The organism is Agromyces sp. CF514 (genome assembly GCF_900113185.1).
Taxonomy (GTDB): Bacteria; Actinomycetota; Actinomycetes; order Actinomycetales; family Microbacteriaceae; genus Agromyces.
The window spans coordinates 1,487,465-1,715,429 of record NZ_FOZD01000001.1 but is presented as its reverse complement, the minus strand read 5'-3'; the positions used below and the strand labels follow the sequence as shown (position 1 = coordinate 1,715,429).

The window sequence follows — 227,965 nt, the reverse complement described above, 5'->3', positions numbered from 1 at the left end:
CATCTGGGTCGTCGGGCCGGTCATCACGACGCTCGTGGCGACGCAGATCGGCACGATCTGGGCGATCCTGCTCGCGGCCGTGCTCATGGTCGGCGGCGGCGCGTGGTTCATCAGCTCGCCCGAGCTCGGACGCGTGCGCATCCCGCGGTCGAAGCGCGCGTTCGGCAAGGTACTGCTACGCCCGCCGGTCATGCTCGCGACGATCGTCGGGTTCCTCCTCATCGGCGCGTGCGCCGCGGTCGAGGCGGGCGTCGTCGCGGTCTTCGGCCACGGCGGCCCAGAGGCCGGCATCGTGCTCGCGATCTTCTCGGTCGGCTCGCTCGCGGGCGGCCTGCTCTTCGGCCACATCCCGATCGGCCCGTGGGCGACCGCCCGGCGCATGTTCATCGTGTTCGCGGGCATGGCGCTCGCCGCGTTCGTCATGGACTTCTGGTGGCTCTCGGCGACGCTCTTCATCGCGGGCATCGGCATCGCGCCGGCCCTCGCCGTGCTGTTCTCGATCGTGTCGTCGAGCGTCAAGTTCTCGGACACGGCCGAGGCCTACGGCTGGGTCGGAACCGGCCAGCTCATCGGCGCGGCGCTCGGCTCGGCGCTCGCGGGCTTCTTCATCGACGGCTACGGCGCGCAGGGCGCGTTCTGGATCGCCGCGGCGTTCGCCTTCGTCGGCGTGCTCGTGCCGACGTTCGGCCGTCGCTGGCACCCCGACCTGCGCGGCCGCGACGCGAGCCCCATACCCGACACCGAACCCGTGCCGCTGCAACCGAGCTGATCGGAGCCCCCGAATGACCGACGCACCGCTTCCCGTCGCCCCGCGCCTCGACCTCGCCGACGGCGCGCGCATCCCGCAGCTCGGCTTCGGACTCTACAAGGTGCCGGCAGCGGATGCCACGGGGCTGGCGCTCGCGGCCGTCGACGCCGGCTACCGGCACCTCGACACCGCCGCGTTCTACGCGAACGAGGCGGAGGTCGGCCGCGCGGTGCGCGAGACCGACGTCGCGCGCGAAGACCTCTTCATCACGAGCAAGGTCTGGAAGGACGACAACGGGTTCGACGCGACGCTGCGCGCGTTCGACGCGTCGATGGCGAGGTTCGGCCTCGACGCGATCGACCTGTACCTCATCCACTGGCCGGTGCCGTCGACGGATCTCTACGTCGACACCTGGCGCGCGCTCGTGCGGCTCCAGGCCGAGGGCCGGGTGCACTCGATCGGCGTCTCGAACTTCCACGTGCACCACGTCGATCGCATCGTCGCCGAGACGGGCGTCGCGCCGGCGGTCAACCAGGTCGAGCTGCATCCGTGGCTGCCGCAGCGCGAGCTCCGCGCCGATCACGCGGCACGCGGCGTCCTCGTCGAGGCGTGGTCGCCGCTCGCGCGCGGGCGCGTGCTCGACGACCCGACGCTCGCGCTCATCGCCGCCCGGCACGACCGATCGCCCGCGCAGGTCGTGCTGCGCTGGCACATGCAGCAGGGCGTCATCGCGATCCCGAAGGCGTCGTCGCCCGCACGCCTGCGCGAGAACCTCGACGTGTTCGACTTCGAGCTCGACGAGGTCGACCTGGCGGCGATCGCGGCCCTCGAGTCGGGCGAGCGCACCGGCCGCGACCCCGATCTCGACTGAGCGGAACGAACGGGCCGCGCTGTTCGTTGGGGTCGTCCGACGACTCACAGCGAAGCGCAATGCGATCGTGATCGCACTCCCAGTCGGCGCCCAGACAGCGGCATCGCGCCCGCCGCTACGGTGTGCGCATGAGAGCCTCGCAGCGCAGCAACCGCCCCGGAGTCGAGCGTCATGAGCAGCCCGAGACGGGCGTCGGCGAGCGCCGGCATCCGCTCGGAAGGCGACGATCGCGCGGCACCGTCGCGATGGTCGCTGGAGCGGGCGCGGCCCTGATCATCGCGGCGCTGGCCGGCTGCTCGGCGAGCAACGGCTCGATGTCCGCCGATCGGGCGCCGATGGACGCGCCGGCCGGCGCCGAGTCGCTCGACGGCGCGGTGACGCTCGAGGCCGAGGGGGCCGCCGACGCCGCAACGGGCACGATCGACGTCGACCGCGCCGTGGTCACCACGGGCGACGTGCGCATCACGGTCGACGACCCCGTCGAGGCCGCGGCCGAGGCGGTGCGCCTCACGCAGCAGGCCGGGGGCCGTGTCGACCAGCGCACCGAGAACCCCGGGCCGGCCGGCGACCCCGAGTCGGCCTCCGCGTCGCTCGCCCTGCGCATCCCGGCCGACGCCCTCGACGCCGTGCTCGACGACCTGCGCGAGCTCGGCGACGTGACCTCGGTGACGATGGACGCGACGGACGTCTCGCAGCAGCACGACGACCTCGACGCCCGCATCAGCGCCCTCGAGACCTCGATCGGGCGCATGACCGCCCTGCTCGCCGAGGCGGAGGACATCGGCGACCTCATGGCGATCGAGTCCGAGCTCACGACGCGTCAGGCCGACCTCGACGCGCTCGTGCAGCAACGCGACGGACTCGACGACCGCATCGCCTACTCGACCCTCACGGTCGGGCTCACGACCGTCGCCGTCGTCGTCGCGCCCGAGCCCGCCCCCGAGGGCTTCTGGGGCGGACTCGTCGCCGGCTGGAACGCCCTGCTGTTCTTCCTCGGCTGGGTGGGCGTGGTCCTCGGGGTGCTGCTCCCGTGGCTGCTCGCCGCGCTCGTCGTCGCGATGGTCGTCGTCGCGATCGTCCGGGTCGTGCGCGGCGGTCGCGCTCGAGGGGCGGATGCCGCGGCGGAGGCGGCCGACGGCGACGCGCGGGTGTCCGGCGATCCCGGCGATGAGGCGCGCGACGGCGGCCCGTCGGGCGCCGAGGCATCCGACCACGGCCTCGTCCCCCGGGCGTAGTCTGGCGACGTGACCGCGACGACGCCAGACGCCCCCGAGACCCTGCTCGACGACGACCTGCTCGAACGCTTCCGTGAACGCGCGGCACGCTACGACCGCGACAACGTGTTCTTCGACGACGACCTCGCCGAGCTCCAGCAGGTCGGCTACCTGCGCGCACTCGTGCCGACCGCGCACGGCGGCCTCGGATGGGGGCTCGACGACGCGGTCCGCGGCCAGATGCGGCTCGCGGGCGCGGCACCGGCGACGGCGCTGGCCGTGAACATGCACCTCGTCTGGACCGCGGTCGCGAAGATCCTCGCCGACCGGGGCGACGACACGCTGGCGTTCGTGCAGCGCGAGGCCGGCGCGGGCGAGGTGTTCGGCTTCGGCATCAGCGAGGCCGGCAACGACCTCATGCTGTTCGGCTCGCGCACCGAGGCCGACCCGCAGCCCGACGGCGGCTACCGGTACACGGGTCGCAAGATCTTCACGTCGCTCTCGCCCGCGTGGACCAGGCTCGGCACCATGGGCCTCGACACGGCGTCGGCCGATTCCCCGAAGCTCGTCTACGGCTTCATCGACCGCGAGGACCCCGACGTGAAGGTCCTCGACGACTGGAACACGCTCGGCATGCGCGCGAGCCAGAGCCGCACGACCGTGCTCGACGGCGCGTACGCCGCGCCGGATCGCATCGTGCGCCGCCTCGACCCCGGCCCCAACGCCGACCCGCTCGTCTTCGGCATCTTCGCGAGCTTCGAGCTGCTGCTCGCGTCGGTCTACGCGGGCATCGGCGCGCGGGCGCTCGACCTCGCGGTCGCGGCCGCCCACCGCCGCACCTCGATGAAGCGCGACGGCGCGCCGTACGCGCACGACCCCGACATCCGCTGGCGCATCGCCGACGCCGCGCTCGCCCAGGACGCCCTCGAACCGCAGCTGCTGGCCGTGGCCCGCGACCTCGACGGACTCGTCGACCACGGCTCCAAGTGGTTCGCGAAGCTCGTCGGCGTCAAGATCCGCTCGACCGAGACCGCCAAGCAGGTCGTCGACCAGGCCGTGCGCGTCACGGGCGGCTCCAGCTACTTCGCGGGCTCCGAGGTCGGGCGGCTCTACCGCGACGTGCTGGCCGGCATCTTCCACCCGTCCGACGACGAGTCGGCGCACTCGACCGTCGCGAACGCCTGGCTCGGGCCGGTTCCCGAGTGAGGGGTGGGCGGCCCGCGGCATCCGCTCGATAGACTGCACTCGTGCGGCGCAGCGCCGTGCACTCGTCGAGGAGGTCGTCCGTGAGCGCCGTTCTGTTCATCATCGCCATGGGCGTGTTCGTGTTCGGCATGTGGCTCATGGGCAACGCGACGCACATCGTCGGATTCGAGGCGATCGTGTTCTTCGCCGGCATCGTGTGCATCTCGATCTCGATGGCCATCCCGATGAGCTTCCTCGGCCGCAGCGACAAGGCCTGAGCGCCGCCCGATGACCCTCCCCTCGCAGGACACCCGCGTCTCCTACCCGTCCGGCGAACTCGTGCAGCGCGCGACCGTGCTGCACGTCGAGCCCGTGGCCGGCGGCCGGCTCGCCGTGATCGCCGATGCGACGGGCTTCCACCCCGTCGACGCGGCCTGGCCCGATCAGCCCGCCGACACCGGCACCCTGTCGGCGAACGGGGCCGAGCTCGAGATCCTCGACGCGGTCGTCGCCGCGACCGACGGCGACGCGCTCTTCATCGGTGCCGACATCCCGGCGCGCAAGGGCACCGAGGGGTGGGCGTTCCTCGTCGCGCACTTCGTCGACGCCGCGCAGCCCGGCGCCAAGGCCATCGCGGCGGGCGACGAGGTCGTCATCACTGCGGATGCCTCGGCGCGGCGCGCCCTCTCGCTCGGGCACACGGCCTGCCACGCGGCATCCCTCGCCCTGAATGCGGCGCTCGAGTCGCGCTGGTCGAAGCCCGCGCGCACCGATGCGCTCGGCCGCCCCGACTTCGACGGCATCGCGATCGCCTCGAGCCGCATCGAGCCGAACGGGTCGGTCGACCGCTACCGGCTGAACAAGTCGCTGCGGCGCGCCGGATTCGACGTCGCGAGCCTGCTCGACGAGGCGGGCGACGACGGCGACGGCCTCGACTCGCTCGCGCAGACCGTCACGGCGACGGTCGTGTGGTGGGTCGCCGAGGGCTCCCCCGTGCGCATCGACCGTGACGGCGAAGGCCTCACCGACCGCCGTTCATGGGTCGCCGAGCTCCCCGACGGCACGGCGCGCATCCCCTGCGGCGGCACGCACGCCGGCTCGCTCGCCGAACTCGGCGAGGCCCGCGTGTCGTTCGTGCTCCTCGACGACGCGGGCACGCCCGTGCTCGAGATGCGCACGGTCGTCACGGGCTGACATCCCAGCGCGGGTCGCGAACGGCGAGCCGCGCGCAACCGGACGGACGCCCCCTCAGCGGGGTTACGATATCCGCTGTGGGCATCCGAATCGAGAAGGTCGACCTGCCGGGCATCGGCTTCCGTCACGACCTCGTGACCGAGAGCGGGCGGCGCATCAGCGTCGTCTCGCACCGCGACGGCGAGCGAGACCTCGGCGTCTTCGACCGCGACGACCCCGACGAGTGTCGCGACTCGATCCAGCTGAGCGACGACGAGGCCGCGGCCCTCGCCGACGTGCTCGGCGCCTCGGTCATGCTGAGCCGCCTGACGAGCCTCAGCGACGAGACCGCCGGGTTGTACACCGAGCAGATCCTGCTGCCGACCGACTCGCCCTACCTGAACCGCACGCTCGGCGACACCAAGGCACGCACGCGCACGCACGCGTCGATCGTGGCGATCGTGCGCGACGGATCGATCATCCCCTCCCCGACGCCGACCGACCACCTTCGTGCCGGAGACGTCATCGTCGCCGTCGGAACACGAGAAGGACTCGACGGAGTAGCCAAGCTGCTCGCCAACGGCCCCGACTGATCGCCGGGCGCCGCCGATGCACGACACCACGCTGCTGCTGATCGAAGTCGGCGCGCTCCTGCTCGTCATGAGCCTCGCGGGGCGACTCGCGCTGCGCATCGGCATGTCGCCGATCCCGTTCTACCTGGTCATCGGGCTCGCCTTCGGCGAGGGCGGGCTCATCCCGCTCGACGCGAGCGCGGAGTTCCTCGAGGCCGGGTCCGAGATCGGCATCATCCTGCTGCTCGCGCTGCTCGGACTCGAGTACACCGCGACCGAGCTGTTCGAGAGCCTGAAGTCCGCGCGGGCGGCGGGCATCGTCGACGGGCTCATGAACGCGATTCCGGGCGCGCTCGTCGCGCTCATGATGGGCTGGGGCCCGCTCGCGGCCGTCGCGCTGGCCGGCGTGACGTGGGTCTCGTCGTCGGGAGTGGTCGCGACGATCCTGCGCGACCTCGGCCGCCTGTCGAACCGCGAGACGCCGGCGGTCCTCGGCGTGCTCGTCATCGAGGACCTGGCGATGGCGTTCTACCTGCCGATCCTCTCGGCGCTCGCCGTAGGCGCGAGCATCCTGCAGGGCGCGATCGGCGTCGCCATCGCGGTCGGCGTCGTGAGCGTGATCCTGTTCGTCGCACTCCGCCACGGGCACCTCGTGTCGCGCCTGTTCCCGGCCGACGAGTACGAGCCGCTGCTGCTCGGCGTCCTCGGCCTGACGATGCTCGTCGCGGGCCTCGCCGCACAGGTGAGCGTCTCGTCGGCGGTCGGCGCGTTCCTCGTCGGCATCGCGCTCTCCGGGCGCGTGGCCGCGAACGCGAGTCGGGTGCTGACCCCGCTCCGCGACCTGTTCGCGGCCACGTTCTTCGTGTTCTTCGGCATCACGTCCGATTCCTCGGCGCTCTGGTCGATGCTGCTCCCGGCGTTCGTGCTCGCGGTCGTGACGATCGCCACGAAGGTCGTGACGGGGGCCTACGCCGCCCGCCGTGCGGGCGTCGGCGCGCTCGGCCAGTGGCGAGCGGGCTTCGCGCTCGCGCCGCGCGGCGAGTTCTCGATCGTCATCGCCGGCATCGCCGTCGCCTCGGGCGCGGCGCCCGAGCTCGCCCCGCTCGCGACCGCGTACGTGCTCATCACGATCATCTCCGGCACGTTCCTCGCGCGGGTTCCGGATGCCGCGTGGTTCCGTGCGTTCGTGCGCCGCCGCGCCGCGCGGGCGGCCGCCGCCCCGACCGGCGGGTAGGCCCGTCGGGGTCGGCTACTCCCCCGACGATCCGCGCTCGGCCGCGGCATCCGCTCGGTCCCGTGCCGCGAGGTCGCGCGCGGCGGCGAGGTCCGCATCGACGTCGACATCGGCGGCGAGCAGCTCGCGCACGCGTGGCACGACCCGGGTCGCGTAGCGCTCGATGCTGCCCATGATCGCCTCGTGCGAGAGGCCGCCGTTCGAGACCTTCATGTCGAAGCGCGTGGCGCCCGTGACGCGCAGGGCGTCGGCGATGCGGTGCGCGACCGCCTCGGGCTCGCCGGCGTAGAGGGCTCCGTGCACGGCTTCGCTCTCGAAGTGCCCGCGCGTGGTCGGACCCCAGCCGCGTTCGGCGCCGATCTTGTTCATCATGGCCTCGTAGTGCGGCCAGAGCGTGTCGAGTGCCTCGGCGCGGGAGTCGGCGATGAACCCGGGCGAGTGGATCGCGACGGGCTTCGGATCGTGGCCGAACTGCTCGAGCGCACGACGGTAGAGGTCGGCGAGGGGTGCGAAGCGCGCGGCGCTGCCGCCGATGATGGCGAGCACGAGGGGCAGCCCGTAGTGGGCGGCGCGCACGACCGACTCGGGGCTGCCGCCCACGCCGATCCACGTCTTCAGCGAGCCGTGCTCGACGGGCGGGTACACGAGCTGATCGGTGAGCGCGGGGCGCAACGTGCCGCTCCAGGTGACGGGTTCCTGCGGCAGGAGCGCGGCGAAGAGCTCGAGCTTCTCGTCGAAGAGCTCCTGGTACTGCGCGAGGTCGTAGCCGAACAAGGGGAAGGACTCGATGAACGATCCACGCCCGAGGATCACCTCGGCGCGACCGTTCGAGATGCCGTCGAGGGTCGCGAAGCGCTGGAACACGCGCACGGGGTCGTCGCTGCTCAGCACCGTGACGGCCGAACCCAGGTGGATGCGCTCGGTGCGGGCGGCGATCGCCGCGAGCACGACCTCGGGCGACGAGACGGCGAACTCATGACGGTGGTGCTCTCCGACGCCGAAGAAGTCGAGGCCGAGCCGGTCGGCCAGCACGCCCTCCTCGACGACGTTGCGCAGCACCTGCGCGTGCGGGAGGCGTGCTCCGTCGGCGTCGAGGGCCACGTCGCCGAAGGTGTCGACGCCGAATTCGTACTGGGTCATGCTGATGCGCTCCGTTCGTATGCGTTCGCATGGATCAAACCGGGCCTCCCCCGATGGTATTCCCGGGAATGCGGCATCCGCTCTCCCGGTTGCATCTCATGCGCACGCATGGAACATCACCGTTCCGAACGCAGTGCGCGGGAGAATGGAGACATGCACGTGGCAGACCGGCCGTCGATCGGCATCTTCGGAGCGGGCAAGGTGGGCACCGCCCTCGCCCGACTGCTCGTCGCATCCGGATACGAGGTCGTCATGGCGGGCTCGCCGCGCCAGACGGCGCTCGACCTGCTCGTGTCCGTGGTCGCCCCCGGAGCCCGCGTCGCGACGCCGGCCGAACTCGTGGCCGGTGCCGACGTGGTCATCGTGGCCGTGCCGTTCGGCAAGGCCGGCAGCGTGCCGTGGAGCGACTTCGGCGACCGCATCGTCGTCGACGCGATGAACTACTGGCCGCCGGTCGACGGGCACATCGCCGAGATCGACGCCGACGAGCGGTCCACGAGCGAGATCAACGCCGCCCGCAACCCCGGTGCACGCGTCGTCAAGTCGTTGAACCACCTCGGCTACCACGAGATGGAGGACGACAGCATGGACGCCGGGTCGCCGCTGCGCCGCGCCCTCGCGGTCGTGGGTGACGACGCCCAGGCGCGCCAGGTGCTCGCGGGCATCATCGACGACCTCGGCTTCGACGCCGTCGACGGCGGCCCGCTCGCGAACGGGCGAGCACTGGAGCCCGGGCATCCGGCGTTCGGCCGCGAACTCAGCGCCGCCGAGCTCGAGGCGCTCCTGGCGCCGGCCGCGCACCTCGCGGCCTGATCCGGCTTTCGGCCGTCGTACGCTGGGTCGCATGCCCGACTCCGCCCACACCCCCGTGGTCGCCCCCACCGCGCCCACCGTCCGCCTCGGCGCCCCCGAACGCCTCTCCCGCATGATCGCCCTGCCGACCGTGTCGGCCGAGCTGGAGCAGCGCGGCATGGGCGACTTCGACGCGTTCCGCGACCTGCTGGCCGAGCTGTACCCGCTCGTGCACGAGCACCTCGCGCTCGAGCAGCCGCATGAGCTCGGCCTGCTCTTCCACTGGCGAGGTGCGAGCGACGCCGACCCGCTCGTGCTCATGGCCCACTACGACGTGGTGCCCGCAGTCGAGGCCGACGGCTGGACCTTCCCGCCGTTCGAGGGCCGCATCCACGACGGCTCGGTGTGGGGCCGGGGCGCGCTCGACGACAAGGGCCCGATGCTCGTGCTGCTCGAGGCGGTCGAGAACCTGCTCGCCGACGGCTTCGTTCCCGCCCGCGACGTGTACCTCTCGTTCGGCGGCAACGAGGAGGACCACGGCAGCGCCGGCCGCGCGATCGCCGATCTCTTCCACGAGCGCGGCATCACGCCGTGGCTCGTGCTCGACGAGGGCGGCGCGATCGTCGACGCGCCGCTGCCGTTCGTCAAGGTGCCCGCGGCCATGGTCGGCGTCGGCGAGAAGGGCATCGTGTCGCTGCGCCTCGAGGCCGAGAGCAAGGGCGGGCATGCGTCGGCGCCGCCGACGAACACCCCGACCGACCGCATCGCACGCGCGGTGCACCGACTGCACCCGAACCCGTTCCCGAAGCGCGTGCCGGTCTCGGCGCGCGCGATGCTGCGCAGCTTCACGCCGCACACGAAGGGCGCCCCCAGGGTGCTGCTGCAGGCGTTGACCGCGATGCCCTGGGTCACGGCCCGGGTGTTCGCGAGGCTCGGCGGCGAACCGGCGGCCATCGTGCACACGACCGTCGCGGCGACGATGCTCGAGGGCGGCACCGCGCACAACGTGCTCCCGTCGCAGGCGGCCGCCGTGCTGAACCTGCGCATCGCGCCGGGCGAGACCGTCGAGGGCACCGCCGCGCGGGTGCGACGCGTCATCCGCGACCGGCACGTGAGCGTGACCGTGCTCGACGGCAACGACCCCTCCCCCGAGTCCGCGACCGACAGCCCCGCATTCCACGCGATCGAGGCGGCCGTCGCCGCGTCGTATCCCGAGGCGATCACCGCGCCGTACCTCGTGATGGCGGCGACCGACTCGCGCTGGTTCCACCGGTTCTCGCCCGCCGTGTTCCGCTTCGCACCGCTCGCCATGACGGCCGCGCAGCGTGCGGCGATCCACGGCGTCGACGAGTCCGTCACGTTCGACAGCCTCGAGCGCGGCGAGCGGTTCCACCGGGCGCTCATCGAGTCGCTCGAGGCCTGACCTCAGCGCTCGAACCGGCACGCCTGACGCGTGGGTTCCGGATGCCGCGGCGGCCCGTCGCGGCATCCGACCAGGTGTGATCGAAGCGTGACCATCACGCCGTCCGCTCGGCGTTGGAGCGCTCCCACGAGGGCTTAGGGTGTATCCACCCCCAACCCGAAGGAGCCCCCGATGCCGCGTGCCGTCAGCCTCGGACCCCTGGCCGCGATCGTCGGATTCCTCGCGTTCGTGGAGTTCACGAGCGGCATCCTGCAGGGCTTCTACACGCCCATGCTCACCGACATCGCGCGGCACCTCGGCATCCACGACGCCGACGTGAACTGGCTCGAGGGCACGCAGCTCATGCTGTCGGCGCTCGTGGTGCCCGCCTTCGCGAAGCTCGGCGACATGGTGGGCCACAAGCGCATGCTCGTGTGGTCGACGGCCATCACGGCGGCCGCGTCGTTCGTGCTGCCGTTCACCGACTCGTTCGCCGTGTTCCTCGCGGCGTGGGCGCTGCAGGGCTTCTACGTCGTCTGGCTGCCGCTCGAGATCGCGCTCATCTGGTCGCGCTCGCGCCGGGCCGGGCACCCGGCGTCGCTCACGATGAAGTCGGCCGGCGTGCTCGTCGCAGCGCTCGAGATCGGCGCGATCACCGGTGCGCTCGCCGGCGGCGCGCTCATCGACGCACTGCCGCTCACGGTCGTGCTGCTGATCCCGGCGATCGCGGTCACGGCCTGCTTCTTCGTCATCGTCTTCGGCGTGAAGGAGTCGCCCGAGCTCACCGGCGGCCGTCTCGACTCCGTGGGCCTCGTCCTCATCTCGCTCGCGCTGCTCGCCGTCACGGGCGGCCTCAGCTTCCTGCGACTGAACGGCGTCGGCGATCCGCTCTCGTGGGGACTCATCGTGCTCGGCGTCGCGCTCGGCGCGGTCTTCGCCCGGTTCGAGCTGCGCCACGACGACCCGCTCATCGACGTGCGCATGTTCGCCTCGCCGTCGCTGCGTCCGGTGTTCATCACCGCCGGCCTGTTCGGCGTCAGCGTGCTCGGCGCGCAGGCCCCGCTCTCGACGTTCGCGCGCACCGACCCCGAGGTCTACGGATACGGACTCGGAACACAGGGCTTCCAGACGTCGCTGCTCATCGGCGTCTACCTCATCGCGATGATCGCCGGCGCGCTGTCGTACTCGTCGGTCGCACGCCGGCTCACGCCCCGCATCACGCTCATGCTCGCGTCCTCGCTCGTCGCGATCGGCTACCTGCTCTTCGTGCCCCTGCACGACACCTACGCGCAGGCGCTCACGAACATGGTCATCGCGGGCATCGGCTCGGGTGCGCTCGTCGCAGCCCTCCCGGCGGCCGCGGCGGCTGCCGCCCCGCCGACGCAGACGGGGGTCGCGACGGGGCTCACGAACTCGGTCAAGACGGTCGGTGGCGCGATCGCGTCGTGCGTGTTCGGCATCGCGCTCGCGAGCCACGTCATTGGAGGCGGCGCCGCAGACGGCGCCGAGGGCACGGCGGGTTCGCTCTCGGGTTACCTCACCGTCTGGATCGTGTGCGGCCTCACCGCGGCCGTGTCGGTCGTGCTGCTGGCGTTCGTGCCGAAGCTCGCGTTCTCCGACGCTCCCGAGGTGCGAGAGGCCGCTGCCGTAAGCTGACGCCGTGCGCGGGAGGGGGCGCGAGATGACGGATGCCGCGGGGCCGACCCATTCGGAGGCTCAGGTCGATGCCACCGCGCTGATCGCGCGGCTCGAGGCGCTCGCCAGCGCCGAGGAGCGGCAGAAGTACACGCGGTACTTCCCGCCCGACGAGTCGGCGCCCTTCATCGGCGTGCGCATGGGCCAGGTGTTCGACCTCGCCAAGACCGCCCTCGACCTGCCGGCCGCCGACCTCGAGGCACTGCTCGAGGTGCCCACCCATGAGGTCCGTGCGCTCGCGTGCAGCATCATGGGCAAGTCGGCGGCGCATCGCCGCACGTCCGAGACCCGCCGGCACGAGCTCTACGAGCTCTACCTGCGCCGCCACGACCGCATCGACCAGTGGGATCTCGTCGACCTCGCGGCGCGAGACGTCGTCGGCGGCTGGCTGCTCGAACGCGACCGTGCTCCGCTGCGCGCACTCGCGGCATCCGATGCGTGGCCGGAGCGCCGCACCGCGCTCGTGGCGACCTTCGCGTTCCTCAAGCGGGGCGAGCTCGACGACGCCTACGCGATCGCCGACGTGGTCGCCGCCGACTCCGAACCCTACGTCGCGAAGGCGCTCGGGTGGGTGCTGCGGACCGCCGGCGACGTGGATCGCGACCGGCTCACGACGTTCCTCGAACCACGGACCGCCGCGATGCCGCGCATCGCCCTGCGCGCCGCGCTCGAGCACTACGACAAGCCCGAACGCACGCGGATCCTCGCGATCGCCTGAGCCACGGGCGCCGCCGAGGCGTCCGGACCGGCGGTCGGTGACGAAGCTACCCGACCGCTGCCGCGTCGTCGCCCTGCGACCGCTGCCGACGCCGAGAACCGAGGTCGGCCACGCCGATGCCGAACGCGATCGCGATGAGCACGGCCACCGCGAGCATGCCGTAGCCGTACGCGTGGTGGTACACCTCGAGATCGGGCCGGCCCTCGGACTCCCGGTAGATCGTCGAGTAGAACAGCGACAGCGTGACCGCCGTGCCGATCGCGGTGCCGATGCGCTGACCGAGCTGCCCGACCGAGCCGGCGAGGCCGCCCTGCTTCACGGGGATCTCCATGAGCGTGAGCGTCTGGTTCGGCGAGACCACGAGCCCGCCGCCCGCGCCCGCGATGGCCATCGCCCCGGCCATGGCCCACGGCGTGATCTCGGCCGGCGTCGTGATCGCGACGAGCACGAGCAGGCCGATGCCGACGAGCAGCAGCACGAGGCCGACGACGACGAGCGGCCGCCCGAACCGGTTCACGAGGTTGCCGCCGACCCATGAGGCGATCGCGCTCACGAGGGCGAAGCCGATGCTGACCATGCCCGCGAACACGGCTTCGAGCCCCAGTCCGTCCTGCAGGTAGAGCGTCGTGAGCAGGAACATCGACGGGATCGCCGCGAAGTAGACGCTCGCGAGCGAGATGCCGTTGCGGAAGGACGCGACCCCGAACAGGGCGAGCGGCACGAGCGGCTGCCTACCGGATGCCGCGTAGCGCCGTTCCCACGAGAGGAACCCGATGAGCCCGAGCACGAACACCACCAGCACCCACCACCGGGCGGGATTGTCGCTCGGCGAACCCGTGGTGAACAGGAACGGCCACATGAGCGCCAGCACGGTCACCGCGAAGAGCGTCAGCCCGACCGGATCGAGCGAGAGCGGGTCGGTCGACGGGCGGCGGGTCACGGGCAGGAACCAGATCGCGAGCACGAGCGCGACGACCACGAGCGGCACGTTGATGAGGAAGATGCCGCGCCACCCGTCGGTCGGGCCGCCGATCGCGATCATGAGTCCGCCGAGCGTCGGGCCGAAGGCCGTCGCGAGGCCGATCACGGCCCCGAAGAGCCCGAAGGCGCGGCCGCGCTCCTTGCCGCGGAAGAGCTCCTGGATGATGCCGAGCACCTGCGGCATCTGGATGCCGGCCGCGACGCCCTGCGCGAGCCGTGCCACCAGCAGCACGGTGATGTTCGGGGCGAGGGCGGCGATGAGGCTCGTGACGAGGAAGAGGCTGAGGCCCGTGACGAACAGCGTCTTGCGCGAGCGCTGGTCGCCGATGCGCCCGGCCGGCACGAGGGTGAGGCCGAACGTGAGCACGTAGCCGGCGACGATGAGCTGCAACTGCGTCGCCGAGGCGTCGAACGCGGACTCGATCGACGGCAGCCCCACGTTGACCTTCGACAGGTCGAGGATCGTGAGCGCCGCGACCCCGACGCAGATCCAGTACGCGCGCCACCGATGCTGCTCGGAGACGGGGATCGACCTGGTGAGCGGTGGCTGCGACATCCGTGCCAGCCTACGCCGCATGATTCCGAGACCGGAGGAGCCACGGCTGTGGAGGACGGATGCCACGGGCCGCCGGCCGTGGTCAGGACCTACCGCATCGGCGGGGCGACGTTCACGAAGCGGGGCTCGCAGTCGTACGAGCTGGTCGACCGCTGTTCCTGACCCGCATCGGGCCTCGAAGGATCCGGAGCATCGCGACGAAGGCGAAACCCGGCGAAACAGGAATCGCCCCGGATTTCTCCGGGGCGATTCTGGTGCTGGTGGACCCAGGGGGATTCGAACCCCCGACCTTCTCATTGCGAACGAGACGCGCTACCAACTGCGCCATGGGCCCGAGCGAGTACGAGCCTATCACCCTGCGAAGGGTGGTTCTGACCACACCTCGCGCCGGCTCGTCGACCGTTCAGCCGACCTTGCGCCGGCGCTGCAGCACGGCGTCGAGGTCGCCGAAGCGGCGCTGCGGCTCGCCGACCACGCCCATGCCCGCGTAGGGGCTCACGGGCTCTGGAGCCGCCTCGACGGCGTCGGCCTCGGCCCGCGCGGCCGGCGCCGGTGCGGCGGGCACGATCGTGCGCACGGGCGTCGCGAGCTCGTCGATGCGCTTCGCCCGCTCCGCCTCGGCAGCGATGCGCTGGAGCTCGGCAGCAGCCTCGATCGAGGCCATCGCCGTCGCCGCGATCGTGCCGCGCGAGAGCGTGAGCGGCTTCGGCAACGGGCGCGGGGTCCAGCCCTCGTCGTGCCGCACCTCGTCGGCCAGCTCGACCGGCTCGAACGGCTCGGCGATCCGGCGCTCCACTGGCACTGCGACGGGCGCAGACGGCCGCACGCGGGCGAGCGCGACGAGCCCGCCGAAGGCGAGCACGGCCGCCACCGCGCCGCCGAGGGCGATGAACGGCGAAGCTCCGAGGGCGAGCGCGACGAGGCCGCCGGTCGCCGTCAGCAGGCCGAGCAGCAGCGTCAGCGAGCACAGCGCGCGACGACGACGCAACGTGCGGCGCGAAGCCCGGTTCGCCGGCGCGGCGTCCTTGCTCGACGCGACGGTCGGCGCAGCATCCGGCACTACGGTCTCGATCGGCTCGGTACGCGCATGCGCGAGCTCTCGAGCCTGTGCGACGACCTCCGCGGCGGCTTCGACCGCGGCACCCGCCGCGATCTCGGCGGCCTTGCGCTCGGCGATCGCGAGTCGCTCAGAGGTCTGCGCCTCGAGACGCGCCGTGCGCTCGTGCTCGCGCAGCACCTTCTGCTGCAGCGCGACCTGCCGGGCGTTGGCCTCGATGAGCACGGGCTCGGGCGTCTCGGAGGTCTCGGCGAGGATGCGCAGCGTCTGCTGCAGCCGAACCGCGTTGCGCTCGGTCGCCAGGTACTGCCGCCGTCGCAGCCAGATGGGCATGAGGTACGCGATCCACAATGCCGCGGCCACTGCCACGAGCAGACCCCCGCCGATCACACCCATGTGAAGAGGCTATGGGACACGGCCGACGGATGTCGCGCGCAGGCTCGGGCGTGTCAGCGATCGGAGACGCGAAGCGGGTGCGCTGCCGCCGTGCGGTCCTCGGCAGGGATGCGCGCGGCATCGATCGGCACCCGGCCGTCGCGCCACCGCTTCAGGACGCCGCCCGGCACCTCTTCGGCGACGAGCGCGAACGAGAAGTGGTCGCGCCATGCGCCGTCGATGTGGATGAAGCGTCGGCGGAGCCCCTCGTAGCGGAACCCGAGCTTCTCGACGACCCTCAGCGACGGTCCGTTCTCGGGACGGATGCAGATCTCGATGCGATGCAGGCGCAGCACCTGGAAGCAGTAGTCGGTGGCGAGCGCGACGGCCGTCGGCGTGATGCCGTGGCCCGCGGCGCTCTGCGCGACCCAGTAGCCGATGGATGCCGACGACAGCGACCCGTAGGCGATCGACGAGACGTTCAGCTGCCCGACGATCTCGCCGTCGACCTCGAGCAGGAACGGCAGGGCGTGGCCGGCGCGCGAGTGCGCGAGCAGGTTGCGGATGCTCGCACGCGTGTCGATGATCGTGCCGCCGCCGGGATACGTCGCCTCCCATTGACGCAGCCAGGCGCGGTTGTCGAGCAGTACGCGTTCGAGTTGCTTGGCATCGCGGGCCCGGATGGGGCGCACGACGAGCTCGCCGTCGCGGAGCGTCGGGATCGCGGCGGCCGCCATCGTCAGGCGCGCCCGAGCCCGGCGACGTACTCGGCCAGCCAGGGCTTGAGCTCGGGGCCGAGGTCGTCGCGGTCGGCAGCGAGCTGCACGACCGCCTTGATGTAGTCGAGCTTGTCGCCCGTGTCGTAGCGGCGACCGCGGAACACGACGCCGTAGACGCCGCCGGTGGCCTCGACGTCGCCGGCCATCTCCATGAGCGCGTCGGTCAGCTGGATCTCGCCGCCCTTGCCCGGTTCGGTGCGCTCGAGCACCTCGAACACCTCGGGCTTCAGCACGTAGCGGCCGATCACGGCGTAGTTGGAGGGAGCGACCTCCTTCGCCGGCTTCTCGACGAGCCCGGTGATGCGCACGACGTCGCCCTCGTCGGTCGCCTCGACGGCAGCGGCGCCGTAGAGGTGGATGCTGTCGGGGTCGACTTCGAGCAGGGCGACGACGGTGGCGTCGCGTTCGGCGTGCACCTCGAGCATGCGGGTCAGCAGCGGATCGCGCGCGTCGATGAGGTCGTCGCCGAGCAGCACGGCGAAGGACTCGTTGCCGACGTGCTTGCGGGCGCGGAGCACCGCGTGCCCGAGCCCCTTCGGGTCGCCCTGGCGCACGAAGTGCACGTCGGCGAGGTCGCTGGACTCCTTGACCTTCGAGAGCTTCGAGTCGTCGCCCTTCGTCTCGAGGGTGTGCTCGAGTTCGGTCACGCGGTCGAAGTGGTTGGCCAGGGCGTTCTTGTTGCGCCCGATGATCATGAGCACGTCGTCGAGACCGGCCGCGACCGCCTCCTCGACGACGTACTGGATCGCGGGCTTGTCGACGACCGGGAGCATCTCCTTCGGCATCGCCTTGGTCGCGGGGAGGAATCGAGTGCCGAGGCCGGCTGCCGGGATCACTGCCTTGGTGATGCGTTCAGTCATGCGATTCAGCGTATCCGGAAGCCTGTTTCCGCGCGGTCACGAAATCCGAACATCGTCTTAGGATGAGTGCCATGCCCGACGATCCGTCCGTTCAGAAGCGCATTCTGCGCGCCGAACTCCGTGAACGCCGCCAGAACATGTCATCGCACGAGCGCCGCCTCGCGACCGAGGGCTTCACCGCGCGGCTCGAGGAGCTCGTCGGATCGACCGATGCCGCGTCCGTCTCGTGCTACCTCTCGATGCCGTCCGAGCCCGACACGCGCCCGTTCGTCGAGTGGGCCGAGGCCCACGGCATCCGGGTGCTGTTCCCGGTGACCCGCGAAGACGGCCTGCTCGACTGGACCGTGGGCGAGTCCGACGACGAGCGGCTCGGGCTGCACGGCACCCCCGAGGCCGTCGGCGAACTGCTCGGTCCGATGGCGATCAACGACGTCGATCTCATCATCGTCCCCGCCGCCGCGATCGACGGCACGGGCATGCGATTGGGCTGGGGTCGGGGCTATTTCGACAAAACCCTCGGTTCGATGGGAAAATGTCCTCCGGTGTACGCCGTGGTCTTCGACAGCGAGTTCGTCGAAGAGGTTCCGCGCGAGGTGCACGACCAACCGGTGAACGGCGTCGTGACGCCCACGCGCATCCACGCGTTCTGACCGGCGTCGCACCCCCTCGAGCCGAAAGATCCTCATGCCCACCTATTCGTACCGCTGCACCTCGTGCGGCAACGCCTTCGACATCCAGCAGTCCTTCGCCGACGACAGCCTCACGGTCTGCGAGGCATGCGGCGGTCCGCTCCGCAAGCTGTTCAGCGCGGTCGGCGTCACCTTCAACGGGTCGGGCTTCTACCGCACCGACTCGCGTTCGGGGAGCTCTGCGGTGCCCGCGTCGAAGAGCTCGTCGGGCGATTCGTCGAAGGGTTCGTCCTCCGGCGGGTCGTCGTCGGGCTCGACGGGGGGCTCGTCGTCGGGTTCGTCTTCGGGCGGTTCGACCGCTAGCGTGGCCTAGACCTATCGACGAGACAGCAGGGGGCAACGTGCTGAAGGGCTTCAAGGAATTCATCCTCCGGGGCAACGTGATCGAGCTGGCCGTCGCGGTCGTCATCGGCACGGCGTTCACGGCCGTGGTGACCTCGATCGTGAACAACCTGATCAACCCGCTGATCAGCGCGGTCTTCCGCGCCGACAGCCTCGACACGGCGTTGGTCGTCTCCATTCCGACGCTCGACGGCGGCACCTCCGACGTGAAGTTCGGCGCCGTGATCGGCGCGATCATCACGTTCCTCATCGTCGCGGCGGTCGTCTACTTCGTGTTCGTCCTCCCGATGAACACGCTCAAGGAGCGCACCGAGGCCAAGCGCAAGGCCGGGGCGCCCGACCCCGACGAGCCCGAGACGGAGCTCACGCTGCTCTCCGAGATCCGCGACCTGCTCGCCGAGCGTCCGGCCGACGGGCCGCACCAGCCGCGTCACTGACGCCGGCACAGTACTGACGCCGTCGCCGCACTGACGCCGACGCGCCGATGGCGACCGCGAGCCGTCGCACCGGGAACGACCCTGTGGTCACCCCCAGTGCGGCGGCTTCTCGCGTCTCAGTCGCTCGTCTTCGGGGCGAACGGATGCCGCGCGCCCGGCGTCCTCGTCGTCGGCCCCGACGTCACGGCCGGGCACCGGGGCCTCGGGCGTCGGGTCCGTGCCGGGAGCCGGCGTCAGCCGCGCCCGCCGGGCGCGACCCTTCGCCCGCTCGACGCGCTGTCGTTCGTCGCTCATGCGGATGCGGCATCCGCCGGCAGCACCGGCGGCTTGCCGAGGAGCGTGGCGACCCGGTCGGCGACGGCCTCGGGGTTGCCGAACAGCTCGAAGCTGTGCACGCGGAGGTAGTGCCAGCCGAGCCGGCGCAGCACGTCGGGGCGCAGGCGCAGCGACTCGCGCAGGCTGTAGCCCGTGAGCACCTCGTCGGTCTCGACGACGACGGCCTTGCCCGCGTTCGCCGCCGCGAGCGCCAGGCGCCCGCGGTGCCCCGAGCTGACTCGGATGCCACGGCGCTCGAGCCGCGCGGCGAGGTCGTCGAGCATCGAGGCGCCCGTCGTGCCGCTTCCGTCGTCTGCGGCGCGCTCCTCGGTCTGGCTGAGGATGCTCGCGAGGGCGAGCACGCCGTGCGACTGCCGCTCCTCGTCGATGTCGTCAGGTCGGAACGCCGAGACGATGTCCATCGAGCGGCGGGCGCGCGTCATGCCGACCGCGAGCAGGCGGTCGCCGCCGGGTTCTCCGAGCGAGCCGAAGTTCGAGAGCAGGCGGCCGTGCGGGGTGCGCCCGTAGCCGACCGAGAAGATGACCCGGTCACGGCTCTGCGCCACGGACTGCTCGAGCGTGAGCACGGTGAAGGGCTCCGCACGGTCCTTCAGGATGAAGTCCGACAGGTCGGTGCGCTTGGCGAACGCCGCGAGCACGGCCTGATGCACGCGCGCGGCGTGCCGCGTGCTGGCAGTGACCACCATGAGCGACTCGCGCGGGCGCTTGACGGCGTGCTCCATGACGAGCTCGACGACCTTGGCGACCTCCGAGTCGATGCTCTCGACCGTGCCCGTCACCTGGTCGGGCAGGCCATTGCCGCGCACGTAGTGCAGCCCGAGGCTGCCGTGCCCGAGGAAGCTGCCCGCCCACGGCAGCGACTCGATGCGGCCGCCGTAGAAGCGCCGGTTCACGAGCTCGGCGAGGTCCTCTCCCCCGGCCCGATAGCTGCGCGTCAGCGTCATCGTGGGCAGCAGCTCGCCCAGGCGCGCGAGCGCGGAATCGGCGTGGAGCGCGTCGACGCCGTCGGATTCGCGCTCGACGGCCGCCGCGGCATCCGTCGTCGCATCGGGGTCGTCGAGGCCGGTCTCGAAGATCGTCGGCGTCTGGGTCACGGGGTCGCCGAATGCGACGACCTGCTTGGCCCGGCGGATCGCGCCGAGGTTCTCGGCCATGGTCGTCGAGCCCGCGTCGACGAGGATCACGGTGTCGAACCCGACCGAGGGGTCGATCGCGGCGACGTCGTAAGGCGAGGCGAGCCAGATCGGGGCGAGCGCACGGAACAGGTGCGGCGTGTCGTGCTGGAGCCTCGCCGCGTCGACGCGATCGCCGCGAAGCATGCGCTTGAGGTGCCCGGCCTCTTCGGGGTGGTCGACGAGCGCGACCTTCCAGTTCTCACCGAGATGCCACGCCAGCTGCGGGCCCGCGGAGGACGCGTGCGCCTCGTCGACGAGCCGGAAGTCGCCCTCGAGCCGATCGAGGAGCGCGGTGTCGGCGCCGAGCAGCGCCGTGTCGGTCGCCAGCATCTGCTCGAGCACGGACTGCCACCACGCGAGTTCGAGTTCGGCCGCGACGACCTGCTCCGGCACGTGACGCCTCGCGAGGTCGACGAGCAGCGGGTCGAGCCCGAGGTCGCGCAGCGTGCCGAGCAGCGCCGTGCGCTCCTGCAGGTTCGCGAGCACCTCGGACTCGGCGGCGAGGCCGGAGAGCATCGTGGTGAGGTCGCGTACGGGGCGCGCGGCGAGCCGCCGCGGCGTTCCGGTGAGGCCGAGCGGGCTGTCGAGCACGCCGAGGTCGTGCTCGACCGACCGGTGGGCGACGTGCACGTCGTCGAGTCCGACCGGCACGCCAGGGATCGATCCGGCCTCGGAGTAGCGCTGCCAGAGCGTGCGCTGCTGCTGGATGCCGCGCAGTGCCGCGTTGAGGTCGGTGACGTGCACGCCGGGTCGCACGTACTCGAGCGCGTGACGGCGAAGCCGGCGACGGTTCGCGCCCGACATTCCGGGTGATTCGCGGCGCGGCGAGGTCGCGGCGATGAGTTCGCCGAGCGGTCGGTCGAACACCGACGGCCGGAACCGGTCGAGCGTCTCGCGGACGTCGAGGAGGAGCCGCAGGAACACGCCGAGCTCGGCGACCGACTCGAACATCCGCAGGCGCGTCTGTCCGATGAGCGTGCGGCCGCGGTCGAGCAGGCGCGGCACGTCGACGTCGCTCAGTCGCTTGGCGAGCTGATGCGCCTCGGTCGCCTCGCTCGATGACGCGAACGAGGCGCCGTACCAGGGCGAGTCGCCCGGTCCGTACTTGAACTCGCCCAGCGCGGCGGCGCGCACGAGGTCGCGGGAGACGCGGTCCCGCCCTTCGGCGAGCGCGACGAGCGACGCGTGCGAGAGCCGCGCCGTGGTCGAAGGCGGTGCCGGAAGGAGTGCGAGCCTGGCGAGCTCGCCGAGCGCATCGAGCACCGAGACCTTGAGCTCGGGCTCGGGGCGGGTGAGTGCGGAGCGATAGTCGACGAGCGCCTTGCGGAGCCGCACGAGCGCGTCGTCGACATCGGCGACCCTGGGGCGCTCGACCTTCTCGTTGCGGGAGATCGACGTGATGAGGTCGCGTCGGAGGCTCGCGGTCGTGACCGCGGCACCGGCGAGGCCGACCTGGGTGAGGCGGTGGACGATGCCGTCGAGGCTCGCCCTGCGGGCGCCCACCACGAGCACGCGGCGGTCCTTCGCGACGAGTGCGCCGACGGCGTTCACGATGGTCTGCGTGCCGCCGGTGCCCGGCAGCGTCTTCACGACGAGCGACGTGCCGGCCTCGATCTCGGCGACGACGCGCTCCTGCTCGGGATCCGCGTCGAGCAGGAGGGTGTCGGTCGACGGCGGCCGCTCGTCCTGCGGCACCGGGCGCACACGCTCGCCGAAGCCGACGAAGGCCGCGCGAGCGGTCGGGTTGCCCGCGATCGCGTCGACGAGGGGATGGTCGGGCTCTGCGGCATCCGCTGCCATGGCCGGACCGACCTCGGCGAACGAGGAGACCACGAGGCGCGGGGCGACCTGGAACCAGGGCAGGTGGCTCGTCAGCCCGCGGAGCCGGTCGATGACGGGCTGCGGCTTGAACACGCCGTTCGTGATCGCGAGCGCGACGAATGCGTCGGCGTCGAGCGTGATCTGGAACTGCTCGCGGAGTTCGCGCGCGAGCGCGGGGTTCAGGAACGGCTGGCCCTTGAGCTTGAGCTCGAAGTCGCGGCCGTATCGGCGGATCGCGAGCGGACGCAGCAGCACGGGCGCGAGGAACTCCTCGCCGCCGTTGCGCCACGACGCGAGGCCGATCGCGAGGTGCACGGACTCGACGCCTCGCACGGAACGCAGCTCGACGCCCTTCTGCGTGATCTCGGCGGCGGCGAGGCGGGCGTTGCGCAGCGCGAGCTCGTCGCGGATCAGGCTCGAGAGCAGCGTCGAGCGCCCGGTGATGAATTGCGGCAGGCCGCCGGGGTGCGTCGTCGAGAGCTCGATGCGCGTGCGCGGCGTGTCGACGAAGCGCACGAGCGGCGAACGGCCGCCGACGGTCTCGAGCTCGCGCTGCCAGCGGCTCCATGCGGGTTCGGCGACGTTGCCCGCGACGAGGTCGGGGTCGCCGAGACTGACGCTGTGAGGGCTCGTGAGGTTCTGGGTCATCGCTTCCGGGGTCGATTCGACGGCAGCGGCAGCCGCGTTCTCGCCGAGGGTCAGGTCCTCGTCATCGTTCCGTTCGAGCCGCCGCACACGGACACGATAAGGCCATGACGCCCGATTCGTGGGATGCATCGCCGTTCCGGGCAGCTTCGGATACCCCACGGGTATCGTGGTAGCCTCGACCGCCCGTCCGTGCCGCTCCGAGCGCACGGCCCGACCCGGAGGAACCGCCCGATGCACGAGATCACCGCCACCGAAGTGCACGCCCTCGACGGCGCCGTCATCCTCGACGTGCGCGAACCGCACGAGCTCGAGCGGGCGCGCATCGAAGGCGCACTGCACATCCCGCTCGGCGAGCTCGTCGCACGCGTCGACGAGGTCCCCCGCGACACGACCGTGTACACACTGTGCCACGTCGGCGGGCGCAGCGCGCAGGCCGCCGTCTACCTCGAGAGCCTCGGCGTCGACACGGTGAACATCGAGGGCGGCATCGTCGAGTGGCACCGCCTGGGGCTTCCGCTCACACTCGGAACCGACCGGTGACGACGACGGATGCCGCGGTGGACTCGCCCGCGCCGACGGACGACGCCCAGCGCCGCATCCTGAACCGCCTGAAGCGTGCCCGCGGCCAGTTGAACGCCGTGATCGACGCCGTCGAGACCGGATCCGACTGCCGCACGGTCGTGACGCGGCTCTCCGCGGTCTCGAGCGCGCTCGACAAGGCGGGGTTCGCGATCGTCGCCACGGCGATGCGCGAGTGCGTCGACGACGATCGCCCGGGCGCGGAATCCGCGGCACCGGGCGATCGGCTCACGATCGACGAGCTCGAGAAGCTGTTCCTGACGCTCTCCTGAGCCCGTCGACCGCTTGCAGGGTCACGGGGCGGTCTGCAGCTCCAGCCCGTGGGCGAGTGCGACGCCCTCGTTCGTGAGGCGACCGGCCGTGGCGTTCAGCCCCTTGGCGAGCGCGGGGTCCGCGGCGAGCGCGGCCTGCCAGCCGAGGTCGGCGATGCGCACCGCATACGGGAGCGTCGCGTTCGTGAGCGCGGGGGTAGAGGTCGCCGGAACCGCGCCGGGCATGTTCGCCACGCAGTAGTAGATGGCGTCGTGCACGCGGAAGGTCGGCTCGGCGTGCGTCGTCGGGCGCGAGCCCTCGAAGCATCCGCCCTGGTCGATGGCGATGTCCACGAGCACGGCGCCCGGCTTCATGCGCGAGACCATCTCGTCGGTGACGACCTTGGGCGCCGCGGCACCGGGCACGAGCACGGCGCCGACGACGAGGTCGGCGTCGGCGACCTGACGGGCGATCTCGTAGGGCGACGAGGCGAGCGTCTTGATGCGGTGGTCGTAGCGCGCGTCGAGCTCGCGGAGCTTCGGCAGCGAGATGTCGAAGACGGTCACGTCGGCGCCGAGACCGAGCGCGGTCGCGGCGGCCTGCTCGCCGGCGACGCCGCCGCCGATGACGACGACCTTCGCGGGCGAGGTTCCGGGAACGCCCGCCAGCAGCACGCCGCGGCCGCCCTTCGAGGCGAGCAGTTCGGCCGCACCGACTTGGGGAGCCAGGCGCCCGGCGACCTCGCTCATGGGCGTGAGCAGCGGCAGCGAGCGGTCGGCGAGCTGCACGGTCTCGTAGGCGATGGCCGTGACGCCCGAGTCGAGGATGGCGCGCGTGAGCGGCAGATCGGCGGCGAGGTGCAGGTAGGTGAAGAGCGTGAGGTCTTCACGGAGGAACCCGTACTCGGCCTCGATCGGCTCCTTCACCTTGAGCACGAGCTCGGCGGACCACGCGTCGGCTGCGGTCGCGGCGATCTCGGCGCCCGCGGTGACGTACTCGTCGTCGGTGAAGCCGGCGCCGAGGCCGGCACCCGACTGGATGGCGACGCGGTGGCCGCGCTGCACGAGCGTGTGCACGCCCGCGGGGGTCATCGCCACGCGGAATTCGTTGTTCTTGATCTCAGCAGGCACGCCGATGTACATGGGGGCTCCGAACGATATGGGACTGTGCGAACCATTTTCGCCGCTTGTTCGACGCACCGAAAGGTCGACCGAACAGAATTCGGTAGACTCGCAACATCCGATTCATATGTTCGAAAGGATGCCGCGCCGTGACCGACTCGCCGCAGATCAGCACAGCCCCGGTCGGGCCCGATTCCGCCGCCGGCCGGGTCGCCGGTCCGGCCGACCTCGACGAGGTCGACCGCGCGATCATCGCCAGGCTGCACGAGAACGCACGGATCCCGAACGTCGACCTCGCCAGGGCCGTCGGCATCTCACCCTCGACCTGCCTCGCACGCGTGCGATCGCTCCGCGAACGAGGCGTGATCGTTCGCTACACCGCCGAGATCAACCCCGTCGCGCTCGGATTCACGCTGCAGGCCCTCGTGAGCGTGCGCATCCGACCGGGTGCGAGGCATCTCATGGAGCAGATCTCCGACGAGCTGCGACGGGAGCCCGAGGTCGCGCAGCTCTTCTTCCTCGGCGGTACCGAGGACTTCCTCATCCACGTCCGCGTGCGCGACAGCGAGCACGTGCGGCAGTTCGTGCTGAAGAACCTCTCGGCCAACCCGGCGGTCGCCCTCACCGAGACCAACCTCGTGTTCGAGCACCACACGGCCCTCTCGGCGGGACTCCGCGCCGTGATCTGAGTACCGCGAACCTCCGGGGGTCAGCGCACGGGCGTCAGCGCACGGGCGTCAGCGCACGGGCAGGATCTGCGACAGGTCGAGCCCGTCGGGCGACTCGAGCTGCTCGTACGTGCACGACGCCGCTTCCCGATCGGGCCGCCAACGCTTGAACTGAGCCGTGTGGCGGATGCGGTCCCCCTCCATCTGGCTGTACCCGACCTCGACCACGAGCTCGGGGCGCAGGGGCACGAACGACAGGTTCTTGCCGGCCGACCAGCGACTGACGGCTCCGGGCATGCGCGAGCCCTGCCTGTCCTGCGCGGCCCACTCGCCCCACGGATGCCGCGACAGGTCGGATTCGACGTAGGGCTCGAGCTCCTCGACGAGCTCTGCGCGCCGCGCCATCGAGAACGACGCGGCCACGCCGACATGGTGGAGGCGGCCGTCGCCGTCGTACAGGCCGAGGAGGAGCGAGCCGACGACATCCCCGGTCTTGTGCCAGCGGAAGCCGGCGACCACGCAGTCAGCCGTGCGCTCGTGCTTGACCTTGAACATCGTGCGCTTGTCCGGCAGGTACGCGCCGTCGAGCGGCTTGGCGACCACTCCGTCGAGGCCGGCGCCCTCGTACCGGGTGAACCACTCGCGCGCCTCGGCGAGGTCGGAGGTCGCCGGGGTCACGAATACGGGGTCGGATGCCGCGGCGAGCGCCCCGACGAGCAGGGCACGCCGTTCGGCGAACGGCCGCTCGGTCAGGTCGTCGTCCCCGAGCGCCAGCAGGTCGAACGCGACGAACGACACCGGCGTCTGCTCGGCGAGGAGCTTCACGCGTGACGCCGCCGGGTGGATCCGCTGTTGCAGCGCGTCGAAGTCGAGCCGCCCGTCGCGCACCAGGATGATCTCGCCGTCGACCACGCAACGCTCCGGCAGGTTCGCGCGCAGCGCCTCGACGAGCTCGGGGAAGTACCTCGTCATGGGCTTCTCGTTGCGGCTGCCGAGTTCGAGCTCGTCGCCGTCGCGGAACACGATCGTGCGGAAGCCGTCCCACTTCGGCTCGACGTGCCCGACGTCCGGGATCTCCTTGACGGCCTTCGAGAGCATGGGTGCGACTGGAGGCATCACGGGCAGGTCCATCGCTCCATCATGCTCCGCGAGCGACGGTTCGCACAGCCCTCGACGCCCCCGTTCAGACTTCCCGGTCTCCCTCTGTGCACGGTCGGCATCGTGGCGTAGAGTCATTCGCGGTCGACCCCGACGATGTGGCCGGCCAGAACGAGGAAACACACATGCACCACCGCACGACGGCCGCTTCGCCGGCTCTGACCACTCGCCCCTCGACGGGCCGCCTGCCCGCCGGAACCACGCCCATCGGGCTTCCGCCCACCGGGCTTCCGCCCATCGGATCGTGGTGGACCCTGCTCGACCGAGGTCTGCAGCGCGAGATCCTGGCGAACCCGACCGCTCCCCTGCGCCCGTTCGCCGTGCGCCGCATCTTCGAGCTCTGCGGGCTCAACGCCGACACCGCGCCCGCCCAGCCGGTGCGGCTCGGCGCGAACGAGCGCGCGTACATCGCCGGATGGGCTCACGCGGTCGACTGGGCGTGAGCCGCGGCATCCGATCAGGTCACTCGAGCGATGCAGCCGCCGCACTGGGGCCGGCCGCCGTCAGGATGAAGCCTCCAGTCGCTTTGCGAGCGCAGTGAGATTCGGCCAGACCTCCTTGCCGGCTTCCACCCGCCTGTGGTCGATGAACGGGGTGCCGGTGTCGACTGCGGCGGCGATCGCCCGGCCCCAGAGTTCGGCGATCGGCTCGTAGTCCAGATGTCCTTTCGCGACGAGGAATCCCAGGAGGTCCAGCTCGGCCAGCCCGCCGTTGATCAGATCGTACGTAGCGGGCTCGCGTCGGCGAAGCCGTTCGAAGTCCAAGCCCGGCTTCACCCTGTTGTGGATCGTGCGACGGCGCTGCTGCGACTCCGGAGCGCTGAGGCGTCCGCTCAGCTCGACGAACAGGCGGCGTTTGTCCGCTCTCGATTGCAGGAAGAGAGTGAGCACCGACACGAACAGGGCCACTGCAGCGATGCCGATCGCCCAGATCTCGATATTCATGTCGCGAGCATAGGTGCAGCCGGCGTCTCGGCGAGGGGCAGTTCCCAGCCCTGAGCGCCGGGGCACTTCGACGGGCCGTCAGTTCGAGCGGAACCGAAGGTGCCCCTGGAGGGACTCGAACCCCCAACCCTTTCCTTAGGACGGAACTGCTCTTCCATTGAGCTACAGAGGCTGACCGCAGAATCCTACCCGAGTCGGTCAGCCTTCCGGTTCCGAGGTGTCGGCGTGCACGCACCCCGGAGGCTCCGAGTTGCCGCTCAACGTGAAGTCCTCGCACGTGAGGAAGCCCGACTGGTTCAGCCCGAGCACGAAGCTGATGACCGCGATGGCCGCGATGGCACCGACGCCCAACGCCACCGTTCGTCTCGAGAGGCCCCGCCTGATGCCGGGCCAGAAGATCCCGGCGAGCACCCAGAGCGTGAACGGGATGCCTGCGATGGCGACGACGAGCGCGAGCAGGTCGATGAACGCGATCACGAGGTCGTCGCCCGTGTCGGGCAGGAACGAGAGCACCAGCCACAGGGTCGGAACCATCAGGGCGATGAGGCGCCTGGTGCGGTGCGGGAACGGGCGAGGCTGGAAGGCGACCACGACGAACGCGGCCGTCGAGGCGACCCAGACCATCAGCGTCTGGTCGAAGAACAGCTCGCCCCAGGCTCCGAGGGTGAAGGCCGGCCACCAGACCGACAGGCTCGCCGCAACGACCACGATGCCGTGCATCGGGCGGCGCGCGAGCGCCTTCGCCTCGCGCCGCCCGTCCGCATCGCCCGGGCGTGCGCCCGTGTCCGCCCCCATGAACGCCATTGTGCCGATCATGCGGCGGCGTCCCCCGGCGACGCGCTGGGCCGGCTGACCGCGATACCCTTTCCGACGGCGTTGCACGCGGTACCGGCGACCTGCCCCGGCGCGCGCACCCAGAAGGGCGGAGAACGATGAACGGCGACGGCACGAGGTTCTGGGTGGGCGCGTCGACGGTCGGTGCGCTCGGATCGCCGGCCAGCGGCATCCGCCCGCTCGACGTCGCGAGCGACGGAACGGCGACGCTCGGCGATCCGGTCGAGGTCGGCGAGAACCCGATGTTCCTCGCGGTCTCCCCCGCCGGCGTGCTCGCCGTCGTCCACGAGCTCACCGACGGTCGTCTCTCGACGTGGGCCATCGACGGCGACACGTTGCACGCGTTCGGCGCCGAGGGAACCACCGACGCCGCCGACCCGTGCCACGTCGCGTTCGACGCGAGCGGCGACCGGGCGTTCGCGGCGAACTACTCCGGCGGTCGCGTGACCGCGCATCGCATCGCTCCGGATGTCCCGGCCGACGCCGTGCAGTCCATCGCGTTCAGCGGCACCGGGCCCGACACCGCTCGGCAGGAGTCCTCGCATCCGCACCAGGTCGTGCTCGACGCCGCGCGCGGACGCCTGCTCGTGCCAGACCTCGGATCAGACCGCATCCGCGTGATCGGGCTCGATGCCCAGCCAGGCACCCTCTCGCGGCGCGAGGCCGACGACATCGTGGTGCACGCCGGCGCCGGCCCCCGTCACCTCGTCGTGATCGGCGACCTCGCGATCGTCGCGAACGAGCTGGACCGCACGGCGAGCGTCATCGACCTGGTCGAGGGGCGCGAAGTCTCTTCTGCGCCCGTCGACGATCGCGTGCCAGGGCGCGGCCTCGGCCTCTCGGCCATCCGCGCGACGCGCGCGGGCACCGTGCTCATCGGCGACCGCGACGCCGACGCGCTGGTCGCGCTGCGGTTCGACGCCGACGAGCGCACGCTGGAGCGGGTCGCTTCGGTCTCGACCGGTGGGCGGCACCCGCGCGACCTGCACATCACGCACGACGAACGATTCGCGCTCGTCGCCGATCAGGGATCGGATTCGATCACCGTCGTCGCACTCGAAGCCGGTGCGCCGGTCGAGGTCGTCTCGACGCTCTCGACTCCTGCGCCGGGGTGCCTCGCGCGCCTGCCCTGAGGACGGGACGAGCTCAGTTGTAGCCGAGCACGACGATCGCAGAGGTCGTCGGTGAGAGCTCGTCGACGAATGCGCTCTCTTCGAGTCGCCATTCATCCGAAGGTTGCGTCATCGCGTTCACCTGTCTCTGCGTGGGAAGTGTCACCACGCTACGGGAGCGCTCGCGGGACTTCATTGTCCATGACGTCCAACTTTGCGAACGGCATTCGCCGGAATGTCACAGTCCCGCGCATTCGGCGCCGAGGTACCAGACCTCGAGCCGGTCAGGTGGGCGGGTACAGGTAGAGCGCGTCGGCCTTGGCGATCGTGCGCCGGTGGTACGAGTGGTCGGAGTTCTGGTTGTACTCCTCGATGTTCACCGTGCCGTCGTCGTTGATGGACTGCACATAGGCGACGTGGTTGTACGGGAACCATGCGACGGCGCCGACGACGGGCTCGCTGCTCGTGGGCCAGCCCTTCGAGACCCACTCGTCGGCCCAGACGTAGGCGCTGCCCGACGCGAGGTTCGACCAGTCCCACTTCCAGGGGGCGCTCGTGACACCGGCGTCGCGGTTGAGGCGCCACGCGACGAAGTCGACGCATTCGCGGTAGTAGTAGCGAAGCGGCGAGAGACCTCCGCCGTAGTCGTCGGGGATCTGGTCCCACCAGGGGTAGTCGTCGCCTTCGGCCTTGACCGTGTAGATCGCGTAGCTGCCGGATCCGCGCGAGGCGAGCTCGGCCGCCCACGCGGCCTGCGCCGCCTCTTCGGCGTCGAGCGCCGCCTCGTCGATCTCGGCCTTCGTCGTCACGGCGTAGGCGTCTGAGGAGAGGGGCGCACGGCTCGCCTCGGCCGAGACGTCGAGGTCCTGCGCCTCGGCGACGGCGAAGCTGAACGCGCCGCCGGGCTGGAATGCGTCGCCGCCCGGCATGAACGCGTATGCGGGCACGGCGACCGTGCCGAAGATGGCCGGCACCACGAGCAGGGTCGCGAACACCCGCACCGGCCCGGTGCGACGCACCTGCGCGGGCTTGCGCATCGCGCTCGTGGCCGCGGGCGTGCCGTTCGGGTTCATCGGCAGGGGGGCGGATGTCTCGGCGCCGCGCCGATCTGCACGGCCGGCGCCGCCCGTGCGGCGAGGCCCTGCGGCCGCGGACCGACGGCTCTCCGCGGCCTCCGCGGCGCGCCGCTGCGAGCGAGACGGCTGCTCGGCGTGGTCACCTTCGTGCAAAGTCGATCCTCCGGACACCGCCCGGCCGCGAGGCGGCTCGGTTCGGGTTGACGTGCTGTCGCTGCGGTCGGGTGCTCCGGCGACTCGTTCCACCTTAGGGGAAAGGGCCGCCGGAAGTCACCTCGCGCTCACGCAGCCACCGAGAGGTACTCGTCCCATTGCGGGAGCGTGCGCTCGAATCCACGCACGACCCAGCTTCGCCCGTGCGGCATGCGCGGGGTGAAGCGGAGTTCCCACCCCATCTCTGCCGGGGTGTGGTCGCTCTTGAGGTTGTTGCATCGCAGGCAGCACGCGACGAGGTTCTCCCAGGTGTCCCGGCCGCCGCGCGAGCGCGGGAGCACGTGGTCGATGGTCGCGGCCGATCGAGCGCAATAGGCGCACCGGTGCTCGTCCCTGCGCAGGACCCCTCGGCGGCTCACGGGCACCGAGTGCACGCGTGGCGTGCGCACGTACCTGGTGAGCACGATCACGCTCGGTCTCTGCCAGGAGCCGCTCGCGGCGCAGACGGGATTGCCCTCGTCGGCCTGGATCACGGTCGCCTTCTGGTTCATGACCAGCAGCAGCGCCCGCTTGAACGAGATCACGGCGAGCGGCTCATAGCCGGCGTTGAGCACGAGTGTGCGCATGGAGTGCCTTTCGATCGGGGCTGGATGGCTTCCAGCCGCGTGAACGGGTCGACGCTCCGGCGGCGCTGCGGCCGCTCGATGGCACGGACGTGACGGATGCCGTTCGCCGCCGACATCCGCCCCGAAAACGCAGAACGGGCACCGTCATGAAGACAGTGCCCGTCGAAACGTCGGCTCGTGCGGTACTCGGCTGACTCCCGCGCCGTTGGTCGAATTGCGCGCGCGCATCCGCGGAATGGATGCTGCACGTGCGGACCATCGGCGTTCCCCTCGCCCGGATCTCGGATCGTCAGGGCTTCAGGTTACGGCATGAACGGCGCGAAGGGGGCATCCCTCCGCGCCGTTCGAGCGCCGTGTCACGCGATGTTCACCGATCAGATGCCGATGCGCACGATCGTGTAGTCGCTCGTCCAGATCGGCTGCACGCGAACCGAGGCACCCTCGTACGGCGCGTGCAGGATCATGCCGTTGCCGGCGTAGAAGCCGTCGTGGCCGTCCATGATCACGAGGTCGCCGGGCTGCGCGTCGGCCTCGGAGATGACGGTGCCCATCGCGCCCTGCCCAGCGGAGGAGTGGGGCATGGCGACGCCGAACTGGGCGTAGACGTACATGACGAAGCCCGAGCAGTCGAAGCCGGCGGGCGTTGCGCCGCCGTAGACGTACGGCGTGCCGATGTACTGCGTCGCGACGCCGTACACGCTCGCGAGGTCGAAGCTCGGGTACGGCGGGTTCGCGAGGAAGTCGCCGACCGACGGACCCGCGTACGATGCGGCGTACGAGGTCATCGCGGTCTCGGCGGCGACCCGTGCCGCCTCGGCGGCGGCCGCGGCCTCCTCGGCCTGACGCTTCGCCTCGGCGGCCGCGTCGATCTCCGCCTTGGTGACGGCGGCGAAGCCGTCCTTCGTGACGGGAGCCGCGATGACGTCTTCGGCGACCTCGACGGACTGCGCCTGCGCCTTCGTCATGCGGGTCGCGTCGGTCGTGGCGAACTGCGGGTCGTTGCTGCCCGGCGCGAACGCGTAGGCGGGGATCGCGAGCGTGCCGACGATGCCCGCGGCGATCGTCATGACGGCCACGTTCGCGACGCCGCCGCGACGGAGCCGACGGGTCGATGCGAGCGGGCGCTGCACGACGGCGGCGGGCTGGGGTTCTGGGGTGACGCGCGGGGCCACGGCCTTCGAGGCGCTGCCCCGCTTCGGTGACGTGAAACGGCGGCGTGGGGTGAATCGAGCCAAATCGGGTTCCTCCACCGCCCCACGGAGTCGGACTCCGTCTCACCTGGTGCGCTCGAGGCGCGTCTTCGTCCTGAATCGGGCGGTGGGTGCCGAGGGGCGATCCCGATCCTGGTCCGACGACCGGCTTCGTGCCGTCGGACTCGACCGAGGATACGCGAGGCTCGCGTGAATGTCACATTCCGATCACGGTTTTTCGCGATCCCTTGCGAACGCTCAGGTTCGAGCGGGTCTATTCCGCGACGAAGATGTGACCGGCGACCTCGTTCGGCAGTTCGAGCGCGCCGTCGATGCCGTCGACCTCGACGGCGACGTATCCGCCGCTGCGGGTGAACGTCGCAGACGCACCGGGCATGATGCCGGCCTGCTTGAGCTGGAGCAGCAGTTCGGGGTCGAACTGCACCGGCTCGCCGAGGCGTCGGACCACGCCGCGAACCGCGGCATCACGCTCGGCGATGGCGTCGGTGACCCGCACGACGCCCGACATGAACGGGTCGGCGGGCGCGAGTCCGAGCTCTTCGAGACCGGGGATCGGGTTGCCGTAGGGCGACTCCTTCGGCTCGCCGAGGATCTCGATGAGTCGACGCTCGACCTGTTCGCTCATGACATGCTCCCAGCGGCATGCCTCGTCGTGCACGTACTCCCACTCGAGGCCGATGACGTCGGAGAGCAGGCGCTCGGCGAGGCGGTGCTTGCGCATGACGTGCACGGCCTTGCTGCGACCGTCGGCGGTCAGCTCGAGGTGACGGTCGTCGGAGACGACCACGAGCCCGTCGCGCTCCATGCGCGCCACGGTCTGCGAGACCGTCGGGCCGGAATGGCCGAGGCGCTCCGAGATGCGGGCGCGCAGGGGGACGATGTTCTCCTCTTCGAGGTCGAGGATGGTGCGGAGGTACATCTCCGTCGTGTCGATGAGATCGGTCACCAGCAAGCCCTCCTGTCGCAGCCCGTCATCAAGCCTAGCCGGATGCGGAGGCTCGATAGACTTCCGTGCATGCCGAGCATCGTGATCCCCAGCGACCTCCTGCCCGCAGACGGACGATTCGGCTGCGGCCCCTCCAAGGTGCGCCCCGAGCAGCTCGCCCACCTCGCCGAGGTCGGCCCCGCGCTGCTCGGCACCTCGCACCGCCAAGCGCCCGTCAAGAACCTCGTCGGACGCGTGCGTTCCGGCCTCTCCGACCTCTTCGCGCTGCCCGACGGCTACGAGGTCGTGCTGGGCAACGGCGGCTCGACGGCGTTCTGGGATGCCGCGGCATCCGGACTCATCGAACGTCGCGCCCAGCTCTGCTCGTTCGGCGAGTTCGGGCAGAAGTTCGCGGGCGCGGCCGGCGCACCGTGGCTCGAGGCTCCCGACGTGCGCAAGGCCGACGCCGGCACGAGGTCGAACCCCGAGGCCGTCGAAGGCGTCGACGTCTACGCGTGGCCGCACAACGAGACCTCGACGGGTGTCATGGCGCCCGTGCAGCGGGTGTCGGGCGACGACGGCGCGCTGACCGTCATCGACGCGACGAGCGCCGCGGGCGGCGTCGCCGTCGACCCGACGCAGTTCGACGTCTACTACTTCGCACCCCAGAAGAACTTCGCCTCCGACGGCGGCATCTGGTTCGCCCTCTTCTCGCCGGCCGCGATCGAGCGCGTCGAGCGCATCGCGGCAGGCGACCGCTACATCCCCGAGTTCCTCTCGCTGAAGAACGCGGTCGACAACTCGCGCCTGAACCAGACCCTCAACACGCCCGCGCTCAGCACCCTTCTGCTGCTCGAGAACCAGCTCGAGTGGATGAACGCCTCGGGCGGTCTCGCCTGGGCCGACGCCCGCACGCGCGAATCGTCATCGGTGCTCTACGACTGGGCCGCACGCACGTCCGTCGCGACCCCGTTCGTCGCCGACCCGGCCGACCGCTCGCAGGTCGTCGTCACGATCGACTTCGACGAGACGACGGATGCCGCGCGCATCGCGTCGATCCTCCGCGAGAACGGCGTCGTCGACACCGAGCCGTACCGCAAGCTCGGACGCAACCAGCTGCGCGTCGCGACGTTCACCGCGATCGAGCCCGACGACGTGCGCGCGCTCACCGCATCGATCGACTACGTGCTCGAGCAGATCGGCTGAGTCCCGTGCGCCTCTGGCTCCCCGAGTCGGAGCGTCGGCCCGATCCGGCGCCCGCGAGGGCCGACGCGCGCAAGGCGGTGCTGGCCGGCACCGCGCTCTGGCTGGTCGGGCTCGTCGCGTGCCTCATCGTGCGCGACGTGCTCGCATCGGCCGGGCTCGCATGGCTCGTCTGGGCATGCGCGACCGGAGTGCTGCTCGGCCTGGCCGCGCTCGTCTTCGTGCAGGCGACCAGGCGGCGGCGCGCACGTCAGGGCGCGGGCGTCTCGTCCTGACCGTCGGCGCCTTCGAGCGCGCGCTCGTCGGCGTCGGCCTCGTGTCCGGCGTCGGCCTCGTGTCCGGCGTCGTCGTCGTGTCCGGCGTCGTCGTCGGCGTCGTGCTCGTCGTCGAACTCATGGTCGTCGTGCTCGTCGTCGAGGTCGTGCTCGTCGTCGAAGTCGTCGTCGCCGACCTCGAGTTCCTCGGATCCGTCGTCGGGCACGAACTCGAGGTCGTCGCCCTCGGGCTCCTCGCCGGCGGCTCGCGCAGCGGCGGCCGCTGCGGCCTGCGCGGCCCGGTAGTCGGCGAGCCGCTCGGACCACGGCACCCACGCCGGCGCGAGCAGAGCTCGCTCGCCCGGCAGCAGTTGGGTCTCGATGATCGTCGGCCGGTCGTCCTCGACGCGCGCGATCGTCACGCTCCAGTGCCACCCGGGGTAGCCCGAGAGGTCGGAGGCGAAGTGCAGCGTGAGCACGTGCTCGTCTTCGGCGATGTGGCCCACGACGGACCCCACGGTCTCGGGCGCGGTCGTCTCGAGCAGCGCGCTGCGGGCGAGGTCGACGGCAGCCAGGAGCACGGGATCGGGTTCGAAGACGACGGGCTCGGGCTCGGCATCGACCGGCTCGGCCTCTGCCTCGGCATCGACCGGCTCGGACTCCGCGGGTTCGACCGGCTCCGGCTCCGGCGTCGCATCCGCGGCATCCGCCTCGGACGGGACGGACGCGGAGTCGACCGGCTCGACGACCTCGGTCGCCTCGTCAGTCGCGTCGACCTCGGATGCAGATGCCGCGGCATCCGTCTCGGGCTCGGTGAACTCAGGCATCCAGATCGTCTGCCACCTTGCGCAGCACGGTGGCGACCGTGCGTGCCTTGGACTTCTCGGGGTAGCGACCGCGGCGCAGGTCGGCGCCGATCGAGTCGAGCACCTTGACGACGTCTTCGACGATGATCGCCATGTCGTCGGCGGGCTTGCGGTTGATCTTCGCGAGGCTCACGGGCGCGTCGAGCACGCGCACCGACAGCGCCTGGGCGCCGCGCTTGCCCTCGGCCACGCCGAACTCGAGTCGGCTGCCCGCGCGCACGGTCGCACCGGCGGGAAGAGCGGATGCGTGGAGGAAGACCTCCTGGCCGTCATCGGAGCTGATGAAGCCGAATCCCTTCTCCTCGTCGTAGAACTTGACCTTGCCGGTGGGCATGTGGAACCTCGCTCATGTCGGGGATGGCACGCGGGAACGCGCGCGCCGTGCACGCACCAGTCTAGAGTCCCGCCCCATGCGGGCGGCGCGCTGCCCTATCCTTGCAGGGTGAGCGAAACCCAGCAGTCCGGCAGTCAGCGCGTCGAACGCGTCCTCGCGTTCATGTTCGCCGGGTTGGTGCTCCTCTCGATCGCGGCGTTCATCACCGTGATCTTCGCGACCGTCGCCGGCGTGGCCGAGAACGACGGCTTCAGCCAGGGTGTCTGGCCGGTCGTCATCATGCTGCCGTGGTTCGGCCTGCCGATCGCGTTCCTGCTCCTCATCGCCCTGTTCATCGTGCACGCCGTGAACCGCTCGCGCACCACGCGCGCCCAGACGAACTGATCGGAGACGATGCTCGAACTCGCCGCGCGACTCCGCTCGCTGCCCCGCGACGACCTCGGGGCGGCGCTGGCCACACGCGAGTTCGAGGGCTCCGGCGTCCGCGATCTCTTCGACCTCGCCGAGGTCCTGCTGGCACCCGACTCGCTCGACCACGTGCTCTCGCGTCTCGACCGACCGCGCCTCGCGGTCCTCGCGGCGACGGCCTCGCTGACGGCCGACCACACCGACACCACGGTCGAGGCGATCACCGCGGAACTCGCACGGCTCGGCGCATCGCCAGAGCTCACGGCCGCCGTGCCGGCCCTGATCGCGCGCCTCTCGGACTCGCTGCTGGTCGTCGCCCACGACGACGACCGCGTGCACCTTCCCGCCGCGGTCGGCGCCCGCCTCGCGGTACGCACCGAACGGGACATCCCCGACGCTGCCGAGCTCGCCGCTCCCGCTCCGCCCGTGCTCGTCGGCATCGACGACGTCGACCGCACGCTGCTCGAGCGTCGGGCGGCCGAAGCGGCCTACGCGACCGTCGCCGCCACCGCCGAGCTGCTCGCCGCCGTCGGCGCCCAGCCCGCGCGCGAGCTCGCGAAGGGCGGACTGACGCTGCCCGACTCCAAGCGCCTCTCCGAGGCGTGCGGCGTCGACCTCGACGCCCTGCCGCGACTGTTCCACCGGGCCGACGAGGCCGGGCTGGTGCTCCGCGACGGCGCGTACTGGCTCGAGTCCGACATCGGCGCCGAGTGGGCGCAGCTCGGGTCCGCCGCTCGCTGGCAACGGCTCGCCGAGCAGTGGCTCGCGCGCATCCCTCCGTCGCTCCGCGACCTCGTCGCGCGACGCAGCGAGTCGATCTCGGCGACCGACCTCCGTGACGACGTGCGGTGGCTCTACCCGGCGGGCGGAAAGTGGCTCGACGACGGACTCGACCGGCTGGTCGACGACGCCGAGGCGCTCGGCCTCGCGGTCGCCGGCGAACCCGTGGCGTCGGGCCGCCTCGTGCTCACGGGAGAGGTCGCCGCCGCGGCCGCCGAGCTCGCGGTGCACTTCCCGGCCCAGGTGTCGAAGGTCTACGTGCAGCACGACCTCACCATCGTCTCGCCCGGTCCGCTCGAGCCCGTGCTCGACGCGCGCCTGCGCGGCATCGCCGACGTCGAAGGGCGCGATCTCGCCTCGACGTATCGTGTGAGCGCCGCATCCGTGAACCGCGGGCTCGCGGCCGGCGAGACCGCCGAGACGATCCTCGAGTTCCTCGGCGAGATCTCGCTCACGGGCATTCCGCAACCGGTCGCCTACCTCGTGGGCGAGGCCTCCCGACGATTCGGCAGCGTGCGCGTCGCCGCCGCCGACCAGGCCGACCTGCCGGCTCGCACGATGGTGCGTTCCGACGACGAGCAGCTCATCGGCACGCTCGCGGTCGACCAGACGCTGAACGCCGTCGGCCTCAGGCTGGCCGGACCCCACCGCCTGCTCTCGCGCTTCGCCCCCGACGTCGTGTTCTGGGCGCTGGCCGACGCGAAGTACCCGGTCGCCGCCGAAGACCACGACGGCACGATCGTGCGCCTGCACCGCCACCACCTCGCGCAGTCGCCGACGCCGCAGCCCGCATCCGACCAGGTCGCGGCGCTGCTCGACCGACTCCTCGCCAAGCACGACGACGACGCCACCGACGAGGTCGCGTGGCTGGCCAGGCAGCTCGAGGCCGCCGCACGCTCGAAGGAGACGCTCACGGTCACCGTGCGCATGCCGGGCGGCACGACCGCCGACTACCTCCTCGCCCCGGCGAGCGTCGCGAACGGACGCCTGCGCGCGCGCGACCGCAAGGCCGACATCGAACGCACGCTGCCGCTCTCGGCGATCGCGGCAGTTTCGCCCGCCCCGTCGAACGTGTGACGCCGGCCCGCCGCTCGGGCGCGCCTCGAACGGCGCCGTGCCGCGGCATCCGCTCGCTCGAGCGCCCTCATGAGCGCTGCGCCGGCGGCCGCGAATCGCCGACGATCGGCGATGGGCACATGAACCGGGCGTAGACTCGACCGTTATGTCAGACGGCCCCCTCATCGTGCAGAGCGACCGCACCGTGCTGCTGGAGGTCGCGCATCCCCTCGCTGAAGATGCGCGCCACGACCTCGCGGTCTTCGCCGAACTCGAACGCGCACCCGAGCACGTGCACACGTACCGCATCACCCGACTCGGTCTCTGGAACGCTCGCGCGGCCGGGCACACGTCCGACGACATGCTCGGCACGCTCGAGAAGTACGCGAAGTTCCCGGTGCCGCAGACGGTCTCGGTCGACATGCGCGAGACCGTGTCGCGATACGGCCGGCTCGTCGTCGACCGCACCGACGACGGCGCACTGCGCCTGCGCTCCGACGACCTCGCGGTGCTCACCGAGGTCGCGAACGCGAAGCGCATCGCGCCGCTGCTGACCGAGCGCATCGACGACACCGGGTTCCTCGTCGAGGCCTGGGCGAGGGGCGCGCTCAAGCAGGAGCTCGTGAAGCTTGGCTGGCCCGCCGAGGATCTCGCCGGCTACACGCCCGGCACCCCGCACCCCATCGACCTCGAAGAGTCGAACTGGCACCTGCGCGACTACCAGCAGAAGGCCGTCGACAACTTCTTCGACGGCGGCTCGGGCGTCGTCGTGCTGCCATGCGGCGCCGGCAAGACGCTCGTCGGCGCGGGTGCGATGGCGACCGCGAAGACCACGACGCTCATCCTCGTGACGAACACGGTCTCCGCCCGTCAATGGCGCGACGAACTGCTGCGACGCACGACCCTCACGGCCGACGAGATCGGCGAGTACTCGGGGCAGACGAAGGAGATCCGGCCCGTCACGATCGCGACGTACCAGATCCTGACCGCCAAGCGGAAGGGCGAGTACGCCCACCTCGCGCTCCTCGACGCCCTCGACTGGGGCCTCGTGGTCTACGACGAGGTGCACCTGCTGCCCGCGCCCGTGTTCAAGCTCACCGCCGAGCTGCAGGCCCGCCGCCGCCTCGGCCTCACCGCGACGCTCGTGCGCGAAGACGGCCGGGAAGGCGACGTTTTCAGCCTCATCGGCCCCAAGCGGTTCGACGCCCCCTGGAAGGAGATCGAGGCCCAGGGCTTCATCTCCCCCGCCGCCTGCTACGAGGTGCGCATCGACCTGCCGCAGTCCGAGCGGCTCGCCTACGCGGCATCAGCCGACGACGAACGCTACCGCCTCGCCGCGACCGCGCCGGCGAAGCTCGACGTCGTGAAGGAACTCGTCGCCAAGCACCGCGGCGAGCGCATCCTCGTGATCGGCCAGTACCTCGACCAGATCGACGAGCTCGCCGAGACGCTCGGCGCCCCCCAGCTCACGGGCGCCACGCCGGTCGACGAGCGCGAACGCCTCTTCCAGGAGTTCCGCGACGGCCGCACGCCCGTGCTCGTCGTGTCGAAGGTCGCGAACTTCTCGGTCGACCTGCCCGAGGCGACCGTGGCGATCCAGGTCTCCGGCTCGTACGGCTCGCGTCAGGAGGAGGCGCAGCGCCTCGGCCGCCTCCTGCGCCCGAAGGAGTCCGGCCTCACCGCCAACTTCTACACGCTCGTCGCGCGCGACACCGTCGACCAGGACTTCGCGCAGAACCGTCAGCGGTTCCTCGCCGAGCAGGGGTACAGCTACACCATCCTCGACGCCCACGCGCTCGAAGCGGCCTGACCCGGCGCAACCCCGCCCGGGGCTCCGCCTCAGTCGCGCGAGTAGCGCAGCAGCAGCAGGTCGCCCGCCGGCAGGGCGTGCGCGAGCCGCATCGGTCGCGCCCGCTCGCCGGCGCCCTGTGCGATCCGCCCGGCCGCGCCGCCGACCAGGGTCGGGCTGAGCGAGAGGCACACCTCGTCGACGAGTTCCGCGTCGAGCAGTGCGCCGAACAGGTGGGGACCGCCCTCGCAGAGCACCTGCGTCAGGCCCGCCGCGGCGAGCGAGGCCTGCGCCAGCGCGAGGTCGACCTCGTCTTCACCGCACACGAGCACGTCGGCTATCTCGGCGAGCGCCGAACGCCGATGCTCGGGCGACGTCGCGGTCGTCACCACGATCGGTCGTCGCACCGCCTTCGAGAAGAACGGATGCCGCGGGTCGAGGTCGAGCCGCGACGAGACCACGGCGATGCGGGGCTGGCCGTCGAGGCCCCGCGCACGCCGCCACGCGGCATCCGCCTCGTCGACCGCGAGTCCGCCGTACCCCTCGGCGCGCACCGTGCCGGCCCCCACCAGTACGAGGTCGGCGACCGTGCGCATGGCCTGCATGGCGAGTCGGTCGCTCGCGTCGCCGAGGCCGCCGCTGCGACCGTCGAGCGTGACGGCGCCGTCGATGCTCGCGACGAAGTTCATGCGGATGCGCGGCACCCCGCGATCGCGCAGCCCGTATGCGGTGAGCAGCGTCTCACGATCGATCGCCGGGCCGCCGTTCACTGGTTGTGCTCCAGGAACACGGGTTCGCGCCATCCCTCGATGGCTTCGATCATGCGCATCGCATCGACGGTCTCTCGCACGTTGTGCACACGCACGATCCGAGCGCCGCGCATCACGCTGTAGACGGCGGCCGCGATCGACCCCTCGACGCGTTCGGAGCGCGGACGGCCGAGGCTCTCGCCGACGAAGTCCTTGTTCGAGAGCGCGACGAGCGTCGGGTATCCGAGCGCGACGACCTCGTCGAGCCTGCGCGTGAGCTCGAGCGAGTCGAGCGTGTGCTTGTTCAGGTCGTGACCGGGGTCGACGATGATGCGATCGGATGCCACGCCGCCCGCCTCGGCTCGGGCGACCCGCGACCTGAGGAAGTCGACCACGTCGGCGACCACGTCGGCGTACCGCGGCGACGGAAGCGGCGTGCGCGGCGCCGCCAGGCTGTGCGTGATGACGATCGACGCGCCCGTGTCGACGAGCACCGAGGCCATGCTCGGATCGCTGAGCCCCGTGGTGTCGTTGATCACGTGCGCGCCGGCCGCGATCGCCTCGCGGGCGACCTCTGCGTGGAACGTGTCGACCGAGATCACTGCGCCCGCATCGGCGAGCGCGGCGACGACGGGCACCACGCGGTCGACCTCCTCGGCCACGGGCACCGCCGGTCCCGGCGCGAACTTCGCCCCTCCGATGTCGATCCAGTCGGCGCCCTCGTCGATCGCCCGGAGCCCGGCCTCGACGGCCGCGTCGAGCGCATCGGTCCGGCCCCGGTCGTAGAACGAGTCGGGCGTGCGGTTCACGATCGCCATGACCGCGACCTGGCGCGCGAAGTCGAAGGTGCGCGGGCCGATCGTGCGCACCGTGCCGCCGACGGCCGGCGTCGCCGCGCTCATGCCGTGTCTCCGGCGAGCGCATCGAGCGGCACCGCGGGATCGGCGAGCTCCTCGCGGGAGACGACCCGGCCCGAGCGGATGAGGCGTTGGATCACCGGGTTCACGTCCCACACGTTCACGTTCATGCCGGCGACTACCCGCCCGTCGGCGGCGAGCCAGAAGACGATGCCCTCGCGCTTCGCGTCCGGCGCCGATTCGGCGGTGAGCGGAACGTCGCCGCGAACGACGAGCTCGGCGTCGGCCGCCGGCCCGCCATAGCCCGAGTACTCCATGCCGAGGTCGTACTGGTCGGTGAAGAAGTAGGGCACCTCGTCGAAGGCGGCCGGGGCGCCGGCCAGCGCCCGCCCGGCGGCGGCTCCGCTCGCACCGGCGTTCGCCCAGTGCTCGACCCGCAGGTGCCGCTCGAGCCGCGGGTTCCACACCGATGCGACGTCGCCCGCGGCGAACACGTCTTCGGCACTGGTGCGAAGCGATGCATCCGTCGTGATGCCGTCGTCGACCCGGAGTCCGGCGGATGTCGCAAGCTCGACGTTCGGCACGGCGCCGATGCCGAACAGCACGACGTCGGCAGGCACCTCCTCGCCCGTGCCGAGCACGGCCGCCGCGACGCGGCCGCGGTGGCCCCGCAGCGCCGTGACGGACACGCCTCGCCGCACCTCGACCCCGTGCTGCTCGTGCAACCCGCGGAACATGGCGCCCAGACCGATGCCGATCGCCGCCTCGAGGGGCTCGCCGCCGCGGACCAGCACCGTGACGTCGTTGCCGTAGCCTCGCGCCGCCGCGGCGGCCTCGAGCCCGATCCAGCCGCCGCCGACCACCACGACCCGCCGACCGCCGACGCGCAGCGCGGTGCGCAGTCGAGTGGAGTCGGCAAGCGTGCGCAGGGCGTGCACGCCGCGCAGGCCGGCGCCCGGGCCGGAGAACCGTCGGGCACGCGCACCGGTCGCGAGCAGCAGCCGGTCGAATTCGAGCGTGGCACGGCCCGCTTCGGGCGACTCGACTTCGAGCGTGTGCCCCGCAGGGTCGAGGGCGACCGTGCGGCTGCCCCGCCGAACGTCGACGTCGTGCCGCCGGTACCAGCGGAGGTCGTGCGGAGAGAGGCTGCTCGCGGCATCCGTGCCGATCAGATAGCCCTTCGAGAGCGGCGGGCGCTCGTAGGGGACGCGGGGCTCCTCAGCGATCACGACGACCTCGCCCTCGAACCCGCTCTCGCGCGCCGATTGCACGGCGCTCGCCGCGGCCAGGCCGCCTCCGACCACGACCACCCGCTCATGTGACGCCATAGGCCAAGTGTTCCATCCGTCGAACCGATTTCACGACCCTCGAAGAATGTTCAGGAAAGTTCCAGCCCATGCGCAGATGATGGTCAACATGAGCGATGGACCACGCATTCTCATCGTCGATGACGAGCCCAACATCCGCGACCTGCTCACCACGAGCCTGCGCTTCGCCGGATTCGCCGTTCGCGCCGTCGGCAACGGCGCCCAGACCATCTCGGCGGTTCTCGAAGAGGAACCCGACCTGATCATCCTCGACGTCATGCTGCCCGACATGAACGGCTTCGGCGTCACCAAGCGCCTCCGTTCGGCCGGGTACACGGCGCCGATCCTGTTCCTCACGGCCAAGGACGACACCGAAGACAAGATCACCGGCCTCACGGTCGGCGGCGACGACTACGTCACGAAGCCCTTCAGCCTCGACGAGATCGTCGCGCGCATCAAGGCGATCCTGCGCCGGACCATGCACGCCGAGGAAGACGCCGTGATCCGCACGGGCGAACTCGTGATGGACCAGGACACCCACGAGGTGCTCGTCGGCGACGTTCCGGTCGAGCTCTCCCCCACCGAGTTCAAGCTGTTGCGCTACCTCATGCTGAACCCCAACCGGGTGCTCTCGAAGGCGCAGATCCTCGACCACGTGTGGGAGTACGACTTCAACGGCGACGCCGGCATCGTCGAGAGCTACATCTCCTACCTGCGCAGGAAGCTCGACCAGCACTCCACGGAGCCGCTGATCCAGACGAAGCGCGGGTTCGGGTACATGCTGAAGTCCTCCGTCTCCAAGCCCTGACTCAGGGTCGGCCGCCTAGACTCGCCCCGCTATGCATCAGACGATCTCCGAGCGGTGGAACCGCATCTCGCTGCGCACCAAGATCACCGGTGTGACGGTGCTGATGCTGACCCTCGGCCTCCTCGTCTCCGGCATCGGCACTGCGGCCATGCTGCGCTCGTACGTCGAAGACCAGATGTCGGCCAAGCTCGGCGGCATCGCGGGCGGCAGCCTCGACAAGTACTTCCTCGACGACACCGACTCGAGCGGTTCCGACGACAAGCAATCGCGGTTCTCCGAGAACGACCAGGTCTTCGTCGCCGTCTACGACGCGACGACGGGAACGCTCGACGGCACCAACTGGGACGACCGGCCGATCGAGGACCTTCCGCGCATCCCCGAGAAGCTCACCCAGGCCGAGGTGAGCGCGATGAACGCCCAGGGCTCCGGCAGCTACACGGTGGTCCAGCTGAAGGACGCCGACGGGAACAAGACCTTCCGGGCCGTCACGGCGCTGATGGTCGCCGATCAGCACGGCGTCTACGCGCCGATCATCATCGCGATCTCGTCGAAGGACACGGAATCGCTCATCGCGGTGTACCTCACGATCTTCCTCGGCTTCGGCATCGGCGTGGTGCTCGTCGGCGCCCTGCTCACGCGCATGCTGGTGACGACCACGTTCACGCCGCTCCGCGAGGTCGAGGCCACGGCCGCCGCGATCGCCGACGGCGACTTCAGCCAGCGGCTCGGCGGCGCGACCCCGAACACCGAGGTCGGTCGCCTGAACCGCTCGCTGAACACCATGCTCAACCGCATCGATCGCGCGTTCCGCGACCGCGCGCGCACGATCGACCAGATGCGTCGCTTCGTGGGCGACGCCTCGCACGAGCTGCGCACCCCGCTCGTGTCGGTGCGCGGATACGCCGAGCTGTACCGCATGGGCGCGCTGCAGACCTCCGATGACGTCGCACAGGCCATGGAGCGCATCGAGAAGGAGGCCATCCGCATGGGCGGCCTCGTCGAGGACCTCCTCGCGCTCGCCCGGCTCGACGAGGCGAAGCCGCTCGAGCTGGCCGAGGTCGATCTCGTGCCCCTCGCCCGCGATGCGGCGCTCGACGCCATGGCCGCGCACCCGAACCGCACCATCACCGTCACGACGCCCGACGACCTCACCGCATCGGATGCCGCGCCCGCACCGGTCGACGGCGATTCGACGCTGGCCGACGCAACGCCCGGCGGCCGCCCCTCGACCGGGGCCATCTCGTTCGCAGGCGCGACGCTCGCGCGACTGCGCAACCGGCGGCCGCGCACGACCGACACTCCGGCCTCGAATCGTCGTGCGAACTCCGCGCAGGTCGACCCGACGAAGTCGACCGAACGCCCTGCGACCGCGACCCGAGGAGCGACGCGCCCCACGGCGACGAAGACGGCGAGCGGCGCACCGCAGGCCGTCGTGCTCGCCGAGGAGAACAAGATCAGGCAGGTCATCACGAACCTCATGGGCAACGCGATGCGGTTCACCGCAGAGGAGAGCCCCATCGACATCCGGATCAGCGCGGATCCCGCGACCGAGCGGGCGATGATCGAGATCATCGATCACGGCGAGGGCATCCCTCCCCAGATCCGCGAGAAGATCTTCCAGCGCTTCTGGCGCGCCGACACGTCGCGCACGCGCGAGACCGGCGGCTCCGGCCTCGGCCTCGCGATCGTGTCGTCGATCGTGGCAGCCCACAACGGTGCGGTCGACGTGGTCGAGACGCCCGGCGGCGGTGCGACCTTCCGGGTGCTCCTGCCGCTCGCCGGCAGCGCTGCCGCGCCTCAGCCGGTGTCCTCCGACTGATCCCTTCGCGTCGTGACGATCAGTCCGCCGCCGGGGATCGCCTCGAGCACCCGTCCTCCCCCACCGGGTCTGCCCTGGGCACTGCAGCGAACCGCTCTCGATCCGGTCCGCTTCGACCGGCGGCGCCGTACCTTGGCGGCATCAACTGAACGAAGGGACCCCAATGTCGAGCTACCACGTCGACGCCGCCCAAGTGTCCGCAGCGACCCAGACCGTGCAGGGCACCATCGGCCGAATCCAGTCCGAGGTCGCGTCGTTGCTCGGCCAGCTCACGGGCCTGCAGTCCTCGTGGTCGGGTCAGGCCGCCACGGCGTTCCAGGGTGCCGTGTCCGACTGGCGGGCCACGCAGCTGCAGGTCGAGCAGAGCCTCGACGGCCTCAATCAGGCGCTCGGCATCGCCGCGACACAGTACGCCGAGGCCGAGCAGGCCAACGCGCGCCTGTTCCTGCGCTGAGCACCCGACCGGTGGTCGGACCGACCCGACCACCGGCCCGCGAGCTCGCGGTTCAGCCGAGTGCGGTGACGATCGCCGCGGCGACGCCAGAGGCTTCTGCCCGGATGGGCTCCGCGGCCGTGCCCGTCGCCGACGAGAGCACGGTCACCCAGGCGCCGCGGATCGGCACGTGGACCGTGCACAGGCCGGTACCGGCCTCGAACGGTTCGCCGTTGCTCCAGCAGCTCACGAGTCCGGCGCCATCGGCACCCGACACGTCGATCGTCGTCAGCTCTGCGCTCGAGGGGATCGTGGCGAGCGCAGCCGCGGTGTCCGGGAGCACGGTGATGCGACCGCCGAACCCGCCTTCGCCGCGATACCGACAGCTGAAGCCACCGGCCGTCAGCAGCGCGACATCCCACCCGTTCGAGTCCTCGAAGGCGTACCCGACGTCGTACGCGGCAGCGTCGCCGGAGAGCGCCGCAGCGAGCGCTTCAGGCGCGAGCATCTCGTCGCAGCTTGTGGGCCCGTTCCCCCATTCCGCCGAAAGCGGGGGCAGCGGTTCCAGCGGCGGAACGGCGCCGAGGTGGTCCGAGATCTCGTCGCGAAGCGCGACCAACTGCGGCTGCGCGACGCTTCCGGAGTCGGCCCACGGCATGTCGGAGATGTAGAGGTTCACGGCGGTCGTACCGATGAACCCCTCGACCTCGCAGTGGTCGGAGATGCACCCGGTGTGCAGGGTTCGCTCGTACGGCACCGGAGTCGTCCCCTCCCGCGCGGCGAACTCCGCGATGATGCGCTCGTCGGCGTCGACCGCATCGGGAACGACCGTGAGCGAGACGCGCACGGCCCCCGTCGCCGCGTCGGACCACGAGCACGAGAATCCGCCGGCGGACCCCACCGCGGCGGGCATCTGCACCGTTGCGATCGGGTCGGCCTGCGCATACGCACCTGAGACGAGTCCGGAGCCCACCACGGCCTCGAGGGACTCGATGGCCACGATCCGATCGCACGACGAATCGATGATCTGGAGAGGTCGTGCAGGAGCGGGCGTCTCCGGAACGGGAGCGGGCGCCGCACCCCCTGATGCCGTCGCGCATCCGGCCAGCAGCGCGATCACGCAGGCCGCAGTCACGGCTGTGGTCGCGACCGGCCGGATCTTCGTCGAGCGACCTGCGAGACCAGTTCCACGACTCATTCGGCGTCATCCATGGTCCGAGCGTATCCGCACCGTTAGGGGCTGTCGGCCCGGTCGGATATCCATCAGATAACGGCTTCCGAAGAGCGCCATGGATGCCGTAGGCGGCGGGGTGAGTCCCGCTCCGGAACCCGCGTGAGCGACGACGAACGAGCGAGACCCGGCACGAACGACGAAGGGCGCCTCCGGATCGGAGGCGCCCTTCGCGCTGATCAGGCTGTGACGGCCGTGGATCGGTTCGGACTAGAAGTCCATGCCGCCCGTGGGGTCGCCGGCCGGGACCGGGTTCTTCTCGGGCTTGTCGGCGACGACGGCCTCGGTGGTGAGGAACAGGCCGGCGATCGACGCTGCGTTGAGCAGGGCCGAGCGGGTGACCTTCACCGGGTCGTTGATGCCGGCGGCCAGCATGTCGACGTACTCGCCGGTCGCGGCGTTGAGGCCCTGGCCGACGGGGAGGTTGCGCACGCGGTCGACCACTACGCCGGGCTCGAGGCCGGCGTTGAGGGCGATCTGCTTGAGCGGAGCGTCGATCGCGACGCGCACGATGTTCGCGCCGGTCGCCTCGTCGCCCGAGAGCTCGAGCTTCTCGAAGGCGGTCTTGCCCGCCTGGATGAGAGCCACGCCACCACCGGCGACGATGCCCTCTTCGACGGCGGCCTTCGCGTTGCGGACGGCGTCTTCGATGCGGTGCTTGCGCTCCTTGAGCTCGACCTCAGTGGCCGCGCCCGCCTTGATGACGGCGACGCCGCCGGCCAGCTTCGCGAGGCGCTCCTGGAGCTTCTCGCGGTCGTAGTCGGAGTCGGTGTTCTCGATCTCGGCGCGGATCTGCGCGACGCGACCGGCGATGCCCTCTTCGTCACCGGCACCCTCGACGATGGTCGTCTCGTCCTTGGTGATGATGACCTTGCGTGCCTGGCCGAGCAGGTCGAGGGTGACGTTCTCGAGCTTGAGGCCGACTTCCTCGGAGATGACCTGGCCGCCGGTGAGGATCGCGATGTCCTGCAGCTGAGCCTTGCGACGGTCGCCGAAGCCGGGGGCCTTGACGGCGACCGACTTGAAGATGCCGCGGATCTTGTTCACGATCAGGGTCGCGAGCGCTTCGCCGTCGACGTCCTCGGCGATGATGAGGAGCTGCTTGCCCGTCTGGATCACCTTGTCGACGATGGGCAGCAGGTCCTTGATGTTCGAGACCTTGCCGTTGACGATCAGGATGTACGGGTCTTCGAAGACCGCTTCCTGGCGCTCGGGGTCGGTGACGAAGTACGCCGACAGGTAGCCCTTGTCGAAGCGCATGCCCTCGGTGAGCTCGAGCTCGGTGCCGAAGGTGTTCGACTCCTCGACGGTGACGACGCCCTCCTTGCCGACCTTGTCGATGGCCTCGGCGATCAGCGCGCCGATGGTCTCGTCAGCGGCGGAGATGGAAGCGGTCGCAGCGATCTCCTCCTTGGTCTCCACCTCCTTGGCGTTGGCGATGAGCTCGGCCTCGACGGCCGCGACGGCCTTCTCGATGCCGCGCTTCAGCGAGATGGGGTCGGCGCCTGCGGCGACGTTGCGGAGGCCCTCGCGCACGAGTGCCTGGGCGAGCACGACCGAGGTCGTGGTGCCGTCACCGGCGACGTCGTCGGTCTTCTTGGCGACCTCCTTGACGAGCTCGGCGCCGATCTTCTCGTACGGGTCGTCGAGCTCGATCTCCTTGGCGATCGACACGCCGTCGTTCGTGATGGTGGGTGCGCCCCACTTCTTCTCGAGCACGACGTTGCGACCGCGCGGGCCGAGGGTCACCTTGACCGCGTCGGCGAGCGTGTTGAGGCCACGCTCGAGACCGCGGCGGGCCTCCTCGTTGAAAGCAATGATCTTTGCCATGTGTGTTTCTCGTCCCTTCTCGGACGTCTCAAAGATTCTTGTTAGCACTCGATTCGAATGAGTGCTAAAGCAATTCTGGCACTCGACCGACATGAGTGCAAGCGAGCGCCCGGCGCCTCGCACGAGGTTCGCTCAGGGCGCGAACGACACCGATCCCTCGTTCGGCACGAGTTCGATCCAGGTGTTGCCCGGAGCGAGCGGCAACGGCCGTCCGTCGTCCGCCGTCAGCACGATGGGCGTCCCCGCAGCATCCTTCGACCAGGTGCCATGGGCGGTCCGGCCGGCGGTCGACACCCAGGCCTCGCCCGTGCCGACCATCACCGTGCGAGGGACCTCGCCGTAGCTCCAGTCGATGCCGACGCGCATGGTCACCACGTTGACCGCGTGCACCTGAACGCCCGCGTCGTCGAGGTCGGGCGAGCCCTCCTGCGACCTCAGCCAGACGGATGCCGCCGCATCCCAGGTCCACGACGGGAACCGCTCCTCGGAGAAGACGTGCGCGATGCCCGTGGTCGAGGACGCCCCGAGGGCGGGGTCGGCCAGCGGATCGGCGCTGCCGTACACGAACTGCACCGCGGGCGGAGCGAGGGCGGCGTTGCGCCGGAGCGCCTCGGCCGCGTCGAGGATCACGTCGTGGGGGCCCGGCCGTTCATCGGCGCGAGCGAAGAGCCCGGTGTCGTCGAAGTCGAAGACCAGGTTCACCAGCGGCGTCGCCTGCATCATCTCGACGAACTGCTCCTGGCCGCCCGAGTACGCGATGATGCCGCCGAAGGGCGTCGCGATATCGGGGTCCATGGGTCGGATGGAGCGCACGGGCCCGAGTTCGTCCGGGATGTCGGAGTGCCATACCGCGAGGTATCGCGTGAGGCCGCCCTCGACCAGTTCCTCGAAGACGAGGTCGGTGCGATTCAGCGCGAGCTGCGGTCGCGCCTCCTCGTGGTTGTCGATCTTCGCCGCGATCGACGGATGCTGCATGGCCGCCCACTCGGCACGGGTGCCGCGCAGCGGGGCGAACGCGACCGCGACCGGGGCTGCGGAAGCACCGACGGGTCGCGCGTCGGGGGTCGGCGTCGGCGTGGCGACGACTCGTTCGGTCTCGGGAGCGCTGCACGCCGCGAGCAGCACCGCGGCGACGGCGAGCAGCACGGCAGAAGACCGCCACCTGATGGCAGATGCGTTCCGCCGCGCCATGCGCACAGCCAACCACCGCGACCCGCACGAACGCGGGCGACGCGCCGGACCGGCGCCCCGGTCGCCCGGTGCCCGCCGGCCCGGAGACGACGATGCGCCGCCGGCACGAGGCTTCTGGCGGCGCATCGTTCACGCTTCGATCAGGCGGGGCGGACGCCCTCAGCCTGCGGACCCTTGGAACCGGTGCCGACCTCGAACACGACCGCCTGGCCCTCTTCGAGGACCTTGTATCCGGCCATGTCGATCGCGGAGTAGTGGACGAAGACGTCCTGGCCTCCGTCGACGGTGATGAATCCGTAGCCCTTTTCAGCGTTGAACCACTTGACGGTTCCGTTCGCCATGCGTTGCTCCCAAATTGCCGTGTGTCGATCAGCACGTGCGCGTTGCCTGTACCGGGCCTGCCCGTCGTGCTGACGGGACCACGGGTGGTACCTGGCGTTACACGGGTTCGAGCGACCAATTCCAGATACTAATGACGCGGGCACGGCCAGGAGAAGGGGCGGGACGCACCCGAATGTCGCGGAATTGCAACGATTCTGCGAGGTGGGCCCGCGAGGTCAGCCCGCGACGCTCGCGGCGTAGTCCGAGCCGACGACCAGCACGAGCGGGGTGCCGATCTCGCCGAACTTCGCATCGAGGCGCACGTCGGCGCCCGGGATCGCCTGGGCCACGCCTCTGGCCGCCCCTTCGAGATCGGCGGTGGCGTAGTAGACGACCGACTCCTTGAGGTCGGTCTCGCTCGCATTCGCGGTGGCGCCGACCGGGACCCCGGCCGCGGTCAGGGCGTCGGCCGCCGTCGCGGCCAGTCCGCTCGTGTCCGTGCCGTTGAGCACCGTCACGGGTACGTCGGGCGCGATGGTCGGCTCGGCCGTGACGACCGGCGTCTCCGTCGCGGTCGGCGACGCCTCCGAGAAGTCGAGCCGGTCGTTGGCGACCACGACCCATGCGATGCCGAGGCCCGTGAGCACGACGGTCGCGAGGGCGGCCCAGCCGAAGGCGATCCATCGGGCGCCACGACGCTGCGGCGCACGGTGAGCGCCCACGCGCTCGATGCCGTGGGGAATCGTGTCGAAACGATCTCGAGGGGAGTTCTGCGCCATGGGTCCAGTCGTCGGGGTCGGGGCCTGCTCAGTCGAGCGTGCGGCCGTTCGAGAGTGAGCGCCGTGCCCGCGTCGCCGCGCGCGCCTCGCGGAGCCGCAGCAGGCGTTTCACCAGCATGGGGTCGTGCCGGAGCGCCGCAGGCGAGTCGAGGAGCTCTCCGAGGATCCGATAGTAGCGGGCGGCGGACATGCCGAACTCGTCGCGGATGCCCTCCGCCTTCACGCCCGGCTGCTGCCAGGCATGGGCCTCGAAGGCGAGCACGCGGAGCGCGAGCGGGTCGAGTTGCGCCTCGGGGTCGTGCGAGGGCCGTTCGAGCGTCACCGTGCACCTCCCGCGGCGACGGCGTCGCCTTCGCGTCACATCCTAGGGATGCGTTGCCGTGAGGCTGCCGAGCGTCCACGGCGTGTGTGTGCGCGAGCCTCGGCGACCTGCGACGATGGAGACATCCGCAGTTCTGAAGGGAACCCCATGGCGTATCAGGTCGAGAAGTCCGACGACGAGTGGCGCGAACAGCTCGGCGACGAGCAGTTCGAGGTCCTGCGCGAGGCGGCGACCGAACGCCCGTGGACGGGAGAGCTGCTCGACGAGGAGCGCGCCGGCGTCTACGCATGCGCGGCGTGCGGTGCGGAGCTCTTCAAGAGCGGCACCAAGTTCGACTCCGGATGCGGCTGGCCGAGCTTCTACGAGTCCGTTCGGCCCGAAGCCGTCGAGCTCATCGAGGACACCTCGCTCGGCATGGTCCGCACCGAGGTGCGCTGCGCGAACTGCGGGTCGCACCTGGGCCACGTCTTCCCCGACGGGTTCGGCACTCCGACGGGCGACCGCTACTGCATGAACTCGATCGCGCTCGACTTCACGCCCGAGCCCTGAGCGTGCGCCCGGTGCTCGAGGCGGCACGCGCGCGCCGTTCGGTGTCGAAGGTGACGGATGTCGCACCCGACGATGCGGAGCTCCTCGAGCTGCTCGGGGCAGCCGGCCGGGTCGCCGATCACGCGGCGCTTCACCCGTGGCGCGTGATCGCGCTGAGGGGCGATGCACGCGAGCGTCTCGGCGCGGCCCTGGCCGAGGCCTCGGGCCTGGGTGCGTCCGACGAGCGGAGCGCCGCCAAGCTGGCGGCCAAGCCGCTGCGCGCTCCCCTGCTGCTCGCCGTCGTCGCGGTGCGCACGCCCGACCACCACAAGGTGCCCGAGTGGGAGCAGGACGCCACCGCCGCTGGCGTCGCGCACCTGCTGAGCCTGCTGCTCGACGAGGCGGGCTGGGGCGTGATGTGGCGTACCGGCCCGCACACGCGGCATCCGGCCGTCGCGGCGATGCACGGGCTGGGCGAGCACGAGGCGCTGCTCGGCTGGCTCTACGTCGGCGGGAGGCCGGCGGGCCGGCGCGACGAGCGACGAGTGCCCCGCGACGCGTCGGATCGGTTCACGACGCTCGAGTGACCGGGTCGCCCGCCGCTGCGGGCACTGCGACGGATGCTGCGCTCAGGGCGTTCGGTCGGCCGGCGCCGCCGGCTCCACGGGTGCGACGACGTGCCTGCTGCGCGACCACCTCGTGCTCGCGATGACGACTGCGACGAGCGCGAGCGCGGCACCGCCGATCGTGGCGAGCTCCACCGTCTGATCGCCGACGGGCACGAACAGATCGAGCGCGAGCGCGGCCGTGAGCTGGCCCGCGACGCCTGCGAGCGCGAGCACGAGCACGCCGATCACGCGGACGACGATCGCCTGCACGGCGATGAAGAGGCACCCGATGAGCCCGCCGGCGTAGAGCCAGGCCTCGCCGGGCAGTGCGGTCGGCCATCCGACGAGCGAGGAGTGCACGATCATCACGACGACGAGCACCGTCGTGCCGACGATGAAGTTCACGAGCGTCGACGTGAGCGCGCTGGAGGCGGCGACGCGGATCCGGCCGTTGACCGCCTGCTGCCACGCCGACCCGAAGCCCGCGGTGAAGGGCAGGATCACGAGGAGCACGGGCACTGCCCCGCCGATCTCGGACGACAGGGTCCAGATCACGGCTGCGAGTGCGAGCAGCGCACCGAAGACCCGGGGCGCGGTGAGCGGGCGTCGACCGGCCGGCCCGAGCCCCACGAGGTCGAACACGACCCCGCCGACGGTCTGGCCCGCCACGATCGAGACCGTGAAGAGCGCGACGCCGATGACGCCCGCCGACAGTCCCTGCGTCGCGACGAACCAGGCGCCCGCGACGCCGCCGAACAGCATCCACCAGCTGATCCTGCCGGCCCGCAGCTCGCGTGCGACGTTGCCGAACCCGGCCCGCCCCGGCTTCCAGAACACGAGCGCGACGAGCAGGATCGCCAGGCCGCTTCCGAACGAGATCGCCGCGGCCGTGTAGGGGTCGCCGATCGCCGCCGAGAGCTGCCCGTTGACGCGCGACTGCACCGCGGTCAGCGCACCGCCGACCACGGCCATGGCGATCGCGATCCACGCGGGCATGCCGGGCGCTTCGACGTGGGCGTGCCGGTGCGCCTCGTTCGCGTGCGCCGCCTGCGCGGCATGGGGAACGGGTTCGTCTTCAGTCAAGAGCCGGCTGCGGGACTCGAACCCGCAACCCCCGCTTTACAAGAGCGGTGCGCTACCAATTGCGCCAAGCCGGCGAGGGCGCCCCGCGAGGGGAACCCAGGACATCCTACCGACCGCGCGGCGGAGTCCCGTGGAGGGACTCCGCCGCGCGGACCGGCTCACTGGGCCGGAGTCGGCGTGGGCGTCGGAGTCGGGGTCGACTCGGACTCGTTGAACGTCGCGCTCGTGGCCTGCACCACGAACGACTGGAACTCCTGCGCGTCGGTGAGCGAGCCGCTGTACTGCTGGCCGTTCACGAGCACGGTGGGCGTGCCGGTCACCGAGGTGAGGTCGGAGTTCGGGATGGGGCCGGTCAGCGCCCGCGTCGTGGCATCCTGCACCCACGTCTTGAAGCGCATGTCGTCGATGCACGAGGCGACCGAGGAGGCTGCGCCGGCATCTGTCGCGAGCTTCTTCAGGTCGGCGTTCGCCAGACCCACCGAACCCTCTTCGGGCTGGTTCTGGAAGAGCGCCTCGTTGTAGTCGAAGAAGGCGTCGGGCGACAGGTCTGCCACGCACGCGGCGGCATTGGCCGCGCGCAGCGAGTACTGCGTGCCGGCCGACTTGTTCGTGAGGATCGCGATGGGGTGGATCTCGAGCGTCGCCGCACCGGACTCGACCATCGTGCGCATCGCCTCGGAGTTGGTCGTCTCGAACTGGCCGCAGTAGGGGCAGAGGTAGTCGATGTAGGTCACGATGTTCGCGACCGTGCCGCTGTCGTCGGGAACCGTGGCGGTGGGCTCACCGCCCGCCTTGATGGCGGGGGTCTCGACCGCGGTGATCGCACCGTCTTCGCCCGCGACGAGCACGATGCCGTCGCTCGCCATGTTCGCAGGACCGGGGCCGGCGGGCTTGATGCTGTTGAAGATCAGCCAACCGACGAGAGCCGCGACGAGCAGCACGGCGACGATGACGCCGCCCTGGATCAGGACCTTGTTGCGCTTGTCGCGCTTCTTCTGCTCCTCGCGAAGGACTCGCGCCTTCTCTCGGGCCGCTTCCCGCTTCTCGTTACGGGTGGCACGTGGCTCTTGGGATCCGCCGTTGGTCATCGATGGTCACTCCGGGTCGCTGTGTGGGCGCGCGCGTACTGCGAACGCACCCACGATAGTAGGAAGGATGGCTGGGAATCAGCCACACGAAGGCCATGGTTGGCGTTCGGCGGCCGCCCGGCGGGCTCCCAGCCGCTTCGAGGCTGCCGTGCAGGCGAGCCCCGCCCGCGGACTCCGCGGGCCGGCGCCGAATCGGCCGTCGCCTCCTCCCGTGCAATACTGAGGGAGCGTCGACGTCGACGCAGTCCATTCACTACGGATCGTCCGGCACGTACCTGCCGGTGAAGGAGAAGCAGAACCATGGCGTCAGTCACGTTCGACAAGGCCACCCGCCTCTACCCCGGCGGCACTCGCCCGGCCGTCGACCAGCTCGACCTCGATGTCGCAGACGGCGAGTTCCTCGTGCTCGTCGGCCCCTCGGGTTGCGGCAAGTCCACGTCCCTCCGCATGCTCGCCGGCCTCGAAGAGGTCAACGACGGCAACATCTTCATCGGCGACCGCAACGTCACCGACGTGCCGCCGAAGGACCGCGACATCGCGATGGTCTTCCAGAACTACGCGCTGTACCCCCACATGACCGTCGCCGAGAACATGGGCTTCGCGCTCAAGATCGCCGGCGTCGGCAAGGAGGAGCGCGCCGCCCGCGTGCTCGAGGCCGCCAAGCTCCTCGACCTCGAGCCGTACCTCAGCCGCAAGCCCAAGGCACTCTCGGGCGGTCAGCGTCAGCGCGTCGCCATGGGCCGCGCGATCGTGCGCCAGCCCCAGGTGTTCCTCATGGACGAGCCGCTGTCGAACCTCGACGCGAAGCTCCGCGTGCAGACCCGCACCCAGATCGCCTCGCTCCAGCGTCGCCTCGGCGTCACGACGGTCTACGTCACGCACGACCAGACCGAGGCGCTCACCATGGGCGACCGCATCGCCGTGCTGAAGGACGGCCTGCTCCAGCAGGTCGGCACCCCGCGCGACCTCTACGAGAAGCCGCAGAACGTCTTCGTGGCGGGCTTCATCGGCTCGCCCGCGATGAACCTGTTCCACGCAGACCTCACCGAGGGCGGCGTGCTCTTCGGCACGGCGACGGTCCCGGTCGACCGCGACGTGCTCGCCGAGGCTTCGGCCAAGAGCGCGACCATCGGCGTGCGCCCCGAGGACATCACCGTCTCGGCGGTCCAGGGCGAGGGCCTCGCAGTCGACGTCGACCTCGTCGAGGAGCTCGGCGCCGACGGCTACCTCTACGGCCACTCCACGGTCGAGGGCAAGCGCACCGACATCGTCGCCCGCGTCGACGGTCGCAGCCACCCGAACGCCGGCGACCGCGTGTACCTCACGGCCACGCCGAACCACGTGCACCTGTTCGACATCGAGTCGGGCCTGCGCCTCGGCAACAAGGCCGTCGTCGCCTGACCTCGCCTCTCACGAACGATCGATGCCGGTCGGGCCATGGGCCCGGCCGGCATCGGCGTTTCGGGCTACGCTGAACCACGATGAGCGGCTCACTATCGATCACGTCGGCCACGACCGACCCGGCCCTGCTCGACCTCCCGTGGCACCTGCCGCTCGAGGCCTGGCCGAACGAGAACATCGCGGCGCTGCCCAAGGGAATCTCGCGCCACCTCGTGCGTTTCGCGCACCTCGCCGGCCACGTGGTCGCGATCAAGGAGACCACCGCCGAGATGGCGCGCGGCGAGTACGAGATGCTGCGCACGCTGCAGCGTCTCGAGGTGCCGTGCGTCGAGCCCGTCGCGGTCATCACGAACCGCTCCGATGACGAAGGCGACCCCCTGAAGCCGGTGCTCGTCACCCGTCACCTGCGCTTCTCGCTCCCCTACCGGGCCCTGTTCTCGCAGACGCTGCGCCCCGACACGGCGACGCGTCTCGTCGACGCGCTCGCCCTGCTGCTCGTGCGCCTGCACATCATCGGGTTCTTCTGGGGCGACGTGTCGCTCTCGAACACGCTGTTCCGTCGCGACGCGGGCGCCTTCGCCGCCTACCTCGTCGACGCCGAGACCGGCAAGCTCTACGAGGGCGGCCTCTCGAACGGCCAGCGCGAGAACGACCTCGAGATCGCCCGCGTGAACATCGCCGGCGAACTGCTCGACCTCGAGGCCGGCGGTCGCGTGGCCGACGAACTCGACCCGGTGCGCATCTCGAACGGCATCGTCGACGCGTACCGCAGCCTCTGGAGCGAGCTCACGGGCTCCGAATCCTTCTCGTCGGCCGAACGTTGGCGCATCAACGAGCGCGTGAGCCGTCTGAACAAGCTCGGCTTCGACATCGAGGAGCTCTCGATCCGCACCGACGGCGCCGGCACGACCGTGCGCATCCAGCCGAAGGTCGTCGACGCCGGACACCACCAGCGCCGCCTGCTCCGCCTCACCGGGCTCGACGCGGGCGAGAACCAGGCGCGCCGACTGCTCAACGACCTCGACTCGTACCGGGTGACCTACGGCAAGGGCGAGCTCGACGAGGAGATGGTCGCCCACGAATGGCTCGTGCGCGTCTTCGAGCCGGTCGTGCGTGCCATCCCGACCGATCTGCGCGGCAAGCTCGAGCCCGCCGAGGTCTTCCACCAGCTGCTCGAGCACCGCTGGTACCTCGCGCAGCAAGCCGGTCACGACATCCCACTGGCCGAGGCCGTGGCCTCGTACATCAACACGGTGCTGCGCCATCGGCGCGACGAGGCGACCGTCATCGACCCGCAGACGGGCGCGATCACGACGTCGATCGACGTGGTGCCGCTCGACACGTCTGCCGTGGCCGTCGTCGACCCCGACGACGAAGACGACTGGCGGCTGAAGGTCTGAGTCCGCGGGCGCTCCCGAGGTGCAGCGACGCGAACGCCCCGCTGCGCACGTGGTGCAGCGGGGCGTTCGACGGTGCAGCCGGCCTCAGCCCTCGGCGCGGAGCTTCGAGATCTCGTAGAGGGTGACGGATGCCGCGATGCCGGCGTTCAGCGACTCGGTCGCCGCGCTGATCGGGATGGACACGATCGCGTCGCACGTCTCGGCGACCAGACGCGAGAGCCCCTTGCCCTCGCTGCCGACGACGATGACGATCGGGCGCTCCGCCCACGACAGGCCGGGCAGCGACACGTCGCCGTCGCCGTCGAGCCCGAGCACGAACACGCCTCGTTCCTTGAGCGCCTTGAGCGTCTGGGTGAGGTTCGGAGCCATGGCGACGGGGATGCGCGCCGCGGCGCCCGCGGAGGTCTTCCATGCGCCCGCGTTCACGCCGACCGATCGACGCTGGGGCACGATGATGCCGTGGCCGCCGAACGCCGCGGTGGAGCGGATGATCGCTCCGAGGTTGCGGGCGTCGGTGATGCCGTCGAGCGCGACGAAGAGCGGCGTCTCGTCGCGGGCGATGACCTCATCGAGCAGTTCGATCGGGTGGGCGTACTCGTAGGGAGGCACCTTCAGGGCGAGGCCCTGGTGCACGCCGCCCTCGCCGGCGAGCCGGTCGAGCTCGGGCCGCATGACCTCGAGGATGGGGATGCCGCGGTTGGTGGCGATCTTCATCGCCTCGCGCACGCGGTCGTCCATCTCGACGCGCGCGGCCACGTAGAGCGTCGTGGCGGGGATGCGCGTGCGCAGCGCCTCGACGACGGAGTTGCGGCCCGTCACGATCTCGGACTCGTCGCCCGACTTCGAGCGTCGTGATGCACCGGACGCCCCGCGGGGTGCACCCGATCGTGCGCCCTGCCCGGCGACCTTCGCGCCTGGACGGCCCTTTCCGCCTGAGGCCGCATACCGCTCCTCGGCGGCCTTGCGCTTGCCGGCGGGGTGCCAGGCGCGGTCTTCGGCCTTCGGGGTCGGCCCTTTGCCCTCGAGCGCCTGGCGGCCTTGGCCGCCTGATCCGACCTGCTTGTTCTTCGCCTTGCGCACTGCGCCGGCGCGAGGCTTTCCGCTGCCCTTCATGATTCCAAGCTCCAATGCGTGCCGTTCTGGCTGTCTTCGATGGTGATGCCCGCGGCCGAGAGTTCGGCGCGGATACGGTCTGCGGCAGCGAAGTCCTTCGCCGCGCGTGCCGTCTGGCGGTCTTCGATGAGTCGAGTCACGAGTGTGTCGAGGGCGGATGCCGCTGGCCCGGCGTCGGGCGCCCAGTGCGGGTCTCGCGGGTCGATGCCGAGCACCCCGACCATCGCCGAGACCTGCCCGTGGAGCACCGCGGCCTGATCGAGTTCGTCGCCGTCGAGCGCCTGGTTGCCGGCACGGACGGTGTCGTGCAGGACCGCGAGGGCCTGCGGCACTCCGAGGTCGTCGTCCATGGCCGCGCCGAACGCGTCGGGGATCACGGGAGCCCCGATGCCCGCGAACCGGGTGCCTGCGAGACGGCGCTCGACGCGGTCGAGGAAGGTGCGGATGCGGTCGACGGCGGCCTCGGCCTCGACGAGCGAGGTCGGCGTGTAGTCGAGCGTCGATCGGTAGTGGGCGGCGCCGAGCAGGTATCGCACGGCGAGCGGCGAGGCGAGTTCGAGCAGCTCGGCCGCGAAGACCGAGTTGCCCAGCGACTTCGACATCTTCTGGCCGCCGACGTTGACCAGCCCGTTGTGCACCCAGTACCTGGCGTACGCGTCGCCCGCCGCGGTGGACTGGGCGAGTTCGTTCTCGTGATGCGGGAACCGCAGGTCGAGCCCACCGCCGTGGATGTCGAACTCGCGGCCGAGGTACCGGGTGGCCATGGCCGAGCACTCGATGTGCCAGCCGGGGCGGCCGTCTCCCCACGGCGACGCCCAGGACGCCGATTCCGGCTCGTCGGCCTTGCGGCCCTTCCAGAGCGCGAAGTCGCGAGGGTCGCGCTTGCCGCGCGGGTCGGCGTCGGCTGCGGCCTCCATCTTGTCGCGCTGTTGGCGCGTGAGTTCGCCGTACGCCGGCCAGCTCGCGGTGTCGAAGTACACGTCGCCCGAGGCATCCGGTGCCGCGTAGGCGTGCCCGCGCTCGATCAGCCCGGCGATGAGCTGCTGCATGTGCTGGACGCTCGCGGTCGCCCGCGGTTCGTAGGTCGGGGGGAGGATGCCGAGCGAGGCGTAGGCGGCCGTGAACTCGAGTTCGACGCGGTAGGCGAGCGCCCACCACTGCTCGCCGGTCGCGGCGTCGAGGATCTTGTCGTCGATGTCGGTGACGTTGCGCACGAAGGCGACGTCGAGGCCACGGTACGAGAACCAACGTCGCAGGATGTCGTAGACGAGCGCGCTGCGCAGGTGCCCGATGTGCGGGCTCGACTGCACGGTCGGGCCGCAGACGTACATGCCGACGTGCCCTTCGATCAAGGGCACGAAGTCACGCAGGGCCTGGGCCTTCGAGTCGTAGAGTCGCACGGTCACCCGGCAAGCCTACCGGCGTGCGGCTGAGCGCCCGATCGGCGCTCCGACCCCTCTCTCGGCGTGCGCCTGCGTCGGGTCGGCGATCGAAGCGGCTGCCGGTGCGGGATCCGGGTCGGGGCCGTCGATCAGGTGCGCGCGAGCATCGCGGTCGCGATCGCCGAGACACCTTCGCCGCGCCCCGTGAAGCCGAGCGCGTCGGTCGTCGTCGCCGCGACGGACACGGGCGCGCCGAGCACGCCCGAGAGCAGCCCCTCGGCCTCCGCCCGGCGAGGGGCGAGCTTCGGCCGGTTGCCCACGACCTGCACGGTGACGTTGACGATGCGGAACCCGGATGCCTCGACGAGTCGCCGGGTCTCGGCGAGGAACACCTCCCCGTGCGCTGCCGCGAACCGGGGATCGGCCGTGCCGAAGATCGCGCCGACGTCGCCCAGCCCGGCTGCGGCCAGGAGGGCATCGCAGATCGCGTGCGCGGCCGCGTCGCCGTCGGAGTGCCCCGAGAGCCCACCCTCCCCCGGCCATTCGAGGCCTGCAAGCCAGAGCGGCGTCGCCGGATCGTCGTCGAACGCGTGCACGTCGACCCCGGTTCCGATGCGCAGGTCGGGTACGGCCGACTCCCCCGGCCCGGTCGGCGCGGCCGAAGCCGCCGCATCGGGATGCGTCATCCCGCCCTTCGCGTCGCCGACCAGCCGTTCGGCCCGACGCAGGTCCTCGGGCACCGTGATCTTGAAGGCGCGAGCGTCTCCGGGCACGAGGTCGATCTCGATTCCGGCCGCCGCCGCGATCGCGGCGTCATCGGTGAACTCGACCGACGGGTCGGCGGCCTGGAACGCGTCGTCGAGGTCTTCGCGCGGGAATCCCTGCGGCGTCTGCACGGCGGAGAGCCGCGATCGGTCGACCGTCTCGACGATGCGCCGGCCTTCGACGCGCTTGATGGTGTCGACGACGGGCAGGCCGGGAACGACGCCGTGACCGCGGGCGCGGACGGCTGCGGCGACCTCGTCGAAGACGAGCGAGGGGGTGAGCGGCCGGGCCGCGTCGTGCACGAGCACGGTGTCGACGACGTGGGGCAGCACCTCGAGGCCCGCCGCGACCGACTCGTGACGCGACGCGCCGCCCGGCACGACGTCGAACGGGGCGGATGCCGCGGCCGCGACGTCCGCGAATCGTGCGCGGACCTCGGCGACCCGGTCGGCCGGTGCGACGACCACGATGTGCGGTGCCTCCCGCATGCCGAGCACGGCATCGAGGGCGACGCCGAGGATCGTCGAATCGCCCAACGGCACGAAGGCCTTGGGTTCTGCGCGACCGAGCCGCGTTCCGCTGCCCGCGGCGACCAGGATGACGGCGACCGTCGACGAACTCATGGTTCGAGCCTAGCCAGCCGAGGGCGCGCCCGTGTCGACCGAGCACGACGGCACGGCCGACACGACGACGTCGCGCCCGGGATCGGGCGCGACGTCGAGGAGCACTAGGAGGCGAGGACCTCGTCGAGCACCGTCGAGGCGGCCTCTTCGTCGGTCTTCTCAGCCAGCGCGAGTTCGGAGATGAGAATCTGGCGCGCCTTGGCGAGCATTCGCTTCTCACCCGCGGACAGGCCGCGGTCCTGGTCTCGGCGCCACAGGTCGCGCACCACTTCGGAGACCTTGATCACATCGCCGGAGGCGAGTTTCTCGAGGTTCGCCTTGTAGCGACGGGACCAGTTCGTGGGCTCCTCGGTGAACGGTGCACGCAGCACCTCGAAGACCTTGTCGAGGCCCTCCTTGCCGATGACGTCTCGCACGCCGACCAGGTCGACGTTCTCAGCAGGCACCTCGATGACGAGGTCACCCTGCGTGACGTTCAGCTTGAGGTAGAGCTTCTCCTCACCCTTGATGATGCGCTTCTTCACCTCGGTGATCGTTGCGGCGCCGTGATGCGGGTATACGACGGTTTCGCCAACCTCAAAAAGCATGAATATATGTCCTTCCGGCAACTTTCAGGATATCACATTCGCGTTCGTGCTAAGGTTCCGCCGCTCGCTCGCAGGCCGCGTCATCGCGTTGCGCTACACTCGGATTCGATTCCCGTGCGTGCTTCGCAACGTTCACGCACGCCCGTACTTGGAGGTTCTGTGAAGGCGCGTCTCGCGGCATCCGCTGTTCTGGCCCTGGGTCTCGCCATCGGCGCGACCGGCTGCTCGATGGTCACCTACCAGGCGACGACCGAGCACTACGACGCGAGCGACGGCGTCTCGGTCACCGTCGGCGACCTCGACCTTCGCAACATCCTCGTCGTGAGCGAAGACGGCGAAGACGGCAACCTCGTCATGACCGTCGTCAACACCGGCGACCGCGACCAGACGCTGAAGATCGAGGCCGGTTCCGCGACGCAGGAGCTCGACGTCGATGCGCACAGCACGGTCGCGCTCGGCTCCGAAGACACCGAGCCGCTGCTGCTCGAGGGCATCGATGCAGAGGTCGGCGGCCTGACGCCCATCTTCTTCCAGTACGCGAGCGAAGAGGGCATCGAGAAGCAGATCCCCGTGCTCGACGACCGGCTCTACCCGGGCCTCGCCCCGTAAGCACCCGCGACCACGCGAACGCGAACGGCTCCCGCCTCGATGGGAGCCGTTTCGCATTCCGCCTCTCGGCGCAGCGAGCCGCGCGCTCAGGCCTCGAAGCGGTAGCCCAGTCCGCGAACGGTCACGAGCTGCACGGGCTCGGAGGGCTGCTTCTCGATCTTCGACCGGATGCGCTTGATGTGCACGTCGAGGGTCTTCGTGTCGCCGAAGTAGTCGGAACCCCAGACCCGGTCGATCAGCTGGCCTCGCGTCAGCACACGACCGGGATTGCGCATGAGCAGCTCGAGCAGCTCGAATTCCTTCAACGGCATGGGCACCGGCTCGCCGTCGATCTCCACCGTGTGGCGGTCGACGTCCATGCGCACGCGCCCGCCCTCGATGAGCGACTCGTCGAAGTCGTCGGCGTCGATACGGCGCCGGAGCACCGCCCGGATGCGGGCGAGCAGCTCGCGCGTCGAGTACGGCTTCGTCACGTAGTCGTCGGCGCCGAGCTCGAGGCCCACGACGATGTCGATCTCGGAGTCCTTCGCGGTGAGCATGATGATCGGCACGTTCGAGCGTGCGCGGATCTCACGGCACACCTCGGTGCCGGGCAGCCCCGGCAGCATGAGGTCGAGCAGCAGCAGGTCGGCGCCGCTCCGGTCGAAGGCCACGAGGGCCGACGGGCCGTCCGCCGCGACCTCGATCTCGTACCCCTCGCGTTCGAGCAGGAAGCTCAGCGGGTCGCTCAGGGCGATCTCGTCTTCGACGAGCAGGATGCGGGTCACAGGGTGTCTCCTCGATCACGGGCGACGACCGTCGCCGCCCCGGTGCTGGTTTCGTTCATCGGACGGGGTGGGCTGCGCGAGCCTGCCGGGGCTCGGACGTCGGCTTGGACGCCGAGGGCTCGCCTGCGGCATCCGGAACACTCGCCGCCGGCGGCTCGGCGAGCGGGAGGCGGATCGTGAAGGTCGACCCGCGATCGGGCGTCGACCATACCCGCACGTCTCCGCCGTGGTTCTGCACCGTGTGCTTGACGATGCTGAGGCCGAGCCCTGAGCCGCCCGTGTTGCGCGATCGGGCCTGGTCGACCCGGAAGAAGCGCTCGAACACGCGATCGAGGTCTTCGCGCTGGATGCCGATGCCCTGGTCGGTGACGGCGATCGAGACCGTGTCGCCGTCGACCTTGACGCCGATGCCGACCCGGCTGGCCTCGGGCGAGTAGGCGATCGCGTTGGAGAGCAGGTTGTGCACGGCCACGACGAGCAGCGCCCGGTCGCCGTAGACCTGCGCCTTGCTGGAGGCGCGAACGCCGATCTCGACGTGCTTGGCCGTCGCGACGATGCGGTTCTGATCCACCGCTTCGGCGACCACCTCGTCGATCGAGACGAGCACGTCGGGGCGGAGCGCGTCGCGAGCCTGCAGTCGCGAGAGCTCGATGACCTCGCTCGTGATGTGCGCCAGGCGGGCGGCCTCGGTCGAGAGCCTGCCCGCGAACCTCCGTACCTGGTCGGGCTCGTCGGCCGCCATGTCGAGCGCCTCGGCCAGCAGGCTGACCGACGCGATCGGTGTCTTCAGCTCGTGCGAGATGTTCGCCACGAAGTCGCGGCGCACCTCGTCGAGGCGGTACGACTCGGTGCGGTCCTCGGCGAGCAGCAGCACGAACCGCGTGCCGAGGCGTGCCACGAGCACCTGCAGCCGCATCGTCGAGTCGCCGTACGGGCCGCGTGCGAGCGTGAACTCGTCGGCGATCGTCTCGCCCGACCGTCGGACGGATGCCGCGAGCTCGACGAGCTCGGGATGCACCAGCGAGCTGCCGCGCACGAGGCCCAGCGCGAGCGCACCCGGCGAGGCCTTCAGGACGTTGTTCGACGGGTCGATCACGATGCCCGCCGACTCGAGCACGTCGAGCACCTGCTCGACCCCGTCGGGGATCGTGGGCGCGATGACCTGCGCGGCCCGCGCGCCGCGACGCTCGGCCATGTAGAGCAGGAGGAGGAAGCCGGCCCCGAGGAACGCGCCGAGGGCGAGCGCGCCGAGGACCAGCCAGATGGAGTCCATGTTCAGTAGCGTAACCACACCCCATCGCCCCGGATCGCGAAAACGGGCGTGCACCGACGGTAGGTTAACGAGTGTTCAGGTCTACGGCACCCGGAGTTCACTTTCTCGGGCGACGATGTGCAGGTCCGGTGCGACCTCCGGACCGATCCCGCGTGCGCGCCGCGCGCGCACCCGAAAGAGGATGTTTCGTATATGCGTGAGGTGTTCCAGCAGGAACTTCGAGAAGTCCAAGACCGACTCGTCGAGATCTCCGAGCTCGTCGCGACGTCGATCGAGAAGGCGACCCGTGCCTTCAACGAGTCCGACGTGAGCCTTGCCGAGGAGGTGATCGCCGACGACCACCGCATCGACCAGGCCGCGGTCGAGCTCGACGAGCTCGCGATCACGATCCTCGCCCGCCAGTCGCCGGTGGCGCGCGACCTGCGCACGGTCGTCAGCGCACTGCGCATCAGCGCTTCGCTCGAGCGCATGGGCGACATGTCCACGCACATCGCGCAGCTGGCCCGCTACCGGTTCCCCGACAAGGTCGTGCCGAAGCGGCTTCGCAGCACGTTCTTCGACATGGGCGCGCTCGACGTCGAGATCGCGCAGAAGCTCACCGAGCTGCTGCGCACCGAAGACGTCAAGCTCGCCGAGGAGATCCGCAACGAGGACGACAAGGTCGACGACCTGCACCTCTCGGTCTTCGACACCGTGCTCGGCGAGAAGTGGAAGGGCGAGGCGGCCGACACCGTCGACGCGACCCTCGCGAGCCGCTACCACGAGCGCTTCGCGGACCATGCGGTGTCGATCGCCAAGAAGGTCCAGTACCTCGTGACCGGCGACTGGGACCCCGACATCAGCGCCGGACTCTAGTCCGCATCCGCTGCGACGACGAAGGGCCGGGGTCTCCCCCGGCCCTTCGCTCGTCTTCGGGCCGCACGCTCGGCGACGGCCCGAAGACGGACTGCGTGTCGCCTGCGCCTACTTCTTGCCCTGCGCGGCGACCGCGGCGGCGCCGGCTGCGGCGGCCTCGGGGTCGAGGTAGCGCCCGGGCGAGAGCGGGGTGAAGTCGTCACCGAGCTCGTAGACCAGCGGGATGCCGGTCGGGATGTTCAGCTCGGCGATGTCGTCGTCGCTGATGCCGTCGAGGTGCTTCACGAGCGCCCGCAGCGAGTTGCCGTGCGCCGTGACGAGCACGGTCTTGCCGGCGGCGAGGTCGGGCACGATGCCCTCCTCCCAGTACGGCAGCATGCGTGCGATGACGTCCTTCAGGCACTCGGTACGCGGCAGCTCGTCGTCGGCGAGGTCCGCGTAGCGGGGATCGCCGACCTGCGAGTACTCGGCGTCGTCCTCGAGCACGGGCGGGGGCACGTCGAACGAGCGGCGCCAGAGCTGGAACTGCTCGGGGCCGTACTTCTCGAGCGTCTCGGCCTTGTCGAGGCCCTGCAGCGCGCCGTAGTGGCGCTCGTTGAGGCGCCAGGTGCGGCGCACGTCGATCCACGCGCGGTCGGCGACGTCGAGCGCGATGTTCGCGGTCTGGATGGCGCGGGTGAGCACCGAGGTGTGCAGCACGTCGGGCAGCAGGCCCGACTCCGCGAGGAGCTCGCCCGCACGGGCGGCCTCGGTGCGGCCGAGTTCGCTGAGTCGCACGTCGACCCAACCGGTGAACAGGTTCTTCTGGTTCCATTCGCTGTTGCCGTGGCGAAGCAGCACGAGGGTGTGAGGCATGCGACCAGCCTAGCCGCGAGGCATCCTCCGTCCGCGCGCGGAGTCCTCGGGAGTCACGTCGACGCGACGTGCACGGCGCTCGTCGCCTTCCGCGACCGCGACCGGCGCGCGGATGCCGCGCGCGGCCCGTGCTGGCAGACTTGGGGCATGCCCGCGGATGCCTCGCCCCACCCTCGGCGGCTCCGACCCGGGCAGCGCGTCGGCACCGTCACGCGCGGCACCACGAACACGAACCGCCTGCGTCGGGTCGACCGCTGGATCGCGGCGCACCCCGCGCTGCTGCACGCCACGGATCCCTTCGTCGTCGATCTCGGCTACGGGGCCAGCGGTGTCACGACGCTCGAGCTCGCCTCCCGCCTGGCGCACGTGAGACCCGACGTCCGCGTGCTCGGCCTCGAGATCGAACCCGAGCGGGTGCGCGTCGCGCGCGACCAGCTCGCGAGGGTGCGGGCGGGCGAGGCGACGTTCGCCGCCGGGCTCGACGTCGACTTCGCGGTCGGCGGGTTCGAGGTGCCGGGCCCTGGCGGCGCCCGCCCGGCCGTGATCCGCGCGTTCAACGTGCTGCGGCAGTACGACGAGTCCGAGGTCGCGGCTGCGTGGACCCTCATGCGCTCGCGGCTCGCGCCGGGCGGGATGCTCGTCGAGGGCACCTGCGACGAGCTCGGACGGGTGTCCAGCTGGGTGGGCATCGGCGAGGACGGTCCCCGCACGTTCACCGTGAGCCTGCGACGCTCGGGGCTCGAGCTGCCCTCGGTCGTCGCCGAGCGCCTGCCGAAGGCGCTGATCCACCGCAACGTGCCGGGCGAACGCATCCATGCGCTCCTCGGCGACCTCGACCTGGCGTGGCGCACGCACGCGGCGATGGCCGTCTACGGACCGTCGCAACGCTGGATCGCGACCGTCTCGACGCTCCGCCACGAAGGCTGGCCCATCATCGGCGGCCCTCGACGCACCAGGCTCGGCGAGCTCACGCTGCCGTGGTCGGCCGTCGCTCCGCTCGACTGACGGCGCTCGTCAGGGACGCGCGCCGAGCCTCGGCAGACGCGGGACCTCGACGGCGGCCGACGCATCGGCAGGCACGATCTCGACCTGGGCCGCCGCGACATCCGTGCCGTGGCTCTCGACGATGAGGGGCAGGTCGGCCGGCACCTGCCGCTTGATGACCGCGAGCGCGACCGGGCCCAGCTCGTGGTGCATCGTGCTCGACGTGATGTGGCCGACGACCTTGCGCTCGGGCGCCTCGCCCGGAGCGGGTTCGGGCCGGACCTTCTCGCCGATGACCTCGTCGCCCGGGGCGGGCAGCACGGTGTCGCTGCCGTCGAGGTGCAGCAGCACGAGCCGACGCGGCGGCCGCCCGAGGTTCAGGACCTTCGCGACCGTCTCCTGGCCCTTGTAGCAGCCCTTGCCGAGGTCGACCGCGCTCTGCAGCCAGTCGAGCTCGTGCGGCAGGCTCTTCTCGTCGACCTCGGTCGCCAGGCGCGGGCGCCACGCGGCGATGCGCAGCGCCTCGGCCGCGAGCGAGCCGGCGACCTCGACGCGGCCCGCGCGCACGGCGGCGACCGCCTCGGGCAATGCGTCGCGAGCCACGATGCGCTCGATCCAGTGCCATTCGGATGCCGGGTGCCCGGCGTCGCGCGCATACCGATGCGTGCCGGGGGTTCGGGTCGACCACGGGTCGACCCAGTCGAGCGCCACGCCCGCAGGCGCTGCCGCCGGGATCGCGGCGTCGAGCGCGTCGGCGGACATGGCCGCGAGGACCGAGAACTCGGCGGACCTGTCGGCCACCTCGACGCGGAGCATGAACCGCATGCGATCGAGGAAGGCCGCGAGCGGCGCGGCATCCGCGCCCTCGACGACGAGCCACGTCGTCTCGCCGTCGTCGACCGCGTGCACGACGTGCTCGATGCGGCCGGATGCGTCGAGGAAGAGCGCCTCTGCGCCCTCGCCGGGACGCAGCCCCGTGAACGACTGGCTGGCCATCGAGTGCAGCCACGAGAGGCGATCGGGGCCGGTGACGGTGACCACGCCGCGGTCGGAGAGGTCGACGATCGCAGTGCCGCGCTCGAGGTGGCGCTGCTCGACGATCGGGTTGCCGTAGTGCCCCGGACCGGCGACGGCATCGTCGACGTCTTCGGCGGGCACGGCTCCCGGAAGCGAGAGGAAGGGCGAGACGGCCATCAGTCGACCTTGGCGAGTCGTGCGGAGGCGTGCGTGCGCAGGTCCTGGCCGAGCGCCGCGATGTCCCACGCCCACAGCAGGTGACCCTCGACGAGCCCGTAGAGGCGCGTCGCCGCGACGTAGTCCTTCGCGCCGGAGCCGCGCATGACCGCATCGGTCGCGAGGTCGATGCGCGGACCCTTGACCTGTCCGAGATAGAGCTCCGAGACGCCGCCCGGATGCACGAGGGAGACCTCGAGGTCGAACCCGCCGTCGGCGTTGCGCAGCGCCTCGACGTCTTCAGCCGAGCGGAACCGCGACTCGCCCACGCCGGGCAGCAGCGCGGGACCGGGGTCGCCGTCGCCGAGCTCGCGCGCGATGCGCCAGTAGCCGGTCTCCGTCGCGAGCGGGCGAGGGTCGCCGTCGGGCTCGTCGGCGAAGAGCCACGTGTACGACGTGTAGTTCAGGTGCGGCAGGCCGTCGTGGCTGAAGCTGATGCGCTGGCCGAACTCGTGCGTGACCTTCTCTTCACCGACCTTGTAGTCGATGACGCCGGAACCCTCCCAGACGCCGAGGAGCCACGAGAGCGGAACGAGTTCGGCCGGGAGGTCGACAGGCAGATCGATCATTGCCGCGCCTTCACCGGCGCCTAGCGCTGGCCCTTGAAGAGCTTGTAGACCACGACGCCGCTGATCCACGCGATCGAGAGGCTCGCGAGACCGAGCAGGCCGATGAAGAGGAGTTCGAGTGCGAGCAGCTGCGACATGCTCAGAGTCTATCCGCTCCGCACGACCGCGGCGGCGCTCCGGACCCGCCCGGTGCCGCGACGACGGCGATGCCGCCTACGCCGACAGCGTGGGCGTCACGGCGAGCGCGGCGACGGCGACCACGGCGGCCGCACCGCCGACGCTCGCGCTGGCCCGCACGACGAATCCCGGCGGACGCCGTGTCGCCAGCTGGGCCGCGAGCGCACCCACCACGCTCGTCGCGAGGACGACGCCGAGCGCGTCGTAGACGCCGAGCGGGCCCGAATCGCCGAACCAGGCGGCCGTGCCGGCGTAGGCGAGCGAGACCACGACCGCGGAACCCACCACGGCGACGGCCCAGACGACGCCGATGGCGAGCCATCCGGCCCTCGATTCGCGCTCCGCCTGCATGTCGTCCTCTTCGTGTCCGTCCCGGGAGCTTGGCGTCCCGTAGTATTGACGAACCTTACTCCTGGAGTGTGTGCGTGGCGCAGTTGCTGATCCTGTCGCCGGCGGCTAACGAAGAAGTTCTTCCGGCGCTTTCACTTCTGACTCACCGAACGCGGATCATCCCCGCTTCGCCTGAGCAGCTGGTCAGAGCGCCCGAATCGGACCTCGTGTTCCTCGATGCGCGCACGAACCTCGCCGCAGCCAAGGCACTGGCGCAGATCCTGCGGACCACCGGGCTCTCCTCGCCGCTCCTGCTGATCGTCACCGAGGGCGGGCTCACGGCGGTCACCCCCGACTGGGGCGTCGACGACGTGGTCCTCGAACAGGCCGGCCCGGCCGAGGTCGACGCACGTATCCGTCTCGCCCTCGGGCGAGCGGCGGCGACACAGCCCTCGGAGCGCATCCAGACCTCCGGCGTGGTGATCGACGAGGCCAGCTACTCGGCGAAGGTCCACGGGCGCACGCTCGACCTGACGTACAAGGAGTTCGAACTCCTCCGGTTCCTCGCGGCCCACCCGTCACGCGTCTTCACCCGCGAGCAGCTGCTCAGCGAGGTCTGGGGCTACGACTACTTCGGCGGCACGCGCACGGTCGACGTGCACGTGCGGCGTCTCCGCGCCAAGCTCGGCGACCTCGACAGCCTCATCGGCACGGTCCGCAACGTCGGCTACCGCTTCAACGTGCACGAAGACGACGAGGGCGCCCCGGTCACGACGCGTTGACGCGCTGTTCATCGCCCGAAACGTGCCGAATGGCATTATGAAGGGATGACCACCGACAGCGCCCTCGACGCCGACCGTACGGCGAGCGACTTCGACGACGACTTCGAACCCTTCGACACCGAAGGCGCCCCGGAGCTGCCGGCCGAGCGCTACCTCGACCGCGAGCTCAGCTGGCTCGCGTTCAACAAGCGGGTGCTCGAGCTCGCAGAGGACTCGACGATCCCGGTGCTCGAGCGTGCGAACTTCCTGGCGATCTTCGCCTCAAACCTCGACGAGTTCTTCATGGTGCGCGTGGCGGGCCTCAAGCGCCGCATCATCACCGGGCTCGCGGTGCCCTCAAACGTGGGCCGCTCGCCGGTCGACGTGCTGAGCGATATCTCGAAGCAGGCGCACGAACTGCAGATCCGGCACGCCGCGGTCTACCAGGATCTCGTCATGCCCGCCCTGGCCGAGGCCGGAATCCGCGTCGTCACCTGGGAGGGCCTCGGCACCGAGGCGCGCGACCACCTGCGCGACTACTTCTCGAGCCAGATCTTCCCGGTGCTCATGCCGCTCGCGGTCGACCCGGCGCATCCGTTCCCGTACATCTCGGGGCTCTCGCTCAACCTCTCAGTGCGCGTGCGCAACTCGCGCACCGGGCGACAGGAGTTCGCCCGCGTCAAGGTGCCGCAGATGCTGCCCCGATTCGTGCGCGTCGAACCGAGCGAGTCGATCGAGGACGCGAGGTACGTCACGCTCGAGGACCTCATCGCCAACCACCTCGGAGACCTCTTCCCCGGCATGGAGATCCTCGAGCACCACGTCTTCAGGGTCACCCGCAACGAAGACGTCGAGATCGAGGAGGACGAGACCGAGAACCTCATCAAGGCGCTCGAGAAGGAACTGCTGCGACGCCGCTTCGGCCCGCCCATCCGCCTCGAGGTCACCGATGACATGGACGAGGTGACCCTCGGCCTCCTCGTGCGCGAGCTCGACGTGACCGAGCAGGAGGTGTACCGGCTGCCGGCGCCGCTCGACCTCGGCGGCCTGTTCGACCTCTCGCGGCTCGACCGCCCCGAGCTGCACTACCCGACCCACGTCCCGGTGACCGCGGCGCAGCTGCAGCCCTCGGACTCGAACCTGCGTGCCGACATCTTCAAGGCCGTGTCGCGGCGCGACGTGCTGCTGCACCACCCCTACGAGTCGTTCGCGACCAGCGTGCAGGCCTTCCTCGAGCAGGCCGCCGCAGACCCCGACGTGCTCGCCATCAAGCAGACCCTGTACCGCACCTCGGGTGACAGCCCCATCGTCGAGGCGCTCATCGATGCCGCCGAATCCGGAAAGCAGGTGCTGGCGCTCGTCGAGATCAAGGCCCGCTTCGACGAGCAGGCCAACATCACCTGGGCGCGCAAGCTCGAGAAGGCCGGCGTGCACGTCGTCTACGGGCTCGTCGGGCTCAAGACCCACTGCAAGCTCGCGCTCGTGATCCGTCAGGAGAAGGGCACGCTGCGCCACTACTCGCACATCGGCACGGGCAACTACAACCCGAAGACGAGTCGCATCTACGAGGACTTCGGGCTGCTCACCGCCGACGACCAGGTCGGCAAGGACCTGACGCGCCTGTTCAACGAGCTCTCCGGATACGCCATCGAGAAGAAGTTCAAGCGACTGCTCGTGGCTCCGCTGCACCTGCGGAAGGGCCTGCTGAAGCTGATCGCGGGCGAGGTCGCCAATGCGAAGGCCGGCAAGCCGGCGGGCATCCGCATCAAGGTGAACTCGATGGTCGACGAGGCCATCATCGACGCGCTCTACCGGGCCTCGAACGCCGGCGTCGAGGTCGAGGTCTGGGTGCGCGGCATCTGCAGCCTGCGCCCCGGCATCGAAGGGCTCAGCGAGAACATCACCGTGCGATCGATCCTCGGCCGCTACCTCGAGCACTCCCGGATCTTCTCGGTCGTCAACGACGGCGACCCGCAGACCTACATCGGCTCCGCCGACATGATGCACCGGAACCTGGACCGACGGGTCGAGGCGCTCGTGCGGCTCACCGATCCCGGACACATCCTCGAGGTGAACGCCAACTTCGATCGCGCCATGGACGACCGGACCAGCTCGTGGCACCTCGACGGCGACGGCACGTGGAACAGGAACGCCTTCGACGAGTCGGGACATCCGCTCGAGGACCTGCAGTCGTCGCTCATGCTCGAGTTCGCCCAGCGCAGCAGTCGAACGGGTCAGCGCCGATGAGCGTCGAGACCGCCGTCTACGCGGCCGGCGCGGTGTGCTGGCGCATCATCGACGGCCGCATGCACGTGCTGCTCATCCACCGCACCGTGCACGGCGACGTGACCATCCCGAAGGGCAAGGTCGACCCGGGCGAGACGCTGCCGCAGACCGCGGTCCGCGAGATCCGCGAGGAGACCGGGCTCGAGATCGCACTCGGCGTACCCCTCGGGATCTCGCGCTACGCCATGCCCAGCGGACGCGAGAAGGTCGTGCACTACTGGGCGGGCGAGGTCAGCGACCACGCACTGCAGAACTCGACCTTCAAGCCCAACGGCGAGGTTGCGGCACTCGAGTGGGTCACCATCAAGCGGGCGAGGGGCTACCTCACCTATGCGCCCGACGTCGAGATCCTCGACAACTTCGCCGCGCTCGTCGACCAGGGCGTGACGAGCACGTTCGCGCTCCTGCTCGTGCGCCACGGCAAGGCGCTCGCCCGCAGCAGTTGGAAGGGCGAGGACACCGCGCGCCCGCTCGTCGCACGCGGGGTCGCCCAGGCGGCCGCGCTCGTCGACACGCTCTCCGCCTGGCGCCCCGAGCGCATCGTATCGAGCCCCGCGATCCGGTGCGTCACGACCGTTCGCCCGCTCTCGGCGGCCACCTCGGTCAAGGTCAAGCTGAAGCCGGCCATCAGCGAGGATGCCTGGGCGGCCGGCGACGGCGACATCCGCCGCGTCATCGGCAAGCGGATCCGCTCCGGCCGGTCGGCCGTGATCTGCAGCCACGGGCCGGTGCTTCCCGAGATCATCCGGGAGATCTCCCTCGCCACCGCGACCCCGCTCGGCTCCTACGTGACGGATGCCGCCGAGCTCGAGCCGGGCGGGTTCAGCGTCGTGCACGTGTCGAAGACGAACTCGGGCTCGGGCGTGATCGCGATCGAGACGCACGCACCGAGAGTCTGAGCTCGGCTCGTTCGACTCCCGAACCCTGTCCGAATGCTGTGAAGTCCCGCGGGATTCCGCGGGACTTCCGCGCCGGACAGCGGTCGTTCACCTTCCGTTCACCGCCGCGGCGCAAGCTCGTAAGGCGGGATGCATAGCGTCGCATGCGGGTCGGCACCCGACCCGAACCTGCACACATCTCCCCGGAAGGGAATCCTCACGTGAACCTCAAGCGTTTCGGCGTGCCTGCCGTCGTCGCCATCACGGCCGCGCTCGCCCTCAGCTCCTGCGCCTCGAACGAAGGCGGATCCGACGCTCCCTCCGAGTCGGCCTCGACGCTCTCGGGCACCATCAACGCAGCCGGCGCCTCGTCGCAGGGCTCCGCCCAGGAGGCCTGGATCGCAGCGTTCCAGACCGCCAACACCGGCGTCACGATCAACTACGACCCGTCGGGCTCCGGCGCCGGCCGTGAGTCGTTCATCGCGGGCGGCGTGGACTTCGCCGGCTCCGACTCGTACCTGAAGGACGAGGAGCTCGCGGGCGAGTTCGGCTCGTGCGCACCCGACACGAAGGCGATCGACCTGCCGGTCTACATCTCGCCGATCGCCCTCATCTTCAACATCGAGGGCGTCGACGAGCTCAACCTCGACTCCGCCACGATCGCGAAGATCTTCAAGGGCGAGATCACCACCTGGAACGACCCGGCGATCGTCGCGCTCAACCCCGACGCGACCCTGCCCGCGGCGAACATCACCGCCGTGCACCGCTCCGACGACTCGGGCACCACGAAGAACTTCGCGGACTACCTCTTCCAGACCGCACCCGACGTGTGGGACGCGGAGCCGGCCGACCCGTTCCCCTACCAGACCGGTGAGGGCGCCCAGGGCACCTCGGGCGTCGTCGACGCCGTCACCAACGGCGTGAACACCATCGGCTACGCCGACGCTTCGCGCGCCGGCGACCTCGGTGTCGCGAACATCAAGGTCGGCGACGAGTTCGTCGGCTACACGGCCGAGGCTGCTGCCGCCGTCGTCGCCGAGTCGCCGCTCGTCGAGGGCCGCGATGCGAACGACCTCGCGATCGCGCTCGACCGCACCACGACCGACCCCTCGCACTACCCGCTCGTGCTCGTGAGCTACGCGATCGTCTGCCAGGAGTACGCCGACGCTGCTCAGGGCGAACTCGTGAAGTCGTACGTGAGCTACATCGCAGGCGCCGACGGCCAGTCCGTCGCCGCCGAGCAGGCCGGCTCGGCCCCGCTCTCGTCCGACCTGTCGGACAAGGTCGCGGCCGCGCTCGAGACCGTCAAGTAACACCGGCTGCCCGGCCCGATCGCCCGTCATTGCGCGCGGCGATCGGGTCGGGCAGGCTTGGCGCACCGGCATCCGCCAGTGCGCCGCACCCGTTCCGACCGCCCCACGCAGGAAGACCCGGCCATGACGTCAGCCCCACCGGCATCCGCGATCACAGCGAAACCACGACCCGGTGATCGGGTGTTCTCCACGGCCACGGTGGTGGCCGGATCCCTGATCCTCGTCACGCTCGCGGCCGTCGCGATCTTCCTGGTCGCGCAGGCCCTTCCGGCGTTCACCGCCGAACCCGACGACTTCAAGGGCGATGCCGAGAACTTCTGGCAGTACGTCGGACCCCTCGTGTTCGGCACCCTGTGGGCCGCCGCGCTCGCGCTGATCATGGCGATCCCGGTCGCCCTCGGCATCGCGCTGTTCATCTCGCACTTCGCCCCGCGCAAGCTCGCGCAGGGTCTCGGCTACGTGGTCGACCTGCTCGCCGCGGTGCCCTCGGTGGTCTTCGGCCTCTGGGGCATCTCGGTGCTCGCGCCGGCCGTGCAGCCGCTCTACACCAGCCTCACCGAGTGGTTCGGCTGGTTCCCGCTCTTCGCCGGCCCCGTCTCGGGCACCGGCCGCACGATCCTCACCGTCGCCGTCGTGCTCGCGGTCATGGTCCTGCCGATCATCACCGCCCTCTGCCGCGAGGTCTTCCTGCAGACCCCCGTGCTGCACGAGGAGGCGGCCCTCGCGCTCGGCGCGACCCGCTGGGAGATGATCAAGCTCGCGGTCATCCCGTTCGGCCGCCCCGGCATCATCTCGGCCTCGATGCTCGGCCTCGGCCGCGCACTCGGCGAGACCATGGTCGTGGCCATGGTGCTCTCGCCGGCCTCGATCATCTCGTTCGCGCTCCTGCAGTCGCAGAACCCCACCACGATCGCGGCGAACATCGCCCTGAACTTCCCCGAGGCGCACGACGTCGGGGTCAACATCCTCATCGCGACGGGCCTGATCCTGTTCGTGATCACCCTCGCCGTCAACATGATCGCCCGGTACATCGTCGACCGGCGCAAGGAATTCTCGGGAGCGAACTGATGAGCGTCCTCACCTCGCCCCCGAAGTCGCCGGTCGGCACGCCCGTCTCGAACTCGCTCACCGCGGGCAAGCTCCCCCGGTACACGGCTGTCTGGGTCCTCATCGGATGCATCGCCGTCATGTCCCTCGTCTTCGCGATGATCGCGGTGGCGGGCGGCACCGAGTTCAACATCGTCGCCGCCGTGTTCCTCGGCGTCGTCGCCTACGTCGTCGTCATCTGGGTGCTCTCCCGTGCGGTCGAGGGATCCCGCAAGGCCGCCGACCGCTTCGTGACCGCACTCGTCGCGACGGCCTTCACGATCGCGCTGCTGCCGCTCATCTCGGTGGCCTGGACGACGATCGTCAACGGCCTGCCCCGCTTCGACATCCAGTTCTTCAGCGAGTCGATGCGCAACGTTGTCGGCCCGGGCGGCGGCGCGCTGCACGCGATCGTCGGCACGCTGCTCATCACGGGCATGGCCACGCTCATCTCGGTGCCCGTCGGCCTGCTCGCGGCGATCTACCTCGTGGAGTACGGCCGCGGCCGCCTCAAGCACGCGATCACGTTCTTCGTCGACGTCATGACGGGCATCCCGTCGATCGTCGCCGGCCTCTTCGCCTTCGCCCTGTTCGCGCTCCTGTTCGACGATCCGGGCATCCGCTTCGGCTTCGGCGGCTCGGTCGCCCTCTCGGTGCTGATGATCCCGGTCGTCGTGCGTTCGAGCGAGGAGATGCTGAAGCTCGTGCCGAACGAGCTGCGCGAGGCGGCCTACGCCCTCGGCGTGCCGAAGTGGCTCACGATCCTCAAGGTCGTGCTGCCCACCTCGATCGCCGGCATCATCACGGGCATCATGATCTCGATCGCCCGTGTCATCGGCGAGACGGCGCCGCTGCTCATCATCGCGGGCTTCACGACGAGCATGAACTACAACCTGTTCTCCGAGCGGATGATGACGCTCCCGGTGTTCGTGTACACCCAGTACGCGAACCAGGGCGCCGACACCCAGGCCTACATCGACCGTGCGTGGGCCGGAGCCCTGACGCTGATCCTCATCGTCGCCCTGCTCAACGTCATCGCCCGCCTCGTCGCCAAGGTCTTCTCGCCGAAGACCGGACGCTGACCGCGTCGGCCCACCCAGACCTGAACCCAGCCCGAGCCCAGAGAGAAGCGAAGCTCCCGTGTCCAAGCGCATCGAAGTCAACGACCTGAACGTCTACTACAGCAGTTTCCTCGCGGTCGAGGGCGTCTCGCTCGAGATCGAGCCCCGCACCGTGACGGCCTTCATCGGGCCGTCGGGCTGCGGCAAGTCGACGTTCCTCCGCACGCTCAACCGCATGCACGAGGTCATCCCCGGTGCACGCGTGCAGGGCGAGGTGCTCATCGACGGCAACAACCTCTACGACTCCTCGGTCGACCCGGTGCTCGTGCGCCGCCAGGTCGGCATGGTGTTTCAGCGGCCGAACCCGTTCCCGACCATGTCCATCAAGGAGAACGTGCTCGCGGGGGTGCGCCTGAACAACAAGCGCATGTCGAAGACCGACGCCGACGACCTCGTCGAGAAGTCGCTGCTCGGCGCGAACCTCTGGAACGAGGTGAAGGACCGCCTCGACCGACCGGGCTCCGGCCTCTCGGGCGGGCAGCAGCAGCGACTCTGCATCGCACGCACCATCGCCGTATCGCCGGAGGTCATCCTCATGGACGAGCCGTGCTCGGCCCTCGACCCGATCTCGACGCTCGCCATCGAAGACCTGATCGAAGAGCTCAAGACCGAGTACACGATCGTGATCGTGACCCACAACATGCAGCAGGCCTCGCGCGTGAGCGACAAGACGGCGTTCTTCAACATCGCCGGCACCGGCAAGCCCGGCAAGCTCATCGAGTACGACGACACCACCACGATGTTCTCGAACCCGTCGGTGAAGGCCACCGAGGACTACGTCTCCGGCCGCTTCGGATGATCGGATGCCGCGGCTGACGCGGCTCGCACGAACGACGGATGCCCCGGAGCGAACTTCGCTCCGGGGCATCCGCCGTTCCGGTCGTCGGCCGGGAGGCATTCGCGCCTCCCGACCGTCGTCACCCGCGGTTCAGCAGGCGCCCTGCTTCTCCCACGGGCCCCACTGCTCGGCGCCGGGGACGTTGTTCTGCGTCCACCACTTGGCCTTGTAGGTCGAGCCCTGGTAGCTCACGACCGCGCCGCCGCTGTAGGCGGTCGCCGCAGCCCAGGCCGCGGCCGTGCAGCTGCCGGGATCAGTCGGCGGGGTCGTGGGCGGCGTGGTCGGCGGCGTGGTGGGCGGGGTGGTCGGCGGCGTCGTGGTGCACGCCCCGACGAGCGCCCAGACCGCGGCGGAGCCGGGCGTCTCGCCCTGCGTCCACCACTTGGCCGAGTACTCCGAGCCGTTGTACGACACCTTCTGGCCACCGGTGTAGATGCCCGAGGCGGTCCAGGCCGCCGCCGTGCAGCCGCCGGTGGGCGGCGTCGTGGGCGGCGTGGTCGGGGGCGTCGTCGGCGGGGTCGTGGGCGTCGTGCCTCCGACGGGGTCGGTCGCAGGGCCCTTCTTCGCCGCGCGGAGCTTGTCGGCGAGGGTGCCGACGAGCTCGCCGTTGCGGTCGCCGTCGAGCTCCCACCACATGCCGCCGCCGAGGCCGTTGTCGACGATGTACTGCGACTTGCGGGTCGTCGACTTGACGCTGTCGTAGCTCCACCACTGGTTGCCGTCGAAGCGCCAGGCCGCGCCGAGGGCGGCGTCGTAGTACTCGGTGCCGAGGGTCTTCAGCTTGTCGTAGTCCTCGTTGCCCTTCTCCCACGTGCCGGGCGCGGCATCCGTCGCCGAGGTCCAGGCGTTGGAGGACTTCGCACCCTGCCAGCCGCGACCGTATGCGGCGAGGCCGATGCCGAGCTGCTTGGGATCGATGCCGGTCTTCAGGTACTCCTTGACCGCCTTGTCGACGCTGAACCGCTGCGCGGGCGCCCGGCTGTCGGCCGGGTCGTCGAAGAGGTTCGCCTGGTGGCCGACGAGCGTCGGGTTCCACGCACCGTGCAGGTCGTAGCCCTGGATGTTGCCGTAGTCGAGGTAGCGGAACTTCTCGGGGTCGTTCCAGCCGCCGGAGGCGATGTCCGCGGGGTTCGCGGGCAGGAACGCCGACAGCTGGTACGGGTGGCCGTTCTCGGCGGTCAGAGCGTCGATCTGGGTGCGGAACTCCTTCAGCAGTGCCGTGAAGTTCGCCTTGTCGTTGACCTCGTCGACGAAGTTGCCCACCTCGCCGTTCTGCGATCCGGGCCACTCCCAGTCGATGTCGATGCCGTCGAACACGCCCGCTGCCGCGCCCGTGCCGCCACGCCCGTCGATGACCGGCAGGTTGCCTCGGAGGTAGAGGTCGACGCAGCTCTTCACGAACTTCTTGCGCGAGGCATCCGTCGCCGCGGCCTTCGAGAAGTTCTTCGACCAGGTCCACCCGCCGAGCGAGATCATGACCTTGAGGTTCGGGTGCTTGGCCTTCAGCTGCTTGAGCTGGTTGAACGAGCCGGCGAGCGGCTGGTCCCAGGTGTCGGCGGTGCCGGCGACCGAGTTGGCCGCGGTGTAGCCCATGCCGAAGTCGGCCCACGCGTCGCCGGCGCCGTCGGAGCCGTTCGGCCCGGTGCCCTGCGCCTTGTTCGCGATGAAGCACTCGAGCGTCTGGTAGTTGATGTTGCCGAACGAGTAGTTGATGTGCGTGAGGTCGGCGGCCGTTCCGGAGGTCTCGAGCTGCTTGGCCTGGAAGGCCCGCCCGTAGACGCCCCACTGGGCGAAGTAGCCGACGTTGCGGTAGCCGTTCACGGCGCTGGGCGCCTGCTCGGGGGCGGCGGCGGCCGGCAGGGCCGAACCGACCGCGGCGAGTCCGGCGACGAGTGCGCCGGTGGCGACGGTGGCGAGCGCCGTGCGCAGGCCCCATCGCGTGCTTCTCTGTCTCTGCATGGTGTCCTTCGTCGAGGAGGAACGGGCGCGGTCGCGCCCCTCGTCGTCAAGCTACGAGCGGATGCCGCGTGGCGGCGTCCGCACGATCCACATGTTCGGCCGGGCATGCGAGAGGCCGGGTACGTAGGACTACGTACCCGGCCTCGACTGCGGCGATGCGGTCGCGACGGCTAGCAGGCGGTCGCGGTGCCCCACACGTCGTTCGTGCCCGGCGTGTTGCCCTGGGTCCACCACTTCGCGGTGTACTCGGAGCCGTTGTACGACACCTGCTGACCGCCGGTGTAGATCGCCGTGGCGCTCCACGCGGGCGCGTCGCACGTGCCCGTGCCGCCTCCGCCGGTGCCGCCGCCGGCGCCACCGCCCGCGACGGGCTCGACGACCGTGACGCCCCTCGGCAGGTCGTAGAGCGTGGCGAACGTCTCGGTGCCGACCTTCACCCGGAGGTTGGAGATCTGCGCCATCGGCAGTCGCCACGAGAGCTTCGTGAAGACGCTGCCGCCCGCCGGAATCCCTCCCGAGGGCACCTTGATCGTGTACGTGTGGAAGTCGCCCTTCAGGCCTCCGACGTTCGACCCGGTGTGGTCGCTCGACACCTTCGTGATGCCCCAGCCGTTCTGCTCGCCCATTGCGCCCGTGTCGCTCGTGGCGGTGTCGAACGTGATCGTCGAACCCGCGGGGATCGCGGTCCTCGACCTGTTGGTGAACGTGACCTTCGGGTTGATCGGGTAGTTGCTGTCGCCGAGCGCGAAGTCCCCGAACGACACCTGCAGGTCGATCGCCTTGGTCGGCATCTCGACGTTGGCCTTCGTCGCGTCGTACGGCTGCGAGGCCGCGAACCGGTCGTGCAGGAGCGACACGAGGGTCGAACCCATCTCGTACTGGCCCTTCTGGGCGTTGTACTCGTAGTCGCCCGCGAGCTCCCAGATCATCGCGCCGCCGATGCCGTTGTCGGCGATGTAGTCGGCCTTCGCGCTGACCGCCTGGTCGGAGTCGCCCGAGAGGAAGGTCTTCGTGGTGGCGTTCCACCACCACTCGGTCTTCGTGGTCTGGTCGAAGTGGTGGGTGTAGGTGCCCGTGATCGACGTCGGCGCCCCGTACGAGGCCGCGTAGTCGCCCACGACGCCCTTCTGCAGGTTGAGCGCGTGCCAGATCGGATTCGCCCCGGCGCCGACCTCCGCCCCGGTCTTGTCGAGGTCGTGCCAGAGGTTGTTGATGCCGACCGCGCCGTTGCCGCACTTGGACGTGCCGCCGATCGTCGGTCCCGTGCCGGGCGGGCACTTCGTCTGGTCGGCGAGCGGCGCCTTGCCGGAGAGGCCGTTGGTGCCGCCCTGCACGCCGTCCCATCCTCGCGTGTAGAACGGCAGGCCCACGTTGATGCGGCCGGCCGGCATCGCGCCGCGGAAGTAGTGGTACGCCCAGTCGGTGTTGAGGTAGCCGATGTTGTTGTAGGCCCCGTAGACGCCGCCCGCGGCGAGCTCGGGGTCGTTGCCGTCGTCGAAGAGCGGGCCGTTGCCGCCGACGTAGTCGTTCCACGAACCGTGCAGGTCGTAGCTCATGATGTTGACGTAGTCGAGGTACGGGGTCACCTGGTAGACCTCGGCTCCGCGCAGCAGCCAGCCGGATGCCGGTGCCGCGACGGTGAGCAGGTAGTGCTCGCCGTCGGCCGCGCCCGCGCGATCGAGCTTCTCGCGGAGGGTCTTCATGAGCGACTCGTACCCGGCCCAGAGCTTCGCCCGGCGCGGCTCGGAGAACGTGAAGTCGTCGGGGCTGCCGGCCTTGCCGTTCGAGTTCGCGTACTCGTAGTCGATGTCGACGCCCTCGAAGCCGTAGGTGCGGATGAACTGCACCGCCGAGTCGGCGAAGGCGTCGATCTTGGCCTGCGAGTCGGTCATCGTGTAGAAGCCGCCGTCGGCGACGCGGTCGCCCTCGGCGTCGAAGTAGCCGCCGGTCTCGGCCCAGCCGCCGACCGAGACGAGCGCCTTCACGCCCGGGTTGGCCTTCTTGTACTTCGTCAGCAGGTTGAAGTGCCCCTTGTAGGGAAGCGTCGGGTCCATCTCGGCACCCGCGACGCCCGGCCAGGTGAGGTCGGTCGCGGCGTTGCCGGCGACGGCCTGGTTCACCGACACCTTGCCCTGCGCGTCGATGTGCGCGAACGCGTAGTTGATGTGGCTGAGCTTCTTCCACGGGATGTCGCTCGCGAGGTAGCTGGGTGCGCCGTTCACGCCGGTGCGCCAACTCGTGAAGTAGCCGATCACGCGGTTCTTCAGGCCGTTCGGCAGTTTCTCGCGACCCTGCTCGTCGTAGACCGAGCAGTACGGCACGTCGACGCCGGGGGTCTGGTAGAGGCCGTCGGGGCGGCACTTCTCATCGGGGTTCGTGGTCCAGGGCGTGCCCGTTCCGGGGTCGGGCGTGGGCGTCGGGGTCGGCGTCGGGGTCGGCGTCGGCTCGGGGGTCGTGCCGCACACGCCGTTGCTCGCCCACGGGCCCCACTGCTCGGTGCCGGGCACGTTGTTCTGGGTCCACCACTTGGAGGTGTAGTTGATGCCCTGGTACGAGGCCTTGGCGCCGCCGGAGTACGCGGTCGCCGCGTTCCACGCCGGGGCGCAGGGCTCGGCGGCATTGGCGATCGTCGCGGGGATCAACGCCGCAAGCAGCAGCCCGACCCCGGCGACGGCGGCGACGAGCCGCGCGCGCGTGAGTGTGGGAGTTCGCATGTCGTTCCTGTCTGAATCGAGATGTGTTCCCGCACGGACGCGGGCAGCCCGACGCTACGGCGACGCAGCGTCTCGCGAATCAGCGGATCCACGCATACGCAGGACTACGTACGCGATGACGACAGGCGCCCGTGCATCCGGTGCGCGAGCACCGCAAGCTCGACCCGCGAGTGCACCGAGAGCTTCGTGAACACGCGGCCGACGTGCACCTCGACCGTGCGCACCGACACGTACAGCCTCGACGCCGCCTCGCGATTCGAGCAGCCCTCGACGACGAGCATCGCGACCTCGAGTTCGCGCTCGGTGAGCACCTCGGCCCACGCGGCTCGGCACTCGTCGAGCATGTCGCCCGGAGCATGGTCTTCGGATGCCGCGGGCCCGCGCCCGACCGCCCCGGCATCGCTCGGCCCGGTCGCCCCGGCGACCGACGGGGCCTGCGGACGCGTCGCCTCGGCGGTGGCCGTACGCGCCTCGCCGGCCAGGGTGACCGATGCCGCCGCGCCCCGCCGGGCGGCGATCTGCGCCACCCGCTCGGCCGCCACCGCGCGCAGCCATCCGGTGGCGCCGCAGTCGGCGAAGAGGTGCTCAGCGGCGACGAGGTGGCGTGCGGCTGCGTCGACGGCGCCGGACGCCGCGCACACGCGCGCGAGCATGAGCTCGGTTCGTGCCCGTTCGTACGGCGACCGGATCGAGCGGGCCTGTTCGGCGATCGCCGCGTACTCCGCATCGAAGCAGGCACGTCCGATGCCGCGCATGCGGTGGCGCAGCCAGCTCGCGAGCCGCGCGTCGGGCGATCGCCTCGCGATGCCGCGACGATCGGCGTCGGACGCCGGCGACGGCCGTGCCGAGCGCTCGGTCGCGCCATGGTCGTGCGCCGCGTGTTCGGTGGCCGCATCGAGTCCGGGGATGTGCAACCCGGCTCCGAAGCCGCTCCTCGCCCGTTCGTCGGCGAGCGCCACGAGCGTCTCGGCCTCGGAGCGTCGACCGTGCAGGTGCGCCTCGACGGCCCGGTCGACGAGGTCCTCGCGTCGCACGCAGGTGGCCGTCGGCGGGAGCGTCGCCTCGACCGCTCGCGCCCACGGCCCGATCTCACCGGTCGCGACGAGCTCGAGCCTGCGCGCGAGCGCCGCGCCGAGCCCGGCGAACGCGAAGGCGATCGGCAGGTCGCAGGCGGCCTGGCGCAATCCGTTCGCGGCGCGACTCACCTCGCCGGCCCAGAGGTCGAGCAGGGCGATCGCGACCGCGCGCTCCGCACGCACGAGCGGGGAGCGCTCGAATCCCGTGACCGCGGCGCACTCGTCGATCGGAGTCGCCGTGCGGCGTGCGCCGAGCCACCGCACGGCGCCGGACGGATCGCCGCCGAGCCCGCGTTCGAGGGCGATGGCGATGGCCCGAAGCCCGCCGACCGGAGCACCGTCGGGCAACTCCTCGCCGGTCGAGGTCGCGTGGCCTGGACCGGCCGCGGCCGCAGCCGCGGGCACAGCCGGGGCGCCGGACGGCTCGGCGTCGGGTCCGCCGCCGGCGAACAATCGGTACCACGCGTGCCCGACCGCCCAATCGTCGACGGGGAGTCCGTGGCGGTCGATGAGCGCCGCCGCCTGGTCGAGGCGACGCGCCGCCCGCTGCATCGCCCCTCGCTCGGCGAGCAGCCCGGCGGCGATGGCGATCGCGCGCACGAGCGCACGAGCATGTCTCGAGGCCTGCGACGCGCCGCGAGTGCCTGCCGCCTGCTCGAACTGCTCGAGCTGCGCATCGAGCTCGGCCTCGGCCACGTCGCCGTGGAGCAGCGCCGTGGCCACGAGGGACTCGCCGAGCACGCTCGCCCGACCGCGATCGTCGCCCTGGGCCAGGACCTCGCCGAGCCAGCATTCCGCATCCTCGACGAACCCGCCGTGCAGGGCGGCCCGACCGGCGACGCGCCGCGCGAGTGCCGCCTGCTCCCCCGATGCGTGGCTCTCGGCCTCCCGCGCGACGGCGTGTGCGCGCTCGGCCTCGCCCGCGGCATCCGCTCGCCTCGCGATCTCGAGCAGGGGCGCGACCAGGTCGGGTGAACCCTCGAGCGTCGCGAGGGAACGATGCCACACGGCCTGCTCGTCGTTGCCGAGCCCCACATAGGCGCCGGCGAGCCGCTCGTGGGCGGCGGTGCGGTCGGCGAGGGAGGCCTCGGCGTGCACCCAGATGCGCATGCGGGGGTCGGCGAACGCGAAGTGGCCCGCGACGAGCAGCAGGTGGCGGCTGAGCCGGCCGTCGACGAGCTCGGACATGCTCCGGCCGGTCGCTGCGAGCAGCACGTCGCTGCGGTCGTCGGTGCAGACCGCGGCGATCACGAGCGCCTGACGCTCCCAGTCGGCGAGGATGTCGCCCTGCGGCCCGACCGCCGCGGCGATCGCAGGCACGAGCGGCAACGGGTCGGGCAGCACCGACAGGCCGAGCCGCTGCGAGGTGCGCAGCAGCGTCGTGACCTCGATAATGGCGTCGGCGTCGCCGCCGAGCGCGAGCCCCAGTCGCGAGGCGACGTGCGGGGCGACGACGAGCCGGTGCCTGGCGAGCAACTCGACGATGGTGTTGGAGTTCTCGAACGCCTCGACGCTCGATCGGTGTCGTGGCCCGGTGCGGATCTCGTCCATGCGTTGCATCGCCTCCGCTCACTTCACTGATCGCGTGCGGTTATGTTAGCAACGTTTACAAACAAGAGTCGAGAGGGAATTCACCCGATCGCAATTCCCCGTTCAGGGGACGCGAACGAGCCCCCGCCGGCTCGCGCGAAGGGTCGGCCTCGGGCGGTGGGCTCAGTCGCGCGGCTCGAGCAGGTAGGCGTTGAACGCCCGCGTCGTCTCGGCGTCGTAGGGGAACGCGGCACCGTCGAGTTCGGTGATCCCCGCGGCGAGGCGCACGCTCGACACGAGCCAGAGCGCATCGGCCGTGCCGAGCTCGTCGGCGCGGATGTCGCGGTACTCGGTCTGGCGGCCGGTCTCGGCGAGGTGGTCGAACAGGCTCATCTGCGTCGTGCCGTGCAGGATCGCGCCAGATGGCGCGGGGGTCGAGTAGACGTCGCCGTGGCGCAGGATCACGCTCGATGTCGGGCCCTCCATGACGAACCCGTCGGACGAGACGAAGATCGTGTCGTCGGCACCGCGGCGGTGCGCCTCGCGGAGCGCCGCCATGTTCGTGGCGTAGCTCAGGGTCTTCGCACCGAGCAGCAGCCAGGGCGCGTTCGCGGCCGCGTCGTGCGCGTACCCGCGGTCGAGGGTGACGACGCTGATGCCCTGCTCGCGCGGCCGGCTGAAATCGGCCGCGGGCGCGGCGTGCAGCCACGCGGTCGGCGCCGGCCCGTGCTCGACGCCTCGGCTCAGCACGAGCTTGAGCGCGAACTCGCCGGTGTCGGGCAGCAGCGCGACCGCCTCGGCGATGGCCGCGCGCCACTGCGGCAGGTTCGGTGCGGGCAGCTCGCAGATGACCGCCGAGTTGCGCAGCCGCTCGAGGTGCGGCCCGACCTCCTGCGCGTGGCCGTTCACGACCTGGATGGTCTCGAACACCCCGTCGCCGCGCTGCGTCGAGAGTTCGCCGACGCGCAGCGCGGGGGCATCCGCCGGCACCTCGCGGAACGTCGACGCGAGGTCGTCGAGGCGGGCGTCGGCGGGCAGCGGCTCGAGCAGCAGGGTGACGGTCATGCCTCGATGCTACGCGGATGCCGCCGCCCGGCCGCGCGCGTCGCACCGCCGCCCGAGGGCTCGCCGGGGTCGTCCGGGAGCGCTACGGTCGAGCCATGCACGAACTCGGCACGGGCGAGATGAGTCGTGCGTCCGGGCTGTCGTTGAAGGCGCTGCGCGTGTACGAGGCGAGGGGCCTGCTCGTGCCCGCCGCGGTCGACGAGGTCACCGGCTACCGCCGCTACGGCGAGGCCGAACTCGCGCGGGCCAGGTCGATCCAGGCGCTGCGGCGCATCGGCGTGCCGCTGGCCAGGGTGCACGCGTTGCTCGACGCACCGCCCGACGCACTGCGCGGCGCGCTCACCGACTGGTGGTCGAACGAGCGGGCCGTGTTCGCCGAACGCAGCCAGGTCGTCGACCTCGTGACGGATGCCGCGTCCCTCGCCCACCTCGATCCCGCCTCGGCGAGCGCCGTCGACGCGCGGGTGCACGCGACCCAGCGGCCGGCCCTCAAGGTCGCGTCGATCACGCACGTGGTCGAGCAGGCCGAGCTCGTGCCCACCTCGATCGCCGGCGTCATCACGCTGCGCCGGCACCTCGCGGAGCAGGGGGCCCGGCCGGCCGACGCGCACTGGTTCGTCTTCCACGATCCAGTCGGCCACGGGCTGCCGGGTCGGGTCGAGGTCGTCGTCCCGTACTCGGACACGTGCGATCCGGCTGACGAGATCGTGCTGCGCGTGCACCCCGCCACCGCGTACGTCGCGGTCGACGTCACCGCCGCCGAGCTCGTGTACCCGTCGTTGCTGCGCTTCTACGACGCCGTCACGCGAGCGGCCGAACGGCGCGGCGGCGCGACCGGCGCTCCACGCGAGCTGTACGAACGCCCGTGGAGCACGTCGCCCTGCGAGGTCGTCGCGACGATCGCACTGCCGATCGCGGGTCCGTGACCTCGGTCGGCCGCCGGTCGACGACGAGGCCCGCCCGCGGCATCCGGTGCGCGCGCTTGACCCCGCCCCTGGGGCCGACCGTACGCTCGGGCGCATGACCGATCAGCACGTCACCGACTCAGCCGCCTCAGCCGCCACAGAGGTCGGCGCGGCGCCCTCCTCGTCGATCGCCGAGGCACTGCTCGCGCGGTATCGCACGCACTCGCCCTTCACCGATCCGGGATCGCACGCCGACCTGCTGCGCGGCGTCGGCACCGACTTCGCCGCGCTGCACCGCACGGTCGAGGGTCTCGTCGATCACTACCGCGCGACGCCCGGCGGCGTCGGACCCGAGCAGGTCGACGACATCGATCGACGATGGGTCTCGTCGCAGCTCGACGCGCTCACCGCTCGGCAGGCGGGTGCGCTCGATGCCCCGCGTCCGCCGGCGTGCCGGCTCGGCGGATGCTGCCGCGACCATTCGCTGCTCGCGGTCGCGATCCTGCGCGAGCACGGCATCCCGGCGCGCACCCGGCTCGGCTTCGCGGGGTACTTCTCGGCCGGGTACCGGCACGACCACGTCGTCGCCGAACGGTGGGATGCGGCAGCCGAGCGCTGGCGCCGGTTCGACCCCGAGCTCGAGCAGGCGGGGTACGCGTTCGCGGTCGACGACCTGCCGCGCGGCGGGCACGCGGGGTTCCGCACGGCCGCGGAGGCCTGGCTGGAGTACCGCTCCGGACGCACCGATCTCGCCGACCACGGCGTCGGACCCGGGACGCCGTTCCACGGGCCGTCGTTCGTGCACCGCTACGTGATCGCCGACCTCGCGCACCGGCAGTGCTGCGAGGTGCTGCTGTGGGACGGCTGGGGTGCGATGGCCTTCCCCGGCGACGAACTCACCGCCGAGCAGGTCGAGCTCACCGACCTGGTCGCCCGCCTCACCGTCGCCGCCGACGCCGGCGATGCGGCCGCCGAGATCGAGCTCGACGAGCTCTGGGCGCACGACGCCCGGGTGCGGCCCGGCCGGTACGTGGAGACGCACTCCCCCGCCGGGCGCGGGGGCCGCACCGACCTCGCACTCCGCACGACGGTGTGGGGCGAGTCGGTCGCGGAGGTCCTCACCGTCGAGGCGGCGGGCTGAACCCGCAGGCCACGACGTGGCGCCGGCATGATGAGGCCGGCCGCAGGAACGCCTCTCGGCGCGAGGCCGCTCGGAGCGGCGAATATTGGAGCCCGGGGTTACTGCGGCCGGCCACGTCAAGTGTAAACGAGGCGAGGGGGTGCGGTATTCCGCGATGCCCGATCCGGCGTGAGGCGACGGCGAGCGGATGCCGCGGCATCCGCCCGTTCGCACGGACCCGGCTCGCGGCATCGGCGAGCGTTCGGCTCAGTCGAGTGCGTCGCGACGCCAGAGCCGCGCGCAGGCGACGAGCTCGTCGGCGAGCTGCGTGAGCCGGAGCGCACGCTGCGTGAGGCTGCGGGAGCGCTCGGGGTGCACGTGGTCGACCGCGTCGGCGTCGTCGGCCAGGCTCGTGTACCCGGCCGACACGAGTCGGCAGAACGCGGCAGCCCGGTCGAGCGCGACCGCGAAGTCGCCCACGAAGAGCCCGTGCAGGATGCGGTCGGCGAGCTCGCGCACCTCGTCGGGCCCCGCCGGAGCAGGAGCGCCCGCGACGACCTGATCGATCGTGTGCGACATCTCGGCACCCCGCTGGTAGCCGAGGCTGACTCCCTCTGGATCCTGCCGGATGAGCGTGCGCAGCAGGTAGACCCGCCAGAGAGCACCCGGGAGGCTCTTCGCCGACGCCTGCGACCAGAGTTCGGCGATCGCGTCGATGCCGTGCTCGTCGGTGTACGAGACGAGGCGCGCGATCACCTCGGGATCGGGGTCCTCGCGAACACGCGCGAGCAGGGCCGCGGCCGTGTCGTGGGCCATTCGGCTGAGCCGCGCAGGGTCTTCGCCGCCGAGGTACGAGTCGAACACGTGCGGCGGGAACTTGGTCGGACGGTGGAAGGAGTCGTCGGAAGCCATTGCCGTCAAGGGTACCCGCGTCGATGCCGTGCTCGCCTCGTCGGCTGCACGATGTGCGCCGCTTGGAGGCGTCGCGCCGGCGGCCGGCACCGTGCTTCGCCGCGTGCGATCTGGGCACGAACCGGCCCTTCGCACCGGGTAATGTGGTGACGCGGGCCTCTAGCTCAGTTGGCAGAGCAGCGGACTTTTAATCCGCGGGTCGTGGGTTCGAGCCCCACGGGGCCCACCGCGATCCGACGGCGCAGACTGCCGATCTCGGCGATCGATCGTGATCAGACTCGATCGGATGAACCGGGACACCGTCTGGCGGGAGTTCGCCCTCGTTCGAAGGTGGCGCTCCCGCCCCGACGGCCCCTCCCCAAGTGTCCCCTTGGTCCGCACGACTCCGTGCGAATTGGGATTCACCGTACGCTTCTGGACGCGCGAACACCAGTGTTTTTCAGGGACTTTTCGAGCCGGTTCGGCAAAAGTCGCGGCGCCCGTCGTGAAACGGTTCACGTGAGAGCGCGACCACGACTCGCACACGCGCGAACGCCGCCCCGGAAGCAGATCAGAGCCGGAATACGCGTCGATCCACGCAGGATTCAACCGACGATCGACCGCAGTCCCGACATCAGCGCGATGCGCTCGGCCGAGTTGCGCGCGAGCGGCGTGACCGCGAGCGTGGTGACGCCCGCCTGCCGGAACGCCGCGACGCGCTCGGCGACCTCCGACGTGGAGCCGATGAGCGAGATCGCGCGCACGAGGTCGTCGGGCACGGCGGCCACGGCCTCCTCACGACGACCCTCGAGGTAGAGGTCCTGGATGCGCGCGGCATCCGCCTCGAAGCCGTAGCTCGCGACGAGGTCGTTGTAGAAGTTCTTGCCGCGCGCACCCATGCCGCCGACGTAGAGCGCGAGCTGCGGTTTGGCGGCGGCGAGGGCGAGGGCTGTGAGGTCGGGGTCCTCGGTGATCGCGAGCGCGGGGCTCGCGAACACGTCGAGCGGGGCGAGGTCGGCCGACCGCTTCGCCGTGCCTGCGGCGAGCGCGTCGCCCCAGACATCCGTCGCCTTCTCGGGGTGGAAGAACATGGGCAGCCAGCCGTCGGCGATCTCGGCGGTCTGCTCGACGGACTTCTGGCCGAGCGAGGCGACCGTGATCGGGATGCGCTCGCGCACGGGGTGGTTGATGAGCTTCAGCGGCTTGCCGAGTCCGGTGCCCTCGCCCGCGGGCAGCGGGATCGAGTAGTTCCGCCCCTCGTGCACGACGGGCTCGCGACGCCAGGTCATGCGGCAGATATCGATGATCTCGCGCGTGCGGCCGAGCGGCGCATCGTAGCGCACGCCGTGGAATCCCTCGATGACCTGGGGCCCCGAGGCGCCGATGCCCAGTTCGAAGCGGCCTCCCGAGACGTAGTCGAGTCCGGCGGCCGTCATCGCCGTGAGCGTGGGCGTGCGCGTGTAGAGCTGCAGGATGCCGGAGGCGAGCGTGATCCTCGTCGTGCGCGCCGCGAGGAAGCCGAGTTGGCTGACGGCGTCGAACGAGTACGCCTCGGGCACGGCGATGAGGTCGACGCCCGCCTGCTCGAGCTCGGCGACCTCGTCGGCCACCTCGCGGAACCCGCCCGCATAGTTCAGGAACATCCCGACGCGCATGTCACTCCTCATCGTGTGATCGTGGTGTTGGGCCGACAGCGCGGCCACTCCGAGGCTAACCGACGCACCCCCGCCGGCCGGGGCGGTTGTGGGCCGCCCACGAGGTCGCGGGGGCAGGTGCGCGTCCGGTCGTGGAAACCGTGAACTCGGGCCTCGCCGCGGTGCGGTTCAGCAGGTTCCGAGGCGGATGCCGCAGGCTTGAGGTCCGCGCTGCACGGTCCGAGCGCGGCGCCGGCCGAGGAGTCCTCGACCGGTCACCCGGGATCACCGCATCGAGCACTGGAGGAACATGGACTGGAGCCTGCTGCTCGACGTGCTGCTCGTGCTCCTGCTGATCGGCGCCGTGGTGAACGGGTACCGCGCCGGCCTCCTCCGCACGGCGGCGGGCCTCATCGGCGTGCTGCTGGGCGCGGTCGCCGCGGCCTTCGTGATGCCGTGGGTCATGGGCCTCGTCGCGGCACCCGAGTGGCGGGCGCCCGCCGCACTGGGCTCCGCGCTCGTGCTCGTCGCGATCGGCGGAACGGCCGGCGGCGCGCTCGGCGCCGTGCTCGGCCGCGGCGCCGTGGCCGTGAAGCTCGGCGTCGTCGACCGGATCCTCGGCGCCGTCGGCAACCTGCTCGTGACCGTCTTCGTCCTGCTGCTCGTCGCCTCGGGGGTCTCGGCGATGGGCGTGCCAGTGCTGTCGCCGGCGATCGCGGGATCGCGCGTGCTGGGCGCGATCGAGGCCATCACCCCGACGCCCGCCCAGCGGTTCCTCGCCGAAGTGCGATCCGCGGCGGTCGGCGAGGCCCTGCCGTGGCTGGTCGACGTGCTCGAGGTGCCGCCGAACGCCCCGACGCTGCCCTCGGGCGGCGTCGATGATCCCGAGATCGCGCAGGCCGCGGCATCCGTGGTCCGGATCACCGGAACCGCGTTCGAGTGCGGCGTGTCGATGTCCGGCAGCGGATTCGTGATCGCGCCCGACCGCATCGTGACCAACGCGCACGTCGTGGCCGGGGTCGACGAGCCGGTCGTCGAGACGCCCGGCCTCGAAGCGCGCTCGGGTCGGATCGTCGCGTTCGACGCGGACCTCGACCTCGCGGTCATCGCGGTCGACGGGCTCGACGCGGCGTCGTTGACGGTGACGGATGCCGCAACGGGTGACGCCGTCGCGGTCGCGGGCTATCCGTTCGGCGGGCCGCTCGAACTGCGGCCCGGCCAGGTCATGTCGGTGGGGGCGGTGACCTTCCGCGAGGGCGACGGAACCGCGACGCGCGACGTCATGACGCTGGCCGCCGACGTCGACCACGGAAACTCGGGCGGACCCGTGCTCACGGGCGACGGCGAGGTCGCCGGCGTGGTCTTCGCGAAGTCGGAAAGCGTCGAGAACGTCGGCTTCGCGATCCCGGTGTCGACGCTGACCTCGTTCGCCGGCGATGCGGCCTCGCTGGAGCAGTTGGTCGACTCCGGCACCTGCTCGACGGGCTGAGCTGCCGGACCGGCTGAACACTCGGGCAGGCAGATCTGCCGACCGGCGCGGCCTGCTCGGCTACTCGGCGCTGAAGCCCTCGAAACGGATGCCCCACGAGAGCTCCCAGGCCTCGCCGGGGTCGAGCCGGCGCAAGCCGCGACCCGAGTTGAACGCCTCGGCCGGCGCGGTCATGGGCTCGATCGCGATGGCGACCTGGCCGTCTTCGCCCGGGAACCGGTGCGTCGTGTAGACCTGCACGTACGCGAACTCGTCATTCGCCCAGATCGACACGCTGCGTCCGTCTGGCGCGGTGAGCGAGTGGAGCACCTCGCCGTCGTGCGCGGTGACCTCGCCGAAGGCGTCGTCGAGCGAGAGCTCGGAGACGCGGCGGCCCTCGCGGAGGTCCCACTCGGTGCCGTCGACGGGCACCTCGCCGGTCGGCAGCAGGCGGTCGTCGACCTCGATGTGGCTCGCGGCGTCGAGTCGAAGCACGAGGTCGCCCGTCGGCACGTCGCCGATCTTGAGGTACGGGTGGGTGCCGATGGCGACCGGCGCGGCCTCGCCGCCCTGGTTCTCGAGGTGGTGCGTGACGCGGAGTCCGTCGGACACGAGTTCGTAGTGCACCGCGGTCTCGAGCAGGAACGGATAGCCGAGCTGCGGGTAGATGTTCGCTGCGAGGGTCACCGAGTCGCGCTGCTGGTCGACCACGCGGTACTCGGCGTACCGCAGGAGCCCGTGGATCGCGTTGTTGAACTTGGGCTCGGTGATCGCGAGCCGGTGTTCGACGTCGTCGTCGTCGCGCCACACGCCGTCGCGGATGCGGTTGGGCCACGGCACGAGCACGATGCCGGCGCCCATGGGGGTCGGCAGGTCTTCGGCGTACTCGGGAACGAGGTCGATGCCGTTGATGCTCAGGCTGCGGATGCCGGCGGCCACGGCCGTGATCGTGGCGCGGAGGTCACCGCTCGCGGTCGAGGTCTCGAGCACGAACTGCTCGCCCGTGGGAAGCGTCATGCCTCAACTCTAGGGTCTCGCGCGATGGCCGTCGCGAGGCCGACCTCGCCCAGTTCGGCGATGAGGGCGGAGGGCGCTGCGGCATCGGTGACGAGCGTGTCGAAGGCGTCGACGGCGGCGATGCGCCCGAGGTGCACCTCGCCGAGCTTGGTGGCGTCGGCCACGACGATCGAGCGCGCCGCGGCCTTCAGCATGAGCGTCTTCACGGAGGCCTCTGGCAGGTTGGCGTTGGTCACGCCGTGCACGGGGTCGACGCCGTTGCAGCCGATGAAGGCGAGGTCGACGTGCACCTCGTCGAGCATGGATCCGGCGAGCGGGTGCACGAGCGAGTGCTGCTTCGGGCGGAGGCTGCCGCCGGTGACGATGACCGTGAACCTCGGGATCTCGGGTTCGAGCTCGAGGGCGATCGAGAGTCCGTTCGTGAAGATCGTGAGGTCTTCGAGGTCGGCCCTGGCGCGCAGCGACCTTGCGATCTGCAGGGTGGTCGTGCCGACGTCGAGGATGATGCTCTGACCGCTGCGCACGAGCGAGGCCGCGTGCAGGCCGATGAGGCGCTTCGGTTCGACGGATGCCGCGAGCGCCTCTTCGAAGCTGGGCTCGCGTTCGGGCCGCTCGGCCTCGATGAGCGAGGTGAGCGGAACGGCTCCGCCGTGCACGCGCCGGATGGAGCCTCCGCGTTCGAGCGCGTCGAGGTCGGCCCGAGCGGTGACGGTGGTGACGCCGAACACGCTGCTGAGCTCGGCCACGCGCACGAATCCGCGCTCGGCGACGAGGGCGAGCGCCCGCTGCCTGCGCTCCGGGGCGGGGAGCGTCGCGGCGGACGACGCGGGAACGGGCAGTGGCTCGTGCGCGGCATCCGTCATGTCGGTATCTTCAATCAACCGGCGGCGTTTTGCAATACGAAACCCGGTTGTTTGCAAAACGAAAAACGCGTAGGGTGGCCGCGTGCATGACACCGAACCGGTCTTCGACCCCGCCATCGCGGTACGCCAGGCGCAGCTCGCCGACGGTCGCGACCTCATCTACTTCGACGACGCCGACACCGTGCTCGCGGCCGAGCGCTCGGTCGACGCCCGCGTGCTCGACCCGCGCCCGGCGAACGCGCACATGCGTCAGGACCCGCTCACCGGCGAATGGGTCTCGATCGCCGCAGCACGCCAGAACCGCGTCATGCTGCCGCCGGCGCACCTCGACCCGCTCGCGCCGCAGACCCCCGAGAACCCGTCCGAGATCCCGAGCCTGTACGACGTCGCAGTGTTCGAGAACCGCTCCCCCTCGTTCGGTCCCGCGCTCGCCGAACCCGGCGCCTCCGACGCCGAGGCGCTCGCCGACCTCCGTCGCGTCGGCCTCGAGCGGACGAAGACCTCGATCGGCCGGTGCGAGGTCGTGTGCTTCAGCCCCGAGCACGAGGGCTCGTTCGGCTCGCTCTCGCGCTCGCGCGCGCGCACGGTGATCGAGGCGTGGGCGCACCGCACCGCCGCGCTTTCGGCCCTGCCCGGCGTGCAGGAGGTGTTCCCGTTCGAGAACCGCGGCCGCGAGATCGGCGTCACCCTGCCGCACCCGCACGGCCAGATCTACTCCTACCCCTACATCACGCCGCGCACCGAGCGGCTGCTCGCCGCGATCGACGACTACGGCCCCACGCTCATGGGCGACATCCTCGAGCGCGAGCGCAACGGCCCCCGCGTGCTGCTCTCGGGCGAGCACTGGACCGCGTTCGTGCCGTTCGCCGCGCGCTGGCCCATCGAGGTGCACCTGCTGCCCCACCGCCACGTGCCCGACTTCGCCGCCACGACGCTCGCAGAACGCGACGAGCTCGCCGGGCTCTACCTCCAGCTGCTGCGCGGCATCGACCGGCTCTACGACTCCCCCACGCCCTACATCGCGGCCTGGCACCAGGCGCCCGTGCACGAGCACCGCGACGACGTGCGGCTGATGCTCCAGATCACGAGCCCTCGCCGTGCGGCCGACAAGCTCAAGTTCCTCGCCGGGTCCGAGGCCGCCAAGGGCGCCTGGATCGGCGACGTCGCACCCGAGGCCGCCGCCGACGCGCTCCGCAGGGCGATCGCCGCGGCGGCGGACGACGACACCCAGACGAACGCGACGACGGATGCCGCGGCATCCGAGACCGAAGGAACCCCCGCATGACCGAGAACCCCGTCGAGACCGCGACCCGCGGATTCATCGAGCGCACCGGCCACGAGCCCGTCGGCGTGTGGTCGGCGCCCGGCCGGGTGAACCTCATCGGCGAGCACACCGACTACAACGACGGCTTCGTGTTCCCGTTCGCGATCGACCAGCGTGCGAGCGTCGCACTCGGCATCCGCGCGGACCGGCTCGTGCGCGTCTCGTCGACGTTCGCCCCCGACCCGGTCGAGGTGCACCTCGACGAGCTCTCCCCCGAGGAGCTCGAGGGCTGGTCGGCGTACCCGCTCGGCGTCGTCTGGGCGCTCTCGCAGTTCGGCGCCGACCTCGAGCACGTCGGCGGCGTCGACCTGCACATCTCGAGCACCGTGCCCGTCGGCGCCGGTCTCTCGTCGTCGGCCGCGATCGAGTGCTCCGTCGCCCTTGCGCTCGACGAGCACTGGGGACTCGGCCTCGACCGGCCGACGCTCGCCAAGGTCGGCCAACTCGCCGAGAACCGCGTGGTCGGCGCGCCCACCGGCATCCTCGACCAGTCGGCCTCGCTCCTCTCGCACGCCGACGCGGCCGTGTTCCTCGACTGCCGCAGCCTCGACGCCGAGGTGATCCCGCTCGGGCTCGTCGCCGACGGCCTCTCGATCCTCGTCATCGACACGAACGTGTCGCATGCGCACGCCACCGGCGGCTACGCGGCACGGCGCGCCTCGTGCGAAGCGGGTGCTCGCGCGCTCGGCGTCGACTCGCTGCGCGACGTGCGCGTCGACGACCTCGAGCGGGCCGCGAGCGTGCTCGACGACGAGACCTTCCGCCGCGTGCGCCACATCGTGACCGAGAACCAGCGCGTGCTCGACACCGTGCGCACGCTGCGCGAACACGGCGCCGGTGCGATCGGCCCGCTGCTCGACGCCTCGCACGTGTCGATGCGCGACGACTTCGAGATCACGGTGCCCGAGATCGACCTCGCCGTCGAGACCGCGCAGGCCCAGGGCGCGATCGGCGCCCGGATGACCGGCGGCGGCTTCGGCGGATCGGCGATCGCGCTCGTGATCGACGCGCTCGTGCCCGTCGTCGAACGCGAGGTGAGGGCCGCCTTCGCCGCGCAGGGCTACCGCGAGCCGACGACGTTCGTCGTGCGACCGAGCGAGGGCGCCCGACGCGACGCGTGAGGTCGGTCGCGACGCGTGACGTCGGACGCGACGCGTGACATCGGTCGCGACGCGTGAGGTCCGACCCTGCGCCCGCGCCGACGTCGAAGCCGGGGCTCAGGCTCCGGGCGAGGACCACTCTTCCGCGAGGATCGCGTACGTGTAGCCGTCGACCCACCCGAGTTCGGCGTGCCACGAGTCGCGCACGCCGTGCTGCTCGCGGCGCATGCCGAGCTTCTCCATGACCCGCCACGACGCGCGGTTGTCGGCGAAGCAGCCGGCCGTGACGCGGTGAAGTCCGAGTTCCGAGAAGGCGAGGTCGAGGAGCGTGCGGGCGATGTCGGTCGCGAAGCCGCGGCCGGCGTGCGCCGGGTCGACGAGGTAGCCGAGCAGGCCCTCGGCCCTGCGCCAGTCGTCGCCGTCGAACTGCCCCATGCCGTCGTGCACGTCGAGCGATCCGGTGGCGACGACGCGCCCGTCGAGCACGGCGACGACGGCGTGCTGGTCGGGGTCCGCGACGCTGTCGAGCCACGCCGTCGTGAACGCCTCGGGCTCGACCGTCGTGCGCAGCAGCCAGCGCTTCACCGCGGGATCGTTGCGCCAGGCGAGCACGCCATCGAGGTCGGCACGGGTCGGCGGCCGCAGCTCGAGCTCGCCCGCCCGGCGCGGCCAGGAGACCGACGTCGAGGTCATGCGATCGCTCCCGGCTCGACCGCGTGCGGCGTGCCGCCCGTGATGCGCACGAGCTCGTCGAAGCTCGTCGGGAAGACCGTCTTCGCGTGCCCCGCGGCTGCCCACACCCGGTCGTAGCCTGCGAGGTCGACGTCGACGATCGTGCGAACGGGCGACGGATGGCCGACCGGGGCGACGCCGCCGATCACCTGCCCCGTGGCGTCCTTCACCGTCTCCTTCGTGGCACGGCCGATGCTTCCGCCGAGCTGCGCGCCGAGCCAGTCGGTGTCGACGCGGTGCGCGCCCGACGTGAGCACGAGGATCGGCTCGCCGTCGAGCGTGAACACGAGCGAGTTCGCGATCTGCCCGACCTCGACGCCGAGTGCGTCGGCGGCGAGCGGGGCGGTCGTCACGGCGTCGTCGAACCAGACGATCTCGGGCGAGAGGCCGTGGCCCGCGAGGGCTTCGGCGACGCGGTCGACGGCGGGGTGGCTGGGCGTGGTGGGCATGGGTCGATCCTACGAAGTCGGGCGGATGCCGCCGGCCACCGCCGCGACATCCGCATGCCGTAGGGTGCGACCGTGACCGACCGCCCTGCCCTCGCCCGACACCTCGGCCTGCGCGACGCCGTCGCGATCGGACTGGCGTCGATGATCGGGGCCGGCGTGTTCGCGGTGTGGGTACCGGCGGCCCAGGCGGCCGGGGCGTGGCTCGTCGCCGGCCTCGCGATCGCCGCCTTCGTGGCGTTCGCGAATGCGAGCTCGACCGGCCAGCTCGCCGCCCGGTACCCCGAGTCGGGCGGCGCCTACCGCTACGGGCGCGAGCGCCTCGGCGAATGGCCCGGGTTCCTCGCCGGGTGGGGCTTCGTGGTCGGCAAGACCGCGAGCTGCGCCGCGATGGCGCTGATCGCGGCCGACTACCTGGTGCCGACGGCCTGGGAGAAGCCGGTCGCCGTGCTCGCGGTGCTCGTGCTCGCAGGCGTCAACCTGCTCGGCGTGACGCGCACCGCCAAGGCGGCGACCGTGATCGTGACCGCCGTGCTCGCCGTGCTCGGGCTCGTGCTCGTCGCCGGCGCCGGGCAGCTGCTCACGGACGGCGTGCCCGAGCAGCAGGGCATCGACGCACCCGCACTCGGCTGGTACGGCGTGCTGCAGTCGGCCGGACTGCTCTTCTTCGCGTTCGCCGGCTACGCGCGCATCGCAACGCTCGGCGAGGAGGTTCGCGAACCCGCCCGCACGATCCCGCGCGCCATCGCGATCGCGCTCGGCATCGTCATGGCCCTGTACGCGGCCCTCGCGGTGCTGCTGCTGCTCGTGCTCGGCCCCGCCGCGCTCGCGGCATCGGGCGATGCGCCGCTCGCCGATCTCGTGGTCGTGAGCGGATGGACCTGGCTCGTGCCGGTGGTGCAGGTCACCGCGGGCGTCGCGGCGTTCGGCGCGATGCTCGCGCTCATCGCGGGCATCGGGCGCACGACGCTCGCCATGGCGCGCGACCGCGAGCTGCCCGCTCCGCTCGCGTCGGTGCACGCACGCACGCGCGTGCCGTGGGTCGCCGAGATCGTCGTCGCCGCGGCGATCGTGGCGCTCGTGCTGCTCGTCGACCTGCGCGGCGCGATCGGGTTCAGCTCGTTCGGCGTGCTGGCGTACTACCTCGTGGCCAACGCCGCCGCGCTGACCCAGCCACGGGCCGAACGTCGGGTGCCGCGGTGGCTGAGTGCCGCCGGGGCGATCGGATGCCTCGTGCTCGTCGTCACCCTGCCCGTCGAGGCCGTGGTCGGCGGCCTCGCCGTCTTCGCCGCGGGCGCGCTGTACCGGCTCGTGCGCATCTCGCTCTCCCGAAGCCGGCGCGCCGACCGCGGCTAGGCTGGCGCCATGAGCGCAGAACCGTCGGCCCGCATCCTCGCCCTCGCCGGAGTGCCGGCCCCGGTCCTCGACGCGACGGCATTCGTCGCGCCCGGCGCGGTGCTCGTCGGCGATGTGCGCCTGGCCGCGCAGGCGAGCGTCTGGTACAACGCGGTGCTCCGCGCCGAGGCCGAACCGATCTCGATCGGCGAGCGTTCGAACCTGCAGGACACCGTCGCGTGCCATGTGGACCGCGGGTTCCCGCTGGTGCTGGGCTCGGGCGTCTCGGTGGGGCACGGCGCCGTGCTGCACGGCTGCACGGTCGAAGACGACTGCCTCATCGGCATGAATGCCACGGTGCTGAACGGCGCGGTCATCGGCGCCGGTTCGCTCGTCGCCGCCGGCGCCGTCGTGCTCGAGGGCACCGTCGTGCCGCCGGGTTCGCTCGTCGCCGGGGTGCCCGCGAAAGTGCGGCGCGAGCTCACCGAAGACGAACAGGCGGGCATCCGCCGGAACGCCGAGTCATACCTCGGCCATGCCGAGCGGCACGCGTCCGCCGTCGGCTGAGCGTTCCGAGGTCACCGACCCGGCTTCAGACGCACGAACGGACTCGGGCGTCCATCCGGCCACCCGCTCCCGCACCGCCGTGGGCACGCCGCGGCGCTCCCAACGCGAACGCAGGCGCCGCACTCGGCGCACGACGCCGCGGGCCGGAACCCCGACGCCCCACGCGAGCGTGCCGAGCACGCTGCGATCGTGCGAGCCGAGCATGCGCCGCCGCTCGAACGCCGCCCGCAGCACGCCGCCCGACAGGTCGCGCCGACGCTCCAGGCGCGCGAGCGGCACGATCTCGCGCGCCTCGATGAAGGCGTCGAGCCGACGCACCCAGTCGGCCGCCTCCCGGTCGTGGAAGTAGTTGTCGGCCAGCCACGAGGCATCCGCCGACCTGAAGCGACCCTCGACGAGGTCGGCCGTCGAGCCGATGAGCCCCGAATCCTCGAAGACGAGGTTGATCATCGCCGCCGAGACGCCGTAGTCCTGGATCACGAGCGCAGGGAGCTCGAGCGCCACGGCCTCGAGCACGGCGGTCGAGCTGACGGTGACGAGCGCGGACGCCCGCGCGAGCTTCTCGGCCATCGGGCCGTCCTCGATCACCAGGTTCGCGGGCGGGTCGACCTCGGACATGAGGTCGGCGTAGTCGAACGACTCGTCGTGCGTCTGGGCCTCGCCGCGCCGGGCACGCACCTTGACGACGACGCGCCGGTCGGGTCGCCGGCGTGCCAGCTCGGCGAGCGCGCCGAGCAGGTGGACGCGGTCCTCGCGTTCCGCGGGCACCTTGGCCTGGGTCGCGAACACGATGTCGGTGCGGGCGGATGCCTCCGGGCGGGCCCCCGGCCGGTCCGCACCGTCTCTCCGGGGCGCGGCCGCGGCATCCGTCGTTCCCTGATCGGGGCCGTCGGCCGTCGCACGCGCGCCTCCGCCCGCGCCCGCGCCCGCGCCCGCGAGGAACGGCAGCGTCGCGAGCGCGAAGGTCGTGCCGAGTCCGAGTCCGGCGGCGTTCGCCCGGAACTCGCGCACCTCGCGGCGGCTGTGCAGCACCACGAGGTCGGTCTGCTCGCGGTAGACCACCGCCTTCGGCACCGCCGGGATCGTGAGGCCCGGGAACCCGCTCACCAGCACCGGTCGATTCGGACGACGTTCGATGAGCGGAGCGACGACGCGCACGAACGGACCGCGGAGCGACAGCAGCACCGCATGCGGATCGAACACGTCGAGCAGCCCGTCGAGATCGTCGAGGTGCAGGATCCGGGTGCGGGTCGGTGAGAACGCCGTGCCTGCGAGCGCGTGCGCGAGCTGCGTCGCGCTCGGCTGCACGGGCGAGGCGAGCACGACGAGCTGCACGCGCCAATGCGGCGGCAGCGTCGAGGCGAGGGTCGCACCCCACTTCACGTACGAGTCGGAGTCGGCGATGACCAGCAGGCGCCGGCCCGCGGCATCCGTTGCACCTGCGGACCTCGACCGGTCGAACATCATGCGGGCACGCGACGGAGCTTGGCGCGCGGTGCCTCCTCGCCGGGGAACACGCGCTTGACGCCGTCGCCCATGGCGTCGCCGATGATGCGGATGTCGCGCACGAGGTGATCGAACCCCTGCGGCTCGAGCGAGGCGGCCTGGTCGGACCCCCACATGGCCCGGTCGAGCGTGATGTGCCGCTCGACGGCGACGGCGCCGAGCGCGACCGCGGCGAGCGAGATCTGGAGGCCGCGCTCGTGGCCCGAGTACCCGATCGGCACGCCCGGGTACCGCGAGCCCAGCGTCTGGATCATGCGCAGGTTCGCCTCGTGCTCGGGCATCGGGTAGCTCGACGTGGCGTGCATGAGCACGAGCCGGTCGCGGTCGAGGCGGTCGACGGCCCGGTCGATCTCCTCGATGGTCGACATGCCCGTCGAGAGGATGATCGGCTTGCCCGTCGCGGCGAGCGCGTCGAGCAGCTCGAGGTCGGTGATCGAGGCCGAGGCCACCTTGTGGGCGACGACATCGAGTCCCTCGAGGAACGCGACCGAGGGGACGTCCCACGGCGAGGCGAACCAGTCGACCCCCGCGCGCATCGCGTACGAGGCGATCTCGAGGTACTCCGCCTCGCCGAACTCGACGCGGTGCCGGTACTCGAGGTAGGTCATCGTGCCCCACGGCGTCTCGCGGAGCACGTCGCGCATGTGCTCGGGCGTGGCGATCTCGGGCGTCCGCTTCTGGAACTTCACGGCCTGCGCACCCGACTCGACGGCGACGTCGATGAGCCGCTTGGCGATCTCGACGTCTCCGTTGTGGTTCAGGCCGATCTCGCCGATGACGTAGACGGGGTTTCCGGGGCCGATCAGGGATCGTCCGATGCGCACCGACATGAGCTGCTCCTCGCGTTCAGCGCGCCGCGGCGCGCACGTGGTGGGGGTGGTCGTGGGTCGCGTCGTCTCGCGCCGCGTCGCGGGTCGCGTCGTCTCGCGCCGCGTCGCGGGTCGCCCGTTCGCGGAGGGTCTGCTCGCGCGCGGCGAGGACCAGGTCGGCGAGCTCTCGCACCGCACCGTGCCCGCCACGGCGTTCGAGCACGTGCCGGGCCGCGGCGAGCACGTCGGGCACCGCGTCGCGCACGGCGACCGGCCAACCGACGAGTTCGAGCGCGGGCAGGTCGTTGCGGTCGTTGCCGACGTAGGCGATGCGGTCGAGGTCGACGCCGCGGGCCTCGGCCCATTCGGCGAGCGCCTCGCCCTTCGCATCGACGCCGTGCAGGCACTCGACGCCGAGCTTCTCGGCGCGGCGGGCGACGACCGGGTTCGCCTCGGCGCTGAGGATCAGCACCGGGACGCCGGCCGCCCGCAACCGGGCGACGCCGGCCCCGTCGCTGCGGCTCACGCGCACCGACTCGCGGCCCAGCGTGTCGACCCAGGCGGTGTCGTCGGTGTGCACGCCGTCGAAATCGGTGACGACCGCGTCGACGTCGACGATCGGATGCCGCGGATCGCCGACCCCGGCGAGCGGGTCGGCCGTCGTGGCGAGCAGGCGGGCGCGGGCGAGGTCGTCGGCGTCGTCGATCTCGATCGCGTGGTCGGCGCGCACGCGTTCGATGCCGACCCGGCCGAAGAAGCGGTGACCGGAGCGCTCGAAGTCGTCGGCGCGCATGACGTAGAAGGCGCCCGTCTCGGCGAACTCGGGTTCGCGATCCTGGCGGCGCTGGCGAACGGATGCATCGTGGTTCACGCCCCCGGCCCCGCCGCGCGTCTCGCGCCAGAGGAACACGTGGGTCGGCACGGCCGAGAAGACGACGTCCTCGCCGCCGCCGCGAACGCGCTCGACGGCCCGGTCGAGCGTCGCCGGATCGATGAACGGCGAGGTGGCCTGCACGAACGCGAGCACCTCCGGGCGGACGCCCGTGTGCGCGGCGACGCTGTGCAGCGCGTGCAGCAGGGCGGATTCGGAGCTCGCGGTGTCGCCGGACAATCCGGCCGGGCGTCGGACGACACCGGCGCCGGCGGCGCGGGCGACCTCGGCGATGTCGTCGTCGTCGGTCGAGACCAGCACCGCGTCGATGCTCCGGGCCGCGACCGCCGCTCGCACCGCGCGGGCGACGAGCGGCACCCCGCCGACCTCGGCGAGGTTCTTGCCCGGCAGCCCCTTCGAGCCGCCGCGCGCGGGGATCACCGCGACCACCCGCGGTTCGCGATGCATGGCGCGACCCGACGGCCGCCCGACTTCGAGCATGCTGCGACGCTACGAGCGGCGCCTTGCCGGTCCCTTGCCCCTGGGTGATGCCCGGGTGAACGCGCGGCGACCGGGAGGCGACGATGCCGCACTCGCGCACGCCGGCCGTCGTCTCAGTGCGGGTCCTGATGCGCGGCTCCGGGACACCCCGCTGGGCTCGTGCACCGGCGGGGCGTAGACCGTGGGCATCAGCTGCACACGACCTCGGGAGGCCACCATGCGCGCCGTCGACATTCTCATCAACCTGGGCCGGATCCCTCCGGCCGCGTGGGACGCGATCATCCCGCACACGCACCTGCCCGCCGGCGCGTTCCGTGCCCGGTTCGACGCGGTCGCACTCAACCCGCAGCCGCTCCCGCCGGTCGCCGAGGTCGCGTTCGGCGCGGCCGAGGCGGCGAGCCACATCGCGTCGCTCGCGATCGACGCCGAGGTCCGCGGCGAGTCGGCGTCGGGCTTCGTCACGGAGTTCATCGACGACTGGTGCGGCACGCCGTGGCCCCGCAAGTGGCCTGGGCCGCGTCCGCGCCCGCAGTGGACCGACCTCGACGTGAGCGTCGGGCGCACGGTCGGGGCGATGGTCTTCGCGAACCTGGGGGCGCGGCTCGGCGACTCCGAACTCGGCAAGGCCTTCACCGAGGGCGCCGAGAAGCTCGCCGAGGCGTCGTCGGTCGGGGTCTGAACCTCACGACGACCACCCCGGAGACGACGGATGCCGCGGGCGCAGGCCCGCGGCATCCGTCGTCTCGTGCGTGGTCGTCGGCGCCTACCGGAGTTCGGCCGCCTTGACGACGTTCGCGAGCAGCATGGCGCGCGTCATGGGCCCGACGCCGCCGGGGTTCGGCGAGAGGTGGCCGGCGACCGCGGCGACCCCGGGGTCGACGTCGCCCGTGAGGCGGCCCTTGCCGGTGGCCGGGTCCTCGACGCGCGTGATGCCCACGTCGAGCACCGCGGCGCCGGGCTTGACCCAGTCGGGCTCGATGAGGTGCGGCACGCCGACGGCGGCCACCACGATGTCGGCCCGGCGAACCTCGGCGGCCAGGTCGACCGTGCGCGAGTGCGTGAGCGTGACCGTCGCGTCGAGTCCCTTGCGGGTGAGCAGCAGGCCGAGCGGGCGCCCGACCGTGATGCCGCGACCCACGACGGTGACGTGACGGCCGGCGATCGGCACGTCGTAGCGCTGCAGCATCTCGACGATGCCCGCGGGCGTGCACGGCAGCGGCGAGGCGAGCTCACCCGCGACGCCGAGCACGAGACGCCCGAGGTTGGTCGGGTGCAGGCCGTCGGCGTCCTTGTCGGGGTCGATGAGCTCGAGCATCGCGTTCTCGTCGTGGCCGGCGGGCAGCGGCAGCTGCACGATGTACCCGGTGACCTCGGATGCCGCGTTGAGGTCGGCGATCGCGGCGCGCACGTCGGCCGGGCTCGCCGTGGCCGGCAGGTCGACGCGGATCGACTCGATGCCCACCTCGGCGCAGTCGCGGTGCTTGCCCGCGACGTACGACCGGGATCCGGGGTCGTCGCCGACGAGCAGCGTGCCGAGGCCCGGCACGACGCCCTTCGCGCGGAGCGCCGCGATGCGCGAGGCCAGCTCGGACTTGACGGCGGTGGCGGTGGCCACGCCGTCGAGCGTGATGGCGGTCATCGGCGGCCTACTGCGCGAGGCCCGGGTAGAGCGGGAACGCCGCCGTGAGGGCCTCGACGCGCGCACGGAGCGCCGCGACATCCGCCTCGCCCTTGAGCACCTCGGCGATGACGTCGGCGACCTCGGTGAACTCGGCGTCGCCGAAGCCGCGCGTCGCGAGCGCCGGGGTGCCGATGCGCAGGCCAGAGGTGACCATCGGCGGGCGGGGGTCGAACGGCACCGAGTTGCGGTTCACGGTGATGAGCGCGTCGTGCAGGAGGTCTTCGGCCTGCTGGCCGTCGATCTTCGAGTTGCGCAGGTCGGCGAGCACGAGGTGCACGTCGGTGCCGCCCGTGAGCACGTCGACGCCGGCCTCGCGCGAGTCGTCGGCCGTGAGGCGGGCGGCGAGGATCTGCGCACCGCGGATGGTGCGCTCCTGGCGGTCCTTGAACTCGGCGGATGCCGCGATCTTGAACGCCGTGGCCTTGGCCGCGATGACGTGCATGAGGGGGCCGCCCTGCTGGCCCGGGAACACATTGGAGTTCAGCTTCTTCGCGAGCTCGGTGTCGCGCGAGACGATGAAGCCCGAGCGCGGGCCGCCGATCGTCTTGTGCACCGTGCTCGACACCACGTCGGCGTAGGGCACGGGCGACGGGTGCAGGCCCGCGGCCACGAGGCCCGCGAAGTGCGCCATGTCGACCCAGAGCTTCGCGCCGACCTCGTCGGCGATCGCGCGGAACGCGGCGAAGTCGAGGTGACGGGGGTACGCCGACCAGCCGGCGATGATGACCTGCGGCTTGTGCTCGAGGGCCTTGTCGCGCACCACGTCCATGTCGACGAGGAAGGTCTCGGGGTCGACGCCGTACGAGACGGCGTTGTAGAGCTTGCCCGAGAAGTTCAGCTTCATGCCGTGCGTGAGGTGGCCGCCGTGCGCGAGCTCGAGGCCGAGGATCGTGTCGCCGGGCGTCGCGATCGCGGAGAGCACCGCGGCGTTGGCCGTGGCACCGGAGTGGGGCTGCACGTTGGCGTACTCGGCGCCGAACAGGCTCTTCGCGCGCTCGATGGCGAGCGACTCGGCGATGTCGACGTACTCGCAGCCGCCGTAGTAGCGGCGGCCGGGGTAGCCCTCGGCGTACTTGTTCGTGAGCACGGAACCCTGCGACTGCAGGACGGAGACGGGAACGAAGTTCTCGCTCGCGATCATCTCGAGGTAGTCGCGCTGGCGACCGAGCTCGAGCTCGAGGACCTCGGCGATCTCGGGATCGACCTCGGAGAGGGGGGCGTTGAAAACGGACTCGGCCAAGACTGGCTCCTTCAGTGACGGTACGGACCAAACGAGGGTTCCTCGTCGTGCGACTCGCGCGACAAGGCATCCGTACCGGCCCAGGCGTGCGGTCGTGTACTCGCCAGTCGCTCCCCGATGGGAATCCATCTCAACGCCAGTCGCGACCCCGCAAGCATAGCAACGGATGCCGCGGGCGCGTCGGCGGATGTCGGCAGGCCCTGTCGCTGCGTCGGCGTGGATGCCATGATGGATTCCGTTCCGCTTTGTCAGGAATCCTTCCCATATCGACGACCCACCGAGCATCCGAGGACGCATGCCCCGACGCAGCCGCATCGCACACCCGACCGCGATCGCCCTCGCCCTCGTCCTCGCGACACCCCTCACCGCGTGCACCGCACCGGCGCAGAACGGAGAACCCATGACCGGCATCGTGCCCGCGCCCGTGAGCGCCGACTACCCCGACCGGGCGCCCTTCGAACTCGACGAGACCACGCGCCTCGTCGCGTCCGGCGAGGGTGCGGCAGGCGTCGCGGAGACGTTCGCCGCGCTCGCGCGCACGTCGACGGGCTACCCGCTGCCCGTCGTCGACGGCACCGACTCGGCCGAGGGCGCGGCATCCGACATCGCGTTCGTGGTCGCCGCGGGCGAGGCACCCGACGGCGCGGCCGAGGGGTACACGCTCGAGTCGGGCTCCGACGGCGTGCGGCTCGCAGCCGACACGCCCGCCGGCCTGTTCTGGGCCACCCAGTCGCTGCGGCAGCTGCTGCCGGCCGAGATCGAGCGAACGGATGCCGAGAAGGCGCCGGCCGACGGATGGACGGTGCCCGCGGCATCCGTCTCCGATGCACCGCGCTTCGCCTACCGCGGCTCGATGCTCGACGTGGCGCGGCACTTCTTCCCGGTGCAGGACGTGCTCGACCACATCGACCGCATCGCACTGCTGAAGCTCAACGTGCTGCACCTGCACCTCACCGACGACCAGGGCTGGCGCCTGCAGATCGACGCGTGGCCCGAGCTCACGGGCATCGGCGCCTCGACCTCGACCGGTGGCGACGGCGGCGGCTTCTACACGAAGGACGACTACCGGCGCATCGTCGAGTACGCGGCCGAGCGGTTCGTGACCGTCGTGCCGGAGGTCGACCTGCCCGGGCACACGAACGCGGCGCTCAGCGCCTACCCCGAACTCAACTGCGAAGGCATCGCGCCGAAGCCCTACGAGGGCATCGAGGTCGGCTTCTCGTCGCTCTGCGCCTCGCCCGAGCGGGCCGAGGCGACCGACCGGTTCCTCGCCGACGTGCTCGGCGAGGTCGCCGACCTCACGCCCGGCCCGTGGCTGCACGTCGGCGGCGACGAGTCGCTCGCCACCTCGGAGGCCGACTACCTCGACCTCGTGCGCCGCATCACGGCGGCGGGCGCCGCGACCGGCAAGACCGTCATCGGCTGGCACGAGATGGGCGCCTCGCGCGACCTGCCGGCCGACACGATCGGCCAGTACTGGGACTTCGTGACGCCTCGCGACGACGCCGCCGCGCTCACCACCTCGTTCGTCGAGCAGGGCGGCAGCGTGATCCTCTCCCCCGCCGACGTCGCCTACCTCGACATGAAGTACCCCGACGACCCCGACGGCCCCCTCGGCACGAAGCTCGGACAGCTCTGGGCCGACGGCCCGAGCACGCTCGAGGAGGCCTACGCCTGGGAGCCCACCGCCATCGTGCCGGGTCTCGCCGAGTCCGACATCCTCGGCATCGAGGCGCCCGTCTGGACCGAGACCATCAGCACGGCGCCCGACCTGGAGTTCATGGTCTTCCCGCGCATCACGGCGATCGCCGAGATCGCGTGGTCGCCGGCGCCGGCCGACGGCGCGCGCGACGAGGCGTCGTTCCAGGCCCGGCTCGCCGCGCTCGGCACCCACCTCGACGCGCTCGGCGTCTCGTACCGCAAGGTCGGCGGGGTGCCCTGGGTCGAGTGACCGCGCGACGCTCGCCCGCGACATCCGGTTCGCAGGCACTCGTGCGCTGCTCACGCACGCACGCAAGCGCTGCATTACGCGCTGCTCAGGCACGAACGCGCTGCTCAGGCTTGAACGGCCCGAATCAGCCTGAGCAGCGCGCGAACGCCTGACCGACGCACCGCCCCGAGACCGGCGACTCGTCCTCCACGCCATCGGGTGTCGCTGAGGTTGTTCCTGCCAGGCCGGTCTCGAATGGCACTGCCCTCGTCATGCACGACACTCGGTCGATGCGCAGATCGCTCACCGAATGGCTCGACGCCGAGGGCGGAATCAGGCACGTCGATCAGGCCCTGGGTGCGGGATACACGAGATACGCGATCCGCGAGGCGGTGGCCGGAGGATCCGTCGAGCGGCTCCGGCGCGTCTGGCTCGCGACCTCGTCGGCACCGTCGATGCTCCGCGCCGCGGCGCTTGTCGGTGGCCGAGTCGCCTGCATCACGGCGGCCCGCATGCACGGGCTCTGGACCATCGACGATGACCGACCGCATCTCGCCGTGGCCCATGGCGCGTCGAGATTCGACGCTGCCGGTGCGCGCATCCACTGGAATGCAGGCCCCATCGCGTCAGGCCGCTTCGAGCTCCTCGAGCCGCCCGTCGATGCGCTCGTGCACATCGCCGCGTGCCGGCCGTTCGAGCACGCCCTCGCCACGTGGGAGTCGGCGCTGAGGACCAGGAATGTCGACCCCGGGTACCTCGCGCAACTCCCCCTCCGTCACGCGGCAGCGCGACGCGTGCGGGATTGCGCCTCACAGCTCTCGGACTCCGGTCTCGAATCGATCACGTTCAGCCGACTCAGGAGCATCGGGATCCCGGTGCGACAGCAGGTCCGGCTGGCCGGACACGCGGTGGACGGTCTCATCGGATCGCACCTCGTCATCCAGCTCGACGGCTACGGGTTCCACCGGGATGCCGCGAGCCGCCGCCGCGACATCGCCCACGATCGACGCCTCGCGCTGATGGGCTTCACGGTGCTGCGCTTCGACTATCAGCAGGTGCTCGCCGAATGGGCCGGCGTCGAACTCGAGGTTCGGTCTGCGATGGCGATCGGGCTGCACCTCGGTCGCGACGGCCGCGCAGCAGGCGGACGGTCGCTGCTCAGGCCGTTTCGAGCGACATCGGCCTGAACAGCGTGCGATGGCCTGCAGCGCGGGCGTTGTGCGGGCCGGCGACGGGCGGCGGGCGGCGACGGATGCCGCGGCGGCGGGCCGTCGACGGGCGAGCGGATGCCGCGGCGGGCCGCCGCGGCATCCGTCACCCGATCGAGGCCGCAATGCGGCATCCGGAACCTACTTGACGCTGCCCGCGGTGAGGCCGCCGACCAGGCGCTTCTCGATGAGCATGAAGAGCACCACCACCGGGATGATCGCCACGACCGAGACGCCGAACACGTAGTGCCACGAGGTCTCGTACTGGCCGACGAACTTCGTGAGCGCGACCGAGAGGGGCTGGTTGCCCGCGGTCGAGAGGATCACGAGCGAGGCGGCGAACTCGTTCCAGCAGGCGACGAAGGTGAACACGATCGCCGTCACGATGCCGGGCCACACGAGCGGCAGCTGGATGCGGAAGAGCACCGTGAGCCGCCCGGCGCCGTCGATCTGCGCGGCCTCGTCGACCTCCTTCGGCACGCCGGCGAAGAACGAGTGCATGATCCAGACGGCGAACGAGAGGTTGAACGCCGCGTTGATGAGGATCATCGCCGCCCACGTGTCGACGAGGTCGAGGGCCACGAACTGGCGGAACAGGCCGGAGGTGAGCACCGCGGGCTGCAGCATCTGCGTGACGATCACGAGGAAGAGGAACAGCATGCGCCCCGGGAACAGGTACCTGGCCGTGTAGTACGCCGCGGGCATCGCGACGAGCAGCACGAGCAGCGTCGCGAAGACGGCGATCACGATCGTCGAGACGAGGTTCTGCACGAGCGGCGTCTCAGGGGTCGACCACATGGTGATGTAGTTCTCCCAGTGCCATTCCTGGGGGAAGTACGTCGGGTCGACCGACCGGATCTGCGCCTTCGTCTTGACGGAGCCGAAGAACATGATCGTGTACGGCAGCACGAAGATCGCGAGCACGACGAGCCCGGCGAGCATGCGCAGCAGCACGCGCCCGAGCGGGACCTGGTCCTCGGTGTAGCGGCGCTTGCGAACGGCGCCCGAGCCGCGATCGGAGGCCCCGTGGCCGGCATCGGTCGCGAGCATGGCGCGGGTCTCGGTGACGGTCATCGCTCAGACCTCCTTCATGGGCTTGACGACCCGCACGTAGACGGCCACGATCACGATCACGATGAGGAACGCGACGACCGACAGCGCCGACGCGACGTCGATCTTGTGCTGGTTCTGGATGTACTTGAAGATCAGCGTCATGATCGTGTCGGCGTCGTAGCCCGGGATCGACCCGGTCATGACCTTCAGGATCGGCAGCGAGTTGAACACGTTGATGATGTTGATGAGCACGGCGACGCTCAGCGCTCCGCGCAGCTGCGGCAGCACGATGCTGAAGTAGGTGCGCGCGGGTCCGGCCCCGTCGACCTTGGCGGCCTCGATGATGTCGCCGGGCACGGTCGCGAGGCCCGCGAGGATCGTGTAGGTCGTGAACGGCAGCGACACGAACACGGCGACCACGATCGACCACGCGAACGCGGTCTCGGGGTTGCGGGTCCAGCCGTACCCCTCAGGGGTGTCGACGAGGCCGACGTCGACGAGGAACTTGTTGATGATGCCGAAGTACGGCTCGAGGCCGTAGTAGACGACCATCGTGGTCATGACGACCGAGGCCGCCCACGGGATGATGACGGCGAGACGCACGATGCGCCGCCCCGGGAAGGCCTTGTTCAGGATCTGCGCGAGCCCGAGCGAGATGATCACGGTCGCCGCGACGACCACGACGACCCAGACGATGGTGCGTCCGAAGATCGGCCAGAAGTAGGGGAACGAGAAGACCTCGACGAAGTTGTCGAAGCCGACCGAGCCCTTGTCGACGCCCGACTGCGAGATGTCGCGCGTCGAGTTGAAGAACATGACGACGGCCGGGTAGAGCACGACGCCGAAGATGAGGATCAGGGCCGGACCGATCCAGGGCAGAGCAGAGAGGATCTCTCGGCCTCTGCCACGCGGGCGTCGCCCGCCCGCTGGGCTGGAGCCGGTGCCCGACCCGGGGTCGGACCCGCCGGAGCGGGGGCGGCGCTCGGCCGCCCCCGCCTGGGTCGATGACACGTCTGACGTGGTGCTCATGAGTCGGTGGTCACCGATCCCTCCGGGTCGTGCTGGTCAGTGCTGGATGCGCTCGACGGGGATCAACCCGCGTCGGCCTGCGCCTGGACCTCGGTGAGGACCTCCTGCGCGGGCTTGGTCTGGATCTGGCCGAACAGCGCCTTGAAGGCGGAGTCCGCAGCCGACCATCCGGGGTTCGTCGACGGGTAGAACTGCGCGCCGGGCAGCACGTCGAGGAACGGCTTCAGCGACTCCTCGCCGCCGAGCGCCTCTGCACCCGACTTCGTGACGGGCAGGAAGCCCTCGGTCTGCACCCACGGCACGTACACGTCTGCCGAGTAGTAGTAGTCGAGGAACTTGGTGATCGCTTCCTTCTTGTCGCCGTCGTTCTGGAAGGCCATGAGCTGGTCCATGACGCCGAGCGTGAAGGCGCTGCCGTCCTTCGTGGGGATCGGGACGATCGAGTAGTCCAGGTCGGGGTTGTTGTCGGCGATCTGGCCGACGGTCGGCGGGAGGCCGACCTGCATGCCGATCTTGCCCTGGATGAAGATGTCCATGAGCGGCGAGCGGTCGGTCGAACCGGGGTCGGCCTGGGTCGCGCCCGCGTCGATCATCTTCTTGATCTGCTCGGCGCCGGGCAGGTTCGACGGGTCGTCGATCGTGATCGCGTCGGCGTCGCCGAACGTTCCGCCGCCGCCCCAGAGCCACACGGCCGCCTCGGCCTGCGCCTCCTCGGAGCCGAGCGGCATGCCGTAGCCCGCGACGCCGCCGCCGAGCGCGGAGACCTTCGTGGCCGCGTCGAGCAGTTCGTCCCACGTGGTGGGCGCCTCGACGCCGGCCTGCTCGAGCAGGGCGTTGTTGACGAAGAGGGCGCGGGCCGATGCGATGAGCGGCAGGGCGTAGGCCGTGCCGTCGACCTCGGCGTTGGCGAGGAACGACTCCTGGAAGTCGGAGTAGGTGTCGGCCGAGACGACGTCTTCGGCCGGGTAGAGCAGCTCGTCGGCCGCGAAGCCGGCGAAGGGGCCGCCGTTGTAGATGTCGGGTGCCTCGCCCGCCTGGATCTTCGTGGCGATGACGGTCTCGAGGTTGTCCCACGACTGCACCTCGAGCTTGACGTCGATGTCGGTGTTCTCGGCCTCGAAGCCGTCGATGACGTCTTCCCAGAGGCCCTGGGTGGCATCGGAGTAGCTCGGGACGAGCAGGTCGATCGTGGTCTTGCCCGACGCGCTGTCGTCGGAGCCGCCGCCGCCGAACCCGCACGAGGCGAGCGTCAACGAGGCTGTGGCTGCGAGGGCGACCGCTGCGCTGAGACGCAGTGACTTCTTCATGGATGCTTTCCTCACTCTGATGGGTGGTGCACCGGTGTCGACGAGCGTCCACGCCACGGTGCGTGCGATCGGATCGAGCTTCTTCGAGCACCTCACGGCACCAAGAATGCTGTTTCCTGAGCGTTTCTCCGAACAAACGAGCAGGTGCGTTCATCCGGTGCGGAAAACCTATGACTCTCGTCCAGCGGCCGTCAACCCCTTGAGAACGATCGTTACCGATTTTGTTCAGAATCTTCACAAACCGCAAGCCCTGAGCGCCGACTTTCGAAACGCGCGTCCCAATGATCATTCGACAGGCGGACCAGTCATCTGCGATCATGTATCCATCACGCTCGCACCGCGAGCCCGACGCCTCCGGGAGCAGAACACGTGACCTCCACGCCCAACCACCAGTCCACCGCGACGGCGCCTTCCGCGCACATGGCCGCCGAACTCGAGTCCCAGCCCCAGACGTGGGCCCGAGCCGCCGCCCTCACCGCCGAGCAGCGCGTGCTGCCCGCCCGCGGCGAGCGCATCGCGGTCGTCGGCTGCGGCACCTCGTGGTTCATGGCCCAGTCCTACGCGTGGCTGCGCGAATCGGGCGGCCACGGCGAGACCGACGCGTTCACGGCCTCCGAGGCGTTCGTCGACCGCGGCTACGACGCCGTCGTCGCGCTCACCCGGTCCGGCACGACGACCGAGGTGCTCCAGCTCGTCGAGCACCTGCGCGGCCGTGTGCGCACGATCGGCGTCATCGGCGACCCGACGTCTCCGCTCGTCGACCTCGTCGACGACGCGATCACCCTCTCGTTCGCCGACGAGCAGTCGGTCGTGCAGACGCGCTTCGCGACCACGGCGCTCGCCCTCTTCCGCGCCTCGCTCGGCGAGGACCTCGACGGCGCGATCTCGGATGCCGCGGCCGCCCTCGTCGAGGACCTCGACCCCGAACTGGTCGGCGCCGAGCAGTACTCGTTCCTTGGCCAGGGGTGGTCGGTCGGGCTCGCGCACGAGGCCGCGCTGAAGATGCGCGAGGCGTCGCAGTCCTGGACCGAGTCGTACCCGTCGATGGAGTACCGCCACGGCCCGATCTCGATCGCCGCTCCCGGCCGGGTGACCTGGCAGTTCGGCGAGGCCCCCGCGGGTCTCGCAGGCGACGTGCTCGCGACGGGCGCCCGCTTCGAGGCCGGCGGCCTCGACCCGATGGCCGAGCTCGTCCGGGCCCAGCGCGTCGCCCTCGCCCGCGCCCGCGCCCGCGGACTCGACCCCGATGCCCCGCGCAACCTCACGCGCTCCGTCATCCTCGACGCCTGACCATGACCGCCGACCCGCTCCCCCTCGCGCTCGGCACCGGGCCCGCCGTGCTCGCGTTCGACGTCGGCGGCACCGACACCAAGTCGGCGCTGATCGACCGCGACGGCCGGGTGCTCGGCCTGCGTCGCACGGCGACGCCGATCGATCCGGCCGACCCCGCGGCATCGGTCGTCGGCTCCCTCGCCGACCTCGCGCGCGCCCACCTCGAAGAGCAGCCGGGCGTGCGACCATCCACCGTGGGCCTCAGCGTGCCCGGCATCGTCGACGAGGTCGACGGCGTCGGCGTGTTCGCATCGAACTTCGGATGGCGCGACGCACCGATCCGCGACCTCGCCGAGCGCGTGCTCGGCCTGCCGGTCGCGTTCGGGCACGACGTGCGCGCCGCCGGCGACGCCGAGCACCGGCTGGGCGCCGCGCGCGGGTACGACGACGTGATCGTGCTCGCCATCGGCACGGGCATCGCCGGATCGATCATGCTCGCGGGGCGCCCGCTCGTCGGCGGCGGCTTCGCGGGCGAGATCGGGCACATGCTCGCCGACCCCTCCGGCGAGCGCTGCGCGTGCGGGGCCATCGGCTGCCTCGAGACCATCGCCTCGGCCGGCGCGATCGCGCGACGGTACGCCGCGGCATCCGGCACCGCGGTCTCGGGCGCTCGCGAGGTGCTCGCCGCGGCGAGCGCCGGCGACGCTCTCGCCGAGGCCGTGTGGAGCGACGCGCTCGACGCGCTCGCCGACGCCCTCGCCAGGCTCACCGCCACGATCGCCCCGCAGGCCGTCGTGATCGGCGGCGGCCTGTCACAGGCCGGCGACGCCCTCTTCGACCCGCTGCGCGAACGGCTGGACGCCCGGCTGAGCTTCCACCGCCGCCCGACCCTCGTCCGTGCGCGCCTCGGCGACGACGCCGGCCTGCTCGGCACGGCGCTCGCCGCCCGGGACCTCGTCTCGGGCCCGACCCGGGAGGACCGCGCATGATCGTCACCGTGACGCCGAACCCGGCGCTCGACCTCACCTGGCACGTCGACGGCCTCGTGCCGGGCGAGACGCATCGCGTGCCCGCCGGGATCACACGCGCGGGAGGCAAGGGCGTCAACGTCGCCCGGGTGCTGCACGAGCAGGGGGTCGACGTGCTCGCGCTCGCGACGTTCGGCGGGACCACCGGCACCGAGTTCGCCGCAGATCTCGCGGTCGGCGGCGTGCCGCACCGCCTCGTGCCGGTGACCGGGGCCACGCGCCGCAGCATCGCCGTCGTCGACACGGATGCCGCGCACACCTCGGTGCTCAACGAGCGCGGCGCGACGCTCACCGCGGCCGAGGCGGACGCCCTCGACGCGGTCACGGTCGAGGCCGCGACCACGGCGGCCGCCGCGTCGGCGGCGCGAGCCGCCCGACGTCGCGACATCGCCGTGATCTCAGGCAGCCTGCCGCCCGGATACGAGCCCGAACGCATCGGTGTGCTCGTGCGCCGGCTGGCGCAGGCCCGCGCACGCGTCATCGTCGACACGAGCGGCCCGGCGCTGCTCGAGGCCGCCCGCGCGGGCGCATACGTGCTGAAGCCGAACGCCGAGGAGCTCACCGCCGCCACCGGCATCGCAGATCCGCTGGAGGGGGCACGCCTGCTGCTCGACCTCGGCGCGACCCTCGTCATCGTCTCGATGGGGGGCGACGGGCTGATGCTCGTGAGCCGGGCCGAGGGTGGCCGACCGATCTCCGCCCGGCTGCCGAGGGTGCTCCGCGGCAACGCGACGGGGGCTGGCGACGCCGCCGTGGCGGCCGTCGCCGCCGCGATCGTCGCCCCGATCCCCTTCGACGCGGACACGGAGCAGGCCGCAGCCGCACGCCGCATGCTCGTGCGCAGGGCCGTCGCCTGGTCGGCATCTGCCGTGCTGGTGCCGGTCGCGGGATCGCTCTCCCCCGAACACGAGTCGCTCGAGCACGAGGTCGTCGTCGATCCGGCATCGACCGAACCGTCGCCGAGCACGCACCACCAGCTCCAGCTCCAGCTCCACGAGAACGCCGAGGAACCCGCATGACGCTCGCCCCCACCCAGCGACTCCTCGACGAGGCGGTCGCCGCACGACGCGGCATCGGCGCCTTCAACGTGCTCCACCTCGAGACGGCCGAGGCCCTCGTCGCGGCCGCCGAGCAGACCGGCCTGCCCGTCGTGCTGCAGCTGTCGGAGAACTGCGTGAGGTTCCACGGCGGACTCGAGCCGATCGCGCGCGCGACGCTCGCCGTCGCCGACGCCTCGAGCGCGGAGGTCGCCGTGCACCTCGACCACGCCGAAGACGCCGAGCTCGCGCTGCGCGCCATCGACCTCGGATTCGGCTCGGTCATGTACGACGGCGCGAAGCTCCCGTTCGAGCAGAACGTCGCGACCACCCGACGGGTCGTCGCCCACGCCGCGGCATCCGACGTGCTGGTCGAGGCCGAGCTCGGCGAGATCGGGGGCAAGGACGGCGCCCACGCGCCGGGCGTGCGCACCGACCCCGACGAGGCCGCACGCTTCGTCGACGCGACGGGTGTGGGTGCGCTCGCGGTCGCGGTCGGCTCGTCGCACGCGATGACCGAGCGCGTCGCCGCGATCGATCTCGACCTCATCTCCCGGCTTCGCGATGCCGTGCCGGTGCCGCTCGTGCTGCACGGGTCCTCTGGCGTCTCGGACGACCTCATCGTCGCCGGCATCCGATCGGGCCTGGTGAAGGTCAACGTGTCCACGCACCTGAATGCGCAGTTCACGGCGGCGATCCGCGACTACCTCGAGGCGAACCCGACGGCCGTAGACTCGCGGAAGTACCTCGCCGCCGGGCGCGACGCGATCGCACGCGAGGCGGCACGCCTGCTCGAACTCTTCGGATCCGCCGGAAAGGACCCCAACGGATGAACCGTGCCGAGCGCCTGAGCGCCGTGCTCGACCTGCTCGCCGAGAGCAGCCAGGTCGAGGTCGACCAGATCGTCGATCGGCTCGGCGTCTCGCCCGCGACCGCGCGGCGCGACCTCGACGCGCTCGCGCAGCAGCAGCTGCTCACCAGGACGCGCGGCGGAGCGGTCGCGCACTCGGTCGCGTACGACCTGCCGTTGCGCTACAAGAACCAGCAGAATCCCGACGCGAAGGCCGCCATCGCCCGCGCCGCGAGCGCGCTCGTGCCGCGCGGCGCCGTGATCGGCCTCTGCGGCGGCACGACCTCGACCGCGATCGCCGACGCGCTCATGGCGCGGGCCGACATCATGGAGCCCGCGCCCGATCCGGGGCTCACGGTGGTCACCAACGCCTTGAACATCGCGATGCAGCTCTCGGTGCGCCCGCAGATCAAGACCGTCGTCACCGGCGGCGTCGTGCACCCCAGGTCGTACGAGCTCGTCGGCTCGTACGTCGACGCCGTGCTCGGCAACATCACGCTCGATCTCGCGTTCATCGGCGTGAACGGCATCGACCACATCGTGGGGCCCACCTCGCACGACGAGCGCGAAGCCGCGGTCAACACGCTCATGGCATCGAGGGCCGCGCACGCGGTGATCGTGACCGACTCGTCGAAGATCGACAAGCGCGCGTTCGCCGCGATCGGCCCGCGGCGGCTGTTCACCACGATCATCACCGACGAGGGGGCGACCCTCGAACAGCGCCAGCGCCTCAGCGAGCACGGCTACGACGTTATCGTTGCCTCGTGAGCTCCGGCACGACCGTCATCCATTCCGCGCGCCTCGTGCGCGCCTCCGGCATCCTCGACGACGCGTGGGTGCGCTTCGAGGGCGACCGCATCGCCGCCGTCGGCACGGGCGGCGAGTGGGCAGGGTCCGACGCCGGTTCGCCTGATCAGGTGACGGATGCCGCGGGGCGGCTGCTCGCGCCGGGGTTCATCGACCTGCACTGCCACGGCGCCGGCGGTGCCGCTGCCGACGAGGGGCCCGACGCCGTCGAGCGGATCCTCGCCGTGCACAACGCGCACGGAACGACCCGCTCGGTGCTCTCGCTCGTGACCGCCTCGATCGACGATCTCGCCGCGCAGGTGCAGACGATCGCCGCGATCGCCGCGCGCGACCCCCGCGTGCTCGGCTCGCACCTCGAGGGGCCGTTCCTCGACCACGAGTTCCGCGGCGCGCACGACCCCACGCTGCTGCGCGCCGCCGACGCCGCATCCGTCGACCGCCTGCTCGAGGCCGGCGGCGGCACGGTGAGGCAGGTGACGATCGCGCCCGAGCACGACGGCGCTGAAGCGGCGATCTCCCGATTCGTCGACGCCGGCGTGCGGGTCGCGGTCGGCCACACGGGCGCCGACTTCGAGACCGCCCTCGCCGCGTTCGAGGCGGGAGCATCGCTGCTCACCCACGCGTTCAACGGCATGCGCGGCATCCACCACCGCACGCCCGGGCCGGTCGTCGCGGCGATGCACGCGCCGCACGTCACGCTCGAGGTCATCAACGACGGCGTGCACGTGCACCCAGACGTCGTGCGGCTGGCCTTCGCGGGTGCACCCGGGCGGGTGGCCCTCATCACCGATGCGATGGCCGCGACCGGCTCGGCCGACGGCCGGTACATCCTCGGCTCGCTCGAGGTCGACGTGGTCGACGGGGTCGCCCGGCTCGCCGACGGCGGTTCGATCGCCGGCTCCACGCTGACCCTCGACGTCGCGCTGCAGCGTGCCGTCGCCGTGAGCGGCCTCCCGCTCCACACGGCGATCGCGGCGCTCACCGAGGTGCCTGCCGCCGCGCTGGGACGCGCACACGATCTCGGCCGCCTCGAGGCCGGCTACGCCGCCGACGCCGTGCTGCTCTCCGACGACCTCGAGGTCGAGCGCGTGTGGGGCGCCGGCATCCGCCTGGTCTGAGCCCCGCCCCGCCCTGCGAGCCGCGCCCGGATCGGGTGGGCACGGTCGCCGGCTGACCACTCGAGCGGGTCCGCAGGTGTGTTCCCCTTCACCTCCGGACCCGCTCTGGGCGATCGCACCGCCGCCCCCGCGACGACCGACCATGCCGAACGACCGGATACCGGGTCGGGGCCCGGTACCTGTCGCTCGCAAGAGCGCCCCTTCGGATGCCCTCACCAGAGAAGACGACGGACAGCCGGAATCATGACGCCGGTTTCGAGGAAATCTGAGAAACTACTGCAACCCGCGCTGAACCGCGTCATGATCCGCCCGACGACGCGTCTCTCAGACGAACGCCCGTAGCCCCGCAGACCCGAAGGAGGCGGCATGGCACGCCTGCGCCAGGAGCCGTCCGCCGACGCCGCGCTCATCGAACGCGTCCGCAAAGGCGACCGCACCGCGTACGGCGAGCTCTGGCAGCGCCACGCCGGCGCCGCACGCACGGTCGCGCGCTCCTACAGCTCACTCGACCCCGACGATCTCGTCTCGGAGTCGTTCACCCGCATCTACGACATGCTGCTCGCGGGCGGCGGCCCGCAGGGAGCGTTCCGCCCGTACCTGTTCACGACGATCCGCAACACGGCATCGAGCTGGGGGCGCGCTCGTCACGAGACCAACCTCGAGACCCTCGAGTCCTTCGAGGACCCCGCGACGACCGAGTCCGCGACGCTCGACGCACTCGACCGCTCGACGACCGCGAGGGCGTTCCGTTCGCTGCCGACGCGCTGGCAGGAGGTGCTCTGGTACTCCGAGGTCGAGGGCATGACCCCGCAGCAGATCGCCCCGCTGGTCGGCATGAGCGCCAACAGCACGGCGGCACTCGCCTACCGGGCGCGCGAGGGCCTCCGCCAGGCCTGGATCCGTGCGCACCTGCGCGACGCGAAGACCGAGCCCGAGTGCGGCTGGAGCATCGAGCGACTCGGCACCTACGCGCGCGGCAAGCTCGGCACGCGCGACACCGCGCGCCTCGAAGACCACCTCGACGGGTGCGCCAAGTGCACGATCATCGCGGCAGAGGCACGCGAGGTCGGATCCCGCCTCGCACTCGTGCTGCTGCCGCTCGCAGCCGGGCTCGGCGGGGCGACCGCCTACTCCGCCTGGCTCTCGCAGGGCGCTCCCGTCGCGGACTTCGCGCTCGGCGCGGGCGCAGCGGCGGCCGGCACGTCCGGTGCAGGCGGCACTGCAGGCGCCGGCGGCACGTCCGCTGCCTCCGGAGCCGGCGGCACCGGCGCCGCCGGAACCGGAACGGGCACCGCGGCCGGATCGGGCGCGGCCGCCGCCGGCGTCAGCGGCGTCGCGATCGGCGGCGGCATCGGCGTGCTCGCACTCGCCGCCGCAGCGGTCGCGGCGGCCGTGGTCATCGCGCCGAACCTCGCCCCGACCTCACCGGCGGCGGCGCCGCCCGCTGCGGCAGCGGAGGTGCCGTCCGGCGGCTCGACGGGGCCGTCCGCGGTGCCGCCTTCCGCGCCGCCCGCCCCCGAGCCCGTGACACCCGAGCCGGTCGTCGCACCCGATCCGATTCCGTCGCCCGGCCTCTCCCCGGCCGATCCGGGGCTGCCCGCCGTCACCGATCCGTCGACGCCCGCGCTGCCGGACCGTCCGCCGGTGGATCCCGTCGACCCGGTCGACCCCGTGGATCCCGTCGACCCCGTCGACCCCGTGGATCCCGTCGACCCGGTCGAGCCTGTGGATCCCGTCGACCCGGTCGACCCCGTCGACCCCGTGGACCCGGTCGACCCCGTCGACCCCGTCGACCCGGTCGACCCGGTCGATGTCATCGCCCTGCCCCCGGTCGTCGCCGAACCCGACACCGCCGGCGGCCTCGTCGACCCGATCCTCTCGGGCACCGCCGAGCCCGGAGCGGGCATCCGGGTCACCGCCGGCGAACGAGCGTGGGCGACCACGGCAACTGCGGAGGGCGCATGGTCGCTCACCGCCGACGGACTGCCCGCCGCGACCACACCGCTCGCCGTCGCGCAGACCGATGTCGCCGGCAACGTGTCCGAGGCGACGGTGGTCGAGGTCACGCTGACGAGCCCGCAGCTCGTGCTCACGTGGGATCGATTCCGGTGGCGCGGCGAGTACCTCGGGCAACCGCACGCCGTCGTCCGCGTCGACCTCGGCGGGTGGTTCACGAGCGACGTGCGCCTCGACGCGAACGGCCGCGCCGCGGCATCCGGAACCTTCCTCGCCCTCATCTCCGACTTCGTCGACGTGACCGTGCGCTACGTCGTCGACGATCGCTCCGGCCCGTCCGCAGAGGTCACGAAGGCAGACTGAGTCACGGCTACGCTGGGCGGATGACCTCCGTTGCCTCGCCCGACCACCTGAACCACTGGGTGCTCACCCTCAGCTGCGTCGACTCGCCCGGCATCGTGCACGCCATCAGCGGAGCCATCGTCGCGGCGCGCGGCAACATCACCGAGAGCCAGCAGTTCGCGAGCACCGAGACCGGCAGCTTCTTCATGCGGGTGCAGATCGAGTCGCCCGCCGAGCGCGCCGAGTTCGAGGCGGCGCTCGAGCCGGTCACCGCCCGCTGGCAGATGTCGTGGGAGCTCGACGAGGTCGGCCGGCCGCTGCGCACGCTCGTGCTCGCCTCGACCGCCGGCCACTGCGTCAACGACCTGCTCTTCCGCCAGCGGGCCGGGCAGTTGCCCGTCGAGATCCCGCTCGTGCTCTCGAACCACGGCACGCTGCGCGACCTCGTCGACTTCTACGGCGTGCCGTTCGAGGCGTCCGCCGTCACGAACGCAGACGAGAAGGCGGCGTTCGAGGCGCGCGTGCTCGAGGCGGTCGACGCGCACGACATCGAACTCGTCGTGCTCGCCCGCTACATGCAGATCCTCTCGCCCGAGCTCTGCGAGGCGCTCGCTGGGCGCTGCATCAACATCCACCATTCGTTCCTGCCCGGCTTCAAGGGCGCGAACCCGTACCGCCAGGCGCATGCGCGCGGCGTCAAGCTCATCGGCGCGACCGCGCACTTCGTCACGAGCGACCTCGACGAGGGGCCGATCATCGAGCAGAACGTCGTGCGCGTCGACCACTCGCGCTCGGTGTCCGAGCTCGTCGCGATCGGGCAGGACGAAGAGAGCCGCACGCTCAGCCAGGCGGTGAAGTGGTTCGCCGAGCGCCGCGTGCTGCTCGACGGCGCGCGCACGATCATCTTCCGCTGAGCTCTGGGCATCGAGTCGCCCGGCGAGGGTGAGGGCGAGAACGAGGGCGAGGGCGAGGGCGAGGGCGAGCGGATGCCGCCGGCGGGCGGCCCTCCGTCGACACCGTTCGAGGCGGTTGCACGGCGCGGGGCGAAGTAGGCTGGACTCCCGTGAGCAGTGCACTCCCCCAGCCCCAGCCCAAGATCGGCCCGAACGACATCCTCCGCTTCCTGCTGGAGCTGTTCGCGTTCGTGAGCCTCGGCATCTGGGGATTCCTGTCGTTCCCGCTCCCGTGGCCCGGAGTGCTCATCGGGCTCGGCGCGCCCGCCCTCGCGATCCTGGCGTGGGCGTTGTTCCTGTCTCCGAAGTCGGTGTTCCGCATCGACGTGTTCGGCCGGGCGATCGTCGAGATCGTCATCTTCACGACGGTCGCACTCGCCTGGTGGACGCTGGGCCAGCCGGTCGTGGCGATCGAGTTCGCCGTCGTCGCCGCCGTGAGCGGCATCCTGCACGGGCGCAGCCAGCTGGCCGACTGACCACCCCCGACCATCGGCGAGGGCCCCGGCATCCGATCGTCGGATGCCGGGGCCCTCGCCGTCGAGCAGCCACCGCACGCGGCAGGGTCGCGGCGTTCGGTGCGGTCGGGTCAGACGGCGAGGGCCGCCTCGGCATCCGACTCCGCGCCGCCTGCGGTGCGGAAGTGGCCGACCACCGAGAGCAGCAGCCCGCCGACCGCCCACGCCCCGAGCACGAGCCACGGGAACGACGCGTCGGCCTCGGGGAAGTACGAGAGGTCGCGCAGCAGCGTCGCAGCGGCTCCCGGCGGGAACCACTGGCCGACCGCGCCCCACGGGGCGAGCAGGAACTCCTTCGGCACGGCGGCCGCCGACAGCGGGTTCGCGAACAGCAGCATCACGACCGGGCCGAATGCGATGCCCGCGCGGCCGATGAGGGCGACGAGTCCGGTGATCGGGGCGGCGATGGCGATGAGGGTCAGGCCGATCGCGGCCGCGTTCGCCCAGTAGTCGCCCTGCAGCGAGCCGAACCAGCCGCCGAGGATCCACGCGAGGAGCAGTCCGCCCGCGGCTCCGTAGACGACCACGGCCATGACCCGGCGCAGCGCTCCGATGACGACGAGCGAGATCGCGATGCCGCCGATCATGCCGCCGAGCACGAGCGGGAACATCGCCGTCGCGATGCCCGTGCCACGGGCGTCGGTGTCGGCGAGCGGCACGATGTCGGTCACGGCGACCACGATCGTGTCGGGTGCGGGCGCTCCGGCGGCTGCCGCGGCGGCCTGCGCCTGCGCGTTGACGCCCTGCTGGAGCTGGGCGGCCACGCCCGTGAGCAGCTGCGAGACGGCGAGGCTTCCACCCGAGGCGACCAGCACCTCTGGCTGCTCGCCGAGGATCACGGCGCCGTAGACGTCGCGGTGCTGGATCGCCTCGACGGCGGCGTCGCGGTCGTCGACCGTCTCGAGCGCGACCGCCCCGTCGGCCTGCTCGTCGATCGCCTCGGTCGCGGCCGTCACGGCCTGCTCTGGCCCGGCGATCGCGACGGGCAGGTCCTTCGGGTCCATCGTGACGGTCGGCCACGAGAACGCGAGCACGAGCACGCCCACGAGCGAGACGAGCCCGACGGCGAGCCCCAGAACCCGCGCGATCGGCGTGTGCGCCGTCGTGGCATCCGGATGCGACATGATTCCTCCAATAAAAACGAATATTCGTTCTTTATTGTGGGCCGAGCTCCTATGCTTGTCAAGAACGCCCGTTCGGTTTGCACGTGCGGGTGCACGTTCGAGGGGAGCACCGATGCCGAAGGTCACCGACGAGTACCGCGCGGCCCGCCGCGACGAGATCATCGAGGCGGCACTGCGGAGCTTCGCCGAGCGCGGCATCCAGCGCACGTCGATGGCCGACGTCATCGAGGCGTCCGGGCTCTCGGCGGGCGCGATCTACGGGCACTTCGCCGGCAAGAAGGAGCTCTTCGCCGCGGTCGCCGAACGCGTGCTCGGCACCCGGACCGCGGAGCTCGAGGCGCTCGGAGAGGGCGGGGCGATCCCCTCGCCCGGCGAACTCATGGCCTCGCTCCTCGGGGGCATGAGCCGCGAACCGTTCGCCGACGTCGTCGTGCAGCTCTGGGGCGATGCGGCCATCGACCCCGAGATCCGGTCGATGGTGCAGAGCGTGTTCGCGAAGCTCCGCGGCCTCCTCGAGTCCGGGGTGCTGGCGTGGGCGCAGGCGAACCCCGATCGCATCGAGGGAGACCCGACCGAGTGGGCGAAGCGGGCCGCGCCCGTCGTGCTCGGGTTCGGGCCCGGCTTCCTGCTGCAGCGCGCGCTCATCGACGACTTCGACGGCGACGCCTACATCGCGATGCTGCCCCAGCTGCTCCCCCGCTGATGGCTCCGGCCCGCCCTGATCGGGCTCAGATGCCCTGCCACTCCGGCTTGTTGTTCCACGCGTGGCGGTAGTAGTCGACGTTCTCGAGCAGCGAGGCTGCGGCCTCGTCGACGATCACCGTGGTGTGCGGGTGCAACTGCACGGCGGAGCCGGGCTGGCTGGCCGTGACCGGGCCTTCGACCGCCGCCGCGATGGCCTTGGCCTTGGCTTCGCCGAACGCGAGGAGCACGAGGTGTCGCGCGCGCAGGATGGTGCCGATTCCCTGGGTGATGCAGTGCATCGGCACGTCTTCGGGCGAATCGAAGAACCGGGCGTTGTCGACGCGCGTCGGCGCGGTCAGCGTCTTCACGCGCGTGAGCGACGCGAGCGACGAGCCTGGCTCGTTGAAGCCGATGTGCCCGGTGCGTCCGATGCCGAGGATCTGGATGTCGATGCCGCCCGCGGCGATGATGGACGCCTCGTAGTCGGCACCCGCATGCTGGATCTGCCCGGGATCGCCGTTCGGCACGCGCACGAGCTCGGGGGTGAGCCCGAGCGGCTCGACGACCTCGCGGGTGATGACCGACCGGTAGCTCTCGGGGTGTCCGTCGGGGAGCCCGACGTACTCGTCGAGCGCGAATCCGCGGACGCCGCGGACGTCGATCCGGTCGGCCGCGATGCGGCCGGCGAGGGCCCGGTAGGTGGCGAGCGGCGTCGAGCCGGTCGCGAGCCCCAGGACCGCGTCGGGCTTGCGGTGGATGAGCGAGACGATCGAGTCGGCGACGAGGTCGCCGGCCGCGAGCTCGTCTTCGACGACTACGAGTTCTGCCATGAGGGTTCTCCAACGAGGGCGGCGCCGACGGCGGCCGCGGGGAATCCGAGCGGGATGACCTGCACCCGCTCCGCGAGGTCGGTCGAGGCCAGGAAGGGCGAGCTTCCTGCCCACTCGTTCAGGATACGGCGCACGCCGAGCAGCAGCGGCTCGCCGAGCGAGGCGAGACCGCCGCCGATCACGATGTCGTCGACATCGGTGGTCAGCGCGAGCAGGCGCACGGCCGATGCGGCGCCGCGGAGGAACTGCTCGCGCACGCCGATCGCACGCTCGTCGCCCGCTGCCGCGGCGTCGAAGAGCTCGATCGCCGGCAGCGGGTGCACGGTCGGCCACATGCGCGCGATGGCGGAGCCCGACGCGAGCGTCTCGAGGCAGCCGCGCTGGCCGCACCCGCAGACCACGCCCGACGGGTCGACCGGGATGTGCCCGATCTCGCCGGCGACGCCGTGGCCGCCGCGGAGGAGTTCGCCGTCGAGCACGATGCCTGCGGCGAGTCCGGTGCCGAGGTTCAGGTAGGCCATCGAGTGCGCGGTGATGCCGTCGGCGACGCCGAGCAGGTGATGCGCACCGAGCGCGGCGGCCTTCACGTCGTTCTCGACGCGCACTGCGACGCCGAGTTCGTCGGAGAGCCGGGGGCCGAGGTCGAGGCCCTCGAGACCGAGGTTGACGGCGTGCTCGACCCGGCCGGTCGAACTGTCGACCGCCCCCGGGATGCCGATGCCGATCGACGAGAAGCTCGTCGCCTGCACCCCCGCGAGCTCGCTCATGCGTGCCACGACCTGGAGTGCGGTGGACACGACCTCGGGCGCTCCGAAGCCAGTGGGCAGCTGCACGAGGTCGCTCAACTCGCCGTCGGCGCCGATCGCCACGGCAGCGGTCTTCGTGCCGCCGATGTCGATGCCGAGTCTCATGCGACCCCCGCCTTCTCGGGCGAGAGCGCCGAACCCACGAAGGCGAGCAACGCCGAGCCGATGAGCCGCGAGGCGCCGAACGTGGCGATGTCGGCGTAGGCGCGGTCGTTCGACGGCCAGCCCATGTCGACCGTCACGACGTCGTCGCGCGTCGCACGCAGGCCCTGGATCGCCTCGACGGCGAACGGATGGCGGTGCAGGTCCTTTCCCACGACGAGCACGGGGCCCGCGAGCGAGAGGATGTCGGCGAGCGGCGCCGCCTCGGAGACGGGCACGACCGCCGCATCCGCGAACCACTGCGGAGCCTCGTCGACGAGGGAGACCGCGAACGGCCCCCACGGCGCGACGCCGATCGCGATGTTCGCGACGGTGTCGACGCGCACGACGGTGCCGATGCGGGAAGCCGACCCGAGTCGCGCGCGCGCGGCATCCGCGACCTCGAACGCGGCGGCGAACGCGGCGAGCTGCTCCGGGTCGTGCTCGGGCTCGATACCGGGCGAGATCGCGGGGATCTCGGGCAGGTCGGCGCTCAGCGCGCGCACCCGCGCCGCGGCCTCGCGCACGCGCTCGGCCGGAAGTCGTCCGGCTCCGATCGCAGCCTCGACCGCGTCGACGATCTCGTCCATCTGGGCGTCGGAGTTGTCGGAGCCGATGCAGAGCAGGTCGCAACCGGCGGCGAGGGCGAGCACGGCAGCCTCAGGGATGCCGTGCACGCCGCTCGCCCCCTTCATGTCGAGGGCATCGCTGACGATGACGCCCTCGAACCCCAGCTCCCCGCGGAGCAGGCCTTGCAGGATGCGAGGAGAGAGGGTGGCGGGGTGGTCCGCATCGAGCTGCGGCAGCAGGATGTGGCTGGTCATGATGGTGCGCGTTCCCGAGGCGATCGCGGCCCGGAACGGCACGAGCTCGCGCTCGCGGAGCGTGTCGAGCGAGACGTCGACCACCGGCAGGGCGAGGTGCGAGTCGGTCGCGGTGTCGCCGTGCCCCGGGAAGTGCTTCGCGCTCGCGGCGACGCCGGTCGACTGCACGCCGCGCACCCACGCCGAGGTGTGGCGTGCGACGAGCTCGGGGTCTGAGCCGAAGCTCCGCACGCCGATCACGGGGTTGTCGGGGTTGGAGTTCGCATCGATGTCCGGCGCGAAGGTGACGGTGCAGCCCGTCGCCGCGAGCGCCTCGCCGACCTCGCGGGCGACTCGCTCGGTGAGCTCGGACTCGTCGAGGCGACCGAGCACGGCGTTCCCCGGATAGGGCGCGCCGCGGTCGTAGAAGAGGCGCGTGACGTCGCCCCCCTCTTCGTCGATCGCGATGACGGCGAGCGGGTTCGCCTCGCGGAGGCTCGCGTTGAGGGTGCGAAGCTGCTCGGCGTCGACGATGTTCGGGCCGAACACGCAGACGCCGCCGAGACCGTCGCGCAGGCGCTCGAGCAGCCAGTCCGGCGCGCTCGTGCCTGCGAAGCCCGGAAGCAGGGTCGTATGGATGTCCCGGCGCAGGTCGTCGCCCGCGCCGGTCTGGTGCGGCGCGCTCATCCCTTGACGGCTCCGCTCACGAGGCCGCCGGTCATGCGGCCCTGCACGAAGAGGAAGAAGATCACGACGGGCAGCGCGATGAGCGTGGATCCGGCCATGACCGCACCCCAGTTCGTCGCCTCGGTGGCCGACTGGAAGGAGTTCAGCCACGGCGGGAGCGTGAGGTTGTAGCCCTTCATGAGCAGCAGCGCCATCGTGAACTCGTTCCAGCTCTGGATGAAGGCGAAGATGCCGGTCGAGACCAGGCCGGGGGCGAGCAGCGGGAAGGTGACCTTCCAGAAGGCCTGGGCCTTGGTGCACCCGTCGATCTGGGCCGCCTCCTCGAGGTCGGCCGGAACGCCGGCGACGAAGCCGCGCAGGGTCCAGATCGTGAAGGGCACGACCGAGGCGAGGTGCACGATGAACAGGCCGATGAGGGTGTTCATCAGGCGCCAGTCGTCGATCATGTTGTAGATCGTGAACATCATGGCTTCGCCGGGCACCATCTGCACGACGAGCACGCTGACGATGAAGACGTAGCGGCCGCGGAAGGCGAACCGGGCGATCGCGATCGAGGCGATGAACGCGATCAGGGCGCAGACGATGACGACGGCGATCGCGACGATGATGCTCGAGCCGAGCGCGTGCGGGAAGTCGGTCTGGCCTGGTGCGGCCTCACGGGTCCAGGCCGTCACGTAGTTCTTCATCGTGAACTCGAACGGGAAGAAGCTCGGGTTGCGGCTGATGATCTGGTTCGACGGGGTGAACGACATGTTCACCATCCAGTAGACCGGGAACACCGAGCACAGGAACACGAGGATCGCGACCGTGTTGATCACGATCTTCGGCGCGCCGAACCGGTGGGTACGCCGGGTCTTCTGGGTGTGGGGCGTCACCGACGCCGGGGTCTCGGCGAGCTGGACGGCGGGAGAGATCTGCGTGGTCACGCTTCCTCCTCCTTCAGGCTGGAGCGGACGTTGTAGTAGGAGATGCCCATGAGCAGGATGACCATGAACACGCCGATCGCGGCGGTCACGCCGAACTCGCCGAGCCCTTGGCGGAACAGGTACGTGCCGAGCACGTTCGTCTCGGAGGCGATGCCGCCCTGCTGCTGCAGCGCGTAGACCTGGGTGAAGATGCGGAGGTTCCAGATGGTCTCGAGCACGATCACCGCGGTGATCACGTTGCGGAGGTACGGAAGCACGATGAGACGGAACCGCTGCACGGCGTTGGCGCCGTCGAGCTGCGAGGCCTCGAGCACCTCGTCGGGCACCTGGCCCAGCCCGGCGTAGAAGGTGAACACCGCGAACGGGATGCCCTGCCAGACGACGATGATGATGAGCACGAACATGAACGACAGCGGGTCGATCAGCCAGGAGTGGCCGCGGAAGTCGTTGGACTGGGTGATCGTGTTCAGGAACCAGTTGACGAGACCGTAGTCGGTGTCGAAGATCCAGCCGAAGACGACGGTCGCCGAGAGCGGCGGCATCGCCCAGGCGAGCAGCAGGCCGATCGAGACGAGCAGGCGCATGCCCTTCGTGAGCCGCAGCATGAGCAGGGCGATCAGCATGCCGCCGACGACGATGAGCACGGTCAGGATGACCATGAGGGCGAGGCTCCGGGCCAGGACGGCCGGGAAGTCGGACTTCGTGAAGACCTCGATGTAGTTGTCGAAGCCGACGAAGTTCGCCGGCGTGCCGAGCATCTTGTTCTTGATCTCGAGATCGGTGAACGACGTGATGAACATCACGATGGTCGGATAGACGACCATGACCACGAGCAGCACGATGCTGGGGGCGAGCAGCATCCAGGGCGCGAACGGGAACTTCTTCTTCTTCGGATCGCGGCCGGCCGAGTGGCCGGGCTGCGGAGGACGGGTACCGGGCGTGCGCGGCGCTGCGTCGTGTTCCGTGAGGGTTGCGCTCATCGGCTGCTCCTCGGGGTGGTCGCGAGGGGATCGCGGGTGGGACTGATGGTACTGGCGCGGGAGCGTTCCCGGCAGGGGAACGGGGGGCGGAGCTGTGTGGGTCTCCGCCCCCCGCGTCGGGCTCAACAGGGTCAGCTGTTGAGGATCTCCTCGATCTGCGCGTCGAGGTCGGCCGCGATGGACGCGACGTCGCCACCCTGGGCGATCTTCACGAGCGCCTCCTGGATGATCTGCGCAGCCTCGACCTCAGCCCACTTCGGGGTGGTCGGGGTGACCTTCGAGTTCTCGAGCGCGACGGCCTGGGCCTTGGCGATCTCGGTGTCGGGCAGCTGCGCCGCCGAAGCCGTGAGGCCCGGGGTCAGGCCACCGGCGGCCAGGAGGTCCTGGTAGCCGGCGCTGGCCATGATGTCGAGCGCGGCGCGAGCCTGCTCGGGGTTGGCGCTCTTCGTCGCGACGGCGACGTTCGAGCCACCGGCGAAGATCGGAGCGGTCTCACCGGCGGTCTCGCCCGGGAGGGCGAAGGCGTGCAGGTCTGCACCGTAGGTGTCGGGGCAGCCGGGAGCCTCGGCGTCGGCCGGAGCGTTGATCGACCACTGCACCCATGCCGGCGCGGAGAGGAACAGGTCCTCACCGGCGCAGAAGGGAACCTGCGGGTCGGTCTCGTCGCCGTCCTTGGCCGCGTTGGACGCGTTCAGGTAGACGTCCTGCAGCTGGGTCAGGCCCTCGATGCCGCCCTCGCTCGAGAAGCCGGCCTTCCACTCGTCGCCGTCCTGCTCGGCGATGAATCCGCCGTGCGACCAGACGTAGGGAAGGGCGTTGTACCAGTCGCGGCCTGGAGCCCAGATGCCCGAGAGGGTGTCGGTCTTGCGCGCCTTGCCGGTCTCCACGTACTCGTCGAGCGTCGTGGGGATCGCCGTGTCGCCGAGGATCTGCTGGCTGTAGAACACGATGCGGCCGCCGGCGTAGTACGGAGCGGCGTAGAGGTCGCCGTCGTAGGTCGCCGACTCGACGAGGCCCGGGAGGTAGTCGTCGGTGTTGAAGTCCTCGAGCGGCAGGAACAGGCCCTGGTCCGCGAAGCTCGCGGTCTGGGTGTTGCCGACCTCGACCACGTCGGGCGAGTCGTTCGACTGGAGTGCCGCAGCGTACGTGTCGCTGACGTCGGCCCAGGTCTTCTCCTCGACCGTGAGGGTCCAGCCGTCGTTCTCAGCCTCGAACGTGTCCTTGAGGTATGCGCGCGCGTCCTTGGGCGTGTCGGAGCCGACGACCCAGACGGTGATGTCGCCGCCGTCAGCGGACGTGTCGCCGCCACCGGTGCTGCAACCGGCGAGGGTGAGCGCAGCAGCGGCGCTGAGGGCCACGATGCCGAGTTTCCTCATTTGCGTTTCCTTTCATGGGGTGGGGCGGCAGCGGGGGTTCGCTGCACCCTTGGTGCGTGGGGTGCTCTTACGAGACCCCGAGTTGTCCGGAGAGGACCATGACGGCCGCGCCGCGAAGGACGATGTCCTGCGCCTGCTCGGTCATCCGGAGCCTCAGATCACGGTTGTGTTCCGCCATCGTCCGCGTCCGGAGCGTTTCGACGGCCGCCAGGGCGAGGGGGCCGTCAAGCAGTTCGGCGGGGCCGCTGAGCGCGACCTCCGACAGGTTGAGCGCACCCACGACGGGTGCGAGCACGATGCCGAGCCGTCGGCCGGCCTCGGTGAGGATGGCTTCGCGATCGGATGCCTCGTGCTCGGTGTGCTCGAGGGCGTCGAGCTGTGCGGTGAGCCGGGGCACGGCGAGCCACGTCTCGAGGCAGCCGTGCTTGCCGCACGCGCAGCGGGGACCGCCGTCGGTGCCGACGACGACGTGGCCGATCTCGCCGGCTGCGAAGCCGCCGCCGATGACGGGGCGCCCGCCGATGATGATCCCGGCGCCGACGCCGTGGCCGACCTTGATGAGCAGGAGGTCGTCGCTCGTGGAGGCGCCGTGCTCGGCGAGCACGGCGACGTTCGCGTCGTTGCCGACGTGCACGGGCAGGCCGAATGCGGCCTGCAGGCGAGCCCGCAGGTCGAGGTCCTGCCAGCCGAGGTTGGGCGCGGAGCGGATGACGCCCTGCGGGTCGACGACACCGGGCGAGCCGACGCCGATGCCGAGCACGGGTGCGGTCACGGCGGCGACGAGTCGGGCGGCGAGCGCGTCGACGAGTGCGACGGCCGCCTCGCCGGTGGCGCCGTCGCGGGGCAGTTCGGCCCGTGCGACGATCGCGCCGTCGAGATCGACGACGGCGCCGAGGAACCGCTCGTGCTCGGAGAGGTCGATGCCGACGATCTGGAACGCGGCGCGGTCGACGTCGATGAGGATCGCGGGCTTGCCTGGGCGGGCGTCTTCGCGGTGGCCGAGTTCGACGACGAGCCCCTCGGCGATGAGCTCGGCGACGAGGTCGGAGACGGTGACGCGGGTGAGCCCGGTCTCGCGGGCCACGTCGGCTCGGCTCTGGGGCCCGGCCGAGTAGAGGGTCTGGAGCACGAGGGCCCGGTTGTGGCTGCGCGCGTGCTCGGGCAGCACCTTGCCGGTGGGCCGGAGTGCGCGCGACCTGGTGAAGAGGGGGGCCTGGTCGAACGGCGCGGTGAGCACGTCTGCGCCGACCCCTGGGGGGGTCGGGCTCTCGAGGGTCTGACCTCGCTGCGCCTCCGTTGACATGTTTGTTAGTAAAGCTTACGAACAAACAAACTGCAAGAGTTCGCCGGGGCTTTTCCTCGCTGTTACCGAACCGTGATCAGTCGGCCGGACCCGGAGCGGACCCGGCCGTGATCTCCGGTGCGCCACCGGCGGCCGAGCCGGCCGAGCCCGCTCCCCCGCCCGCACCGCTGACCGCTCCCCCGCCCGCGGCCGCCCGCGCGACGGGGCGCGCATCCAGGCGTCCGCCGACGGCCCGCAGCGCCGCAAGGATCGTGATGAGGTCCACGACCTCCTGCAGCAGCGCGCCGATCGTCGCCGGGATCACGCCGAACGCGGCGACGAACATGAGTGCGACGCTCACGACGATGCCGACCCAGATGCTCTGGAGGGCGATCCGCACGGTGTCTCGCCCGATCTCGACCGCTTTCGCGACACGCGAGATCTCGTCGACGAGGATCACCGCCGAAGCGGACTCGCTGGCCGCCGTGGCGCCGCGAGCGCCCATCGCGATGCCGACGTCGGCCGCGGCGAGCACCGGCGCGTCGTTCACGCCGTCGCCGACCATGATCACGGGGCGCTCCGCGATGGCGGCGACCTCGTGCACCTTGTCGGCCGGCAGGCAGTCGGCGCGCACCCGCGTGATGCCGAGCTCCGCGGCCACGTGGTCGGCCGTGGCCTTCGCGTCGCCCGTGAGCATGACGGTGCGGTGCACGCCGAGCGCATCGAGCCGGGCGAGGGTGTCGTGCGCGTCGTCGCGCAGGCGATCGCTGGCGAGCAGGGCGCCCGCGAACCGCCCGTCGATCGCCACGTAGACCGCGAGCTCCCCGGGCGCGATCGCGGTGCGCACCGCATCCGCGGCGTGCTCGTGCACGAACGCGAACTTGCCGACGACGACGTCCCGGCCCCCGATGACCGCCTGCACGCCGTTCGTCGCGGTCTCGCGCGCCCCGTCGGCCTCGACGAGCGCGAGGCCGCGTTCCCGCGCAGCCTCGATCATCGAGCGCGCCAGCACATGCGACGAGTACTGCTCGGCCGAGGCCACGGCGGCGAGCAGCTCGTCGTCGGCGAATCCGTTCTCGGCCCTGATCGCCACGAGCGCGGGCTCGCCGCGCGTGAGGGTGCCGGTCTTGTCGAACACCGCCGTCTTCGCCCTGGCGAGGAGTTCGAGCACTCCCCCGCCCTTCACGATCACGCCGTTTCGGGCCGACCGGCTCATGCCGCCGATGAACGCCACGGGCGCCGCGATGAGCAACGGGCACGGCGTCGCGAGCACGAGCACCTCGGCGAACCGCACGGGGTCGCCCGAGATCCACCAGGCGACGCCGCCGAGTGCGAGCGAGAACACCGTGAACGGCACCGCGAACCGGTCGGCGAGCCGCACGACCGGCGCCTTCGACTCTGCGGCCTCGGCGACGAGCGCCACGATCTGCTGGTACTGGCTCTCGGCGGCCGTCGCGGTCGCGACGATCTCGATCGCGGTCGAGCCGTTGACCGCCCCGCTCAGCACCTCCTCGCCCGAACCGCGTTCGACCGGCACGCTCTCGCCCGTGATCGAGGACTCGTCGAGGGTCGCGGCCTCGGATCGCAGTGTGCCGTCGACCGGGAGGATCTCGCTCGGACGCACGAGCAGCACGTCGCCCACCCGCACCTCGTCGGCGTGGATCTCGACGATGCCGTCGCCCTCGATGCGGTGCGCGAGCTGCGGCGCCCGAGTGAGCAGCGCATCGAGCTCGCGCTTGGCCCGGCGGTTCGCGTAGTCCTCGAGCGCCTCCCCGCCGGTGAGCATGAGCACCACGAGCAGCGCCGCGACGTACTCGCCGACGGCCACGGTCGCGATGATCGCGGTGATCGCGAGGACATCGAGCCCCCAGTGTCCGCGCAGCATGTCGCGGACCATTCCCACCGCCTGCCACGCGGCGATCGCGAGCGCGTAGGCGCTGAACAACCACGCCACCGCGGCGCCCGCGCCGGTCAGGGCGAGCACGATGCCGAGGCATCCGATCGCGATCGTGAGCGTGACGGCCCAGTACCGGCGGGCGAGCTTGAGGAGGCGTCCCATGCTTCCATCCTGCCCGCCAGGGTCTCGGGCGGGCAGGGCGACACGGAGATCGGATGCTGCGGCATCCGGAGACGACGAAGGGGCGGATGCCGCAGCATCCGCCCCTTCGCTCGAAACCGTCGACTACGCGGCGATGCGCGCCTTCAGGTTGTCGGAGAGGGTCTGCAGGAACTCCTCGGTCGTCTGGTAGGCCTGCTCGGGGCCGACGAGGGCCGCGAGGTCCTTCGTCATGGCGCCCGACTCGACCGTCTTGATGACGACGTCTTCGAGGGTCAGCGAGAAGTCGATGAGCTCCTGGTTGCCGTCGAGCTTGCCGCGGTGCGCGAGGCCGCGCGTCCAGGCGTAGATCGAGGCGATCGGGTTCGTCGAGGTGGGCTTGCCCTGCTGGTGCTGGCGGTAGTGGCGCGTGACCGTGCCGTGCGCCGCCTCGGCCTCGACGACCTTGCCGTCGGGCGTGGCGAGGACCGAGGTCATGAGGCCGAGCGAGCCGAAGCCCTGCGCGACGGTGTCGGACTGCACGTCGCCGTCGTAGTTCTTGCAGGCCCAGACGTAGCCGCCCTCCCACTTGAGGCTGGCCGCGACCATGTCGTCGATGAGACGGTGCTCGTAGGTGAGGCCGGCGGCGTCGAACGCCTCCTTGAACTCGGCCTCGAAGACCTCCTGGAAGAGGTCCTTGAAGCGGCCGTCGTACGCCTTGAGGATGGTGTTCTTCGTCGAGAGGTACACCGGGTAGTTGCGCGAGAGGCCGTAGTTGAGCGAGGCGCGCGCGAAGTCCTTGATCGACTCGTCGAGGTTGTACATGCCCATGGCGACGCCCGAACCGGGCGACTGGAAGACCTCGAACGACTGCGGCTCCGAGCCGTCCTTCGGGGTGAAGGTCATCGTGAGCGTGCCCTCGCCCTCGAACTTGAAGTCGGTGGCGCGGTACTGGTCGCCGAACGCGTGGCGGCCGACGATGATCGGCTTGTTCCAGCCGGGAACGAGACGCGGGATGTTCGAGATGATGATGGGCTCGCGGAAGATCACGCCGCCGAGGATGTTGCGGATGGTGCCGTTCGGCGACCGCCACATCTTCTTCAGGCCGAACTCCTCGACGCGGGCCTCGTCGGGCGTGATGGTCGCGCACTTGACGCCGACGCCGTGCTTCTGGATCGCGTGGGCCGCGTCGACCGTGATCTGGTCGTCGGTCTCGTCGCGCTTCTGGATCGAGAGGTCGTAGTACTCGAGGTTCACGTCGAGGTACGGGTGGATGAGCTGGTCCTTGATGGCCTGCCAGATGATGCGGGTCATCTCGTCGCCGTCGAGCTCGACGACGGTGCCTTCAACCTTGATCTTGGACACGGTTCGTGTTCTCCTTGCGGTCGTTCGGGAAGAATCGAGGAAGCCTCGAGAGGGCGCGCGAACGCCAACGGGCAGTTTACCGTGTCGGTCGGGATATCTTGACATCGAGACATCCGGCGGGGCTCGGCACCCGTCGGACGCCGTCGTCCCCCGTTCACGACACGTTCGCTGCGGGCGAGACTTCCGCGCTTTCCCGGTACGGCCTCGTCGGGTTAGCCTTGGCAGCATGGCTGAGCTGAGACTGGAAGAACTGTCCGCGTCGAACATCGTGGCGGCGAACACGCTCTCGTTGAAGCCCGGCCAGGAGCAGTTCATCGCTCCCGTCACCTATTCGGCAGAGGCGACGGTCGTGAACCCGGCCACCTCGTGGCAGCGCGTCGTCACGCTCGACGAGCGCGTCGTCGGCTTCATCCACGGCAACTTCGACCCCGAGAACACGCACGACGAGTTCCGCGCCTGCATCTGGCGCATCAACGTCGACGCAGGCGCGCAGGGCAAGGGCGTCGGCCGGTTCCTCGCGCAGTCGCTCGCCGAAGAGGCCAAGCGCCGCGGCTTCGACCGCATCACCGTGCTCTGGGAGCCCGGCGAAGACGGCCCCGAGGCGTTCTTCCACCGCATCGGCTTCGCCGACGTCGGCGAGACCGCGTACGGCGACGTCATCGGCGCGCTCGAGCTCTGACCCCGACGACGATTCCGGTTCCGAGCCTCGAGGGCGAGCGGATGCCGCAGCAGGCCGTCGGCTTCGTCGAGGCCGTGCTCGTCGTGGTCGCCGACATCCCACCTGGCCAGGTGGCGACGTACGGAGACGTCGCCGCGATGCTCGGGTCGCGCGGTGCACGCGCGGTCGGCGGGGTCATGTCCAGGTACGGGTCGGATGTCGCCTGGTGGCGCGTCGTGCGTGCAGGCGGTCGCCCTCCGGCCGGGCATGCCGACGCGGCGCGGGTGCACTACGAGGCGGAGGGCACGCCGTTGCTGCCGTCCACCGACGACGACGGCTACCGCATCGACCTCCGCACCGCGCGCTGGCGCGGCTGAGCCTCGACCGGCCCCGACTCAGAGCCCCCAGGCGGACGCCCCCCACTTCGCCTCGCCGAGCGGGATCCTGACCGTGATCGTGGTGCCCGCGCCGGGCGGGCTCTCGACCGAGAGCGTGCCGTCGACGGCGTCGATGCGGTCGACGATGCCGAGCATCCCGGTGCCGCCGTCGACCGAGGCGCCTCCGACGCCGTTGTCGCGCACCTCGAGCACGAGGTCGCCGTCGACGACGACGGCGCGCACCCACGCCCGCGTCGCCCACGAGTGCTTCGCCACGTTCGCGAGCGCCTCGGCGATCGCGAAGTACACGGTCGATTCGATGAGCTCGGGCAGACGCCCCTCGCCCTGCACCTCGACCTCGACCGGCACCGGGCAGCGACCCGCGAGCTCGGGCACGGCGAGCGCGAGCCCGCCCGAGCTGAGCAGGCTCGGATGGATGCCGTGCGCGAGCTCGCGGAGCTCGCGCAGCGCCTGGTTGAGCGTCACGATGGTGCGCTCGAGGTCGTCGGCGATGTCGGCGCGACCGGCGTCGCGCGCGGCGTTCGCCGCGAGCCTGAGCTGCATGCCGAGCGAGACGAGGTGCTGCTGGGCGCCGTCGTGCAGGTCGCGCTCGATGCGCCGCCGCGCCTCGACGCCCGCCTCGACGATGCGCTGACGGGACTGGCGGACCTGTTCGAGGGTTCGCTCGATCTCCGAACGCAGGCGGCCGTTGTCGACCGACAGCCTGAGCGCGCTCGAGACGCCGTCGAGGAGGCGCATGTTGTCGGTCAGCACGCGGTCGTGCCGGATGAGCGCGATGGGCGCTCCGAGGGGCGAGGACACGGGGAGGATGCTGTGGCCCGCCCGCGACCCGATGTCCTCGTCGGCGATCGGCTCGCCCGCGGCATCCGCATACCGGCCCCTGGTCTCGTCCCACCAGAAGACGCGCACCGAGGCGTCGCGCAGCGTGCGGGCGAGCGACTCGGCCCACAGCCCGCGGTCGGCTCCCTCGCGCGTGATGCGCATGAGGTCGGCGACTCGGGCGCGCATGTTGCGGGTGTGCGCGACGCCCGCGTCGAAGCTCACGGGGATCGACGCGATCGCGATGAGCGAGAACGTGGCGAGCACCATGTCCGCCTCGGCCGAGAAGAGGTAGCTCACGGCCTGCGCGGCGAGCGTGGTCGCCCACGCGAAGAGCGCGACGGGCATGAGGAACGCGACCGTGCGGGCCGGAACGCTCGCGCGGACCCAGCGCACGAGCAGGCGACCGGCGATGACCAGCGCGAGGCCGACGCCGATGATGCGGTAGCCGAGGTCGGTCACGGCGAACAGCAGGGGCGCCTCGGCGATCTGGTAGCCGTTGGGGGCGCACCCGCACGGGTTCGCGCCGGGCCCCGCGAACAGCACCACGACGAGCAGGTTCACGACGAACGACACGATCGCGATTCCGGCGATCCAGCGGTCGAACCGGCCGCTCAGCCGGCCCTTGGGATAGACGAGCACGAGCACGCCAGCGATCACGGCCCACGCGAGGTCGACGCCGCGCACGATCGGCCAGACCCACTGCCAGCCGCCGATGACGTAGTAGATCGACTGCGGGATCCAGAGCACGACGAACGCGATCATGAGTCGCGCCGGCGTGCGCGCCGGGCCGATGTGCCAGGCGACGCCGGCGCAGGCCGCGAAGACGAGCGGCACGATCGCGTGCAGCGTCGTGTAGGAGATCTCGGGGTGCTGGTCGGCAGGCGTCGCGAGGAATCCGCCGACCTCCATCGCGAGGCTGAGCGCCACCGCCAGCGTGATGGTGACGGTGCGTCTGACGATCCGGCCTCTTCGGCCGGGGGCCATCACCGTTCGCCGAGGAGGGTGAGCACGGCGAGCACGCGCCGGTGGTGCTCTGGCGACTCCTCGAGGTCGAGCTTCTGCAGGATGCTGCGCACGTGCGTCTCGACGGTCTTCAGGCCCAGGAACAGGGTCTGCGCGATGCCGCCGTTGGAGTATCCCTGCGCCATGAGTTCGAGCACCGAGCGCTCGCGCTCGGTGAGCCGCGAGATCGGGTCGTCGGCACGGGTGCGCTTGACGAGCTGCTCGACGACCTCGGGGTCGACGACCGAACCGCCGGACGCGACCGTCTCGACCGCGCGCACGAGCGTCTCGGGCTCGGACACGCGCTCCTTGAGCAGGTAGCCCGTGCCGCTGCCCGCCTGCATCACGCGCAGCGCGTACTCGGGCGTGGCGTACATCGAGAGGAGCAGCACGCCGATCGTCGAACCGCTCGCGCGGATCGTCTCGAGCGCGCGGACGCCCTCGTCGCGGTGCGTCGGAGGCATGCGGATGTCGAGCACCGCGGCGTCGATGCCACCGCCGCGCACCGCCTCGACGAGCTCGTCGCCCGTGCCGACCGAGGCGACCACGTCGATGCCGCCGCCTTCGAGCACCTTCGCGATGCCTTCGCGCAGCAGGAGCGCATCGTCGGCGATCGCGACGCGAAGCGGGCGGGCGTCGTTCATGGGGGCACCCTCCGGTCGTCAGGCACACTGCGGCGGGCTTGTCCGCTGGAGCGACCCTACCGCCAGCGCACGCGCCCGCAGTACCCCCAAACTAGGGGTAGCGACCCCGGCGGCGCCCCCGAGGCGCACTCAGTGCTGCCCCAGACGACGAGTGCGTGGAGGCACCGATGCGGCGCGCGCGGGCGTCGAACAGGCTGGCCGGCATGACCTCGATCCCCCGCGCCCGGGCACGCACCTGGCTGCTGCGCTACCTCCCGTCGGAGGTGCTCGGCACCGTCGCCGCCCTGGCCGGGGCGTGGGCCACGCACGAGGCCACCGGTTCGCTCGCCCTCGCGGCGCTCGTCGGCAGCCTCGCCGAGACGGTCGGCTACTACACGCCGGTGGTCGTGCGCGCCGTGCGCGGGCACGCCGGCTCCGGGCGCGTGCGAGCGATCCGCGCGGCGCACGGTCGCGGTCGGGCGACGCTCGCCATCGCCTGGCTCGCGCTCCGGAGCATCGCCGTGGAGTTCGGTCCGGCGGAGCTCGTCGACTCCCTGCTCGTGCGTCCCGCACTGCTCTGGATGGCCGGGGCGCTCTGGGGGCCGAATCCCGGTGCCTGGCTCGTCGGCAAGCTCGTCGCGGACGCCGTCTTCTACGCCATCGCGATCGTCTCGTTCGAGTCGGGTCGCCGCATCATCCTGCCGGCCCCCGCGCGGCCGGCGCCCTCCCGCACCGCATCAGCCCGCACCGCCACGCCGTCCGGGCCGCTCGCCCGGCCCCTGATCCCCGGAGCCTCCCGATGACCGTCACCACCACCGAGCACGGCCGGCACGCCGACCGCCGGCGCGCCGAGGTCGCGCGCCGCCTCACGAGGGCCGAACGACGCACAGCCCGACGCGAGGCCGAGGCGGAGGCCGCCGCCGAGGCCGCCGGGCACGCCGAGGCGCACGAGCTGCCGCCGCACCGCGAGCTCGTGCGGCGTCGCCTGGCCGAGTACGCCCGGCGCATCGACCTCGCAGCCCTCGTCGAGGAGCACGGCACGCCATTGCTCCTGCTCGAGCCCGACGCGATCACCGCGCAGCTGCTCGAGCTCCGGCAGCAGCTGCCGGGTGCGCACATCCACGTCGCCCTGAAGGCGCTCCCCCATCGCGCGCTCATCCGGGCCGTCGACGACTTCGGCGCGGGCTTCGACGTCGCCTCCCGCGGCGAGCTCGACCTGCTCGAACGCGAGGGCGTCGACCTGACGCGCTGCGTGCACACGCACCCCGTGAAGTCGGCGGCGGAACTCACGGGCGCCTACCTCCGGGGCGTGCGAACCTTCGTCGTCGACGACGCGGGCGAGGTCGACAAGTTCTCGGGGCTGCCCTCGGATGCCCGCGTGCTGGTGCGCCTCTCGTTCCCGAACGCGGATGCCGCGTCCGACCTCTCCGCCAAGTTCGGCGTGGCCCCCGACGCGGCGCCCGCCCTCGTCGAGCACTGCCTGCGAGCGGGGCGGGAGGTCGCCGGATTCACGTTCCACGTCGGCAGCCAGACGACGAGCGCACGCCCGTGGCAGCACGCCATCGGTCGCACGCTGAGGCTCATGCGCGACCTCGAGGGCCGGTTCGGCATCGCGTTCGACACGCTCGACATCGGCGGCGGCTTCCCGGTCGCCTACGACGAGCCGGTTCCGGGGCTCGGCGTCATCGCCCACGGCATCCGCGAGGCCCTCGCCGCGGCCCCCGCTCGATACCGCGTGATCGTCGAGCCCGGACGGTTCGTGACGGCGCCCGCGATGACCCTCGCGACCCGCGTGATCGGCACCTCCGAGCGGGCCGACGGACGCTGGGCGCATCTCGACGACGGCGTGTACGGCTCGTACTCCAACATCCCGGCCGAGGGCGTGCACGCGCTCCTGTTCCACGCCTCCGAGCTCACGGAGCGGCCGCCGTCCGACGAGGCGACCGAACGGGCGGTCCGTCGCCTGCGCGAGCGCGCGTTCGAGGCCGTGACGCTCGCCGGCCCGACGTGCGACAGCGTCGACGTCATCGCCCGCGGAGCGGCGTTGCCGAGGCTCGCCGCGGGCGACCTGCTCGTGAGCCCCATGATGGGCGCCTACACCTGGGCCACCGCGACGGGCTTCAACGGCATCGACCGCACTCCCATCCACGTGCTCGGGCGCGACGGGCAGCCCGCCGCGCACTGAGGGACCGGGCGCACGACGGCCGCCCGCGGCATCCGCTCACCCGATGGTGACGACGGATGCCGCGGGCGGCCGGTTCGCGTGCCGCCAGGCCGGCTCAGACGAGCGAGTCGCGCCAGGCCGCGTGCAGCGCCGCGAACCGTCCGTCGCCGCCGATGAGGTCGGCCGGCGAGCCGTCCTCGACGATGCGGCCGTGCTCCATGACGAGCACGCGGTCGGCGATCGCGACCGTCGAGAGGCGGTGCGCGATGATGATCGCCGTGCGGTCCGCGAGCAGCGACTGCAGTCCCTCCTGCACCAGCCGCTCGCTCGGGATGTCGAGCGAGCTGGTGGCCTCGTCGAGGATCAGCACGGCCGGGTTCGCGAGGAACGCCCGCGCGAACGAGATGAGCTGACGCTGCCCCGCGCTCACGCGACCGCCGCGCTTGTTCACGTCGGTGTCGTACCCGTTGGGCAGGCCCTCGATGAACTCGTGCGCTCCGACGGCCTTCGCCGCGGCGACGATCTCGCCGAACGACGCGTCGGGCTTGCCGAGCGCGATGTTGTCGGCGACCGAACCCGAGAAGAGGTACGCCTCCTGCGTTACCATGACGATCGCGCGGCGGAGGTCCTTCGGGTGCAGCGCCCGCAGGTCGACGCCGTCGAGCTCGAGCACGCCGTCGCTCGGGTCGTAGAACCGGGCGATGAGCTTCGCGAGCGTCGTCTTGCCCGCGCCCGTCGAACCCACGAGCGCGATCGTCTGGCCCGCGGGCAGGTCGAGGTCGAAGCGCGGCAGGATGACGCGGTCGGGCGTGTACGCGAACTCGACGTTCTCGAACCGCACGTGGCCCTTCGCCTCCCACAGGTCGACCGGGTGCGTCGGATCGGGCACGCCGGGCCGCTCCTCGAGCACGCCCGAGATCTTCTCGAGGGCGCTCGACGCCGACTGGTAGCCGTTGTAGAACACCGCGATGTCCTCCATCGGGTCGAAGAAGCGCTTCACGTAGAGCACGGCCGCGAGCAGCGCGCCGATGGCGAGCGAGCCCTCGACCACCCGGAACCCGCCGAGCACGATCGTCGCCGCCACGGAGACGGCGCCGATGAACGCGAGCGCCGGGTTGAACACCGTGAACAGCCCGAGCACGCGGGCGTTGACGTCGCGGTAGTCCTCGACGAGGTCGCCGAACTCGCGCGCATTGCGCTGCTCGGTGCGGAACGCCTGCACCGCGCGGATGCCCGTCATGGTCTCGACGAACTTCACGATGAGGCTCGCCGAGGCGACCCGCGAACGCCGGAACAGCGCCTGCGACCGCACCTGGAACCACCGCGTCGCGAGCGTCATCGGGATGAGGGCGCCGAGCAGCACGAGCCCCGACAGCGGGTCGAGCAGCACCAGCGCGAGCGCCGTGAACGCCATGTAGGTGAAGGAGCGCACGAGCACCACGAGCCCCTCGTCGAGGAGTTCGCGGATCGCGTCGAGGTCGCTCGTCTGCCGCGAGATGATGCGGCCCGACGTGTACGACTCGTGGAACTCGAGGCTCAGCCGCTGGGTGTGCAGGAACACGCGCGTGCGCAGGTCGATGAGCACGGCCTGGCTGACCCTGGCCGACTGGCGGATGTACACCGAGATGAGGAACGCGCCGACGACGCCCGTCGCGAGGTACGCGAGCACCGAGAGCCCGGCCGGGAACCAGTCCTGCTCGAGCAGCGCGGGGATGCCGCTGTCGATGCCGTATGCGATGATCGCGGGCCCCGCCGCCTGCGCCGCCGACGAGAGCACCACGGCGAGCGCCGTGAGCCACAGTCGTGAGCGCTGCGGCCGCAGCAGCGACCCGAGCAGGCGCATCGAACGGCGCCGGATCTCACGCGACTCGGCTCGCGTGTAGTCGAGGCGTTCTTCGCCCTGGACGCCGCTCACGCTCATGATGCGCCTCCCGTGCTGATCGGTCCGGTCATGGTGTTCTGCAACCTGAGTTCGCGTTCGGCCGCTTCGCGACCGGCCTCTTCGGCGTCGGATGCCGCGACGTCGCCGAATCCCGGCTGGTTCACGGCCTCGTCCTCGAGGCTCGAGATGACGAAGCGGTAGTGCTCGGACTCCCGGAGGAGTTCGGAGTGCGTGCCGACCGCGGTGATGCGGCCGTCCTCGAGCAGCGCCACCCGGTCGGCCATCATGACCGTCGAGGGGCGGTGCGCGACGACGAGCGCCGTGGTCGAGGCGAGCACCGAGCGGAGCTCGGCCTCGACGCGGGCCTCGGTCGCGACGTCGAGCGCGGAGAGCGGGTCGTCGAGCACGAGCACCGCAGGCTTCGCGGCGACGGCGCGCGCGAGGGCGAGCCGCTGACGCTGGCCGCCCGACAGGCTCATGCCCTCTTCGCCGACCTTCGTGTCGACGCCCTCTGGCAGGTCGTAGGCGAAGCCCGCCTGCGCGACCCGCAGCGCCTCGTGCAGCACCTGCTCGGCGGCGTCGCCGTCGAGCTCGGGGCGCCCGAGCAGCACGTTGGCGCGCACCGAGTCGCTGAAGAGCGTCGCGTCCTCGAAGGCCATGGCGATGTGCCGGCGGAGCTCCTCGCGGGTGAAGGCGCGCACGTCGACGCCGTCGAGCATGATGGAACCGCCGGTGACGTCGTAGAGGCGCGTGGTGAGCGCCGTCATGGTCGTCTTGCCGCAGCCGGTGAGGCCCACGAGCGCCATGGTCTCGCCCGGCCGGATGTCGAGGTCGACGCCCTGCAGCAGGTCGCCGAACCGCTCGGGCGAGTCCTGGTAGCGGAAGCGCACGTCTGTGAAGCTCAGCGCGCCCGTCGGGCGGTCGAGCACGCGGGCGGCCTCGGGGTCGACGACGGTGTTCTCGCTGTCGATGACCTCGAAGAAGCGGTCGGTGGCGGTGCGTGCGTCGAGCGCGAAGGCGAGCAGGAACCCGATCGACTCGATCGGCCACGCGAGCATCGTCGCGGTCGCGAAGAACGCGACGAGCGCACCGACCGTCATCTGGTCGTTCGCCGTGAGCCAGATGCCGAGGCCGAGGCACAGCGCGATCGACAGGGCGGGCACGAGCAGCAGCCACGCCCAGATGTTCGCGTCGAGGCGCGCCTTCTCGATCTCGGTGCTGCGCAGCGACTCGGCCTGCACGCGGAAGCTCGAGAGCGCGTGCTTGCCGCGCCCGAACGCCTTCAGCACGCGGATGCCGTGCACCGACTCCTCGACCGCGGTCGCGAGGTCGCCGGCCTGGTCCTGGCTGCGGCGCGACAGCGCGGAGTAGCGGCCCTCGAACCGGAAGCCGACGATCCAGAGCGGCGTCGCGCACACGAAGAACACGAGCCCGAGCATCCAGTTCATCGAGATGAGGATGCCGGTGCCGACCACGATCGTGAGCAGGTTCACGAACGTGAACACGAGTCCGAACGAGAGCCAGCGGCGGATCAGGCCGAGGTCGCTCACGGCACGCGAGAGGAGCTGCCCGCTCGGCCACTTGTCGTGGAAGCTCACGGGCAGGTCCTGCAGCTTGGCGTAGAGCGCATTGCGCATGCGCGACTCGACGCGCGTGCCCGGTCCGACGACGACCCAGCGGCGAAGCGCGTAGAACACGGCCTCGAGCGTGCCGAGGCCGAGGATCAGCAGGGCGAACGGCACGACGGCGTCGGCCTCGCCGTGGGCGAGCGGACCGTCGACCATCGACTCGAGCACCTGCGGGATCGAGAGGCCGATGAGCTGGCCCGCCGAGGCGAACACGGCGCTCAGCACGAACGCGGGCGCGGCGCGCCCGATGAAGGGCCGCAGACGCCAGAGCGCGCGCACGGCGTTGCGCTCGACGACGACGTCAGCGGGGTCGATGGGAGTGGGGTCTGGGTGGTGCTGGGTGGCGGACAAGCCGGATCCCTTTCGGAAACGGTTGCCGAAGACCGCACTCGGATGGCGGATCGGCAGCGCGTGAGCTGGAACAGCGTCGCGAACGACGAGAAGGCGGAGATACCGCCGTGCGGGCCTCTGATGAGGAGCACCCGCTGATCGGGCAGGCGGAGCCTGCGGACCGGGTCTGGCTACCCGTCGAGCGCGCCCTTGGCCGAGGAGACCGGACGCAGAGCGCTACCGGCCACGAACGGGCGGGCGTAGCTGTCTGTCTGCATGGTGTCCTCCTGCGTCATCGTCGTCATCTTCACCAGCGGGCCGCGGCGAGCGCAGCCAGCCCTACAGACTACGACGATTCGGGCGTGGCGTGCAACACCCCGGGTGCGAGTAGGCTGTGCGAACTCGTGCTGCGCTCGAGGGGCGCCCTGCTTCGCTCCCCTGCGTGGCGGCCCGAACGACCAATCGAGGAGATCGCGTGGGAGCGACGTCGACCGCAGTGGCGCGCGCACGCGCACACGGCGGGGTGTTCGCGGCGATCGCGAGCGTCGTGCTCGTGCTCGCCCTGCTCGGCACCGCGGTCGTCGATGCGCTGGCCGGCTCCTCGATCGGCGGTCTGCGCAGCGGGCTCGCGGCTGCCACCGGCGTCGACGGCGCCGCGCGCTGGCAGATCCGCATGTCGGCCGATCCGGTCGAGCAGGCGGATGCCGCGGCATCCGTGCTGGATCGCATGCTCGCGCCGAACGGCGCGGCGTGGGCCCGATCGGTGCAGACGACACCCGTCGAGGCCGTGGTCGACGGGCGGCCCGTCGACGTGGTGCTCCTCGCGGACCCGGGCATCCCCGGGCGCGCCACGCTCGGCGGAGGCACGTGGCCCGACGACCCCGCGGCCGTCGCGATGGCCGAGCGCGCGGACCCCGACGGCATCGCCACGACCGTGCAGGCGTCCGCCGCTGAGGCGCTCGGGCTGGGCATCGGCGACGTGGTCGAACTCGGAGGCCCCGATCCCGAACGCCTGGTCGTGGTCGGCACGTGGGCGCCCGACGACGCGTCGGAGCCGGCCTGGTTCGGCGAGCCGATCGTCGCGGCGGGCCTGCTCGACGACGCGGCCGGGCCGTTCGTGGTCGCCGACGACGGCGACCTCGCCGACGTGCCCGCCGCGGTCGTCGTGCGCTGGACGGCGACGGTCGACGCCGCCGCGGCGACGCCCGCGCTCGTCGCCGGGCTGCGCGCCGCGCTCCCGAACGTCGAGCCCGCGCTGCGCGCCGCCGACGGCATCGGCACCGACGGGCTCACCTCCTCCGGAGGTCTCGTCTCGACCCTCGATCGCCTGCTCGCGGGGCTGACCACGGTGCGTGCGATCGCTCCGCTGCCCGTGCTGCTGCTCGCGTTCGCCGGGTTCGCCGCGATCGACCGGCTCGCGGCGCTCCTCGCGGCCGCGCGTCGGGGCGAGACCGTGCTGCTGCGCGCCCGCGGCGCCTCCGCGCTCCGACTGCTCGTCGGCACCGTCGGCGAGGTCGCCGTCGTCTCGGTTCCGGCCGCGCTGGCGGGCGTCGCGATCGCGTGGGCCGTGCTCGGCGCCGTGGTGCCCGGAACCTCCCGTTCACCGCTGACCGCGGCGACCGTCGGCCTCGCCTGCGTGCTCGGGGCGATCGTCCTCGTGGGGGGCCGGGCCTGGTGGGAGGCCACGCGTCCGCTGCTCCGCGGCTCGGGCGACGAGGTGGGGCGGATGCCGCGTGCCGCCGTCGCGGGCGGCGTGCTGTTCGTCGCGGTCGCCGCAGCGCTGACGCTGTGGCAGTTCCGGCTCTACGGTTCACCGCTCGTGCCGAACGCGTCGGGCGCGCTCGAGGTGGACCCCGTCGCGGTGCTCGCCCCCGTGCTCGTGCTCGTCGCGCTCGCGCTCGTCGGCAACGCCCTGATGCGTCCGGTCGCGCACGCCCTCGAGCGGCTCGCCGAGCGCAGGCCGGGCCTCGTTCCCTCTCTGCCCATGCGGCAGCTGGCCCGCCGGGCCGGACTCTACGCATCGGCCTCGCTCGTCACCGTGCTCGCCGTCGGCGGCCTGACCCTCACCGCTGCGTTCGCGGGCAGCTGGCAGACCTTCGACCGCGCGGCCGCGGCCGCCGAACTCGGCGGCGACGTCCGGGTCGCGTTCGCGGGCAGGTCGGTCGTGGGCGGGCCGGATCCGCTCGCCCTCGACGACCCGTTCGCCGGGGTCGCCGGGGTCGACGCGAGCCTCCCGGTGTTCCGCGGTGAGGCCCGGATCGGTTCGGATCCCGCGACCCTCGTGGCGATCCCGGTCGATGAGGCGACGAAGGCCGGCATGGTCCCCGCCGGCGCCGCCGACGTGCTCGCGCACGAATCGGGTTCGAGCGGCGTCCCGAGCGGCACGTCGAAGATCGAGGTCCCGGTGACCGTCTCCGCTTCGGCAGGGGTTCCGGGCGAAGTCGCCGTGTCCGCCTGGGTGCTCGGTCCCGCCGGCGACGCGAGCCGGCTGCCCGCCGGCACGTTCGAGGTCGCCTCCGGCGGCGGCGAAGGCGTCGTCGCGCTGCCGGCGGTCGAGGGGCTGCGTCTGCTCGGCTTCGATGCGACGCTCACCGGGTCCCGAGGACTCGGCGAGGTCGAGGTGGGCTTCGGCGCCGTCTCCTTCGACGGCACGACCTCGGAACCGGACGTCGAGGCGCACGACCGCGTGCACCTGAGCGCCAAGCGCCCGACCGGCCGCACGGCCGTCGGCGGCGAGGCCGGGGCCGAGCCCGTTCCGGTCATGCTCGGCGCGGCTCTCGCGTCGCGCCTGGGCGCCGCGACCGGCGACTCGATCGCCTTCCGCGTGGTCACGGGCGGTGCGGATGTCCGGGCGACCGTCGCCGGCATCATCCCGGCGATCCCCGGTGCCGGCGACTCGGGCATGCTCACGGACCTCGGCGCCCTCTCGGAGGCGGCGTTCCTCGCCGACGCCGGAGTGCCGGCCTCGACCGAACGCTGGATCGCGACGGCCGATCCGACCGGTGTCGCCGACGACATCCGCGACGGGCGCACGACGGCACTCGTGGCGACCACCCAGGCCGACGTCTCGTCAGCGCCGCTGATCGGGCCGGCCGTGGCAGCGCTCTGGGCCGGGGCGGGCGGCGCGCTGCTCTTCGCCGCGGTGGCCCTCGCCGCGCTCACCGCAGCGCTCGCCCGCACGCGGTTCGGCGAGGTCGTCGTGCTGCGCGCGCTCGGCATGCCGTCGGCCCTGCAGGCACGGGCCCGGTTCGCCGAGCTCGCGACGGCGGTCTGCACGGCCGTCGCGGTCGGCGCGATCGTCGGCGCCGTCGCTTCCGTCGCGACGGTCCGCGAGCTCGCGCGCGCGGGCGTGGCCGGCGCGCCGGCCATGCTCTCCGTCGACCTCGGCCTCGACGTGGTGCCCTGGGCGATCGGACTGCTCGCGTTCTGCGCGGTCGCCGCCGCGGTCGGCCTCGTCGCCGCGGCGTCCGTCCGACGGCTGGCGGCGACGCCCGGCATCCGCGAGGAGGAGCGATGAGCGCCGCACATCGATCGCGCCTGTCGACCGCGGGCCTGCTGCGCCGGCACCTGACCACGGCCCCCGGTGCGTCGATCCTGCTCGCCCTGCTCGTGCTGACGGGCGCGTTCCTCGCGACGGCCGTGCCGCGCGCGGCCACTGCGCTGCACACCGCGGCCCTGCACGAGCAGCTCGCCTCGGTGCCCGCGGCCGAGCTCGACCTCACGGCGACCTCGCGTGAGCGGCCGGGCGTCGGGCCGTCGGCCGGAACCACGACGCTCGATGACGACGTCGAGGACGTGTGGGGCGCGCAGGAGGACCGGCTCGCGGCGATCGTCGACGAGATGCCCGCGCCGCTCGCCGCGATCACCGAACCGCCGCTCGCGATGCTCACGATCGCGCCCATCCGGGCGCAGGTGCCCGGTGCGAGCCCCAGCTCGCCGTCCTACCGCATCATGCCCGGCTTCGACCCACGGCTGCGCGAGCACGTCGAGCTCACCTCGGGCGACTGGCCCGCACCCGTCGAGGCCCCCGTGCCCTCGGCCTCCCCCATCGGACTCGTGCTCGCCGACGCGGTCGCCGAACGCATGGAGTGGACGATCGGCGAGCAGCGGGTCATCGACGTCGACGGAGCCCCGCAGCCGGTCGTGCTGTCCGGCACCGTCGCGCCCATCGACCCCGACGACGGCGTCTGGACCCACATCGTGCCCGCTCTCGAGCCCTCCGTGGTCGACAACGGGCTCGCGCCTCCCGAGATCACCGCGGTCGCCTTCCTCGACCCCGCCTCGTGGTCGGACTTCGCACGGGTGAGCGTGCCGCTGACGCTCGAGGTCTGGATCCCCGTCGACACCGCGAGCCTCACCGCCGACGCAGCACCTGACCTGCAGACCATGCTCGGCCGGTTCTCGAGCGACCTGCACGTCGTCGGCGACGGCGGCTGGGTCGACGAGTACTACACGGTCGGCGAGCTCGGCTTCTCGAGCACCCTCCGCGACGAGCTCGCGATCGCGACCGCCGCGGCCACGGCGAGCGACGCACTGCTGGCCACCGTGGCATCCGGCCCGATCGGCGTCATGGTCGCCGTGCTCGTGCTCGGCGCACGCGTGGTGTTCGAACGACGCCGCGCCGGCCTCGAACTGGTCGCGGCGCGCGGCGCATCGACCGGCCAGTTGCGCGGGATCCTCGCGCTCGAGGGCGGCCTCGTCGGCGTGCCGGCCGCGATCGTCGGAGCCGTCGCGGGAACGCTGGCGTTCGACGCCGACGGCCGGCCGGTCGGCTGGCTCGTCGCCGTGGTCTTCGCGGCCACGCCGGCAGCCCTGCTCGTCGCGTCCGCCCCGTCGCTCAGCCCGCTGCGGCGTGCGCGCGCCGATCTGGGCGCCTCGGCCGGCGGCCGCCTGCGCTGGATCGGCGAGCTCGTGGTCCTGCTGCTCGCCGTGGCATCCGTCGTGCTGCTCCTGCGGCGGGGACTCGCGGGTTCCGCCGCCTCGGTCGGCGTCGACCCGCTCCTCGCGGCGGTGCCGCTGCTGCTCTCGCTGGCCGCCTGCCTCGTCGTGCTCCGCATCTACCCGCTTCCCCTCGCGCGCGTCGCGCGCTCGATGGCGGCCAGGCCGGGGCTCGTCGGCTTCCTCGGGTCCGCGCGCGCACTGCGCGACCCCTCCGCCGGGCTCGTGCCCGTGCTCGCGGTCGTCGTCGGCGTGTCGGTCGCGGTGTTCTCGTCGGTGCTGCTCGGCACGATCCGCTCGGGGGTCGACGCCGCGGCATCCCATCGGGTCGGGGCGGATGCCTCGGTGTCGGGCGTGCCGTTGACGCAGGCGCAGCTCGGCGAACTGGGCGACGCGCCCGGCGTCGAGGCGATCGCGCCGGTCTACTCGACCAGGAACGCCTCGATCTCGATCGACGGACGACAGCGCACGACGACGCTCGTCGTGATCGACGTCGCCGAGATGCAGGCCGTGCAGCAGGGCCGCCCCGATGCGACGCCGCTGCCCGACGCGCTCGCCGATCCTCCGTCCGCCGACGGAGTGCCGGTGCTCGTGTCCGGTGTCGTGGCTGCGGTGACCGCGGACGCCGACGAGATCGAGCTCGACGGCGACCCGTACGCCGTGCTCGGCGTCGTCGACGGGACCACCGCCTACTCGCCGCGCGCCAACTGGATGCTCATGGACCGCGCGAACGCCGAGCCGTACACCGACACGCTCGTGCCCCGCACCGTGCTCGTGCGCTTCGACGAGGGCGCCGACCCGGCCGACGTCGTCGCCGAGCTCGAGCGCATCGCCCCCGACAGCGCGGTCGAGACCCCTTGGAGCGTCGCCGAGACGCTGAACTCGAGCCCGACCGTGCAGGGACTCGTCGCCGCGCTCATCGCCGCGATCGTGCTCTCGAGCCTGCTGACGGCGCTCGCGATCGTGCTCACCCTCGTCGTCGGCCGCCCGGCGCGCGAGCGCCTGCTGCCGCTGCTCGCGACGCTCGGGCTCGACCGGCGCGGCGAGCGCGGGCTCGTGGCGTGGGAGATCGGGCCGGTCACGGCGGTGTCCCTCGTCGTCGGCGCCGTGCTCGGCGCCGTGCTGCCGTTCGTCGTGCTGGGCGGCATCGACCTCAGCGCGTTCACCGGCGGCGACGCCCAGCCGGCGGTCGCCTACGACCCGCTGCTCATCTCGGCGGTGCTCGCGGCATCCGTCGTCGTCACCGTCGTCGCGTCGGCGCTGGCCGCCTCGCCCGGGTCGCGCATCGACGTGGCGCGCGCGATGCGCAAGGAGGAGGAAGGATGATCACGTGGCAGACACGCTGACCCACCCGCACATCCTGTGCACCGACCTGGTGCGCATCTTCACGGCCGACGGCGTCGAGGTGCAGGCGCTGCAGGGTCTGAACCTGCGCGTCGAGCCCGGCGAGATGGTCGCCGTCATCGGCGCCTCGGGCTCTGGGAAGTCGACGCTGCTCACGATCCTCTCGGGCCTCGACACCGCCACGGCGGGCAGTGCGAGCGTCGCGGGGCACGACCTGCTCGCCATGGGCTCGCGCGAGCGCGTGCAGTATCGCAGGCACACGGTCGGATTCGTGTGGCAGCAGGCGTCGCGGAACCTCCTCCCCTACCTGACGGCGGCCGAGAACGTCGCCCTCGCCATGAGCATCGCCGGCACCTCTGGCGGTTCCGCACGCGCCGCACGGGTGGGCGAGCTGCTCGACCTCCTGCGCGTCGGCGACGTTCGCGACCGCAGGCCCGCCGACCTCTCTGGCGGCCAGCAGCAGCGGGTCGCCATCGCGGTCGCCCTCGCGAACGACCCGCTCGTGCTCCTCGCCGACGAACCGACCGGCGAGCTCGACGAGGCCACCTCGTCTGCCGTGCTCGAGGCCATGCGCAGCGTCAACGAGGAACTCGGCGTGACGACGCTCATCGTGACCCACGACCCCACGGTCTCGGGGCATGTGCGACGCACCGTGCAGATCCGCGACGGCCGCACCTCCACCGAGGTGCTGCGCTCGACGCGCGTCGACGAGCACGGCGCAGAGGAGCACGTGGCCGAGGAGTTCGCGGTGCTCGACCGCGTCGGCCGCCTGCAGTTGCCGCACGAGTTCGTGCAGCGCCTCGACCTGCGCGACCGAGTCCGCCTCGCGCTCGAACCCGACCACGTCGGCGTCTGGCCCGGCGGCGTCCGACGACCGCCCGGGCAATCCGCCGGGTCCGATCCCGCGCCCGAGCCGACGGCCGGGGCAGCGCCGGGGCCCGAGAGCACGCCCGAGCCCTCGCCCGATCTGTCACCCGAGCCCTCGCCCGAGCCGAACGAGGAGTCGCGATGAGCACGCTCGCCGCCGAACACGTCAGCCGCACCTTCACGACCGACGCCGGGGACGTCCATGCGGTCGCCGACGTGTCGCTCGAGGTGCGCCCCGGTGAACTGCTCGTCGTCACGGGCCCGTCGGGCGCCGGCAAGACGACCCTGCTGAACCTGCTCGGCGGGCTCGACCGACCGACCTCGGGCCGGGTGCTGCTCGGCGACGCCGACCTCTCGACGCTCGGCGACGACGCCCTCGCGGCGATCCGACGCGAGCAGCTCGGCTACGTCTTCCAGTCGTTCGGGCTCATTCCGGTGCTCTCCGCAGCCGAGAACGTGGAGGTGCCGCTGCGCCTGCTGCGCATGCAGCCCGCCGAGCGCGAGTCGCGCGTGGCCGAAGCGCTCGAGGCCGTGGGTCTCGGCGCGCACGGCGCACAACGGCCCTACGAGCTCTCGGGCGGCCAGCAGCGACGCGTCGGCATCGCCAGGGCCCTCGCTGCGAGGCCGCGACTCCTGCTGGCCGACGAGCCGACGGGTCAGCTCGACAGCGGCACCGCGGCGACCGTGATGGACCTCATCGGCGAACTCGTGCACGCGCGAGGCGTCGCGGCGGTCGTCACGACGCACGACCCGGCGCTCGCGCGTCGGGCCGACCGCATGCTCGAGCTGCACGACGGGGCGGCGCGCGCCGATCGGGTCAGCGCACCCGCACCGACAGGCACGTGACGCAGCCCTCGAGCTTCTCGAACTCGCTGATGTCGACCGTGACCACTCGGTAGCCGAGGTCGGAGAGCATGGCGGCCGTGCGCGGCGCCGCCGACGACATGAGCAGCGACTCGTCGCTGAGGGCGACGACCGCGACGCCCTCGGGCTCGTGGACCGGGAGGAACCTCGGGAACAGGCTCGGCACGTCGATGCGCTCGGGATCGCCGATGACGGTGCCGTCGGGCAGCGCCGTCACCGCGCTCTTCAGGTGCAGTGCCTTGGTCAACGGCACCGCGACGACCTCGTAGCCGTGCGGCGCGAGCAGTGCGCGAAGCTGGCGGATGCCCTCGGCGTTCGTCCGGCTGCTGGCGCCGACGTAGACCGTCGAGCCCACCTTCAGCACGTCGCCGCCGTCGAGGGTGCCGGGGGCGAGGATGCTCGCGACCGTGACGCCCTGGATCGAGCGCACCGCGCGCTCGACCGCCTCGGTCTCGGGGCGGCGGGACTCGGCGCCCGGGTGCGCGATGACGGCGAGGTCGCCGAACATCACGACGGCGTCTTCGACGAACACGGAATCGGCGAGGTCGGGCGCCGCGTCGACCTCGATGGTCTCCCAGCCTTCGGCGACGAGCGCCGCGCAGTAGTTGTCCCACTGGTCGTCGGCGAGCGCGTGGTCGACGGGTCGGCGCTCGACGTGCGTGAGCAGGCCCTCGTCGAGGTTCGTCGCCGGGATGCGCACGAGCGCGATGCGGCGCGGTGCGCGCTCGGGGGCGTAGTCGAGGATTCCGCGCAGCACGCGCGGCGCGAGGAACATCTCGCCGACCACGACCGCGAGGATGAAGAGCAGGTTGAGGCTCACGAGCGAGCCGATGACGAACAGGAACAGCGGAGCCGAGACGGGATACCCGATCGAGGTCGCCGTGATCGTCGTGCCGATGAGCGAGGCGAGGCACGCCGACGTGAAGCCCGTGATGAGGGTGAGGAACCACGCACGCGTCGCACCCGCGGCGTTGCCGACCGACAGCAGCGCCCAGGTGATGAACGCCATGAGCGCGAAATGGCCCGAGATCTGGCCGAAGGCCTGCGGCGACTGCGCGTTGCCGATGAAGAACGCCAGCACGGCGACGACGCCCGCGAGCCCGGCGACGGCCGCGGAGGCTGCGAACACCGCCAGGACCCGGCGTCCGAGCGTCGGCTCGGGTCTGAACCGGGCAGGGGTGGCGGGCGTGGCGGCGGGGGACGTCATGGCCACGAGCCTAGCGGCCCCCGCCGCACCCTCAGTTCGCGGCTTCGAGCCTGGCGTGCGCGAGCCGGTCGGCTGCGGCGAGCGTGGTCGTGCCGTGCTCGTCGGCCGATCGGAGCACCGAGGCGACGGTCTCGCCGATGCCTGCGATGCGCGCGTCGAGGGCGGCCTGGTCGGCACCCGGGCGGCTTGCGACGTCGAGGTAGATGACCCCGCCGGCGTTCACGACGAAGTCGGGCGCCCAGACGATGCCCCGTGCGGCGAGCAGCCCGGCCACCTCGCGCGAGGCGAGCTGGTTGTTGGCCGCGCCGACGACGGCGCGCACGCGCAGGTCGCGCACGACCTCGGGCGTGAGCACGCCGCCCAGTCCGCACGGCACGAACACGTCGGCATCGACGAGGTGCGCGTCGGCCGGGTCGACCCACGCGGCGCCGAGCTCGTCGGCGAGGGCGCGCTTGTCGGCGGCGACATCCGTGACCGTGAGCTCGGCGCCCGCGGCGGTGAGGGAGCGGGCGAGCCTGCCGCCGACCTGTCCGAGGCCGGAGATCACGAAGTGACGACCGGCGAGGTCGCGCGTGCCGAAGACGTGCTCGACGGTCGCGACGATCGACGCGTGCACCCCCGCGGCGGTGGCGTCGGCCGGTTCGCCGACGCCGCCCTGCTCGGGCGGGAGCCCGCACACGTGCTCGGTGCGCTCGGCGACGACCGCCATGAGCTCGGCGCTCGTGCCGACGTCTTCTGCGGTCATGTACGCGCCGTCGAGCGACTCGATGGCATCGCCGAGGTCGAGCATGGCGTCGTGGATCGCGCGTCCGTCGAGCGCGACGCCTTCGGGGATCACGACGACGGACTTGCCGCCGCCGCGCGCGAGGCCGGCCGCGGCGTTCTTCATGGTCATGGCCTGCGAGAGGCGCAGGGCGTCGGCGAGGCCGTCGGTCCAGCTCGCGTAGCGCCAGAGGCGGGCGCCGCCGAGGGCCTGGCCCAGCTTGGTCGAGTGCACGGCCACGATGATCGTGAGGCCGGAACGGCGGCCGTGCGAGATGAGCACGCGCTCGTGGTCAGGTGCGTCGAGCGGAAGGGCTGCTGCGGTCGCCCCGGCCTGCATCGGGTGGGCGGGGGCGTGGGTGATCGTCATCGATCGTTCTCCTTATACATCCGCCTCGTGGGCGGAACGGTGCCGGCGCCTCTTGAGCGCCTTCACCACAAGAATACTGCGATCGGGCGGTGCCACGCGGGCACGGCGGATGCCGCGGGCGGCCGCCCGCGGCATCCGTCGCCGTCGTGTCGTGGGATGCGCCGGGCGCGTGCCCGGGCGATCGGCCGCGATCAGTGGAAGAAGTGGCGCTCGCCCGTGAAGTACATCGTGACGCCGGCTGCGCGGGCCGCCTCGACGACCTCTTCGTCGCGCACCGAGCCGCCGGGCTGCACGACCGCGCGCACGCCGCCGTCGAGCAGGATCTGCAGGCCGTCGGCGAACGGGAAGAACGCGTCGGAGGCCGCGACCGAGCCCGAGGCCCGCTCGCCCGCACGCTCGACCGCGAGCTTGCACGAGTCGACGCGGTTGACCTGGCCCATGCCGACGCCGACCGATGCGCCGCCCGAGGCGAGCAGGATCGCGTTCGACTTGACCGCACGGCACGCGCGCCACGCGAACTCGAGGTCGGCGAGCGTGGCCTCGTCGGCCGGCTCACCCGCGGCCAGGGTCCAGTCGGAGGCCGGCGCGAAGTCGCGGTCGGCCTGCTGCAGCAGGAGTCCGCCCGAGACCTGCTTGAGCTCGACGGCCGTCGGCGCGAAGCCCTCGGGCAGCGTGAGCAGGCGGATGTTCTTCTTCTGGGTCAGCAGTTCGAGCGCCTCGGCCTCGAAGGCGGGCGCGATGAGCACCTCGGTGAAGATGCCGGAGACGGTCTGCGCCATCTCGAGCGTGACGGTGCGGTTCGCCGCGATCACCCCGCCGAAGGCCGAGACCGGGTCGCACTCGTGCGCGCGACGGTGGGCGTCGGCGATGGGGTCGGATGCCCCGGCCGACGCGACCGCGATGCCGCACGGGTTCGCGTGCTTGATGATGGCCACGGCGGGCGCGTCGAAGTCGAACGCGGCGCGCACAGCCGCGTCGGCGTCGACGTAGTTGTTGTACGACATCTCCTTGCCGTGCAGCACGACCGACTGGGCGATGCCGGGCCTGCCGCCGTTCGAGGCGTAGATCGCGGCCTTCTGGTGCGAGTTCTCGCCGTAGCGCAGGTCGGCGTCCTTCGACCAGGTGCCGCCGACCCATGCGGGGAACGGCGACTCCTCTGCGGGCTGGTCGGGTGCGACGACCGACCCGATCCACGACGCGACCGCCACGTCGTACGACGCGGTGTGGCGGAACGCCTCACGGGCGAGCACCTGCCGCTGTGCGAGCGTCGTGCCCCCGGCCGTGACGGCCGCGGCGATCTCGGCGTAGCGGTCGGGCGAGACGACCACGGCCACGTTCGCGTGGTTCTTCGCCGAGGCGCGCACCATGGCGGGGCCGCCGATGTCGATCTGCTCGACGACCTCGGCCTCGCCGGCGCCGGAGGCGACCGTCTCGGCGAACGGGTAGAGGTTCACGACGACGAGCTCGTACGGCTTGATGTCGAGCTCGGCGAGCTGGGTCTCGTGGTGCTCGAGCCGAAGGTCGGCGAGCAGGCCCGAGTGCACGGCGGGGTGCAGGGTGCGCACGCGCCCGTCGAGGTGCTCGGGGTAGCCCGTGACCTCGGCGACCTGCGTGACCGGGAGCCCGGCGTCGGAGATGGCCTTGCCCGTGCCGCCCGTCGAGACGAGTTCGACGCCGGCGGCGACGAGCTCGGTGGCGAGCTCGACGAGGCCGCGCTTGTCGCTCACCGCGATGAGGGCCCGGCGCACCGGCACGAGGTCGCGCGGTCGGTAGAGGCTCGGGTCGATCGTGTGTCCGCTCATCGGGCGAGCTCCTTCAAGTCGAGGTGGGAGTTGGCGATGTCGAGCACCGCCTGGATCAGCAGGCGGCGTTCGACGGGCTTGATGCGGTCGTGCAGCGACGACTCGGTGTCGTCGGGCAGCACCGGCACGCGCTCCTGGGCGATGATGGGGCCGCCGTCGACCGAGTTGTCGACGACGATGAGGCTCGCGCCGGTCTGGTCGACGCCCGCAGCGAGCGCGTCGCGGACGCCGTGCGCCCCCGGGAACTCGGGCAGGTAGGCGGGATGCGTGTTGATGAGCGCGGGCGAGAAGGCGTCGACGACCGCGGGAGGCACGAGCCGCATGAGCCCCGACAGCACCACGAGGTCGGGCTCCCACAGGCGCACCTGCTCGATGAGCTCGGCGCCCCACGCATCGCGATCGGGGTACGCGGTGAACGGCACCGTGAAGGTCGGGATGCCGAACTCCTCGCCGAGCGCCAGGCCGTCGGCGTCGCGGTCGGCGCCGATCGCGACGATCCGAGCGGGGAACTCGACGTCTCGAGCGGCCTCGAGGAGGGAACGAAGGTTGGATCCGGTGCCAGAGATGAGCACGACGAGCTTCAGCACCATACGAGCCTAGCGGGTCGTGTCGAAGGCCTCGGTGTCCTGCTCGTCGCCGCCGGGCGTGACGGGGTCGCGCCCGGGCGCATCGCGTCGCCACCATGGGGCGTCGGGGTCCCTCGGCGCAGGCTCGCTCTGCGTCACCGGTCGGGCGACGACGGGCTCGGGCCGATGGCCCGGCTCGGGGGTCCGCCGCTCGGGTTCGGCCCGAGGCGCCGGTGCAGCGCGGCCGGCCGACGCCGCGGTGAAGGCCGGCGCGGTCACCGGAGCGCTCCGATCGACGGGAGCGGGATCGGGATCGGCGCGCCAGCGGTCGCGGACCGCGAGACCGGAGCCCGCCTCCTCGCGCCGGCGCGCGAACGCCGCGTAGCCGCCCGCCAGCGTGCCGATGCCGACCGTCGCCGCGGCGACGAGCCCGACCGCGACGCCGTCGGGACCGACCTCGGCGAGCCGCCCGGGACCGACGGCTCCCGACGACCAGTTCGCGAGGAGCCCGAGCGTCGCGCCCGCGACGAGCGCGGAACCCGCGGCGACGGCGAGCGGCCACCACCACTGGGCGCCGCCGCCACCGGAGGCTCGCCGGCGGGTCGTCCCGATGATCCAGGAGCCGACGAATCCGAGGAGCACGGGCACCACGAGCCACAGGCCGCCGAGTGCGGGCGACGCCTCGGGCAGCGCACCGAGCAGCGGGATGCCGGGCACCGGACCGAGCACGGTCGCCCCGGAGGAAACGACCGACCCGGAGCCGAGCGCGAACCCCGGCCCGAGCAGCCACGCCGCCGCCCAGACGACGACGTTCGGCAGCAGCGCGAGCTCGGCCATCGTCAGTGCGATGCCGCCGTCGACGCCCGGATCGAGCGCCTGGTACAGGCCGGCGATGGTCGCGTAGTCGAGCGTGATCGCGAGCGCCACCAGCACGCCGGCGACGGCCAGCACCCCGAATGCCGCCCCGGCGCCGACGCGCACCGACACGGCGGCCACGTCGACGAGGGTCGGCGGCAGCTCGGCGACCGTGCGCCGCACGAACCCGGCCCGCGCGACATCCGTCGACGGATTGCGCACCGATTCCCCCACCGCGCCGACGAGCGCGCCGAGCCCGACGACGAACGCGGGCAGGCCGATCGACCAGCCGGGGGTCGCGTGCAGGGCCGGGGAGTCGACGAGCACCCATGCGCCGGCACCGGCGAGCGCGAACACCGCCATCGCGGCGATCGCTCCCGTGAGCGCGTGATCGGCGGCGGCCGAGCGTCGACCGATGCGGAGACCGGCCGCGAACGTCAGCAGGGCGATGCCGAGCAGGGCGATCGACATCGTGAACGGGTCGCCCGCGCCCTCGAGGCCCATGCGCGATGCCGTGACGGCATCGACCTGAGCCGTGAGATCGACCCCGTGCCCGAGCAGCCACACACCTGCCGCCGCGTGCACGAACACCATCGCGTCGACCACGAGCCCGAAGTGCACCGCCCACAGCAGCATCAACGGCACGAGCGCCAGGGCGAAGCCGATGAGCGCTGCGACGACCGCCTCGAGCGAGGCGAGCATGGCGATCGTGGTGCGTCTCATTCCTCCGGGAGCTTAGCCCGGAGTGGGCGGGTCACTCGGCAGGACGGCCGCGCTTCTTCGGACCCGTCGGCTTGGGGGCGGTGTCTCCGCCGAGGTCGAGCACGTCGGTCGCCTTCGCATCTTCGGCGACGCCTCCCTCGAGCTCGGCACCGGATGCCTCGACCAGCACGGCGGTGTCCGCGTCGCTCGAGCCGCTGTCGGTCGGGCCGACGACGCCGTCGTCGAGCACCGTGGTGTCGCCCAGCCCTTCTTCCGAGGCGGCCGCAGCGGCAGCGGCCGCCTCGGCCTCCTCCGACGCGGCGGCCGCAGCGGCATCGGCCGCCGCGACCTCGTCGGCCGGGCGCTGCAGCAGCTCGACGAGCGCGACCAGCAGCAGCGCGATGATGATCGTCCAGACCACGAGTGCGGTCGAGATCGGCCGCGAGAAGAGGATCACGGCGACCGCTCCGAGCGCGATCACCGAGAAGACGAGCACGCGCTGCCGGCCGAGCCAGGCGCCGAACGCCCCCGTCGTGAGGCCGCGTTCGGCAGCGGCGCCGCGCACCGCGCCGAACCCGGAATCGACGAAGCCGCGCAGCTTCCGCGGCAGCGCGCTCGGACCGCTGAGCCAGGCGATCAGCGCGACCGCGACGGCGAAGATCGCCAGGGCCACGGTCGTCGCGACCATCCGGTCGACGATCTGGTCGTAGATCACCTCGGCGGCCGCCGCAGGCATGATGCCCGGCGCGATCGTGCCGAGGAAGTAGAGGCGTGCCACGCCGAATCCGCTGCCGAGGATGATCATCGACACCGCGAGCGCGGACGACGTCCAGATGATCGCGGTCCGTCGTCTGGGCGCGACCAGGATGCCGGCGACGAGGAACGCGAGCGCCACCCAGGGCAGCCAGGTGCCCGCCGAGACCGCGAGGGCGTACACGAGCCGCACCGTCGGGAGCGCGTCGGACTGGGCGATGACGATCGTGCGGTCGACCTCGGGGATCGCCGACGCGAACCCGACGCCCGCATCGATGAGCCGCTGCTTGACCTCGGCCACGATCGGCCCCAGCTGGATGCCGAGCTCACCGGAGGAGCTGATGTCGAGCACCGCGTCTGGATCGCCCTGCAGCGCCGCGATCGTCTGCGTGTGCGTGACGCGCAGCGCCTGCTCGAAGATGTCGCCGAAGGCGTCGGACGTCACGAACCGGTTCACGAGCTGGCCGACCAGCGACTCGATGCCCTGGGTCGCCGGGCCCTCGAGCAGGCCGAGCGCCTCCTCCGCCCTGGGCGGGAGACCGAGGTCCTTGATGGCGTCGAACACGGCCGAGGTGTAGCCCTCGATGTCGACGGAGTCGAGGATGGCCGTGGTCGCCTCCTCGGCGACGAAGGCCTGCACGGCGGGGTCGTCGGCGAGCGGCGCGAACGTGGCGACGAACGTGTCGGTGTCGACGAGCTGGGTCTTCGCCCAGGCGCCGAGGACGGCGATCGGCGCCAGCAAGACGCCGACGATCACCAGCACGGTCGCGACGGCGACTCGACCGCGGCCGGAGCGCCTGGGCTTCGCGGGCGCGGCGGCGGGTGCCTCGACCTCGACGCGGAGCCGCGCGTTCTCGGTCTCGAGCGCCTCGATGCGTGCCAGCAGTTCCTGATCGCCTGTCTGTGCCATGCCGTCCCCCCGACGTACCGCGTTTCCCACACCATATCGGCGCGGATGCGGCGAACGCAGCCGTTCTTCGCGGGAGGATGCGAAAACGCCCGTGCGCTCCCCCACGCCGAGGCGGGGGCAGCGGACGGGCGTTCGCTGCGGACACCCGCGGCCGGACGCACCAGCGCCCGGCCGCGGCATCCGATCAGAGGGCTGCGTAGACCTCGCGCAGCAGCTGCGCGGTCTCGGACGGCGTCTTGCCGACCTTGACGCCGGCGGCCTCGAGGGCCTCCTTCTTCGCCTGCGCGGTGCCGGCCGAGCCGGACACGATCGCACCGGCGTGACCCATGGTCTTGCCCTCGGGGGCGGTGAAGCCCGCGACGTAGCCGACGACCGGCTTCGTGACGTTCGCCTTGATGAAGTCGGCCGCGCGCTCTTCTGCGTCGCCGCCGATCTCGCCGATCATGACGATCGCCTTCGTCTCGGGGTCGGCCTCGAACGCCGCGAGGGCGTCGATGTGGGTCGTGCCGATGATGGGGTCGCCGCCGATGCCGATGGCGGTCGAGAAGCCCAGGTCGCGGAGCTCGTACATCATCTGGTACGTCAGGGTGCCCGACTTCGACACGAGGCCGATCGGGCCCTTGCCCGTGATGTTCGCCGGGGTGATGCCGACGAGCGACTCACCGGGGCTGATGATGCCGGGGCAGTTCGGGCCGATGATGCGCGTCGCGTCGCCCTTCTCCTTGGCGTAGGCCCAGAACTCGGCGGAGTCCTGCACGGGCACGCCCTCGGTGATGATGACGAGGAGCGGGATCTCGGCGTCGATGGCCTCGACCACGGCGTCCTTCGTGAACGCCGGCGGCACGAACGCGATCGACACGTCGGCGCCGGTCGCCGCGATGGCCTCGGCCACGCTCGCGAAGACGGGAAGCTCGACGGGCGCGCCCGCGGCATCCGTGTGCAGCACCGTGGTGCCGGCCTTGCGCGCGTTCACGCCGCCGACCACCTGGGTGCCCGCGGCGAGCATGCGTGCGGTGTGCTTGGAGCCCTCGCCGCCGGTGATGCCCTGGACGATGACCTTGGAGTCCTTGTTGAGGAAGATCGTCATTTCTGTGCGCCCCTTACGCGTTCGCCAGCTCGGCGGCCTTGTCGGCGCCCTGGTCCATGTTCTCGGCGAGGGTGACGAGCGGGTGCGCGGCCTCCTCGAGGATGCGACGGCCCTCGACGACGTTGTTGCCGTCGAGACGCACGACGAGCGGCTTGTTCGCGGTCGAGCCCAGCTCGGCGAGTGCGCCGACGATGCCCTTCGCGACCTGGTCGCACGCGGTGATGCCGCCGAAGACGTTGACGAACACGCTCTTGACCTGCGGGTCGCCGAGGATGATGCCGAGGCCGTTGGCCATGACCTCGGCCGAGGCGCCGCCGCCGATGTCGAGGAAGTTGGCGGGCTTGACGCCGCCGTGGTTCTCGCCCGCGTAGGCGACGACGTCGAGCGTGGACATGACGAGCCCCGCACCGTTGCCGATGATGCCGACCTCGCCGTCGAGCTTGACGTAGTTGAGGTCGAGGGCCTTCGCCTGCGCCTCGAGCGGGTCGGCCGCATCCTTGTCTTCGAGCAGCGCGTGGTTCGCGTGACGGAACTCGGCGTTCTCGTCGAGCGTGACCTTGCCGTCGAGCGCGATGACGTTGCCGTCTTCGTCGAGGATGAGCGGGTTGACCTCGACGAGCGTCGCGTCTTCGCCCTTGTAGACCTCGTAGAGCTTCACGAAGACGTCGGCGACCTTGTCGACCAGTTCGGCCGGGAAGTTCGCGGCGACCGCGATCTCACGGGCCTTGGCGGCGTCGATGCCGGCGATGGGGTCGACCTCGATGCGGGCGAGCGCCTCGGGCTTCTCGACCGCGAGCTGCTCGATCTCCATGCCGCCCTCGACGCTCGTGAGCGAGAGGTAGGAGCGGTTGGCCCGGTCGAGCAGCACCGAGAAGTAGAACTCCTGCGCGATGCGGGCGCCGCCGGCGACCATGACGCGCTTGACGACGTGGCCCTTGATGTCGAGGCCGAGGATGGCCTGCGCCGCCTCGAACGCCTCGTCGGGGGTCTTGGCGACCTTGACGCCGCCCGCCTTGCCGCGGCCGCCGGTCTTCACCTGCGCCTTGACGACGACCACGCCGCCGAGCTTCTCGGCTGCCGCGCGCACTTCTTCGGCGGTGTCGGCGACGATGCCCGGGAGCACCGGGACCCCGTACTGTTCGAACAGGTCTCTGGCCTGGTACTCGTAAAGATCCACGCTCTACTTCCAATCGGTCCGCACGCGCGACCGCGCACAGTGGCTGGTGGGTGTGATGCCCGACCGGGATGTCTCGAAGTCGAGATATCCGCCGGGGCCGGGGTCTATGGTACTCCGCTCGCATGTCGCCTCCGAACGCGCCCTTCGCACGACCGAACGGGCACCCGGACGGCTGCGATACTGCGACCATGACGGATGCCTCGCCGGAGCCCCGACACGGGGCCGACCCCCACGATGCCAAGGTGCACGAGAAGCTCAACTGGTTGCGCGCGGGCGTGCTCGGGGCGAACGACGGCATCATCTCGGTCGCCGCGCTCGTCGTCGGCGTCGCGGCCGCGACCACCGATCTCGGCGCGATCGTCGTCGCCGGCGTCGCCTCGGTCGTCGCCGGTGCGATCTCGATGGGACTCGGCGAGTACGTGTCGGTGTCGACCCAGCGCGACACCGAGCGTGCGCTGATCGCGAAGGAGACGCGCGAGCTCGCCGAGATGCCCGAGCAGGAGCTCGCCGAGCTCGCCGGGATCTACCGGGCGAAGGGTCTCAGCGCGGAGACCGCGGAGCGGGTCGCCCGCGAGCTCACCGAGCACGACGCGCTCGCCGCCCACCTCGAGGCCGAGCTGCGCATCGCCGAGGACGACGTCGTGAACCCGTGGCACGCGGCAGGGGCATCCGCGCTGTCGTTCCTCGTCGGCGCGGTGCTGCCGATGCTCGCGATCCTCCTGCCGCCTCCCGAGTGGCGCATCGCGACGACCTTCGCTGCCGTCGTCATCGCGCTGGCGGTGACGGGCTGGCTCTCCGCGTGGATCGGCGGAGCCCCGCGCGGCCGGGCCGTCGCCCGCGTCGTCATCGGCGGAGCGCTCGCCCTCGTCGTCACCTGGGTGATCGGCGGCCTGCTCGGCGGTGTCGTCTAGGCGCTCGACCGCGGCCAGCCCGGGGTGGCGAGGAGCCGACGATCGAGCGTCACGGCGAGCACGTCGACGTCGAACCGCGCCGAGAGGTCGTGCAGGCCGTCGAGCCCGCCCGCGACGATGCCGGTCGCGAGCACGTCGGCCGTGACGAGGTCGGCCGCGGCCACGCTCACCTGCACGAAGGGCGAGCCCTCGATCCCCGCGACGGTCCAGATGTGGTCGCCCCGCTCGGCCGAGCCCGACGTCGCGATCGCGCGCCGGCGCATGCCGTCGAGATCGAACCGAGCCAGCAGCGCGGTCCGGTCGAGCGGGTCGGCGATGCCGACGGGCACGCGCGCTCCCGCCGCCACGAGGATGTCCCCGCCCGCATCGATCGCCCAGCCGAGGCGCCCGGCACGGTCGAGCGCGTCGCCCGCGTCCGCCACCGCGAGCGCCTTCACCACCCCGTTCAGGTCGATGACGCCGTCGCCGCGATGCGGCGTGAACCGACCGCCGGTGCGCGACCGCCAATCGAGCGCGAGCGCGTACGCGCCGCGCACCTCCGCGCTCGCCGCGTGCAGCGCGAGGTCTCCGCGCGCGATGCGGCTGAGTTCCGAACGGGGTTCGACGAGGCTGCAGCGAGCCTCCCAGCGGGCGAAGGCGACCATGACCTCGGCGAGCAGCGGGGCCGACCGGTCGACGGATGCCGCGGCAGCGGGTCCCGACCACGGTGACGCGCCCGCGGCAGCCGACCCTTCCGGAGGGTCCCCGACCCGGAGGCTGACGACCGTGCCCATCGCGGGAAAGGCGTTCCCCCGGATGGCGCCGCCGTGGACGGTCATCCCGTGAACCCGGCCTGATCAAGCGCGGACTGCAGCGACTGCAGGTACGCGGCGCTCGTGTACGTCGCCCCGCTGACGAAGGACACCCGGGCGGACTGCGCCTGCAGCACCTCGTCGCGGAGCACGGGTTCCGCCCGGTTGCTGATCTGCACCGACCGGCCGTCGTGATCCGTCAGCCGCAGGGCGGTGACCTCGGTGATGGCGCCGCCCGAGACGGTGACCTGCACCTGCACGTCGCCGAAGCGCGTGGAGACCGACGAGCCGCTGTAGGTGCCGTCGGCCGCGCCCGACGAAGCGGTGCCAGTGCCGGCCGAACCGCTCGAGCCGGCGCCCGTCGCCCCCGGATCCGTTGCGCCGGAGTCCGACGACCCGGTCGAGCCGGACGCGTCCTGACCGGGGTCGGTCGTGCCCGCGGCATCCGTCGCCTCGGAATCGTCCGACGAGACCGTCTCCACGGTGCCCGACGCGTCGAGCGAGGCGGTCTCGACCTGGCCGAGCTGCCAGCCGCCGAGGATGGCCGCGGCCGACGCCGCGGACGCGAGGAGCACCGCACGCCGTCTCACCAGTCGAACCGCTCGTGATGCACCTGCTCGGGCGCGATCCCGGCCACGCGGGCCTCGGCGATGACCGAGTCCGCCCAGGCTCGCGGCCCGCACACGTACAGGTCGCTGTCGGCGATTCCGGGCACGAGCGCCCGGAGGTGCAGCCCCTGCTGCTCGGCGTCGGCGGGGAGCCAGCCGTGGCCCCTGGGGCCGGGCACGGTGATGAGCGTCGCACCGCGACTGCGGCAGAGGGCCGCGACCTCGTCGAGCAGCCAGCCGTCGGCCGGTCCCGTCGTTCGCAGCACCACCGTCGCCTCGCCCGGGCGGAACCGCGCCTGCTCGAGCAGCGAGCGGATCGGCGTCACACCGATGCCCGCACCGACGAGCGTGATGCGACGACGGGTGCGCGCTCGCTCGCTGAAGATGCCGTAGGGCCCCTCGAGCACGACGCGCGTGCCCGGCCTCATCCCCGCGAGCGATGCCGAGCCGTCTCCGAGTGCCCGCACGGTGATGCGGAGGCGGTCGCCGCGGGGCACCGCCGAGAGCGAGTACGGGTGGGCCTGCCACCACTGGCCCTTCGCGAGGAATCGCCAGATGAGGAACTGGCCGCCCTGCGCGCCCAGCCGATCGAGCCGGCGCCCGTGCATCGTCACGGAGAACACGCCGTCGCGCGGGTCGCCGACCGGGTCGACGCGTTCGACGCGGACGCCGTGACGCATCGTCGTCGCTGCCGGCACGAGCAGTCGGAACACCGCCACCGCGCCGAGCGAGACCACGACGAGAGCCAGCCAGTACCACCGCTGCCAGCTGCCCTCGGCGAACAGGCCGCCGACGCTGAACTGGTGCGGAAGCGCCGCGAGGACGGCGGCGTACGACAGCAGGTGCACGACGTGCCACGCCTCGTAGCGGAGCCTCCGCCGCACCGTGACGACCGACGACACGACGACCGCGAGGAAGAGCACGAACCCGAGCATCGCCAGCGGCAGATCGGGCAGGCTCCAGATCGCGACCGCCTCGGCGACGACGCCTGCGCCGTCGGCGACCGCGTAGCCGCCGAGGAGCAGTGCGCCGTGCGCGAGGAGCAGATACAGCACGGGCTTGCCGAGCCGCCCGTGCAGCGCCATCGCCGCGTCGTGGCCTACGGCGCGCTCGATGAGCGGAACCCTGGACGCGAGCAGCAGCATCACCAGCACCAGGTCGGTCGCCGCGAGCCCCGCGATGATGCCCGACGACGTGAGCGCGGCGCCGAGGTCGCCGAAGCGCGTCCCACCGCCTTCGGAGAGGAACAGCGCGATCGCGACCGCGACTGAGGCCACCGCGAGCGCCTGCAGCACGTCGACGCGCCACAGCCGACCCGCGCCGATCGCCGGCCGGGCGCCGGGGCTGGTGCGCGACGGCCGTTCCGACCGTCGCGCGTCGTGGACCAGGAACGCCATGCGTCCACCGTGCGCGTGCGGTCTATCGTCAGCCGATGGGTGGCCTGTGCGATCGCTGGGAACGTGTGCGACTCCGGGTCAGCGCGGCTTCGGCCCGACGCTCGGCAGCACGCCGCTCGGCGGCGGCAGCCGGTCGGCCTCGGCGAGCCGCTTGGCCGCGAGCACGGCGAGCAACCCGACCGCGGCGCCGAGGACCGTCTCGAGCACGCGGTCGGCGAGGAGGCCGAACACCGGAACGGGCGACGCGAGGTGCACGACGACGAGGGCGAGCGGCGTCACGAAGACCAGCGCCGCCCCGTAGTGGCGGCCGACGAGCAGTTCGGCGCCGAACTGGCACACGGCGATCACGACGATGAGCACCCACGCCGGCGGGTCGGGCCAGAGCACGAGCGCGGTGACGACGACGCCGACCAGGGTGCCGGCGACTCGGTGCACGGCGCGCTGCGCGGTGTGCGCCGCTCGCGCGGGCGGGATGACCGCGACGGCGCTCACCACAGCCCAGTAGGGGTGCCCGATGCCGAGCGCGAGCGCCGCCGCCCCTGCGAGGAGCGCGGCGGCGACGTTCTGCACGACGTTGAGCCACAGCCGCGCATCCGACCACGCATGAACGCGCACCGGAGTACGACGCGGCAGGTCGCGGAACACCGCCTTCGCGCGCCCGGGCGCCGCGCGCCGGAGCACCCACCCCGACATGGCGAGCAGCCAGGCGAAGGCGGCCGCCGCCCACGCGACGCCCCATCGCTGCCACCCGGTGCCGTCGTCGATCGGCTGCGCCGCGCACACCAGCAGCCCGAAGACCGCGAACAACGGCCCCGACGGAGTGACCCCGAGCAGGTTGTAGGCCACGATGACCGCCGTGATGAGCACGGCGAGCACGATCGCCTCGACGGCGTGCGGCGCGTGCACGACCGCGAGCAGGATGCCGAGCCCGGTCGCCGCGACCTGCACCAGTGCTGCGGTCGTGACGGTCCGCAGGCGCGTGCCGTACGGCTCGCTTCTGCCGAAGATCGCGGTCATGGCGCCGAACGCGGCGTAGGCCGCCCACTCGGTGCGCCCCGTCGCGACGAGGACGGTCAGCGGAACCGCCGCGGCGATGGCCGCGCGCACGGCGACCTCGACGTCGAGCGTGCGGAACTCCCGCCACCACCCGCCGACCGAGGCCGGTGCGCTCACGACACCCGGCCCAGATGCACGGCCGCGTAGGCGAGTGCGGCGACGCTCTCGCCGTCGTCGATGACGCCGTCGCGCACGAGAGCCCACACCTCGGTCCATGGCACGGCGCTCACCTGGCTGATGCCCTCTTCGTGCTGGGTGCGCCCTGCGGGTCCTGCGAGCTCGAGCCCGGTCGCGAGGAAGACGGTCTCGGGCGCGCGCGCGACGCCGTTGAGCGCGGTCATGCGCCCGATCTCGTGCCACTCGGATGCCGCGTACCCCGTCTCTTCGAGGAGCTCGCGCTGCGCCGCCGCGAGGGCGTCTTCACCGTCGGTGCCGCCCGCCGGCACCTCGATCGACGAGCCGACCGTGTGCCGGTCGACGGTGACGAGCAGCACCTCGTCGGCGTCGGTCATCGCGACCACGAACACCGCGGGATGCTGCATCTCGAGGACGCCGTAGATGCCGGTCTCGCCGTCAGGGCGCTCGACCTCGTCTTCGACGACCCGGATCCACGGGTTCTCGTAGACGGTGCGGGTCGCGCGCGTGGGCCAGGTCATGCGGGGCTCCTCAGAGCTTCTCGATCGGGGCGATCTTGATGAGCAGTTTCTTCTGGCCGGCGGTGTCGAAGCTCACGTGGGCGATGCGCTTCGTGCCCTCGCCCGTGACCTGGTTGACGCGCCCCTCGCCGAAGTCGACGTGGCGGATGCGGTCTCCGGGCTCGAGCGTCAGGTCGCCGTTGTCGCGCACGGTGCCCGTGACCCGGTTGGCCCACTCGGCCTTGGGCTTGGCCGAGGCCGTCACGCTGAACTTCTCGAGATCGCGGTCGCGGGTGCCCCACGCGCCGCCGGGGCGGCGGGCGTTGAGCGCGCGTGGCTGCGTGCCGCCCCGCGACGTGGCCATGCCCGGCGACTGCTTCCAGTCGACGAGGCCCTCGGGGATCTCCTGCAGGTAGCGCGACGGCATTGCGACTGCGACCTCGCCGAACTGCGCGCGGCTCATCGCGAGGGAGATGTAGAGCCGCTGGCGCGCCCGGGTGATGCCGACGTAGAAGAGCCGTCGCTCCTCGGCTGGGCCGCCGGGCTCGGAGGCCGACATCTGGTGCGGCAGCAGGCCCTCTTCGAGTCCGGTGAGGAACACGGCGTGGTACTCGAGGCCCTTGGCCGTGTGCAGCGTCATGAGCGACACGGTGCCCGAGGCGTCGTCGAGCTCGTCGGCCGCGGCCACGAGCGAGACCTGGGTCAGGAAGTCGACGACCGTGGCGAGCGGGTTGTCGCGGTCGAAGTCGCGCGTCTGCGCGACGAGCTCGTCGACGTTCTCGGCGCGGGTCTCGTCTTGCGGGTCGCGGCTTCGGCGCAGCGCGTCGATGAGCCCGGAGCGCTCGAGCAGGAACACGAGCACGTCTGAGACCTTCGAGGCTCCCTCGTTCGTGCCCGCGGCGACGCCTGCCGCCGACGGCGCGAGCATCGCAGCCGCCTCGTCGAGCACGTTCGCGAGCGTCGTGATGGCGCCCGTGACCTTGGGCCCGAGGCCGAGGGCGTCGGCCGAGCGCATCGCCTCGCGGAAGGTGAGCTGGTTGGCCTCGGCGAAGCTCGACAGCGCCGTCTCGGTCGCCGGCCCGATGCCGCGCTTGGGCGTGTTCAGGATGCGGCGGAGCGCCAGCTCGTCGAGGGGGTTGGCCACCGAGACGAGGTAGGCCATCGCGTCCTTGATCTCGGCGCGCTCGTAGAACTTCGTGCCGCCGACCACACGGTACGGCAGGGCCGATCGTACGAAGATCTCCTCGAGCGCTCGCGTCTGCGCGTTGGTGCGGTAGAACACCGCGATGTCGCGGTAGGCGACGCCCGAGCGGTGCAGCGCCTCGATCTCGTCGGCCACGAACTGCGCCTCGTCGTGCGCGGTGTACCCGGTGTAGCCGGTGATCTTGTCGCCGTCGCCGACCGCGGTCCAGAGCTTCTTGTCTTTTCGGTCGAAGTTGTTCGAGATGACCGCGTTGGCGGCGGAGAGGATGTTCTGCGTCGAGCGGTAGTTCTGCTCGAGGAGCACGACCTTCGCACCGGGGAAGTCCCGCTCGAACTCGGAGATGTTGCGGATGTCGGCTCCGCGGAACGCGTAGATGGACTGGTCGGAGTCGCCGACCACGGTGAGGCTCGCGCCCGGGATGCCGCCGGTGGCGTCGGTCACGCCGCGGACGTTGAACCCGTGCTCGGACATCTCGGCGACGCGCTCGGCCGGGATCGACTGCGTGAACTCGCGGATGAGCGAGTACTGCGCGTGGTTGGTGTCCTGGTACTCGTCGACCAGGATGTGCCGGAACCGTCGCTGGTAGAGCGACGCGACCGCCGGGAACGCGCGGAACAGGTAGACCGTCTCTGCGATGAGGTCGTCGAAGTCGAGCGCGCTCGCGGCGCGCAGGCGCCGGGTGTACTGCCGGAAGATCTCGAGGAACATGACCTCTTGGGGGTCGTTCATGTTCGCGTTGCGCGCGAACGACTCCACGTCGGAGAGCTCGTTCTTGAGCTTCGAGATCTTCGACTGGGCGCCGGCCGGCGTGAAGCCCATGGTGTCGGCGTCGAGCTCCTTGATGATGCGCTTGAGCACGGTGCGCGTGTCGGCCGAGTCGTAGATCGTGAACGTCGACGACAGGCCGATCGCCTCGGCCTCGCGCCGGAGGATGCGCACGCAGGCCGAGTGGAACGTCGAGATCCACATGCCCGACGCGCCCTCGCCGAGCAGCGCCTCGACGCGCTCGCGCATCTCGGCGGCGGCCTTGTTCGTGAACGTGATGGCGAGGATCTGGCTCGGCCAGGCCTCACGGCTGTCGATGAGCCCCGCGATGCGGTGGGTCAGCACGCGGGTCTTGCCCGAGCCGGCTCCCGCCACGATCAGCAGCGCCTGGCCGCGGTACTCGACCGCCTCGCGCTGCTCGGGGTTCAGGCCTTCGGTGAAGCGGTTGCCGGATGCCGCGGGCGTGCCGTCTGCAGCGGGTGCACCGCCCGCGGCGGGCGCCTCGCGCCAGCCGGCCGGGTCGTCGGGGTCGAGGATCAGCGTCATGTCCCGACAAGTCTAGGCGCGGCATCCGACAGCGCTCCCCCGCCGCGTCCGCGACGAGGGAGCGCCGAACGCGTCAGGCGAACTCGACGACGAGTTCGACCTCGACGGGCGAGTCGAGCGGCAGCACCGCGACGCCCACGGCCGAGCGCGCGTGGCGGCCGGCCTCGCCGAAGACCTCTCCGAGCAGCTCGGAGGCGCCGTTGACGACGCCCGGCTGACCGGTGAACGCGGGGTCGGAGGCCACGAAGCCGACGACCTTCACGATGCGGGTGATGCGGTCGAGCGAGCCGATCTCGGCACGGACGGCGGCGAGCGCGTTGAGGATGCACGTGCGCGCGTACGCCTTGGCGTCGTCGGCGGGCACGAGGCCGTGCCCGTCGCCCACCTTGCCGGTCGCGGGCAGCGCGCCGGCCGTGAACGGCAGCTGGCCGGACGTGTGCACGTACGAGCCGGTGGCCACGGCGGGGATGTACGCAGCGACGGGCGGCGCGACATCCGGGAGCTCGATGCCGAGCTCGGCGAGCCGTGCCTCGAAGCCGGCCATCAGGCGCGCCCCTCGCCCTCGAAGGCCTTGGCGGCCTGCGCCGCGGCAGCGGCACCCGCGGAGGCGGCGACCGACTCCGAGCCGCCGACCGGACGCTTCAGGTATGCGACGAGCCCACCCTCGGGGCCCTGCACGACCTGCACGAGCTCCCACCCCTCGGAGCCCCAGTTGTTGAGGATCGCGGCGGTGTTGTGGATCAGCAGCGGGGTGGTGATGTACTCCCAGGTGACCATGGGACCCTCGTCTCTTCGTGACAGGCGGCTTCGGATCGGATCGGACCGGCGCCGCGCGCCGCGTGCGCACCGCTGAGTGACGGAGCAGGCGTTCGCCCAGCTTCCGTGCCGTTGATTGCCAGTCTTCTCCGTTACGCTCCACTATATGTCTGCCCAAAATCGTACGATGAGCGACGTCGGATCCGGGATCCTCGCGTTCGTCGGCATGAGCGCACTCGCCGGCGTGCTCGTGACGGCCGCAGTGACCCCTGCCCTCGCCGTCACCGGCATGGCCGCCAACAACAGCATCACGATGTTCGAGAACCTGCCCGGGTTCCTCGACATCGGCGAACTGTCGGAGAAGACCGACGTCTACGCCATGCAGGACGACGGCAAGACGCCGTACAAGCTCGCGAGCTTCTTCGAGGAGGACCGCGAGGAGGTCGCGTTCGACCAGATCAGCCAGTACGTCAAGGACGCGGCGGTCGCCGGCGAGGACCCGCGCTTCTACGAGCACGGCGGCATCGACGTGCAGGGCACGCTCCGCGCAGCGCTGAACGAGTACGTCATCGGCGGCGCGACGCAGGGCGGCTCGTCGATCACGCAGCAGTACGTCAAGAACGTGCTCGTGAACAACGCCGTGAACAGCGCGACCACCGAAGAGGAGCGCGAGGCGGCGGTCGACGCCGCGATCGAGACGACCCCCGAGCGCAAGCTCAAGGAGATGCGCTACGCGATCACCATCGAGAAGGAGTACACGAAGGACCAGATCCTCCGCGGCTACCTCAACATCGCCGCGTTCGGCGGCCGTGTCTACGGCATCGAGTCCGCCGCCCAGTACTACTTCGGCGGCAAGCACGCCTCCGAGCTGAGCCTCGCAGAGTCCGCGAGCCTGATCGCGATCGTGAACTGGCCCGAGAAGTTCCGCCTCGACGAGCCCGACAGCGAGACGAACGGCGCGAAGACCGTCGTCGACGGCCAGCCGGTGCCGTACGCCGACAACAAGGTCCGTCGCGACTACATCCTCGATCAGATGCTCAAGGAGAAGAAGATCACGCAGGAGGAGCACGATGCCGCGGTCGCGACCGTCGTCGCCCCCGTCATCCAGGAGCCGAGCACCGGCTGCCAGACCGCCGGCGGCAGCGGGTTCTTCTGCGACTACGTCACCTGGGTCATCAAGAACCAGTACGACGACCCCAAGACGCCCGATGTGAACGAGGGCACGCGCCTCCTGCAGACCGGCGGCCTCCAGATCTACACCACGCTCGACCTGAGCCTGCAGGCCACCGCCGAGAACGCGATCAGCCAGAACGTGCCGAGCACCGATCCGCGGTTCGACGTCGGCTCCGCCGCGGTCACCGTGCAGCCGGGCACCGGGCGCATCCTCGCCATGGCGCAGAACAAGCAGTTCACCAACGACCCCGAACTCGCCGCATCCGACGGCAAGTACACGGCGATCAACTACAACACCGACTTCGACTACGGCGGATCGAGCGGACTCCAGCCCGGCTCGACCTTCAAGGTGTTCACCCTCGCGGAGTGGCTGAACGAGGGCCACTCGCTCAAGGAGAGCTTCAACGGAGCGCGTCGTACGTTCACCTCGTTCCCCGCGGCCTGCTACGGCGGCTGGACGGGCAGCTTCAACCCGCGCAACGACGACGGTACCGGTGCGAACAACGCCGTCGATGCGACGAAGTACTCGGTGAACACCTCGTTCATGGCCATGGCGCAGCAGCTCGACCTCTGCAAGATCCGCGACACCGCGCAGGCGTTCGGCGTGCGTCGTGCCGACGGCCTCGACCTCGGACAGAAGTTCGAGTACGACGACAACGGCCCCGTCTACAACGAAGACGGCACCCGCAAGGTGAACCCCGACGAGGTCTTCAGCCCGTCGGCCGTGCTGGGTACCGAAGAGGTCTCCCCGCTCGCGATGGCCACGGCCTTCGCCGGCATCGCCAACAACGGACTCACCTGCACCCCGATCGCGATCGACCGCATCACGAAGGCCGATGGCACCGAGGTCGATCCGCCGAAGAGCACGTGCACGCAGTCGGTGACCGCCGAGGTCGCGCACGCCATGGACTACGCCATGGAGCAGACCTTCAACGGCGGCACGACGTCGGCCTCCGACCCGGGCACCGGCATCGCGCACATCGGCAAGACCGGTACGACCGACGATGCGAAGGACACCTGGATGATCGGGGCGAGCACCAAGGCCTCGACCGCGGTCTGGGTCGGCAACGTCACGGGCGACGCCAACCTGCGCGAACTCTCGTTCGACAGCGGCTACGCCGCCACCGCCCGTCACCGGATCTGGCCGATGATCATGTCGGTCGCCGACGGCAAGTTCGGCGGGGACGACTTCCCCGACGCACCCGACAGCATGTTCAAGGAGGTGCTCGTCGACATCCCGCAGGTGACCGGCTTGACCCTCGATGCGGCCAAGCAGGCGATCGAGGCCGCAGGCTTCGTCTTCGCCGACGGCGGCCCCCAGGATTCGGCGCTTCCCGCCGGAACCGTCACCGGGTCGAACCCGACCGGACAGGCCGGTCGCGGCACCACCATCACCGTCTACACGAGCAACGGAACCCTGAAGGCCGTGCCGAACGTGGTCGGTCAGCAGGCCGATGTCGCCGAGGCTGCGCTCAAGCAGGCCGGATACCGGGTCAAGCGCACGAACGTCGACACGACCGATGCGAGCCAGGTCGGTCTCGTGGTCTCGCAGGATCCCGGCGCCGACGGGTCGGCGAAGCCCGGCGACACGATCACCATCGGCATCGGCAAGCTCGACGACAGCGGTGGCGGCGGCGGCACCGACGGCGGCGGCACGCCCACCCTCCCGGGCGGCGGCGGTTGAGCCCTGCGAAGCAGTCACCGGCCGCGTCGATCGCACTCGCGATCGGCGCGGCCGGTGCCGCAACCCTCGCATGGGGCGTGTTCGTCGAGCGCAAGCGATGGACCCTCCGACGCGTCGAGGTGCCGGTGCTCCCGGCCGGGTCGGAACCGATCAAGGTGCTGCACCTCTCCGACCTGCACATGGCGCCGTGGCAGCGCGAGAAGCAGGCATGGGTCCGGTCGCTCGCCGAGCTCGAGCCCGACCTGATCGTCGACACGGGTGACAACCTCGGCCACGAACGCGGGCTCGAGGGCATCCGCGCGGCGTTCGAGCCGTTCCGCGGCATCCCGGGTGTCTTCGTCAACGGGTCGAACGACTACTTCGGCCCCGTGGCGAAGAACCCGTTCCTGTACTTCTCGGGTCCTTCTGGCCACGTCCGTCGCAGTGCTCGCCTCGACATCGACGCGCTGCACGCGTACTTCGCCGAGCTCGGCTGGCAGGACCTCGACAACACGGCGACCGGTTTCGACCTGCGCGGGACCCACTTCGAGTTCTTCGGCGTCGACGACCCGCACAAGGGCTACGACCGCCTCGACCTCATCGCGAGCGCGATCGACGACCTGCGGGCCGACGACCCGCTCGGCGACGAGACCTGGCCCGATCCGTCCTCCGCAGCGGCGTCGCGCCCGACGGTGACCGTCGGGGTCGCGCACGCGCCCTACCAGCGCGTGCTGAACTCCTTCGTGAACCATGGCGCGCAGCTGATCCTCGCCGGGCACACGCACGGCGGCCAGGTCTGCGTGCCCGGCTTCGGTGCGCTCGTCACGAACTGCGACATCCCGCGCGACCAGGTCAAGGGCCTGAGCGTCTGGCGGCACGGGCTGCGATCGGCGTTCCTCAACGTCTCCGCGGGCCTCGGAACCTCGATCTACGCGCCGGTCCGGTTCGCCTGCCCTCCCGAGGCGACCCTCGTCACCCTCGTTGCGTCCGCCTGACGCGCGAGTGGTCAGCGGGGCTCCGTTTATCGGCTATTCTTGTTGAGGCCCGCAAGGGCACCGGGGTGTGGCGCAGCTTGGTAGCGCGCGTCGTTCGGGACGACGAGGTCGCAGGTTCAAATCCTGTCACCCCGACACTGTGTCAGTTGAGACACGCAGATGAAGGCCTCCGCGAGAGCGGGGGCCTTCGTCGTTGCCGGCGGTGCGGTCGACCCCCATCAGGCGAGCGGATGCCGCAGCTCGGCGCCGTCCGCACCGAACCGCACGATCGTCAGCTCGGGTCTCGTGCCCGCCGCACCGCCGATCGAACGCTGCGCGACGTCGGCGAGGGTCGCGACCAGATCGACCTCGACGGTCCTCGGATCCTCGGCGAGGCCGATGCCGCGGGCCTTCAGGGTGGCCTCCTTCACGGTCCAGGCGCGCGCCAGCGCCCGGCGGCGCACCGCCCCTTCGGGTACCGCTGCGAGCGCCTCGAGCTCGCTCGGGGAGCACATGCGGCGCACGAGCTGCGGCCTGGCGAACGCGTCGAACGGCGCGGCCTCCACGTCGGCGCCGACCTGCGCTCCGAGCGCGAGGGCGACCAGCATCGTCGGCCCGCTGTGGGAGATGCTCACGTCGAGTCCGTGAGCGCCGTTCAGCCTCGGCTTCGCACCGGCCGGTGTCGGGGCGAAGCCGGGCCAGGCGCCACCGAGTCTGGCCCGCACGAGCTCCTCGGCCCACGATCGGCCCGTCTCGCGCCGTTCGCGGATGCGGCGGGCACGCTCGTCGCCGCGGGCGGATCGGGACGCCGCCGGCCCGAGGCTGAGGGAATCCGCTGCCCGCGGCATCCAGTCGCCGACGCACCACCACAGCCCGTCGTCGGCAGCGCCGAACACCCGGCCCCGCCGGTCGGGCGGTGCGAGGAGGCCAGGCGAGCCCGAGTTCACCCTTCGGCGAGCCGTTCGGAGATGCCCGCGGCGAGCTCGCCGATCGTGGGGTGGTCCCAGACGATCGTCGGGTCGACGTCGAGGTCGAACTCGTCCTCGATGTCACCGCACAGGGTCAGTGCGTAGACGGAGTCGAGCCCGAGGTCGGCGAGCGGCGTGGTGGCGTCGAACGTGCCGGCGTCGACCTTGCCGTACGCGACGACGCGTCCCATGAGCCAGGACTCGATGGTCGGGGCATCCGTGGTCATCTGGTGTCTCCTTCTTCCTGCGGAGCCGGAGCGGGCTCCGATGCTTCCGAGATGGTGAATCGCCCGCCTCGATCGACGAGGCCCCCGGCGAGGCCGAGAAGGTGGTCGACCGCGTCGGCGTCGAGCGGCGCGACCCGACCGGCGAGCCTGGACTCGAGCCGGGCGAACACGGTGGCACGAACGGTCTCGTCGTGCGGCAGGCTGCCTGGGCTCGCGTGCGCGCTGATGCCGGCCCATGCCCCGCCCGCGAGCAGCAGCGCGAGGCGGTGCCCGAGGGCGAACGCCTCGGGCGGGGCGTCGGCGCCGAGCACCGCGGGCGACGCCTCGGCGATCTCGCCGCGGAGCCGGTCGAGTTCGGCGGCGAGCCGCGCGCCCGCAGCGACGGACCGCTCGTCGAGCGCGCCCGCCACGTCGGGGTCGGTGAGCGCCGCGCCGAGCGGGTCGCTCGTGCCGGCTCCGAGGGAGAGCTTCGTGAGGTCGAGTTCGTCCAGGTGCTCGCCGAGCCGGAACAGATCGGGGTCGGTCGCGGTCGTGCGGCGGGATCGGCGCACCCACGCGGGCAGGTTCGGCAGGATCGTGAGCAGGCACGCGGTCGAGCCGGCATGCCCGATCGGCACGACCGCGAGGTCGCGCACGAACTTCTCGACGACGTCGTACGGCGCGACGCGCGCGTAGAACGTCGACCCGAACAGCACCGAGAGGTCCTGCATTGCCGCCTGCAGCAGCTGGGGCACGAGGTACTTCGAGGCCGCCGTGAGCACGAGGCATTCGGCGGGCGCCAGGTGCAGGGCGCGCACGACGACCGCGCTCAGCGCGTCGGCGAGCCAGAGATCCGCCATGGCACCCGCGAGCAGCGCTCGCGCGTGCGGGAGGTCGAGCACGGCGCCGCCGTAGAGCGAACGCTCGGCGCCGTATCGCACGGCGAGGTCGAGCGTCGCGTCGACGGTCGCGACGGCGAGTGCCGGGATCACCGCTCGGCTCACCTGGAATGCCGTCAACGCCGTCTGCGCCGCGGTGCCGGTCGCACCGACGACTGCGGAGCCGGGCAGGGGCAGCCCGTGGAACTCGGCGACCCCGATGCGGCAGCCCCGCATGCCGGCCGTGAGCACCCGACGGCCCGTGTCGACGAGCGGCCTCGTCGCGGCATCCTTGTGCCAGAGCAGCAGGGAGTGGCTGCGCGCTCCGGGTTCGGGCGAGGTTCGGGCCATGACCAGCACCGACTCGGCGCGATCGACGTTGTTGATGACCTGCTTGGCGCCGGTCACGACCCACCCGCCGTCGCCGTCGGGGCGGGCCGCGCACTCGTTCGCGAGCAGGTCGTTGCCGTGGTCGAGCTCGTGGAAGCCCACCGCGATGCGCTCGCCGCGCAGCAAGCGCGCGGCGACCTCGCGCCGCTGCGCGTCGTCACCCGCGACCCACACGTTCAGAGAGGCCATGAGCGTGGTGAGTCCGTACCCGAGCCCGAGTGCGGGGTCGCGTCGGAAGATCGGGCGCCAGCGGCGCACGAGGTCCTCGGTCGAGACCCAGCGGCCCCCGAGCGAGGCCGGCACGAACTCCGCCGCGGCCGCCCACTCGTCGAGCAGGGCCTCAGCGGTCGAACTCAGCCGTCGGGCGTCGTCGTCGGCGACGATCGACGCGTAGTCGAAGGGTCCCGGATGCCGCGGGTCGCCGAAGAGCTCGTCGAGACCCTCGACCGGGGCGGTCGTCTTGGAGGTGCCTGCCGGCAGGCGTCCGTCGAGCAGGGTCACGAGGCGTCCGCCCATCCGTCGAGCACGGACACCGCCCGGCCGCGGCCGGCCTCCTCGAAGGCGAGCTCCGCGAGCGTCGCCGCGGTCGAGGCAGCGGCGGTCGAGGGTTGCAGGCCGAGGCGCACGGCGATCCGGTCCAGCACGGCGGCGAGGCGCACCTCGGACGGCGCGCTGCCCCGTTCGGGCGAGGCGAGCTCGGTGGCGACGGCGCAGGCGGCACCGAAGCACAGCGCGATCCGTTCGGCGAGGTCGAAGGATGCCGCTGACGGTGCGGATTCCCGAGGTGCCGTGCCCGCCGCGAGCACCGCGAGCTCGGACTCCGACGCGATGCGTCGCGCGACGGCCGCGGCAGGCCGACCGCCCAGCAGGTCGACGAGGCCGGGCAGGGCGCGCAGCATGCGCGTGCCGCGCTTCGTGACGAGCCGGAGCCCGGCGGTCTCGACCCAGCCATCGGCCGGCCCGTCGAACGCGAAGTCCGCGACCACTCGACCGAGGTCGACGGGGTCGGCCTCGCGGGCGATCGAGGGGAACTCGTTGATGATCATGTTCAGGTTCACGACGGAGTTGCCGTCGAAGATGCCGACGACCCGGTTGTCGCGGGCCGCCTTCTGGAACGCTCCCGCGCCGGCGATGCCGATGAGCTGCGACCGCGCCCCGACGAACGGCGTCAGGTCGCGGAACATGAGGTCGACCGTGTCGGGCACGAGGAACTTCACGAGCGCGCTCACGAGCGACATCTCCTCCGGCGTGCGATGGGCCGCGCGGGCGCCCGCGTACATCACGGCCTCGGCGAGCAGCGAATCGGCGATCGCCGTGCCGAGGGTCGCCCGCGCGGTCGGGAGGTCGGCGAGCGTGCGGCCGAAGAGGCGGCGCTCCGACGCGAACCCGGTCGCGATCGCGATCGCGTGGTCCGCCGCGCCCAGCGAGAGCGCGGTCGTCAGCGGCCTCGTGAGCTGGAGGCTCTTCAGCACGATCTCGAGGCCGTGACCCGGCGCGCCGACGAGACGATCGCCTTCGACCCGCGTGCCGCGCAGCTCGAGTCCGCTGATGTCGGCGCCGCGGATGCCGTGCGTGGCGACCTTCGCTCGGGGGGCGAGCGTGCCCTGGTCGACGCGCTGCTTGTCGACCAGCACGAGCGAGAGCGCGCGCGGCCCGGCGTCGCCCGTGCGCGCGAGCACGGTCATCGCCCGGCCCCGCGTCGCGTTGTTGATCGGCCACTTCGTGCCGCTGACGCGGATCGTGTCGCCGACGACCGCCATGGTCGCGGTGTTCGACAGGTCGGATCCCCGCCCCTGCTCGGTGAGCCCCCACGAGACGGGGTCACCCGCCAGCACGATGCCGGCCATGTCGGCCGCGATCGGCCCCCCGGCGATCCAGGCGCCGACCGCGCCGAGGAACGTCTTGCCGTGCGCGACCGCGACGGTGAGGTCGCGGCTCGCGAGGTGGCGGATCATCATCATCGGCACGAGGACGTCGCCGAGGCCGCCGCCGTGGGCCTCGGGAACGTAGGCGCGCTGGAGTCCCCACCCGTCGACGGCGTCGACGGCCTCGCCGGGGAAGGCGGATGCCTCGTCGAGCTCGACCGACCGGTCGTGCGTGATCACCGAACCGGGCTGGTCGGTCCGCCCGAGGAAGGCCTCGAACTCCGCGACGGACGCGCGGCCGAGCGCGTCCGCGGCATCGACCGACCCGATCGTGCGCGCGGATGCGGGCGCCGCCGGCTGCGCGCTCACGCCGGTGTCCGATCGAACCCGAGGCGGACCACGGTCGCGAGCCGCTCGTCGGCCAGCAGCGACCTGGTGAGCGCACGCTGCACCTTGCCGCTCGTGGTGCGGGGCAGCGTGCCCTTCCGGATGAACACGACGCCGAGCTCGGGCAGCGTGTACTCGTCGACGACGCGCTTGCGCACCTCCTCGGCGAGACGCTCGAGTTCGTCGGCCGACACCCGCGCGGCGTCGACCTCGGCGACGAGGCCCACCGCCGGCTGGGTTCCGAGGCCCTCGAACGCCGCGCTGAGGCATCCGGAGGGCAGGAACCCCTCGGCCGTCGTCTCGAGGTCCTGCGGGTAGAGGTTGCGGCCGCGGATGATGATCAGGTCCTTGATGCGCCCCGTGATGACGAGTTCCCCGTCGATGAGCGCTCCGAGGTCGCCCGTGCGCAGGTAGCGGCGGTCGTCTGGCCCGCCCACGAGCGTGGTGCGGAAGTCCTGCTCCGTCTCGTCGGGTCGCCTCCAGTACCCCTGCGCCACGCTCGGCCCGCGTACGAGGATCTCGCCGATCGCGCCCTCGCCCGCACGCAGGCCGGAGGCGGTGTCCATGATCGCGATCTCGTGCCCGGATGCGGCGGGCCCGCACGAGACGAGTTCCACCGCCCGGCCGGCACCGGTCGGCTCGCGCAGTTCGCCGGCCTCGACGCCCTCGGCGTCGACGCGGATCGGCTCGACCGCGTCGGGGCGCACGCTCGCCGTGACGAGCAGGGTGGTCTCGGCCATGCCGTAGGCCGGGATGAACGCACGCCCGTCGAATCCGGCCGCTGCGAACCGGTCGGAGAAGGCCGCGAGCGTCGAACTGCGCACCGGCTCGGCCCCCGTGATCACGCCCTCGAGCGACGAGAGGTCGAGCGAGGCGAGCTGCTCGTCGGTCACGAGCCTGGTGCAGAGCCCGTAGGCGAAGTCGGGGCCGACCGTGTGGGTCGAGCGGTACTCGGTGATGAGTCGCAGCCAGAGGAGGGGGCGACGCAGGAACTGGCTCGGCGAGGTGAGCACGCTGTCGGCGCCGACGAAGATCGGCTGCAGCAGCTGACCGACCAGCCCCATGTCGTGGTAGTGCGGAAGCCAGCCCATCGTGCGCGACTCCGCGGTGATCCCGACCGCAGACGTGATCGCCGCCTCGTTCGCCACGAGGTTGCCGTGGCTCACCATGACGCCCTTCGGGGTGCCGGTCGAGCCCGACGTGTACTGGAGCAGCGCGAGCGAGTCCGCGGTGATCGGCGGGGGCGTCCACGCCGCGGCATCCGCCTCCCCGGCGAGGGTCGTGACCTGCGTGACGTCGGCGCCCACCGGGGCGTCACCCGGTTCGAGGCCCATCGCCGCGAGCGCGGTTCCGTCGGTGAGCACGAGTCGGCTGCCCGAGTCCGCGATGATCGCCTCGAGCCTGCGGAGCGCAGCACCGGGCTGGCGCATGGCCGCCACGGGAACGGGCGAGGCCACGAGTCCGGCGTAGAACGCGGCGTACAGCGCGCGGATGAAGGCGAGACCGGGGTCGAACGCGAGGATGACGACCTCGCCGGCGGCGTACCCGCGGGCGGTCAGCGTCGCGGCATCCGCTCGCGCCTGGCGATCGAACGCGCCGTACGACCGGAACTCGGAATCGCTCGGGCTCGAGTAGAACCGGATCCCTCGCCCTTCGCCGGCCGTCGTCGCCGTGCCCATCATGACGTCGACGAATGTGGTGCTCGTCTTCACGTCGGCTCCCTCCCCTGTCGGCCGCCCGGCTGAGTTGAACGCCGTCGTCCGGAGATGACACCGGGTGCGAGGGCGAGCATATGGAGCCTTCTTGAACACCGCGCGCACACGATGTTGCGCGCATGTTACGGCTTCGTCGGAGGGCACCCCCAGCTCGGGGGACGTCGCGGGGACGCGGAGCGCATGCGGATATGCTGTGCGCCTGTCGGGGGGCCGCGTCGCGTGCCGCCCGCGCGAATGCACCCCGCCACCGGAAGGAGCCTCGATGGCCAACGGACTCGGAGCACTGCGGCAGCGTCTCTCGCAGCCGCTGCGCACCCCAGGGCTGCTCGCCGCGGCCGACCGCCTGCTGCTCTCGGGCCGGAGCGTCGCAGGGCCGCGCGACGCGCCGCACCACGTGCTGCTCGCGCCCGCCGGCGGCGGCAACATCGGCGACCAGGCCCTCGTCGAGGCGTTCATCGAGAACGTCGACGGGCGCGTGAGCGTCGTCTGCCGGCGGCCGGCCGACTATTCGATCGATGACGAGCGCGTGCGAGTGGTGCCGCTGCTCTCGCTCGTCTACGGCGACCTCGTCGGACACGTTCGCGACGTCCGCGCCTTCCGGACCCTGCTTCGCACCGCGACGTCGTTCTCGGTCGTCGGCGCCGACGTCATGGACGGCGGGTACGGGTACCGTGCATCCGCCAATCGCGCGAACCTCGCGCGCCGCGTCGCCGAGATCGGCATCGACGCCCGGATCCTCGGGTTCAGCTGGAACGGCTCGCCGCACCCCGTCGCACTCCGGGCGGTGCGCGCGGCTGCCCGGCGCGGCGTCGACACGATCGTGCGTGACCCCCGCTCCGCCGCCCGCGCTCGCGCGGACGGCATCGAGCCCGTGGTCGACGGCGCCGACATCGTGTTCCTCGCGCGCCGGACCGACCCGGAGACGGCGGCGGCCTGGGCCGACCGGGTCACGGGCCCGCTCACCCTCGTCAACTTCTCGGGACTCGTTCCCTCCGACGGCGGCCTCGAGCCCTACGTCGACGTCGTCCGCACGCTCCGCGAACGCGGCCACGGCGTGCTCCTCGTGCCGCACGTGTCGCGACCGGGCGCCGACGACCTGCCGATCTGCGCCGCAGTGGCCGACCTGTTCGCCGACGACCCCGACGTCGTGCTCGTGGACCGGCTGCTCTCGCCGGCAGCCATCCGGGGGCTGACGTCGCGGGCGAGGTTGACCGTCACCGGCCGCATGCACCTCGCGGTCATGAGCCTCATGCACGGCGTGCCGGCCGTGACCGTGGCGACGCAGGGCAAGGTCGAGGGGCTCATGGACCTCGTCGGTTCGCCCGGGCTGTGCGTGCCGTCGGATCGGATCGTCGCCGACCTCGCCCGCATCACCGCCGACACCGCCGACGCCGCCGAGGACCGCTCGCACGCCATCACCGCGCACCTCGACGAGGTGCGCGCGCTCGCCGGTCGCAATCTCGCGCGGCTGCCGAACGCAGCCCGAACTGTTACCTCCGGGTAAACAATCGGCGTCGGGCCATCGTGCCGACCACCGCGAAGGTTACGCTGATCGGGCTGGCGACTCGGCCGATGACGGACGCTCGAAGGACGTGGATTCGGATTCGGGCGTCCTGTCGGGTCTCCGCCGAACGGGAGGCGGGCGTGGACATTCTGAACGCGGTACTGCTCATGCAGCGGGCCAGGGATGCGCTCTTCTCGAAGATCGCCGCCACCGGCTTCGCGAGCTTCGGAGCGCGCACGCGGATCCTGCTGCCGTTCCGGGTGGGCAACGCGCACCGCATCGCCGTCGGATCGGACGTGCTCATCGGCCCCGGCTCGTGGCTGATCGTCCCCCGCCTCGACGGGCCGTCGCCCACGATCGTCATCGGCGACCGCGTCCGCATGAACCAGACCTCGATCTCGGCCGTGCAGAGCGTCGTCCTCGAAGACGGCGTCGCCATCGCTCGCGGGGTCTACATCTCCGACCACACGCACGGCTTCGACCAGCCCGACGTCTTCATCCGCGACCAACCGCTCGACCGTGTCGCACCCGTTCGCATCTGCCGCGGCGCCTGGATCGGCCAGAACGCGGTCATCATGCCGGGGGTCACGATCGGCGCCGGTGCGGTCGTCGGCGCGAACTCCGTCGTGCGCGACGACGTGCCGGCGCGATGCGTCGTTGCCGGAGCGCCCGCCCGGCTGATCCGGGAGCTCGCCGGATGAGCGAGCACTCCGACGCCACGTACGCCCTCTCCGAGGATGACGGCGAAGCGGATGCCGCGCGCGGCCGCCGCGGCGAGCCGACCGACTTCGTCTTCACGTTCAGCTACGAGACGTACTCCGACGCCGTCAGGCGCGGCATGATGCGGCCGCCCGACCGGATCCTGTCGAGCCTCATCCGCAGTCCCGAGGTGCGCCGGCTGCTGGTCGCGGACCCGTTCCGGTGGCTGCCGCGGGTCGCGGCATCGCCCGTGCTCGACCGGGACGTGCGGTTCCCCGCCGACGATCGCGTCGCCTACCACCGCCCGACCCGGCTCAGGCGCGACGACCCGGTCGACCTCGCCGGCGTCGCGATCGAGTACGCGCGCTACGACCGCTCGCTCGAGCGAGCCGCCGACCGCCTCGGACTCGTGGGGCCGCACGTGCTGACGACGAACCCGCTCGTGGCCGGCTTCGCACCGTTCGAGTGGGCGTCGGGCGTCACCTTCTTCGCCCGCGACGACTGGCTGAGTTCTCCGGCGAGGCGGGCGCACTGGCCCGCGTACCGGGAGGCCTACCGGCGGATCTCCGCGACCGGTCGTTCCGTGGCGGCCGTGTCCGCCGAGATCATCGACCGTATCGGACCGACCGGGCCGGCGATGGTCGTGCCGAACGGGGTCGAACCCGACGAATGGCTCGGACTGCTCCCGGCGGCTCCGGCCTGGTTCGCCGAGATCCCCGGTCCCCGGGCGGTGTACGTGGGCACCCTCGACTCGAGGCTCGACGTGCCCGGCATCGCCGATCTCGCGGCCCGCAGGCCCGAGCTCCAGGTGGTGCTCCTCGGGCCGTGCCCGGATCCCGCCTACGTGGCCGACCTGCAGCGGTTCGCGAACGTGCACGTCCATCCGAGCGTCGCGCGCGCGGAGCTCGTCGCGACCCTGCGGAATGCCGAGGTCTGCCTGCTCGCGCATCGCCGCACGCCGCTCACCGAGGCCATGAGCCCGCTCAAGGTCTACGAGTACCTCGCGGCCGGCGTGCCGGTCGTCTCGATCGACCTGCCGCCGGTGCGGGACATCGACGACCGCGTGCTGCTCGTCGACCGCGTCGCGGACTTCGCCGACGCGGTCGACGTCGCGCTCGGGCTCGGCCGTGCCTCCGAGGAGCTCCGCCTCGGCTTCATCGAGGCGAACTCGTGGTCGGCGCGGCACGAGATGATGCTCGGTCTCGCGCGTCCCTGACGTGGGTCGGCACGATCGGGTCGGGTGCCCGTCGAGTCTGCCGTGTGCTCGTGAGTGCGCCGCCTACCCCCCGTTCGGAGGGCAGGATCGACCGCTGATGGGCCGCTGACCGGCTGCTTTGTGTCGGGGGTGTAACCCCCTCCTGAAGACCCTGTGAACAGCCCGTCGCAGACCTACCGGCGACCCGGGCGGAATGCTTTGATCGCCGCAGAGCGCGTTTCGAGGTCGTCGGCTTCCCGGCCGGACACGGCCGGGGGCCGTGGGCCGGCGCTCCATCTCGACAGGGCAGCGTCCGCCCGCCAAGCACCCATTCCGCATGCGGGCTTCGGAGGTCGTCCGCGACGCCGGGTCCGCTGGGAGCCGCCCGACGTCCGAGGGGGTCGTCCGATGTCCAGTGAGGCCGAATCCATCACCCGGCTCGGCATGCCGGGCGAGCGCCTGCTCGAACGGGCGACGGCCGTCGGTCACCGCGTGGTGGCGCAGCCGAGGCGGCTCGGCTGGCGGCACCGCCTCGTGTTCGCGCTCTCGGTGACCGACGCCGCCCTCGTGATCGGGGCGCTGCTGGTGGCCCAACTGCTGCGCTTCCAGACGACCGGGCTGAAGGCTTCGACGCCGCAGTCCGATCTCGCGTACCTGACGCTGACCGCGGCGATCGCGGTCGGCTGGCTCGTCGCGCTCTCGGCGACGAGGTCGCGCATGCTGCGCAACATCGGCACCGGCATGGTCGAGTACCAGCGGGTCGTGAATGCGACCTTCCTCACGTTCGGCACGCTCGCCGCGATCGCGTTCCTGTTCCAGATCGACATCGCCCGCGGCTACCTCGCGGTCGCCTTCCCGCTCGGCCTCGTGCTGCTCCTCCTCGGGCGCATGGCCTGGCGCGGCGTGCTGCACCGGATGCGCCGCGTCGGCCGGTGCACGACGGGCGCGATCATCGTGGGCCGCCCCGACGACGTGATGCGGGTGACCGAGGAGCTCCGACGCCAGTACCGGGTGGGATACCGGGCCATCGGCGCCGCCTATGCCGGCCCCGCGCGATCGGCGAAGCGCTCGTCGATCGACCTTCCGGCCGTGGAGTTCAAGGACCTCGCGGCCACGTCGAAGCGCACCAGGACCCGCGCGGTCATCATCGCGGGAGACCTGCCCGGCGGCAACGCGACGATCCGTCGGCTCGGCTGGGACCTCGAGAACTCGAACACCGAGCTCATCCTGGTCTCGCGGCTGACGGATGTCGCGGGCCCCCGCATCCACCTGCGCCCCATCAGCGGGCTGCCCATGGTCCATGTCGACCTGCCGCAGTACTCCGGATTCGCGCATGCGGTCAAGCGGATCTTCGACGTGGTCGTGACCGGCGGGATCCTGCTCCTGCTGCTGCCGCTGATCGCGCTCATCGCCATGACCGTGCGCCTGACGAGCGTCGGCCCCGTGCTCTTCCGGCAGGAGCGCGTGGGCGTCGGCGGGTCTCGCTTCACGATGCTGAAGTTCCGCTCGATGGTGGTCGACGCCGAGGCCCGCCTCGCGGGGCTGCAGGCCCGCAACGAAGCCGACGGCGTGCTCTTCAAGGTGAAGGACGACCCGCGCATCACCCCGATCGGGCGCACGCTCCGCCGGTACTCGCTCGACGAGCTCCCCCAGCTGTGGAACGTGCTCGTCGGCGACATGAGCCTCGTCGGCCCCAGGCCGCCGCTGCCCGCCGAGGTCGACCGCTACGAGGAGGACGTCAACCGGCGACTGCTCACCAAGCCCGGCATCACCGGGCTCTGGCAGGTCAGCGGGCGGTCGAACCTCTCGTGGGACGAGAGCGTGAAGATCGACCTCTACTACGTCGAGAACTGGTCGCTCACCGGCGACATCGTCATCCTGCTGAAGACCGCGAGAGCGGTCGTCGGCAGCCATGGCGCCTACTGACCTGAAGACCGCCTTCGAGGATCGGACGTGCTCATGACCGGATTGATCGTTCAGGAATGGATCGAGGAGTCGGGGGGCGCCGAGCAGGTGCTCGACGGGCTGCGCAGCGCACTCCCCGACGCGCGGGTCGCCTGCCTCTGGAACGACGACCCGACGCGGTTCCCACCGCACGCCGTCGACGAGTCGTGGCTGGCACGCACGCCGTTGCGCGGGCGCAAGGCGCTCTCGCTGCCGCTCATGTCGGGCACCTGGCGACGCGGATGGGGCACGCTCGAGCCCGAGTGGGTCGTGACGAGCAGCTACGTCTTCGCGCACCACGCCGGGTTCGGCACGGCACGCGGGGTGCCGAAGTTCTCGTACGTGCACACGCCGGCCAGGTACCTCTGGGAACCCGACCTCGACAGTCGCACGGTCGTGCCGATGGCCGGGTTCGCCCGCGCGTACCTCCGTGGCGTCGATCGACGTGCGGCCGCGGCATCCGGCTCGCTCGCGGCGAACAGCGCGTTCGTGCGCGAGCGCATCGGCCGCGCGTGGGATCGTGACGCGCGGGTCATCCACCCGCCCGTCGATGCTGCGGCGATCGCCGCGGTGCCGCGGTGGTCCGACCACCTCACGCAGGCCGAACGCGACCTGCTCGCGGCCCTGCCGGACCACGGCTTCCTCATGGCGGCGTCGAGACTGGTGCCGTACAAGCGGCACGATGCGGTCATCCGCATGGGCGCCCGGCTCGGGATCCCGGTGGTCGTGGCCGGGTCGGGTCCCGAGCGTGAACGGCTCGAGGCGCTGGCCGCCGAGGCGCCGGTCCCGGTGCACGTGCTCGGCCGCGTCTCCGACGAGCTCATGCGCGCGCTCTTCCAGCACGCGCTCGCCTTCGTGTTCCCGCCTGTCGAGGACTTCGGCATCATCCCGGTCGAGGCGATGGCCGCAGGCTGCCCCGTGATCGTCAACCGCACGGGCGGGGCCGCCGAATCGGTGATCGACGGAGTGACGGGCGTGCACTACGACCCCGACGACCCGAGCGGGTTCGCCGCTGCGGTCGAGGCCGTGCGTGCGATCGCGCCCGACGCCGCGCGGGCGCGGGCGCTCGAGTTCGACACGTCGCGCTTCGAGTCCGAGGTGCGCGACTGGGTGCTCGGCGGTCAGGCCGCCGCGAGCTCCCTGCCGAACAGCGTGGCCTCGGCGCGCGGGTAACCGTCGACCCAGTCGGCGCGGCGGGCCCACACGGTCCGCCAGGGCGCCCGGCTGCGACGGGTGACCGTCTCGAGCCCGGCGCGCACGCCGACCCCGGCGACGAGCAGTCGCACGCCGATCGCCGCGCGCACGGGCGACCACGTCTTGCGCAGCAGCGTGACCTTGCCGGCCATGACCATGCAGCCCTTCGCTCCGCCGGCGTCGCTCGACCCGCCCACCTCGTGCACGATCTCGGCGTCCGGCACGATGACCCGTCGCAGGCCCTCGCGGGCCGCGCGGATGCTGAACTCGGCGTCCTCGCCGTAGAGGAAGTAGTCCTCGTCCATGCCGCCGAGCCGTTCCCAGTCGTCGCGGCGGATGAGGAGCAGGCATCCGGTGACGATCGGCACCTCGCGAACGGTGTCGCGCGGCCAGGCGCCGAGCGACTCGGGGTCGAAGACGGGCGAGCGCTTGAACGCGGTGGAGGCCATCGACGCGAACATCGCGAGCGACCAGAGGGTCGGTGCACCCCAGCACGAACTCGGGTCCACCGTGCCGTCGGGTCGAAGCGTGCGACCGCCGTAGACGCCGTACTCGGGATGCGCGTGCGCGAAGGCGAGCAGCGCGTCGAGCGACCCGGGCAGCGTGACGGTGTCGGGGTTCAGGAGCAGCAGCCAGGAGCCGGAGGCGGCGCGCGCGCCCAGGTTCACGCCGCGCGCGAAGCCGAGATTCTCCCCGGCCTCGATGACCGTCACCGGGTCGGCGGCGAATGCCTCGCGGAACGCCTCGACGCTGCCGTCGGCCGAGCCGTTGTCGACGACGACGAGCTCGAGGTCGACGCCCGCAGACGTGTCGAGCACCGAGCGGAGGCAGGCGACGGTCGCCTCGCGCGTGTTGTAGTTCACGACCACGATGCTGAGTTCGGGCACGTCTTCTCCGCTCCTGGGTCGAGGGACTTCAGCTGCTCACGGATGCCGGGAGGCGTCTGGCTCGCACGCCCACGGCTCAGATGCTCACGGGCGCGAGGTCGTCGCGCCTGATCACCCGACGACGCGACGCCTCGAAGAGGTCGTCGGCCGTGATCTCGTCGGCTGGGCGCACGATGGCGAGTCCGCGATCGGCGAGGAACGCGGCCAGGTCGTCCTGATGGCCGTCGACGTGTTCGCCGTGCCCGACGGATCGCGCAGCGAGCACGGGGACCTTGCCCGCGGCGAGGGCTGCGAGCGCGGTGCCGGTCCCGGCGTGGCCGATGACCACGTCGGCCCGTGCGAGTGCGGCCGAGAGCTCGGCGGACGGCACCGCCGGCCTGGCGTCGATGGCCAGGCCCGAGACATCCGTCGACCCGGTCTGCCAGAGCACCTCGGCGTCGTCGGGCAGCGCGCGGGCGGCGGATTCGAGGAGACGCCGGAAGCCGTACTCGCCGTTGCCCCCGACGGTCACGACGGCGCGGCGGATGGCCGCCGCGGCCTCCGATCCATCGCCCCCGGCCGCGTTCGCGGCCGTCTCGACGCGATACCCGTCGAACACCGAGAGCGCGTACCCCCAGCGATCCGAGGTGCGGTTCGGATACTGCACGTAGCGCCGGACCGACGGGATGCGGTCGATGAGCCGGCCGGTGGTCGACAGGCCCGTCACGCGCGTCGCGGACTCGACGTAGCTGAACGGCACGCGCCGCACGAGGGCGGGGATGAGCGCGGAGAGCGCGATCTGCGCGCCCGAGCTCACGACGCGGTCGACGTCGTGCTCCGCGATCGCGCGCCTCGCGATGCGCGTGTCGCGAAGGACCCCGATCGTGTCGCGCGGGGGCCGGGTCGGCACGTGGACGACCCGCTGGCCCTCGAGCAGCGACCGGCTCTGCGCGGTGTCGTCGGTCATCCAGACGACCTCCTCGCCGGCCGCGATGCGCGGGGCGAGCAGGTGCAGCTGCGCGAGGTGACCGCCGGAGATGGCCACCAGCATGGTCGTCATCCGTCGGCACCGCCCTTCTCGAGCGCCTGCCAGGCGATCTCGGCGATCACCCGCTGGCCCGCGACCGACGGGTGGAAGTGGTCGATCGAGGAGATCTCGTCGATCTCGAACGGGTAGGCGTAGACCGCGCCCTCGTCGTCGATGCAGCGTTCGGCGGCGGCGCACACGCGCACGATCGCCTCGTTGTACTCGACGACCCGTGCCGCGACCGCGTCGCGCCGCTCGTCCGCCGCGGCCGAGTCGTCGTCGGCCGAACCGAGCAGGTTCTTGCACGACGGGCTCGAGTTCCACGCCTGCACGGCGCTCGCGTCGGTGCGCCCGATCTCCCAGAGGTGGTGCAGGTCGGGCACCGAGAGCACGAGGACCGTGGCGCCGGGCACCTCGGTGTTCAGCTTCGTCAGCAGTGCCCCGAGGCGCGACTCGTAGTCGGCCGCCGGCGTCATCTCGTCGAGCGTCGGCGCGCACGCATCGTTGCCGCCGAGCAGCACGGTCACGAGCTCGGGCTGTGCCGCCACGACCTCATCGGCCAGGCCGAGGGCGTCCTCGACGTCCCCGCCGTCCTTGGCCGCGTTCACGACGTCCGGTTCGGTTCCGGATGCCGCGGCGAGCCGCGCGGCCACCGACCCGACCGCGGGGTCGCTGCCGCCCGACCACGACGCCTGGGCGCATTGTCCGGGCTCGGCGCACGCGTTCACGCCGAGCGAGACCGAGTCGCCGAGGATGCCGAGCGTCGCGACGGACGGCGCCGACGCCGGTTGCTCGACGTCGGCGAGGTCGGGCGGCGCGGCGGCGCTCGGCGTGCACGCGGCGAGCGCGAGCGCCGCGAGCACGACGGTCGCGGCGGCCAGTGCCTTTGTGGTCCGGGTCATGAGTCCGCCTTCCGGGAGTCGGTCATGGTGGTCGCCTCGCCTGCGGTCTCGACCGAGGTGTCGACGGCCGCTTCGAACTCGGCTTCGGCCTTCGCCTCCGCCCTCGGTTCGTCGGTCGTCCTGGCTGCTGCGGGCTTGCGCACCTGCTTGACGAAGCCGATGATCGCGGCCAGGTCTCGGCGGTAGGCGGGGATCGCCAGGCAGAGGAACAGCGGCACGACGCCGGCGGCCGCGCCCAGCACGAGCTGCACGATCGTCGGCAGGCCGTCGGTCAGGCGCTCCACCGCGAACGCGGCGCCGAAGCACAGCGGTGCGAGGATCACCGGACGCACGATCGGGCGGATGATGTCGCCGACGCGCACGAACGTGCCGACGGTGGCGTAGTAGAAGCCGGGAACGAGCAGCACGAGCGTGAGCAGGCCGTACACGAGCGCGAGCCCCTCGACGCCCGCCCACCAGATGCCGAGGAAGTAGCCGCCGATCACCATCGGGCGGGTGACCAGGTAGTACACGAGCTGTCGATGCGCACGCCCGAGCGTGATGTAGAGCCATCCGAGCACGCTGCCGATCGACTGCGCGATGCCGGCGATCGCGAGCAGGCTGAAGAGCGTCGCTGCCTGTTCCCAGCCGGGGCCGAGCAGGATCGCGATGAGCGGCGACGAGACCGCCGCCGCGACCGCGTACACCGGGATCGTGAGGTAGCCGATGATCATGAGGGCGCCGCGGATGTACCTGCGGTACCGGTCGCCGTCGTCCTGCAGCTTGCTGAGCACCGGGAGCGCGACCCGCCCGAGCGTGCCGTTCAGCTGCTGCATCGGAAGCAGGTAGAGCGCGTACGCCCGCGAGTACTGGCCGAGCGCCGCCGGCCCCATCTGCTGGCCGATGATGACGTTGTCGGCGTTCTTGGCCGCGTAGTTCAGCAGCTGGACGCCGAAGATGCTGCCACCGGTCGTGACGAGCGGCACGACCTCGCGCGAGATGTACGGCCGCCCGAACTTCGGCCGGGAGGCGACCCAGAGCGCGATGAGCCGGTACAGCTGGCCGGCGCCCGACATGACGATGAGCGACCAGACGCCCCACCCCATCGCGGCGGCGCCGATGCCGAGCACGACGCCGCAGAGCATCGACACGACGTCGATGTTCGCGAGCGTGCCGAACTTGAGGTCGCGCTGCACGCGCGCCTGCATCGGCATCGAGAGTCCGTTGATGAGCAGGATCGGCGCGATGGCGAGGGTGAGCGGGATCAGGCGCTCCTCGCCGTAGAGCATCGCGATGAGCGGGGCGCTGACGGCGATGATCGCCGTCAGGCCGATGCCGAGGGCCACCGAGAGCCACATGACGCTCATCCACATGCGCTCGCTGAGCTGCTTCGCCTGGATGATCGCGCCGGTCAGCCCGAAGTCGCGAACGAGGTCGGCGACGCCGACGATGGCCGTGATCATGGCCACGAGTCCGAAGTCGGCCGGCGTCAGCATGCGGGCGAGCACGACCGTCGAGGCCACCTGGATCAGCGTCTTGCCGCCGAATCCGCCCATCGTCACGAGGACTCCGCGCGATGACGTGTGCGCGAGCCGGTCGCCGCCCTGCCCGCTCATGCGCCCACCCTGCTCGAGTCGTCGCGCGCCCAGTCGCGTGCGGCGTCGCCGACGACCTGCCGGTGCGCGCGCACCCGCGGGATGGTCGACGTCGCGCAGTACACCGCGAATGCCGGCCAGAGGGCGGGGCGTCTCGCGACGCGGCCGATCAGGTTCGCCATCCGGTCTCCGATCGGCTCGTCGGCGTGCAGGCTCCGGTCGTCGGGGAGCTCGAGGTTGCCGCGCGCGATGCGCGTCGACCTCCGCAGGTGCGCGCCGAGCGTTCGCGCGCCACGGACGGTGAAGACGTGCTCCTCGAGGGTGCCGCGCTCGTCGTGCGCGAAGAGCTGCTGCACGAACCGGTCGTCGGCGATCACGTCGGGCCACGAGTCGAACCGTTCGCGACCGGCCCGCGTCAACGCGTAGACGCCGGAGCCGATGTGGCCGCGCCTGCGATAGTCGGTCAGCTCCCAGATGCGGTAGTGCGCCTGCACGCCCCACGACGAGGCCGTGGTGTCGACCTCGAGCCGCGGCGACGCGATCAGCGGCCCGCCGGGTTCGTCGAGCCGGTCGGCGAGCGCGAGCAACGCCGGCAGGTCGATGAGCACGTCTGCGTCCACGTAGGCCCGCGGGAAGGCGGTCGCCGCGGCATCCCCCGCCTCGAGCGCCGCGATCTTCGACGCCGTCCCGATCTCGACGACGCGCACGACCGGCTCGAAGGTGCGGGCCACCCGCACGGTCGCGTCGGTGCATCCGTTCGCGACGACGAGGATCTCGCATTCGGCCGCGCGCGGGTCGGCGACGAGCGCCTCGAGCAGGCGACTGATGACGGCCGCCTCGTCGTGCGCGGGGATGACCACCGACATCCTGGCCGTCATCGCGCAGCCTCGAGCACGTCGCCGGCGGGCGCCATCGCGTCCGTGCCGCGATTGCCGGTCGCAGGGCCGACGGATGCCGCGGCATCCGCTCGCTCTTCAGCCTTCGTCGCCGACCGTCTCGGCGCCTCGGTGAGGAGCCACGCGCCGACCGCGAGCAGGATGCAGAGGATGAAGAACGTCTGGAAGAAGCCGAACGCGTCGTAGAAGAAGATCGCGGCGACGTACCCGGAGATCGCGACGGCGATCGTGAACGCGAGGAGCGCGTGACGGCGCTCGGCCGCCTGCGTGAATGCGAAGCGCAGCAGCATGATCGGCGGCACGAGCAGGAACACCGCGAGCCCGAGCACGCCGAGCGCACCCGTCTCCATGAGCGTGCCGAGGAACTGGTTGTCGAGGATGAACGCGTTCGCGTCGTCGCCGATCACGATGCGGCTGCCGAACCCGCTGCCGAAGAACGGCTGCTGCTCGACCAGCTTCATGGCCGGGTCGAGGTCGGCCAGCCGGCCGGCACCGCCCATGCCCGCCGAAGTGTACTGCGAGGCGACGAGGGAGTCGACGTCGAGGAAGGAGAGCACCATCGACTCGAACACCTTCGGGATCACCGCGGCCGCGAGCAGCATCACCGGCAGCGCGAGCGCGAACAGCACGCCCGCGACCTTCGGATGCAGGATGAGGGTCACGAGGAACATCACGGCGAGCACGACCACCGCGGTGCGCGAGATCGCGGCCATGATCCCGCCGAACAGCATGACGGTCGCCGCGCCGTAGACGATCTTGCGGTTGATCTCGTTGAGCGGCCATGCCGCGTACTTCGCGAGGTACACGGCGAGCGGGATCAGGATGCAGAGTGCGACGGCGAGGGCGATCGGATGCTGCGCCGAACCGAACGCCCTCGCCACGCCGGCTCGGCTGACGTCGCCGCCCTCGCGGAGCAGCGTGAGCGGCAGGAAGTTGCCGAGCACGAGGAACACGTTGAACCGTGACAGGCGCTCGATGACCGCGAAGAAGGCGACGACGACGCCGGCCCAGGTGACGAACGTGATGAGCAGCATGACGTCGCGTTCGCTGCGCAGCAGCATCCGGAAGGCGAAGAAGACCGCCAGCATGAAGCCCATCTGGAGCATGCCGCCGACCGCCGTGCCGATGAGCGCGGCGTTCGCGAGGTCGGTGACGTTCACGACGAACGACACCGCGATCGTCACGAGGAAGATGCCGATCGGCCAGCCGAATGCGACGGGCCGCCACCGCACCTCGGGCTTCAGGATGAGCGAGACCACGAGGGCCACGATCACGATGCCGAGCACGAGCCGGTACGGCTCGAGCTGGAACGGCAGCGGAATGGGGATCGCGTACCGGCGGGCGGGAACGAGCATGATGACCGCCGCGAGGCCGATGATCATGGCGGTCCAGGTGAAGATGAACCGACGCAGCAGCACGATCGCGGCGACGGTCCCGAGCGCCGCCGCGGCGATGAGCGGCGGCAGCAGGAGCACGGCCGTCAACGCGACGACCGCGAGCACGAGCGCCGCCGCGACGATCCGACCGCGGCTCGGCGGACCGTCGACGGTTGCGCCTGCGGTGCCGGCCCGCGACACGTGGTCGCGGGCTCCCACCTGCGCAGTGTCCCCCTTCGGGACGCCGTGAGCGACGCTCATGGCCGCGCTCAGTCCGCTCGGGTGCCGGCGCCGACCAGGACCTGGTCGTCTTCGTCCGCGGTCTCGATCACCTCGACGCTCCCGGTCTCCGCCACGGGCATGCTGCCGTCACCGGCGGGCGTCGCGACGCGGGACCGACGACGGGAGCGGCTGCGCTTGCCGCGGTTCGAGCGGATCGCGGCGAGCACGAACGCCAGTGCCACGAACCCGAGGAACACCGCGAACCCGGTCACGACGATCGGGATGGCGGGGTTGCCCGTCTCGACGGCGACCGCTGCACTCGAGTTCAGCACCTCGAGCTCGACGCGGTTCTCGGGTGCGATCTGCTTGGCCGTCTGCTGCGCGCTCACGTAGTCGAGGAACACGTCGGTGGCGGTCGCGCTGAGCTCCTCGGCCCGTTCAGCGGTCGCCGCCGTGCCCACGATCTGGAGCACCGGCAGCTTCAGCGAGCCCGGGAAGCGCTCATCGCCCGCCGGCTGGGTCGTGCGGCGGATCGCGGTGATCGACTCGGTGTCCTCGTCGAGCGGGCCGGTGGCGGCCTCGACCTCCGAGCGCACCTCCGCGCCCGATACGAGGTACGCGTAGATCTGCGTCGCAGAGGCGAGGTCGAGCGGCTCGGTCGCCGTCACGCCCTCCTCGACCTGCTGACCCGGCACCTGCGACTGGAAGAGCGTGTCGTTCGGGCTGGTGACCAGCACGGTCGTGCTCGCCGTGTACGACTTGACCGCGCGAGACTGGATCTCGCCGTTCGTCACGCTGAAGCCCGCGAAGAACGCGGCGACCGCGGCGACGACCAGTCCGAACGCGAGCAGCCATTTGTAGCTCCACAGCGTCTGCAGGTACTTCGGAGTCTCCATGTGTTCGTCTCCCTCATGCTCGCGGACCCGGTCCGACCCACGATTCTGCGGGTGCCCCCCATGCCGATTTCTCGGAACCCGGTGCGCCGTCGCAGAAGAGCATTTCGAGGAACACTTCGTCACGTTCATGGTGCGGCCGGGGTGTTAACGGCGCCCCCGTTTTCTGTTGCGCGCCTGTTAACTCTGCGAGTCAAAGCGGCGCATTCCGTTGTGCCCTCAGCACGCGACCTCGATGGTTGGAAGGACACAGGTCTGCGTCACGGGGGTGCTCTATGGGCTCGACGAGTACGGCGGCGAGAGGCGGCGAGCGCATCTCGATCCTCTACAGCTTTCCGCATGCCCTCGGCGCACCCGGCATCGGCTGGACGGCCTGGAACCAGGTCAACGAACTCGTGCGCGCCGGTCACGACGTGCACCTCGTCGCCGCGAGCGTCGCCCGGCCCGTCGACGGGCTCACGTCGGTGACGACCTCGCTCGAGGTCGCCGGCCGGCGCATCCCGCATCGTGCGCTCGGGCGCGACCGCGCCCTCGCCTGGCACGACCGCGTGGCCGCCCGTGCCGTCGCGCGGATCCCTCACGAGGTCGTGCACGTGTGGCCGCTCGCCGCGACGCGCACGATCGAGGCGGCGCGGGCCCGCGGCATCCGCTCGTACCGCGAGGTGCCGAACACGCACACCGCGCACGCCTACGAGGTCGTCGCCGCCGAGTCGGCCAGGCTCGGGCTCGCGCCGCGCGCAGGTTCGTCGCACGCGGCCGACCCGGTTCGGCTGGCGACCGAGGAGCGCGAGTGGGCGACGGCGACCGCGCTGCTCGTGCCGTCCGATGCCGTCGCGACGACCTTCCTCGACCGCGGATTCGAGCCGTCGCGGCTCCGACGGCACCGGTACGGGTGCACGCCGCTGGGCGGAGTCCGACGCGACGACGTCGCCGGCGCCCCGCTGACCGCGGTGTTCCTCGGGCGGGTCGAGCCGCGCAAGGGCCTGCATCTCGCACTCGACGCCTGGCTCGCCTCGACCGCGAGCGAGCACGGCAGGCTGCTCGTGTTCGGCGTCGTCGACGAGCCGTACCTCGCCGTGCTCGGCGACCGCCTCTCGCACCCGAGCGTGCAGCTGCGCGGCGTCACGAGCTCGCCGATCGACGAGCTCGCCGGCGCGGACGTGCTCCTCCTGCCGAGTATCGAGGAGGGCAGCGCGCTCGTGACCTACGAGGCGCAGGCCGCAGGCTGCGTCCCCCTCGTCTCGACGGCGGCGGGCGCCATGCTCGAACACGACGTGCACGGCCTCGTGCACGAGACCGGCGACGTCGCCGCCCTCACCGCGCATCTCGACCTGCTCGACGGCGACCCCCCGACCCTCGCGCGGTTGCGCCGCGCCGCCCTCGACCACGCGCCCGAGCTGACCTGGGCCGCGGCCGCCGAGAGCCTCATCGACGCCTACCGGTCGCCTTCCGACGCCCGCTCGACGAACAGGGGCGTGAGTGCCGACGCCGCGTGATCTCGCCGTCATCGTCTGCACGCGCAACCGTGCCACGATGCTCGGTGCCGCACTCGAGTCGATCCTCGCGTCGGTTCCTCGCGACGTCGAGGTGCTCGTCGTCGACTCGGCCTCCGACGACCTCGCGACCCGTGACGCCGCGACGGCGTCGGGCGCCTCGTACGTGAGAAGCGACGTCAAGGGCCTCTCGATCGCCCGCGACCTGGGCCTGCGCACCAGCACGCGCCCACTCGTGCTCTTCACCGACGACGACTGCGTCGCCGTCACCGGCTGGATCGACCCCGTGCTCGAGCACTTCGCCGACCCGCAGGTCGGTGCCGTCACCGGGCGGATGCTCGACCACACGCTCATCGGCACGGAGTCGGGCGCGCTCCCGAAGCGGTTCACCCGCACCGTGCAGGGCATCGACGCCGGACACGGCGCGGTCATGGCGTTCCGGCGGGAACTCGTGCTCGACCTCGGCGGGTTCGACCCGGTGCTCGGGGCCGGACGCACCCTCGCAGGCGCCGAGGACCTCGACATGTTCTGCCGCATCCTCGACGCGGGCCACGCGATCGTCCACGATCCCTCGTGCACGATCCACCACATGAACACGCGCCAGGGCGAGTCGTACACCGAACTGCACCACGGCTACGGCCTCGGTCTCGGAGCCCTCGCGAACAAGCTCCTCCGCCTGCGCTTCCGCGTCGGGCTCGCGACGCTCGCCGTGCTCCTGAAGCGCACCGGCGGGCGCGCGCTGCGCCACCTCCGCGACCCCCGCCACGGCAAGGCCGACCGCGCGATGCTGCGCGGCATCGCCCGGGGGTTCCTCGCCGGCGCGGGCATGCGCCTCGACGGCTCGACGTTCGTCGACGAGCACCCGCCGACGGCGACCCCGCTCGACGCCGACGTCGGTCCACCGCTCGAGTCGGCGCTCGAGTCGGCGCTCGACGCCCCGATCGACCGAGACCCCCGGAGGACGCGATGAGCGGACCAGCGACCAAGGCCGAGCTCATCGGCACGCTCGACGAGAAGTACGTCGCGAACGTCATCGCGTTCGAGTCGATGATCGCCGCCGCCGCGCTCGTGCTCGACGGCGAGCACCTGCGCGGGCCCGACGGCTCCATCGACCTCGACGGGGTGCGGGCCAGGCTCGCGGCGCTCACCTGGCAGGTGCCGGCGATGCGCCAGCGGCTCGCACCGACGCCGCTCCGCCTGACGACGCCCGCGTGGGTGCCCGTCGAGGACCTCGACATCGCAGCGCACGTGACCTTGCATCCCGACATCGAACCCGACGATCCGAACCGGGTGGAGATCCTCACCGGGCGGCTCAACGGCCCGATGGACCTCTCCCGTCCGTTGTGGGACTTCCTGGTCGTCGAGCTCGACAGCGGTCGGGTCGCGATCGTGGCCAGGTACCACCACGTCATCGGCGACGCGCTGTTCGGGCTCAAGATCGGCGACGTCGTCGCCGGCACCGCACCCTCGTCGCTCCTGCCCGCGATCACCGACGACGAGCGCGCGGCGGTCGGAGTGCCGCCGCGCACCGGCTTCGGGATCCTCGCCATCGCCGGCCGCGCGTGGCTCGCCGATCGCGACGGATTCGCCGGCGCCTGGCACGAGTACTGGCGCAAGCCCTTCACGCGGCGGCTCCGCAGGTGGGGAGGACGCGTCATCCGCCCGCTGAAGAACCGGGCGATCGTGGCCTCCGGCGAGGCGGAGCGCCTGCTCGTGCCCCGGCATTCCCGGTACGTCGAGGTCGACCTCCCGCAGGCGACGAAGCTCGCCTACCGACTCGGCGGCACCGTGCACGACCTGACGGTCGCGGCGACGCTGCGCGCGGTGGCGATGCTCGAACCCGATTCGGAGACCGTGTCGCTGCTCGTGCCGATCTCTCGTCGCTCGCGCACCGATGACGCGGCACGCAACCACATCAGCGTCGTCAAGGTGACCGTGCCGACGGCCGATCCCCTCGAACTCGTGGTGCCGTCGGTGCGGGCGCAGGTGCAGGCGGCGGTCGACGACCGCTCCCCTCGCGACCTCGGGGCACCGGACTGGCGCGGGTACGCGACCTCCATCACCTGGGGACCGAGGCAGCGGTTCTTCGGCGAGGCCCCCGTCCGCTCGGTCACCGGCTGGCCCGCCGGAGATCCTCGCGACGACCTCGCCTGCCTCTCGTGCTCGTACGGCAGGACGCTCTCGATCTCGGTCACCGCACGGGCGACGACCGACGTCGACGCGGTGATCGCCACGATCGCAGCGTCGTTCTCGGGCGTGCCCACGACGGTCGGAAGGTGAACGGATGCCGAAGCTCTCGGGTGTCGCCCAGTCCCTGCTCGACCTGCGAACGTACGCGCACGCGTTGCGTCTCGCGCACTTCTCGAGCTACTCGCACGTGCGCCAGGTGCGCCGCCTGCAGCTCGGCGCGGGCGTCTCGATGGCGCCGAACGTGTCGTTCCGCAACGCCGAACGGATCAGCATCGGCGCCGGCAGCCACATCGGCGAGCACTCGGTGATCTGGGCCGGCAACAGCACCGGACGCATCGACATCGGCGAGAAGTGCCTGTTCGCGCCGAACGTCACGCTGACGGCGTCGAACTACGGCATCGAGCAGGGCGAGGTCGCGATCATGGACCAGCCCAAGATCGAGCAGGACATCGTGATCGGCGACGGGGCATGGCTCGGGGCGAACGTGGTCGTGCTCGCGGGCGTCACGGTCGGAGCGGGCGCGGTCATCGCGGCCGGCGCCGTCGTCACGCGCGACGTGCCGCCGCTCGCGATCGCGGGCGGCGTGCCCGCGAAGGTCATCGGCGAGCGCCCGCGAGCCGAGCTGAAGGTGATGTCGGCATGACCGGCGGAACCGAGGCGGACCGCAGCATCGGCAGCATCGGGGTCGACGCCACCACCGGCGTGAACGACGATCCGCGCGCGTCGCAGCGGCCGCTCGTGATCGAGGCCGAGCCGGCGTTCCGCACGGCGCACGCGAATCCGTACAACGCCCGCCTCGCCACGACCATCGCGGCCGAGGGGCACACGGTGCGCGACCTCTCGTACGTGCGCCTCTTCACGCAGCCGATCGACATCGTGCACCTGCACTGGCCCGAGCTCACGTTCCTCACGGGTCGCCGGTGGAGGGTGTTCGCGCGCATGACGCTCTTCCGCGCCGGCCTTCGCGTGGCCAGGCTGCGCAACGGCACGAAGGTCGTCTGGACGGTGCACAACGTCGCCTCGCACGAGCAGCGCTCGACCCCTGGGCTGCGCGCCATGCACCGTCGTCTCCTCGCGCGGGAGGTCGACGGGCTGCTGTCGCTCAGCGCGGGCGGCCTCGACGCGGCCCGCGACGCCTACCCCGAACTGGCCGACCGCCCCGGTGCCGTCACGCCGCACGGGCACTACCGGCTCGACTACGACGTGACGCTGCCGCGCGACGAGGCCCGCGCCGAGTGCGGCATCCGCTCCCACGCGCCCGTCGTCGCCTCGGTCGGCATGATCCGGAGCTACAAGAACATCCCCGAGCTCGTGCGCACGGTCGTCGAGAGCGACGCGGACCTCCGGCTCGTGATCGCCGGCAAGCCGGCGGGCGGGCAGCTCGCCGCCGAGATCCGCACCGCGGCGGCCGACGACCCTCGAGTGGTGCTCGACCTCGCCTTCCAGTCGGATGCCGCGATCATGGCGTGGATCCGCGCGGCCGACGTCGTCGTGCTGCCGTACCGGGCCATCCAGAACTCCGGATCGGCGATCCTCGCCCTCTCGGCCGATCGCCCGGTGGTGGTGCCCGCCCTCGGCGCGATGCGCGAACTGCAGGAGCAGGTCGGCGCCGAATGGGTCAGGTGCTACGAGGGCGAGTTCGACGGCGACGAGCTCGCCCGGACCCTCGAGTGGGCCGCGATCCCCCGCTCCGACCGCGCTCCGCTCGACCGGCTCGACTGGGGTGCGATCGCCCGGCGCACGGTCGATGCGTACCGATGGGTGCGGGATCCGGAGCGCGTGCCCGAGCCGGCGCCCGAGACATCCGTGCCCGTGGATCGCTGAGGCCGTCCTCCGAGACCTGCGACCGACCCGCTCGCCGCCAGGCGACGCGGTGCCGGCACCGCCATCCACCCGCAGCACACGACAGAACCGAGGAACCGATGTCAGCACTCGAATCCCCGCCGCCTTCCATGAAGCGCACTCGTCGCCGCGTCGCCGTGCTCGCAGGTCTCGCGGCCGCCGTGCTCGGCGCGACGGCGTTCTTCGTCGCGCCGGCTTCGGCTGCCGAACCGCCGCCCGCGGGCTCCTACACGGTGACGTTCACGGATGTCGCCGCGCGCGATGCGGCGATCTCCTCGACGGGTGCCACGCCCACGCGCTTGTACGACGCGATCTTCGCCGGATTCTCGGACACGCTCTCGGCCGAGCAGGCCGCGGCGCTCTCGACGGATGCCTCGGTCATCGGGCTCATGGCCGACGAGCCGGTCACGGCGCTCGCCCAGACGGTGCCGCCCGCGGTCGGCGCGGTCGAGGCCGACGAGCCGCCGGTCAAGGCGGGCGACGGCGTCGGCACGTGGACCGGTCCGGGCGTCGCCGTGATCGACTCGGGCGTGAGCACGCACACCGACCTCAACCTCGCGACGGCGGTCAACTGCATGCCGACCGGCACCGCGGCCGACGGCGACGGCCACGGCACCGGCGTGTCGGGCGTGCTCGGCGCGATCGACAACACGACCGGCATCGTGGGCACCGCGCCGGGAGTGCCGATCCACTCGGTGCGCGTGCTCGGCGACGACCTGCTCGGCACCGTGCAGTCCCTGCTCTGCGGCCTCGAATGGGTGGCCGAGAACGCCGCGGCGAAGGACATCGCCGTGGTCAACATGAGCATCGCCTACTCGGGCTCCGACGACGGGAACTGCGGTCGCACCAACGGCGACGCCGTGCACCAGGCCGTGTGCGCGTTGACCGACGACGGCATCTCGATCGTCGCGGGCGCCGGCAACTCGGGCAAAGACCTCGCGCTCTACTCCCCCGGCAATTTCGACGAGGTGCTGGTCGTGACGAACATGGCCGACTTCGACGGGAAGCCCGGAGGGCTCGGCACCGCGCCGTGCAGCGTGACCACGAAGGACGACGCGTACGCCGTGTCGACCAACTACGCGGTGAGCGCGGCCGACCAGGCCCACACGATCGCCGCGCCGGGCGTCTGTCCGTACACGACGAAGAAGGGCAACCGGTACGGCTACGTCGCGACCGGCACGAGCATGGCCACGGGCGCCGCGAGCGGCGTCGTCGTCGCGTGCTACGCGTTCGGCCCCTGCGACGGGCGCTCGACCGACCAGGTCATCGCCATCATCAGGGCTCAGGCGGCCGCAGCGGCAGCCCGCGGGCACGTCTTCTCGGGCGACCCGACGAGGCCGGTTGCCGGGAAGTACTTCGGATACCTCCTGTCCTCCGTGCCGTCCGGGTCGACGCCCACACCGACGCCGACGCCCACGCCGACGCCGACGCCCACGCCGACGCCCACTCCCACGCCCACTCCCACGCCGACGCCCACTCCCACGCCGACGCCGACGCCCACGCCGACGCCCGACCGCACCGCCCCGGTGGCGACGATCACCTCGCCGGTCTCGGGCAGCTCCGTTTCCGGCGCATTCGTGCCCGTCGTGATCGAAGCGAGCGACGACGTCGGCGTGACTACGGTGTCGATCCACGCCGGCACCACGAAGCTCGGCAACGCGACCAGACAGGCCGACGGAACGTGGCGAGCGGTCCTCGACTCGCGAAAGTACCCGAACGGTGCGTATGGTGTGACGGCGAGGGCGACGGATGCCGCGGGCAACGTCGGCACCAGTGCGCCGGTCACGATCGCCGTCCGGAACTGAGACCGGATGCAGCGCATCGACCGAGTCTTCATCGAAGAGAGGATCCACACATGAAGCTGTCCGTCATCGGATGCGGCTACCTCGGAGCCGTCCACGCCTCGGCCATGGCCGAGCTCGGCCACGAGGTGATCGGCATCGACGTGGATCCCGTGAAGGTCGACGCGTTGCAGGCCGGACGTCCGCCGTTCTTCGAGCCCGGCCTGCCCGAGGTGCTCACCTCGGCAGGTGCCACCGGCCGCCTGCGGTTCTCGACCGACATCGCCGAGGTCGCCGACGCGACCGTGCACTTCATCGCGGTCGGAACCCCGCAGTCGGCCGACGGCCACGCCGCCGACCTCAAGTACGTCGACGCTGCGATCGAGGCGCTCCTGCCCCACCTGAAGGAGGGCGACCTCGTCGTCGGCAAGTCGACGGTCCCCGTGGGAACCGCCCGCAGGCTCGCCGATCGGATCGCCGAGTCGGGCACCGGCGCGAGCCTCGCGTGGAACCCCGAGTTCCTGCGCGAGGGCTTCGCCGTGAAGGACACGATCGAGCCAGACCGGCTCGTCTACGGCGTCGACGACGAGCACGCGGCCGACGTGCTCGACGAGGTCTACGCGACGGCACTGAGCACCGGCACCCCGCGGATCGTGACCGACTACGCCACGGCGGAGCTCGTGAAGGTCTCGGCGAACGCCTTCCTGGCGACGAAGATCTCGTTCATCAACGCGATGGCCGAGATCGCCGAGGTCACCGGGGCCGACATCTCGAAGCTGGCCGACGCCATCGGCCACGACGCCCGCATCGGCCGCCGGTTCCTCAACGCCGGAGTCGGCTTCGGCGGCGGATGCCTGCCGAAGGACATCCGGGCGTTCACCGCGAGGGCCGAAGAGCTCGGCCGCGGCGAGTCGGTCGCGTTCCTGAAGGAGGTCGACGCGATCAACCTGCGTCGTCGCACCCGTGTGGTCGAACTGGCCGTCGACGCCTTGGGCGGTGCGCCGTTCGGCAAGAAGGTCGCCGTGCTGGGCGTCACGTTCAAGCCCCACTCCGACGATGTCCGCGACTCCCCGGCCCTCGACGTGGCCGTACAGCTCAAGGGCCTCGGCGCCGACGTCGTCGTGGCAGACCCCGAGGGCACCGAGAACGCCCGCCTGCGGCATCCGCAGCTCCTCTACACCTCGACCTCCGACGAGGCCCTGCGCCATGCCGACCTGGTGGTGCTCGTCACCGAATGGCCCGAGTACGTCGAACTCGACCCGGCGCACGTGAAGTCGATCTCGCGCGCGACGACCGTCATCGACGGCCGCAATGCGCTCGACGCCACGGCCTGGAAGGCCGCCGGCTGGCAGTACACGGGCATGGGCCGCCGCTGACGCGCATCGGGGCGCCGCTCGACGAGCGGCGCCCCGATCGGTCGTGCGCCTACGCCCAGATGCGCGCGAGGTACGCGTCGGTGGGCGTCGGCGTCTGCGCGTCGAACCAGGCCGCCCCGTAGGAGCTCATGGCCCGGTCGACCTGCCACCCGCCCTCGCCGGCGACGTTCTTCGACGCGGCCTTGTCGTACGAGGTGAAGCTGTTCGTGACCGAGCCCCACTTGGTGTCGTACATGGAGCCGAAGACGTACGAGTCGTTGGCGTAGAGCTGGTTCGGCTCACCGCTGCCGTTGATCGCCTGGCCGATGCTCGGGGCCTGCGCGTTCCCCGGCAGCGGGTACCTCGCGCGGATCGCGAAGACCTGCGCCGTGAGGATGGTGTGGTCGAGCGTCAGGAAGGGCGTGCCGAGGTCCGGGTCCTGGGGCTTCGCCCCGCCGACCTGCAGGGCGCTGTTGAGCGCGCCGAAGAACGTCGAGTCGCGGATCGTGAGGCCGCGGTACGCGCCGTTGCCGTACATCTGCAGCGAGTCGATGTGGTCCGAGGCACCGCTCGGGCGGAACACGGGCGCGCAATAGCAGCCCTCCCACAGGGAGTTCTTGATGACCGAGTTCGAACCCGCGGCGTAGCCGAACGGATCGTTGATGTCGACCTTCGCGTCGGCCATCACGACCTCATGGGCCGAGCATCCCTCGAGCACGCCGCTCGAGGAGGTCATGCGGAACCCGTGCGAGACCTTCGACTGCGCCCACGCGGTGCGCGTGCAGTCGGTGAGCAGCATGAACCGACCGTTGATCCGGGCGAACGTGACGCCCTTGACGCCGACGAGCCTGGCCGAGTCAGCGACCTTCACCGAGCCCCATGCTCCCTTCGGCGAGACGAGGATGTTCTTCGACGCCGTGCCGCGGCCGACCCCCTTGAGTGCGGCCGCCGACCCCGAGGACGCCCCGTACCCCGGCAGCGTTCCGGCAGCGATGCGGATGTGCACACCGGACACGATCTGCGCATCGGTGACCGAGGCGATCGCGCGCCCGATCGCCGTCCAGTCGCAGGCGACGTCGATCACGGTCTGGAACTTCGCGCCGAATTTCGGCGTGTGGGTCGGCCAGTGCGTTCCGTTCGGCCCGAACGACCGGACGGTCGTGGCCGAGACCGCGCCTTCCACGGCTGCGGGCTGCGCCGTGCTCGGGCGCCAGAAGACCGGCAGCAGCGGATCGACGTAGGCGCTGGCCGCGAGCGCCGAGGGCGCCAGCATCGCGGCACCGGTGAGCAATGTCCGTCGTGAGATGGGTTTCGTCATGCGCTTGACTCCGATCATCGGATGGACCCGCGGCGCATGCCGTGCCGGCATCCTGCGCCGATCACCGAACGCTGTCGCGCGAGCCCCCTTGTGCGACAATTCGACGCTAGTCGGGGAGCATTAACTCGTCATTACGATCGCGCGTCTTCCCCGCGACGCCGATCGGGCGCCGCAACCCGAGACATCCGGCCCATCGTCGCGCGGAAACCTCGCCGACACGCGCTCGCACTAGTCTTGACCGATGACCAGGCGGGCTTCGCATCGGCTGCGGCTCGGGCTCGCGATCGCGTACGGGGCGGCGCTCGCGCTCGTGCTGTTCTGGCCGGTGCACATCGACGGCGCGGGCGGTTTCGTGGACTTCGGGCCGCTGCTCGAGGCGATCGCGCTCTTCGGGGTGCCTGCCTGGGCGAGCTACCCGTACGTCGAGTTCGCCTTCAACATGGCGCTCTTCGTGCCGCTCGGCCTGCTGGTGGCCGTGGGATCGCGCCGCTCCGGCCTGCAGCGGGTCGCGATCGCGCTCGCGATCGGACTCGTGCTGAGCGGCCTGGCCGAGTTCGCGCAGCACCTGCTCCTGGCCAGCCGCACCACGGATGTGCGCGACGTCCTGGCGAACACGCTCGGCGCGGGGCTCGGCGCGGGCATCGTGGTCGCGATCGACTACGGCCTCCGCCGGCGCGAGACGGCGATCGCGTCGGCCGCCCGCACGAGCGCGAGGTGAGAGAGCGCCTGCGGCGTGTTGCCCGCCTGCCGTCCGGTGACGGGGTCGACCTGCTCGGCGAGCAGGCCGAGGTCGTTCGCGTAGCCGAGCAGTCGTTCCATGAGCTGTTCGGCGTCGTCGAGGCGTCCGCTGCGGGCGTACTGCTCCACGAGCCAGAACGAGCAGGCGACGAAGGCGTTCTCGTCGCCCTCGACGCCGTCGATCTCGGCTTCGGTGCGGTACCGGCGAAGCAGCCCGTCTCGCATGAGGGTGCGTTCGAGATGTGCGACGGTGCCGAGCATACGCGGGTCGTCGGCGGTGACGTATCCGACCTGCGGCAGCTGCAGCAGCGCCGCATCCGCCTCGACCGATCCCTCGGCCTGCACGTAGCTGCCGAGCCCGTCGTCGAATCCGCCGCGCTCGATGCGCTCGGCCAGGGTGTTCCGGATGTCGCGCCAGAGCTCGACCGGCCCGTCGCGTCCGTCCTGCTCGACCGCGCACACGGCCCGGTCGAAGGCGGCCCAGAGCATGACCCTCGAGTGCGTGAAGTGCCGTTCGGCCCCGCGGATCTCCCAGATGCCCGAGTCTGCGCGATCGAGTCGCCGCTCGGCCTCGCCCAGGAGCGCGCGCTGCAGCGGCCAGGCGAACCGGTCGTCGTCGGAGCCGTCGTGGCGAACGGCGTCGAGGGCGATGAGCACCTCGCCGAACACGTCGGCCTGGAACTGCTCGGCGGCGGCGTTGCCGACGCGCACGGGTGACGCACCGCCGTAGCCGGGCAGCTCGGCCGCCTGCCATTCGGGGAGACGGCGCTCGCCGGCGACGCCGTACATGATCTGCACGTCGGCCGGGTCGCCCGCGACGGCGCGCACGAGCCATCGGCGCCAGTGCTCCGCCTCGACGACGAGGCCGTGACGCAGGAGCGCCTGCAGCGTGAGCGACGCGTCGCGCAGCCAGACGTAGCGATAGTCCCAGTTGCGCGACCCGCCGAACTCCTCGGGCAGGCTCGTGGTCGCCGCGGCGACCACGCCGCCCGTGTCCTCGTGCGTGAGCAGGCGGAGCACGAGCAGCGATCGTCGCACGGCGTCGTCGTAGGCGCCGAACCAGGTCGCGTTGCCGATCCAGTCGCGCCACCAGTCGTCCGTGGTCGCGATCGCCGCATCGACGTCGAGCGGTTCCGGCACGTCGAGGTGCGACGGGAACCAGGTCAGGCGGAGGTCGACCGTCTCACCTGCGGCGACCGCGAAGGTGCCGTGGTGGGCGCGACCGTGCGCGGTGAGGCGCGGCCCGCGGAGCACGAGCGCGTCGGGGCCCGCGATGGCGACGAGCGCGGGCGCCTCGTGGCTTCCGAGCTGGCGCATCCAGGGCAGGGTCGCTGCGTAGTCGAAGCGCACGCGCAGTTCCTGCCGCATGGTCACGGATCCCCGGATGCCGCGCACCCGTCGGATCACGTCGCTGCGGGCGTCGTGCCGGCCCGACCCCGTCGGCATCAGCTCCGTGACCTCGACCTCGCCGTCGATGCACGTCCATCGGGTGACCAGCGTGAAGCTGTCGCCGTCGTACCGACGGGTGCTCAGGGCTTCGGCGTCGTCGGGCCGCAGGAGCCATCGCCCCTGGTCGGGCCCGCCGAGTAGTGCCCCGAAGACGGATGCCGCGTCGAACCGAGGCGGGCAGTACCAGTCGATCGATCCCTCGCGGTCGAGCAGCGCCGTCGTTCGGCAGTCGCCGATGATCGCGTAGTCCTCGATGGGCGCGGGCATTGGGCCTCCGTCGGTCGGTGCCCCCATTCTGTCCCCGCCGGTCGCTGCACCGCGCTTAGCATGGCCGGGTGGACGAGAACGCGACGCGCACGACGGATGCCGCGGCATCCGCAGCTCCGCCCGTGCGACGTCCACGATCGCTCGTGGCCGCCCGCGTGGTGCTCGTGCCCTACCTCGTGTTCGTGGCGCTCGTCGTGTTCCTGCCTGCGGACGACGCCTCCCGCGTGACGGGAATCGTCTGGTGGGCGGCGCACGCGCTCGCCGACCTGGGACTGCCGCTCGGCGAGACCGCGGTGGTGCTCGAGTTCGCGGCGAACGTCGCCCTGTTCGTGCCGATCGGGTTGGCGTCGCGACTCGCGTTCCCGCGGGTTCGGCCCTGGGCGATCGTCGTGGCCGGATGCCTCGGCAGCACCTGCATCGAGCTCGTGCAGCTCGCGATCCCCTCCAGGGTCTCCACCGTCTCGGATGTCGTCGCGAACACGCTCGGTGCCCTGCTCGGCGTGGCGCTCGCGGCCGTGACGTCAGCCGCCGGTCACCGGGTCGGGCGTCGCGGGCCGGCGTGAACGTCCGCTCGCCCATCGCAGCAGCATCTCGAGCGGTCCGCGCCCGACGTACCTCCGCCAGAGCCAGGCGAAGAGCATCGACCCGACGACGAGTCCGACGAGCAGCGGCCACGAGTCGTCCGTGATCGTGCCCGATGCGGGGTCGGTGCGCACGGCGAGCGCGATCACCACGAGATGCAGCGTGTAGACCGTGAGCGGCATCGACCCCATCGCGGCGACCGGCGATGTCACGGCGACGGCGACGCGGCGCGCGGCCGGCGCGACGAATCCGGTGAGCACGAGCAGCAGGGCGACCAGCGCGGCCGCGACGCCCGTGTTGGCGAGCGTCTCGAGTGAGGCACGCAACGGCACCGACCACGCGGCATCCGCGACCATGAACGGCGAAGGCAGCAGGGTCGAGAGGGGCAGCAGCACGCATGCGACGGCCGCGCCGATCAGTCCGGTGAGGAACACCGTGGTGCGCGACCCGAGGTCGAGTCGCGCCAGCGCGAGCCCGATGAGCATCACGGGCACCCACACGATCACCGGATAGGCGCCGCTCACGGCCCAGTCGACCGGGATGCGCAGCGCCCCCTCGCGGGCGGCGGCGACGAACGGCGTGCGGGCCGCGATCTCGGCGAGCGCTGGCGCGACCGCGAGCAAACCGATGCCGACCACGAGCGCCACGCGCGGCGGCAGGAAGAGCAGCGGCAGCATGAGCAGGAACGCGACGCCGTAGACGTCGAGGATGATGAACACGAGCGGATGCAGCGTGGCGGCGATGAGCAGCCCCATCGCGATCAGGATGACGGCCCTGATCGCGATCTGACGCCGCAGGACGCCGCGCTCCCCCGGCGCCTCGAGCGGTCGCACGCCTCCCGAGATGAAGCCGAGCCCGATGCCGGCGGTCAACGCGAACAGCAGTCGCGGCCGCTCGTCGGCGATGCCGATGAGCGTCATGGTCGTCGCGTCGTCGACCACGGGCGCCACATGCGCGACGAACATGCCGATGAGCGCGAGGCCCCTGGCCGCGTCGACGCCGATCACCCGCGCCGCTGCGCCGCCTGCCGTGCTCATGAGGCCATGTTGGAGTCATCCGATCGTGTCAGTGCGCAGACACGACGGAAGCCCGGATCCTGGGATCCGGGCTCCCGCAGCATACGACGCGCAGACAGGTCGTGCTGCGGACCGACGGCGTCAGTCCTGCTGGCGTGCCCGGCGCACCGTGGTCATCACGACGACGAGCGCGGCACCGAGGAGCAGTGCCCCGCCGGCGATCCAGATCCAGAGCACCGGGGCGTCGTAGCCGGTCGAGGCGATGCCGCCCGTGCTCGCGGAATCCGCCGGCACGACGGTCAACGTGCCGGTGGCGACCCACTCCCCTGCCGTATCGGTGATGGTGTACGTGCCCGGCGTGTTCGACGAGACCTGGAACGACACGGTGCCCGAGGCATCCGTCGCCCTCGAGGCGGTCGCGGCCTTCAACACGGCCAGGGTGACCGCATCGGGTGCGGTCGCGGTGGACGGCGTGTTGGGCGGAAGACCGCTGAAGGTCATCGTGCCGACCTCGCCGACGGTCAAGGTCACGTTGGTGCCCTGACCGGTGTAGCCGGCGCCTTCGGCCGCTTGTGCCGCAGCCGGCGCGGCGATGAGCACGGCCGCCAGCACGGCGACGCTTGCAAGGATCTTTCGGAACATGATTGCGTTACCCCCGTATGCTTCATGAGCACCGAGGAACCCCTCGTTCGGAACCCCCCAGAGGTGCCGCCCTTCCGAAAGGCGACACCTGCTCACCTTAGGGGAGAATCACATGAGAGCGCGACCCCGAATGTGTCGGGCGTGTAAACGAGTGGCGTCGATTCGAGGCGAGTAAGCTTCTCTCCCGATGTTCCGCCGAGGAATCCGAACCGGTATTCGGCGCTCTCGCCTGGCGCCAGAGTCGAGACGACCTTGCTGAGGGTGTAGCCGGTATCCGAGGTCGGGTGGTACCCCACCGGCTCGTCGTTCAGCAGCACGCCGAGGTTGTACGTGCCCTGCGCGCTGTACACGTGCACCGAGGTCGTGATCGAGCCCGGCGGCGTGCCGTACACGCCGCCGCCCGTGACGTACGACGGGAGGCTCGTCGCGGCATCCGCCGGCGCCGTGTTCGTGAGCTTCACGACGATGTCGTAGTTCGGCAGGCCGTCGTTGCGGCACGTGATGACCCCGGAGCCGAGCTCGACCTTCAGGTACGGGTCCATCTTCGAACCCGTCATGTCGTTCAGGTACACCCCGAACGCCTGCTCGGTCGCCGTGCTCTCGGGCAGGCCGCCGGCGATCGCCGTGCCCGCGAGCACGGCCTGCTCGTCGACATCCGCGTTCCACACCAGGATGCGGCGCTCAGAGCCCGCCTTCGCGAGCGCCTCGACCAGCTTCTGCGGATCGGCGGAGCCCGACGTGAGGGCCGAGAACACGCGGGATGCGACATCCGCGAAGATCGCGTCCTGCTGCTGCACGGGGTACTTCGCATAGACGTCGCTCAAGAGGACCTGCACGGCGTTCTCGCTCGTGAGCTGCTCGCCCGTGGCGATCGTGACGGGGCCCGTCGCGTTCAGGAGGTAGCTCAGCATCACCGGATCGACCGAGACCACGGACTGCACCTCGGTGCCGAACTGTCGCTTCCACATCTCGCGGGCGATGGTCGCCGCGAGCGGGAACTGGGGGGTGAACGTGACGTCCTGGATGTACCGCGCCGTGTTCTCGCCCCACAGGGCACGCGTCTCGACCGGCATGTCGACCACGCGCGACGGGTAGACCGGGAAATCCCGTGCCGAGGCCTGCTGCGTCATCGAGACCGTGCCGGCATCGGCATGGATGAGCGCGGACGCCCCCGGGATGCCTCCGAGCGAACGCAGTTCGGCGTTGTTCTGGAACAGCAGCAGCGTGTCGCGCGGGCCGTCGGCGCCGAGCATCGGCGGCAGCAGGTGCACCGCGTTGTCGAAGCCCACGACCGTGCCGCCCGCCTCGTCGACCATCGCGGTGAGTTCGTCGCGGGCTTCGGCCAGCGGGCCGATCACGGAGGCGCCTGCCACGCTCGGCGTCGCGAGGGCCGCGGCCGAGCTGTCGAAGGCCACCCGGGCGGCATGCACCGGCTGCTGGAGGTCGATCATGGGTTGCAGGTCGATCGCCCCGCCTGCCGGCGCGAACGTGCCGAGGCCGAGCGAGCCCGCCGTCGCGGCGAGCGGCACCACCGCATCACGCGAGATGCGGTCGACGGATGCCGCGAGCACCCGCATCACCTCGAGGTTCGGGCCGACGCCCGGCAGCACCTCGGCACCGCGCCAGATCGGATCGCCCGTCAACGAGGCAGCGGATGCCGCGTGCGCGGCGAGTTCGTCGGCCGACCGCTGCGCCGCCTGGGCGTCGCCCGCGACGAACTGCTTCTGCACCGTCTTCGCCAGCGGCACCGCAGCCTGCAGCTCGCCGACCGCGAGGAACCCGCGGATGCCGATCCAGGCGACGGCGAACAGGAGCAGGCCGGCGACGCCGACGATCGTCCAGGTGATGATGCGCTTGCGGCGCTGCTGCTTTCGCCGCTTGCTGGAGCCGTGATGGTGGGAGCGGCCGGAGCTCGAGCGCGAGCTGCCGGACCGGCCGGAGCTGGAGCCATGCGACCGGCCCGAACTCGAGCCGGAGCCCGAACCTGAGCCGTGCGATCGGCCCGCCCCGGAGCCGGAGCCGTGCGAACGACTCGAACTCGAATGGTGCGAGTCGCCGGAACGGCTCGACTCATGGCGCCGGTCGGATGCGCCATCCCCATGGTTCCGACCCGACGACTCCGAACCCCCGGAAGACGGCGTCACGATCAAGAGCGTAGCCCGGTGCAGCGCGCGGATGAAGCAGGCACGTGCCAAGTCGCGCGTCGCTGAATTCGGGCCTCGCTGCCCGGACCAACCCCGATTGACTCACCCATGCCTCGTTCACTCGATTGGTCCTGGAGTGAACTCCGACGTTCGCTCCCCTCCTGCGCGAAAGAGTTCGTGCGGAAATGCTCGCAGAATTGGCTCTGGGCGAAATACCAGCCCGTCTATGCCGCCTAGACGAATGGCGTGCTCAACGTCCCGCGCAAATTCTGGAAGTTCGCGACCCGTCCCTAGGTAGTAGTCGTCGTACTTGAAGTTGTTCTCGTAGGCAGACATCAACGGCCGGCAAGGTACACCGAACAGATCCGCCAAGACCATCGCATGCAAAGAGGAACCAACGACGAACTCGCTTGAAGAGATAAGTCGTGCGACCTCTAGCGGGTCAGCCAACGGCGAGATCGCGTGCGGATGGCTACGGTAACGCGGCATGTCATTGAGGTTGGGGACAACGAGCAGCTGACGCTGCTTTTCGGCCCCAGCGAGTCGAAATCGTTCGTCCACGTGCGAAATCAGCAGCGCGGGGTCGCCGTAGATAGAGGGAACGTCGTGGCCGTGATCCATCAGGTATCGGCGAGTCCGTGGACCGCGGACCGCATGAATTGTTAGTTCGCCACCCTTAACTCGCAGGGGTCTTGCCACCTTGCCGTTTATTCCGGACCCCCAGATGTGGTCGCCGTGTTTCGCAAAGTGCAGAACGGAACCCACCGTGACCAATCGCTCGTGCTTACCGGAAGCAGCGTCTTCAGTCAGGCCCAGCATGTCGAGCACACCTCGAACAACGATTGGGCCGAGCTCGTCTCCAAAATTATGCCGACGACGCCCGCGGATTCGACGAAGCAATGGAACGTTCACTAGTGGCAACCTGGGCCGCCAGGCATATAACTCAACGGTCAATGTCGCACCTCGATCATCCGGGCCGTCCCCAATACCCCCGCCGCCGATACTGCGGCGCGAAACCAAGTCGCCCTGAGCACCGGATATGCCCAATCATTACCCCGCCGCGCGGCCTTCGAAAGCGCCACACAAATGCGCAACAAAGCTGGGACCGTATTTCGGATAGCTACGTTGCCCAAGCGCTACATTCCTCCCCACTGCCACCCGTGCCCGTTACCGATGTCGACATCTGGATCACTGGTCACCGAGTTGACCATCGGCCTTGGACTCGCGCCGATGGCGACGACCGCCTAGCCCTGATACATAGCTGGCTGCTGGCGCTGCGGCTCGTCGGAGCACGTCGCGGTTCTCAGCACCCGCGATCAACCAGAGCAAGGCGGCATAGACGGCTCCCCCGACGAGCGCGACTGGCAAGGCAAATACCCAGGCGGCGCCCGCAACGTTCGCCCACGTTGTGGTCTGAAGCAGCGCTATCGCCACTATAGGAGGAGCGATCGCGACCCCGCATCGCGCAACCTGACCGAGGTAACTCCAGACTCGCAAGCCTATATATCGGTGCAGCAGCATTAGTCGCAATGGCCAGGTGAGGACCCGCGAAAGCCTCGAGAGCGCGACGCCGACGATCCCGAGAGGTAGCAACAGGAAGACCGCGACAATACCAAGCCCCGCCTGCAGGGCCGCAAGCCCGAGCGCAGCGCGGGCGTGGCCGGTCGAAAGCATCACGGGTCGATCGAAATACATGATCGTCCCGAATGCCCAGCCCGGCGCAAGTATCCACATCAGCGGCACGGCCGCTTCCCACCCGGGGCCAAACAGCAACGGCACGAGTTGCGGGCCAAGTACGGCGACAAAAGCAAAGAACGGAAAGCTCACGGCGGCAGCCGCAAACGTGAGTTGCCGAAAGATGCGATTGAGCCGCGGAAGGTCGTCCTGCACTCGAGAGAACGTGGTGAGCGATATGCGCGCAATTACCGAAGTCACAAGCTCGATGAGAATTGTTCCGATCCTCTGAGCGAGGTAGTAGTAGCCGAGCTCGTTGGATGTGAAGAACACGCCGATCAGGATCTTGTCTATGTTCGACTGGATCGCGTCCAATAGTTCGATACCCAGGACGCTCGAGCCCACTTTCCAGAGACCGCGAAGTGATGAAATCGAGAACTCGAATCGAGGACGCCATTCCGAGGCAGCCCACAGGGTGACAACCGCCGCGATTGCCGCTGCGAGCGATTGCAACGCGAGCGCCCACACGCCGCCCCCCAGTACCGCGACCGGAATGGCAACCATAGCGCCGGCGAAGGTCCCCGCGGACTGACGGATCGAGAGCGACTTGAAGCGGAACTCGCGTTCAAGAAGCGCTGCTGGCGTTCCCGAAAGCGCACCGATCGGCAGCACTAACCCCATCACGTAGAGGACAGGCGCAAGCTCAGGTTCGCCAAGCGCCGACGCCACCGGTACTGCCGTCAGGGCGAGAAGCCCGTAAATGGACAAGGCGATGGCAATGGACGTCCAGAACGCAGTTGAGGCATCCTTTGGCGAGAGCTCGCGCCGCTGGATAAGCGCCTTGCTGAACCCCGAATCGACGAACACCTGCAGCACCGCAATGATCGAAGTTGCGAGAGAAATCAGACCGAACTCGCTTGGTTCTAGAAGGCGCGCAAGCGTGGCGAACACCGCGAGTGTAATCAACCGCGACGACCACCGCTCGGCGAGTACCCAGCCGATTGACTGAGACGCCTTGCGCCCTAAGCCATCGGCGTTTGTCATCTCGCCCCGAATGCACGCTTGACTCCCGCGGAAAGGCGCTGAAGTGCAATCATCCCTGTCTGGAACACCGCCACGGGGCCGATCGATCGCCAAACCCGGATGGCGGCCCCCATCTGCGGCCGCACCCCGAACTCATCGATGAACTTTCGATCCAGTGGGTGTGCGACGCCCTTCATAGCCGTGCCGGAGTGATTCTCACCAGTATCTACTTGGTAGACCGCAGCCCTCATCGGATATCGCTCTAGTACCCGGCCATGTGCCGCATGCCATTCCCGGGCATCATGGTGCGCCCCGAGGATCGTCTCAAGTCGCTCGCCAAAGGCATCTGCCACCATCTGCTGACTCGCCGTAATCGCCAGACTCTCCGGAACCCCGTAGGCCTCAAACGGCAAAATAAAGCTGGTCCCGCACGTGCGATTGAACTTCGCCTGTCTGCGATAGGCGTTTCGGGCGCGCGAATACTTCCAACCCCGATCAATGACCCAGCCTCTATGCCCCGGACGCGCGGTTACGTACTCAGCGATCCCCGAGTGCACAAAATCGTCGGCGTCGAAAATCATGACGTGATCTGGCCTGAACTCGCGCGCCTTAGCCAGACCGATACCTATCTTCGTGCCTTTGTCCCACACGAACGGTGCACGAGCGGTCCGTGGCCCATCCGGCGGCGCTGGCGGCGGAAAGTCAACCGGGACGAAGTAGGCACGCTCAGGAAGCTCAAACGCCGGGCGCTTATTACCAACCACTATCACCACAAACTCGTGGTTGCTTTGGCGAGTGACCGATTCGAGCGTTTCGGCCAACAGAGCCTCAACCCGTGAATAGTCGTTGGAATTCTGCGGGTGCCGCAGCGATGTGACGAAGGCGAGCATCATTCAACCAACAATTCTTTCGCCCTCATTCGGGCGGCCTCGAGACTTGTTGCGTAGTGCGCAGTCGAAAGATGGCCCGAATACTCGTCGAAAACAGAACCGATCTTGCGATAGCTATTGTCGAGCGCGATGTGATTGATGCCGAGGAGGCCAGCGAGAACATGGGCATGAAGTCGATCCACGACCAAGAGCTGTGAACCCGCGTACAAACGCAGCGCATTCGCGATGTTTAGCGCATTTATGTCGTGGATCGCCCGCTCAGCCAGTCGATGAAGAGTATTCAGCCGCGCAAGGCTTGGCTTGCCGCTGAACCTCATGAGAGTGGCGTCTAGCTTCACGATTGCCCGGTCAATCTTCCACCGCAAGCCTGCCGCACCGCCGATCGGGCCCCAGTCGGTGAGCACCAAGTTCGACATGCCGAGCCAGTCGCTGGGGACCTCGGCCAAGCCGGAGGAACTCTCGTGGTCTCGCCGTCCGATGATTACGACTCTGTCTGCTCTCGCAACTGAGAACCCCCGCGGCTCAAAACCAAACGCCATATCGAAGCAAAACTCAATCCGAACGTCAGGAAGGTCGACCCTGGCGCGATCCATTGACTCTCGGTCTCGCAATAGAGCCGTGAAATCGGGATGCGCGCCCATCACTGAGTTGGCCCGCGCCGCTGCCTCGCGCGAACCGAAGTACACGGACTGGGGCAGGAGAACGACGCGAAACTCTTGCAGCTCGGTCACGACCCGCTCGCGATGCAATTGATGGGTCGGCCATAGATCTCCGAAATTTCCGCCACCATGCAGGAGCACCACTCCCTCCGGCATTGCAGCCCGCAGGTCGCCTGGGTGGTACCCGCGGGAGTCGGCTATATAGCGGATTCGCAGGCCAAGCTTCTCAAGGTATGCGAGTTCACCTGCCCATATGAGTGAGTCACCGACATTGCGCTGATTCGGTACATCGAGGATGGCAACGTTTGTCGCGGGGCTGCCGATAGCTCGCTTCAATGTCTCGATGGTGCTTCCCTGCAAGGTCTTCAGGTACGCGACATCACTCGTGCTCAACACGAGCGCTCCCTCGTGGACGGTACTCCGGTCTTGCTCCCGATCCAGCAGGCCGATCGAGCGCTCAATACCGAGGAACGCCGCCTAGACCAGAACCTACGAGAACAGCCAGACGCTGCCTCCAGATACTTAGCCACGTACGTCGTCCCCCTTGGGTGAGCAGATTCGCGAAGCTAGTTCTGGCCGCAAAGCGGCGAGTTGATTCCGGTTTGCGTTCGGCGGACATACTCCGAGTCCGAGCTGGTACCAGATTGAGTCGCTCGACCTGCTGTCAACCCCGTGCACCGCCGACCCCCGAGCCGACTGGCCCTACTAACTACACACGCCATTTCATCCCCCATGAATGACCCGGGCTGCGAACCAGCCGCGCGCCTCGAATCTAGCAAAGCACGCGAACTGAATGCCGTGTCGCCGCGCTGGGCCACCACATACTGAAGTCCTATGAAACTCGCTGGATCGCCACCTTCGAACGCCTCGGCACAGGTTCGAGTCTTGCAATCTGTCATCTGGAGTAAAGGAACGAACCCTTACGTACGACTTCTGGCCGAATCGCTGCCTGATGGAGTCTCACCACTCGAGTTCTCCTGGCACCGGGCGATATTCGGGCAGTACGACATTCTGCACATGCACTGGCCGGAACACCTCATACGAAGCCAAACATCGCCACTCAAGAGTCTGGTGAAAACGGTCCTTGCCTCAGCCCTAGTGGCGAGGCTCCGGTTGACTCGTGAACCGATTGTGCGAACGTTGCACAACCTCGAACCGCACGAGAAGTGGTCGAAGACGAGTCAGCGGCTGGGTCGTCGCCTTGATGCGATGACAACAGCATGGATTGCGATGGATCCAATCGATGCGACGAGCGTCGATGGCCCAGTCTATGTGATCCCCCATGGCGATTACGCTCCGATCTTCGGCAGCTACCCGGAGATCGCTCCGCATGAGGGCCTCATCGTGAACTTTGGGCATATACGACGCTACAAAGGGCTCGAGCACCTTGTCGACGTAGTTCGAGACGCTCAACCGTATAGCCAGATCCGACTGAGAATCGTAGGGCCTTCGGACGATGCCGTACTAGTCGAGTCACTCGTGCAGAGTTCAATCCGTGAGCCCTGGCTCGACGTGGACCCGAGGCTGCTCTCCGATGAGGAACTCGCGACGTCTATTCGCTCTGCGGAATTGGTGGTGCTGCCATACGAACACCTCTATAACTCTGGAGCAGCGATGCTCGCTCTCACGCTGTCCCGGCCTATCCTCTTGCCCGAGACCCCTATGTCCACCCGCCTAAAAGCAGAAGTCGGAGATCAATGGGTGCATCTGTATTGCGGAGCGCTGAGTTCCCGGCACCTACTCGATACGCTCGCAGTCGTCCGTGGCCGCCAGAAAGACTCCCACCCGGATCTTCGCATGCGCAACTGGAGCCTCCTCGGGCGGGAGTTTGCTTCGGTGTATCACGAGCGCCTAGCCGCGCCTCGCCGATAGCGTTGCACCGGGCTGCGCGGCCGCGGCGAAGCCCAACCCCAGAATCATCCAGAAGAGGGAGGGCGTCGGCGGCAGCCAGAACCCACCTTCGATAAACGATGCAACGGCGTAGACCGTGATTCCAAAGCCCACCCCTAAGGCCACACGGTCAGCAGACTTGAGGAGGCCGTGAATTGAACGAACCAGTATCGCAACCAGCAACGCCAAGGCGATGAGACCGCCGGCCAGATAGACCGCGGCGTAGGTGATCTCATACGCACCGCCCTCGTACTCGCTTATTCCTTGCGGGCCAAAGAACACGGCGATCGGATTAGTGATCGTACTTTCAATTAGTTGGGTAAGGCGAGGCGTCCGTCCCGAAAGGCGCGTTAGATAGTCCACGTTCGAACCGAACAGTCTGTCGGTCACCTGAGGAAACGCACCAAAGAGTGCAGCGCCAGCGATGATCAGGGCAATACCAGCGAAAATGCGAGCGGCGGCGGCGGCGGCGGTGGCCGACTTCGTAAAGACGAATCGAAATGCCAGGTACGCAGCCACTCCCAGCCATGCGCTTCGGGAGAGCGTAAGCATGGCAACAGCAACGAATGCGACGAGCGCCGGAAGCTTCCACTGGCGCCGCACAACCTCATACACGACAGGGAAGATCAGCAAGAGGTTAACACCTAGCAGATTGCCGTTCTGATACGTGGAAAAAAGTTTCGACCCTGACCCAACCCGATTGTGTTTCTGGAGGTACCATTCGGCACCGGTCTGATAGTCAGTGAGATTGACCGTGATTCCGGGGATCGCTACTGCGTTTACGCCAAGAATGTACTGGAGCACCGCGTAAGCGGTCACCAGCACGAACCCGACCACGAGGATCTTCACCGCAATTTCGATTTCTCGGCTTGTTGTGAGGGCATTCGAGACCAGGACGAAAAGCATCGGGCCAACGACGAGTCCCCACACGTACTCGATGCGGACTTCTCCCAGCATCCAGTCGATGAGGCTCCGGACGCCCATATACCCGCTAAGAAGCATGATCAACGTCGTGACAGGCGTGAAATTGATTCGCCTGCCCGCGAGGAACGCAAATAGGCCGACGATGAGGGCCAAAACGCAGATGATCGTCCCTGCCGTGACTGGAACGTCGCCAACCTTGACGCCTGCTTTTGGAACGACGACGTTGACCGCGAGCGAAGCGAAGATCAATCCGACCGCTATACGTTTCGTTAGTGACTGCCGCGGCTGCACTTCGGCCAACGACGCATTGGCCCGCCAACTCATCCTCTACCCCGCATCACAGACGCATGAAGTTCAGTAATTGCGTCGTCGAGTGCCGGCACGGTCACCTCGTCCACGAACGCTGCGGCTCTTTGCCGCCCTGACTCGACGAAACGAGTCCGAACCGACTTCACTTCGCTCAATTGCTGAAGCCCGTCTGCAAGCGATTCGGCGCTATTCGCTTCGACGAGCAGCCCACTCACGCCGCCTTCGGTGATCTCGATGGGCCCGCCGATATTCGTCGCCACGACCGCGAGCCCAGAACTCATCCCTTGGATCAGGACCTGTCCAAACGGTTCCGGCGTGACGTTTGAGCTCACAAGTACGTTGTGGGAATTGAGAAGCGTGGTGACATCGCTTACCTGCCCTACAAATGAAACGTCGGATCGGAGCGCGGCGGCCATCCGCCGGACCTGTTCCTCATATTTCTTGCTTTGAAAGAGCGCGCTGCCCGCAATGGTGGCTTTAAACCTCACCCCCCGTTCCTCGAGGATTCCTAATGCTTCGATGAGAACATGTGTGCCCTTCCACGCCGCGATTCGGCTCAGAGAGAGAATCGCAAGGCTCTCCGAAGGTGTCGCAGGGAGAGAACCTCCGCACCGGGTCCCGCTCACTGGATAGGCGACCCGGACAGGCCGCGCACCAAGGGCCGCTGGAATGGTGGAAGCCGTCCACGCTGAGTTTGCAAGGAACGCATCGAAGCTGCGCGCCACCACCCGTGCCAGGAACCACCACCGGACAGCCGAAAGTCGCTCTCGGTTGAGATCGTCTCGAAGGTAGAGAACCCGTACCCCATTGCCCCGCGGCGCAAGGACCATGGCGGTCGCGGCCTTCATGCTGTTTGCAACGACCACGTCGTACGAACTGTGTCGGAGGCGAGCGATCAGTCTTGGCGTCCGAAGGAGCCCGAACCACCTTCCGGTTGGGTCGCCCAAGGTCTCAACATGAACTGACTGATCCGAGAGCCGTTGGCTGACGGGGCCGGACTCCAGGAAGAGAATTCGACGATCGTGTCCGCTGTCGGCACCAAGGTAGCGCTCGATGCCGAGCTGTCCACCGCCGGGTTGGCCAGTGTGTTCGACGAAAATGACGCGTAGTTTGTCGGTTGCACTTGCGTCAGGCAATGGAGGCCTCCCGCCATCGAACAACGTTCGCGTCGAACACTTCGACATCGAACGCCTGGACACCCATCCACAGTGCGTCCCGATCCGTGGAAAGAGCGTCCTTCAGCGCCCTCTGTATCCCAGCTTCGGAGTGGTCTCGCAAGACAGCACCGCCTCCCAACATCTCAACTGGCTCTCGTGCCCCCCCGATCGCGTTGACGATCACGGGGGTACCGGCGGCCATGGCCTCGACCGGCATGATGCCAAAATCCTCGATCGCGGTAAACACGAACACGAGCGCTCGTTCGTACAACGCGTAGAGCAGCCAATCCGATGGTTGGTCCACAAACCGCACGTCTGCGGCCGAACGCTCCGCAGCTTGCCGGAGATACCTGCTATCTGGCCCCGATCCGGCGATTACCACAGGCATTCGTGTGATCTCGCCGATCCGAATGGCGTCTTCCAGACGCTTGTACCTGACAAATCGAGAAGCGCTGAGTATGAACTCATCCGGCAGGTTCGCGAGCACATCGTGATCTTGGTCGGTGAGACGCTGGCTCCACGCGTCGCGATCCTGAATTGCCTTTACGGAAACCGGAGGATAAATGACGCTCGCGGTTCTCCCCCACGCCCGCCGAACTCGTTGCGCGACGAAGATGCTGTTGGCGACGATACTCGTCGCTTCCTGGGCTCGTCTTGCATCGATTCCGCGTAGTGGGGACGCTACGGCCCGAAACAACGGCGAACTCCCTCGCGGATCAAGATCCGGCTCCCAAAGATACCGAGCCGGCGTGTGCGCATAGACAAGCTTCGGAGTGCGTGGATCCCCTGCCTTGGTTCGCACGTGATGGGCGAATGCATGGGAGCTCACGAGCACCCACTCCGCATCTTCACTTCTGGTACGCCAAGCTAGCGCGGCGGCCGGAAGCGCTAGCGCTTTCGATCTACGCAACGGCGTTCGTGACAGCCACGATTCCCGAATCTGCGCGCCGTCGAATCGATGCGCCGCGTTGTTCCACAAACACAACACTTCGCTATCCGGATACAAGGCGATAAATCGCTCGAGTACGTTCTCCGAGCCACCGGTTGGTTCAATCCACTCGTGCACTATGAGACCACCCACGCGCTACCCAGTCTCGGAGCCCGGGGCCAGAACCGCGCGGAACGTCCGCCAGAGGATCGCGAAGTCGCCCGTGATTGACCAGTTCTCCACGTAGTAGAGGTCGAGACGCACGCTCTCCTCCCAACTGAGCGACGATCGCCCACTGACCTGCCAGAGTCCGGTCATGCCGGGCTGCACCAAGAGCCGACGATGCGCCCCCCGGTCGTATAGTTCCACTTCCGCGGCGACCTGCGGTCTCGGGCCGACCAGGCTCATCGAACCTCCGAAGACGTTGAACAACTGCGGGAGCTCGTCGAGCGAGTACTTTCTGATGAACCGCCCGATCGGCGTGATCCTCGGGTCGTTGGCCACCTTGAACAGCGGAGTGCTGTCCGTCCCCTGCGCCGCGATCAGCTCTCGAAGCTGCGAATCCGACCCGTCGGCCATGGAACGGAACTTGAGCATGTTGAACGGCCGCTCATCCTTGCCGATGCGCCACTGCCTGAAGAAGATCGGTCCCGGCGACGTCGCCTTCACCACGATCGCGACGAACGCCAACGCGGGTGACAGCACGACGATGAGCGCGAAGGAGACGATCAGGTCGAACACGCGCTTCGCAACCAGTTTGCGCCCCTCGAACTTCGGCGTCTCGATGTGCATGAGCGGCAGGCCCGCGACCGGGCGGGTGTGGATGCGCGGACCGCCGATGTCGATCAGGCTGGGCGCGACGACGAGGTGCTCGGCCCCGGGGATGAGTCCCCAGCTCAGCTCCCGCACCCGTTCTGGTCCGAGTTCGTCCGAACTCGTGATCACCATCGTGTCGGCACCGAAGTCGCGCATCACGGCGAGCGCGTGATCGAGCCCGTACTCAGCCGGGATCATCGTGCCGGGCAGGTGGTCCTCGCCGTGTCCGGGAACGCACGCGCCGGCGATCCGATAGCCGGCTTCAGGTGTTCGCTCGAGTTCGCGCGCGATCACCATCACCGAGTCCCGCGAGCCGACGAGCAGCACCCGCGACGAATACTCCCCGTTGCGACGCTGGACCCCGAGCCACTGCCGCCACATCCACCGGGAGAAGATGAGCACGACCACGCCCAGCGGGAACGAGATGAGCACGTATCCGCGGCCGATGTCGATCTTCAGGAGGAACGCGGCGATCGCGACGAGCCCGAAGAGACGCAGGGCTGAGTCCGCGACGGCGCGATACTCCTGCGAACCCACGCCGAGCACCCGTGGAGACCTGGTGTCGTAGAGCTCGAGGGCCAACATCCAGGCGATGACGATCACGAACGAGACGACGGTGTAACTGACGGTGACGTCGGCGCGTGAACCGCTGAAGCCCGGAGTGCTGTAGTCCAGACCGACCCATGCGATCTGCGTGCCGAACACGACCCAGACCAGCACGAGCAGGTCGGTGATGCGCACGCGACGGGCGAGCTGCGACGACCAGGCCGAGGTCGTCATCGTCGCGGCGGCGTAGAAGCGGCGCATCACCATGTCGCGCCTCCGTCTGCCGATCGGGCCAGCACTCCCCCGGTCCACGCCCAGACGGTGCCGTCAGGGGCTACGTCGATAGCGATGTCGCCCGGCGCGGCGTCGGACTCGAGGCACGCTCCCGGCGTCGACGGCGAGCCGCTCGCGGCGGTGTCGATCGCGGCGATCCGGATGCCGCGGCATCCGTCGCCCGTCACCGCGACGAGGTACCCGGTCGGACGGGCGGCGATCGCGATCGCTCCCGATGCGGTGGCGGCCTCCGCCCAGGATGCTCCGGCATCCGCTGTCGTGAGCACGCCCCCGGACTTGCAGACGACGGCGGCCGACGCGACCGAGGTGGCCGCGAGCTGGACGATCGGCCCGCCGCAGGGCGTCGAGGCACCGGTCGGGGCGATCGCCTGCTCGCCGTCGGCGTACCAGGTGGGTTCCAGTTCGCCGGTCAGCTCCCAGTCGATGCCCTGCACGTAGCTGTGGTACCGGCCGATCGCGCAGGCCGCGTCGCGTGCGACCATCGTCACGATGTCGGCATCGACCGCCTCGACGGACTGCAGGTCGGTCAGCCCCTCGGTGACGCCCGCGCTCCACGTCGCACCGCCGTCGACGGTCAGCTCGATCGTGGCGCCGCCGCCCGGGCAGGTCCCCGTCGTGCCGCGGTACGCCGTACTCGCGTCGAGCGCGGCGATCACGACGGTCGGGCGAGTGGCAGTCGCTCGGGTCGGAGCCGATGATCCGGTGCCGGGCGGCGTCGCGCCCTCCGCCGTCGCATCCGCATCCGCATCCGACGCATCGGCCGTCGTCGTCGGAAGCGGCGGGATCGTCGGCAGCACCTCCTCCTGAGGGACGCCGGGCTCGGTGCGGACCGACGCGATCGCCCACCAGACGAGCACCGCATCGACGACCACGAACACCACGATCGCCGCCACCGCCCACGGAGCGGTGAGGCGGTGGCTGCGCGAGAGTTCGCTACGTGGCATCGCGACCGCCCGACACCGACGAGGCGAGTGCGGACACGATCGAGTCGACGGCGTCGTCGATCAATCGTCCGGCCTCGTCGTAGATCGCGATGGGCGCGCCGTACGGGTCGAGGATGTCATCGTCGTTCGGGTCTGGCGGTGGCGGCGCGAGGCCGCGGGATCGTGCCGCGGCATCCGTCGCCCGTTGGAGGCGCGACGTGCTGCCGGAGTCCTGCAAGGCGAGCACCGTCGCGCCGAGTCGCTGCGCGACCGAGTCGGGATCGGGCGTGTCGTCGCCGGTGTCGAGCCCGCCGTCGGCGGCGAGGAAGGCGAGCACCCGGGCGAACTCGCGGAGGGTGAAGGCACGGCGCGCCGCGCGGGGCACGAGTTCGGCGACCTGCGCGCGATGCGCACGGGTCGCGGTGAGCACGAGGTCGGCGTCCTCGATCAGCTGCGCGGTCAGCCTGCGGGCCGCGTGCCCGGTCGGGTCCGCGCCGAGTCGCACCGCCAGGTCCGCTGCCTCGGGCGTCATCGGCTCGCCGACCAGGGCGCTGGTTCCGGCGCTCGAGACCCGCACGTCGTCGATGCCCGCCGCGGCCAGCCGTGCCGCGAGCACCCGCTCGGCCACGGGCGACCTGCAGATGTTGCCGGTGCACACGACGAGCACGTTCACGCGCCGGCCGCCGTCTCTTCCTTCGGCGCGTACCCGTATCCGTAGCCGTATCCGTAGCCATAGCCGTATCGGCCGTAGCCGTAGGCGTCGGGGCCCTTCGTCGGCAGCATCGTCAGCACGATGCCCGAGACGTTCGCGTCGACGTTGTCGAGCACCGCGAACGCGCCCTTGACCTGTCCCTTGTGCGCTCGGCCGACCGCGACCACGAGGATCGCCCCGCCTGCGGCACGCGTCAGCACCGCGGCATCCGTCACCGGCAGCAGCGGCGGCGCGTCGAAGAGCACGACGTCGAACGCGCGGTTGAGTTCGGAGATGATGCCGACCATGGCCGCGGACCCGAGCAGCTCGCTCGGGTTCGGGGGCACGCGCCCCGCGGGCAGCACGTACATCTGGCTGCGGCCCCATGGCTGGATCACGTCCTGCAGCTCGGCCCGTCCGATGAGCAGGTCGGTGAGCCCGACCGCGCCCTCGATGCCGAGGTACGACGCGACCTTCGGGCGACGCAGGTCGGCGTCGACGAGGAGCACGCGCGCACCGGCATCCGCCAGGGCGATCGCGAGGTTCGCCGCCGTCGTGGACTTGCCCTCGGACTCGATCGAGCTCGTGACCACGAACGACCGCTCGGGCCGACCCGCATCGAGGAACTGGAGGTTCGTGCGCAGCGCGCGGAAGGATTCTGCCCGCGGCGAGTGCGGGTCGGCGTGCACGATGAGCGGGCGGTCCTTGGCCTTCGGATCGAACACGATGCCGCCGATCACGGGCGTGTCGGTCACCTGCTCGAGGTCGCGCTCGTTGCGGATGCGGGTGTCGAGGGTCTCGCGCAACACGGCGGCGCCGACGCCGAGCGCGAGTCCGATGAGGCCGCCCAGCACGATGTTCAGGGGCACGTTCGGACTCACGGGCTTCTGCGGCACGGCGGCGTGCTGCACGAGGGTCAGCCGAACGGGCGACGCCGTCGCAGGCTCGGCAGTGTCGGCCGCGGCATCGTCGCCCGCCGCGTCCGCGGCGGCTCCCCCGGTCGTCTCGATGGCCTCGACCACCTTCGTCAGGCTCTCGGACACCGCGGTCGCCACCTCCGCGGCGAGCGCGGGATCCGCATCGGTCACGGTGATCTCGATGAGGGTGGTGTCGGGCAGGGCGACCGCGATCACCTCGCGCGCGAGCTCATCGCTCGTCATGTCGACCTGCAGGGCCGCGATCGCCGGCAGCAGCACGATGGGGGTCGTAGTGAGGTCTGCGTAGGTCTTCACACGCTGCTGGGTGAACGTGTTGCCCTGGGTCATCTCGCCGATCGTGCCGCCGCTCGAGGTCGACACGAAGACTTTCGCCGACGAGCTGTAGAGCGGGGTCTGCATGATCGAGAAGACGGCGCCGGCGGCGACGCCGAGGAGCGTGAGCAACGCGATCAGCACCCAGCTTTGCCGCAAGATGCGGATGTAGTCGC

Annotated in this window: 201 protein-coding genes and 5 tRNA genes (2 of these 206 cut by a window edge); 89 read left to right on the top strand and 117 right to left on the bottom strand. The window is 70.9% G+C overall.

Annotated elements, in window-relative coordinates; translation table 11 throughout:
• The 8 genes from BM342_RS07585 to BM342_RS07550 all read left to right on the top strand — a co-directional run.
• Positions 1-769, top strand: partial view of an MFS transporter gene (locus BM342_RS07585; protein WP_092964799.1) — the 3' portion only. The gene continues 440 nt to the left of window position 1, outside the view; the window shows 769 of its 1,209 coding nt (coding positions 441-1,209); the start codon falls outside the window, past its left edge; it ends in the stop codon at positions 767-769.
• A gap of 13 nt (positions 770-782) precedes the next feature.
• Entirely contained in the window at positions 783-1,619 is an 837-nt protein-coding gene (locus BM342_RS07580; protein WP_092964798.1) for an aldo/keto reductase, read from the top strand.
• Between the two features lie 128 nt (positions 1,620-1,747).
• Complete coding sequence (locus BM342_RS07575) at positions 1,748-2,854, top strand: DUF4349 domain-containing protein (RefSeq protein ID WP_092964797.1); 1,107 nt, start codon at positions 1,748-1,750, stop codon at positions 2,852-2,854.
• Between the two features lie 9 nt (positions 2,855-2,863).
• Complete coding sequence (locus tag BM342_RS07570; protein WP_092964796.1) at positions 2,864-4,039, top strand: acyl-CoA dehydrogenase family protein; 1,176 nt, start codon at positions 2,864-2,866, stop codon at positions 4,037-4,039.
• An 80-nt stretch (positions 4,040-4,119) separates the two neighbouring features.
• Positions 4,120-4,296 (top strand): hypothetical protein, encoded by a 177-nt coding sequence (locus tag BM342_RS19845; protein WP_177232101.1) that lies wholly within the window; start codon positions 4,120-4,122, stop codon positions 4,294-4,296.
• 10 nt (positions 4,297-4,306) lie between these two features.
• The gene (locus tag BM342_RS07560) at positions 4,307-5,212 is read left to right on the top strand and encodes a hypothetical protein (protein WP_092964794.1); all 906 of its coding nucleotides are present in this window, start codon (positions 4,307-4,309) and stop codon (positions 5,210-5,212) included.
• 77 nt (positions 5,213-5,289) lie between these two features.
• Positions 5,290-5,784, top strand: a complete 495-nt coding sequence (locus BM342_RS07555; protein WP_092964793.1) for a cation:proton antiporter regulatory subunit — start codon at positions 5,290-5,292, stop codon at positions 5,782-5,784.
• A 16-nt stretch (positions 5,785-5,800) separates the two neighbouring features.
• Entirely contained in the window at positions 5,801-6,997 is a 1,197-nt protein-coding gene (locus BM342_RS07550) for a cation:proton antiporter (RefSeq protein ID WP_092964792.1), read from the top strand.
• 15 nt (positions 6,998-7,012) lie between these two features.
• On the opposite strand, the gene BM342_RS07545 is transcribed toward BM342_RS07550, so the two are convergent.
• Entirely contained in the window at positions 7,013-8,137 is a 1,125-nt protein-coding gene (locus tag BM342_RS07545) for an LLM class flavin-dependent oxidoreductase (protein ID WP_092964791.1), read from the bottom strand.
• A 153-nt stretch (positions 8,138-8,290) separates the two neighbouring features.
• Between BM342_RS07545 and BM342_RS07540 the strand changes: the two genes are divergently transcribed.
• The 4 genes from BM342_RS07540 to BM342_RS07525 all read left to right on the top strand — a co-directional run bounded on the left by BM342_RS07540 (position 8,291) and on the right by BM342_RS07525 (position 12,744).
• On the top strand, positions 8,291-8,950 hold the full coding sequence (locus BM342_RS07540) for an NADPH-dependent F420 reductase (protein WP_177232100.1): 660 nt from the start codon (positions 8,291-8,293) through the stop codon (positions 8,948-8,950).
• A 31-nt stretch (positions 8,951-8,981) separates the two neighbouring features.
• Positions 8,982-10,352: a M20/M25/M40 family metallo-hydrolase gene (locus tag BM342_RS07535; protein ID WP_092964789.1), complete on the top strand. Its 1,371-nt coding sequence runs from the start codon at positions 8,982-8,984 to the stop codon at positions 10,350-10,352.
• Positions 10,353-10,523: 171 nt separating this feature from the next.
• Complete coding sequence (locus BM342_RS07530; protein WP_092964788.1) at positions 10,524-11,987, top strand: MFS transporter; 1,464 nt, start codon at positions 10,524-10,526, stop codon at positions 11,985-11,987.
• Between the two features lie 4 nt (positions 11,988-11,991).
• On the top strand, positions 11,992-12,744 hold the full coding sequence (locus tag BM342_RS07525; protein ID WP_218154899.1) for a DNA alkylation repair protein: 753 nt from the start codon (positions 11,992-11,994) through the stop codon (positions 12,742-12,744).
• A 46-nt stretch (positions 12,745-12,790) separates the two neighbouring features.
• Here the strand turns inward: BM342_RS07525 and BM342_RS07520 are convergent, their stop codons facing one another.
• The 5 genes from BM342_RS07520 to galU all read right to left on the bottom strand — a co-directional run bounded on the left by BM342_RS07520 (position 12,791) and on the right by galU (position 17,352).
• On the bottom strand, positions 12,791-14,281 hold the full coding sequence (locus BM342_RS07520) for an MFS transporter (protein ID WP_092964786.1): 1,491 nt from the start codon (positions 14,279-14,281) through the stop codon (positions 12,791-12,793).
• Between the two features lie 258 nt (positions 14,282-14,539).
• Positions 14,540-14,615, bottom strand: a tRNA-Ala gene (locus tag BM342_RS07515).
• Positions 14,616-14,684: 69 nt separating this feature from the next.
• The gene (locus BM342_RS07510; protein WP_092964785.1) at positions 14,685-15,734 is read right to left on the bottom strand and encodes a hypothetical protein; all 1,050 of its coding nucleotides are present in this window, start codon (positions 15,732-15,734) and stop codon (positions 14,685-14,687) included.
• 53 nt (positions 15,735-15,787) lie between these two features.
• A complete protein-coding gene (locus BM342_RS07505; protein ID WP_092964784.1) occupies positions 15,788-16,450 on the bottom strand; it encodes a GNAT family N-acetyltransferase in 663 nt (220 codons plus the stop codon).
• A gap of 2 nt (positions 16,451-16,452) precedes the next feature.
• Entirely contained in the window at positions 16,453-17,352 is a 900-nt protein-coding gene (gene galU / locus BM342_RS07500) for a UTP--glucose-1-phosphate uridylyltransferase GalU (protein ID WP_092964783.1), read from the bottom strand.
• 71 nt (positions 17,353-17,423) lie between these two features.
• Here galU and BM342_RS07495 point away from each other — a divergent pair, with 71 nt between their 5' ends.
• Genes BM342_RS07495 through mscL form a run of 3 tightly spaced genes read left to right on the top strand, consistent with a single transcriptional unit; the run spans position 17,424 to position 18,820 of the window.
• A complete protein-coding gene (locus tag BM342_RS07495; RefSeq protein WP_092964782.1) occupies positions 17,424-18,002 on the top strand; it encodes a 5-formyltetrahydrofolate cyclo-ligase in 579 nt (192 codons plus the stop codon).
• A gap of 34 nt (positions 18,003-18,036) precedes the next feature.
• Positions 18,037-18,354 (top strand): FmdB family zinc ribbon protein, encoded by a 318-nt coding sequence (locus tag BM342_RS07490; RefSeq protein WP_092964781.1) that lies wholly within the window; start codon positions 18,037-18,039, stop codon positions 18,352-18,354.
• A gap of 28 nt (positions 18,355-18,382) precedes the next feature.
• Positions 18,383-18,820: a large conductance mechanosensitive channel protein MscL gene (mscL, locus tag BM342_RS07485; protein ID WP_092964780.1), complete on the top strand. Its 438-nt coding sequence runs from the start codon at positions 18,383-18,385 to the stop codon at positions 18,818-18,820.
• Positions 18,821-18,907: 87 nt separating this feature from the next.
• Here mscL and BM342_RS07480 read toward each other — a convergent pair whose 3' ends face one another.
• Together BM342_RS07480 and BM342_RS07475 are read right to left on the bottom strand one after the other, a co-directional pair.
• Positions 18,908-19,114, bottom strand: a complete 207-nt coding sequence (locus tag BM342_RS07480) for a hypothetical protein (RefSeq protein ID WP_092964779.1) — start codon at positions 19,112-19,114, stop codon at positions 18,908-18,910.
• Positions 19,111-22,800 (bottom strand): ATP-binding protein, encoded by a 3,690-nt coding sequence (locus BM342_RS07475; RefSeq protein WP_092966668.1) that lies wholly within the window; start codon positions 22,798-22,800, stop codon positions 19,111-19,113. The genes BM342_RS07480 and BM342_RS07475 overlap by 4 nt, the downstream gene beginning before the upstream one ends.
• 231 nt (positions 22,801-23,031) lie before the next feature.
• Here BM342_RS07475 and BM342_RS07470 point away from each other — a divergent pair, with 231 nt between their 5' ends.
• A complete protein-coding gene (locus BM342_RS07470) occupies positions 23,032-23,340 on the top strand; it encodes a rhodanese-like domain-containing protein (protein WP_092964778.1) in 309 nt (102 codons plus the stop codon).
• A complete protein-coding gene (locus tag BM342_RS07465; protein WP_255368596.1) occupies positions 23,337-23,651 on the top strand; it encodes a metal-sensitive transcriptional regulator in 315 nt (104 codons plus the stop codon). Before BM342_RS07470 ends, BM342_RS07465 begins: the two co-directional genes overlap by 4 nt.
• Positions 23,652-23,672: 21 nt before the next feature.
• Here BM342_RS07465 and ald read toward each other — a convergent pair whose 3' ends face one another.
• On the bottom strand, positions 23,673-24,773 hold the full coding sequence (ald, locus tag BM342_RS07460; RefSeq protein ID WP_092964777.1) for an alanine dehydrogenase: 1,101 nt from the start codon (positions 24,771-24,773) through the stop codon (positions 23,673-23,675).
• Positions 24,774-24,901: 128 nt separating this feature from the next.
• Between ald and BM342_RS07455 the strand changes: the two genes are divergently transcribed.
• Positions 24,902-25,441: an Lrp/AsnC family transcriptional regulator gene (locus BM342_RS07455; RefSeq protein WP_369823113.1), complete on the top strand. Its 540-nt coding sequence runs from the start codon at positions 24,902-24,904 to the stop codon at positions 25,439-25,441.
• A 48-nt stretch (positions 25,442-25,489) separates the two neighbouring features.
• Here BM342_RS07455 and BM342_RS07450 read toward each other — a convergent pair whose 3' ends face one another.
• A complete protein-coding gene (locus BM342_RS07450; RefSeq protein ID WP_092964776.1) occupies positions 25,490-26,551 on the bottom strand; it encodes an ATP-dependent DNA ligase in 1,062 nt (353 codons plus the stop codon).
• Positions 26,552-26,703: 152 nt separating this feature from the next.
• Here BM342_RS07450 and BM342_RS07445 point away from each other — a divergent pair, with 152 nt between their 5' ends.
• Positions 26,704-27,021: a hypothetical protein gene (locus BM342_RS07445; protein WP_092964775.1), complete on the top strand. Its 318-nt coding sequence runs from the start codon at positions 26,704-26,706 to the stop codon at positions 27,019-27,021.
• A 60-nt stretch (positions 27,022-27,081) separates the two neighbouring features.
• Here the strand turns inward: BM342_RS07445 and BM342_RS07440 are convergent, their stop codons facing one another.
• From BM342_RS07440 to BM342_RS07430, 3 genes are all read right to left on the bottom strand, one after another.
• A complete protein-coding gene (locus BM342_RS07440) occupies positions 27,082-27,522 on the bottom strand; it encodes a DUF4760 domain-containing protein (protein ID WP_092964774.1) in 441 nt (146 codons plus the stop codon).
• A gap of 100 nt (positions 27,523-27,622) precedes the next feature.
• Positions 27,623-27,694: transfer RNA gene (locus BM342_RS07435), tRNA-Arg, on the bottom strand.
• A 26-nt stretch (positions 27,695-27,720) separates the two neighbouring features.
• Positions 27,721-28,317 (bottom strand): hypothetical protein, encoded by a 597-nt coding sequence (locus tag BM342_RS07430; protein ID WP_092966662.1) that lies wholly within the window; start codon positions 28,315-28,317, stop codon positions 27,721-27,723.
• Between the two features lie 137 nt (positions 28,318-28,454).
• Between BM342_RS07430 and BM342_RS07425 the strand changes: the two genes are divergently transcribed.
• Positions 28,455-29,489 carry a lactonase family protein gene (locus BM342_RS07425; protein WP_092964773.1) on the top strand — a complete coding sequence of 345 codons (1,035 nt, stop codon included), beginning with the start codon at positions 28,455-28,457 and terminating at the stop codon, positions 29,487-29,489.
• Positions 29,490-29,752: 263 nt separating this feature from the next.
• Here BM342_RS07425 and BM342_RS07420 read toward each other — a convergent pair whose 3' ends face one another.
• The 4 genes from BM342_RS07420 to BM342_RS07405 all read right to left on the bottom strand — a co-directional run bounded on the left by BM342_RS07420 (position 29,753) and on the right by BM342_RS07405 (position 33,480).
• Positions 29,753-30,697: a CHAP domain-containing protein gene (locus BM342_RS07420; RefSeq protein WP_143109788.1), complete on the bottom strand. Its 945-nt coding sequence runs from the start codon at positions 30,695-30,697 to the stop codon at positions 29,753-29,755.
• A 128-nt stretch (positions 30,698-30,825) separates the two neighbouring features.
• Positions 30,826-31,323 carry an HNH endonuclease gene (locus BM342_RS07415; protein ID WP_092964771.1) on the bottom strand — a complete coding sequence of 166 codons (498 nt, stop codon included), beginning with the start codon at positions 31,321-31,323 and terminating at the stop codon, positions 30,826-30,828.
• Positions 31,324-31,697: 374 nt separating this feature from the next.
• Positions 31,698-32,495, bottom strand: a complete 798-nt coding sequence (locus BM342_RS19460) for a C40 family peptidase (RefSeq protein WP_177232099.1) — start codon at positions 32,493-32,495, stop codon at positions 31,698-31,700.
• Positions 32,496-32,787: 292 nt separating this feature from the next.
• Positions 32,788-33,480 (bottom strand): metal-dependent transcriptional regulator, encoded by a 693-nt coding sequence (locus BM342_RS07405; RefSeq protein WP_092964770.1) that lies wholly within the window; start codon positions 33,478-33,480, stop codon positions 32,788-32,790.
• A gap of 69 nt (positions 33,481-33,549) precedes the next feature.
• Between BM342_RS07405 and serC the strand changes: the two genes are divergently transcribed.
• Positions 33,550-34,665, top strand: coding sequence for a phosphoserine transaminase (serC, locus tag BM342_RS07400; RefSeq protein WP_092964769.1), 1,116 nt, complete (start codon positions 33,550-33,552; stop codon positions 34,663-34,665).
• Positions 34,666-34,670: 5 nt separating this feature from the next.
• On the top strand, positions 34,671-34,937 hold the full coding sequence (locus tag BM342_RS19840) for a DUF2530 domain-containing protein (RefSeq protein WP_092964768.1): 267 nt from the start codon (positions 34,671-34,673) through the stop codon (positions 34,935-34,937).
• Here BM342_RS19840 and BM342_RS07390 read toward each other — a convergent pair.
• Entirely contained in the window at positions 34,913-35,743 is an 831-nt protein-coding gene (locus BM342_RS07390) for a DUF3027 domain-containing protein (protein ID WP_092964767.1), read from the bottom strand. The genes BM342_RS19840 and BM342_RS07390 overlap by 25 nt on opposite strands.
• On the bottom strand, positions 35,736-36,116 hold the full coding sequence (locus BM342_RS07385; protein WP_092964766.1) for a cold-shock protein: 381 nt from the start codon (positions 36,114-36,116) through the stop codon (positions 35,736-35,738). The genes BM342_RS07390 and BM342_RS07385 overlap by 8 nt, the downstream gene beginning before the upstream one ends.
• Before the next feature lie 108 nt (positions 36,117-36,224).
• Here BM342_RS07385 and BM342_RS07380 point away from each other — a divergent pair, with 108 nt between their 5' ends.
• From BM342_RS07380 to BM342_RS07370, 3 genes are all read left to right on the top strand, one after another.
• On the top strand, positions 36,225-36,500 hold the full coding sequence (locus BM342_RS07380; RefSeq protein WP_143109785.1) for a multidrug ABC transporter ATPase: 276 nt from the start codon (positions 36,225-36,227) through the stop codon (positions 36,498-36,500).
• 9 nt (positions 36,501-36,509) lie between these two features.
• Positions 36,510-38,381, top strand: coding sequence for a helicase-associated domain-containing protein (locus BM342_RS07375; RefSeq protein ID WP_092964764.1), 1,872 nt, complete (start codon positions 36,510-36,512; stop codon positions 38,379-38,381).
• A 145-nt stretch (positions 38,382-38,526) separates the two neighbouring features.
• Positions 38,527-40,170 carry a DNA repair helicase XPB gene (locus tag BM342_RS07370; RefSeq protein ID WP_092964763.1) on the top strand — a complete coding sequence of 548 codons (1,644 nt, stop codon included), beginning with the start codon at positions 38,527-38,529 and terminating at the stop codon, positions 40,168-40,170.
• A 29-nt stretch (positions 40,171-40,199) separates the two neighbouring features.
• Here BM342_RS07370 and BM342_RS07365 read toward each other — a convergent pair whose 3' ends face one another.
• From BM342_RS07365 to BM342_RS07355, 3 genes are read right to left on the bottom strand one after another with little or no spacing between them, the layout of a single operon-like run.
• The gene (locus BM342_RS07365; protein ID WP_177232098.1) at positions 40,200-40,919 is read right to left on the bottom strand and encodes a pyrimidine reductase family protein; all 720 of its coding nucleotides are present in this window, start codon (positions 40,917-40,919) and stop codon (positions 40,200-40,202) included.
• On the bottom strand, positions 40,916-41,800 hold the full coding sequence (folP, locus tag BM342_RS07360; protein WP_092964761.1) for a dihydropteroate synthase: 885 nt from the start codon (positions 41,798-41,800) through the stop codon (positions 40,916-40,918). Before folP ends, BM342_RS07365 begins: the two co-directional genes overlap by 4 nt.
• Entirely contained in the window at positions 41,797-43,083 is a 1,287-nt protein-coding gene (locus BM342_RS07355) for an NAD(P)/FAD-dependent oxidoreductase (protein ID WP_092964760.1), read from the bottom strand. The genes folP and BM342_RS07355 overlap by 4 nt, the downstream gene beginning before the upstream one ends.
• Positions 43,084-43,171: 88 nt before the next feature.
• On the opposite strand from BM342_RS07355, the gene BM342_RS07350 reads away from it, so the two are divergent.
• From BM342_RS07350 to BM342_RS07340, 3 genes are all read left to right on the top strand, one after another.
• Positions 43,172-43,870: a response regulator transcription factor gene (locus BM342_RS07350; RefSeq protein ID WP_092966659.1), complete on the top strand. Its 699-nt coding sequence runs from the start codon at positions 43,172-43,174 to the stop codon at positions 43,868-43,870.
• A 31-nt stretch (positions 43,871-43,901) separates the two neighbouring features.
• Positions 43,902-45,689 (top strand): sensor histidine kinase, encoded by a 1,788-nt coding sequence (locus BM342_RS07345; protein ID WP_092964759.1) that lies wholly within the window; start codon positions 43,902-43,904, stop codon positions 45,687-45,689.
• Between the two features lie 163 nt (positions 45,690-45,852).
• Complete coding sequence (locus tag BM342_RS07340; protein ID WP_092964758.1) at positions 45,853-46,143, top strand: WXG100 family type VII secretion target; 291 nt, start codon at positions 45,853-45,855, stop codon at positions 46,141-46,143.
• A gap of 52 nt (positions 46,144-46,195) precedes the next feature.
• Here BM342_RS07340 and BM342_RS07335 read toward each other — a convergent pair whose 3' ends face one another.
• The 6 genes from BM342_RS07335 to BM342_RS07310 form a co-directional block, all read right to left on the bottom strand.
• Positions 46,196-47,122: a hypothetical protein gene (locus BM342_RS07335; RefSeq protein ID WP_092964757.1), complete on the bottom strand. Its 927-nt coding sequence runs from the start codon at positions 47,120-47,122 to the stop codon at positions 46,196-46,198.
• A 441-nt stretch (positions 47,123-47,563) separates the two neighbouring features.
• On the bottom strand, positions 47,564-49,183 hold the full coding sequence (gene groL, locus BM342_RS07330; RefSeq protein ID WP_092964756.1) for a chaperonin GroEL: 1,620 nt from the start codon (positions 49,181-49,183) through the stop codon (positions 47,564-47,566).
• A 132-nt stretch (positions 49,184-49,315) separates the two neighbouring features.
• Entirely contained in the window at positions 49,316-50,329 is a 1,014-nt protein-coding gene (locus BM342_RS07325; protein WP_177232097.1) for a DUF3048 domain-containing protein, read from the bottom strand.
• Positions 50,330-50,514: 185 nt separating this feature from the next.
• Entirely contained in the window at positions 50,515-50,715 is a 201-nt protein-coding gene (locus BM342_RS07320; RefSeq protein ID WP_092964754.1) for a cold-shock protein, read from the bottom strand.
• Between the two features lie 216 nt (positions 50,716-50,931).
• A complete protein-coding gene (locus BM342_RS07315) occupies positions 50,932-51,474 on the bottom strand; it encodes a LytR C-terminal domain-containing protein (protein ID WP_092964753.1) in 543 nt (180 codons plus the stop codon).
• Between the two features lie 28 nt (positions 51,475-51,502).
• Positions 51,503-51,796, bottom strand: a complete 294-nt coding sequence (locus BM342_RS07310; protein WP_092964752.1) for a DUF3263 domain-containing protein — start codon at positions 51,794-51,796, stop codon at positions 51,503-51,505.
• Positions 51,797-51,943: 147 nt separating this feature from the next.
• On the opposite strand from BM342_RS07310, the gene msrB reads away from it, so the two are divergent.
• Positions 51,944-52,345: a peptide-methionine (R)-S-oxide reductase MsrB gene (msrB, locus tag BM342_RS07305; RefSeq protein ID WP_092964751.1), complete on the top strand. Its 402-nt coding sequence runs from the start codon at positions 51,944-51,946 to the stop codon at positions 52,343-52,345.
• A 2-nt stretch (positions 52,346-52,347) separates the two neighbouring features.
• Positions 52,348-52,911, top strand: a complete 564-nt coding sequence (locus BM342_RS07300; RefSeq protein WP_092964750.1) for a nitroreductase family protein — start codon at positions 52,348-52,350, stop codon at positions 52,909-52,911.
• Positions 52,912-52,953: 42 nt separating this feature from the next.
• Here BM342_RS07300 and BM342_RS07295 read toward each other — a convergent pair whose 3' ends face one another.
• The 3 genes from BM342_RS07295 to BM342_RS07285 form a co-directional block, all read right to left on the bottom strand.
• On the bottom strand, positions 52,954-54,015 hold the full coding sequence (locus BM342_RS07295; RefSeq protein ID WP_255368594.1) for a DMT family transporter: 1,062 nt from the start codon (positions 54,013-54,015) through the stop codon (positions 52,954-52,956).
• A 1-nt stretch (position 54,016) separates the two neighbouring features.
• Positions 54,017-54,089, bottom strand: a tRNA-Thr gene (locus BM342_RS07290).
• Between the two features lie 84 nt (positions 54,090-54,173).
• Complete coding sequence (locus BM342_RS07285; RefSeq protein WP_092964749.1) at positions 54,174-55,103, bottom strand: DsbA family protein; 930 nt, start codon at positions 55,101-55,103, stop codon at positions 54,174-54,176.
• Between the two features lie 300 nt (positions 55,104-55,403).
• Between BM342_RS07285 and BM342_RS07280 the strand changes: the two genes are divergently transcribed.
• Positions 55,404-56,504 carry an ABC transporter ATP-binding protein gene (locus BM342_RS07280; RefSeq protein WP_092964748.1) on the top strand — a complete coding sequence of 367 codons (1,101 nt, stop codon included), beginning with the start codon at positions 55,404-55,406 and terminating at the stop codon, positions 56,502-56,504.
• Between the two features lie 80 nt (positions 56,505-56,584).
• Positions 56,585-57,904, top strand: a complete 1,320-nt coding sequence (locus tag BM342_RS07275) for a DUF4032 domain-containing protein (protein WP_092964747.1) — start codon at positions 56,585-56,587, stop codon at positions 57,902-57,904.
• Positions 57,905-57,988: 84 nt separating this feature from the next.
• Here the strand turns inward: BM342_RS07275 and rlmB are convergent, their stop codons facing one another.
• From rlmB to BM342_RS07255, 4 genes are all read right to left on the bottom strand, one after another.
• Positions 57,989-59,017, bottom strand: a complete 1,029-nt coding sequence (gene rlmB / locus BM342_RS07270; protein WP_092964746.1) for a 23S rRNA (guanosine(2251)-2'-O)-methyltransferase RlmB — start codon at positions 59,015-59,017, stop codon at positions 57,989-57,991.
• Positions 59,014-60,423 (bottom strand): cysteine--tRNA ligase, encoded by a 1,410-nt coding sequence (cysS, locus tag BM342_RS07265; RefSeq protein ID WP_092964745.1) that lies wholly within the window; start codon positions 60,421-60,423, stop codon positions 59,014-59,016. Before cysS ends, rlmB begins: the two co-directional genes overlap by 4 nt.
• Positions 60,424-60,548: 125 nt before the next feature.
• Positions 60,549-61,787: a 2-C-methyl-D-erythritol 4-phosphate cytidylyltransferase gene (ispD, locus tag BM342_RS07260; protein WP_092964744.1), complete on the bottom strand. Its 1,239-nt coding sequence runs from the start codon at positions 61,785-61,787 to the stop codon at positions 60,549-60,551.
• A 104-nt stretch (positions 61,788-61,891) separates the two neighbouring features.
• Positions 61,892-62,374, bottom strand: a complete 483-nt coding sequence (locus tag BM342_RS07255) for a CarD family transcriptional regulator (protein WP_022889889.1) — start codon at positions 62,372-62,374, stop codon at positions 61,892-61,894.
• A 159-nt stretch (positions 62,375-62,533) separates the two neighbouring features.
• Between BM342_RS07255 and BM342_RS07250 the strand changes: the two genes are divergently transcribed.
• Positions 62,534-62,983, top strand: coding sequence for a hypothetical protein (locus BM342_RS07250; protein WP_092964743.1), 450 nt, complete (start codon positions 62,534-62,536; stop codon positions 62,981-62,983).
• An 86-nt stretch (positions 62,984-63,069) separates the two neighbouring features.
• Here the strand turns inward: BM342_RS07250 and BM342_RS07245 are convergent, their stop codons facing one another.
• Together BM342_RS07245 and BM342_RS07240 are read right to left on the bottom strand one after the other, a co-directional pair.
• Positions 63,070-63,750: a response regulator transcription factor gene (locus BM342_RS07245; protein ID WP_092964742.1), complete on the bottom strand. Its 681-nt coding sequence runs from the start codon at positions 63,748-63,750 to the stop codon at positions 63,070-63,072.
• 55 nt (positions 63,751-63,805) lie between these two features.
• The gene (locus tag BM342_RS07240; protein ID WP_092964741.1) at positions 63,806-65,023 is read right to left on the bottom strand and encodes a sensor histidine kinase; all 1,218 of its coding nucleotides are present in this window, start codon (positions 65,021-65,023) and stop codon (positions 63,806-63,808) included.
• Positions 65,024-65,215: 192 nt separating this feature from the next.
• Between BM342_RS07240 and phoU the strand changes: the two genes are divergently transcribed.
• Positions 65,216-65,878: a phosphate signaling complex protein PhoU gene (gene phoU, locus BM342_RS07235; RefSeq protein WP_092964740.1), complete on the top strand. Its 663-nt coding sequence runs from the start codon at positions 65,216-65,218 to the stop codon at positions 65,876-65,878.
• Between the two features lie 108 nt (positions 65,879-65,986).
• On the opposite strand, the gene BM342_RS07230 is transcribed toward phoU, so the two are convergent.
• Complete coding sequence (locus BM342_RS07230) at positions 65,987-66,733, bottom strand: phosphoglyceromutase (protein WP_092964739.1); 747 nt, start codon at positions 66,731-66,733, stop codon at positions 65,987-65,989.
• A gap of 147 nt (positions 66,734-66,880) precedes the next feature.
• Here BM342_RS07230 and BM342_RS07225 point away from each other — a divergent pair, with 147 nt between their 5' ends.
• On the top strand, positions 66,881-67,738 hold the full coding sequence (locus BM342_RS07225) for a class I SAM-dependent methyltransferase (protein ID WP_092964738.1): 858 nt from the start codon (positions 66,881-66,883) through the stop codon (positions 67,736-67,738).
• A 9-nt stretch (positions 67,739-67,747) separates the two neighbouring features.
• Here BM342_RS07225 and BM342_RS07220 read toward each other — a convergent pair whose 3' ends face one another.
• The 3 genes from BM342_RS07220 to BM342_RS20170 all read right to left on the bottom strand — a co-directional run bounded on the left by BM342_RS07220 (position 67,748) and on the right by BM342_RS20170 (position 70,047).
• The gene (locus BM342_RS07220; RefSeq protein ID WP_092964737.1) at positions 67,748-68,911 is read right to left on the bottom strand and encodes a CAF17-like 4Fe-4S cluster assembly/insertion protein YgfZ; all 1,164 of its coding nucleotides are present in this window, start codon (positions 68,909-68,911) and stop codon (positions 67,748-67,750) included.
• On the bottom strand, positions 68,911-69,519 hold the full coding sequence (locus tag BM342_RS07215) for a nitrobindin family protein (protein ID WP_092964736.1): 609 nt from the start codon (positions 69,517-69,519) through the stop codon (positions 68,911-68,913). Before BM342_RS07215 ends, BM342_RS07220 begins: the two co-directional genes overlap by 1 nt.
• A gap of 213 nt (positions 69,520-69,732) precedes the next feature.
• Positions 69,733-70,047: a hypothetical protein gene (locus BM342_RS20170; RefSeq protein WP_092964735.1), complete on the bottom strand. Its 315-nt coding sequence runs from the start codon at positions 70,045-70,047 to the stop codon at positions 69,733-69,735.
• Between the two features lie 74 nt (positions 70,048-70,121).
• On the opposite strand from BM342_RS20170, the gene BM342_RS20165 reads away from it, so the two are divergent.
• The 7 genes from BM342_RS20165 to pstB all read left to right on the top strand — a co-directional run bounded on the left by BM342_RS20165 (position 70,122) and on the right by pstB (position 78,270).
• A complete protein-coding gene (locus tag BM342_RS20165; RefSeq protein WP_092964734.1) occupies positions 70,122-70,808 on the top strand; it encodes a response regulator transcription factor in 687 nt (228 codons plus the stop codon).
• A gap of 45 nt (positions 70,809-70,853) precedes the next feature.
• Positions 70,854-73,034 carry an RNA degradosome polyphosphate kinase gene (locus BM342_RS07200; RefSeq protein ID WP_092964733.1) on the top strand — a complete coding sequence of 727 codons (2,181 nt, stop codon included), beginning with the start codon at positions 70,854-70,856 and terminating at the stop codon, positions 73,032-73,034.
• Positions 73,031-73,972 carry an NUDIX hydrolase gene (locus tag BM342_RS07195; protein ID WP_092964732.1) on the top strand — a complete coding sequence of 314 codons (942 nt, stop codon included), beginning with the start codon at positions 73,031-73,033 and terminating at the stop codon, positions 73,970-73,972. Before BM342_RS07200 ends, BM342_RS07195 begins: the two co-directional genes overlap by 4 nt.
• A gap of 200 nt (positions 73,973-74,172) precedes the next feature.
• A complete protein-coding gene (gene pstS, locus BM342_RS07190; RefSeq protein ID WP_255368592.1) occupies positions 74,173-75,264 on the top strand; it encodes a phosphate ABC transporter substrate-binding protein PstS in 1,092 nt (363 codons plus the stop codon).
• A 123-nt stretch (positions 75,265-75,387) separates the two neighbouring features.
• Positions 75,388-76,332: a phosphate ABC transporter permease subunit PstC gene (gene pstC, locus BM342_RS07185; protein ID WP_092964730.1), complete on the top strand. Its 945-nt coding sequence runs from the start codon at positions 75,388-75,390 to the stop codon at positions 76,330-76,332.
• Complete coding sequence (gene pstA / locus BM342_RS07180) at positions 76,332-77,432, top strand: phosphate ABC transporter permease PstA (RefSeq protein ID WP_092964729.1); 1,101 nt, start codon at positions 76,332-76,334, stop codon at positions 77,430-77,432. The genes pstC and pstA overlap by 1 nt, the downstream gene beginning before the upstream one ends.
• A gap of 58 nt (positions 77,433-77,490) precedes the next feature.
• Positions 77,491-78,270: a phosphate ABC transporter ATP-binding protein PstB gene (gene pstB, locus BM342_RS07175; protein ID WP_092964728.1), complete on the top strand. Its 780-nt coding sequence runs from the start codon at positions 77,491-77,493 to the stop codon at positions 78,268-78,270.
• Positions 78,271-78,399: 129 nt separating this feature from the next.
• On the opposite strand, the gene BM342_RS07170 is transcribed toward pstB, so the two are convergent.
• From BM342_RS07170 to BM342_RS07155, 4 genes are all read right to left on the bottom strand, one after another.
• Positions 78,400-80,268 (bottom strand): glycosyl hydrolase family 18 protein, encoded by a 1,869-nt coding sequence (locus BM342_RS07170; RefSeq protein ID WP_143109784.1) that lies wholly within the window; start codon positions 80,266-80,268, stop codon positions 78,400-78,402.
• A 170-nt stretch (positions 80,269-80,438) separates the two neighbouring features.
• Positions 80,439-82,982: a glycosyl hydrolase family 18 protein gene (locus BM342_RS07165; RefSeq protein ID WP_092964727.1), complete on the bottom strand. Its 2,544-nt coding sequence runs from the start codon at positions 82,980-82,982 to the stop codon at positions 80,439-80,441.
• A gap of 104 nt (positions 82,983-83,086) precedes the next feature.
• Complete coding sequence (locus tag BM342_RS07160) at positions 83,087-85,609, bottom strand: helix-turn-helix domain-containing protein (protein WP_143109783.1); 2,523 nt, start codon at positions 85,607-85,609, stop codon at positions 83,087-83,089.
• Positions 85,610-85,771: 162 nt separating this feature from the next.
• Positions 85,772-86,653, bottom strand: coding sequence for an aminodeoxychorismate lyase (locus tag BM342_RS07155; protein WP_092964725.1), 882 nt, complete (start codon positions 86,651-86,653; stop codon positions 85,772-85,774).
• 95 nt (positions 86,654-86,748) lie between these two features.
• Here BM342_RS07155 and BM342_RS07150 point away from each other — a divergent pair, with 95 nt between their 5' ends.
• A complete protein-coding gene (locus tag BM342_RS07150; RefSeq protein WP_177232096.1) occupies positions 86,749-87,579 on the top strand; it encodes a MerR family transcriptional regulator in 831 nt (276 codons plus the stop codon).
• A 94-nt stretch (positions 87,580-87,673) separates the two neighbouring features.
• A complete protein-coding gene (locus BM342_RS19450) occupies positions 87,674-88,699 on the top strand; it encodes a transglutaminase-like domain-containing protein (protein ID WP_143109782.1) in 1,026 nt (341 codons plus the stop codon).
• 246 nt (positions 88,700-88,945) lie between these two features.
• Here BM342_RS19450 and BM342_RS07140 read toward each other — a convergent pair whose 3' ends face one another.
• On the bottom strand, positions 88,946-89,590 hold the full coding sequence (locus BM342_RS07140) for a DNA-directed RNA polymerase subunit beta (protein ID WP_092964723.1): 645 nt from the start codon (positions 89,588-89,590) through the stop codon (positions 88,946-88,948).
• 153 nt (positions 89,591-89,743) lie between these two features.
• Here BM342_RS07140 and BM342_RS07135 point away from each other — a divergent pair.
• Positions 89,744-89,816, top strand: a tRNA-Lys gene (locus tag BM342_RS07135).
• A 358-nt stretch (positions 89,817-90,174) separates the two neighbouring features.
• On the opposite strand, the gene BM342_RS07130 is transcribed toward BM342_RS07135, so the two are convergent.
• Positions 90,175-91,224: an LLM class F420-dependent oxidoreductase gene (locus BM342_RS07130; protein ID WP_092964722.1), complete on the bottom strand. Its 1,050-nt coding sequence runs from the start codon at positions 91,222-91,224 to the stop codon at positions 90,175-90,177.
• Positions 91,225-91,513: 289 nt separating this feature from the next.
• On the opposite strand from BM342_RS07130, the gene BM342_RS07125 reads away from it, so the two are divergent.
• A complete protein-coding gene (locus tag BM342_RS07125) occupies positions 91,514-92,692 on the top strand; it encodes a MarP family serine protease (RefSeq protein WP_092964721.1) in 1,179 nt (392 codons plus the stop codon).
• A gap of 60 nt (positions 92,693-92,752) precedes the next feature.
• Here BM342_RS07125 and BM342_RS07120 read toward each other — a convergent pair whose 3' ends face one another.
• Positions 92,753-93,688, bottom strand: a complete 936-nt coding sequence (locus BM342_RS07120) for an aldose 1-epimerase family protein (RefSeq protein ID WP_092964720.1) — start codon at positions 93,686-93,688, stop codon at positions 92,753-92,755.
• Positions 93,685-94,551: a DeoR/GlpR family DNA-binding transcription regulator gene (locus tag BM342_RS07115; protein WP_092964719.1), complete on the bottom strand. Its 867-nt coding sequence runs from the start codon at positions 94,549-94,551 to the stop codon at positions 93,685-93,687. The genes BM342_RS07120 and BM342_RS07115 overlap by 4 nt, the downstream gene beginning before the upstream one ends.
• 82 nt (positions 94,552-94,633) lie before the next feature.
• Between BM342_RS07115 and galT the strand changes: the two genes are divergently transcribed.
• Entirely contained in the window at positions 94,634-95,836 is a 1,203-nt protein-coding gene (gene galT, locus BM342_RS07110) for a galactose-1-phosphate uridylyltransferase (RefSeq protein WP_092964718.1), read from the top strand.
• Positions 95,833-96,996 (top strand): galactokinase, encoded by a 1,164-nt coding sequence (galK, locus tag BM342_RS07105; protein WP_092964717.1) that lies wholly within the window; start codon positions 95,833-95,835, stop codon positions 96,994-96,996. Before galT ends, galK begins: the two co-directional genes overlap by 4 nt.
• Before the next feature lie 96 nt (positions 96,997-97,092).
• On the opposite strand, the gene BM342_RS07100 is transcribed toward galK, so the two are convergent.
• Both BM342_RS07100 and BM342_RS07095 read right to left on the bottom strand, forming a co-directional pair.
• Positions 97,093-97,668 carry a GNAT family N-acetyltransferase gene (locus BM342_RS07100; RefSeq protein ID WP_092964716.1) on the bottom strand — a complete coding sequence of 192 codons (576 nt, stop codon included), beginning with the start codon at positions 97,666-97,668 and terminating at the stop codon, positions 97,093-97,095.
• Positions 97,665-98,156 (bottom strand): YbaK/EbsC family protein, encoded by a 492-nt coding sequence (locus BM342_RS07095; protein WP_092964715.1) that lies wholly within the window; start codon positions 98,154-98,156, stop codon positions 97,665-97,667. The genes BM342_RS07100 and BM342_RS07095 overlap by 4 nt, the downstream gene beginning before the upstream one ends.
• 72 nt (positions 98,157-98,228) lie before the next feature.
• Between BM342_RS07095 and BM342_RS07090 the strand changes: the two genes are divergently transcribed.
• Both BM342_RS07090 and BM342_RS07085 read left to right on the top strand, forming a co-directional pair.
• Positions 98,229-99,509, top strand: coding sequence for an APC family permease (locus BM342_RS07090; RefSeq protein ID WP_092964714.1), 1,281 nt, complete (start codon positions 98,229-98,231; stop codon positions 99,507-99,509).
• Between the two features lie 9 nt (positions 99,510-99,518).
• Positions 99,519-100,055, top strand: a complete 537-nt coding sequence (locus tag BM342_RS07085) for a gamma carbonic anhydrase family protein (protein ID WP_092964713.1) — start codon at positions 99,519-99,521, stop codon at positions 100,053-100,055.
• On the opposite strand, the gene BM342_RS07080 is transcribed toward BM342_RS07085, so the two are convergent.
• The 3 genes from BM342_RS07080 to BM342_RS07070 are packed head-to-tail and all read right to left on the bottom strand — an operon-like array spanning position 100,011 to position 103,709.
• On the bottom strand, positions 100,011-101,522 hold the full coding sequence (locus BM342_RS07080; RefSeq protein ID WP_092964712.1) for a DUF6716 putative glycosyltransferase: 1,512 nt from the start codon (positions 101,520-101,522) through the stop codon (positions 100,011-100,013). The two genes, BM342_RS07085 and BM342_RS07080, sit on opposite strands and share 45 nt — an antisense overlap.
• The gene (locus BM342_RS07075; RefSeq protein WP_092964711.1) at positions 101,519-102,391 is read right to left on the bottom strand and encodes an N-acetylneuraminate synthase family protein; all 873 of its coding nucleotides are present in this window, start codon (positions 102,389-102,391) and stop codon (positions 101,519-101,521) included. The genes BM342_RS07080 and BM342_RS07075 overlap by 4 nt, the downstream gene beginning before the upstream one ends.
• Positions 102,392-102,407: 16 nt before the next feature.
• Entirely contained in the window at positions 102,408-103,709 is a 1,302-nt protein-coding gene (locus BM342_RS07070) for an acylneuraminate cytidylyltransferase (RefSeq protein ID WP_092964710.1), read from the bottom strand.
• 250 nt (positions 103,710-103,959) lie between these two features.
• Between BM342_RS07070 and BM342_RS07065 the strand changes: the two genes are divergently transcribed.
• Positions 103,960-104,421, top strand: coding sequence for a hypothetical protein (locus BM342_RS07065; protein ID WP_092964709.1), 462 nt, complete (start codon positions 103,960-103,962; stop codon positions 104,419-104,421).
• 84 nt (positions 104,422-104,505) lie between these two features.
• On the opposite strand, the gene BM342_RS07060 is transcribed toward BM342_RS07065, so the two are convergent.
• A complete protein-coding gene (locus BM342_RS07060) occupies positions 104,506-105,381 on the bottom strand; it encodes a bifunctional methylenetetrahydrofolate dehydrogenase/methenyltetrahydrofolate cyclohydrolase (protein ID WP_092964708.1) in 876 nt (291 codons plus the stop codon).
• A 7-nt stretch (positions 105,382-105,388) separates the two neighbouring features.
• Complete coding sequence (gene glyA / locus BM342_RS07055) at positions 105,389-106,663, bottom strand: serine hydroxymethyltransferase (protein WP_092964707.1); 1,275 nt, start codon at positions 106,661-106,663, stop codon at positions 105,389-105,391.
• Between the two features lie 295 nt (positions 106,664-106,958).
• Here glyA and BM342_RS07050 point away from each other — a divergent pair, with 295 nt between their 5' ends.
• Both BM342_RS07050 and BM342_RS07045 read left to right on the top strand, forming a co-directional pair.
• A complete protein-coding gene (locus BM342_RS07050; RefSeq protein WP_092964706.1) occupies positions 106,959-108,614 on the top strand; it encodes a beta-N-acetylhexosaminidase in 1,656 nt (551 codons plus the stop codon).
• A 269-nt stretch (positions 108,615-108,883) separates the two neighbouring features.
• Positions 108,884-109,780 carry a DUF559 domain-containing protein gene (locus tag BM342_RS07045; protein WP_177232095.1) on the top strand — a complete coding sequence of 299 codons (897 nt, stop codon included), beginning with the start codon at positions 108,884-108,886 and terminating at the stop codon, positions 109,778-109,780.
• A gap of 162 nt (positions 109,781-109,942) precedes the next feature.
• On the opposite strand, the gene BM342_RS07040 is transcribed toward BM342_RS07045, so the two are convergent.
• From BM342_RS07040 to BM342_RS07030, 3 genes are all read right to left on the bottom strand, one after another.
• Positions 109,943-110,875: a carbohydrate ABC transporter permease gene (locus BM342_RS07040; protein WP_177232094.1), complete on the bottom strand. Its 933-nt coding sequence runs from the start codon at positions 110,873-110,875 to the stop codon at positions 109,943-109,945.
• Between the two features lie 3 nt (positions 110,876-110,878).
• Entirely contained in the window at positions 110,879-111,883 is a 1,005-nt protein-coding gene (locus BM342_RS07035; protein WP_092964704.1) for a carbohydrate ABC transporter permease, read from the bottom strand.
• 62 nt (positions 111,884-111,945) lie between these two features.
• Positions 111,946-113,190: an extracellular solute-binding protein gene (locus tag BM342_RS07030; protein ID WP_092964703.1), complete on the bottom strand. Its 1,245-nt coding sequence runs from the start codon at positions 113,188-113,190 to the stop codon at positions 111,946-111,948.
• Between the two features lie 420 nt (positions 113,191-113,610).
• On the opposite strand from BM342_RS07030, the gene BM342_RS07025 reads away from it, so the two are divergent.
• The 9 genes from BM342_RS07025 (at position 113,611) to BM342_RS06985 (ending at position 123,029) form a co-directional block, all read left to right on the top strand.
• Positions 113,611-114,480 carry an SIS domain-containing protein gene (locus BM342_RS07025; RefSeq protein WP_092964702.1) on the top strand — a complete coding sequence of 290 codons (870 nt, stop codon included), beginning with the start codon at positions 113,611-113,613 and terminating at the stop codon, positions 114,478-114,480.
• Positions 114,481-114,482: 2 nt separating this feature from the next.
• A complete protein-coding gene (locus BM342_RS07020) occupies positions 114,483-115,451 on the top strand; it encodes an ROK family protein (RefSeq protein ID WP_092964701.1) in 969 nt (322 codons plus the stop codon).
• The gene (locus BM342_RS07015) at positions 115,448-116,509 is read left to right on the top strand and encodes a 1-phosphofructokinase family hexose kinase (protein WP_092964700.1); all 1,062 of its coding nucleotides are present in this window, start codon (positions 115,448-115,450) and stop codon (positions 116,507-116,509) included. The genes BM342_RS07020 and BM342_RS07015 overlap by 4 nt, the downstream gene beginning before the upstream one ends.
• Entirely contained in the window at positions 116,506-117,360 is an 855-nt protein-coding gene (locus tag BM342_RS07010) for a class II fructose-bisphosphate aldolase (protein WP_092964699.1), read from the top strand. Before BM342_RS07015 ends, BM342_RS07010 begins: the two co-directional genes overlap by 4 nt.
• Positions 117,357-118,145: a DeoR/GlpR family DNA-binding transcription regulator gene (locus BM342_RS07005; protein WP_092964698.1), complete on the top strand. Its 789-nt coding sequence runs from the start codon at positions 117,357-117,359 to the stop codon at positions 118,143-118,145. Before BM342_RS07010 ends, BM342_RS07005 begins: the two co-directional genes overlap by 4 nt.
• Positions 118,142-119,302 (top strand): N-acetylglucosamine-6-phosphate deacetylase, encoded by a 1,161-nt coding sequence (gene nagA / locus BM342_RS07000; protein ID WP_092964697.1) that lies wholly within the window; start codon positions 118,142-118,144, stop codon positions 119,300-119,302. The genes BM342_RS07005 and nagA overlap by 4 nt, the downstream gene beginning before the upstream one ends.
• A 366-nt stretch (positions 119,303-119,668) precedes the next feature.
• Entirely contained in the window at positions 119,669-121,621 is a 1,953-nt protein-coding gene (locus BM342_RS06995; protein WP_092964696.1) for a sigma-70 family RNA polymerase sigma factor, read from the top strand.
• A 20-nt stretch (positions 121,622-121,641) separates the two neighbouring features.
• Positions 121,642-122,514, top strand: a complete 873-nt coding sequence (gene purU / locus BM342_RS06990) for a formyltetrahydrofolate deformylase (RefSeq protein ID WP_092964695.1) — start codon at positions 121,642-121,644, stop codon at positions 122,512-122,514.
• 149 nt (positions 122,515-122,663) lie between these two features.
• Positions 122,664-123,029, top strand: a complete 366-nt coding sequence (locus BM342_RS06985; protein WP_092964694.1) for a YrdB family protein — start codon at positions 122,664-122,666, stop codon at positions 123,027-123,029.
• Positions 123,030-123,139: 110 nt separating this feature from the next.
• Here the strand turns inward: BM342_RS06985 and BM342_RS06980 are convergent, their stop codons facing one another.
• On the bottom strand, positions 123,140-124,192 hold the full coding sequence (locus tag BM342_RS06980) for a hypothetical protein (RefSeq protein WP_092964693.1): 1,053 nt from the start codon (positions 124,190-124,192) through the stop codon (positions 123,140-123,142).
• A gap of 112 nt (positions 124,193-124,304) precedes the next feature.
• Between BM342_RS06980 and BM342_RS06975 the strand changes: the two genes are divergently transcribed.
• Positions 124,305-124,895 carry a TetR/AcrR family transcriptional regulator gene (locus tag BM342_RS06975; protein WP_177232093.1) on the top strand — a complete coding sequence of 197 codons (591 nt, stop codon included), beginning with the start codon at positions 124,305-124,307 and terminating at the stop codon, positions 124,893-124,895.
• Between the two features lie 25 nt (positions 124,896-124,920).
• Here BM342_RS06975 and BM342_RS06970 read toward each other — a convergent pair whose 3' ends face one another.
• The 9 genes from BM342_RS06970 to BM342_RS06930 form a co-directional block, all read right to left on the bottom strand.
• Positions 124,921-125,706, bottom strand: a complete 786-nt coding sequence (locus BM342_RS06970) for a glucosamine-6-phosphate deaminase (RefSeq protein ID WP_092964691.1) — start codon at positions 125,704-125,706, stop codon at positions 124,921-124,923.
• Entirely contained in the window at positions 125,691-126,617 is a 927-nt protein-coding gene (locus BM342_RS06965; protein WP_092964690.1) for an ROK family protein, read from the bottom strand. Before BM342_RS06965 ends, BM342_RS06970 begins: the two co-directional genes overlap by 16 nt.
• On the bottom strand, positions 126,614-128,143 hold the full coding sequence (locus BM342_RS06960; protein ID WP_092964689.1) for a glycoside hydrolase family 3 protein: 1,530 nt from the start codon (positions 128,141-128,143) through the stop codon (positions 126,614-126,616). The genes BM342_RS06965 and BM342_RS06960 overlap by 4 nt, the downstream gene beginning before the upstream one ends.
• Positions 128,140-128,964 carry a carbohydrate ABC transporter permease gene (locus BM342_RS06955; RefSeq protein WP_369823150.1) on the bottom strand — a complete coding sequence of 275 codons (825 nt, stop codon included), beginning with the start codon at positions 128,962-128,964 and terminating at the stop codon, positions 128,140-128,142. Before BM342_RS06955 ends, BM342_RS06960 begins: the two co-directional genes overlap by 4 nt.
• Positions 128,965-129,065: 101 nt before the next feature.
• Positions 129,066-130,049, bottom strand: a complete 984-nt coding sequence (locus tag BM342_RS06950; RefSeq protein WP_255368588.1) for a carbohydrate ABC transporter permease — start codon at positions 130,047-130,049, stop codon at positions 129,066-129,068.
• 131 nt (positions 130,050-130,180) lie between these two features.
• Positions 130,181-131,425, bottom strand: coding sequence for an extracellular solute-binding protein (locus tag BM342_RS06945; RefSeq protein WP_092964688.1), 1,245 nt, complete (start codon positions 131,423-131,425; stop codon positions 130,181-130,183).
• A 67-nt stretch (positions 131,426-131,492) separates the two neighbouring features.
• Entirely contained in the window at positions 131,493-132,728 is a 1,236-nt protein-coding gene (locus tag BM342_RS06940; protein WP_092964687.1) for an ROK family transcriptional regulator, read from the bottom strand.
• 76 nt (positions 132,729-132,804) lie between these two features.
• Positions 132,805-134,766, bottom strand: a complete 1,962-nt coding sequence (locus tag BM342_RS06935) for a heavy metal translocating P-type ATPase (protein ID WP_092964686.1) — start codon at positions 134,764-134,766, stop codon at positions 132,805-132,807.
• A gap of 123 nt (positions 134,767-134,889) precedes the next feature.
• A complete protein-coding gene (locus BM342_RS06930; RefSeq protein ID WP_092964685.1) occupies positions 134,890-136,107 on the bottom strand; it encodes an NADP-dependent isocitrate dehydrogenase in 1,218 nt (405 codons plus the stop codon).
• A gap of 226 nt (positions 136,108-136,333) precedes the next feature.
• Here BM342_RS06930 and BM342_RS06925 point away from each other — a divergent pair, with 226 nt between their 5' ends.
• Together BM342_RS06925 and BM342_RS06920 are read left to right on the top strand one after the other, a co-directional pair.
• A complete protein-coding gene (locus BM342_RS06925) occupies positions 136,334-136,786 on the top strand; it encodes a GNAT family N-acetyltransferase (protein WP_092964684.1) in 453 nt (150 codons plus the stop codon).
• 41 nt (positions 136,787-136,827) lie between these two features.
• Positions 136,828-137,142 (top strand): MGMT family protein, encoded by a 315-nt coding sequence (locus BM342_RS06920; protein ID WP_092964683.1) that lies wholly within the window; start codon positions 136,828-136,830, stop codon positions 137,140-137,142.
• A gap of 18 nt (positions 137,143-137,160) precedes the next feature.
• Here the strand turns inward: BM342_RS06920 and BM342_RS06915 are convergent, their stop codons facing one another.
• Together BM342_RS06915 and BM342_RS06910 are read right to left on the bottom strand one after the other, a co-directional pair.
• On the bottom strand, positions 137,161-138,912 hold the full coding sequence (locus BM342_RS06915; protein ID WP_177232092.1) for a sensor histidine kinase: 1,752 nt from the start codon (positions 138,910-138,912) through the stop codon (positions 137,161-137,163).
• Between the two features lie 56 nt (positions 138,913-138,968).
• Complete coding sequence (locus tag BM342_RS06910) at positions 138,969-139,631, bottom strand: response regulator transcription factor (RefSeq protein ID WP_092964681.1); 663 nt, start codon at positions 139,629-139,631, stop codon at positions 138,969-138,971.
• Between the two features lie 203 nt (positions 139,632-139,834).
• Here BM342_RS06910 and BM342_RS19835 point away from each other — a divergent pair, with 203 nt between their 5' ends.
• A complete protein-coding gene (locus BM342_RS19835; protein ID WP_177232091.1) occupies positions 139,835-140,413 on the top strand; it encodes a hypothetical protein in 579 nt (192 codons plus the stop codon).
• The gene (locus tag BM342_RS06900; protein WP_092964680.1) at positions 140,410-141,795 is read left to right on the top strand and encodes a type III PLP-dependent enzyme; all 1,386 of its coding nucleotides are present in this window, start codon (positions 140,410-140,412) and stop codon (positions 141,793-141,795) included. Before BM342_RS19835 ends, BM342_RS06900 begins: the two co-directional genes overlap by 4 nt.
• A gap of 94 nt (positions 141,796-141,889) precedes the next feature.
• On the opposite strand, the gene BM342_RS06895 is transcribed toward BM342_RS06900, so the two are convergent.
• Entirely contained in the window at positions 141,890-143,695 is a 1,806-nt protein-coding gene (locus BM342_RS06895; protein ID WP_092964679.1) for an ABC transporter ATP-binding protein, read from the bottom strand.
• On the bottom strand, positions 143,692-145,599 hold the full coding sequence (locus tag BM342_RS06890; RefSeq protein ID WP_092966647.1) for an ABC transporter ATP-binding protein: 1,908 nt from the start codon (positions 145,597-145,599) through the stop codon (positions 143,692-143,694). The genes BM342_RS06895 and BM342_RS06890 overlap by 4 nt, the downstream gene beginning before the upstream one ends.
• A 490-nt stretch (positions 145,600-146,089) precedes the next feature.
• Here BM342_RS06890 and BM342_RS06885 point away from each other — a divergent pair, with 490 nt between their 5' ends.
• The 4 genes from BM342_RS06885 to BM342_RS06870 are packed head-to-tail and all read left to right on the top strand — an operon-like array spanning position 146,090 to position 153,609.
• Positions 146,090-149,131: a hypothetical protein gene (locus BM342_RS06885; protein ID WP_143109781.1), complete on the top strand. Its 3,042-nt coding sequence runs from the start codon at positions 146,090-146,092 to the stop codon at positions 149,129-149,131.
• Positions 149,128-151,878, top strand: coding sequence for an ABC transporter permease (locus tag BM342_RS06880; RefSeq protein ID WP_092964677.1), 2,751 nt, complete (start codon positions 149,128-149,130; stop codon positions 151,876-151,878). The genes BM342_RS06885 and BM342_RS06880 overlap by 4 nt, the downstream gene beginning before the upstream one ends.
• Positions 151,879-151,882: 4 nt before the next feature.
• The gene (locus BM342_RS06875; RefSeq protein ID WP_092964676.1) at positions 151,883-152,908 is read left to right on the top strand and encodes an ATP-binding cassette domain-containing protein; all 1,026 of its coding nucleotides are present in this window, start codon (positions 151,883-151,885) and stop codon (positions 152,906-152,908) included.
• Complete coding sequence (locus tag BM342_RS06870) at positions 152,905-153,609, top strand: ABC transporter ATP-binding protein (RefSeq protein WP_092964675.1); 705 nt, start codon at positions 152,905-152,907, stop codon at positions 153,607-153,609. Before BM342_RS06875 ends, BM342_RS06870 begins: the two co-directional genes overlap by 4 nt.
• On the opposite strand, the gene ddaH is transcribed toward BM342_RS06870, so the two are convergent.
• From ddaH to sucC, 8 genes are all read right to left on the bottom strand, one after another.
• Complete coding sequence (gene ddaH, locus BM342_RS06865; protein WP_092964674.1) at positions 153,581-154,834, bottom strand: dimethylargininase; 1,254 nt, start codon at positions 154,832-154,834, stop codon at positions 153,581-153,583. The two genes, BM342_RS06870 and ddaH, sit on opposite strands and share 29 nt — an antisense overlap.
• A 31-nt stretch (positions 154,835-154,865) precedes the next feature.
• Entirely contained in the window at positions 154,866-155,966 is a 1,101-nt protein-coding gene (locus tag BM342_RS06860) for a Glu/Leu/Phe/Val dehydrogenase family protein (protein ID WP_255368586.1), read from the bottom strand.
• A gap of 191 nt (positions 155,967-156,157) precedes the next feature.
• Positions 156,158-157,768 (bottom strand): bifunctional phosphoribosylaminoimidazolecarboxamide formyltransferase/IMP cyclohydrolase, encoded by a 1,611-nt coding sequence (purH, locus tag BM342_RS06855; protein ID WP_092964673.1) that lies wholly within the window; start codon positions 157,766-157,768, stop codon positions 156,158-156,160.
• A complete protein-coding gene (purN, locus tag BM342_RS06850) occupies positions 157,765-158,355 on the bottom strand; it encodes a phosphoribosylglycinamide formyltransferase (RefSeq protein WP_092966643.1) in 591 nt (196 codons plus the stop codon). The genes purH and purN overlap by 4 nt, the downstream gene beginning before the upstream one ends.
• A gap of 9 nt (positions 158,356-158,364) precedes the next feature.
• Complete coding sequence (locus BM342_RS06845) at positions 158,365-159,912, bottom strand: cell division protein PerM (RefSeq protein WP_092964672.1); 1,548 nt, start codon at positions 159,910-159,912, stop codon at positions 158,365-158,367.
• A 31-nt stretch (positions 159,913-159,943) separates the two neighbouring features.
• Positions 159,944-161,554, bottom strand: a complete 1,611-nt coding sequence (locus tag BM342_RS06840; protein ID WP_092964671.1) for a hypothetical protein — start codon at positions 161,552-161,554, stop codon at positions 159,944-159,946.
• A gap of 184 nt (positions 161,555-161,738) precedes the next feature.
• On the bottom strand, positions 161,739-162,641 hold the full coding sequence (gene sucD / locus BM342_RS06835) for a succinate--CoA ligase subunit alpha (protein ID WP_092964670.1): 903 nt from the start codon (positions 162,639-162,641) through the stop codon (positions 161,739-161,741).
• A 13-nt stretch (positions 162,642-162,654) separates the two neighbouring features.
• A complete protein-coding gene (sucC, locus tag BM342_RS06830) occupies positions 162,655-163,818 on the bottom strand; it encodes an ADP-forming succinate--CoA ligase subunit beta (RefSeq protein ID WP_092964669.1) in 1,164 nt (387 codons plus the stop codon).
• Between the two features lie 188 nt (positions 163,819-164,006).
• Here sucC and BM342_RS06825 point away from each other — a divergent pair, with 188 nt between their 5' ends.
• Positions 164,007-164,729: a VIT1/CCC1 transporter family protein gene (locus BM342_RS06825; RefSeq protein ID WP_218154897.1), complete on the top strand. Its 723-nt coding sequence runs from the start codon at positions 164,007-164,009 to the stop codon at positions 164,727-164,729.
• Here the strand turns inward: BM342_RS06825 and BM342_RS06820 are convergent.
• From BM342_RS06820 to BM342_RS06785, 8 genes are all read right to left on the bottom strand, one after another.
• On the bottom strand, positions 164,726-165,547 hold the full coding sequence (locus BM342_RS06820; RefSeq protein ID WP_092964667.1) for an FAD:protein FMN transferase: 822 nt from the start codon (positions 165,545-165,547) through the stop codon (positions 164,726-164,728). The genes BM342_RS06825 and BM342_RS06820 overlap by 4 nt on opposite strands.
• Entirely contained in the window at positions 165,544-166,110 is a 567-nt protein-coding gene (locus BM342_RS06815; RefSeq protein WP_092964666.1) for an FMN-binding protein, read from the bottom strand. The genes BM342_RS06820 and BM342_RS06815 overlap by 4 nt, the downstream gene beginning before the upstream one ends.
• Positions 166,107-167,525: a ferredoxin reductase family protein gene (locus tag BM342_RS06810; protein WP_255368585.1), complete on the bottom strand. Its 1,419-nt coding sequence runs from the start codon at positions 167,523-167,525 to the stop codon at positions 166,107-166,109. The genes BM342_RS06815 and BM342_RS06810 overlap by 4 nt, the downstream gene beginning before the upstream one ends.
• A gap of 78 nt (positions 167,526-167,603) precedes the next feature.
• Positions 167,604-168,698 carry an FUSC family protein gene (locus tag BM342_RS06805; protein WP_255368584.1) on the bottom strand — a complete coding sequence of 365 codons (1,095 nt, stop codon included), beginning with the start codon at positions 168,696-168,698 and terminating at the stop codon, positions 167,604-167,606.
• A complete protein-coding gene (locus tag BM342_RS06800) occupies positions 168,695-169,237 on the bottom strand; it encodes an NUDIX domain-containing protein (RefSeq protein WP_092964664.1) in 543 nt (180 codons plus the stop codon). The genes BM342_RS06805 and BM342_RS06800 overlap by 4 nt, the downstream gene beginning before the upstream one ends.
• A 10-nt stretch (positions 169,238-169,247) precedes the next feature.
• Positions 169,248-171,731, bottom strand: a complete 2,484-nt coding sequence (locus BM342_RS06795; RefSeq protein ID WP_092964663.1) for an ATP-dependent helicase — start codon at positions 171,729-171,731, stop codon at positions 169,248-169,250.
• 73 nt (positions 171,732-171,804) lie between these two features.
• Positions 171,805-172,275: a RidA family protein gene (locus BM342_RS06790; RefSeq protein ID WP_092964662.1), complete on the bottom strand. Its 471-nt coding sequence runs from the start codon at positions 172,273-172,275 to the stop codon at positions 171,805-171,807.
• On the bottom strand, positions 172,275-172,508 hold the full coding sequence (locus BM342_RS06785) for a DUF4177 domain-containing protein (RefSeq protein ID WP_092964661.1): 234 nt from the start codon (positions 172,506-172,508) through the stop codon (positions 172,275-172,277). The genes BM342_RS06790 and BM342_RS06785 overlap by 1 nt, the downstream gene beginning before the upstream one ends.
• 166 nt (positions 172,509-172,674) lie before the next feature.
• Here BM342_RS06785 and BM342_RS06780 point away from each other — a divergent pair, with 166 nt between their 5' ends.
• The 3 genes from BM342_RS06780 (at position 172,675) to BM342_RS06770 (ending at position 176,453) form a co-directional block, all read left to right on the top strand.
• Positions 172,675-175,344 carry a transglycosylase domain-containing protein gene (locus tag BM342_RS06780; protein WP_092964660.1) on the top strand — a complete coding sequence of 890 codons (2,670 nt, stop codon included), beginning with the start codon at positions 172,675-172,677 and terminating at the stop codon, positions 175,342-175,344.
• Positions 175,341-176,318 carry a metallophosphoesterase gene (locus tag BM342_RS06775; protein ID WP_092964659.1) on the top strand — a complete coding sequence of 326 codons (978 nt, stop codon included), beginning with the start codon at positions 175,341-175,343 and terminating at the stop codon, positions 176,316-176,318. The genes BM342_RS06780 and BM342_RS06775 overlap by 4 nt, the downstream gene beginning before the upstream one ends.
• Positions 176,319-176,379: 61 nt before the next feature.
• Positions 176,380-176,453 (top strand) — tRNA-Pro (locus BM342_RS06770).
• 83 nt (positions 176,454-176,536) lie between these two features.
• Here the strand turns inward: BM342_RS06770 and BM342_RS06765 are convergent.
• From BM342_RS06765 to BM342_RS06745, 5 genes are read right to left on the bottom strand one after another with little or no spacing between them, the layout of a single operon-like run.
• Positions 176,537-177,193, bottom strand: coding sequence for a 4'-phosphopantetheinyl transferase family protein (locus tag BM342_RS06765; protein ID WP_143109780.1), 657 nt, complete (start codon positions 177,191-177,193; stop codon positions 176,537-176,539).
• Between the two features lie 47 nt (positions 177,194-177,240).
• The gene (locus tag BM342_RS06760; RefSeq protein ID WP_092964657.1) at positions 177,241-177,492 is read right to left on the bottom strand and encodes an acyl carrier protein; all 252 of its coding nucleotides are present in this window, start codon (positions 177,490-177,492) and stop codon (positions 177,241-177,243) included.
• A complete protein-coding gene (locus BM342_RS06755) occupies positions 177,489-179,255 on the bottom strand; it encodes an acyl-CoA dehydrogenase (protein ID WP_092964656.1) in 1,767 nt (588 codons plus the stop codon). Before BM342_RS06755 ends, BM342_RS06760 begins: the two co-directional genes overlap by 4 nt.
• Positions 179,237-180,973 (bottom strand): acyl-CoA dehydrogenase family protein, encoded by a 1,737-nt coding sequence (locus BM342_RS06750; protein ID WP_092964655.1) that lies wholly within the window; start codon positions 180,971-180,973, stop codon positions 179,237-179,239. Before BM342_RS06750 ends, BM342_RS06755 begins: the two co-directional genes overlap by 19 nt.
• Complete coding sequence (locus BM342_RS06745) at positions 180,970-182,703, bottom strand: fatty acyl-AMP ligase (protein WP_177232090.1); 1,734 nt, start codon at positions 182,701-182,703, stop codon at positions 180,970-180,972. Before BM342_RS06745 ends, BM342_RS06750 begins: the two co-directional genes overlap by 4 nt.
• A 265-nt stretch (positions 182,704-182,968) precedes the next feature.
• Here BM342_RS06745 and BM342_RS06740 point away from each other — a divergent pair, with 265 nt between their 5' ends.
• The 5 genes from BM342_RS06740 (at position 182,969) to BM342_RS06720 (ending at position 189,221) form a co-directional block, all read left to right on the top strand.
• On the top strand, positions 182,969-184,210 hold the full coding sequence (locus BM342_RS06740) for a polysaccharide pyruvyl transferase family protein (RefSeq protein WP_092964653.1): 1,242 nt from the start codon (positions 182,969-182,971) through the stop codon (positions 184,208-184,210).
• Positions 184,211-184,350: 140 nt separating this feature from the next.
• Positions 184,351-184,911 (top strand): acyltransferase, encoded by a 561-nt coding sequence (locus tag BM342_RS06735; RefSeq protein ID WP_177232089.1) that lies wholly within the window; start codon positions 184,351-184,353, stop codon positions 184,909-184,911.
• A complete protein-coding gene (locus BM342_RS06730; RefSeq protein WP_177232088.1) occupies positions 184,908-186,125 on the top strand; it encodes a glycosyltransferase in 1,218 nt (405 codons plus the stop codon). The genes BM342_RS06735 and BM342_RS06730 overlap by 4 nt, the downstream gene beginning before the upstream one ends.
• 387 nt (positions 186,126-186,512) lie before the next feature.
• Positions 186,513-188,030 carry a sugar transferase gene (locus BM342_RS06725; protein ID WP_092964650.1) on the top strand — a complete coding sequence of 506 codons (1,518 nt, stop codon included), beginning with the start codon at positions 186,513-186,515 and terminating at the stop codon, positions 188,028-188,030.
• Between the two features lie 33 nt (positions 188,031-188,063).
• The gene (locus BM342_RS06720; protein WP_092966639.1) at positions 188,064-189,221 is read left to right on the top strand and encodes a glycosyltransferase; all 1,158 of its coding nucleotides are present in this window, start codon (positions 188,064-188,066) and stop codon (positions 189,219-189,221) included.
• Here the strand turns inward: BM342_RS06720 and BM342_RS06715 are convergent.
• The 7 genes from BM342_RS06715 to BM342_RS06685 form a co-directional block, all read right to left on the bottom strand.
• Positions 189,170-190,129 carry a glycosyltransferase family 2 protein gene (locus BM342_RS06715; RefSeq protein WP_092964649.1) on the bottom strand — a complete coding sequence of 320 codons (960 nt, stop codon included), beginning with the start codon at positions 190,127-190,129 and terminating at the stop codon, positions 189,170-189,172. The two genes, BM342_RS06720 and BM342_RS06715, sit on opposite strands and share 52 nt — an antisense overlap.
• A 76-nt stretch (positions 190,130-190,205) precedes the next feature.
• A complete protein-coding gene (locus BM342_RS06710; RefSeq protein ID WP_092964648.1) occupies positions 190,206-191,168 on the bottom strand; it encodes a glycosyltransferase in 963 nt (320 codons plus the stop codon).
• Positions 191,165-192,037: an SGNH/GDSL hydrolase family protein gene (locus BM342_RS19830; RefSeq protein WP_177232087.1), complete on the bottom strand. Its 873-nt coding sequence runs from the start codon at positions 192,035-192,037 to the stop codon at positions 191,165-191,167. The genes BM342_RS06710 and BM342_RS19830 overlap by 4 nt, the downstream gene beginning before the upstream one ends.
• Positions 192,034-193,632 (bottom strand): lipopolysaccharide biosynthesis protein, encoded by a 1,599-nt coding sequence (locus BM342_RS06700; RefSeq protein ID WP_092964647.1) that lies wholly within the window; start codon positions 193,630-193,632, stop codon positions 192,034-192,036. The genes BM342_RS19830 and BM342_RS06700 overlap by 4 nt, the downstream gene beginning before the upstream one ends.
• On the bottom strand, positions 193,629-194,489 hold the full coding sequence (locus BM342_RS06695) for a glycosyltransferase (RefSeq protein ID WP_092964646.1): 861 nt from the start codon (positions 194,487-194,489) through the stop codon (positions 193,629-193,631). The genes BM342_RS06700 and BM342_RS06695 overlap by 4 nt, the downstream gene beginning before the upstream one ends.
• Entirely contained in the window at positions 194,486-196,102 is a 1,617-nt protein-coding gene (locus BM342_RS06690) for an O-antigen ligase family protein (protein ID WP_177232086.1), read from the bottom strand. The genes BM342_RS06695 and BM342_RS06690 overlap by 4 nt, the downstream gene beginning before the upstream one ends.
• Before the next feature lie 50 nt (positions 196,103-196,152).
• Positions 196,153-197,001 (bottom strand): hypothetical protein, encoded by an 849-nt coding sequence (locus tag BM342_RS06685; RefSeq protein ID WP_092964644.1) that lies wholly within the window; start codon positions 196,999-197,001, stop codon positions 196,153-196,155.
• Positions 197,002-197,273: 272 nt separating this feature from the next.
• Here BM342_RS06685 and BM342_RS06680 point away from each other — a divergent pair, with 272 nt between their 5' ends.
• The 7 genes from BM342_RS06680 (at position 197,274) to BM342_RS06650 (ending at position 205,680) form a co-directional block, all read left to right on the top strand.
• Entirely contained in the window at positions 197,274-198,494 is a 1,221-nt protein-coding gene (locus BM342_RS06680; protein WP_092964643.1) for a glycosyltransferase family 4 protein, read from the top strand.
• Positions 198,478-199,461, top strand: coding sequence for a glycosyltransferase family 2 protein (locus BM342_RS06675; RefSeq protein WP_092964642.1), 984 nt, complete (start codon positions 198,478-198,480; stop codon positions 199,459-199,461). Before BM342_RS06680 ends, BM342_RS06675 begins: the two co-directional genes overlap by 17 nt.
• Positions 199,458-200,771 carry a wax ester/triacylglycerol synthase domain-containing protein gene (locus BM342_RS06670; protein WP_092964641.1) on the top strand — a complete coding sequence of 438 codons (1,314 nt, stop codon included), beginning with the start codon at positions 199,458-199,460 and terminating at the stop codon, positions 200,769-200,771. The genes BM342_RS06675 and BM342_RS06670 overlap by 4 nt, the downstream gene beginning before the upstream one ends.
• A gap of 4 nt (positions 200,772-200,775) precedes the next feature.
• Entirely contained in the window at positions 200,776-201,324 is a 549-nt protein-coding gene (locus tag BM342_RS06665) for an acyltransferase (protein ID WP_092964640.1), read from the top strand.
• Positions 201,321-202,505, top strand: a complete 1,185-nt coding sequence (locus BM342_RS06660) for a glycosyltransferase family 4 protein (RefSeq protein ID WP_092964639.1) — start codon at positions 201,321-201,323, stop codon at positions 202,503-202,505. Before BM342_RS06665 ends, BM342_RS06660 begins: the two co-directional genes overlap by 4 nt.
• A 128-nt stretch (positions 202,506-202,633) precedes the next feature.
• Positions 202,634-204,328, top strand: a complete 1,695-nt coding sequence (locus BM342_RS19825; RefSeq protein WP_092964638.1) for an Ig-like domain-containing protein — start codon at positions 202,634-202,636, stop codon at positions 204,326-204,328.
• 50 nt (positions 204,329-204,378) lie between these two features.
• Positions 204,379-205,680 (top strand): UDP-glucose dehydrogenase family protein, encoded by a 1,302-nt coding sequence (locus BM342_RS06650; RefSeq protein ID WP_092964637.1) that lies wholly within the window; start codon positions 204,379-204,381, stop codon positions 205,678-205,680.
• A gap of 49 nt (positions 205,681-205,729) precedes the next feature.
• Here BM342_RS06650 and BM342_RS06645 read toward each other — a convergent pair whose 3' ends face one another.
• On the bottom strand, positions 205,730-206,977 hold the full coding sequence (locus BM342_RS06645) for a hypothetical protein (protein WP_143109779.1): 1,248 nt from the start codon (positions 206,975-206,977) through the stop codon (positions 205,730-205,732).
• A gap of 241 nt (positions 206,978-207,218) precedes the next feature.
• Here BM342_RS06645 and BM342_RS06640 point away from each other — a divergent pair, with 241 nt between their 5' ends.
• Positions 207,219-207,695, top strand: a complete 477-nt coding sequence (locus tag BM342_RS06640; protein WP_092964635.1) for a VanZ family protein — start codon at positions 207,219-207,221, stop codon at positions 207,693-207,695.
• Here BM342_RS06640 and BM342_RS06635 read toward each other — a convergent pair.
• Positions 207,635-209,431 carry a glycoside hydrolase family 15 protein gene (locus BM342_RS06635; RefSeq protein ID WP_092964634.1) on the bottom strand — a complete coding sequence of 599 codons (1,797 nt, stop codon included), beginning with the start codon at positions 209,429-209,431 and terminating at the stop codon, positions 207,635-207,637. The genes BM342_RS06640 and BM342_RS06635 overlap by 61 nt on opposite strands.
• A gap of 68 nt (positions 209,432-209,499) precedes the next feature.
• On the opposite strand from BM342_RS06635, the gene BM342_RS06630 reads away from it, so the two are divergent.
• The gene (locus tag BM342_RS06630) at positions 209,500-209,994 is read left to right on the top strand and encodes a VanZ family protein (protein ID WP_255368579.1); all 495 of its coding nucleotides are present in this window, start codon (positions 209,500-209,502) and stop codon (positions 209,992-209,994) included.
• Here BM342_RS06630 and BM342_RS06625 read toward each other — a convergent pair.
• The 14 genes from BM342_RS06625 to BM342_RS06565 form a co-directional block, all read right to left on the bottom strand.
• A complete protein-coding gene (locus tag BM342_RS06625) occupies positions 209,953-211,050 on the bottom strand; it encodes a heparan-alpha-glucosaminide N-acetyltransferase domain-containing protein (protein WP_092964633.1) in 1,098 nt (365 codons plus the stop codon). The genes BM342_RS06630 and BM342_RS06625 overlap by 42 nt on opposite strands.
• A gap of 120 nt (positions 211,051-211,170) precedes the next feature.
• On the bottom strand, positions 211,171-211,671 hold the full coding sequence (locus BM342_RS06620) for a hypothetical protein (RefSeq protein WP_143109778.1): 501 nt from the start codon (positions 211,669-211,671) through the stop codon (positions 211,171-211,173).
• Positions 211,672-211,763: 92 nt separating this feature from the next.
• Positions 211,764-213,815: a DUF4012 domain-containing protein gene (locus tag BM342_RS06615; RefSeq protein ID WP_143109777.1), complete on the bottom strand. Its 2,052-nt coding sequence runs from the start codon at positions 213,813-213,815 to the stop codon at positions 211,764-211,766.
• A gap of 117 nt (positions 213,816-213,932) precedes the next feature.
• A complete protein-coding gene (locus tag BM342_RS06610; RefSeq protein ID WP_255368756.1) occupies positions 213,933-214,634 on the bottom strand; it encodes a polysaccharide pyruvyl transferase family protein in 702 nt (233 codons plus the stop codon).
• 369 nt (positions 214,635-215,003) lie between these two features.
• A complete protein-coding gene (locus tag BM342_RS06605; protein WP_092964629.1) occupies positions 215,004-216,533 on the bottom strand; it encodes a lipopolysaccharide biosynthesis protein in 1,530 nt (509 codons plus the stop codon).
• Complete coding sequence (locus tag BM342_RS19440) at positions 216,530-217,405, bottom strand: glycosyltransferase family A protein (protein ID WP_143109776.1); 876 nt, start codon at positions 217,403-217,405, stop codon at positions 216,530-216,532. Before BM342_RS19440 ends, BM342_RS06605 begins: the two co-directional genes overlap by 4 nt.
• Positions 217,402-218,457, bottom strand: a complete 1,056-nt coding sequence (locus tag BM342_RS06600; protein ID WP_177232085.1) for a polysaccharide pyruvyl transferase family protein — start codon at positions 218,455-218,457, stop codon at positions 217,402-217,404. The genes BM342_RS19440 and BM342_RS06600 overlap by 4 nt, the downstream gene beginning before the upstream one ends.
• 1,455 nt (positions 218,458-219,912) lie before the next feature.
• A complete protein-coding gene (locus BM342_RS06595; protein ID WP_143109775.1) occupies positions 219,913-221,175 on the bottom strand; it encodes an O-antigen ligase family protein in 1,263 nt (420 codons plus the stop codon).
• A gap of 20 nt (positions 221,176-221,195) precedes the next feature.
• Positions 221,196-222,368: a glycosyltransferase family 4 protein gene (locus BM342_RS06590; RefSeq protein WP_092964626.1), complete on the bottom strand. Its 1,173-nt coding sequence runs from the start codon at positions 222,366-222,368 to the stop codon at positions 221,196-221,198.
• Complete coding sequence (locus BM342_RS19820; RefSeq protein WP_177232083.1) at positions 222,313-222,828, bottom strand: glycosyltransferase; 516 nt, start codon at positions 222,826-222,828, stop codon at positions 222,313-222,315. Before BM342_RS19820 ends, BM342_RS06590 begins: the two co-directional genes overlap by 56 nt.
• A gap of 597 nt (positions 222,829-223,425) precedes the next feature.
• Positions 223,426-224,898, bottom strand: coding sequence for a sugar transferase (locus tag BM342_RS06580; RefSeq protein WP_092964624.1), 1,473 nt, complete (start codon positions 224,896-224,898; stop codon positions 223,426-223,428).
• Positions 224,892-225,869 (bottom strand): beta propeller repeat protein, encoded by a 978-nt coding sequence (locus BM342_RS06575; protein ID WP_143109774.1) that lies wholly within the window; start codon positions 225,867-225,869, stop codon positions 224,892-224,894. The genes BM342_RS06580 and BM342_RS06575 overlap by 7 nt, the downstream gene beginning before the upstream one ends.
• A complete protein-coding gene (locus tag BM342_RS06570) occupies positions 225,859-226,521 on the bottom strand; it encodes an arsenate reductase/protein-tyrosine-phosphatase family protein (RefSeq protein ID WP_092964622.1) in 663 nt (220 codons plus the stop codon). Before BM342_RS06570 ends, BM342_RS06575 begins: the two co-directional genes overlap by 11 nt.
• Positions 226,518-227,965, bottom strand: partial view of a tyrosine-protein kinase domain-containing protein gene (locus tag BM342_RS06565; RefSeq protein WP_092964621.1) — the 3' portion only. Its footprint extends 10 nt past the window's final position; the window shows 1,448 of its 1,458 coding nt (coding positions 11-1,458); its start codon lies off the right edge, out of view; it ends in the stop codon at positions 226,518-226,520. Before BM342_RS06565 ends, BM342_RS06570 begins: the two co-directional genes overlap by 4 nt.

What these genes read in the sequence shown, in the direction of transcription:
- pstA (WP_092964729.1), top strand. Translation starts at nt 76,332, where the DNA reads ATGAGCGTCCTCACCTCGCCCCCGAAGTCGCCGGTCGGCACGCCCGTC.
- BM342_RS07575 (WP_092964797.1), top strand. Translation starts at nt 1,748, where the DNA reads ATGAGAGCCTCGCAGCGCAGCAACCGCCCCGGAGTCGAGCGTCATGAG.
- BM342_RS07170 (WP_143109784.1), bottom strand. Translation starts at nt 80,268, where the DNA reads ATGCAGAGACAGAGAAGCACGCGATGGGGCCTGCGCACGGCGCTCGCC.
- BM342_RS06995 (WP_092964696.1), top strand. Translation starts at nt 119,669, where the DNA reads ATGGCACGCCTGCGCCAGGAGCCGTCCGCCGACGCCGCGCTCATCGAA.
- BM342_RS07445 (WP_092964775.1), top strand. Translation starts at nt 26,704, where the DNA reads ATGCACCACCGCACGACGGCCGCTTCGCCGGCTCTGACCACTCGCCCC.
- BM342_RS07045 (WP_177232095.1), top strand. Translation starts at nt 108,884, where the DNA reads ATGCGCAGATCGCTCACCGAATGGCTCGACGCCGAGGGCGGAATCAGG.
- BM342_RS06925 (WP_092964684.1), top strand. Translation starts at nt 136,334, where the DNA reads ATGGCTGAGCTGAGACTGGAAGAACTGTCCGCGTCGAACATCGTGGCG.
- BM342_RS20170 (WP_092964735.1), bottom strand. Translation starts at nt 70,047, where the DNA reads ATGCAGGCGGAGCGCGAATCGAGGGCCGGATGGCTCGCCATCGGCGTC.
- BM342_RS06645 (WP_143109779.1), bottom strand. Translation starts at nt 206,977, where the DNA reads ATGACGAAACCCATCTCACGACGGACATTGCTCACCGGTGCCGCGATG.
- BM342_RS07040 (WP_177232094.1), bottom strand. Translation starts at nt 110,875, where the DNA reads ATGACCGTCACCGAGACCCGCGCCATGCTCGCGACCGATGCCGGCCAC.
- BM342_RS07155 (WP_092964725.1), bottom strand. Translation starts at nt 86,653, where the DNA reads ATGACCGTCACCCTGCTGCTCGAGCCGCTGCCCGCCGACGCCCGCCTC.
- BM342_RS07580 (WP_092964798.1), top strand. Translation starts at nt 783, where the DNA reads ATGACCGACGCACCGCTTCCCGTCGCCCCGCGCCTCGACCTCGCCGAC.
- BM342_RS07545 (WP_092964791.1), bottom strand. Translation starts at nt 8,137, where the DNA reads ATGACCCAGTACGAATTCGGCGTCGACACCTTCGGCGACGTGGCCCTC.
- BM342_RS06695 (WP_092964646.1), bottom strand. Translation starts at nt 194,489, where the DNA reads ATGACGGCCAGGATGTCGGTGGTCATCCCCGCGCACGACGAGGCGGCC.
- BM342_RS07160 (WP_143109783.1), bottom strand. Translation starts at nt 85,609, where the DNA reads ATGGACGAGATCCGCACCGGGCCACGACACCGATCGAGCGTCGAGGCG.
- BM342_RS07065 (WP_092964709.1), top strand. Translation starts at nt 103,960, where the DNA reads ATGCGCGCCGTCGACATTCTCATCAACCTGGGCCGGATCCCTCCGGCC.
- BM342_RS07060 (WP_092964708.1), bottom strand. Translation starts at nt 105,381, where the DNA reads ATGACCGCCATCACGCTCGACGGCGTGGCCACCGCCACCGCCGTCAAG.
- BM342_RS06720 (WP_092966639.1), top strand. Translation starts at nt 188,064, where the DNA reads ATGACCGGATTGATCGTTCAGGAATGGATCGAGGAGTCGGGGGGCGCC.
- BM342_RS07015 (WP_092964700.1), top strand. Translation starts at nt 115,448, where the DNA reads ATGATCGTCACCGTGACGCCGAACCCGGCGCTCGACCTCACCTGGCAC.
- BM342_RS06975 (WP_177232093.1), top strand. Translation starts at nt 124,305, where the DNA reads ATGCCGAAGGTCACCGACGAGTACCGCGCGGCCCGCCGCGACGAGATC.
- BM342_RS07320 (WP_092964754.1), bottom strand. Translation starts at nt 50,715, where the DNA reads ATGGCGAACGGAACCGTCAAGTGGTTCAACGCTGAAAAGGGCTACGGA.
- galU (WP_092964783.1), bottom strand. Translation starts at nt 17,352, where the DNA reads ATGACTGAACGCATCACCAAGGCAGTGATCCCGGCAGCCGGCCTCGGC.
- BM342_RS19835 (WP_177232091.1), top strand. Translation starts at nt 139,835, where the DNA reads ATGACCTCGATCCCCCGCGCCCGGGCACGCACCTGGCTGCTGCGCTAC.
- BM342_RS06970 (WP_092964691.1), bottom strand. Translation starts at nt 125,706, where the DNA reads ATGGCAGAACTCGTAGTCGTCGAAGACGAGCTCGCGGCCGGCGACCTC.
- ddaH (WP_092964674.1), bottom strand. Translation starts at nt 154,834, where the DNA reads ATGACGTCCCCCGCCGCCACGCCCGCCACCCCTGCCCGGTTCAGACCC.
- BM342_RS07495 (WP_092964782.1), top strand. Translation starts at nt 17,424, where the DNA reads ATGCCCGACGATCCGTCCGTTCAGAAGCGCATTCTGCGCGCCGAACTC.
- ispD (WP_092964744.1), bottom strand. Translation starts at nt 61,787, where the DNA reads ATGAGTTCGTCGACGGTCGCCGTCATCCTGGTCGCCGCGGGCAGCGGA.
- BM342_RS06945 (WP_092964688.1), bottom strand. Translation starts at nt 131,425, where the DNA reads ATGAGGAAACTCGGCATCGTGGCCCTCAGCGCCGCTGCTGCGCTCACC.
- BM342_RS06840 (WP_092964671.1), bottom strand. Translation starts at nt 161,554, where the DNA reads ATGGCACAGACAGGCGATCAGGAACTGCTGGCACGCATCGAGGCGCTC.
- BM342_RS06895 (WP_092964679.1), bottom strand. Translation starts at nt 143,695, where the DNA reads ATGAGCGTGAGCGGCGTCCAGGGCGAAGAACGCCTCGACTACACGCGA.
- BM342_RS06660 (WP_092964639.1), top strand. Translation starts at nt 201,321, where the DNA reads ATGACCGGCGGAACCGAGGCGGACCGCAGCATCGGCAGCATCGGGGTC.
- BM342_RS06785 (WP_092964661.1), bottom strand. Translation starts at nt 172,508, where the DNA reads ATGGTCACCTGGGAGTACATCACCACCCCGCTGCTGATCCACAACACC.
- BM342_RS07430 (WP_092966662.1), bottom strand. Translation starts at nt 28,317, where the DNA reads ATGGGGGCGGACACGGGCGCACGCCCGGGCGATGCGGACGGGCGGCGC.
- BM342_RS06800 (WP_092964664.1), bottom strand. Translation starts at nt 169,237, where the DNA reads ATGACCTGGCCCACGCGCGCGACCCGCACCGTCTACGAGAACCCGTGG.
- BM342_RS07050 (WP_092964706.1), top strand. Translation starts at nt 106,959, where the DNA reads ATGCCCCGACGCAGCCGCATCGCACACCCGACCGCGATCGCCCTCGCC.
- BM342_RS06635 (WP_092964634.1), bottom strand. Translation starts at nt 209,431, where the DNA reads ATGCCCGCGCCCATCGAGGACTACGCGATCATCGGCGACTGCCGAACG.
- BM342_RS06870 (WP_092964675.1), top strand. Translation starts at nt 152,905, where the DNA reads ATGAGCACGCTCGCCGCCGAACACGTCAGCCGCACCTTCACGACCGAC.
- BM342_RS07095 (WP_092964715.1), bottom strand. Translation starts at nt 98,156, where the DNA reads ATGCCCACCACGCCCAGCCACCCCGCCGTCGACCGCGTCGCCGAAGCC.
- serC (WP_092964769.1), top strand. Translation starts at nt 33,550, where the DNA reads ATGCCGAGCATCGTGATCCCCAGCGACCTCCTGCCCGCAGACGGACGA.
- BM342_RS19825 (WP_092964638.1), top strand. Translation starts at nt 202,634, where the DNA reads ATGAAGCGCACTCGTCGCCGCGTCGCCGTGCTCGCAGGTCTCGCGGCC.
- BM342_RS07010 (WP_092964699.1), top strand. Translation starts at nt 116,506, where the DNA reads ATGACGCTCGCCCCCACCCAGCGACTCCTCGACGAGGCGGTCGCCGCA.
- BM342_RS06605 (WP_092964629.1), bottom strand. Translation starts at nt 216,533, where the DNA reads ATGACAAACGCCGATGGCTTAGGGCGCAAGGCGTCTCAGTCAATCGGC.
- purH (WP_092964673.1), bottom strand. Translation starts at nt 157,768, where the DNA reads ATGAGCGGACACACGATCGACCCGAGCCTCTACCGACCGCGCGACCTC.
- BM342_RS06795 (WP_092964663.1), bottom strand. Translation starts at nt 171,731, where the DNA reads ATGACGCTGATCCTCGACCCCGACGACCCGGCCGGCTGGCGCGAGGCG.
- BM342_RS06700 (WP_092964647.1), bottom strand. Translation starts at nt 193,632, where the DNA reads ATGAGCGGGCAGGGCGGCGACCGGCTCGCGCACACGTCATCGCGCGGA.
- BM342_RS07440 (WP_092964774.1), bottom strand. Translation starts at nt 27,522, where the DNA reads ATGAATATCGAGATCTGGGCGATCGGCATCGCTGCAGTGGCCCTGTTC.
- BM342_RS07085 (WP_092964713.1), top strand. Translation starts at nt 99,519, where the DNA reads ATGAGCGCAGAACCGTCGGCCCGCATCCTCGCCCTCGCCGGAGTGCCG.
- BM342_RS19440 (WP_143109776.1), bottom strand. Translation starts at nt 217,405, where the DNA reads ATGATGCTCGCCTTCGTCACATCGCTGCGGCACCCGCAGAATTCCAAC.
- BM342_RS06725 (WP_092964650.1), top strand. Translation starts at nt 186,513, where the DNA reads ATGTCCAGTGAGGCCGAATCCATCACCCGGCTCGGCATGCCGGGCGAG.
- BM342_RS07130 (WP_092964722.1), bottom strand. Translation starts at nt 91,224, where the DNA reads ATGCGCGTCGGGATGTTCCTGAACTATGCGGGCGGGTTCCGCGAGGTG.
- BM342_RS07125 (WP_092964721.1), top strand. Translation starts at nt 91,514, where the DNA reads ATGGACTGGAGCCTGCTGCTCGACGTGCTGCTCGTGCTCCTGCTGATC.
- BM342_RS07475 (WP_092966668.1), bottom strand. Translation starts at nt 22,800, where the DNA reads ATGACCCAGAACCTCACGAGCCCTCACAGCGTCAGTCTCGGCGACCCC.
- BM342_RS06650 (WP_092964637.1), top strand. Translation starts at nt 204,379, where the DNA reads ATGAAGCTGTCCGTCATCGGATGCGGCTACCTCGGAGCCGTCCACGCC.
- BM342_RS07255 (WP_022889889.1), bottom strand. Translation starts at nt 62,374, where the DNA reads ATGCTTTTTGAGGTTGGCGAAACCGTCGTATACCCGCATCACGGCGCC.
- BM342_RS07215 (WP_092964736.1), bottom strand. Translation starts at nt 69,519, where the DNA reads ATGATCGATCTGCCTGTCGACCTCCCGGCCGAACTCGTTCCGCTCTCG.
- BM342_RS07355 (WP_092964760.1), bottom strand. Translation starts at nt 43,083, where the DNA reads ATGGCGTCACATGAGCGGGTGGTCGTGGTCGGAGGCGGCCTGGCCGCG.
- BM342_RS07005 (WP_092964698.1), top strand. Translation starts at nt 117,357, where the DNA reads ATGAACCGTGCCGAGCGCCTGAGCGCCGTGCTCGACCTGCTCGCCGAG.
- BM342_RS07535 (WP_092964789.1), top strand. Translation starts at nt 8,982, where the DNA reads ATGCCCGACTCCGCCCACACCCCCGTGGTCGCCCCCACCGCGCCCACC.
- phoU (WP_092964740.1), top strand. Translation starts at nt 65,216, where the DNA reads ATGCGTGAGGTGTTCCAGCAGGAACTTCGAGAAGTCCAAGACCGACTC.
- BM342_RS07530 (WP_092964788.1), top strand. Translation starts at nt 10,524, where the DNA reads ATGCCGCGTGCCGTCAGCCTCGGACCCCTGGCCGCGATCGTCGGATTC.
- BM342_RS06810 (WP_255368585.1), bottom strand. Translation starts at nt 167,525, where the DNA reads ATGGCGTTCCTGGTCCACGACGCGCGACGGTCGGAACGGCCGTCGCGC.
- msrB (WP_092964751.1), top strand. Translation starts at nt 51,944, where the DNA reads ATGGCGTATCAGGTCGAGAAGTCCGACGACGAGTGGCGCGAACAGCTC.
- BM342_RS06900 (WP_092964680.1), top strand. Translation starts at nt 140,410, where the DNA reads ATGACCGTCACCACCACCGAGCACGGCCGGCACGCCGACCGCCGGCGC.
- BM342_RS07080 (WP_092964712.1), bottom strand. Translation starts at nt 101,522, where the DNA reads ATGATGTTCGACCGGTCGAGGTCCGCAGGTGCAACGGATGCCGCGGGC.
- groL (WP_092964756.1), bottom strand. Translation starts at nt 49,183, where the DNA reads ATGGCAAAGATCATTGCTTTCAACGAGGAGGCCCGCCGCGGTCTCGAG.
- BM342_RS06665 (WP_092964640.1), top strand. Translation starts at nt 200,776, where the DNA reads ATGCCGAAGCTCTCGGGTGTCGCCCAGTCCCTGCTCGACCTGCGAACG.
- BM342_RS07340 (WP_092964758.1), top strand. Translation starts at nt 45,853, where the DNA reads ATGTCGAGCTACCACGTCGACGCCGCCCAAGTGTCCGCAGCGACCCAG.
- BM342_RS07200 (WP_092964733.1), top strand. Translation starts at nt 70,854, where the DNA reads ATGACCACCGACAGCGCCCTCGACGCCGACCGTACGGCGAGCGACTTC.
- BM342_RS07415 (WP_092964771.1), bottom strand. Translation starts at nt 31,323, where the DNA reads ATGCGCACACTCGTGCTCAACGCCGGCTATGAGCCGCTCGCCGTGATC.
- BM342_RS07345 (WP_092964759.1), top strand. Translation starts at nt 43,902, where the DNA reads ATGCATCAGACGATCTCCGAGCGGTGGAACCGCATCTCGCTGCGCACC.
- BM342_RS07470 (WP_092964778.1), top strand. Translation starts at nt 23,032, where the DNA reads ATGCACGAGATCACCGCCACCGAAGTGCACGCCCTCGACGGCGCCGTC.
- BM342_RS06860 (WP_255368586.1), bottom strand. Translation starts at nt 155,966, where the DNA reads ATGACGATCACCCACGCCCCCGCCCACCCGATGCAGGCCGGGGCGACC.
- BM342_RS07195 (WP_092964732.1), top strand. Translation starts at nt 73,031, where the DNA reads ATGAGCGTCGAGACCGCCGTCTACGCGGCCGGCGCGGTGTGCTGGCGC.
- BM342_RS06960 (WP_092964689.1), bottom strand. Translation starts at nt 128,143, where the DNA reads ATGAGCGCGCCGCACCAGACCGGCGCGGGCGACGACCTGCGCCGGGAC.
- BM342_RS07425 (WP_092964773.1), top strand. Translation starts at nt 28,455, where the DNA reads ATGAACGGCGACGGCACGAGGTTCTGGGTGGGCGCGTCGACGGTCGGT.
- BM342_RS06780 (WP_092964660.1), top strand. Translation starts at nt 172,675, where the DNA reads ATGAGCGACGTCGGATCCGGGATCCTCGCGTTCGTCGGCATGAGCGCA.
- BM342_RS06760 (WP_092964657.1), bottom strand. Translation starts at nt 177,492, where the DNA reads ATGACCACGGATGCCCCGACCATCGAGTCCTGGCTCATGGGACGCGTC.
- BM342_RS07275 (WP_092964747.1), top strand. Translation starts at nt 56,585, where the DNA reads ATGAGCGGCTCACTATCGATCACGTCGGCCACGACCGACCCGGCCCTG.
- BM342_RS07385 (WP_092964766.1), bottom strand. Translation starts at nt 36,116, where the DNA reads ATGCCCACCGGCAAGGTCAAGTTCTACGACGAGGAGAAGGGATTCGGC.
- BM342_RS07230 (WP_092964739.1), bottom strand. Translation starts at nt 66,733, where the DNA reads ATGCCTCACACCCTCGTGCTGCTTCGCCACGGCAACAGCGAATGGAAC.
- BM342_RS07480 (WP_092964779.1), bottom strand. Translation starts at nt 19,114, where the DNA reads ATGAGCGACGAACGACAGCGCGTCGAGCGGGCGAAGGGTCGCGCCCGG.
- BM342_RS06820 (WP_092964667.1), bottom strand. Translation starts at nt 165,547, where the DNA reads ATGACCGTCCACGGCGGCGCCATCCGGGGGAACGCCTTTCCCGCGATG.
- BM342_RS07025 (WP_092964702.1), top strand. Translation starts at nt 113,611, where the DNA reads ATGGCCGCCGAACTCGAGTCCCAGCCCCAGACGTGGGCCCGAGCCGCC.
- pstC (WP_092964730.1), top strand. Translation starts at nt 75,388, where the DNA reads ATGACGTCAGCCCCACCGGCATCCGCGATCACAGCGAAACCACGACCC.
- BM342_RS07350 (WP_092966659.1), top strand. Translation starts at nt 43,172, where the DNA reads ATGAGCGATGGACCACGCATTCTCATCGTCGATGACGAGCCCAACATC.
- BM342_RS07070 (WP_092964710.1), bottom strand. Translation starts at nt 103,709, where the DNA reads ATGCATCGCGAACCGCGGGTGGTCGCGGTGATCCCCGCGCGCGGCGGC.
- BM342_RS06790 (WP_092964662.1), bottom strand. Translation starts at nt 172,275, where the DNA reads ATGGCCGGCTTCGAGGCACGGCTCGCCGAGCTCGGCATCGAGCTCCCG.
- BM342_RS06710 (WP_092964648.1), bottom strand. Translation starts at nt 191,168, where the DNA reads ATGACGACCATGCTGGTGGCCATCTCCGGCGGTCACCTCGCGCAGCTG.
- BM342_RS07020 (WP_092964701.1), top strand. Translation starts at nt 114,483, where the DNA reads ATGACCGCCGACCCGCTCCCCCTCGCGCTCGGCACCGGGCCCGCCGTG.
- purU (WP_092964695.1), top strand. Translation starts at nt 121,642, where the DNA reads ATGACCTCCGTTGCCTCGCCCGACCACCTGAACCACTGGGTGCTCACC.
- BM342_RS07115 (WP_092964719.1), bottom strand. Translation starts at nt 94,551, where the DNA reads ATGACGGATGCCGCGCACGAGCCACTGCCCGTTCCCGCGTCGTCCGCC.
- BM342_RS07375 (WP_092964764.1), top strand. Translation starts at nt 36,510, where the DNA reads ATGCTCGAACTCGCCGCGCGACTCCGCTCGCTGCCCCGCGACGACCTC.
- BM342_RS06680 (WP_092964643.1), top strand. Translation starts at nt 197,274, where the DNA reads ATGGGCTCGACGAGTACGGCGGCGAGAGGCGGCGAGCGCATCTCGATC.
- BM342_RS07370 (WP_092964763.1), top strand. Translation starts at nt 38,527, where the DNA reads ATGTCAGACGGCCCCCTCATCGTGCAGAGCGACCGCACCGTGCTGCTG.
- BM342_RS07120 (WP_092964720.1), bottom strand. Translation starts at nt 93,688, where the DNA reads ATGACGCTTCCCACGGGCGAGCAGTTCGTGCTCGAGACCTCGACCGCG.
- BM342_RS06730 (WP_177232088.1), top strand. Translation starts at nt 184,908, where the DNA reads ATGAGCGAGCACTCCGACGCCACGTACGCCCTCTCCGAGGATGACGGC.
- sucD (WP_092964670.1), bottom strand. Translation starts at nt 162,641, where the DNA reads ATGACGATCTTCCTCAACAAGGACTCCAAGGTCATCGTCCAGGGCATC.
- BM342_RS06910 (WP_092964681.1), bottom strand. Translation starts at nt 139,631, where the DNA reads ATGAACGACGCCCGCCCGCTTCGCGTCGCGATCGCCGACGATGCGCTC.
- BM342_RS06590 (WP_092964626.1), bottom strand. Translation starts at nt 222,368, where the DNA reads ATGTCGAAGTGTTCGACGCGAACGTTGTTCGATGGCGGGAGGCCTCCA.
- ald (WP_092964777.1), bottom strand. Translation starts at nt 24,773, where the DNA reads ATGTACATCGGCGTGCCTGCTGAGATCAAGAACAACGAATTCCGCGTG.
- BM342_RS07280 (WP_092964748.1), top strand. Translation starts at nt 55,404, where the DNA reads ATGGCGTCAGTCACGTTCGACAAGGCCACCCGCCTCTACCCCGGCGGC.
- BM342_RS07225 (WP_092964738.1), top strand. Translation starts at nt 66,881, where the DNA reads ATGCCCGCGGATGCCTCGCCCCACCCTCGGCGGCTCCGACCCGGGCAG.
- BM342_RS07550 (WP_092964792.1), top strand. Translation starts at nt 5,801, where the DNA reads ATGCACGACACCACGCTGCTGCTGATCGAAGTCGGCGCGCTCCTGCTC.
- BM342_RS06640 (WP_092964635.1), top strand. Translation starts at nt 207,219, where the DNA reads ATGACCAGGCGGGCTTCGCATCGGCTGCGGCTCGGGCTCGCGATCGCG.
- BM342_RS06880 (WP_092964677.1), top strand. Translation starts at nt 149,128, where the DNA reads ATGAGCGCCGCACATCGATCGCGCCTGTCGACCGCGGGCCTGCTGCGC.
- BM342_RS07100 (WP_092964716.1), bottom strand. Translation starts at nt 97,668, where the DNA reads ATGACCTCGACGTCGGTCTCCTGGCCGCGCCGGGCGGGCGAGCTCGAG.
- BM342_RS07490 (WP_092964781.1), top strand. Translation starts at nt 18,037, where the DNA reads ATGCCCACCTATTCGTACCGCTGCACCTCGTGCGGCAACGCCTTCGAC.
- BM342_RS06625 (WP_092964633.1), bottom strand. Translation starts at nt 211,050, where the DNA reads ATGAGCACGGCAGGCGGCGCAGCGGCGCGGGTGATCGGCGTCGACGCG.
- BM342_RS07165 (WP_092964727.1), bottom strand. Translation starts at nt 82,982, where the DNA reads ATGCGAACTCCCACACTCACGCGCGCGCGGCTCGTCGCCGCCGTCGCC.
- BM342_RS06825 (WP_218154897.1), top strand. Translation starts at nt 164,007, where the DNA reads ATGACGGATGCCTCGCCGGAGCCCCGACACGGGGCCGACCCCCACGAT.
- BM342_RS07315 (WP_092964753.1), bottom strand. Translation starts at nt 51,474, where the DNA reads ATGGCGCAGAACTCCCCTCGAGATCGTTTCGACACGATTCCCCACGGC.
- BM342_RS19450 (WP_143109782.1), top strand. Translation starts at nt 87,674, where the DNA reads ATGACCGATCAGCACGTCACCGACTCAGCCGCCTCAGCCGCCACAGAG.
- BM342_RS06620 (WP_143109778.1), bottom strand. Translation starts at nt 211,671, where the DNA reads ATGTTCCGAAAGATCCTTGCAAGCGTCGCCGTGCTGGCGGCCGTGCTC.
- BM342_RS07505 (WP_092964784.1), bottom strand. Translation starts at nt 16,450, where the DNA reads ATGGCGGCCGCCGCGATCCCGACGCTCCGCGACGGCGAGCTCGTCGTG.
- BM342_RS06580 (WP_092964624.1), bottom strand. Translation starts at nt 224,898, where the DNA reads ATGGTGATGCGCCGCTTCTACGCCGCCGCGACGATGACGACCTCGGCC.
- BM342_RS06740 (WP_092964653.1), top strand. Translation starts at nt 182,969, where the DNA reads ATGGCCAACGGACTCGGAGCACTGCGGCAGCGTCTCTCGCAGCCGCTG.
- BM342_RS06940 (WP_092964687.1), bottom strand. Translation starts at nt 132,728, where the DNA reads ATGTCAACGGAGGCGCAGCGAGGTCAGACCCTCGAGAGCCCGACCCCC.
- rlmB (WP_092964746.1), bottom strand. Translation starts at nt 59,017, where the DNA reads ATGAAGGGCAGCGGAAAGCCTCGCGCCGGCGCAGTGCGCAAGGCGAAG.
- BM342_RS06950 (WP_255368588.1), bottom strand. Translation starts at nt 130,049, where the DNA reads ATGAGCGCAACCCTCACGGAACACGACGCAGCGCCGCGCACGCCCGGT.
- BM342_RS07560 (WP_092964794.1), top strand. Translation starts at nt 4,307, where the DNA reads ATGACCCTCCCCTCGCAGGACACCCGCGTCTCCTACCCGTCCGGCGAA.
- BM342_RS07520 (WP_092964786.1), bottom strand. Translation starts at nt 14,281, where the DNA reads ATGTCGCAGCCACCGCTCACCAGGTCGATCCCCGTCTCCGAGCAGCAT.
- BM342_RS07510 (WP_092964785.1), bottom strand. Translation starts at nt 15,734, where the DNA reads ATGGGTGTGATCGGCGGGGGTCTGCTCGTGGCAGTGGCCGCGGCATTG.
- BM342_RS07450 (WP_092964776.1), bottom strand. Translation starts at nt 26,551, where the DNA reads ATGGACCTGCCCGTGATGCCTCCAGTCGCACCCATGCTCTCGAAGGCC.
- BM342_RS06575 (WP_143109774.1), bottom strand. Translation starts at nt 225,869, where the DNA reads ATGCCACGTAGCGAACTCTCGCGCAGCCACCGCCTCACCGCTCCGTGG.
- BM342_RS06845 (WP_092964672.1), bottom strand. Translation starts at nt 159,912, where the DNA reads ATGAGACGCACCACGATCGCCATGCTCGCCTCGCTCGAGGCGGTCGTC.
- BM342_RS06965 (WP_092964690.1), bottom strand. Translation starts at nt 126,617, where the DNA reads ATGAGACTCGGCATCGACATCGGCGGCACGAAGACCGCTGCCGTGGCG.
- BM342_RS07285 (WP_092964749.1), bottom strand. Translation starts at nt 55,103, where the DNA reads ATGACCAACGGCGGATCCCAAGAGCCACGTGCCACCCGTAACGAGAAG.
- BM342_RS06935 (WP_092964686.1), bottom strand. Translation starts at nt 134,766, where the DNA reads ATGGGACGCCTCCTCAAGCTCGCCCGCCGGTACTGGGCCGTCACGCTC.
- BM342_RS06920 (WP_092964683.1), top strand. Translation starts at nt 136,828, where the DNA reads ATGCCGCAGCAGGCCGTCGGCTTCGTCGAGGCCGTGCTCGTCGTGGTC.
- BM342_RS06670 (WP_092964641.1), top strand. Translation starts at nt 199,458, where the DNA reads ATGAGCGGACCAGCGACCAAGGCCGAGCTCATCGGCACGCTCGACGAG.
- BM342_RS07030 (WP_092964703.1), bottom strand. Translation starts at nt 113,190, where the DNA reads ATGAAGAAGTCACTGCGTCTCAGCGCAGCGGTCGCCCTCGCAGCCACA.
- BM342_RS07075 (WP_092964711.1), bottom strand. Translation starts at nt 102,391, where the DNA reads ATGTCGGTGCGCATCGGACGATCCCTGATCGGCCCCGGAAACCCCGTC.
- BM342_RS07220 (WP_092964737.1), bottom strand. Translation starts at nt 68,911, where the DNA reads ATGGCCGTCTCGCCCTTCCTCTCGCTTCCGGGAGCCGTGCCCGCCGAA.
- BM342_RS07035 (WP_092964704.1), bottom strand. Translation starts at nt 111,883, where the DNA reads ATGAGCACCACGTCAGACGTGTCATCGACCCAGGCGGGGGCGGCCGAG.
- BM342_RS06980 (WP_092964693.1), bottom strand. Translation starts at nt 124,192, where the DNA reads ATGTCGCATCCGGATGCCACGACGGCGCACACGCCGATCGCGCGGGTT.
- folP (WP_092964761.1), bottom strand. Translation starts at nt 41,800, where the DNA reads ATGAGCGCGGCGACGCCGGCCGTCGGCGGCACGGTGCGCACGATCGGC.
- BM342_RS06755 (WP_092964656.1), bottom strand. Translation starts at nt 179,255, where the DNA reads ATGGGCGGACGCCTCGTGACCCTGCTCGACGGACGCCTGCCGGCAGGC.
- BM342_RS07140 (WP_092964723.1), bottom strand. Translation starts at nt 89,590, where the DNA reads ATGGCTTCCGACGACTCCTTCCACCGTCCGACCAAGTTCCCGCCGCAC.
- BM342_RS07540 (WP_177232100.1), top strand. Translation starts at nt 8,291, where the DNA reads ATGCACGTGGCAGACCGGCCGTCGATCGGCATCTTCGGAGCGGGCAAG.
- BM342_RS06610 (WP_255368756.1), bottom strand. Translation starts at nt 214,634, where the DNA reads ATGCTGGGCCTGACTGAAGACGCTGCTTCCGGTAAGCACGAGCGATTG.
- galK (WP_092964717.1), top strand. Translation starts at nt 95,833, where the DNA reads ATGACCGAGAACCCCGTCGAGACCGCGACCCGCGGATTCATCGAGCGC.
- BM342_RS06685 (WP_092964644.1), bottom strand. Translation starts at nt 197,001, where the DNA reads ATGGAGACTCCGAAGTACCTGCAGACGCTGTGGAGCTACAAATGGCTG.
- BM342_RS07240 (WP_092964741.1), bottom strand. Translation starts at nt 65,023, where the DNA reads ATGGACTCCATCTGGCTGGTCCTCGGCGCGCTCGCCCTCGGCGCGTTC.
- BM342_RS19830 (WP_177232087.1), bottom strand. Translation starts at nt 192,037, where the DNA reads ATGACCCGGACCACAAAGGCACTGGCCGCCGCGACCGTCGTGCTCGCG.
- BM342_RS07390 (WP_092964767.1), bottom strand. Translation starts at nt 35,743, where the DNA reads ATGCCTGAGTTCACCGAGCCCGAGACGGATGCCGCGGCATCTGCATCC.
- BM342_RS07150 (WP_177232096.1), top strand. Translation starts at nt 86,749, where the DNA reads ATGCACGAACTCGGCACGGGCGAGATGAGTCGTGCGTCCGGGCTGTCG.